At 67.4% G+C, this 229,853-nt stretch carries 200 protein-coding genes, 1 tRNA gene, 1 other RNA gene, 4 pseudogenes and 1 riboswitch (2 of these 207 running past the window's edge); of the genes and pseudogenes, 141 read left to right on the top strand and 65 right to left on the bottom strand.

Annotation, left to right across the window (positions count from 1 at the left end; all coding sequences use genetic code 11):
• The 13 genes from IB223_RS12760 to IB223_RS12700 all read left to right on the top strand — a co-directional run.
• A protein-coding gene (locus tag IB223_RS12760; protein WP_192202423.1) for a DUF2339 domain-containing protein crosses the window boundary here: on the top strand, positions 1-767 show its final stretch. 1,948 nt of this gene lie to the left of the window's left edge; 767 of the gene's 2,715 nt are visible here — the last part of the coding sequence; its start codon lies beyond the left edge, outside the window; the stop codon is at positions 765-767.
• Complete coding sequence (locus tag IB223_RS12755; RefSeq protein ID WP_192202090.1) at positions 764-2,116, top strand: DUF3999 family protein; 1,353 nt, start codon at positions 764-766, stop codon at positions 2,114-2,116. Before IB223_RS12760 ends, IB223_RS12755 begins: the two co-directional genes overlap by 4 nt.
• Positions 2,117-2,188: 72 nt before the next feature.
• Positions 2,189-3,364, top strand: coding sequence for a phosphoglycerate kinase (locus IB223_RS12750; protein ID WP_192202089.1), 1,176 nt, complete (start codon positions 2,189-2,191; stop codon positions 3,362-3,364).
• On the top strand, positions 3,361-4,002 hold the full coding sequence (locus IB223_RS12745; protein ID WP_192202088.1) for an HAD hydrolase-like protein: 642 nt from the start codon (positions 3,361-3,363) through the stop codon (positions 4,000-4,002). The genes IB223_RS12750 and IB223_RS12745 overlap by 4 nt, the downstream gene beginning before the upstream one ends.
• Positions 4,003-4,278: 276 nt before the next feature.
• Positions 4,279-5,748, top strand: a complete 1,470-nt coding sequence (gene pyk, locus IB223_RS12740; RefSeq protein ID WP_192202087.1) for a pyruvate kinase — start codon at positions 4,279-4,281, stop codon at positions 5,746-5,748.
• A gap of 18 nt (positions 5,749-5,766) precedes the next feature.
• Entirely contained in the window at positions 5,767-6,318 is a 552-nt protein-coding gene (locus tag IB223_RS12735) for a hypothetical protein (protein WP_192202086.1), read from the top strand.
• A gap of 146 nt (positions 6,319-6,464) precedes the next feature.
• Positions 6,465-7,469 (top strand): class I fructose-bisphosphate aldolase, encoded by a 1,005-nt coding sequence (locus IB223_RS12730; protein ID WP_192202085.1) that lies wholly within the window; start codon positions 6,465-6,467, stop codon positions 7,467-7,469.
• 359 nt (positions 7,470-7,828) lie between these two features.
• A complete protein-coding gene (locus tag IB223_RS12725; protein ID WP_192202084.1) occupies positions 7,829-8,302 on the top strand; it encodes a MarR family transcriptional regulator in 474 nt (157 codons plus the stop codon).
• Positions 8,303-8,310: 8 nt separating this feature from the next.
• Positions 8,311-9,402, top strand: a complete 1,092-nt coding sequence (locus IB223_RS12720) for an HlyD family secretion protein (protein WP_192202083.1) — start codon at positions 8,311-8,313, stop codon at positions 9,400-9,402.
• A gap of 138 nt (positions 9,403-9,540) precedes the next feature.
• Entirely contained in the window at positions 9,541-11,100 is a 1,560-nt protein-coding gene (locus tag IB223_RS12715; RefSeq protein WP_225591021.1) for an MDR family MFS transporter, read from the top strand.
• 43 nt (positions 11,101-11,143) lie between these two features.
• Entirely contained in the window at positions 11,144-11,530 is a 387-nt protein-coding gene (locus IB223_RS12710; RefSeq protein WP_192202082.1) for a VOC family protein, read from the top strand.
• Between the two features lie 219 nt (positions 11,531-11,749).
• Positions 11,750-12,067, top strand: a complete 318-nt coding sequence (locus IB223_RS12705; RefSeq protein WP_192202081.1) for an NINE protein — start codon at positions 11,750-11,752, stop codon at positions 12,065-12,067.
• A gap of 26 nt (positions 12,068-12,093) precedes the next feature.
• On the top strand, positions 12,094-12,558 hold the full coding sequence (locus IB223_RS12700; protein WP_192202080.1) for a DUF6265 family protein: 465 nt from the start codon (positions 12,094-12,096) through the stop codon (positions 12,556-12,558).
• Positions 12,559-12,561: 3 nt separating this feature from the next.
• On the opposite strand, the gene cysK is transcribed toward IB223_RS12700, so the two are convergent.
• Positions 12,562-13,536 (bottom strand): cysteine synthase A, encoded by a 975-nt coding sequence (gene cysK, locus IB223_RS12695; RefSeq protein WP_192202079.1) that lies wholly within the window; start codon positions 13,534-13,536, stop codon positions 12,562-12,564.
• A 22-nt stretch (positions 13,537-13,558) separates the two neighbouring features.
• The gene (gene cysG / locus IB223_RS12690; RefSeq protein ID WP_192202078.1) at positions 13,559-15,019 is read right to left on the bottom strand and encodes a siroheme synthase CysG; all 1,461 of its coding nucleotides are present in this window, start codon (positions 15,017-15,019) and stop codon (positions 13,559-13,561) included.
• Positions 15,020-15,189: 170 nt separating this feature from the next.
• Between cysG and IB223_RS12685 the strand changes: the two genes are divergently transcribed.
• From IB223_RS12685 to IB223_RS12675, 3 genes are all read left to right on the top strand, one after another.
• Complete coding sequence (locus IB223_RS12685) at positions 15,190-16,173, top strand: LysR family transcriptional regulator (protein ID WP_192202077.1); 984 nt, start codon at positions 15,190-15,192, stop codon at positions 16,171-16,173.
• An 80-nt stretch (positions 16,174-16,253) separates the two neighbouring features.
• The gene (locus IB223_RS12680) at positions 16,254-16,601 is read left to right on the top strand and encodes a hypothetical protein (protein ID WP_192202076.1); all 348 of its coding nucleotides are present in this window, start codon (positions 16,254-16,256) and stop codon (positions 16,599-16,601) included.
• A gap of 16 nt (positions 16,602-16,617) precedes the next feature.
• Complete coding sequence (locus IB223_RS12675; protein ID WP_192202075.1) at positions 16,618-17,001, top strand: DUF2809 domain-containing protein; 384 nt, start codon at positions 16,618-16,620, stop codon at positions 16,999-17,001.
• 19 nt (positions 17,002-17,020) lie between these two features.
• Here the strand turns inward: IB223_RS12675 and IB223_RS12670 are convergent, their stop codons facing one another.
• The 6 genes and pseudogenes from IB223_RS12670 to IB223_RS12645 all read right to left on the bottom strand — a co-directional run bounded on the left by IB223_RS12670 (position 17,021) and on the right by IB223_RS12645 (position 24,037).
• On the bottom strand, positions 17,021-17,386 hold the full coding sequence (locus IB223_RS12670) for a hypothetical protein (RefSeq protein WP_192202074.1): 366 nt from the start codon (positions 17,384-17,386) through the stop codon (positions 17,021-17,023).
• A gap of 112 nt (positions 17,387-17,498) precedes the next feature.
• Entirely contained in the window at positions 17,499-18,269 is a 771-nt protein-coding gene (locus IB223_RS12665; protein WP_192202073.1) for a LytTR family DNA-binding domain-containing protein, read from the bottom strand.
• Positions 18,266-19,528 carry a histidine kinase gene (locus tag IB223_RS12660; RefSeq protein WP_192202072.1) on the bottom strand — a complete coding sequence of 421 codons (1,263 nt, stop codon included), beginning with the start codon at positions 19,526-19,528 and terminating at the stop codon, positions 18,266-18,268. The genes IB223_RS12665 and IB223_RS12660 overlap by 4 nt, the downstream gene beginning before the upstream one ends.
• Positions 19,529-19,668: 140 nt before the next feature.
• A complete protein-coding gene (locus IB223_RS12655; protein ID WP_192202071.1) occupies positions 19,669-20,382 on the bottom strand; it encodes a phosphoadenylyl-sulfate reductase in 714 nt (237 codons plus the stop codon).
• Positions 20,379-22,085 (bottom strand): annotated as a pseudogene (gene cysI, locus IB223_RS12650) (assimilatory sulfite reductase (NADPH) hemoprotein subunit); the annotation flags it as partial. The gene IB223_RS12655 and the pseudogene cysI, both read right to left, overlap by 4 nt.
• Before the next feature lie 92 nt (positions 22,086-22,177).
• Complete coding sequence (locus tag IB223_RS12645) at positions 22,178-24,037, bottom strand: assimilatory sulfite reductase (NADPH) flavoprotein subunit (protein ID WP_192202069.1); 1,860 nt, start codon at positions 24,035-24,037, stop codon at positions 22,178-22,180.
• 205 nt (positions 24,038-24,242) lie between these two features.
• Between IB223_RS12645 and cysD the strand changes: the two genes are divergently transcribed.
• From cysD to IB223_RS12605, 8 genes are all read left to right on the top strand, one after another.
• Positions 24,243-25,154 carry a sulfate adenylyltransferase subunit CysD gene (cysD, locus tag IB223_RS12640; protein ID WP_192202068.1) on the top strand — a complete coding sequence of 304 codons (912 nt, stop codon included), beginning with the start codon at positions 24,243-24,245 and terminating at the stop codon, positions 25,152-25,154.
• The gene (locus IB223_RS12635; RefSeq protein ID WP_192202067.1) at positions 25,154-25,330 is read left to right on the top strand and encodes a hypothetical protein; all 177 of its coding nucleotides are present in this window, start codon (positions 25,154-25,156) and stop codon (positions 25,328-25,330) included. The genes cysD and IB223_RS12635 overlap by 1 nt, the downstream gene beginning before the upstream one ends.
• Positions 25,327-27,201 (top strand): sulfate adenylyltransferase subunit CysN, encoded by a 1,875-nt coding sequence (gene cysN / locus IB223_RS12630; RefSeq protein ID WP_192202066.1) that lies wholly within the window; start codon positions 25,327-25,329, stop codon positions 27,199-27,201. The genes IB223_RS12635 and cysN overlap by 4 nt, the downstream gene beginning before the upstream one ends.
• 165 nt (positions 27,202-27,366) lie before the next feature.
• Entirely contained in the window at positions 27,367-28,473 is a 1,107-nt protein-coding gene (locus IB223_RS12625) for an efflux RND transporter periplasmic adaptor subunit (protein WP_192202065.1), read from the top strand.
• A gap of 4 nt (positions 28,474-28,477) precedes the next feature.
• Positions 28,478-31,612: an efflux RND transporter permease subunit gene (locus IB223_RS12620; RefSeq protein ID WP_192202064.1), complete on the top strand. Its 3,135-nt coding sequence runs from the start codon at positions 28,478-28,480 to the stop codon at positions 31,610-31,612.
• The gene (locus tag IB223_RS12615; RefSeq protein WP_192202063.1) at positions 31,605-32,153 is read left to right on the top strand and encodes a GNAT family protein; all 549 of its coding nucleotides are present in this window, start codon (positions 31,605-31,607) and stop codon (positions 32,151-32,153) included. Before IB223_RS12620 ends, IB223_RS12615 begins: the two co-directional genes overlap by 8 nt.
• 112 nt (positions 32,154-32,265) lie before the next feature.
• Positions 32,266-33,765: an alanine/glycine:cation symporter family protein gene (locus IB223_RS12610; RefSeq protein ID WP_192202062.1), complete on the top strand. Its 1,500-nt coding sequence runs from the start codon at positions 32,266-32,268 to the stop codon at positions 33,763-33,765.
• A gap of 1 nt (position 33,766) precedes the next feature.
• Entirely contained in the window at positions 33,767-34,639 is an 873-nt protein-coding gene (locus IB223_RS12605) for a TrmH family RNA methyltransferase (protein ID WP_192202061.1), read from the top strand.
• Between the two features lie 99 nt (positions 34,640-34,738).
• On the opposite strand, the gene IB223_RS12600 is transcribed toward IB223_RS12605, so the two are convergent.
• The 4 genes from IB223_RS12600 to IB223_RS12585 all read right to left on the bottom strand — a co-directional run bounded on the left by IB223_RS12600 (position 34,739) and on the right by IB223_RS12585 (position 37,734).
• On the bottom strand, positions 34,739-36,127 hold the full coding sequence (locus tag IB223_RS12600; RefSeq protein WP_192202060.1) for a M28 family peptidase: 1,389 nt from the start codon (positions 36,125-36,127) through the stop codon (positions 34,739-34,741).
• Between the two features lie 93 nt (positions 36,128-36,220).
• Entirely contained in the window at positions 36,221-36,622 is a 402-nt protein-coding gene (gene mscL, locus IB223_RS12595) for a large-conductance mechanosensitive channel protein MscL (protein ID WP_192202059.1), read from the bottom strand.
• Between the two features lie 64 nt (positions 36,623-36,686).
• Positions 36,687-37,394: a fumarylacetoacetate hydrolase family protein gene (locus IB223_RS12590; RefSeq protein WP_192202058.1), complete on the bottom strand. Its 708-nt coding sequence runs from the start codon at positions 37,392-37,394 to the stop codon at positions 36,687-36,689.
• Positions 37,395-37,458: 64 nt separating this feature from the next.
• Positions 37,459-37,734 (bottom strand): hypothetical protein, encoded by a 276-nt coding sequence (locus IB223_RS12585; protein ID WP_192202057.1) that lies wholly within the window; start codon positions 37,732-37,734, stop codon positions 37,459-37,461.
• Positions 37,735-37,824: 90 nt separating this feature from the next.
• Here IB223_RS12585 and IB223_RS12580 point away from each other — a divergent pair, with 90 nt between their 5' ends.
• On the top strand, positions 37,825-38,148 hold the full coding sequence (locus IB223_RS12580; protein ID WP_192202056.1) for a Rieske (2Fe-2S) protein: 324 nt from the start codon (positions 37,825-37,827) through the stop codon (positions 38,146-38,148).
• Positions 38,149-38,163: 15 nt separating this feature from the next.
• Here the strand turns inward: IB223_RS12580 and IB223_RS12575 are convergent, their stop codons facing one another.
• The gene (locus IB223_RS12575) at positions 38,164-39,246 is read right to left on the bottom strand and encodes a cache domain-containing protein (RefSeq protein WP_192202055.1); all 1,083 of its coding nucleotides are present in this window, start codon (positions 39,244-39,246) and stop codon (positions 38,164-38,166) included.
• A 218-nt stretch (positions 39,247-39,464) separates the two neighbouring features.
• Here IB223_RS12575 and IB223_RS12570 point away from each other — a divergent pair, with 218 nt between their 5' ends.
• Positions 39,465-39,905, top strand: coding sequence for a hypothetical protein (locus IB223_RS12570; RefSeq protein WP_192202054.1), 441 nt, complete (start codon positions 39,465-39,467; stop codon positions 39,903-39,905).
• A gap of 137 nt (positions 39,906-40,042) precedes the next feature.
• Here IB223_RS12570 and ettA read toward each other — a convergent pair whose 3' ends face one another.
• Positions 40,043-41,710 (bottom strand): energy-dependent translational throttle protein EttA, encoded by a 1,668-nt coding sequence (ettA, locus tag IB223_RS12565; RefSeq protein ID WP_062357777.1) that lies wholly within the window; start codon positions 41,708-41,710, stop codon positions 40,043-40,045.
• 242 nt (positions 41,711-41,952) lie between these two features.
• Here ettA and IB223_RS12560 point away from each other — a divergent pair, with 242 nt between their 5' ends.
• The 12 genes from IB223_RS12560 to thiL all read left to right on the top strand — a co-directional run bounded on the left by IB223_RS12560 (position 41,953) and on the right by thiL (position 51,133).
• Complete coding sequence (locus IB223_RS12560) at positions 41,953-42,414, top strand: RcnB family protein (protein WP_192202421.1); 462 nt, start codon at positions 41,953-41,955, stop codon at positions 42,412-42,414.
• A 150-nt stretch (positions 42,415-42,564) separates the two neighbouring features.
• Entirely contained in the window at positions 42,565-43,818 is a 1,254-nt protein-coding gene (gene glyA, locus IB223_RS12555) for a serine hydroxymethyltransferase (protein ID WP_192202053.1), read from the top strand.
• Between the two features lie 6 nt (positions 43,819-43,824).
• Positions 43,825-44,361, top strand: coding sequence for a transcriptional regulator NrdR (gene nrdR / locus IB223_RS12550; RefSeq protein ID WP_192202052.1), 537 nt, complete (start codon positions 43,825-43,827; stop codon positions 44,359-44,361).
• A gap of 3 nt (positions 44,362-44,364) precedes the next feature.
• The gene (locus tag IB223_RS12545) at positions 44,365-44,877 is read left to right on the top strand and encodes a GNAT family N-acetyltransferase (protein ID WP_192202051.1); all 513 of its coding nucleotides are present in this window, start codon (positions 44,365-44,367) and stop codon (positions 44,875-44,877) included.
• A 3-nt stretch (positions 44,878-44,880) separates the two neighbouring features.
• A complete protein-coding gene (ribD, locus tag IB223_RS12540; protein ID WP_192202050.1) occupies positions 44,881-45,978 on the top strand; it encodes a bifunctional diaminohydroxyphosphoribosylaminopyrimidine deaminase/5-amino-6-(5-phosphoribosylamino)uracil reductase RibD in 1,098 nt (365 codons plus the stop codon).
• Between the two features lie 9 nt (positions 45,979-45,987).
• Positions 45,988-46,749: a class I SAM-dependent methyltransferase gene (locus IB223_RS12535; protein ID WP_192202049.1), complete on the top strand. Its 762-nt coding sequence runs from the start codon at positions 45,988-45,990 to the stop codon at positions 46,747-46,749.
• Between the two features lie 159 nt (positions 46,750-46,908).
• Positions 46,909-47,055: riboswitch (FMN riboswitch) on the top strand.
• Between the two features lie 138 nt (positions 47,056-47,193).
• The gene (locus IB223_RS12530; protein WP_192202048.1) at positions 47,194-47,805 is read left to right on the top strand and encodes a riboflavin synthase; all 612 of its coding nucleotides are present in this window, start codon (positions 47,194-47,196) and stop codon (positions 47,803-47,805) included.
• Positions 47,802-48,896: a 3,4-dihydroxy-2-butanone-4-phosphate synthase gene (gene ribB / locus IB223_RS12525; RefSeq protein ID WP_192202047.1), complete on the top strand. Its 1,095-nt coding sequence runs from the start codon at positions 47,802-47,804 to the stop codon at positions 48,894-48,896. The genes IB223_RS12530 and ribB overlap by 4 nt, the downstream gene beginning before the upstream one ends.
• Before the next feature lie 65 nt (positions 48,897-48,961).
• The gene (gene ribH, locus IB223_RS12520) at positions 48,962-49,429 is read left to right on the top strand and encodes a 6,7-dimethyl-8-ribityllumazine synthase (RefSeq protein ID WP_192202046.1); all 468 of its coding nucleotides are present in this window, start codon (positions 48,962-48,964) and stop codon (positions 49,427-49,429) included.
• A 22-nt stretch (positions 49,430-49,451) separates the two neighbouring features.
• Positions 49,452-49,919 (top strand): transcription antitermination factor NusB, encoded by a 468-nt coding sequence (gene nusB, locus IB223_RS12515; RefSeq protein WP_337731529.1) that lies wholly within the window; start codon positions 49,452-49,454, stop codon positions 49,917-49,919.
• A 1-nt stretch (position 49,920) separates the two neighbouring features.
• Positions 49,921-50,172 (top strand): helix-hairpin-helix domain-containing protein, encoded by a 252-nt coding sequence (locus tag IB223_RS12510; RefSeq protein WP_343227195.1) that lies wholly within the window; start codon positions 49,921-49,923, stop codon positions 50,170-50,172.
• A gap of 7 nt (positions 50,173-50,179) precedes the next feature.
• Positions 50,180-51,133 carry a thiamine-phosphate kinase gene (thiL, locus tag IB223_RS12505; protein ID WP_192202044.1) on the top strand — a complete coding sequence of 318 codons (954 nt, stop codon included), beginning with the start codon at positions 50,180-50,182 and terminating at the stop codon, positions 51,131-51,133.
• Positions 51,134-51,277: 144 nt separating this feature from the next.
• Here thiL and IB223_RS12500 read toward each other — a convergent pair whose 3' ends face one another.
• The 3 genes and pseudogenes from IB223_RS12500 to IB223_RS12490 form a co-directional block, all read right to left on the bottom strand.
• Positions 51,278-52,666, bottom strand: a complete 1,389-nt coding sequence (locus IB223_RS12500) for an FAD-linked oxidase C-terminal domain-containing protein (protein ID WP_192202043.1) — start codon at positions 52,664-52,666, stop codon at positions 51,278-51,280.
• A gap of 29 nt (positions 52,667-52,695) precedes the next feature.
• A complete protein-coding gene (locus IB223_RS12495; protein WP_192202042.1) occupies positions 52,696-53,085 on the bottom strand; it encodes a YraN family protein in 390 nt (129 codons plus the stop codon).
• A pseudogene (locus IB223_RS12490) lies at positions 53,075-54,340 on the bottom strand (penicillin-binding protein activator); the annotation flags it as partial. The pseudogene IB223_RS12490 and the gene IB223_RS12495, both read right to left, overlap by 11 nt.
• A 215-nt stretch (positions 54,341-54,555) precedes the next feature.
• Here IB223_RS12490 and rsmI point away from each other — a divergent pair.
• From rsmI to rnpB, 3 genes are all read left to right on the top strand, one after another.
• The gene (gene rsmI, locus IB223_RS12485) at positions 54,556-55,386 is read left to right on the top strand and encodes a 16S rRNA (cytidine(1402)-2'-O)-methyltransferase (protein WP_192202040.1); all 831 of its coding nucleotides are present in this window, start codon (positions 54,556-54,558) and stop codon (positions 55,384-55,386) included.
• 27 nt (positions 55,387-55,413) lie between these two features.
• On the top strand, positions 55,414-56,586 hold the full coding sequence (gene chrA, locus IB223_RS12480) for a chromate efflux transporter (RefSeq protein ID WP_192202039.1): 1,173 nt from the start codon (positions 55,414-55,416) through the stop codon (positions 56,584-56,586).
• A gap of 48 nt (positions 56,587-56,634) precedes the next feature.
• Positions 56,635-56,984: RNase P RNA component class A (gene rnpB, locus IB223_RS12475), an RNA gene on the top strand.
• Between the two features lie 204 nt (positions 56,985-57,188).
• Here rnpB and IB223_RS12470 read toward each other — a convergent pair.
• On the bottom strand, positions 57,189-57,959 hold the full coding sequence (locus IB223_RS12470) for an NRDE family protein (protein ID WP_192202038.1): 771 nt from the start codon (positions 57,957-57,959) through the stop codon (positions 57,189-57,191).
• A 322-nt stretch (positions 57,960-58,281) separates the two neighbouring features.
• Between IB223_RS12470 and mraZ the strand changes: the two genes are divergently transcribed.
• The 15 genes from mraZ to lpxC all read left to right on the top strand — a co-directional run bounded on the left by mraZ (position 58,282) and on the right by lpxC (position 74,996).
• A complete protein-coding gene (gene mraZ, locus IB223_RS12465; protein ID WP_142125694.1) occupies positions 58,282-58,728 on the top strand; it encodes a division/cell wall cluster transcriptional repressor MraZ in 447 nt (148 codons plus the stop codon).
• A complete protein-coding gene (rsmH, locus tag IB223_RS12460; RefSeq protein WP_343227194.1) occupies positions 58,725-59,693 on the top strand; it encodes a 16S rRNA (cytosine(1402)-N(4))-methyltransferase RsmH in 969 nt (322 codons plus the stop codon). Before mraZ ends, rsmH begins: the two co-directional genes overlap by 4 nt.
• Positions 59,690-59,953 (top strand): cell division protein FtsL, encoded by a 264-nt coding sequence (gene ftsL, locus IB223_RS12455; protein ID WP_192202037.1) that lies wholly within the window; start codon positions 59,690-59,692, stop codon positions 59,951-59,953. The genes rsmH and ftsL overlap by 4 nt, the downstream gene beginning before the upstream one ends.
• Positions 59,950-61,794, top strand: coding sequence for a penicillin-binding transpeptidase domain-containing protein (locus IB223_RS12450; protein ID WP_192202036.1), 1,845 nt, complete (start codon positions 59,950-59,952; stop codon positions 61,792-61,794). Before ftsL ends, IB223_RS12450 begins: the two co-directional genes overlap by 4 nt.
• The gene (locus tag IB223_RS12445) at positions 61,791-63,275 is read left to right on the top strand and encodes a UDP-N-acetylmuramoyl-L-alanyl-D-glutamate--2,6-diaminopimelate ligase (RefSeq protein ID WP_192202035.1); all 1,485 of its coding nucleotides are present in this window, start codon (positions 61,791-61,793) and stop codon (positions 63,273-63,275) included. The genes IB223_RS12450 and IB223_RS12445 overlap by 4 nt, the downstream gene beginning before the upstream one ends.
• Positions 63,272-64,651: a UDP-N-acetylmuramoyl-tripeptide--D-alanyl-D-alanine ligase gene (murF, locus tag IB223_RS12440; protein ID WP_192202034.1), complete on the top strand. Its 1,380-nt coding sequence runs from the start codon at positions 63,272-63,274 to the stop codon at positions 64,649-64,651. Before IB223_RS12445 ends, murF begins: the two co-directional genes overlap by 4 nt.
• Complete coding sequence (gene mraY, locus IB223_RS12435; RefSeq protein ID WP_142125700.1) at positions 64,641-65,726, top strand: phospho-N-acetylmuramoyl-pentapeptide-transferase; 1,086 nt, start codon at positions 64,641-64,643, stop codon at positions 65,724-65,726. The genes murF and mraY overlap by 11 nt, the downstream gene beginning before the upstream one ends.
• Complete coding sequence (ftsW, locus tag IB223_RS12430) at positions 65,726-67,021, top strand: putative lipid II flippase FtsW (protein WP_192202033.1); 1,296 nt, start codon at positions 65,726-65,728, stop codon at positions 67,019-67,021. The genes mraY and ftsW overlap by 1 nt, the downstream gene beginning before the upstream one ends.
• Positions 67,018-68,112 carry an undecaprenyldiphospho-muramoylpentapeptide beta-N-acetylglucosaminyltransferase gene (gene murG, locus IB223_RS12425; protein ID WP_192202032.1) on the top strand — a complete coding sequence of 365 codons (1,095 nt, stop codon included), beginning with the start codon at positions 67,018-67,020 and terminating at the stop codon, positions 68,110-68,112. The genes ftsW and murG overlap by 4 nt, the downstream gene beginning before the upstream one ends.
• On the top strand, positions 68,112-69,563 hold the full coding sequence (murC, locus tag IB223_RS12420; protein WP_192202418.1) for a UDP-N-acetylmuramate--L-alanine ligase: 1,452 nt from the start codon (positions 68,112-68,114) through the stop codon (positions 69,561-69,563). Before murG ends, murC begins: the two co-directional genes overlap by 1 nt.
• Entirely contained in the window at positions 69,560-70,519 is a 960-nt protein-coding gene (locus tag IB223_RS12415) for a D-alanine--D-alanine ligase (protein ID WP_192202031.1), read from the top strand. The genes murC and IB223_RS12415 overlap by 4 nt, the downstream gene beginning before the upstream one ends.
• Positions 70,519-71,304 (top strand): cell division protein FtsQ/DivIB, encoded by a 786-nt coding sequence (locus IB223_RS12410; RefSeq protein WP_192202030.1) that lies wholly within the window; start codon positions 70,519-70,521, stop codon positions 71,302-71,304. The genes IB223_RS12415 and IB223_RS12410 overlap by 1 nt, the downstream gene beginning before the upstream one ends.
• Positions 71,301-72,536 carry a cell division protein FtsA gene (gene ftsA / locus IB223_RS12405; RefSeq protein ID WP_142125704.1) on the top strand — a complete coding sequence of 412 codons (1,236 nt, stop codon included), beginning with the start codon at positions 71,301-71,303 and terminating at the stop codon, positions 72,534-72,536. Before IB223_RS12410 ends, ftsA begins: the two co-directional genes overlap by 4 nt.
• Before the next feature lie 86 nt (positions 72,537-72,622).
• Positions 72,623-73,849, top strand: coding sequence for a cell division protein FtsZ (gene ftsZ / locus IB223_RS12400; RefSeq protein WP_192202029.1), 1,227 nt, complete (start codon positions 72,623-72,625; stop codon positions 73,847-73,849).
• A 232-nt stretch (positions 73,850-74,081) separates the two neighbouring features.
• A complete protein-coding gene (lpxC, locus tag IB223_RS12395; RefSeq protein WP_192202028.1) occupies positions 74,082-74,996 on the top strand; it encodes a UDP-3-O-acyl-N-acetylglucosamine deacetylase in 915 nt (304 codons plus the stop codon).
• Positions 74,997-75,197: 201 nt separating this feature from the next.
• Here lpxC and IB223_RS12390 read toward each other — a convergent pair whose 3' ends face one another.
• Positions 75,198-75,671 (bottom strand): DUF721 domain-containing protein, encoded by a 474-nt coding sequence (locus IB223_RS12390; protein ID WP_192202027.1) that lies wholly within the window; start codon positions 75,669-75,671, stop codon positions 75,198-75,200.
• 8 nt (positions 75,672-75,679) lie between these two features.
• Here IB223_RS12390 and IB223_RS12385 point away from each other — a divergent pair, with 8 nt between their 5' ends.
• The 3 genes from IB223_RS12385 to IB223_RS12375 all read left to right on the top strand — a co-directional run bounded on the left by IB223_RS12385 (position 75,680) and on the right by IB223_RS12375 (position 80,655).
• Entirely contained in the window at positions 75,680-76,630 is a 951-nt protein-coding gene (locus IB223_RS12385; RefSeq protein WP_192202026.1) for a M23 family metallopeptidase, read from the top strand.
• 172 nt (positions 76,631-76,802) lie between these two features.
• Positions 76,803-79,556 (top strand): preprotein translocase subunit SecA, encoded by a 2,754-nt coding sequence (secA, locus tag IB223_RS12380; RefSeq protein WP_192202025.1) that lies wholly within the window; start codon positions 76,803-76,805, stop codon positions 79,554-79,556.
• A 124-nt stretch (positions 79,557-79,680) separates the two neighbouring features.
• The gene (locus tag IB223_RS12375; RefSeq protein ID WP_192202024.1) at positions 79,681-80,655 is read left to right on the top strand and encodes a Nudix family hydrolase; all 975 of its coding nucleotides are present in this window, start codon (positions 79,681-79,683) and stop codon (positions 80,653-80,655) included.
• Positions 80,656-80,725: 70 nt separating this feature from the next.
• Here the strand turns inward: IB223_RS12375 and coaE are convergent, their stop codons facing one another.
• The 5 genes and pseudogenes from coaE to IB223_RS18865 all read right to left on the bottom strand — a co-directional run.
• Positions 80,726-81,346 (bottom strand): dephospho-CoA kinase, encoded by a 621-nt coding sequence (gene coaE / locus IB223_RS12370; protein WP_192202023.1) that lies wholly within the window; start codon positions 81,344-81,346, stop codon positions 80,726-80,728.
• Positions 81,347-81,434: 88 nt separating this feature from the next.
• A complete protein-coding gene (locus IB223_RS12365; RefSeq protein ID WP_192202022.1) occupies positions 81,435-82,298 on the bottom strand; it encodes an A24 family peptidase in 864 nt (287 codons plus the stop codon).
• 3 nt (positions 82,299-82,301) lie between these two features.
• Positions 82,302-83,567 (bottom strand): type II secretion system F family protein, encoded by a 1,266-nt coding sequence (locus IB223_RS12360; protein WP_192202021.1) that lies wholly within the window; start codon positions 83,565-83,567, stop codon positions 82,302-82,304.
• Positions 83,568-83,934: 367 nt separating this feature from the next.
• A complete protein-coding gene (gene pilB / locus IB223_RS12355) occupies positions 83,935-85,668 on the bottom strand; it encodes a type IV-A pilus assembly ATPase PilB (RefSeq protein ID WP_192202020.1) in 1,734 nt (577 codons plus the stop codon).
• A 305-nt stretch (positions 85,669-85,973) separates the two neighbouring features.
• Positions 85,974-86,114, bottom strand: a pseudogene (locus IB223_RS18865) (prepilin-type N-terminal cleavage/methylation domain-containing protein); the annotation flags it as partial.
• A 272-nt stretch (positions 86,115-86,386) separates the two neighbouring features.
• Between IB223_RS18865 and IB223_RS12345 the strand changes: the two are divergent.
• Entirely contained in the window at positions 86,387-87,238 is an 852-nt protein-coding gene (locus IB223_RS12345; RefSeq protein ID WP_192202417.1) for a glycosyltransferase family 2 protein, read from the top strand.
• Between the two features lie 12 nt (positions 87,239-87,250).
• Here the strand turns inward: IB223_RS12345 and IB223_RS12340 are convergent, their stop codons facing one another.
• From IB223_RS12340 to IB223_RS12305, 8 genes and pseudogenes are all read right to left on the bottom strand, one after another.
• A complete protein-coding gene (locus IB223_RS12340; RefSeq protein WP_192202018.1) occupies positions 87,251-88,165 on the bottom strand; it encodes a lysylphosphatidylglycerol synthase domain-containing protein in 915 nt (304 codons plus the stop codon).
• Positions 88,155-88,703 (bottom strand): class I SAM-dependent methyltransferase, encoded by a 549-nt coding sequence (locus IB223_RS12335; RefSeq protein ID WP_192202017.1) that lies wholly within the window; start codon positions 88,701-88,703, stop codon positions 88,155-88,157. The genes IB223_RS12340 and IB223_RS12335 overlap by 11 nt, the downstream gene beginning before the upstream one ends.
• A gap of 70 nt (positions 88,704-88,773) precedes the next feature.
• Entirely contained in the window at positions 88,774-89,808 is a 1,035-nt protein-coding gene (locus IB223_RS12330) for a DUF354 domain-containing protein (RefSeq protein ID WP_192202016.1), read from the bottom strand.
• Between the two features lie 117 nt (positions 89,809-89,925).
• The gene (locus tag IB223_RS12325) at positions 89,926-91,809 is read right to left on the bottom strand and encodes a hypothetical protein (RefSeq protein ID WP_192202015.1); all 1,884 of its coding nucleotides are present in this window, start codon (positions 91,807-91,809) and stop codon (positions 89,926-89,928) included.
• 151 nt (positions 91,810-91,960) lie between these two features.
• Positions 91,961-92,290 (bottom strand): prepilin-type N-terminal cleavage/methylation domain-containing protein, encoded by a 330-nt coding sequence (locus tag IB223_RS19025; RefSeq protein WP_192202014.1) that lies wholly within the window; start codon positions 92,288-92,290, stop codon positions 91,961-91,963.
• A gap of 450 nt (positions 92,291-92,740) precedes the next feature.
• A pseudogene (locus IB223_RS18855) lies at positions 92,741-92,833 on the bottom strand (prepilin-type N-terminal cleavage/methylation domain-containing protein); the annotation flags it as partial.
• Between the two features lie 589 nt (positions 92,834-93,422).
• Complete coding sequence (locus IB223_RS12310; protein ID WP_142125722.1) at positions 93,423-94,823, bottom strand: sigma-54 dependent transcriptional regulator; 1,401 nt, start codon at positions 94,821-94,823, stop codon at positions 93,423-93,425.
• A gap of 234 nt (positions 94,824-95,057) precedes the next feature.
• Positions 95,058-96,680, bottom strand: a complete 1,623-nt coding sequence (locus IB223_RS12305) for an ATP-binding protein (protein WP_192202012.1) — start codon at positions 96,678-96,680, stop codon at positions 95,058-95,060.
• A 212-nt stretch (positions 96,681-96,892) separates the two neighbouring features.
• On the opposite strand from IB223_RS12305, the gene sucC reads away from it, so the two are divergent.
• The 5 genes from sucC (at position 96,893) to IB223_RS12280 (ending at position 102,252) form a co-directional block, all read left to right on the top strand.
• Positions 96,893-98,062, top strand: coding sequence for an ADP-forming succinate--CoA ligase subunit beta (sucC, locus tag IB223_RS12300; protein WP_192202011.1), 1,170 nt, complete (start codon positions 96,893-96,895; stop codon positions 98,060-98,062).
• Positions 98,063-98,086: 24 nt separating this feature from the next.
• Positions 98,087-98,962 carry a succinate--CoA ligase subunit alpha gene (sucD, locus tag IB223_RS12295; RefSeq protein WP_142125725.1) on the top strand — a complete coding sequence of 292 codons (876 nt, stop codon included), beginning with the start codon at positions 98,087-98,089 and terminating at the stop codon, positions 98,960-98,962.
• 357 nt (positions 98,963-99,319) lie between these two features.
• Positions 99,320-99,718, top strand: coding sequence for a DUF559 domain-containing protein (locus tag IB223_RS12290; protein WP_192202010.1), 399 nt, complete (start codon positions 99,320-99,322; stop codon positions 99,716-99,718).
• Complete coding sequence (locus IB223_RS12285) at positions 99,715-101,352, top strand: NAD+ synthase (RefSeq protein WP_192202009.1); 1,638 nt, start codon at positions 99,715-99,717, stop codon at positions 101,350-101,352. The genes IB223_RS12290 and IB223_RS12285 overlap by 4 nt, the downstream gene beginning before the upstream one ends.
• Before the next feature lie 12 nt (positions 101,353-101,364).
• A complete protein-coding gene (locus IB223_RS12280) occupies positions 101,365-102,252 on the top strand; it encodes a vitamin K epoxide reductase family protein (protein WP_225591020.1) in 888 nt (295 codons plus the stop codon).
• Positions 102,253-102,360: 108 nt separating this feature from the next.
• On the opposite strand, the gene IB223_RS12275 is transcribed toward IB223_RS12280, so the two are convergent.
• Positions 102,361-103,248: an outer membrane protein assembly factor BamD gene (locus tag IB223_RS12275; protein WP_192202008.1), complete on the bottom strand. Its 888-nt coding sequence runs from the start codon at positions 103,246-103,248 to the stop codon at positions 102,361-102,363.
• Positions 103,249-103,365: 117 nt separating this feature from the next.
• On the opposite strand from IB223_RS12275, the gene rluD reads away from it, so the two are divergent.
• From rluD to IB223_RS12255, 4 genes are all read left to right on the top strand, one after another.
• Positions 103,366-104,340 (top strand): 23S rRNA pseudouridine(1911/1915/1917) synthase RluD, encoded by a 975-nt coding sequence (gene rluD, locus IB223_RS12270; RefSeq protein WP_192202007.1) that lies wholly within the window; start codon positions 103,366-103,368, stop codon positions 104,338-104,340.
• Positions 104,337-105,107: a peptidoglycan editing factor PgeF gene (gene pgeF / locus IB223_RS12265; protein ID WP_192202006.1), complete on the top strand. Its 771-nt coding sequence runs from the start codon at positions 104,337-104,339 to the stop codon at positions 105,105-105,107. Before rluD ends, pgeF begins: the two co-directional genes overlap by 4 nt.
• Positions 105,092-105,631 (top strand): DUF4166 domain-containing protein, encoded by a 540-nt coding sequence (locus IB223_RS12260; protein WP_192202005.1) that lies wholly within the window; start codon positions 105,092-105,094, stop codon positions 105,629-105,631. The genes pgeF and IB223_RS12260 overlap by 16 nt, the downstream gene beginning before the upstream one ends.
• A gap of 243 nt (positions 105,632-105,874) precedes the next feature.
• The gene (locus tag IB223_RS12255; protein ID WP_192202004.1) at positions 105,875-106,291 is read left to right on the top strand and encodes a thiol-disulfide oxidoreductase DCC family protein; all 417 of its coding nucleotides are present in this window, start codon (positions 105,875-105,877) and stop codon (positions 106,289-106,291) included.
• Between the two features lie 409 nt (positions 106,292-106,700).
• Here the strand turns inward: IB223_RS12255 and IB223_RS12250 are convergent, their stop codons facing one another.
• Entirely contained in the window at positions 106,701-109,121 is a 2,421-nt protein-coding gene (locus IB223_RS12250; RefSeq protein WP_192202003.1) for a TonB-dependent receptor, read from the bottom strand.
• A gap of 184 nt (positions 109,122-109,305) precedes the next feature.
• Here IB223_RS12250 and IB223_RS12245 point away from each other — a divergent pair, with 184 nt between their 5' ends.
• The 5 genes from IB223_RS12245 to IB223_RS12225 all read left to right on the top strand — a co-directional run bounded on the left by IB223_RS12245 (position 109,306) and on the right by IB223_RS12225 (position 119,180).
• A complete protein-coding gene (locus IB223_RS12245) occupies positions 109,306-109,785 on the top strand; it encodes a DUF3574 domain-containing protein (RefSeq protein ID WP_192202002.1) in 480 nt (159 codons plus the stop codon).
• Between the two features lie 238 nt (positions 109,786-110,023).
• Positions 110,024-111,607, top strand: coding sequence for a hypothetical protein (locus IB223_RS12240; RefSeq protein WP_192202001.1), 1,584 nt, complete (start codon positions 110,024-110,026; stop codon positions 111,605-111,607).
• Positions 111,608-111,770: 163 nt separating this feature from the next.
• Positions 111,771-114,380 carry an ATP-dependent chaperone ClpB gene (gene clpB / locus IB223_RS12235; protein ID WP_192202000.1) on the top strand — a complete coding sequence of 870 codons (2,610 nt, stop codon included), beginning with the start codon at positions 111,771-111,773 and terminating at the stop codon, positions 114,378-114,380.
• Positions 114,381-114,533: 153 nt separating this feature from the next.
• Positions 114,534-116,780: a bifunctional diguanylate cyclase/phosphodiesterase gene (locus IB223_RS12230; RefSeq protein WP_192201999.1), complete on the top strand. Its 2,247-nt coding sequence runs from the start codon at positions 114,534-114,536 to the stop codon at positions 116,778-116,780.
• 153 nt (positions 116,781-116,933) lie between these two features.
• Positions 116,934-119,180 (top strand): bifunctional diguanylate cyclase/phosphodiesterase, encoded by a 2,247-nt coding sequence (locus IB223_RS12225; RefSeq protein ID WP_192201998.1) that lies wholly within the window; start codon positions 116,934-116,936, stop codon positions 119,178-119,180.
• Between the two features lie 9 nt (positions 119,181-119,189).
• Here IB223_RS12225 and ybaL read toward each other — a convergent pair whose 3' ends face one another.
• Together ybaL and IB223_RS12215 are read right to left on the bottom strand one after the other, a co-directional pair.
• Positions 119,190-120,878, bottom strand: coding sequence for a YbaL family putative K(+) efflux transporter (gene ybaL, locus IB223_RS12220; protein WP_192201997.1), 1,689 nt, complete (start codon positions 120,876-120,878; stop codon positions 119,190-119,192).
• Between the two features lie 170 nt (positions 120,879-121,048).
• Positions 121,049-123,439, bottom strand: a complete 2,391-nt coding sequence (locus tag IB223_RS12215) for a TonB-dependent receptor (RefSeq protein WP_192201996.1) — start codon at positions 123,437-123,439, stop codon at positions 121,049-121,051.
• A 204-nt stretch (positions 123,440-123,643) separates the two neighbouring features.
• On the opposite strand from IB223_RS12215, the gene IB223_RS12210 reads away from it, so the two are divergent.
• From IB223_RS12210 to IB223_RS12200, 3 genes are read left to right on the top strand one after another with little or no spacing between them, the layout of a single operon-like run.
• Complete coding sequence (locus IB223_RS12210; RefSeq protein ID WP_192201995.1) at positions 123,644-125,494, top strand: ABC-F family ATP-binding cassette domain-containing protein; 1,851 nt, start codon at positions 123,644-123,646, stop codon at positions 125,492-125,494.
• Between the two features lie 54 nt (positions 125,495-125,548).
• Positions 125,549-125,884: a zinc ribbon domain-containing protein gene (locus IB223_RS12205; RefSeq protein ID WP_192201994.1), complete on the top strand. Its 336-nt coding sequence runs from the start codon at positions 125,549-125,551 to the stop codon at positions 125,882-125,884.
• 45 nt (positions 125,885-125,929) lie between these two features.
• Positions 125,930-126,547: a hypothetical protein gene (locus IB223_RS12200; protein WP_192201993.1), complete on the top strand. Its 618-nt coding sequence runs from the start codon at positions 125,930-125,932 to the stop codon at positions 126,545-126,547.
• Positions 126,548-126,712: 165 nt separating this feature from the next.
• On the opposite strand, the gene IB223_RS12195 is transcribed toward IB223_RS12200, so the two are convergent.
• A complete protein-coding gene (locus IB223_RS12195; RefSeq protein WP_192201992.1) occupies positions 126,713-127,624 on the bottom strand; it encodes a DUF3011 domain-containing protein in 912 nt (303 codons plus the stop codon).
• Positions 127,625-127,789: 165 nt separating this feature from the next.
• Between IB223_RS12195 and aspS the strand changes: the two genes are divergently transcribed.
• The 3 genes from aspS (at position 127,790) to IB223_RS12180 (ending at position 130,451) form a co-directional block, all read left to right on the top strand.
• Complete coding sequence (gene aspS / locus IB223_RS12190; protein ID WP_192201991.1) at positions 127,790-129,541, top strand: aspartate--tRNA ligase; 1,752 nt, start codon at positions 127,790-127,792, stop codon at positions 129,539-129,541.
• A 16-nt stretch (positions 129,542-129,557) separates the two neighbouring features.
• Positions 129,558-129,836, top strand: a complete 279-nt coding sequence (locus tag IB223_RS12185) for a DNA primase (protein WP_192201990.1) — start codon at positions 129,558-129,560, stop codon at positions 129,834-129,836.
• 93 nt (positions 129,837-129,929) lie between these two features.
• The gene (locus tag IB223_RS12180) at positions 129,930-130,451 is read left to right on the top strand and encodes a GNAT family N-acetyltransferase (protein ID WP_192201989.1); all 522 of its coding nucleotides are present in this window, start codon (positions 129,930-129,932) and stop codon (positions 130,449-130,451) included.
• A gap of 273 nt (positions 130,452-130,724) precedes the next feature.
• Here the strand turns inward: IB223_RS12180 and IB223_RS12175 are convergent, their stop codons facing one another.
• Entirely contained in the window at positions 130,725-131,666 is a 942-nt protein-coding gene (locus tag IB223_RS12175) for an alpha/beta hydrolase (protein WP_192201988.1), read from the bottom strand.
• A 41-nt stretch (positions 131,667-131,707) separates the two neighbouring features.
• The gene (locus tag IB223_RS12170) at positions 131,708-132,136 is read right to left on the bottom strand and encodes an organic hydroperoxide resistance protein (RefSeq protein WP_192201987.1); all 429 of its coding nucleotides are present in this window, start codon (positions 132,134-132,136) and stop codon (positions 131,708-131,710) included.
• 123 nt (positions 132,137-132,259) lie between these two features.
• Here IB223_RS12170 and IB223_RS12165 point away from each other — a divergent pair, with 123 nt between their 5' ends.
• Positions 132,260-133,090, top strand: coding sequence for an AraC family transcriptional regulator (locus IB223_RS12165; RefSeq protein WP_192201986.1), 831 nt, complete (start codon positions 132,260-132,262; stop codon positions 133,088-133,090).
• Positions 133,091-133,097: 7 nt separating this feature from the next.
• Here the strand turns inward: IB223_RS12165 and IB223_RS12160 are convergent, their stop codons facing one another.
• Positions 133,098-134,060, bottom strand: a complete 963-nt coding sequence (locus tag IB223_RS12160; protein WP_225591019.1) for an AraC family transcriptional regulator — start codon at positions 134,058-134,060, stop codon at positions 133,098-133,100.
• 193 nt (positions 134,061-134,253) lie between these two features.
• Here IB223_RS12160 and IB223_RS12155 point away from each other — a divergent pair, with 193 nt between their 5' ends.
• From IB223_RS12155 to IB223_RS12055, 21 genes are all read left to right on the top strand, one after another.
• Positions 134,254-137,448, top strand: coding sequence for an efflux RND transporter permease subunit (locus IB223_RS12155; protein ID WP_192201985.1), 3,195 nt, complete (start codon positions 134,254-134,256; stop codon positions 137,446-137,448).
• The gene (locus tag IB223_RS12150; RefSeq protein WP_192201984.1) at positions 137,445-138,560 is read left to right on the top strand and encodes an efflux RND transporter periplasmic adaptor subunit; all 1,116 of its coding nucleotides are present in this window, start codon (positions 137,445-137,447) and stop codon (positions 138,558-138,560) included. The genes IB223_RS12155 and IB223_RS12150 overlap by 4 nt, the downstream gene beginning before the upstream one ends.
• Positions 138,561-138,600: 40 nt before the next feature.
• Positions 138,601-139,242 carry an alpha/beta hydrolase gene (locus tag IB223_RS12145; protein WP_192201983.1) on the top strand — a complete coding sequence of 214 codons (642 nt, stop codon included), beginning with the start codon at positions 138,601-138,603 and terminating at the stop codon, positions 139,240-139,242.
• 57 nt (positions 139,243-139,299) lie between these two features.
• Positions 139,300-140,031 carry a YebC/PmpR family DNA-binding transcriptional regulator gene (locus IB223_RS12140; RefSeq protein WP_192201982.1) on the top strand — a complete coding sequence of 244 codons (732 nt, stop codon included), beginning with the start codon at positions 139,300-139,302 and terminating at the stop codon, positions 140,029-140,031.
• Between the two features lie 42 nt (positions 140,032-140,073).
• Entirely contained in the window at positions 140,074-140,595 is a 522-nt protein-coding gene (gene ruvC, locus IB223_RS12135; RefSeq protein WP_142125756.1) for a crossover junction endodeoxyribonuclease RuvC, read from the top strand.
• Between the two features lie 196 nt (positions 140,596-140,791).
• Positions 140,792-141,379, top strand: a complete 588-nt coding sequence (ruvA, locus tag IB223_RS12130; RefSeq protein WP_192201981.1) for a Holliday junction branch migration protein RuvA — start codon at positions 140,792-140,794, stop codon at positions 141,377-141,379.
• A 120-nt stretch (positions 141,380-141,499) separates the two neighbouring features.
• Positions 141,500-143,359: a potassium transporter Kup gene (locus IB223_RS12125; RefSeq protein WP_225591089.1), complete on the top strand. Its 1,860-nt coding sequence runs from the start codon at positions 141,500-141,502 to the stop codon at positions 143,357-143,359.
• Positions 143,360-143,415: 56 nt separating this feature from the next.
• Complete coding sequence (gene ruvB, locus IB223_RS12120) at positions 143,416-144,456, top strand: Holliday junction branch migration DNA helicase RuvB (protein WP_192201979.1); 1,041 nt, start codon at positions 143,416-143,418, stop codon at positions 144,454-144,456.
• Positions 144,457-144,525: 69 nt separating this feature from the next.
• A complete protein-coding gene (gene ybgC, locus IB223_RS12115; RefSeq protein WP_192202414.1) occupies positions 144,526-144,963 on the top strand; it encodes a tol-pal system-associated acyl-CoA thioesterase in 438 nt (145 codons plus the stop codon).
• 39 nt (positions 144,964-145,002) lie between these two features.
• A complete protein-coding gene (gene tolQ, locus IB223_RS12110; RefSeq protein WP_192201978.1) occupies positions 145,003-145,776 on the top strand; it encodes a protein TolQ in 774 nt (257 codons plus the stop codon).
• An 11-nt stretch (positions 145,777-145,787) separates the two neighbouring features.
• Positions 145,788-146,231 carry an ExbD/TolR family protein gene (locus IB223_RS12105; protein WP_192201977.1) on the top strand — a complete coding sequence of 148 codons (444 nt, stop codon included), beginning with the start codon at positions 145,788-145,790 and terminating at the stop codon, positions 146,229-146,231.
• Positions 146,221-147,255 (top strand): cell envelope integrity protein TolA, encoded by a 1,035-nt coding sequence (gene tolA, locus IB223_RS12100; RefSeq protein WP_192201976.1) that lies wholly within the window; start codon positions 146,221-146,223, stop codon positions 147,253-147,255. Before IB223_RS12105 ends, tolA begins: the two co-directional genes overlap by 11 nt.
• Positions 147,256-147,356: 101 nt before the next feature.
• Positions 147,357-148,676 (top strand): Tol-Pal system beta propeller repeat protein TolB, encoded by a 1,320-nt coding sequence (tolB, locus tag IB223_RS12095; protein WP_192201975.1) that lies wholly within the window; start codon positions 147,357-147,359, stop codon positions 148,674-148,676.
• Positions 148,677-148,734: 58 nt separating this feature from the next.
• A complete protein-coding gene (gene pal, locus IB223_RS12090; RefSeq protein WP_192201974.1) occupies positions 148,735-149,250 on the top strand; it encodes a peptidoglycan-associated lipoprotein Pal in 516 nt (171 codons plus the stop codon).
• Between the two features lie 15 nt (positions 149,251-149,265).
• Positions 149,266-150,099: a tol-pal system protein YbgF gene (ybgF, locus tag IB223_RS12085; protein WP_192201973.1), complete on the top strand. Its 834-nt coding sequence runs from the start codon at positions 149,266-149,268 to the stop codon at positions 150,097-150,099.
• A gap of 63 nt (positions 150,100-150,162) precedes the next feature.
• Positions 150,163-150,846, top strand: a complete 684-nt coding sequence (queE, locus tag IB223_RS12080; protein ID WP_192201972.1) for a 7-carboxy-7-deazaguanine synthase QueE — start codon at positions 150,163-150,165, stop codon at positions 150,844-150,846.
• Between the two features lie 153 nt (positions 150,847-150,999).
• A complete protein-coding gene (gene queC / locus IB223_RS12075) occupies positions 151,000-151,665 on the top strand; it encodes a 7-cyano-7-deazaguanine synthase QueC (protein WP_192201971.1) in 666 nt (221 codons plus the stop codon).
• 74 nt (positions 151,666-151,739) lie between these two features.
• Positions 151,740-151,815: transfer RNA gene (locus tag IB223_RS12070), tRNA-Lys, on the top strand.
• Positions 151,816-151,876: 61 nt separating this feature from the next.
• Complete coding sequence (locus IB223_RS12065) at positions 151,877-152,989, top strand: PLP-dependent cysteine synthase family protein (RefSeq protein WP_192201970.1); 1,113 nt, start codon at positions 151,877-151,879, stop codon at positions 152,987-152,989.
• 24 nt (positions 152,990-153,013) lie between these two features.
• Positions 153,014-155,041 (top strand): M3 family metallopeptidase, encoded by a 2,028-nt coding sequence (locus IB223_RS12060; RefSeq protein WP_192201969.1) that lies wholly within the window; start codon positions 153,014-153,016, stop codon positions 155,039-155,041.
• Between the two features lie 120 nt (positions 155,042-155,161).
• A complete protein-coding gene (locus IB223_RS12055; protein WP_192201968.1) occupies positions 155,162-157,342 on the top strand; it encodes a glycoside hydrolase family 3 N-terminal domain-containing protein in 2,181 nt (726 codons plus the stop codon).
• Here IB223_RS12055 and IB223_RS12050 read toward each other — a convergent pair.
• The 3 genes from IB223_RS12050 to IB223_RS12040 all read right to left on the bottom strand — a co-directional run bounded on the left by IB223_RS12050 (position 157,339) and on the right by IB223_RS12040 (position 161,085).
• Positions 157,339-157,791, bottom strand: a complete 453-nt coding sequence (locus tag IB223_RS12050) for a hypothetical protein (protein ID WP_192201967.1) — start codon at positions 157,789-157,791, stop codon at positions 157,339-157,341. The two genes, IB223_RS12055 and IB223_RS12050, sit on opposite strands and share 4 nt — an antisense overlap.
• A gap of 103 nt (positions 157,792-157,894) precedes the next feature.
• Positions 157,895-159,688 (bottom strand): DNA helicase RecQ, encoded by a 1,794-nt coding sequence (recQ, locus tag IB223_RS12045; protein WP_192201966.1) that lies wholly within the window; start codon positions 159,686-159,688, stop codon positions 157,895-157,897.
• Positions 159,689-160,530: 842 nt separating this feature from the next.
• Positions 160,531-161,085: a Dps family protein gene (locus tag IB223_RS12040; protein WP_192201965.1), complete on the bottom strand. Its 555-nt coding sequence runs from the start codon at positions 161,083-161,085 to the stop codon at positions 160,531-160,533.
• 90 nt (positions 161,086-161,175) lie between these two features.
• Between IB223_RS12040 and hrpA the strand changes: the two genes are divergently transcribed.
• Complete coding sequence (hrpA, locus tag IB223_RS12035) at positions 161,176-165,303, top strand: ATP-dependent RNA helicase HrpA (protein ID WP_192201964.1); 4,128 nt, start codon at positions 161,176-161,178, stop codon at positions 165,301-165,303.
• A 15-nt stretch (positions 165,304-165,318) separates the two neighbouring features.
• Here hrpA and IB223_RS12030 read toward each other — a convergent pair whose 3' ends face one another.
• Positions 165,319-165,795 (bottom strand): hypothetical protein, encoded by a 477-nt coding sequence (locus IB223_RS12030; protein ID WP_192201963.1) that lies wholly within the window; start codon positions 165,793-165,795, stop codon positions 165,319-165,321.
• Positions 165,796-165,815: 20 nt separating this feature from the next.
• Positions 165,816-166,328, bottom strand: coding sequence for a hypothetical protein (locus tag IB223_RS12025; RefSeq protein ID WP_343227193.1), 513 nt, complete (start codon positions 166,326-166,328; stop codon positions 165,816-165,818).
• 77 nt (positions 166,329-166,405) lie between these two features.
• On the opposite strand from IB223_RS12025, the gene IB223_RS12020 reads away from it, so the two are divergent.
• Both IB223_RS12020 and IB223_RS12015 read left to right on the top strand, forming a co-directional pair.
• Entirely contained in the window at positions 166,406-168,550 is a 2,145-nt protein-coding gene (locus tag IB223_RS12020) for a bifunctional (p)ppGpp synthetase/guanosine-3',5'-bis(diphosphate) 3'-pyrophosphohydrolase (RefSeq protein ID WP_192201961.1), read from the top strand.
• 17 nt (positions 168,551-168,567) lie between these two features.
• Entirely contained in the window at positions 168,568-170,160 is a 1,593-nt protein-coding gene (locus IB223_RS12015; protein ID WP_343227192.1) for a hypothetical protein, read from the top strand.
• Here IB223_RS12015 and IB223_RS12010 read toward each other — a convergent pair.
• Entirely contained in the window at positions 170,157-172,253 is a 2,097-nt protein-coding gene (locus tag IB223_RS12010; protein WP_192201960.1) for a glycosyltransferase, read from the bottom strand. The genes IB223_RS12015 and IB223_RS12010 overlap by 4 nt on opposite strands.
• 96 nt (positions 172,254-172,349) lie before the next feature.
• On the opposite strand from IB223_RS12010, the gene mrcB reads away from it, so the two are divergent.
• From mrcB to tsaB, 4 genes are all read left to right on the top strand, one after another.
• Positions 172,350-174,761, top strand: coding sequence for a penicillin-binding protein 1B (mrcB, locus tag IB223_RS12005; RefSeq protein WP_192201959.1), 2,412 nt, complete (start codon positions 172,350-172,352; stop codon positions 174,759-174,761).
• 2 nt (positions 174,762-174,763) lie between these two features.
• Complete coding sequence (locus IB223_RS12000) at positions 174,764-175,345, top strand: hypothetical protein (protein ID WP_192201958.1); 582 nt, start codon at positions 174,764-174,766, stop codon at positions 175,343-175,345.
• A gap of 64 nt (positions 175,346-175,409) precedes the next feature.
• Entirely contained in the window at positions 175,410-177,455 is a 2,046-nt protein-coding gene (locus IB223_RS11995) for an ATP-dependent DNA helicase (RefSeq protein ID WP_192201957.1), read from the top strand.
• Positions 177,456-177,510: 55 nt separating this feature from the next.
• Positions 177,511-178,251, top strand: a complete 741-nt coding sequence (tsaB, locus tag IB223_RS11990; RefSeq protein WP_192201956.1) for a tRNA (adenosine(37)-N6)-threonylcarbamoyltransferase complex dimerization subunit type 1 TsaB — start codon at positions 177,511-177,513, stop codon at positions 178,249-178,251.
• Positions 178,252-178,262: 11 nt separating this feature from the next.
• Here the strand turns inward: tsaB and IB223_RS11985 are convergent, their stop codons facing one another.
• Entirely contained in the window at positions 178,263-179,138 is an 876-nt protein-coding gene (locus IB223_RS11985; RefSeq protein WP_192201955.1) for an energy transducer TonB, read from the bottom strand.
• A 31-nt stretch (positions 179,139-179,169) separates the two neighbouring features.
• On the bottom strand, positions 179,170-180,114 hold the full coding sequence (gshB, locus tag IB223_RS11980; RefSeq protein ID WP_192201954.1) for a glutathione synthase: 945 nt from the start codon (positions 180,112-180,114) through the stop codon (positions 179,170-179,172).
• Between the two features lie 242 nt (positions 180,115-180,356).
• Between gshB and IB223_RS11975 the strand changes: the two genes are divergently transcribed.
• From IB223_RS11975 to IB223_RS11950, 6 genes are all read left to right on the top strand, one after another.
• Positions 180,357-180,758, top strand: coding sequence for a response regulator (locus IB223_RS11975; protein ID WP_055940451.1), 402 nt, complete (start codon positions 180,357-180,359; stop codon positions 180,756-180,758).
• Positions 180,759-180,812: 54 nt separating this feature from the next.
• Positions 180,813-181,343 carry a chemotaxis protein CheW gene (locus IB223_RS11970; RefSeq protein WP_185742153.1) on the top strand — a complete coding sequence of 177 codons (531 nt, stop codon included), beginning with the start codon at positions 180,813-180,815 and terminating at the stop codon, positions 181,341-181,343.
• Positions 181,344-181,377: 34 nt separating this feature from the next.
• The gene (locus IB223_RS11965) at positions 181,378-183,414 is read left to right on the top strand and encodes a methyl-accepting chemotaxis protein (RefSeq protein WP_192201953.1); all 2,037 of its coding nucleotides are present in this window, start codon (positions 181,378-181,380) and stop codon (positions 183,412-183,414) included.
• A 90-nt stretch (positions 183,415-183,504) separates the two neighbouring features.
• Positions 183,505-189,603 (top strand): Hpt domain-containing protein, encoded by a 6,099-nt coding sequence (locus tag IB223_RS11960; protein WP_192201952.1) that lies wholly within the window; start codon positions 183,505-183,507, stop codon positions 189,601-189,603.
• Positions 189,596-190,837, top strand: coding sequence for a chemotaxis protein CheB (locus IB223_RS11955; RefSeq protein ID WP_343227191.1), 1,242 nt, complete (start codon positions 189,596-189,598; stop codon positions 190,835-190,837). Before IB223_RS11960 ends, IB223_RS11955 begins: the two co-directional genes overlap by 8 nt.
• A 10-nt stretch (positions 190,838-190,847) precedes the next feature.
• Complete coding sequence (locus tag IB223_RS11950; RefSeq protein WP_192201951.1) at positions 190,848-191,318, top strand: chemotaxis protein CheW; 471 nt, start codon at positions 190,848-190,850, stop codon at positions 191,316-191,318.
• 93 nt (positions 191,319-191,411) lie between these two features.
• Here the strand turns inward: IB223_RS11950 and IB223_RS11945 are convergent, their stop codons facing one another.
• Together IB223_RS11945 and bioA are read right to left on the bottom strand one after the other, a co-directional pair.
• Complete coding sequence (locus IB223_RS11945; protein WP_192201950.1) at positions 191,412-192,143, bottom strand: 16S rRNA (uracil(1498)-N(3))-methyltransferase; 732 nt, start codon at positions 192,141-192,143, stop codon at positions 191,412-191,414.
• Between the two features lie 166 nt (positions 192,144-192,309).
• Positions 192,310-193,704, bottom strand: coding sequence for an adenosylmethionine--8-amino-7-oxononanoate transaminase (gene bioA, locus IB223_RS11940; protein ID WP_192201949.1), 1,395 nt, complete (start codon positions 193,702-193,704; stop codon positions 192,310-192,312).
• A gap of 74 nt (positions 193,705-193,778) precedes the next feature.
• On the opposite strand from bioA, the gene nudE reads away from it, so the two are divergent.
• The 6 genes from nudE (at position 193,779) to IB223_RS11910 (ending at position 197,210) form a co-directional block, all read left to right on the top strand.
• Entirely contained in the window at positions 193,779-194,327 is a 549-nt protein-coding gene (gene nudE, locus IB223_RS11935) for an ADP compounds hydrolase NudE (RefSeq protein WP_142125793.1), read from the top strand.
• Complete coding sequence (cysQ, locus tag IB223_RS11930) at positions 194,324-195,160, top strand: 3'(2'),5'-bisphosphate nucleotidase CysQ (RefSeq protein ID WP_192201948.1); 837 nt, start codon at positions 194,324-194,326, stop codon at positions 195,158-195,160. The genes nudE and cysQ overlap by 4 nt, the downstream gene beginning before the upstream one ends.
• Positions 195,144-195,956: a nucleoside triphosphate pyrophosphohydrolase gene (gene mazG, locus IB223_RS11925; RefSeq protein WP_192202411.1), complete on the top strand. Its 813-nt coding sequence runs from the start codon at positions 195,144-195,146 to the stop codon at positions 195,954-195,956. Before cysQ ends, mazG begins: the two co-directional genes overlap by 17 nt.
• A 61-nt stretch (positions 195,957-196,017) precedes the next feature.
• Positions 196,018-196,341: a YnfA family protein gene (locus IB223_RS11920; protein ID WP_192201947.1), complete on the top strand. Its 324-nt coding sequence runs from the start codon at positions 196,018-196,020 to the stop codon at positions 196,339-196,341.
• A gap of 16 nt (positions 196,342-196,357) precedes the next feature.
• On the top strand, positions 196,358-196,660 hold the full coding sequence (locus tag IB223_RS11915) for a DUF962 domain-containing protein (RefSeq protein WP_192201946.1): 303 nt from the start codon (positions 196,358-196,360) through the stop codon (positions 196,658-196,660).
• A gap of 7 nt (positions 196,661-196,667) precedes the next feature.
• Positions 196,668-197,210 (top strand): hypothetical protein, encoded by a 543-nt coding sequence (locus IB223_RS11910; protein WP_192201945.1) that lies wholly within the window; start codon positions 196,668-196,670, stop codon positions 197,208-197,210.
• Positions 197,211-197,225: 15 nt separating this feature from the next.
• Here the strand turns inward: IB223_RS11910 and IB223_RS11905 are convergent, their stop codons facing one another.
• Entirely contained in the window at positions 197,226-197,564 is a 339-nt protein-coding gene (locus IB223_RS11905; RefSeq protein ID WP_142125799.1) for a DMT family protein, read from the bottom strand.
• Between the two features lie 128 nt (positions 197,565-197,692).
• Here IB223_RS11905 and IB223_RS11900 point away from each other — a divergent pair, with 128 nt between their 5' ends.
• The 9 genes from IB223_RS11900 to IB223_RS11860 all read left to right on the top strand — a co-directional run bounded on the left by IB223_RS11900 (position 197,693) and on the right by IB223_RS11860 (position 206,995).
• The gene (locus tag IB223_RS11900) at positions 197,693-198,394 is read left to right on the top strand and encodes a response regulator transcription factor (RefSeq protein ID WP_055940490.1); all 702 of its coding nucleotides are present in this window, start codon (positions 197,693-197,695) and stop codon (positions 198,392-198,394) included.
• 53 nt (positions 198,395-198,447) lie between these two features.
• Complete coding sequence (locus IB223_RS11895; RefSeq protein WP_192201944.1) at positions 198,448-199,719, top strand: HAMP domain-containing sensor histidine kinase; 1,272 nt, start codon at positions 198,448-198,450, stop codon at positions 199,717-199,719.
• Positions 199,720-199,815: 96 nt separating this feature from the next.
• A complete protein-coding gene (locus IB223_RS11890) occupies positions 199,816-201,351 on the top strand; it encodes an efflux RND transporter periplasmic adaptor subunit (RefSeq protein ID WP_192201943.1) in 1,536 nt (511 codons plus the stop codon).
• A 2-nt stretch (positions 201,352-201,353) separates the two neighbouring features.
• Positions 201,354-202,079, top strand: a complete 726-nt coding sequence (locus tag IB223_RS11885; protein WP_225591017.1) for an ABC transporter ATP-binding protein — start codon at positions 201,354-201,356, stop codon at positions 202,077-202,079.
• Positions 202,076-203,317, top strand: a complete 1,242-nt coding sequence (locus tag IB223_RS11880) for an ABC transporter permease (protein ID WP_192201941.1) — start codon at positions 202,076-202,078, stop codon at positions 203,315-203,317. The genes IB223_RS11885 and IB223_RS11880 overlap by 4 nt, the downstream gene beginning before the upstream one ends.
• Before the next feature lie 75 nt (positions 203,318-203,392).
• Positions 203,393-204,349, top strand: coding sequence for an isoaspartyl peptidase/L-asparaginase (locus IB223_RS11875; protein WP_225591016.1), 957 nt, complete (start codon positions 203,393-203,395; stop codon positions 204,347-204,349).
• Positions 204,350-205,018: a hypothetical protein gene (locus IB223_RS11870; RefSeq protein ID WP_192201939.1), complete on the top strand. Its 669-nt coding sequence runs from the start codon at positions 204,350-204,352 to the stop codon at positions 205,016-205,018.
• 20 nt (positions 205,019-205,038) lie between these two features.
• Positions 205,039-205,416: a VOC family protein gene (locus IB223_RS11865; RefSeq protein ID WP_192201938.1), complete on the top strand. Its 378-nt coding sequence runs from the start codon at positions 205,039-205,041 to the stop codon at positions 205,414-205,416.
• A gap of 205 nt (positions 205,417-205,621) precedes the next feature.
• Positions 205,622-206,995, top strand: coding sequence for a S8 family serine peptidase (locus IB223_RS11860; protein ID WP_225591015.1), 1,374 nt, complete (start codon positions 205,622-205,624; stop codon positions 206,993-206,995).
• 58 nt (positions 206,996-207,053) lie between these two features.
• Here the strand turns inward: IB223_RS11860 and IB223_RS11855 are convergent, their stop codons facing one another.
• The gene (locus tag IB223_RS11855; RefSeq protein ID WP_343227190.1) at positions 207,054-207,785 is read right to left on the bottom strand and encodes an SGNH/GDSL hydrolase family protein; all 732 of its coding nucleotides are present in this window, start codon (positions 207,783-207,785) and stop codon (positions 207,054-207,056) included.
• A 213-nt stretch (positions 207,786-207,998) separates the two neighbouring features.
• On the opposite strand from IB223_RS11855, the gene IB223_RS11850 reads away from it, so the two are divergent.
• The 8 genes from IB223_RS11850 (at position 207,999) to IB223_RS11815 (ending at position 213,632) form a co-directional block, all read left to right on the top strand.
• Positions 207,999-208,379 (top strand): diacylglycerol kinase, encoded by a 381-nt coding sequence (locus IB223_RS11850; RefSeq protein WP_192201937.1) that lies wholly within the window; start codon positions 207,999-208,001, stop codon positions 208,377-208,379.
• A 29-nt stretch (positions 208,380-208,408) separates the two neighbouring features.
• Complete coding sequence (locus IB223_RS11845; RefSeq protein ID WP_142125807.1) at positions 208,409-209,143, top strand: TerC family protein; 735 nt, start codon at positions 208,409-208,411, stop codon at positions 209,141-209,143.
• Positions 209,144-209,305: 162 nt separating this feature from the next.
• On the top strand, positions 209,306-209,944 hold the full coding sequence (locus tag IB223_RS11840; protein ID WP_192201936.1) for a LemA family protein: 639 nt from the start codon (positions 209,306-209,308) through the stop codon (positions 209,942-209,944).
• A 19-nt stretch (positions 209,945-209,963) separates the two neighbouring features.
• On the top strand, positions 209,964-210,845 hold the full coding sequence (locus IB223_RS11835; RefSeq protein ID WP_192201935.1) for a TPM domain-containing protein: 882 nt from the start codon (positions 209,964-209,966) through the stop codon (positions 210,843-210,845).
• Entirely contained in the window at positions 210,845-211,336 is a 492-nt protein-coding gene (locus IB223_RS11830; protein WP_192201934.1) for a TPM domain-containing protein, read from the top strand. Before IB223_RS11835 ends, IB223_RS11830 begins: the two co-directional genes overlap by 1 nt.
• Positions 211,337-211,423: 87 nt before the next feature.
• Positions 211,424-212,314, top strand: a complete 891-nt coding sequence (lgt, locus tag IB223_RS11825; RefSeq protein WP_192201933.1) for a prolipoprotein diacylglyceryl transferase — start codon at positions 211,424-211,426, stop codon at positions 212,312-212,314.
• Between the two features lie 22 nt (positions 212,315-212,336).
• Positions 212,337-213,131: a thymidylate synthase gene (locus IB223_RS11820; protein WP_192201932.1), complete on the top strand. Its 795-nt coding sequence runs from the start codon at positions 212,337-212,339 to the stop codon at positions 213,129-213,131.
• A 6-nt stretch (positions 213,132-213,137) separates the two neighbouring features.
• Complete coding sequence (locus IB223_RS11815; protein ID WP_192201931.1) at positions 213,138-213,632, top strand: dihydrofolate reductase; 495 nt, start codon at positions 213,138-213,140, stop codon at positions 213,630-213,632.
• 130 nt (positions 213,633-213,762) lie between these two features.
• On the opposite strand, the gene IB223_RS11810 is transcribed toward IB223_RS11815, so the two are convergent.
• From IB223_RS11810 to IB223_RS11765, 10 genes are all read right to left on the bottom strand, one after another.
• Entirely contained in the window at positions 213,763-214,428 is a 666-nt protein-coding gene (locus IB223_RS11810) for a DUF1287 domain-containing protein (protein ID WP_225591014.1), read from the bottom strand.
• Between the two features lie 2 nt (positions 214,429-214,430).
• Positions 214,431-215,285, bottom strand: a complete 855-nt coding sequence (locus IB223_RS11805; RefSeq protein WP_192201930.1) for a symmetrical bis(5'-nucleosyl)-tetraphosphatase — start codon at positions 215,283-215,285, stop codon at positions 214,431-214,433.
• Between the two features lie 12 nt (positions 215,286-215,297).
• Entirely contained in the window at positions 215,298-215,678 is a 381-nt protein-coding gene (gene apaG, locus IB223_RS11800) for a Co2+/Mg2+ efflux protein ApaG (protein ID WP_192201929.1), read from the bottom strand.
• A 51-nt stretch (positions 215,679-215,729) separates the two neighbouring features.
• A complete protein-coding gene (gene rsmA, locus IB223_RS11795) occupies positions 215,730-216,518 on the bottom strand; it encodes a 16S rRNA (adenine(1518)-N(6)/adenine(1519)-N(6))-dimethyltransferase RsmA (RefSeq protein WP_192201928.1) in 789 nt (262 codons plus the stop codon).
• Positions 216,519-216,556: 38 nt separating this feature from the next.
• Positions 216,557-217,540 carry a 4-hydroxythreonine-4-phosphate dehydrogenase PdxA gene (pdxA, locus tag IB223_RS11790; RefSeq protein WP_192201927.1) on the bottom strand — a complete coding sequence of 328 codons (984 nt, stop codon included), beginning with the start codon at positions 217,538-217,540 and terminating at the stop codon, positions 216,557-216,559.
• Between the two features lies 1 nt (position 217,541).
• Positions 217,542-218,870 carry a peptidylprolyl isomerase gene (locus IB223_RS11785; RefSeq protein WP_192201926.1) on the bottom strand — a complete coding sequence of 443 codons (1,329 nt, stop codon included), beginning with the start codon at positions 218,868-218,870 and terminating at the stop codon, positions 217,542-217,544.
• Positions 218,867-221,335, bottom strand: a complete 2,469-nt coding sequence (gene lptD, locus IB223_RS11780) for an LPS assembly protein LptD (RefSeq protein ID WP_192201925.1) — start codon at positions 221,333-221,335, stop codon at positions 218,867-218,869. Before lptD ends, IB223_RS11785 begins: the two co-directional genes overlap by 4 nt.
• Before the next feature lie 119 nt (positions 221,336-221,454).
• Positions 221,455-222,363, bottom strand: a complete 909-nt coding sequence (locus IB223_RS11775; protein ID WP_192201924.1) for a histone deacetylase family protein — start codon at positions 222,361-222,363, stop codon at positions 221,455-221,457.
• 115 nt (positions 222,364-222,478) lie between these two features.
• On the bottom strand, positions 222,479-223,036 hold the full coding sequence (locus tag IB223_RS11770; RefSeq protein ID WP_192201923.1) for a cob(I)yrinic acid a,c-diamide adenosyltransferase: 558 nt from the start codon (positions 223,034-223,036) through the stop codon (positions 222,479-222,481).
• A 16-nt stretch (positions 223,037-223,052) separates the two neighbouring features.
• Complete coding sequence (locus IB223_RS11765) at positions 223,053-223,655, bottom strand: hypothetical protein (RefSeq protein ID WP_192201922.1); 603 nt, start codon at positions 223,653-223,655, stop codon at positions 223,053-223,055.
• A gap of 97 nt (positions 223,656-223,752) precedes the next feature.
• Between IB223_RS11765 and ubiH the strand changes: the two genes are divergently transcribed.
• The 3 genes from ubiH to IB223_RS11750 are packed head-to-tail and all read left to right on the top strand — an operon-like array spanning position 223,753 to position 227,325.
• On the top strand, positions 223,753-224,961 hold the full coding sequence (gene ubiH, locus IB223_RS11760) for a 2-octaprenyl-6-methoxyphenyl hydroxylase (RefSeq protein ID WP_192201921.1): 1,209 nt from the start codon (positions 223,753-223,755) through the stop codon (positions 224,959-224,961).
• Positions 224,958-226,145: a UbiH/UbiF family hydroxylase gene (locus IB223_RS11755; RefSeq protein ID WP_192201920.1), complete on the top strand. Its 1,188-nt coding sequence runs from the start codon at positions 224,958-224,960 to the stop codon at positions 226,143-226,145. Before ubiH ends, IB223_RS11755 begins: the two co-directional genes overlap by 4 nt.
• Before the next feature lie 55 nt (positions 226,146-226,200).
• Complete coding sequence (locus IB223_RS11750) at positions 226,201-227,325, top strand: Gfo/Idh/MocA family oxidoreductase (protein WP_192201919.1); 1,125 nt, start codon at positions 226,201-226,203, stop codon at positions 227,323-227,325.
• 6 nt (positions 227,326-227,331) lie between these two features.
• Here the strand turns inward: IB223_RS11750 and IB223_RS11745 are convergent, their stop codons facing one another.
• The 3 genes from IB223_RS11745 to rlmM form a co-directional block, all read right to left on the bottom strand.
• Entirely contained in the window at positions 227,332-228,054 is a 723-nt protein-coding gene (locus IB223_RS11745; RefSeq protein ID WP_142125827.1) for a hypothetical protein, read from the bottom strand.
• Between the two features lie 72 nt (positions 228,055-228,126).
• The gene (locus tag IB223_RS11740) at positions 228,127-229,059 is read right to left on the bottom strand and encodes an SMP-30/gluconolactonase/LRE family protein (protein ID WP_192201918.1); all 933 of its coding nucleotides are present in this window, start codon (positions 229,057-229,059) and stop codon (positions 228,127-228,129) included.
• Between the two features lie 40 nt (positions 229,060-229,099).
• Positions 229,100-229,853, bottom strand: the 3' portion of a protein-coding gene (rlmM, locus tag IB223_RS11735) for a 23S rRNA (cytidine(2498)-2'-O)-methyltransferase RlmM (protein ID WP_192201917.1). The gene runs 299 nt beyond the window's last position; 754 of the gene's 1,053 nt are visible here — the last part of the coding sequence; the start codon falls outside the window, past its right edge; its stop codon occupies positions 229,100-229,102.

The raw sequence follows: 229,853 nt of genomic DNA, 5'->3' as shown, positions 1-229,853 counted from the left end.
CCGCACAGTTCGTGTGGTGGCTGGTGTGGCCGCTGGCGGCCAGCCTGTTGCTGGCATGGCTGCCCGAACACGTGGAAGGCATGGGCGACGGCTGGCAGGCGGGCCTCATCGCGCTGCCATGGCTGGTCGTCGTGGCGCTCGCGCTGTTCCGCTGGCACTGGCTGGCCGCGCCGCTGGGCGGGCGTTTCGACGCCTGGCGTACGCCGCTGCTGGGCACGCTGTTCGCCGCGCTGGGGCTGTGGTGGATGGGGTCGCTGTTCGTGGCCGGTGGCGCCGCCCCGTTGCCGTGGATTCCCGTGCTGAATCCGATGGAGCTGGCGCAGCTCGCCACGCTGGTGCTGCTGCTGCGCTGGTGGATGCCGGAAGCACGCGTGCTGCCGCCGACGCAGATCGTCCTGCTGTCCACGCTGGCATTCGTCTGGATCACCTCTGTGGTGCTGCATGCCGTCCACCATTGGGGCGGCGTGCCTTGGAGCGACAGCTTGATCTCCGGCAGCTTGGCGCAGACCAGCCTGACGGTCACCTGGAGCGTGCTGGGCGTGCTGGGCTGGGTGATCGGTTCGCGTCGCGGCCAGCGCATGCTGTGGCTGGGCGGTGCGGTATTGATGGCCGTGGTGCTGGCGAAGCTGGTGTTCGTAGACCGCCAGCACCTGGGCAACCTGCTGGGCATCGGCTCGTTCATGGCGTATGGCCTGTTGTGCACCGTGGTGGGTTATCTGGCGCCGGCGCCGCCGCGCCGCTCCGGACAGGAGGAGGCTGCTGCATGAAGAGGTTCCTGGTGATGCTGTTGCTGCTGCCGGCCACCGCGCTGGCGCAGACGCCCGCGTCCTACGCCAAGCGCTGGCCGATGGTGCTGTCCGGCGAGCAGGCCGGCGCGTACCGGGTGGTGCTGGATCGCGAGGTCTACGCCACCACGGCATGGTCCGACCTGCGCGACGTGGACGTGCTGGATGCGAACGGCAAGCCGGTGGCAGCCGCGCTATTCGGGCCCGAACAACCGACGGCGCTGCCCGCGCGACGCATCGTGGTGCCGTGGTTCGCGCTGCCGGCAACGCCACAGGACGCCGGCACCTCGTCGCGCGTGTCGGCGCAGTTCGGTGAGAACGGGCGCATCGTCCGTATCGAGGCCGACAGCGCGGGCACGGGAACCACGGCGCCCGCGCGCGCCTTCCTGGTGGACCTGAGCGGGGTCCGCGACAGCATGGAAGCGCTGGAAATCACTTGGGATCCGGGCACCCCGCGCGAGGCGAGCTACCGCGTGGAAGGCAGCCAGGACTTGCAGGCATGGGAGGTGCTGCAGGCACGCGCGACGCTGGTCGAACTGCAGCGCGGTCCGCAGCGCCTGCTGCGTGACGAAGTGCTGATCAACGGCGGGTTCCGCTATGTCCGTTTCGTGCCGCTGGACGCATCGCCCGCGCTGCCCATCCGCCAGGTGCGCGTGCGCCTGGACGCCGAGCACCTGCAGCAGGCGGTGCAGTGGTCTGAACTCCAGGGGCGCAGGACATCCGAGCAGGGCGTGGAGAGCTACGTCTACCAGGGCGATGGACGTTACCCGATCGCGCTCGCCGACCTCGCGATGGACGACTACGCCGTGGGCGAATGGACGCTGGAGAGTCGCGACGCGACCGACGCACCCTGGCGCCTGCGTGCCGGCCCTTGGGTGGCCTATCGCGTGGGCGGCGACCGGCCCAGTGCATCGCCCGAACAACCCCTGGCCAGCGGCCCCGCGCGCGACCGCTATTGGCGCCTGCGCAGTCGTGGCGCGCTGCCGGAACAGGCGCCCACGCTGCGCCTGGGGTATCGCCCGGAAGTGATGGTCTTCCTTGCGCAGGGCACGCCGCCTTACGCGCTGGTGGCCGGAAGCGCAGCGGCGCGTCGGGCCACGGTGCCGATGCCGGAACTGCTCGATGCGCTGCGTCGCGATCGCGGTGCCGAGTGGCAACCTTCGCCCGCCTACCTCGCCACCTCCGCGTCGCTGGCCGGCGATGCCGCGCTGGTACCGCCGCCGACTCCGCGCGACTGGAAGGCCTGGTTGTTGTGGGCGCTGCTGGTGCTGGGCGCAGGGCTGGTGGCGGCATTCGCCTTCAGTCTGCTGCGCAACCGCCCACCCGCGTAGTCCAGGCGTTCGTTTGCGGCACGGGTGGGCAGGCGGGACAATGAGCATCTTTCCCGCTGCCCAGGACCCAAGATGCCCATCGTCCGCATGACCGACCTCGACCTCGCCGGCAAGCGCGTGCTGATCCGCCAGGATCTGAACGTGCCCATCGACGACGGCCGCATCACCTCCGAGCAGCGCATCACCGCCTCCTTGCCCACGCTGAAACTGGCGTTGCAGAAAGGCGCGGCGGTGATGGTCACCTCGCACCTGGGTCGACCGAAGGAAGGCGTGTGGAGCGAAGCCGACTCGCTGGCGCCGGTGGCCGCGCGCCTGTCCGAACTGCTCGGCGTGGACGTGCCGCTGATGAAGGACTGGGTGGACGGCGTGGACGTGCGACCGGGCCAGGTCGTCCTGCTCGAGAACTGCCGCATGAACATCGGCGAAGGCAAGGATGACGAAGCGCTGTCGAAGCAGTACGCGGCGCTGTGCGACGTGTTCGTGATGGATGCCTTCGGCACCGCGCACCGCGCGCAGGCGTCCACGCATGGCGTGATCCGCTTCGCTGCGGTGGCGGCCGGCGGCCCGCTGCTGATGGCCGAGCTGGATGCGCTCGACAAGGCGCTCGCCAACCCTGCGCGCCCGCTGCTGGCCATCGTCGCCGGCAGCAAGGTCTCCACCAAGCTGGAGCTGTTGACCAGCCTGGTCGGCAAGGTCGACCAGCTGATCGTCGGTGGCGGCATCGCCAACACCTTCATCGCCGCGGAAGGCCATGCCGTGGGCAAGTCGCTGTACGAGGCCGACCTGATCGGCACCGCCAGGAAGATCGATGCCGATGCGAAGGCGCGTGGCGCCGAGATCCCGCTGCCGACCGACGTGGTGGTCGCCACGGCGTTCGCCGCCGATGCGCCGGCGACGGTGAAGGCCGTCGACGCGGTCGCGGCCGACGAGTTGATCCTCGACATCGGTCCGCAGACCGCACAGCGCTATGCCGGACTGATCAAGTCGGCCGGCACGGTGGTGTGGAACGGACCCGTGGGCGTGTTCGAGTTCGACGCCTTCGGCAAGGGCACCGAGACGCTCGCGCGTGCGATCGCGCAATCCGATGCATTTTCCATCGCCGGTGGCGGCGACACACTCGCGGCGGTGGACAAATACGGCATCGCCGGTGACGTCAGCTACATCTCCACTGGCGGCGGCGCATTTCTGGAGTTCCTGGAAGGCAAGACGCTGCCCGCGGTCGCAGCGCTGGAGGCTCGCGGTCAGTGAGTCGTGCCGCGCTGTTCTTCGATCTCGACGGCACGCTGATCGATTCGGCCGTCGGGATCACGCGCTGCATCGCGCATGCACTGACGCAACTGGAGCATCCGATACCGACGGAGGCCGAGCTGCGTGGCTGGATCGGCCCGTCGCTGCGGACCAGTTTCATGCCACTGCTGGGCGACCCGGCGAAGGTGGAAGCCGCGGTCGAGCTGTACCGCGAACGCTTCGAGTCGCACGGGTGGCGGGAGCACCAGGTCTACGCTGGAATCGGCGAGACCATCGAACGGTTGCGTGCCGACGGCCACCGGCTGGCGGTGGTCACCGCGAAGAACGAGCCGCATGCGCGCAAGATCCTCGCGCATCTGCCGTTCGGTCACCATTTCGAGGACATCATCGGCGCCACTGCTGATGGCCGGTTGAGTCACAAGAAGGACCTGATTGGCGAAGCATTGCGACGCCTGTCGCTGGTACCGGGGGCGTGCTGGATGATCGGGGATCGCCATATGGACATCGACGGTGCGCGCCATCACGGCATGCGCAGTGTCGGCGTGTTGTGGGGATTCGGTGGCGAACAGGAACTGCGTGAGGCCGGCGCCAGCCACCTCGCGGGCGCGCCCGACCAATTGCGGCCACTGTTCGCCTGAGCCGGAGCGCGCGCGGTCAAACGCGCGTTTCATCGCTCGGTTTTTTGCGCACTCGGGTGTGCGTGCGCAGCATGCAGCTTGCGCGCAGAGACCAAAAAAATACCAGTCGTGCGGGTGCGGGGATCATCAGGAAAGTGCTTTGAAACAGCGCTTTCCTCGCGCCACACCCTGTGCGCGGAGGGCTGTCCCGGGACAGCGGCATGACGTGGGGAATGTCAGTCGTTCCGAAGAAGTTTCGCTGTGGTAGCGTTTGCGCGATCACAGGGAATCCGCACCATGACCGAACGCCAGCGCCGCACCAAGATCCTCGCCACCCTCGGACCGGCGACGGACCCGCCCGGCGTGCTCGAGGAATTGTTCCGTGCCGGCGTCAACGTGGTGCGCCTGAACTTCTCCCACGGTGATCCCTCGGGCCAGGCCAAGCGCGCCGCAGCGGTGCGTCTGGCGGCACAGCGCGTGGGCGCGGAGGTCGGCATCCTCGCCGACCTGCCAGGACCGAAGATCCGCGTCGAACGGTTCGCCGAAGGCAAGGTGGTGCTGAAGACCGGCGACCGCTTCGACCTGGTGGCCAGTGTCGACGCGCCCCCGGGTGATGCCTCGCAGGTGGGCGTCAGCTACCTCGGCCTGCCGGGCGACGTGGAAGCCGGTGATGTCCTGCTGCTGGACGATGGCCTGATGCAGTTGCAGGTGGTGAAGGTCGACGGCGAGCGCATCGTCTGCACCGTGCTCAACGACGGCGTGTTGTCCGACCGCAAGGGCCTGAACAAGCAGGGTGGCGGCCTCTCGCTGGGCGCGTTGACCGAGCGCGACCGCGAGCTGATCGCCTACGTGGCCGAGAACATCGGCGTGGACTTCATCGCCGTGTCGTTCTGCCGCAATGCCGACGACATGAACGAAGCGCGCCGCATCGCGCGCGAACACGGCTGCGACGCCGCGCTGGTCTCCAAGATCGAACGCACCGAGGCCATCGAGAACCTGGCCGAAATCGTCGACGCCAGCGACGTGGTGATGGTGGCGCGCGGCGACCTGGGCGTGGAGATCGGCGATGCCGAGCTGCCCGGCCTGCAGAAGAAGATCATCCGGGAGTCGCTGGCGCGCAACAAGGTGGTGATCACCGCCACCCAGATGCTGCAGTCGATGGTGGACAGCCCGATCCCCACGCGCGCCGAAGTGCTGGACGTGGCGAACGCCGTCATCGACGGCACCGACGCGGTGATGCTGTCGGCGGAAACCGCTGCGGGCAGTTATCCCGTGCGTGCGGTGGAGGCGATGGCACGCATCTGCCTCGGTGCCGAGAAGCAGTTCGAGATGGACACCGACTTCGAGAAGGCGCCGCGCAACCTGGAGCGCGCCGACCAGGCGATCGCGATGGCGACGATGTTCCTCTCCGAGCACATCGGCGTGCGCGCGATCGTGGCGATGACCGAATCCGGCGGTACCGCGCGCTTCCTGTCGCGCTTCCGTTCCAATGCGCCGATCTACGCGTTCTCGCGCCACGACGGCGCACGCCGCAAGATGGCGATGATTCGCGACGTGTTCCCCATCGCCTTCGACAGCCGTGGGCTTGCGCCCCGTGAGGCCGCTCGCGATGCGATGCGCGTGCTGCACGACCGCGAGCTGCTTGCCGAGGGCGACCGCGTGATCTTCACCAGCGGCGACCACATGGAGAAGCACGGCGCCACCAATACCCTGCGCCTGCTGCAGATGGGCGAGCGCGGCAAGGCCGAGGGGCTGGGCGAGCTGTAACCACCGGGAGGTTGACGCGTGACAAGGACGAACGCCTACACGCTGCTGTGCATCGCGATCCGCGCCGTCATCGTGTGGGTTGCGGCGAACTCCCTGGTCGGCGTTCCTTCGCTCCTGTTCGCGATCCGGCGCGGCGAGATGCCGCTGGGCAGCGCAGGCACGTCGCTAGCGATCATGGTGACCGTCCTCGGCCTCCTGGCGCTGGCGTGGCTCTTCGCCGACAAACTTGCGCGACTTGCCTTGTCGAGCCCGAAGGAGCAGGTGTTCGAGAGCGACCTGGAGCCGCGCGTGTGGCTGGGCCTCGCCATTTCCGTCATCGGTGCGTGGTTCCTGTTCGTCGCCCTGAAGGACGCGGCCTACCTCTTGGTGCGCTGGGTGATCTTCTCGCGTGCGCTGCCGGGCTCCCTGACGCTGGATAACGGATTGGACCAGTTGCTGCCGGATGCCGTTGCCACCGTGTTCGAGGCCGTGCTCGCGATGGTGTTCCTGCTGCGCGGCCGGGGCATCTCCAACATGATCCATCGCTGGCGCTATGGTGATCTCAAAGCGGAGCCGTCGGATGCCGCGTGAGCCGGTGACATCTGGAACCGGTTCCAGATGTTGACGCCTGTTGCTCACCCCAGGCGCGCCGCAGCGCATTCTTTACCGCGTTCGCCCGCTCGGGCGGTGGCGCGGGCTACAATTGGTATCTTTCCCGCCGCTTCCCCAGGAACCCCATGAGCATCGAACAGCTTGCCGAAACCGCCCAGGCCATGGTGGCCGCGGGCAAGGGCATCATCGCGATCGACGAGTCCACCACCACCATCGCCAAGCGGTTCGAGGGTGTGGGCATCGAGAACACGGAAGAGAACCGTCGCGCCTACCGCGAGTTGCTGCTCACCACGCCGAAGCTGTCGGACTACATCTCCGGCGCGATCCTGTTCGACGAGACCCTGCGCCAGTCCACCAAGGACGGCGTTCCGTTCGCCAAGTACATGAGCGACAACGGGATCATTCCCGGCATCAAGGTCGACAAGGGCACGCATGCCCTGGCCGGCTGCCCGGGCGAAGTGGTCACCGAAGGCCTCGACGGCCTGCGTGACCGCCTGAAGGAGTACTACAAGCTCGGCGCGCGCTTCGCCAAGTGGCGCGCGGTGATCACCATCGGCGAAGACATCCCGTCCGGCACCTGCATCGAGGCCAACGCGCACGCGCTGGCCCGCTATGCGGCGCTCTGCCAGGAATGCGGCCTGGTGCCGATGGTGGAACCCGAAGTGCTGATGGACGGCGACCACAACATCGAGGTCTGCTACGAAGTGACCGAAGCCGTGCTGCGCTCGCTGTTCGGTGCGCTGTACGAGCAGAACGTGCTGCTGGAAGGCACCATCCTGAAGGCCTCGATGGTCATCGCCGGCAAGGACTGCGAAGAGCAGGCCGACGTCGACGAGGTGGCCGAGTCCACCGTGATGTGCCTGAAGAGCACCGTGCCGGCGATCCTGCCGGGCGTGGTGTTCCTGTCCGGCGGCCAGACCGACGAGCAGTCGACCGCCCACCTCAACGCCATGAACCAGCTCGGCAACCTGCCGTGGCCGCTGAGCTTCTCCTATGGCCGTGCCATGCAGCAGGCCGCGCTGAAGCTGTGGTCGCAGGACCTGAAGGGCAACTTCGCCAAGGCGCAGGCCGTGGTCTATGAGCGCGCCAAGGAGAATGGCCTGGCCGCGCTGGGCAAGTGGGAAGGGTAAGCGCCCGCGCCACCGTGCAGTGATTCCGACGCCGGCCTTGTGCCGGCGTCGTCGTTTCCGGGGGGCGGGATCCGGAATCTGGCAGTGGCGTCCATTTCTCCCGACCGTCATTGCCGGGCGGGCGGGAGCCCGGCGCCTTCGGCTGCGAGGTGTGAAAGGCGCGGGGCCCCGCCTTCGCGGGAATGAGGACCCTCTGTCGCTTGGCCCGGGCATCCATCCCGTCAGGGAGTGAGGGAATGGTCTCGTCATGCGGGGAGCGAGCAGTTCGTTCCTGAAACAGTGGCCCGTGACGAAAGCGCGGCTGAACGAAATTCTCTGCCTTGAACATTACTGCTTAGGCATCTATATCATAGGCACCCATGAGCACTGTAAACGCCAAGAGCACCATCGGTTACCTCATCGCGGACCTCAGCCGGCTGTTCGGTCGCGTGTTTGACCGGCGCGCTGCGCATCTGGGCCTGACCCGCGTGCAGTGGCGTGCGCTCAAACGGATCCACCAGAGCGAAGGCATTACCCAGTCAGAGCTGGCCGACCTGCTCGACATGGAGCCGATCGCCGTCGGCCGCGTGATCGACCGGCTGCAGAAGGCGGGCTTCATCGAACGACGCAGCGACCCGGACGATCGCCGCGTATGGCGCCTGCACCTGTTGCCGCAATCCGACGCGGTGATGCACGACATCGAAGCCGTCGCCGTCTCCGTACGCGAGGACTGCCTGGCCGGCGTCGATGACGACGAATTGGCGACGACCCTGAAGGTGCTCGGCCAGATCCGCGAAAACCTTTCCCAGCTCGACCGCGCCAGCCGCGGCGAATCCTCCCTCCGCAAGAGCTGACCCCTACCATGACCAGCAAGATCAACCAGGCCGGCGAAAACGCGGCCACCCCCTCCGCTCCCAAGCGCCGCCGCGTGCCCGTGTGGCTGTGGGTGGCCGGCCCGCTGGCCGTCGCCGGCTTCTTCGGCTGGGAGTACCTCGCCTCGCAGCGCGAAGTGAGTACCGACAACGCCTACATCAAGGCCGAGCGCATCCTGATCGCGCCGCAGGTCGGCGGCCGCGTGGTCGAAGTCGCCGTGCAGCAGAACCAGCCGGTGAAGAAGGGCGATCTGCTGTTCCGCATCGATGCCGATCCGCTGACGATCGCGGTGGCGCAGAACGAAGCGCTGGTCGCGCGCATGGCCAACACGGCCAGCGCCAGTCGCGCCAAGGTGGTCGGCACCGACTCGTCCATCCGGGCCGCGCAGGAAACGCTCACCTGGGCGCAGCGCGACCTGGTCCGCATGCAGCAGTTGGCGTCTCAGCAGCTGGTGTCGCGCAAGATGCTGGACGACGCGCGCCACGCCGTGGCCGAAGCGCGCACCGACCTGGCCGACGCCATCGCCACGCAATCCGAAGCCACTGCCACTTTGAGCGGCAGCGCCGGCACGCCGACACGCGACCTGCCCGAGTACCGCGCGGCCATGGCGATGCTGGCGAAGGCGAAACTGGATCTGGCGCATGCGGAAGTGCGCGCGCCGGTGGACGGCATCGTCGGCCTGCACGATCTGCAGGTGGGCGAATACATCAACGTCGGCCAGTCGGCGATGCCGCTGGTCGCCACCTCGCCGATCTGGGTGGAAGCCAACTTCAAGGAAACCGAGCTGACGAAGATGCAGGTCGGCCAGCCGGCGACCATCGAGGTCGACTCGTATCCCGGCGTGAAGTGGAAGGCGCACGTCGCTTCCATCGCTCCGGCCTCCGGCGCCGAGTTCAGCGTGCTGCCGCCGCAGAACGCGACCGGCAACTGGGTGAAGATCGTGCAGCGCATCCCGGTGCGCCTGGAGATCGACAGCGCCGCCGCCGATGCGCCGCAGCTGCGCGCCGGCATGAGCGCCGACGTGCATGTCGAACTGCGCGAGGGCGGTACCGCCTCCAGCCGCGCCACCGCCGCGCGCTGAGTTCCTTTCCATGTCATCCCGGGCGTGCGCGGACGCGGGCGAGGGCACTGTGGTGGGGCCCGGCCCCGCCGACGCCGCGCCCCGGGTGACCTCTGGATCGCCGCACACCGCGTGCGCCGATCCCTTCCGGATTCTTCCATGAGCACGACGGCCGTCTCCCCCGCACCTGCGCACGACGACACCGGCAAGCGCACGCTGCTGGTCGGCTCGGTGATGCTGGCCACGCTGATGCAGGCGCTGGACACCACCATCGCCAACGTCGCGCTGCCCGACATGCAGGGCTCGCTGTCGGCCACCCAGGACCAGGTGTCGTGGGTGCTGACCAGCTACATCGTCGCCGCTGCGATCCTCACGCCGGTCACCGGCTGGCTAGCGGGTCGGCTCGGCCGGCGCCGACTGCTGATCATCGCAGTCAGCGGCTTCACCGTCGCCTCGCTGCTGTGCGGCATCGCCAGCGGCATCGGCGAGATGGTGATGTTCCGCATCCTGCAGGGCGTGTTCGGCGCCTCGCTGGTGCCGATTTCGCAGTCGCTGCTGCTGGATGCCTTCCCGAAGGAAAAGCACGGCGCCGCGATGGCGATGTGGGGCATGGGCATCATGGTCGGTCCGATCCTCGGCCCGCCGCTGGGCGGTTTCCTGACCCAGAACTACAGCTGGCACTGGGTGTTCCTGATCAATCTGCCGATCGGCATTCTCGCGCTGGTCGGCATCATGGCCAGCGTCAAGAAGGACGTGGTGCAGGAGCGCAAGCTGGACGGCATCGGTCTCGGCTTGCTGGCGCTGGGCATTGGCGCGCTGCAGCTGTTCCTCGATCGCGGGCAGAGCGAGGACTGGTTCGGCAGTGTCGAGATCCAGATCGAAGCTGCGCTCGCCTTCCTCGCGCTGTACATGTACGGCCTGTGGTGGTGGCGCAAGCGCGACCACGCGCTGCTCGATCTTGGCCTGTTGAAGAACGCGAATTTTGCGGTCGGCTGCGCGCTGATCTTCGTGGTCGGCATCGTGCTGTTCGCCACCCTGGCGCTGTTGCCACCGTACCTGAGCACGCTGATGAACTATCCGGTGCTGACCATCGGCCTGGTGCTGGCGCCGCGCGGCGTGGGCACGATGTTCAGCATGATGGTCGTGGGCCGTCTGCTGGGGCGCATCGACGCGCGCTGGCCGATCCTGGTGGGCATGGCGCTGATGGTGTTCTCGCTGCATGGCATGACCCAGTTCGGGCCGAATGCCTCCATGCATTCCATCGTCTGGCTGGGCGTGGTGCAGGGCATGGGGCTGGGCCTGGTGTTCGTGCCCATCTCCACTGTCGCCTACGCCACGCTGGAGCCGCACCAGCGCACCGAAGCCGCGGGCCTTTTCAGCCTGGTGCGCAACATCGGCTCGTCGGTCGGCATCTCAGTGGTGATGACGATGCTGTCGCGCGCGATGCAGGTGAACCACGCCGAGATCGGCTCGCGCATTCCCGCGTTTGGTGCGGAGACCACGCTGCTGCCCGCGGCGATGGATCCGTCCACGGCCACCGGTCTGGCGATGCTCAATGCCGAGGTCAACCGGCAGGCAGCGGCCATCGGCTATCTCAACGACTTCAAACTGATGATGCTGCTCACCCTGGTGTCGATGCCGCTGGTGCTGCTGATGCGCGGCGGCAAGGCGCCGTCGGGTGGAAACAACGCCGGTGCGGACGCGGCAGCGGCGCACTGAGCCCTCCTGCAATGGCTGCGATGCCTGCGTTTACACTGCCCGCATGAAGATCGAAGGCCTGCACCACGTAGCGATCATCGCGTCCGACTACGCGCGCTCGAAGCGCTTCTATACCGACGTGCTCGGACTGCGCGTGGTCGCCGAGCATTACCGCGCGGAACGTGATTCCTGGAAGCTCGACCTCGCGCTGCCCGATGGCGCGCAGGTCGAGCTGTTCTCCTTTCCCTCGCCGCCGCCGCGTGTGTCGCGACCGGAGGCGTGCGGACTGCGTCACTTGGCGCTGCGCGTGGCCGACATCGATACGGCCGTCTCCCACCTGCATTCTCATGATGTAGCGACAGAGCCGGTGCGTGTGGACGAGTACACCGGTCGTCGCTTCACCTTCTTCGCCGATCCGGACGGTCTGCCGCTGGAGCTGTACGAGCAGTGAGGTGCTCACTGTGGTGAGCGACGTGAGTCGCGACCGCACGCCATCCATGTTGGGATCTCGCAGACAGCGCATCGCCTTGCCGCACCCGGCTTGACCAAGGATATGCGTGGCCGACGACATGCGGTCGCGACTTACGTCGCTCCTACAGGACTCCGTACAAGCGTGGATTCGCCCGCCTCGGCCTGCTAACGTGCGTGCCGTTCACTCGGGGGATGTCGGATGTTCTGCAGACAATGCGGCCAGCAGCTGGTCGACGAGGCCGTCGCGTGCCCGCAATGTGGCGTGGCGACGGGATACTTCCAGCAGGCTGTGGCGCAGGGAAAAAGCCGCACCAATTTCATCCTGTTCGGTGCGCTGCTGGGATTGATCGGCGTGCCGGGGGTGCACAACTTCTATGCCGGCTACAACCAGAGGGGATTGATCCAGCTGCTGGTCAGCGTGCTCTCGTGCTGGCTGCTCTGGTTGCCGATGTACATCTGGACGATCGTGGAGATCTGTACCGTCACCGTCGACAGCGACGGCAAGCCGATGTATTGAGGCGTCACGTCGATGAGGGTAATGCCATGAAGCCAACCTTCCCGTGCATGACCGGCCTGCTGCTGGCGCTAGCCTCCGGCGCACATGCCGGAGAACTGGAGTGGCTGGCGGGCCACTGGTGCGGCCAGCATGGAAAGACATTCAGCGAGGAAACCTGGATGGCGCCCCGCGGCGGCCTTCTGGTCGGCATGCACCGTGATTCGCGCGATGGCAAGGCGACAGGCTTCGAGTTCATGCGCATCGCGCAGCAGGACGGGCGCTGGGTGTTGCTGGCGCAGCCGGGCGGTGGCGCGGTCACCGCGTTCCCGGCGGCCAGCGTGGAGAAGGATCGCGTCGTGTTCGCCAATCCCTCGCACGACTTTCCGCGTCGCGTGATCTACCAGCGGCGGGGCGCCGACACGCTGCATGCCCGCGTCGACGACGGCCGTGATGAGGGCAAGGCGCTGGAATGGACGTGGCGGCGCGACTGCGACGCGCCGCCGGCCGATTGAACCTTACGGCAGCGCGGCCTCGCCCAGCGAGGCCAGCCAGTCGTCGTCCGAACCCTCATTGACGCCTTCGAACAGCGGCGTGGAGAAGTAGCGCTCGCCGGTGTCCGGGAGCATCGCCAGCAGCACGTCGCCGGGCTTGGCCTTCTGCGCAACCTGCAGCGCGGCAGCGACCGTGGCGCCGCCGGAGATGCCGACGAAGATGCCTTCCTCGGCCGCAAGGCGGCGCGCGGTGGCGATGGCCTCCACGTCGGTGACCGGCAGGATCTCGTCGGCCACCTCGCGGTTCAGCACGTCCGGCACGAAGTCCGGGGTCCAGCCCTGGATCTTGTGCGGCTGCCATTCCTTGCCCTGCAACAACGAGGCGCCCGCCGGTTCGGAGGCGGTGATGCGCACTTCCGGACGCGCGACCTTGAGCACTTCGCCCACGCCCGTCAGCGTGCCGCCGGTACCCCAGCCGGTGACGAAATGGTCGAGTCGCTGGCCGGCGAAATCGCGCAGGATTTCCGCCGCCGTCGTCTGCCGGTGATAGGCGGGATTGGCGGGATTGGCGAATTGGCGGGCAAGGAACCAGCCGTGCTGCTTCGCCAGTTCCTCGGCGCGGCGCACCATGCCGCTGCCGCGTTCGGCGGCCGGCGTCAGGATCACCTTGGCGCCGTACGCGCGCATGAGTTTGCGGCGTTCGATCGAGAAGGTCTCGACCATCGTGGCCACGAACTTGTAGCCGCGCGCGGCGGCGACCATGGCGAGTGCGACGCCGGTGTTGCCGGAGGTCGCTTCGACGATGGTATCGCCGGGTTTCAGCAGTCCCTTGGCCTCCGCATCGAGGATGATCGCCAGCGCCAGGCGGTCCTTCACCGATCCGCCCGGGTTGAACGATTCGACCTTGGCGTACAGCGTGACGTGCTCGGGTGCGATGCGATGCAGCTTGACGACCGGGGTGCGGCCGATGGTGTCCAGGATGCTGTCGTAAACGGCCATGGGGTCTCCGTAAGTGCGTGGATCAGGCGGCCTGCAGTGTGGGCGCCGGGAGGTTGCGGGAATGTGTGGACGCGCCTGCGCCGAGTGGCGGCGCGCCGAACCAGTGCAGCGCATCCGCCAGCGCGGCCACCTCGCCGAGGACCAGCAGGGCAGGTGAACGTACCTGATGGAAACGCGCGGTTTCCGGAAGATCGGCCAGGGTGCCATTCAGCACGCGTTGCTCGCGGCGCGTGCCGTTCTCGATCAAAGCGAAGGGCGTGGACGCTGCTCGGCCGTGCTGCACCAGCCGGTCGCGAAGGCCTTCGAGCCCCGCCACGCCCATGTAGACCGCCAGTGTCTGCCGCTCCTGCGCCAGCGCCTGCCAGTCCAACGTGTCGAACGACTCCTTGCAGTGCGCCGTCACCAGCTTCACCGACTGCGCGTGGTCGCGATGGGTCAGCGGGATGCCGGCGTACGCGGCGCACGCAACGGCGGCGGTGATGCCGGGCACCACCTCATAGGGAATGTGGTGCGCGCGCAGGAATTCCAGCTCTTCGCCGCCACGACCGAACACGAACGGATCGCCGCCTTTCAACCGCACCACGCGCTTGCCGGCGCGCGCATGCTCCAGCATCAACGCATGGATCTCCTCCTGGCGGGTGCTGTGGCCGGTGGCCGACTTGCCTACTTCTATGTAGGTCGCATCGCGACGGCCGAGGCGAAGCACGTCCTCGCTGACCAGGCGATCGTGCAGGATCACGTCGGCCTCGTTCATGGCGCGCAACGCGTTGAGCGTCAGCAGGCCGGCATCGCCGGGGCCGGCGCCGACCACCGCGACCGAGCCGGCATGCGTGGTAGCGGCGCGCTCATCCAGCATGGCCTGGAAATGCTGTTCGGCCTGCGCATGCAACTGCTGGCGGAACAGGCGGGGCAAGGGGCCTGCCAGCAGCCTCTCGAAGAAGCGGCGGCGCTCGCCAGGCTGCGGGAAGCGCTGGCGGATGCGTTGGCGCTGCCGGGTGAACAGGTCGGCCAGCGAGGTCCAGGAATCATCCAGCAGGGTCTCGAGCTGGCGACGCAGGTGGCGGGCCAGCATCGGCGCGCCGCCGCCGCTGGAAATGGCGATCTGCAGCGGGCCGCGCTCGACGATGGCGGGCACCTGGAAGCTGGAGAGTTCGCCGTCGTCCACGACATTGGCGAACACGTGGCGCGCTTCGGCGGCGGCGGCGACCGCGCGGTTGACCGACGCATCGTCGGTCGCGGCGACCACCAGCCATGCCCCCGACAGCCAGTGGGCATCAAAACGCCCGGCAATCCAGTCGATGCGTCCTTCCTCGTGCCACGTGCGCAGTTTCGGCGTGAGCTCCGGCGCGCCCACGCGCGGACGGGCGCCGGCATGCAGCAGCGCGCCTGTCTTCCTTTCCGCGACCGGGCCGCCACCCACGACGAGTACCCGGCGGCCTTGCAGGTCGGCGAACAGGGGGAACAACGGAGCACTCACGGGCATGGGGAGGATGGCGGCTGGGTTGCTGACCGTACTGCCGCCTCATGGCGGTCGGAAATGACATCCCACGAGAACCATATATCCTGCGGTTATAAGGCCGGCCGGCTACGGTCCGGACAAATCCTCTACAGTCCAAGGCCCCCTTCCGGTGGGCCGATGCGCGCCCCACGCCGATGACGCTGACCCAACTTCGCTATCTGGTGGCCATCGCCGATGCCGACCTGAACATCACGCTGGCGGCGGCGCGGGTGCATGCCACCCAGCCCGGCCTGTCCAAGCAGCTCAAGCAACTGGAAGACGAGTTGGGCTTCCTGCTGTTCGTGCGCAAGGGCAGGAGCCTGGAAGCCGTGACGCCTGCCGGCAACGAAGTGATCGAGCGCGCGCGGCTGGTGCTGGCCGAGGCCAACAATATCCGCACCTACGCCGCCAACCAGCGCCGCGAGAGCCAGGGCCAGCTGGTGCTGGTGACCACGCATACGCAGGCGCGCTTCGTGCTGCCGCCGGCCATCGCCCAGATCAAGCGGGATTTCCCCCAGGTGAGCGTGCATCTGCAGCAGGCGCCGGAAAGCCAGGCGCTGGACCTGCTGACCCAGGGCGATGCCGACATGGCCGTGGTCAGTACCGCCGGCGATCAGCCACAGGCGGGCATCGCCGTGCCGCTGTACCGCTGGCGCCGGCTGGTGCTGGTGCCACGCGGCCACGCGCTGGAGGAGCTCGGTCGCGTGCCGGGGATGGCCGATCTCGCCGGGCAGCCCCTCATCAGCTACGAATCCTCCACCCGGCCGGGGTCATCGCTGCAACGCGCCTTCGCCAAGGTGGGGCTGGAGCCCAACATCGCCCTGACCGCGCTCGATGCCGACCTGATCAAGACCTACGTCCGCGCGGGCCTCGGCGTGGGTCTGCTGGCCGAGATGGCGGTGAATGCCACCGACACCGATCTGCGCGCATGGCCGGCACCGGCGGAGGTCAAGGAATGCATCACGTGGGCGGTGCTGCCGCGTGAGCGCGTGCTGCGCGATTACGCGCTGGACCTGGTGCGCGCGCTGGCACCGCAGATCGACCGTCGCGACCTGCGCCGGGTGATCGATGGTAACCAGGATCCGGATTGGCCCGAGCCCCCTACGTGGGCAGCGCTCACCCAGACGATCACCAGTTGAATCGTCCCCCGATCACGTGATTGACGGCATCCCCCGACCTGCGCGAGCCTGAAGTCTCGTCGACACGGTCGGATACCGCGATGAATCGCATATCGAAGATGGTGCTGCGCATGTACGTGCCGGCGGTCGTCATCACCCTCGGCGGGCTGGCGACGGCCGAAGCCGTCACCCGCACCGAGCGCGTGCTGGTGGGTATTCCGCCGCAACGGCTGGCGTCGTTGTCGTTCCTGCTCGCCATCCTGTTGGGCACCGGGTGGGCGCTGCATTCCAGTTGGCGGCTGTACCGCTGGGCGCGGGGCCGCGAACTGCGCTGCGCCTGCGGCGGCATGATGTCGCGCCTGCGCTACAACCGGCAGCGACAGAAGTACCGCAAGTGTCTGGCCTGTGGTGGCAAGTCGCTGGAGGGCGCGCATTGCGCTGGCGGCTGAAGGGCGGCGCACACGCATGAGATGGCGGTTCGACGCGGTCTCCGCTGCCTGGGCGCTGGCATTGCTGGTATTGCTCGTGTTGCTGGCGACCGTCGGCGCGGGGCTCGGCTGGACAAGGAGCTTCGTGGGCGACGTCCTCGCGGTGGTCTGGGTGCATTGTCTGCTCGCCACCGTCGCCTGGATGCGTCCTCCGATGCGGCCGCTGCTGGCGCTCGCCGTGGGACTGGTGGTCGAGGCGGTGCAATACGTCAGTCAGCAGACGGGCTGGCAGGTGGCGTCGCCGGTGCTGCGCATCGTGCTGGGCAGCACGCCGGATGCGCTGGACGTGTTGGCCTACCTGATCGGCTTCCTGTTGGCGCTCCTGCTGGAGCACCGTCATGTCGGCGCCCCGGCGGCATGAGGCGCATATGGGTTCGCGTCTACGAGGGGCAACTCCCCCCGACCTGCTGTTGTGCCACGCATTCCCGGTAGCGGGTGGGCAGTCCGCGTATCTCATGGGTCTTGCCGGGCGCCAGCGCGAAGTTCTCCAGTGTCGTGCGCGTGCAGGGCGCAGGGTTTTTGCCCGGTGCGGGTGCAGGGCAGTGTTCGGTGTAAACGAGGTAATGGCACTGGCCGCTCTCGCTGGCGAAGCACTCGAACCTCGCCACGCCCTCCCGCACCGTGGTCTTGCTGAAGAGCGTGTCCACGCCGTTGGCGCTGCTGTGGTGGATGGTGGTGACGCTGGGCTTCTCGTTGCATCCTGCCAGGGCCATCAGGCAGGACAGCAGGGATGTGACGATGCGCATGGCGTTTCCTCTGGTGTTTCGATGGGCAAAGGCAAGCCATCCACGACGCAGGCGCGCCGTGCCGGTGATGCCACGTTGGATGCCGCACGGGGCGGCCGGGTTTAGAGCGGTGCTACATGTTGCGGAACAGCGTCATGAAGGGCTGGCTGACGGTCAGGGTTTCCGGACGCGTCTTCAACTTCAGCCGACCACGGCCTGCGTCATCGCGACTGACCGAGGCGACGGCCTTCATGTTGACGATGGTGGAGCGGTGGATCTGCTTGAAGGTGTTCTGATCCAGCGAATCGAGTAATTCGCGCAATGGCGTGCGCAGCAGCGATTCGCCTTCGGCGGTCATCACGGTGGTGTACTTGTTGTCGGCCTGGAAGTAGGCCACGTCGTCCACCATGATCAATTTGGTGTCCTTGCCGACGCTGGCGGTGATCCAGACCAGCGGCGGCTTGCTCGACGCGCCTTGTCGCGCCGACAGGTGGCGCAGCAGCGCTTCCAGCGTTGCGCCGTCGGGATGGCCCGCCGCGGCGCGCGCCTGGATTCGCTGCACGGTGGCCAGCAGGCGCTCGCGGGTGATCGGTTTCAGCAGGTAGTCGATGGCGCCCTGTTCGAACGCATCGATCGCGTACTGGTCGTAGGCGGTGACGAACACCACTTGCGTGCGCGGGCTGGCTTCGGTCAGTCCACGGGCGACTTCGATGCCGCTCAGGCCGGGCATGCGGATGTCGAGGAAGGCCACGTCCGGCCGCAGCTCGGCGATGGATTCCAGCGCGCTGGCGCCATCCTCGCACTCGGCCACGATGTCCAGCTGCGGCCAGGCCTCCTTCAACAGCGAGGACAGCGCGGTGCGCAGCAGCTCCTCGTCTTCGGCGATCACGCCCCGGAAGTTCATGCGGCACCTGCCTTGCCGGCCAGCGGCAGCGTCAACGTGGCGGCGACGCCACTGGGGAAATTGGAGACGATGGCGAACGAAGCCTCGCTGCCGAAGGTCAGGCGCAGGCGTTCGCGCAGGTTCTTCAGGCCAATGCCGGTGCCGGTGCTCTGGCCGCCGAAGCCCTGGCCGTCGTCGGCGACGGTGAGCGTAGCGTGGTCATCGTGCTTGCGGGCGAGGATCCAGATGGTGCCGCCGCCGGTCTTGGGTTCCAGACCGTGCTTGATCGCGTTCTCCACCAGCGTCTGCAGCATCATCGACGGCATCGGCACCGCCTTCAGCGCGTCCGGCACTTCCACCTGCACGTTGAGCCGGGTGCCCATGCGGATCTTCAGGATCTCCAGGTAGGCTTGGGTGCGCTCCAGTTCCTCACCCAGCGTGGACAGGGCCTCGTCGGTGCGCGGCAGCGAGCTGCGCAGGTAGTGGATCAGGTGGCCCAGCATGATGTCGGCGCGCGGTGGATCGGTGCGGGTCAGCACCTGTGCGCTGGCCAGCGTGTTGTAGAGGAAGTGCGGCTCCACCTGCGCGTTGAGCAGGTTCAGGCGCGCCACGGTCAGTTCCTTTTCGCTGACGGTCTTCTCGACGTCGGCCTGTTCCTGCCGGCGCTGGTCGGCGACGCGGCGGGTGATGGCGCGGGTGACGGCTTCGGCGTTCTCCACGTTCACGCCGTCGTCCAGCACGAACAGGTCGAGCCAGGCGCTGGCATCCGGGCCCAGCATCAGGGTGATGCTACTGGTGCCATTGCCGGGGGTGACGGTGGCCTGCACCAGGTCACGCTTCACCGCGAAGCGGGCCATGATGTTGAAGCGCGAGGGCTGGCTGGGACCGTCGAAACTGTCCACGCGGCGCACCTTGACCCGCACCTGCAGACTGTCGGGAGCGCTCTCCGCCTCCTCCGCGCGCGGCAGTTCGCGCAGCGCGCCTTCGATCAGGGCGAAGGCGGCGGCCGTATCCAGCGGCACTTCGATCTGCCGGCGCTGGCGGCTCGACAGCGTGGTGCTGTCCAGCCTTCCCGTGATCAGCCAGATCCGGCGCAGATGGCTGATCAGGCCGATCAGCACCGACAGCATCACCAGGGTCGAGGCGAGGTTGAAGAGCCACTCGGCGGCGCCGGACAGCACGGTCCGTTCGAAGATGCCGTTCCAGATGAAGCCCGCCATGAGCACTGCGCCGAACCAGGCGACGAGGATGCGGACGATCAGGAGCAGACTTGGGAACACGTGGGACACCGCGGCTTCGGGAGTGCCGTGGAGGATAGCCCGCCCGTCCCGGGAGGGAAGAGGGTGCGCGACGGACCCCGCGATGCGGCGACGAAACCGGGCTGGCCCGACGCGAATGCCTCAGGCTGTCGGGGCTGCCATCAGACGTCGATGTGGATGCCGCACTCGCGCTTCAGGCCGTTGAAGCGGGTGTCTTCCTCGCGCATGCCGGGCTCCCAGCGGCGCGTGGTGTGGAAGTCGCCGATCGACACGTAGCCCTGCTCCCACAGCGGGTGGTACGGCAGGCCGTGCTGCTTCATGTACTGCCAGACGTCGCGGTCGGTCCAGTCGACGATCGGGTTGAGCTTCCAGCGGTCCTCGCGCTGCTGCAGCACGGGTGCGTTGGCCCGGCTGGTGGCCTGGCTGCGGCGCAGGCCGGTGAACCAGGTGCCCACGCCCAGTTCCTTCAGGGCGCGCTTCATCGGTTCGACCTTGCGCAGGCTGTTGTACTGCTCGATGCCGACCAGGCCCTGTTCCCACAGGCGGCCATGGCGCGCTTCCATCCAGGCGCGGCTGACCAGCGGGCGGAACACCTGCAGGTTGAGCTGCAGGCGTTCGGTCAGTTCGTCGGCGAAGCGGTAGGTCTCGGGGAACAGATAACCGGTGTCGATCAGCACCACGGGAATGTCCGGCTTCTGGCGGGTGACCATGTGCAACAGCACGGCCGCCTGCGCGCCGAAGCTCGACGACATCGCCGCTTCCGCCGGGCCATGCTCCAGCGCCCACGCGATGCGCTGCTCGGCGGTCTGCGTCTCCAGCCAAGCGTTGTGCTCGGCGATCTGGTCCGTGTCCAGGGAAAGGGCGAGGGCGCTCATGCGTGCAGTTCCAGTGCGATCTGTCGATGGGTGGGGTAGGCGGGCAGGGCGACCACGCCGCTGCGATGAAGGAAGTCGCCGAAGCCTTCGCCGTCGTCGCGTTCGCCGGCGTAGCGCGCGAACAGGCCGTCGAGCGTGTCGAGGATGGCGGCTTCGTCGATGTTCTCGCGGTACAGCGTATTGAGCCGCTGGCCACGGGCGTCGCCGCCGAGCATCAGGTTGTAGCGCCCCGGCGCTTTGCCGACCAGCGCGATCTCGGCCAGGTAGGGACGCGAGCAGCCATTCGGGCAACCGGAGATGCGCAGCACGATCGGCGCATCGCGCAGGCCGTGCTTCTCCAGCAGCGGCTGCAGACGATCGGTGAACCCGGGCAGGTAGCGTTCGGCCTCGGCCATCGCCAGGCCGCAGGTGGGCAACGCCACGCAGGCCACGGCCGCGCGCTGCAGGGCGGTGCCCAGGCGTTCACCGGCATCCAGGCCGTGCGTCTTCACCAGCGCGTCGATGCGCTCGCGTTCGCCCGCCGGCACGCCGGCGATGACGAGGTTCTGGTTCGCGGTCATGCGGAACTCGCCACGGTGTACGTTGGCGATCTCGCGCAAGCCGGTGAGATGCGTCGTGGTCCCGGCGTCGGCGATCCGGCCGGCGTACAGGTGCAGGGTCAGGTGCCAGCGGCCGTCTTCGCCCTCGACCCAGCCGTAGCGGTCGCCGTTGTGGTCGAAGCGGAAGGCGCGCACGGGCTGCAGGGCCACGCCGCTGCGGCGTTCGATTTCGCCGACCACCTTCTCCAAGCCATGGTCGTCGATGGTGTACTTGAAGCGCGCACGCTTGCGCAGCTCGCGGTTGCCGAGGTCGCGCTGGGTGGTGACGACGGCCGTGGCGACCTCGAGCAGCTGGTCGGGCGTGATGAAACCGACCACGTTGCCGACGCGCGGATAGGTCTCGGCGTCGCCATGGGTCGCGCCCATGCCGCCGCCGATCACCACGTTGAAACCGGCGAGGGCGCCGTCTTCGAGGATGGCGATGAAACCGAGGTCGTTCGCGAACACGTCCACGTCGTTGACCGGCGGCACCGCGAAGCCGACCTTGAACTTGCGCGGCAGATAGGTGGCGCCGTAGATCGGCTCCTCTTCCTCGCCACTGCCGGCCACGCGCTCCTCGTCCAGCCAGATCTCGTAATAGGCGCGGGTGTTGGGCAGCAGATGCTCGGACAGCTTTGCCGCCCAAGCCTGCACCTCGGCATGCGCGCGCGATTCCAGCGGATTGGCCGCGACCAGCACGTTGCGGTTGACGTCGCCGCAGGCGGCCAGCGTGTCGATCAACGCGGCGTTGATGGCCTGCATGGTGGCCTTGAGTTCGCGCTTGATGACGCCGTGGTACTGGAACGCCTGCCGCGTGGTGATCCGCAGCGAATGGTTGGCGTACTGCGTGGCGATGGCGTCCAGCTTCAGCCACTGCTCCGGCGTGACCACACCGCCGGGCGTGCGCGTACGGATCATGAACTGGTAGGCCGGCTCCAGCTTCTGGCGGCGGCGCTCGTCGCGCAGGTCGCGGTCGTCCTGCTGGTAACTGCCGTGGTACTTGATCAGGGTCTGGTCCGACTCGCGCAGCGCGCCGGTGACCGGATCGGCCAGGCTGTCGAGCAGGCTGCCGCGCAGGCGGTTGCTCTCGGATTTGATGTCTTCGACGGAATGGTTGCTCATCTTCTGATCCTGGCTGTGGGAGCGACGTCAGTCGCGATCGCTTCGCCCGGGGTGCTGGGATCGCGACTTACGTCGCTCCCACAAACGCGCCGGACTCAATACACATCGCGGCTATAGCGTCCCTCCGTCTGCAGCTGCACCAGGTATTCGCGCGCCGCATCGTCATCCAGCCCGCCATGCTCGACCACGATGGCCTGCAGTGCGCCCTGCACGTCCTTGCCCATCGCGATGGCGCCGCACACGTACAGGTGCGCACCGTTCTGCAGCCAGTCGTAGACCTCGCGACCACGTTCGCGCAGGCGGTCCTGCACGTACACCTTGCGTGCCTGGTCGCGCGAGAAGGCCAGGTCCAGCCGGTGCAGTTCGCCGCTGCGCAGCGCGTCCTGCCACTCGCTCTGGTAGAAGAAGCCGTGGTTGAAATGCTGGGCGCCGAAGAACAGCCAGTTGCGCCCGCGCGCGCCGGTCTCGGCGCGCTCTTGCACGAATCCGCGGAACGGTGCCACGCCGGTGCCGGGGCCGATCATCAGGATGTCGCGGCTGCCGTCGGCGGGCACGCGGAAGCGTTCGTTGGCCTCGATGTAGACCGGTACCTGGTCGCCTTCCCCGCGTGCGGCGAGGAAGCCGCTGGCCGCACCGCCGTGTGCATGGCCGAAGGCGTCGTAACCCAGCACGTCGACGGTCAGGTGGGCCTCTTCGCCCACGCGCTTGCGGCTGGAGGCGATGGAGTACAGGCGTGGCGCCAGCGGGCGCAATGCGGCGACCAGTTCCTGTGCGGACCAGTCGGCGGGCCAGCGACGCAGCACGTCGATGATCTGGTGGGTGCCGAACAACTGCGCCAGCGCCGGCGCGTTCGCCGGGCCGAGCAGGGTGTTGAGTTCTTCCGCCTGCGCGTGTGCGGCATGCGTGGCCAGGAACGGACGCGACACGCGAGTCAGTTCGCGGCGCGCCGCGAGCCATTCGCGCAGCGGCAGGGTATCGCCGCCTTCGCTGACGGCGCTCTCGCCGTCCAGCTGCAGCGCCTCGATCACGCCATCGACCAGCGCAGCGGGATTGCGGTGGCGCACGCCCAGCGCGTCGCCGGGTTCATAGTGCAGGCCGCTGCCTTCCAGCGACAGTTCGATATGGCGCACGTCCTTGTCGGCAACGCCGTGTTGGCCGAAGCGCGGTCCCTTGAAGTCGCGACCGCTGATGCGCTGGTTGAGCAGCAGCTCGGCGGGGAACGGGTGCTCGTGCGACCACGCGGCCGCATGGCCCGGGCGCAGCGGGGTGACGGATGCGAGCGAGGTGACGGCGGGTGCCTTCAGCAGCTCGCGCGCATGTCCCAGCGCCTGTTCGCGCCATGGAGCCGCGACGGTATCGATGTCGAGATCCGCCAGCCCGGCAGCGAACAGGCGGCTGCCGCCCAGTTCGGCCAGGCGCGCGTCCAGGCGCGTGGCGATGCCGCAGAAGTCGGCATAGCTGGAATCGCCCAGGCCGAGGACGGCGTACTTGAGTTCGGGCAGCTTCGGCGCGCGCTTGCCGCGCAGGAATTCCACCAGGCCGATGCTGTCGTCCGGCGGATCGCCTTCGCCCTGCGTGCTGATCACGATGTACAGCAGGCGCTCGTTGGCGAGCTCGCGCTGCGGGTAGGCATCGGCCCGCAGCAGGCGAACCGACAATCCGGCGGCTTCCGCCTGCTGCGCCAGCGCTTCCGCGGTGCGGCGGGCATTGCCGGTCTGGCTGCCGTAGACGATGGTCAGGCGCTGGCCGGCCTGCGGGCCGGCGGCCGGCACGACGGCCAGAGGCTGGGGGGCGGCGTGGGCAGCCGGCGCGAGTTGCGCCTGGGCCAGGCCTGCCGTGTACCCCGAGATCCACCACAGGCTGGCGCCATCCAGGCCAGCGACCGCCTGGGCCAGCAGCGCCCGCCGTTCCTCCGCGAGGGGGATGGGGGCAGGAACAGGCTGGGTGGCGGACATTCGGTATGGCCCGTGGGCGCGACTGGGACGACCGATGTTAGGAAGGCGACGCCACGCGTTGAAAGGACGCATGGTTATGGGCTTATGGCCTGAGCTTATTTCGCCGGCATGAGGCGCGAGCCGAATACTTCCCGGCCTCCGGACCCGGCACCAACGCCCTGCTAGGCTAGCGTGTCCGGGTCCTCCGCCCCCTTTGCCTGCCTCGATGACCGCCGTACCCCGCCTCTCCCATCTCGACCGCCTGGAAGCGGAAAGCATCCACATCCTCCGCGAGGTCGCCGCCGAATTCCGCAATCCGGTGCTGCTGTACTCGGTGGGCAAGGACAGTTCGGTGCTGCTGCACCTGTTGCTGAAGGCGTTCGCCCCGGCCCGGCCGCCCATCCCGCTGCTGCACGTGGACACCCGCTGGAAGTTCCGCGAGATGATCGCCTTCCGCGACCGGCGCGCCGCCGAGACCGGCGTGGATCTGCGGGTACACATCAATCCGGACGGGATCGCCCAGGACATCGGGCCGATCAGCCACGGTGCCACCGTGCACACCGACGTGATGAAGACCCAGGGCCTGAAGCAGGCGCTGGACCAGTACGCCTTCGATGCCGCAATAGGCGGTGCCCGCCGCGACGAGGAGAAGTCGCGCGCCAAGGAACGCGTGTTCTCCTTCCGCAACGACAAGCACCGCTGGGACCCGAAGAACCAGCGCCCCGAACTCTGGAACCTGTACAACGCGCGCATCCACAAGGGCGAGAGCGTGCGCGTGTTCCCGCTGTCCAACTGGACCGAACTGGACATCTGGCTCTATATCTACCGCGAGAACATTCCGGTGGTGCCGCTGTACTTCGCCGCCGAACGTGCCGTAGTGGAGCGCGACGGCGCGCTGATCCTGGTGGATGACGAGCGCCTGCCGCTGCGCGACGGCGAAGTGCCGCAGCAGCGCCACGTGCGCTTCCGCACCCTGGGCTGCTACCCGCTGACCGGCGCCATCGACTCCGACGCCGATTCGCTGGAGAAGATCATCGCCGAGATGCTGGTGACTACCAGTTCCGAGCGCCAGGGCCGGGTGATCGACCAGGACCCGGGTGCATCGATGGAGAAGAAGAAGCTGGAGGGCTATTTCTGATGAGCATCCCTCCGCCGTCGTCCCAGCGCACGCTGGGATCCAAGTTGGTGTTCGCGCGATCAATGACGCTTGCCTGGGCTCCCTGCAAGATCAAGATGGATCCCAGCGTTCGCTGGGATGACAATACCGGTCTGGAGTTGACGCGCATGAAGATGATGTCGGTGGCCGCTGCATGAATACCGCAGGCGACATCGCCACCTACCTGAAACAGCACGAATCCAAGCCGCTGTTGCGCTTCATCACCTGCGGCAGCGTGGACGATGGCAAGAGCACGCTGATCGGCCGCCTGCTGTACGACAGCAAGCGCCTGTTCGACGACCAGCTGGCCGCGCTGGAAAAGGACAGCCGCAAGCACGGCACCCAGGGCGAGCGCATCGACTACGCGCTGCTGCTGGACGGCCTGGCCGCCGAACGCGAGCAGGGCATCACCATCGACGTGGCCTACCGCTACTTCGATACGGACAAGCGCAAGTTCATCGTCGCCGACTGCCCCGGGCATGAGCAGTACACGCGCAACATGGCCACCGGCGCATCCACCGCGGACTTGGCGGTGGTGCTGGTGGATGCGCGCAAGGGCCTGCTGACGCAGACGCACCGGCACAGCTACATCGTCTCGCTGCTTGGCATCCGCCACGTGGTGCTGGCGGTGAACAAGATGGACTTGGTGGACTTCGACCAGGCCGTGTTCGAGCGCATCGCTGCCGACTACCGCGCGCTCGCGCAGCGGCTCGGCATTGCGTCCATCGCCTGCATTCCGCTGTCGGCGCTGGAAGGCGACAACCTGTCCACGCGTTCCGCGCGCACGCCGTGGTACACCGGCCCCGCCTTGCTGGAACACCTGGAAAGCGTGCAGGTCGACGCGCACGATACCGGTGCAGGCCTGCGCCTGCCGGTGCAATGGGTCAACCGCCCGCACCAGAATTTCCGCGGCTATGCAGGCACGATCGCGGCCGGCGAGGTGAAGCCGGGCGACGAGGTGGTGGTGCTGCCGTCCGCGCGCCGTTCACGCATCGAGCAGGTACTCGGCCCGGATGGCGAAGTCGCCACGGCGCACGCCGGCCAGGCCGTGACGTTGACCCTGGCGGACGAGATCGACATCAGCCGCGGCGACGTGATCGCTGCCGCCGGCGATCCGCCCGAGGTCGCCGACCAGTTCGCCGCGCACCTGCTGTGGATGTCCGACGCGCCGCTGCTGCCGGGCCGGCCCTACTGGCTGAAGATCGGTGCGCGCACGGTGTCGGCCACGGTGACGGAGATCAAGCACCGCATCGACGTGAATACCCAGGAGCACCTGGCCGCCAAGCGGCTGGAACTCAACGAGGTGGGCTACTGCAACCTCAGTCTGGATGAGCCGGTCGCTTTCGATACCTATGCCCGCAATCGCGCGCTGGGCAGCTTCATCCTGATCGACCGTTACGACAACGGCACGGCCGCTGCGGGTACGCTGGACTTCGCGCTGCGCCGCGCCGGCAACGTGCACTGGCAGCATGTCGATGTCGACAAGGCCGCGCGTGCGCGCCAGAAGGGGCAGGTACCGAAGGTCCTGTGGTTCACCGGCCTCTCCGGCGCGGGCAAATCCACCATCGCCAACCTGGTCGACAAGCGCCTGCATGCACTGGGCTACCACAGCTTCCTGCTGGATGGCGACAACGTACGCCACGGGCTGAACCGCGACCTCGGCTTCACCGACGAGGATCGCGTGGAGAACATCCGTCGCGTGGCCGAGGTGGCGAAGCTGATGACCGACGCCGGCCTGATCGTGCTGGTCAGCTTCATTTCGCCCTTCCGCGCGGAGCGGCGGATGGCGCGCGACCGGTTCGCCGACGGTGAGTTCATTGAGGTCTTCGTCGACGTGCCCCTCGATCTCGCCGAGGCGCGCGATGTGAAGGGCCTGTATCGCAAGGCCCGCGCGGGGTTGATCCCGAATTTCACCGGCATCGATTCGCCGTATGAAACCCCCGAGCACCCCGATGTGCATCTGCACGCGGGTGAACAGGACCCACAAACCCTGGCGCTCCAGGTGCTGGCGAAGCTGGGCCTGGAGTAACGCAAGAGCCGACCTCGCCGCAGCCGGCAAGGGTCATAGGTCATGGTCGGGCATGTGCACCACATGCCCTTTGGCGCGTTTCCCGCACGAACCGCCGCATCTGCTGCAGCGTGTTTCACGTACGGCCGGTAGACTGCGTGAATAACGGAAATTACGGGAAGTTCCATGCTCAACCGATTTGCCCCCCGCGCCCTGCTGGTCGCGCTGCCCCTCTTGCTGCTTGCCGCCTGTGGCGGTGACAAGGGTGCGCAGGCGAAGGGCAACGGCAATGGCGGCGCGGGCGAGCGGCCCATCCCGGTCACCACCCAGGTCGTCCAGCAGGGCGCATGGAACGACACCTTGCAGGCGCTGGGCACGGCGAAGGCACGCGAGTCCGTCACCCTGACCGCGAAGGTCAGCGAGATCGTGCAGGACGTGCATTTCGACAGCGGCCAGCAGGTCAAGGCTGGCCAGACCCTGGTCACGCTGAAGGGCGACGCTGCGCAGGCCACGCTGGTGCAGGCTGAGGCGACCTACGCGGAGGCCGAACGTCTTTACCGTCGACAGAAGGAACTCGCCGACCAGCAGCTGATCGCCCGTTCGCAACTGGATACCCAGCTCGCGCTGCGCGATGCCGCCGCCGCGCGCGTGCGCCAGGCGCGCGCCGACATCGGCGACCGCAGCGTGCGCGCGCCGTTCGCCGGGGTCCTGGGCATCCGCCAGGTCAGTCCCGGTTCGCTGATCACCGCCAACAGCACCATCGCCACGCTGGATGACATCTCGCGCATGTACGTGGACTTCCAGGTGCCGGAGGCCGCGCTGGCGTCCGTCGAGGCCGGCAACACGGTGACCGCGACTGCTGCCGCGTATCCGGGCGAGTCGTTCGAGGGCGAGGTGGAGACCATCGAAGCGCGCATCGACGCGACCACGCGCGCCGTGACCGTGCGTGCGGTGTTTCCGAATGCCGAGCGCAAGCTGCGTCCGGGCATGCTGCTGGACGTACGCCTGTTCCGTCCCGAGCGGCAGGCGCTGGTGATTCCCGAGATCGCGGTGGTGCAGGTGGGCCGCGATTCGTTCGTCTACCGGGTCAAGCCGGATGGCAGCGTCGAGCAGGCGGCGGTGACCGCGGGCGTACGGCGTGACGGCCAGGTCGAGATCGTGAAGGGCATTGCCGCCGGCGACCGCATCGTCATCGACGGCACCGGCAAGCTGCGTCCGGGTGTGAAGGTGGCCGATGCCGCCCCGGCGGCGACGCCCAAGCAGGACGCCCCCGCCGCCGACGGCCAGGGCTGAGCGCATGAAGCTCTCCGATCTGTCGATCAAGCGCCCCGTTTTCGCGGTGGTGGTCAGCCTGCTGCTGGTCGTGCTGGGCGTGATGTCGTTCCTGCGCCTGACCCTGCGCGAACTGCCCAACATCGACCCGCCCATCGTGTCGGTGGAGGTGAACTATCCGGGCGCGTCGGCGGCGGTGGTCGAAACACGCATCACCCAGATCCTCGAGGACGGTCTGTCGGGCATCGAGGGCATCAAGACCATCCAGTCGAGCAGCCGCAACGGCCGCGCCGACGTGACCATCGAGTTCAACCTCAGCCGCGACATCGAGGCTGCCGCCAACGATGTGCGCGACCGTGTCAGCCGTGTGATGAACCGCCTGCCGGACGAGGCCGATCCGCCGCAGATCTCCAAGGTCGAGGCCGACGCCGACGTCATCATCTGGTTGAACATGCGCTCCACCGTGATGGACACGATGGAGCTGACCGACTACGCCGACCGTTACGTGCTGGACCGCCTGTCCGCGCTGGATGGCGTGGCGCGCGTGCAGCTCGGCGGCGGTCAGCGCTATGCGATGCGGATCTGGCTGGACCGCGAGGCGATGGCGGCGCGCGGCGTGACCACCGGCGATGTCGAGACCGCGCTGCGCGCGCAGAACATCGAGTTGCCGGCCGGCCGCATCGAATCGGCCTCGCGCGACTTCACCCTGCGCGTCGAGCGCGGGTACCAGCGGCCGGAGCAGTTCGCCCAGTTGCCGCTGCGCAAGGGCGCCGACGGTTACGTGGTGCGGCTGGGCGACGTGGCCAAGGTGGAACTGGGTGCCGAAGAGCGCCGTTCGTACCTGCGCAGCAACGCCGTGCCGAACGTCGGCCTGGGCATCGTGCGCACCTCCACCGCGAACGCGCTCGACGTGGCGCGCGCGGCGCGCGCCGAGGCCGAGATCATCCAGCAGACGCTGCCGGAAGGCACCGACATCTTCGTCGCCTTCGACAGCACCACGTTCATCGAGGCCTCGATCGAACGCGTCTACTGGACGCTGGGCGAGGCGATGGTGCTGGTGTTCCTGGTGATCTGGCTGTTCCTCGGCAGCCTGCGCGCGGCGCTGATCCCCGCAGTGACCGTGCCCGTCTGCCTGATTTCCGCCTTCATCGCGCTCTATGCGTTCGGCTTCTCGATCAACCTGCTGACCCTGCTCGCGCTGGTGCTCTGCATCGGCCTGGTGGTGGACGACGCCATCGTGGTGCTGGAGAACGTGCAGCGCCGCGCCGATCTTGGCGAACCGGCGCTGGTGGCCGCGCGTCGCGGCACCGCCCAGGTGGCCTTCGCGGTGATCGCGACCACGGCGGTGCTGGTGGCGGTGTTCCTGCCCGTCGGCTTCATGGAGGGCAACACAGGCCGCCTGTTCCGCGAGTTGTCCGTGGCGCTGGCGGCGGCGGTGGCGATCTCGGCCTTCGTCGCACTGACGCTGACGCCGATGATGTCGTCCAAGCTGGTGCGGCCGCATACCGAGCCGCGCGGCCTCAACGCGTGGACCAACCGCACGCTGACCCGCGTCAGCGACGGCTACGGCCGGCACGTGGAGCGCCTGGTCGGCCTGACCGGCAAGCGCATCCTCGGTCTGGTGCTGGCGGCCATGGCGCTGTGCGGCATCGCCATCGTCGTGCTCGGCCTGCGCGTGCCGAGCGAACTGGCGCCTGCGGAAGATCGCGGCCGCTTCTTCGTCATGGTCGATGGCCCGGAGGGCGCGGGCTTCGACTACATGGTCAACCAGATGCAGCAGGTCGAGCGCATCGTGATGGGCCAGGTTGGCGGCGACAAGCCGATCGAGCGCGCCAACTCGCGCGTGCCCCGCGGATTCGGCGGCAGCGAGGACATGCATACCGGCCAGGTGATCGTGTTCCTGCAGGACTGGCACGAGCGCGAGGCCACCACGGACGACGTCGTCAACGGTCTGCGCGCCGAGCTGTCCAAGCTGCCGGGCGTGCAGGCACGCGCCAACGTGGCCGGCGGCCTGGTCGGCAGCCGTGGCCAGCGCTACCAGCTGGTGCTGGGTGGCCCCGACTACGTCGAGCTGGCGCAGTGGCGCGACCGCATCCTGCAACGGATGGAATCCAACCCGGGCATCCAGGACCCGGATTCCGACTACAAGGAAACGCGGCCGCAGATGCGCGTGAACATCGACCGCGACCGCGCCGCCGACCTCGGGGTGTCGGTGCAGGAGATTGGCCGCACGCTGGAAACGATGATGGGCTCGCGCCAGGTGACCACGTACGTGGACAACGGCGAGGAGTACGACGTCATGCTGCAGGCCGGCCGCGACAAGCGCGCCAACACCGAGGATCTGGCGCAGACCTACGTGCGCGGCAGCGACGGCGCGCTGATCCCGCTGTCCAACCTGGTGACGCTGAGCGAGATCGCCGAACCGGGCACGTTCAACCGCTTCAACCGCCTGCGGGCGATCACCATCAGTGCCGGCCTCGCGCCCGGCTACACGATGGGCGAGGCACTGGAATGGACGCGGCAGACGGTGGCCGAGGAGTTGCCGGACTATGCGCAGATCGACTGGAAGGGCGAGTCGCGCGAGTACCAGGAAGCCGGTGGCGCGATCCTGCTGACCTTCACGCTGGCGCTGCTGATCGTCTATCTGGTGCTGGCGGCGCAGTTCGAGAGCTTCATCCACCCGCTGATCATCATGCTGACCGTGCCGCTGGCGGTGCTGGGCGCGCTGATCGGCCTGTGGGTCACCGGCGGCACGCTGAACCTTTTCAGCCAGATCGGCATCGTGATGCTGATCGGCCTGGCCGCGAAGAACGGCATCCTGATCGTGGAGTTCGCCAACCAGCTGCGCGACGACGGGGCGGATGTGGCGCGCGCCATCGCCGAATCGGCGCGCGTGCGCCTGCGTCCCATCCTGATGACGTCGGTGGCCACGGTGATGGGCGCAGTGCCGCTGGTGCTCGCCGGCGGCCCGGGTTCGGCCAGCCGGGCGACCATCGGCGTCGTGGTGATCTTCGGCGTGACCTTCTCCACGCTGCTGTCGTTGTACGTGGTACCTGCGTTCTATGCGCTGCTGGCGCCGTACACGCGCTCGCCCGAAGCCGTCGCGCACGAGCTTGGCAAACTGGAAGCGGAAACCCCTTCCGTGGGCGGCCATGGCTGAGTCCGGCGGACGTCCGTTCGCCGGCGTCCGGCTGGAGGGCGAGGGATTCGTGCTGCGTGCCTGGCAGCAGGATGACCTGGACGCCCTGGTGCGGCATGCGGATGACCCGCTTGTACCGCGCGGGTTGAGCGACCGCTTCCCGCATCCCTATACGCGCGCGGATGGCGAAGCCTTCCTCGCCGGTCGCGTGGTCGACCTCGATCATCCCGTGCTCGCGATAGAAATCGATGGTGAGGCCTGCGGCGGCATCGCCGTGCGCCCGCGCCACGGCGAGAAGGCCCACGCGGCGGAACTGGGCTACTGGCTGGGACGCCGCCATTGGGGGCACGGGCACATGACCCGCATCGTCGCGGCCTACCTGGAATGGGTGGTGCCTGCGCTCGATCTGCATCGGATCGAGGCCAACGTGCTGGACGTCAATCCGGCCTCGGCACGGGTGCTGGAGAAGAACGGCTTCCAGCAGGAAGGCGTGCGCCGTGCGGCCGTGCGCAAGCCCGACGGGCTGCACGACCTGCGGCTCCTGGGCCGGATCTGGCCCTGAATCCACGTGGGGACTGCGCAGCGGCGCAGGTTACGGGTATCTTTCAGGGACTTGGCAGCGCTTGCCCGCCGCTTTCCCGCATCCCTGCATCAACGACCGGAGACCCATCCCCGTGGAAGCCTTTTTTGCCTGGTTGAACGGCATCATCTGGAGCAATGCGCTGATCGCGCTGTGCCTGGGTGCCGGCCTGTGGTTCACCATCCGCACCCGCGTCATGCAGGTGCGCGGTTTCGCCGAGATGTGCCGCCTGACGGTGACCGGCCAGAAGTCGGACGCCGGCGTGTCTTCGTTCCAGGCGCTGGCGATCTCGATGGCCGGACGCATGGGCATCGGCAACATCGCCGGCGTCGCCACGGCGATCGCCTATGGCGGCCCGGGCGCGGTGTTCTGGATGTGGGTGATGGGCTTCCTGGGCGCGTCGACCTCGTACATCGAGTGCACCCTGGCGCAGATCTACAAGGAGAAGGACGGCGAAGGCCGTTATCGCGGCGGCCCGGCCTACTACATCGAGAAGGCGATGGGTCTGAAGTGGTACGCGGTGACCTTCGCCGTGGCCACGGTCATCGCCACCGGCCTGCTGCTGCCGGGGGTGCAGGCCAACGCGATCGCCGACAGCGCGACCAACGTGCTGTGCGGCATGGGCGACTGCGCCGCCGTGGGCGGCACCGGCGCGCTGAAACTCTGGATCGGGCTGGGCGTGGCGGCCGTACTAGCGGTCATCATCTTCGGCGGCATCAAGCGCATCGCGACCTTCGCCGAGGTCGTGGTGCCGTTCATGGCGCTGGCCTTCATCCTGATGGCGGTGATCGTGATGATCGCCAACGCCGGCAAGGTGCCGGCGATGTTCGCCGACATCTTCTCCAGCGCGTTCGGTGCGCATGCGGCCTTCGGCGCGATCATCGGCCAGGCCATCGCCTGGGGCGTGAAGCGCGGCATCTACGCCAACGAGGCTGGCCAGGGCACCGGCCCGCACGCCGCCGCGGCCGCCGAGGTCTCGCACCCGGCCAAGCAGGGTTACGTGCAGGCGTTCGCGATCTACTTCGACACCATGCTGGTGTGCACGTCGACGGCGTTCCTGCTGCTGTCCACGGGCATGTACAACACCTTCAAGAGCGTCACGGTGAATGGCAAGGAGACGCTGGTGGAGATCTTCTCCGGCGTGCCGGGCGTGCAGCCATCGGAAGGTGCGCAGTTCACCCAGGCGGCGGTGGAATCGGTGCTGCCGGGCTGGGGCGCAGGCTTCGTGGCGCTGGCGCTGTTCTTCTTCGCCTTCACCACGATCATGGCCTATTACTACATGGCCGAGACCAACCTGACCTACCTGGCCGGCGTGAAGAAAACCCACCCGCTGGCGACGCTGCTGCTGCGCCTGGGCATCGTGGGCATGGTCGTGTTCGGCGCGTACCACAACGCCGCGATGGCGTGGACGCTGGGCGACATCGGCGTGGGCCTGATGGCATGGTTGAACGTCATCGCCATCCTGATCCTGCAAAAGCCGGCGCTGATCGCGTTGCGCGACTACGAGCGGCAGAAGAAGCAGGGGCTGGACCCGACCTTCGATCCGGAAGCACTCGGCATCCGCAACGCGCACTTCTGGAAGAAGCAGGCCTGACGTGAGCAATCCCTGGAACACCCGTCCGCCGCGTCCGCCGCGTCCGCCCGGCAGTCCGCCGGATCGCCGGCGTCCGCCAAGGGCGCAGGATGAGCGTCCGCCACGCGTCCAATCCGCTGGCGGCGAGCGTCCCGCAGACGTTTCACGCGAGGAACTGCGCCTGTACGGTTTGAATGCCGTGCAGGCAGTGTTCGCGCGGCGCCCCGACGCCATCCGCAAGCTGTATCTCCTCGAAGCGCGCATCCCCGCGCTGAAACCCCTGCTGGCATGGTGCGTCAAGCACCGTGTCGGCTACCGGGTGGTGGAGGAGGGTGATCTGGATCGCCTGGCTGCCAGCACGCACCACGAAGGCGTCGTGGCCGACGTGCTGAAACTGGCGCCGTCGCCGATGACGGACTGGTTGCGTGCGCTTCCCGAGGGACAGCCGGCCGCGGCGCTGTGGCTGGACGGCGTGGGCAATCCGCACAACTTCGGCGCCATCCTGCGCTCGGCCGCGCATTTCGGCGTGGCCGGCATCCTGTTGCCGCGCGACTCCACGCTGGCGCTGTCCGGTGCGGCGGCGCGTGTGGCCGAGGGCGGCGCCGAACAGGTGCCGCTGGTGCGGATGGGCAACCCGGAGAATGCGCTGGCGCAATTGCGCGGCGCAGGCTTTGCGCTGGCCGCCACTGTCGTGCGCGGGGGAGATGATCTGTTCGCGGCAAGACTGCCGCAACGCCTGATCTACGTGATGGGTGCGGAAGGCGAAGGCATGGATGCGCGCCTCGCCGATGCCTGCGACCTGCGCCTGTCGATTCCCGGCAGCGGTGCGGTCGAGAGCCTCAACGTCGCCGCCGCGACGGCGGTGTTCCTGGCGCAGTGGAAGCAGAAGGCCTGATCGCGGATCTTGTGTGGGAGGGGCTTCAGCCCCGACCTTCCGGCAGGACTGCCGGAAGGCCCATCGAAAGGCGTTGGGGCTGAAGCCCCTCCTGCAAATTCACTCTTTCAGCCGGCTGCCAAAGTCGCCATCGGCCTCCGCCGCCAGATAGGCGAACACGGTATACGCCGCGACGTTCTGTGCCAGCGCCGCCGGGTCGATCTTGTCCAGCGTGTCATCGGCGTTGTGGTGCAGGTCGAAGTAGTCGCTGCCGTCCTGCGCCAGCCACGCCCACGCCATGCCCTTCGCGGCGAATGGACTGATGTCCGGGCCTGCGCTGCCCTTGCCCGGTGCGTACTCGATGCCCAGCGGCGCCAGTGCCTGTGCAATCTGTTCGGTCGCCTTGCGCGCGTGTTCCGGTGCGCCGGTGTTGAAGGCATAGATGCGGCCTGCGCCGAAGTCGCTTTCGGCGGCGATCTGGTGGCGCGTGATGTCGGCCAGGTACTTCTCCGCGTAAGCCTTGCCGCCGTAGAGGCCCTGCTCCTCGTTGGCGAAGGCGATCACGCGGATGGTGCGCTTCGGCGCCTGCTTGAGCTGGCCGATCAGATGCCCCGCCGCCATGGTGATGCCGATGCCGGCGCCGTCGTCGATCGCGCCGGTGCCCAGGTCCCACGAATCCAGGTGGCCGCCGATCACCACCACTTCCTTGGGCAAGCTGCGCCCGGTGATCTCGCCGATGACATTGTGCGAGGTGTACTCGCCGTCCCAGCCGCAATCCAGAGCGAGCGAGACGCGCACCGCGCCGCGCTGCAGCAGGCGCGCCAACTGGTCGGCATCGGGGATGGTCAGCGACGCGGACGGTACCGGCGTCAGCCCCTCGTCGAAGCGCGTGATGCCGGTATGCGCGACGCGATGGTTGTCGGTGCCGGCCGAGCGCATCAGGAAGGCGATGGCGCCCTTGCGGATCGCCGCCGACGGGCCTTTCGAGCGGATCGCGCCGCCGTTGCGGTAGTCGCTACCGTCACGCGCGGCCTGCATCGGATAGTCGACGAAGGCGATCTTGTCGGCCAGCGAGCCCGCCGGTGCCGCTTCCAGTGCGGCCAGGTCGGCGAAGCGCACGATCTCCGCGTCCACCTTGCCCGCGGGGCTGCCGCCCAGTGCGGTGATGGTCAGCGGTTGCGCGTGCGTGCCGAGCACGGCCGCGCTTTCGCTGCGGCGCACCCACTTGGGAAACGTCACCGGTTCGATCCATACCTTGTCGAAACCCAGTGCCTTGAATTTCGCCTGTGCCCACGCGACCGCCTTCGCGTCGGCCTCGCTGCCGGCCAGGCGCGGGCCCACTTCGGTCGTCAGCGATTCGACGACGTTCCAGCCGGTGCGGTCAGTGAGGGCCTGCTCGCGCAGTTGCGCGGCAGTAGCTAGTGCGATGTCGGGGATGCGGGTTTCGCGTGAGGCGGCGAAGGCGGGCGTGGTGACGGCCAGGGCGAGCAGCAGCGGAGCAAGACGCATGGAGAGTCCCGGAAAAACGAAGGCCACGAGCTTACCAGCCCGTGGCCCCGTGTTTCCGTCGACGGCGTTGCCGATCCGGAACGCCGCGTGCCGTTATTTCTTCAGTGCGTCCCGGATCTCGCGCAGCAACACGATGTCCTCGGGCGTGGCGGCTTCCGGCGCGGGCGCGCGCACGCGGTTGTAGGCTTTCAGGAACAGGAAGATCACGAACGCGATGATCAGGAAGTCGATGGCGGTCTGCAGGAAAGCGCCGTACTTCAACAGCAGCGCCGGTACGATCTCCTTGCCCGCCGCATCCACCTGCGCCGCGCGCAGGGTCACCGCCAGGTCGCTGAACTTCACGCCGCCCATCATCAGGCCGACCAGCGGCATCACGATGCCATCGACCAGGCTGCTGACGATCTTGCCGAATGCCGCACCGATGACGACACCCACGGCCAGGTCGACCACGTTGCCGCGCGAAACAAACTCCTTGAACTCGCTGATCATGCCCATCCCATGTCCTCGTCAGTCGGCGCCTGTGCGGCGTCGGCGCCGACTATATCGCACGCACCGTCGATCAGCCGGCAATACGGCCGCGCAACTCCACTACGCCGTCGAGGGTGGCGGTGAACGTGTCGCCCGGCACCAGTGCGGCCACGCCTGCGGGCGTGCCCATGAAGACCAGGTCGCCCGCCTTCAGTGCATAGAGCATGGACAACTCGTGCAGGATATCGGCCACGTCCCAGATGAGGTCGTGCAGCGCGCCATGCTGGCGCATGTCGCCGTTCACCCGCAGGGTCAGCGTGCGGTCTTCCAGCACCCCGACATCCGCCGCCGGAACCAGTTCGCTGACCGGTGCGGAATGATCGAAGCCTTTGCCGGTATCCCAGGGCAGGCCCTTGGCCTTGGCCGCGCCCTGCAGGTCGCGGCGGGTCAGGTCCAGGCCGACGCCGTAGGCGATCACCAGTGCCTTCGCGGCCCCGGGGGAGAGCGGTCCGGGTGGTGCGTCGCTGCCCAGTGCGACGACCAGTTCCACCTCGTGGTGCAGGTCGCGCGTGCCCGGCGGGTAGGGAACATCCGCATTCCCGGTGACGATCGCGTCGCCCGGCTTGTGGAAGAACACGGGGCTGCCGCGCTCGGCCTTCGAAGCGGGTGCGGTCGCGCCCATCTCGCGCGCGTGGTCGGCGAAGTTGCGGCCCACGCAGAAGATGCGGCGCACCGGGAACGTACCGCCACCGCGCACCGGAACGCGCGGAACAGGCGGAGCAGGGATGATGTCGGTCATGTCGGCCACCCAGGGAATGTGGCCGCAGAGTTTAGGCGGGAACGCACTCGCCCTGCCAAGATGCTCAATGCGAGAGGGGCAGCACCGGCTTGCGGACCACGTGGTACTCCGCGTCGACCACCCGCGCATCGCGCGCGTTGGGCTTGCCCCGCTGGCGCAGGAACTTGTAAGCCAGGCCGCCGGCGATCATCGCGGCACCGACGAACACGCTGAAGAACACCAGCACGCCGAGCAGCAGTACACCCAGCAGGCCCAGGCCAACCCGCAGCAGCGGATGGCGCGGCTTGCGCGGAGCGAACACGTGGCGGAAGGCATTGAACTGGAAATGGCGTGCGTACATGGCGTTGCGTCGTGACAGAATGCGGCCGGAGCCGGTACGCGCAGTATCGGATGACCGTTTGATGACCGTGTGAGGACTTCGTTAAGCGACATGCGACTGAGCGCACTGAATGACATCGCCGACGGCGCTTTCGCCGAGGTTGAAGCCGTGATCGGCGACGATGCCGAGTCGTTGATCCTGCATCGCGATGGCGGCGATGTGCGCGCATGGCTCAATGTCTGTCCCCACGCCGGCAGACGGCTGGACTGGGCGCCTGGTCAATTCCTCAAGAGCAAGGACGGCCACCTTGTCTGTGCCGCCCATGGCGCCTCGTTCGAACTCGTACGCGGTGACTGCGTCGCCGGGCCCTGCCGCGGCGATTCGCTGCGCGCCGTCGCCGTGCAGGTGCGTGACGGCGAGGTGTGGCTGGACTGAGCCGCGCTGCTGGCGTCAGTCGACGCCTTGCACGATCACGCAATGCCAGCCGGTGCGGTAGGTCTCGTAGCCTGGTGACGCGGCCTGTGCCACACAATGGGGGCGGCCCTCGATGGATACGTCGATCGCGCCACGGGGCTGGGCGAACAGGGATGCATGCCCAGGAAAATCGAGTCGCGAGGCATCCGCGCCGGACTGCGTGTCGGCCAGCAACCGGCCCTGCGCATCGACGATGCAGACCCGGCTGCGGCGCCATTCCACCTCCGACAATGGCGTCCGTTCCACGATGGTCTGCGCCAGTGCGTCCCATCGGAACACAATGCCGAGCACGCCCAGCACGCGCCCCTGTACGCGACCGCCTTCGCGCACCGTGCAGGCGTAGACCAGCACGCGATCACCGCCCGCAAGCGTGCTCGCATGCATGGACTGGAAGCCGAACTCTTCGCCATTGCGCGTGGACATGGCGGACTGGAACCATTCCTGCTGCGCGACCGAGTGGCCTGCGGACGGGTAATGGCGTGGCCGGCCATTGGTCAGCACATTGCCTTGCAGGTCGGTGAGCACGAGGTCGAAATAGACGGTGTAGGAATCCAGTATCTGGCCGAGCCGCTGGCTTGCATGCGTGAGCGCGGCCGGTTGCGGATCCTGTGCGGCGGCGACGATCGCCGCATCGGTAGCCCACCAGCGCACATCGCAACTGCGCTCGTACAGGTTGCGATCGATCAGGTCGATGTTGGCCAGCGCCAGGTCCGTCAGCCGCGTGCGGCGCACGTCGGTCTGCAGTTGGTCCAGCCGCTCGCGCAGATCGGTGCTGGTGCGACCCGCCATGCGGTCGATTTCCTGCGCGGTGTCGCTGACCCGTCGCGACAGCGTGTCCATCTCTTCGGCGATCACGCCGAAGCTGCGTCCGGCGCTGCCGATACGCACGGCCTCGATGCGTGCATTCATCGAGATGATGCGGGTGATGCGGTTGATCTCGTCGATCTTCTGTAGCGATTGACGCAGTTGTTTCAGCAAGGAATCCGACAATCCCGATACCGACTGGATGTGGTCGTCGATGCCGGCGTCGGGCACGGGGGCGACAGCGCATGCGTTCATGGAGCTCCTTGTGGGGAAGGGGGAGGGGTAACACGGCACCGGAATGCGGCAGCGTGAAGTTGCTCCCCGTATTGAGGCGCTATCGGCGCGCAAGCGGAGCGCTTTAATCGGCACCGTCGCGGTGCGCGATTTCCCCGGGATGGGGCGGCCGGGCGTCGTGTGTTGGACGCATGCGCGACGCTTGCCTAGAATCCGCGCACCACGGACAGGGGACCCGCATGGGCGACGCGAGCAACTGTATCGCCGTCCGCGTTGGCGACCACGTCCAAGTCGATCGGCGATTGGATGAACGCCTGTTTCGCGGCCGCGACGTTGCTGCTGTTGCCGTTCGAAGCAGGGGCGTTCCGGTTGGCCTTTCACCGCGTCGGTTCGCTGAACTATCCGGAATGGCTGGTGATAATGCCTTCCTGACCGTCCAGACCTTTGTCTTCTGGTCGATCGCGTTGCTGCTGCAACGCTGGGTCCCGGGTTTGCCGGCCTGGTCGGTCCTGGTCTCGACGGTCTACGGTGTCTTTTCGTTGATGCAGCTGTTTCAGCCGTATGCGCGCTGGAAGTTGCTGCTGCGCGGCCTTCTGGGTTACGGGCTCTTCTTCGTTGTCATCCAGATGGTAATGGGGATAGCGGTGGCAGTGGTGATGGCGACCTCTACCGGAGGGTAGTTACCCGCCTTGCATTCGATTGCCGCACACGTGCAGGCCGAACGCGGTGACCGATCACAGACGAGAACGCCGGCACGGGGCCGGCGTTCTCGTTGGGCAAGGTCAGAGGCGATCACGCATCTGTGTGCGCGAACACGTCACTTCAGCGCCTTGAACCGCAGACGGTGCGGACGGGCGCCGTCTTCGCCCAGGCGACGCTTCTTGTCTTCCTCGTACTCGCGGTAGTTGCCCTGGAAGAACTCCACGTGCGAGTCGCCCTCGAAGGCGAGGATGTGCGTGGCGATGCGGTCCAGGAACCAGCGGTCATGCGAAATGACGAAGGTGTTGCCGGGGAACTCCAGCAGCGCGTCTTCCAGCGCACGCAGGGTTTCGATGTCCAGGTCGTTCGACGGTTCGTCGAGCAGCAGCACGTTGCCACCCTGCAGCAGCGTCTTGGCCATGTGCAGGCGGCCGCGTTCACCGCCCGACAGCGAGCCCACCATCTTCTGCTGGTCCTGGCCCTTGAAGTTGAAGCGGCCGATGTACGCGCGCGACTGGATCTCGACGCCGTTGATGTTGAGGATGTCCAGGCCGCCGGAAATTTCCTGGAAGACGTTGTGGTTGCCTTCGAGCTTTTCGCGGCTCTGGTCCACGTACGCCAGCTGCACGGTCGGGCCGGTGGTGATGGTGCCCGAATCCGGCTTTTCCTGGCCGGTGATCATCTTGAACAGCGTCGACTTGCCCGCGCCGTTCGGGCCGATGATGCCGACGATCGCGCCGCCCGGCACCAGGAAGCTCAGATTGTCGATCAGCAGGCGGTCGCCGAACTTCTTCGAGACATTCTTGAACTCGATGACGTTGTTGCCCAGTCGCTCACCCGGCGGGATGAAGATCTCGTTGGTCTCGTTGCGGCGCTGGTAGTCGACCGACTGCAGCTCTTCCAGGCGCGCCAGGCGCGCCTTGCCCTTGGAGCGGCCACCCTTCGCGTTCTGGCGCGACCACTCCAGTTCCTTCTGGATGGCCTTCTGACGGGCCTTTTCCTGGTTGTCTTCCTGCTTCAGGCGCTCGTCCTTCTGCACCAGCCAGTCGGTGTAGTTGCCCTTCCACGGAATGCCGCGGCCGCGATCCAGTTCGAGGATCCATTCGGCGGCGTTGTCGAGGAAGTACCGATCATGGGTCACGGCCACCACGGTGCCGGTGTAGCGGGCAAGGAACTGTTCCAGCCACTCGACGGACTCCGCGTCCAGGTGGTTGGTCGGCTCGTCGAGCAGCAGCATGTCCGGCTTCTGCAGCAACAGGCGGCACAGCGCCACGCGGCGCTTCTCGCCGCCGGACAGCTTGCCCACGATGGCGTCCCACGGCGGCAGGCGCAGCGCGTCGGCGGCCACGTCCAGCTGGTTTTCCAGTGTGTGCGCGTCGCCGGCGGCGAGGATCGCTTCCAGACGCTCCTGCTCCTTGGCCAGCGCGTCGAAGTCGGCGCCTTCTTCGGCGTAGGCGGCGTACACGGCTTCGAGGGCGGCTTGGGCCTGCAGCACATCGCCCACGCCTTCCTCGACGGCCTGGCGGACGGTGTGCTCAGGGTTGAGCTCCGGCTCCTGCGCCAGGTAGCCGACCTTGATGCCGGGCTGCGGGCGGGCCTCACCCTCGAAATCCTTGTCCACGCCGGCCATGATCTTCAGTACCGTGGACTTGCCGGCGCCATTCAGGCCCAGCAGGCCGATCTTGGCGCCCGGATAGAAGGACAGCGAGATGTCCTTGATGATCTGCCGCTTGGGCGGGACCACCTTGCTGACCCGGTTCATGGTGTAGATGTATTGCGAGGACATGCAGGCTCCGGTACGCAGGCCCCGGCGCCCGGCCGGGGACGGCGGGCGGGGAGGCAAATTGGGAATGCGGCGATTATAGCCGCTAAGGCTCGCCCGACCGCTGGCTGAATACGTTTCGCCAACCCGCCTTTGACACAGCCGTAACCGTTTTCCAGCGGGAATCGGTTCAGATGCGATCCGCATCATGGGCTCACGTGCCACACAGAGGGGTTTCCATGAATACCAAGCGCATTTTCCAGAGCATGGCCTTCGCCGCCCTGGCCTTCGCCGTCACCGCTCCCGTGCTGGCGCGCGACGATGATCGCGGCCACGACCGGGGTCGTTCGCACCACTACGACCGCCGGGATGACCGACGGGATGATCGCCGCGACTGGCGCGAAGATCGCCGCGATGACCGTCGCGACTACCGTGATCAGCGCCAGGCGTACCGCCACGGCTACCACGATGGCCGTCGTTACGACGACCGCCGCTACTACGCACCGCCGCGCGTGGTCTACCGCCCGGCGCCCGGCTACCATCGCTGGGCGAAGGGCCAGCGCTACCGCGACTACTACCGTGGCCCGGTTTACGTGGTGAACGACTACGATTACTACGATCTGCGCCGTCCGCCCCGTGGCTACCACTGGGTCCGCGATGACCGCGGCAACATGCTGATGGTGGCCATCGCCACCGGCATCATCGCTGACCTGCTGCTGCATCACTGACGCCCCAGGTCGGGTGTGACCGAAAAGCGCGCTTCGGCGCGCTTTTCTTTTTCCCGGCGTGGGGCAAACGGGACCGGGACGGCGCTTCGTCCGTGGAGTCCCGGGCGGGCTACAATCGGCCCTCCCGCCCGACCTTGCCCCGGAGACCCGATGTTCCCGCGCGACGCCCGCATCGAAACCTACGATCCCGAACTGGCCCAGGCCATCGCCAACGAGGCGCGCCGGCAGGAGGATCACGTCGAGCTGATCGCCAGCGAGAACTATGCCAGCCCCCGCGTGCTGGAGGCCCAGGGCAGCGTGCTGACCAACAAGTACGCCGAGGGCTACCCGCACAAGCGCTATTACGGCGGTTGCGAATACGTGGATATCGCCGAGCAGTTGGCGATCGACCGTGTGAAGCAGCTGTTCGGCGCCGACTACGCCAACGTGCAGCCGCATTCCGGCTCCCAGGCCAACCAGGCCGTGTACTTCGCCCTGCTGAACCCCGGAGACACCATCTTGGGCATGAGCCTGGCCCACGGCGGCCACCTGACCCACGGCGCCAAGGTCAACGCCTCGGGCAAGCTCTTCAACGCCATCCAGTACGGCGTGAACGCCCAGGGCTTGATCGATTACGACGAGGTCGAGAAGCTCGCCCTGGAGCACAAGCCGAAGATGGTCGTGGCCGGCTTCTCCGCCTACTCGCAGGTGGTGGACTGGGCGCGCTTCCGCGCCATCGCCGACAAGGTCGGCGCTTACCTGTTCGTCGACATGGCGCACGTGGCGGGCCTGGTCGCCGCCGGCGTCTACCCGAACCCGCTGCCGCACGCCCACGTGGTCACCTCGACCACGCACAAGACGCTGCGCGGCCCGCGCGGCGGCATCATCGTGGCCAAGGGTGCGGGCGAAGAGATCGAGAAGAAGCTGCAGAGCATCGTCTTCCCGGGTATCCAGGGCGGCCCGCTGATGCACGTCATCGCGGCCAAGGCCGTGGCCTTCAAGGAAGCGCTGGAGCCGGAATTCAAGGACTACCAGGCGCAGGTGGTGAAGAACGCGCAGGCGATGGCGAAGACGATCACCGCGCGCGGTTACAAGATCGTATCCGGCGGCACCGAAAACCACCTGATGCTGGTCGACATGATCGGCAAGGACGTCAGCGGCAAGGACGCGGAAGAGGCGCTGGGCAAGGCGCACATCACCGTCAACAAGAACTCCGTGCCGAACGACCCGCGCAAGCCCTTCGTGACCTCGGGCCTGCGCATCGGTACGCCGGCGGTGACCACGCGCGGCTATGGCGAGCAGGACTGCATCGACCTGGCCAACTGGATCTGCGATGTGCTGGACGCGCCGACCGACGAGGCCGTGCTGGCGAAGGTGCGGGACAACGTGACCGCGCAGTGCCGGAAGTACCCCGTCTACGGCTGATCGACGATGCACTGCCCCTTCTGCCAGCACACCGATACCCGCGTGATCGATTCGCGCGTATCCGAGGACGGCGCAACGATCCGTCGTCGCCGTGAGTGCGAGGCGTGCGGGGAGCGGTTCTCCACGCTGGAGAACATCGAGATCAAGCTGCCGGCGGTCATCAAGGGCGATGGCCGCCGCGACACCTTCGATGCGCGCAAGCTGCGTGCCGGCTTCGACCGCGCGCTGCAGAAGCGGCCGGTATCCGAAGAGCAGATCGAAGCGGCCGTACGCGCGGTGATCCATGCCATCCGCATGAGTGGCGAGCGCGAGATCGCCTCGCGCAAGATCGGCGAGTTCGTCATGAACGAACTGCGGAAGCTCGACCATGTGGGCTACGTGCGCTTCGCCTCGGTCTACCGCAGTTTCGAGGACGTGGCCGATTTCCGCGAGGAGATCGAGAAGCTGGAGCGCGACCTGCCTGCGGGCGCCGGCCAGCTCTCGCTGCTGGGCGGCGATGTGGTGCCGTTCGACAAGCACGCGGACAAGAACAAGAAGCGCTGATTCGTGCACATCGACTGGATCGGTCGGCACCGGCAGTACATACCTGCGCTTGCCGCGTGGCACTACGCCGAATGGGGCGGCCTGTACGACGACTGGACCCTGCAGGCGGCCACCGATGAGCTGGAGGATCACGCGGCGCGCACGTCGGTGCCGACGACGCTGTTGCTGATGGATGACGGGGCGCTGCTGGGGTCTGTCAGTCTGCTGCTGGAGGATGCGCTGGCGCTGCAGGATCGCGGCAGTCCCTGGCTGGGCAGCCTGTTCGTATTACCAGAGGCGCGCGGTCGTGGCGGTGGACGGGTCCTGGTGGATGCCGCCGTTGCGCACGCGGCGCAGGAAGGCGTGGCAGTGCTCAGGCTGTTCACCCTGTGGCATGAGGATTTCTACACCTCGCTGGGCTGGCAGGTCGATGAGCGCACGTCGCTGCATGGGACACCGGTGGTGGTCATGTCCATCCGGCCCGCGCAGCGCGTGGCGCATACTGGTTCACATGCCCCTGACGTGCCGCGTGGATGACGCATGACCGATTTCGCTTTTTCCTCCCTGGATCACACCTGCATGGCGCGTGCGTTGCGTCTGGCCGAGCGCGGGGCGTACACCACGCGTCCGAACCCGATGGTGGGTTGCGTGATCGCGCAGGGTGGGGAGATCGTGGGTGAAGGCTGGCACCAGAAAGCCGGCGGGCCGCACGCGGAGGTGTTCGCGTTGCAGGCGGCGGGCGAACGCGCGAAGGGCGCGACGGCCTACGTCACCCTCGAGCCGTGCGCGCATACCGGTCGCACGGGCCCGTGCGCGGATGCGCTGATCGCGGCGGGTGTTGTCCGCGTAGTGGCGGCGATGCGCGATCCCTTCCCGCAGGTCGATGGTGCCGGTTTCGACAGGCTGCGCGCGGCGGGCATCGCCGTGCAGTCCGGACTGATGGAGACGCAGGCGCGGCGCCTGAATCGTGGATTCCTGTCGCGCGTCGAGCGCGGCAGGCCCTGGATGCGGGTGAAGCTGGCGACCAGCCTGGATGGCCGCACGGCGATGGCGAACGGGGATTCCAAGTGGATCAGTGGCGAAGCCTCCCGCCGCGACGTGATGCGTTGGCGCGCCCGTGCGGGGGCCATCCTGACCGGCGCCGGTACCGTGCTGGCGGATGATCCCTCGCTGACGGTGCGCTTCGGGGATGACACGGTGTTCGAGCCGCCCCTGCGGGTCGTGCTGGACCCCGGGCTGGCGACGGTGGCGCGCGGCAATGTGCGGCAGGGCGAAGCGCCCACGCTGTACATCCATGCCGCGGATGCCAAACCGCCGCGCGACACGGCGGTGCAGCGCGTGGTGGCGCCGGCGACGGGCAGCAATTTCGATCTGAAGGCGGTGCTGGAACTGCTTGGCGCGCGCGGCATCAACGAGGTGCATGCCGAGGCGGGCGCCACGCTGGCCGGCGCGTTCCTCGCCGCCGGGCTGGCCGACGAGGTGCTGCTGTACGTCGCGCCGATGCTGTTGGGTGACCAGGCCCGGCCGTTGTTCGGGGGACTGGGCATCCAGGCGATGGCGGACCGTCTGCAGCTGGAGATTGTCGACAGCCGCATGATTGGCGAAGATCACCGCCTCCTGCTGCAACCTGCCCGCTGACCGCCCGCCATGGTGGCTTTCAAGGATCATTTTTCCGGCGTCGCCGATGTCTACCTCGCTTCGCGCCCCACGTATCCCGAGGCGTTGTACGAGGTGATCGCGTCGGCCGTGCCCGCCAATGCGCGGGTCTGGGAGCCCGGTTGCGGCAGCGGCCAGGCGACGCACGGGTTGGCGGCGCACTTCGCCCATGTGTACGCCACCGACCCCAGTGCGGCGCAGATCGAGCGCCACTGGGCGAAGGAGCGCGCCGTCGCCAATGTCAGCCTGGCGGTCGAACCGGCCGAAGACACCCGCCTGCCGGACCTCAGCGTGGACCTGGTGGCCGTCGCGCAGGCGCTGCACTGGTTCGACCGCTACCGTTTCTTCGATACCTGCGAGCGCGTGCTGCGGCCAGGCGGCGTGCTGGCCGCCTGGACCTACCAGGACATCATTTTCGAAGACGATCTGGCCGAGGTGGCCGAAAAGGTCCGCGACGATATCGACCCCTACTGGCCGCCCGAACGCGCCGACGTGGACATGGGGTACGGCGACTACGTGTGGCCGTTCGAGGCCGTACCCACGCCACGCCTGTGGCTGACCGCCGAATGGAACCTGCCCACGTTGCTGGGCTATTTCGGCAGCCTGTCGGCGACTGGCAGCTATCGCGCCGCGACCGGCGAGGATCCGGTCTACGCCCATACGCCGGCCCTGGCCGAAGTCTGGGGCGATCCGCAGCGCGTCCGCACCATGCGCTGGCCGCTGATCCTGCACCTGCGCAGGAAGGCCGTGTAGGAGGGGCGTCAGCCCCCGACCGGCGGTTTTCCGTCCGCGGCGGCCGCCGGAAGCATCGGGGCTGAAGCCCCTCCTGCAGCGGCGCGGAACGCTGCGTTCAGGGCCTTCGCCGGATCGAGGCGGTAGAATGCCCCGGCCGGTTCGCCGGCATACCACCAACGACGTCTTCAGGGCGGGGTGCAATTCCCCACCGGCGGTAGGTCGCCCAGCGACGAGCCCGCGAGCGCCTTCGGTCCCGCCGAAGGGTCAGCAGATCCGGTCAGATGCCGGAGCCGACGGTCATAGTCCGGATGAAAGAAGACGGCATCGCCGAGCCATGCGCGAGCGTGGCGTCGTGCGCCTGCCTTCGCGCCCGGAGGCGTCTCCGCTCTGTTCAAGCGAGAGACGTTCCATGCCTTCCACGATTCCCTTTGCGTTCCCCGTCCTCCTGCCGGAGGTGTGCTGATGTTCACCGGCATCATCGAGGGCGTCGGCCGCATCGTCGCGCTGCAGCCGCTGGGCGGTGACGTCCGCCTGAGCGTCGCCGTCGGCACGCTGCCGTTCGACGCCGTGCAGCTCGGCGAGAGCATCGCGGTGAATGGCGTGTGCCTGACCGTGATCGCGTTCGATGCATCGAGCTTCCAGGCCGATGCATCCACCGAGACCTTGTCGCTGACGACGCTCGGTGGCCTGGGTGAAGGCGCACTGGTGAACCTCGAGCGAGCGATGCGCCCCACCGACCGCCTCGGTGGCCACCTGGTCAGCGGGCATGTGGACGGTGTCGGCCGGGTGCTGTCGGTGCACGGGGACGCGCGTGCGCAGCGCTGGCGCTTCGCCGCGCCCGCACCCCTGATCAGGTACATCGCGAAGAAGGGCTCGATCTGCGTGGATGGCGTGAGCCTGACCGTCAACGAGGTGGATGGCGAAGGATTCGAGGTCGCGCTGATCCCGCATACCGTCTCGCACACCGCCTTCTCGCAGACCGCCGTCGGCGATGCGGTGAACCTGGAGATCGACTTGGTGGCCCGCTATGTCGAACGCCTGCTGGGCGCGCGCGCTGGCGGAGACGCCGCATGAACTTCGCACCGATTCCCGAACTGCTGGAAGAGATCCGCAACGGCCGCATGGTCGTCATCGTCGACGACGAGGACCGCGAGAACGAAGGCGACCTGATCATGGCCGCCGAGCTGGTGAAGCCGACCGACATCAACTTCATGGTCACGCATGCGCGCGGCCTGGTCTGCCTGTCGCTGACGCGCGAACGTTGCACGCAACTCGGCCTGGCGCCGATGGTCCAACACAACACCGCGCAGTTCCACACCAACTTCACCGTCAGCATCGAAGCGGCGGAAGGCGTCACCACCGGCATTTCCGCGTATGACCGCGCCCACACCGTGCGTACGGCCGTGCGGCCGGATGCGAAGCCGGCCGACCTGAGCCAGCCCGGGCATATCTTCCCGCTGATCGCCCAGCCCGGTGGCGTGCTGACGCGCGCCGGCCACACCGAGGCCGCCAGCGACCTGCCGATGCTGGCCGGGCTGGAACCGGCCGGCGTGCTGGTCGAAGTGCTGAACCCCGACGGCAGCATGGCGCGCCGCCCGCAGTTGGAGGTGTTCGCACGCGAGCACGGGCTGAAGATGGGATCGATCGCCGACCTGATCGCCTATCGGCTGGCCACCGAGCACACCGTGGAGCGCATCGACGAGCGCGACATCGAGACCGAGTTCGGTCCGTTCCGGCTGGTGACCTACCGGGACCGTATCGCCCACGACCTGCACTTCGCCCTGGTGCGGGGCACGCCCGAGGCGGCCACGCCCACGCTGGTGCGGGTGCAGGTGGAAAACCCGCTGAGCGACCTGCTGCACTGGCGGCGCGACGACTTCGGCGTGCACGCCACCGACGCACTGCGGGCGATCGCCGCCGAAGGGCAGGGCGTGATGGTGGTGCTGGCCGAACCCCGCAGCGCCGAGGCACTGCTGGCGCGGCTTCGCAAGCAGCCCGAAGTGCGCACCAACGCCAAGGACGTGGGCCAGTGGCGCCGGAACGGTGCCGGTGCGCAGATCCTGGCCGACCTGGGCCTGGGCAGGTTGCGGGTGCTGGGCACGCCGCGCCGGCAGGTCGGCCTGGCCGGCTTCGGACTGGACGTGGTGGAGTACGTCCAGCCTTGATCCCCACCGGGCGGACCCGTCGCCGCGCCCGGCTGTTAGACTTTCCCACCCCCAAGGAACCCGCCATGTCCCACTACGAAGGCGATCTGCGCGCGCCCGACGGCGCCCGCTTCGCGATCATCGCCAGTCGCTGGAACCCCCGCATCACCGATGTGCTGGTGGCCGGCGCGCGCCAGAGCCTTGCCGGCAACGGCGTGGGCGAAGAGGCGATCGACGTGGTGCGCGTGCCTGGAGCGTGGGAGATCCCGGTCGCCGCCGCGCGTCTGGCCGGAGACGGGCGCCACGTGGCGATCATCGCGCTGGGCTGCGTGATCCGTGGCGACACTCGCCACTACGAGCACGTCGCCGATGGTTGCGCTGAAGGCCTGATGCGCGTGCAGCTGGATTCCGGCGTGCCCGTGCTGAACGGCGTGCTGGCGGTGGAAAGGATCGAGGATGCCGAGGCGCGTGCCGGAGGCAGCCATGGCAACAAGGGCGAAGAGGCCGCACTGGCCGCCATCGAGATGGCGCAGTTGCTGGAACAGTTGCCGTAACCCAAGAATCGCAGGAGCAGACGTGAGCCGACATCATCAATCCCACCGCAAGGACGGCGTCGATCCGGTCACGCGTGCCCGTGCGCGCCGCCGCGCGCTGCAGGCTGTCTATGCGTGGCAGATGTCGGGTGGCGAAGTGGGGCAGGTCATCGCGCAGTTCGCGCATGAGCAGGCGCACGAGATCGCGGACCTTGAGTACTTCGAAGACCTGGTGCGCGGCGTGGTGAAGCATCGCGCCTCGCTGGACGAGGCGCTGCTTCCGTTCCTCGACCGGACGGTCGAAGAGGTCGACCCCATCGAGCGCGCGGTGCTGCGCATCGCCGCTTACGAGTTGATCCACCGCATCGACGTGCCGTACCGCGTGGTGCTGAACGAGGCCATCGAGACCGCCAAGCGTTTCGGTTCCGAACATGGGCACACGTACATCAACGGCGTGCTCGACCAGGCGGCCGTGGCATGGCGCCCCGCCGAGGCGCAGGCACGGCGCTGACGTGTCGGGCGGCGACACACGGTTCCCCCTGGAACAGCGCGATGCGTTGCTCGCGTTGAAGGGGATGGGCCCTGCTGTCGTGCAGCGGCTGGAGCAGATGGGCATTGCTACGCTGCGCCAGCTGGCCGTCGCAGAACCATCGGAGATCGTCGCCAGTGCCGCAGGGCTGACGGGTTCCAGTTGCTGGAAGAACAGTCCGCAGGCACGTGCGGCGATCCAGTCCGCCGTCGATTTCGCGCGATCGCGCGCCTGACGCCGTCATGAGTGCCGGCGAGTTCGACCTGATCGCCCGCATCCGTGCCCGCGCGGGGACGCGCGCCGACATCGTGCTCGGCATCGGCGACGACGCTGCGCTGTTGGCGCCACCGCCGGGCTTGCAGCTCGTCGTCACCGCCGACACCTTGAATGCCGGCGTCCATTTTCCCGAAGACAGCGCAGCGGCCGACATCGGCTGGAAGGCGCTGGCGGTGAACCTGTCCGATCTCGCCGCGATGGGTGCCGAACCCGCATGGTGCACGTTGTCGCTGTCGTTGCCCCGGTCCGATGCGGCGTGGGTCGACGGCTTTCTCGATGGCTTCCTGGATCTGGCTGGGCGCCACGGCATTGCGCTGGTGGGGGGTGACACCACGCGGGGTCCGCTTTCGATCTCGGTGACGGCGATGGGTCTGGTCGAGCCCGGTCGCGCCTTGCGCCGCGACGGCGCGCGCGTTGGCGATGACGTCTGGGTCACCGGAACGCTTGGCGATGCGGCGGGCGGCCTGGTGCTGCTCGACCGCGAACCGGCTCATGCGCTGCGTGCGCGACTGGATCGTCCCACGCCACGCGTGGAAGTGGGGCGCGCGCTGCGGGGCGTCGCCACCGCCTGCGTCGATGTTTCCGACGGGCTGCTGGCGGATCTCGGCCATATCTCATCGCGGAGCGGCGTGGGCGCGCAGGTTGACATCGACGTGTTGCCGGCGTCGGATGCGTTGATGGCGACGTTCGATGAAGCGACGCGCGTGCCGTTGCAGGCCAGCGGTGGCGACGACTACGAACTCTGCTTCACCGCACCTGCCGATGCGCGTGAACGCATCGACGCCGTGTTCTCGCAGCTTGATCTGCGGGTCACGCGGATAGGACGCATCGTGGCGGGCGAGGGGGTGCAGCCGATGCGTTCCGATGGCACGCCGTGGTCTTCACCGCGCCGCGGTTATGACCACTTTGCGAAGTCCTGAGGCTGTTGTAGGAGCGACGTAAGTCGCGACCGCGCGGTCAAACAGTCGAAAAAGCCGATCGTTCGCCAGTCGGGCGCGCTGCGGCGCGTTCTTCACCTTGAATACCCAAGGTGTGTCGGGGCGCGGTCGCGACTCACGTCGCTCCTACACGGGCTTCCGCGGTGGCAGGACCTTGCCGGGGTTCAGGATGTCGTCGGGGTCGAGCGCGGCTTTGACCGCACGCATCGCATCGAGCGTCGCCACGTTGAACGCATCCGCCATGAAATCCCGCTTGCTCAGGCCGATGCCGTGTTCGCCGGACAGCGTGCCTCCCAGCGTCAGCACGTGCGCGAAGACCTTCGGCAAGGCCGCATGCGCGCGTGCCGTCTCGGCGGCGTCACCGTCGTCGTACATGATGTTGACGTGCAGGTTGCCGTTGCCGGCGTGGCCGAACACGACGATCGGCAGCGCCGCCTCGTTCGACAGTGCTTCCATTGCCGCCACCAGATCCGGAATGCGCGACACCGGCACCACCACGTCCTCGTTGATCTTGCCGGGTTTGATGGTGCGCAGCGCCGGCGACAGGGCGCGCCGTGCGGCCCATAACCGGTCGCGTGCGGTACCGTCCTGCGCGACGTCCAGCGTGAGCATGCCATCGCCTTCGGCGGCGTCGGCCAATGCCTGCAGCGAATACGGCAGCGTGTCGTCATCGCCGTCGGCTTCGACCAGCAGCATCGCACCCGCCTCGGGCACATCGCTGCCGTTGCGCCGGATCAACGCGATGGCGCTGCGGTCCATGAATTCCAGCATGGTCGGCGTCGCCGGGCGCGCCATGATGCGCGACACCGCCGCCGCGGCCGTGGCGGCGTCGCGATAGAGCACGCGCAGTCCGGCCTGCGCACGTGGTCGCGGCGCCAGCTTCAGGGTTGCTTCCACGATCAGCGCCAGGGTGCCCTCGCTGCCGACGAGCAGGTGGGTGAGGTCGTAACCCGTCGCGTCCTTGGTGTAGGCGCCCCCGCAGCGGATCAGTTCACCCGCACCGGTCACGGCGACCAACCCCAGCACGTTGTCGCGTGCGGTGCCGTACTTCACCGCGCGCGGTCCGCCGGCATTCGTGGCAAGGTTGCCGCCCACGCTGCACAGGTCGGCACTGGACGGATCGGGTGGCCAGAACAGGCCGTGGGGCGCGAGTGCCTGTTGCAGGTTGCCGTTGAGCACGCCGGGTTCCACCACCACGCACCGGTCGGCAGCGCGCATGTCGATGATCCGGTCCATGCGCGAGAACGAGACCACCACGCCGCCCTGTGCAGGCACGGCGGCGCCGGTGGTGCCCGTGCCTGCACCGCGCGCGACGATGGGAACGCGATGCGCGCGGCATGCGCGCACCAGGGCCAGCACGTCTTCGCGCGTGCGCGGCAGGGCAACGGCCCACGGCATGGCCCACTGGCGCGAATCGTCGCCACCATAAGGACGGCAGGCATCGCCGGTGAGCCAGCTGTCCCCCAGGCGCGTGGACAGGGCTTCGTGCAGTTCGGTGGGCAGGGATGGATTCACGCCGTCATTGTAGGCGCGGCGTACACGGCTCAGGTTTCGTCGGCGCGGAACGCGTCGCGGATCCAGGTGAGCCGGGGTGCGGCAGGATCGCCCTGCGCGTCGATCACGTCGAACCGGCAGGGAGCATCTGCGAGTGCGGGATGGTCCTGGAGGAAGCGCAGGGCCGCATGCACCAGGCGGCGGCGCTTGCCGGCATCGACCGATGCCGCGCCTCCACCGAAGACCTGCGATTGGCGGTAGCGCACTTCCACGAACACCACGGTCGGCGTGCCGGGGCGCGTGGCGTCCCGCATCACCAGATCCAGTTCACCGCCGCGGTAAAGGGCGTTGGCAGCCAGATCGGTCAGGCCGGCGCGGCGCAGCAACTCGCGCGCCGCTGCTTCGACGGCTTGCCCGCGTTTCCTGCGGTCAACCGCCATCCGCCACGGGCACGGCCTGACCACCACTGAACACCGACCACGAGGGCGTGCGCACCACGTTGCCGAAGCCATCCAGTTGCAGACGCCCGGTGGCGCCACGGATCTCGGTGTTCGCCCCCAGCGCCAACTTCTCCAGATAGGCCGTCAGCAGCCAGGCGTCATAGCCGAACGCGAACAGCCGTGCGGCAGCACCACGTGCGGTCGGCACGCGTTCGCCGGTCACGCTGGCGGCGGGCAGTGCCGGCACGCCGCGCGAGGTCCAGGTTTCGGTCGGGAAGGCGATGCCGTCCAGCGCCATGTCTTCCACCGGCTTGCCGGTGCCCGAGGTCAGTTGCGAAGTGCCCACGCGCGTCTTGCCGCCCAGGCCGGCGAGCGCCAGTTGCGGGGTCAGGACGCGCGCCGTGCTGCCGCGCACGGCCAGGAAGACCGCATCGACGCCCTCCTGCGAAGCGGTCGCAAGGAGGGTCGACAGGTCGCCGGGGTTTTCCGCCACGCTGATCACCCGCGTGACCTTGCCGCCGCGTTCGCTGAAGCGCTCGCGGAACGCCTGGGATGCGCGGCGGCCATTGTCGTCGCTGCCCTCGATGATCAGCGCCATGCGGCGCTCTCGGGCCAGCAGATACTCCGCGGCGGCCAATCCATCGTCTTCCGGGGCCAGCGAGAAGCCGGCCTTGCCGTCCGGCGGTGCCACCACGCCGCGATTCAGCACCAGCATCGGGACAGCGAGCTGCGGTTGCTGGAAGAGCGCACTGACTTCGTCGCGGCCGAGCGGGCCGATCACGAAATCGGCGCCTTCGGCCGCTGCGCGCGCGTACGCGGCGGTCGCACCCGCTGCCGTGCCGGTGGTGTCGTAGAACTGAACTTCGGGGCGGCGGCGGTGTTCGCCGTAGTAACCCGCCAGCAGGCCGTCGCGCACGGGTGCAGCGGCGGTGGCGAGGGTGCCGGAAAGTGGAAGCAGGACGGCCACTTTCATCGGGGGGCGGTAGCCGTCGGAATCCGCAGGCGGGCGGTTGCCCGCATCGAAATGCCATTGCGTGCCGCGATCGAACGGGCGCGGCAGCGGCAGGCCGCGGCGCTGCAGCGCGCGACCGGCGAAGTTGTACAGCGGATCGCCGGCCTGCAATGCGGCGGCGTCGCGAGCGAGCGTGGCATCGTCCAGCGTGGCGAGCAGGCGGTCGATCTCGCGCGCATTGTCGCTGCGTGCCTGCCCGCTCAGGGTGGCATCCTGCCGGGCCAGCGCCGCGGCATTGCCGAACGCCGGGGCGAAACGCACTGCCGATGCGGTGGGTCCGGCGCCGGGCGTGGTGGCGCAACTGGCCAGCAACGCGGCCAGCAGCAGCGCGAGCAGGGCCCTTGCGGGGCGGATGCGTACGGAAAGCTTGCTTGCAACAGGCGGGTTCATGGGCGGCATCGGCGATCGGGCAGGGGAACCGGCTACGATTCTACCCTCAGCCATCGAGCCCCACTGGAATGCCTGCCGGAACCCTGTTCATCGTCGCCACGCCGATCGGCAATCTCGGCGACCTCACGCCGCGCGCGCTGGAGACACTCCGCAACGTCGCGGCGATCTGCGCCGAAGACACCCGGCGCAGCGGCCAGTTGCTGTCGCATTTCGGTGTTTCCACGCCCCTGCTGGCGCTGCACGAGCACAACGAGGACGCCCTGTCGCAACGCGTGGTCGAACGCCTGCTGGCCGGCGACTCGCTGGCGCTGGTCAGCGATGCCGGCACGCCGCTGGTCAGCGATCCGGGTTTCCGCCTGGTGCGTGCGGCGCGTGCGGCGGGCATCAAGGTCAGTCCCTTGCCGGGCGCGTGTGCGGCAATCGCGGCGCTGAGTGTGGCCGGGCTGCCGAGTGACCGGTTCACGTTTGAAGGCTTCCTGCCTGCCAAGGCGTCCGCGCGGCGGGAGCAACTGCAGCGCCTGGCGGGCGAGGCGCGCACGCTGGTGTTCTATGAGTCCTCGCACCGCATCGCCGAATCCCTCGCGGACATGGGCATGGCCTTTGGCGCAGACCGTCCTGCCGTGATCGCGCGTGAGCTGACCAAGCTGTTCGAGACCGTGCTGGATGGCACGCTCGCCGAGCTGCAGGCGCGGGTCGATGCCGATGACAACCAGCGCAAGGGGGAGTTCGTGGTGATGGTGCAGGGCGCCGCGGACGATGAAAGTGCGCAACTGGTGGAGGGGCGCCGTGTCTATGCCCTGCTCAACGCGCACCTGCCGCCATCGGCGGCCGCCAAGCTGGCAGCCGAGATCACCGGCGCGCCGCGCAAGGCGCTGTACGGAATGAAGGCGGAAGACTGATGGCGTGGCGCAAGCCTCGTTGACGCCATGGAAGCGTGGCGCGTCTTTCTTGTTTTCCTGCGTCTCGGGCTGACCTCGTTCGGCGGGCCGATCGCCCATCTTGGCTACTTCCGCGAGGCGTTGGTGGTGCGTCGTCGCTGGCTGGACGAGGCCGGGTACGCGGACATTGTCGCGCTGTGCCAACTGTTGCCAGGGCCGGCCAGCAGCCAGGTGGGCATGGTGGTCGGCCTGGGCCGTGCAGGTCTTCCCGGTGCGCTCGCGGCCTGGTGTGGCTTCACCCTTCCTTCCGCACTGCTGATGATCGGCCTGGGTGCCGGCATCTCGCAAGGGTGGGGCGAGATCCCGGAGGGCCTGGTCCATGGACTCAAGCTGCTGGCGGTGACCGTGGTTGCGCATGCGACATGGGGAATGGCGCGTGCGTTCTGCCGGAATGCGGCCACGTGGCTGCTGATGCTGGGGTGCGCGGCGGTGCTGGTCGCGTGGCCGGCGGCATGGATGCAACTGGCCGTCATCGTCTCGGGTGCGGTGGCGGGGCTGGCGTTGAGGCGGGACCTGAAGAGTGCGCCGACGCCATCGATGCGTGGCGTACCCTCGCGCCGGGTGGGCGTCGTCGCGCTGGTGGTGTTCACCGCGTTGCTTATGCTGCCGTGGTGGCTGTCCGGGCCAGGTTCTTCCGCCGACGTGTTCGGTCTTTTCTATCGCGCGGGCGCGCTGGTGTTTGGCGGCGGGCACGTGGTGATGCCGTTGTTGCAATCGGGTGTGGTCGCGCCGGGCTGGTTGGCGCAGGACGCCTTCATCGCGGGCTACGGTGCTGTGCAGGCGGTGCCTGGACCGATGTTCACTTTTGCCGGCTACCTGGGCGCGTCCATGAGCGCTGGATCCGGCGGGTGGGCCGGCGGCTTGCTGGCACTGGTCGCCATCTTCCTGCCCTCGTTCTTGCTGGTCATCGGGGTGCTGCCGTTCTGGCACCGCATCGTGGCGCTGCCGCGCATGCGTGGCGTCCTGGCGGGCATCAATGCGGCGGTCGTGGGGCTGCTGCTTTCAGCGCTTTACGATCCGCTCTGGACGGAAGCGGTATCCGGGGCATGGGACGTGGTAGCCGTGGTTGCGGGCATCGCCGCGCTGGCGAGGCGGGTGCCGATGGCGTGGGTCGTGCTGGGGATGCCTTTATTGGGCCTGTTGCTGCACGCATTCCCCTGATCATTCGCGACGGGGCGGGGGCGGCAGCTGTGCGACAATGCACGCGGCGGAGCCGGCCAGACAGTCGCGTCATTGGAAACAATGCCGAGGAAAGTCCGGGCTCCACAGGGCACGGTGCCAGGTAACGCCTGGGCGGCGCGAGCCGACGGAAAGTGCAACAGAAAGATACCGCCTAAGACTGTTTCGGCAGGACGGCAAGGGTGAAATGGTGCGGTAAGAGCGCACCGCGAGTCCGGCAACGGACCGGCACGGCAAACCCCACCGGGAGCAAGACCAAATAGGGACCTCATGGCGCGGCCCGCGTCGGGTCCGGGTAGGTTGCTTGAGCGTAACGGTGACGTTGCGCCTAGAGGAATGACTGTCCACGACAGAACCCGGCTTACCGGCCGGCTCCGCCGCCAGCTTCATCGCGCGACGCGCGATGAAGCTCCCAAAGTTCGCGCGCGAACTTTGGGCCCCAGGCCGTCGCCGCCACACCCCCATCCGCACCTGCGGTGCGGATCGCCCCCTGACTCAGGGGGCTGGTAAGCAGGTACCCGCTGTTTTTCCTTGTAGGAGCAACGTCAGTCGCGACCGCACGACTTCAGGCGTGGAAGGGTCGACTACGCGCCCGTTCCTATCCGCAACGTCGTCTCCCCCTCGAACACCCCCTCCGGACCGAACCGGCGCTCGCTTATCCAGCCATGTCCTCCGTGGTCGATGGCGATCAGCGTGCTGGCGCGGGTGCCGTAGCGGGCGTCACGGATGAAGGCGGACGAGAGCATTCGCTCCAGGTCCCGCCCAACACCAGTGTCCGGCAGGCGCGCATCCGGCGCGCGGGTTTCGTCCGACAGGGCGCGCCACAAGGGCGTCACGTCATCTTCCCCGGCGGCGACCCACGCGGCCAGTCGTTCCTTCAGGGCCATCGTCTTGGGCCAGGGTTCGTCCAGGTCCCCATTGGAGACGGCGTGCAGGCCGGGCGCCAGGGCGATCCGGCGTGGAGTGGGGTAGTTGCTGACGTATTCGCATGCGACCGCATCGGCCAGCACCAGATTGAACGGGGCAAACCCTTCCGCCGCTGTCAGCAGACCCGCCGCGCGATGGTCGGCGCCGTCGCGCGAGCCCAGGAATCCCGCCGCCAGGTGGCCCCGGGAGGGCGCTCCCGGCACCTGGATGGCCGGGTCGCGCACATTGGTCACCACCGCCATCCGGCCCTGCTGGTCCACGCCGGCCCAGGTGCCGCCCGACTGGAGATCGCGGCCCGCCAGAACGCCCGGCACCTCCGCCCAGGCGGCCAGCGCTGCGGTCGGGCGCCCGTGGAACTCATCACGGTTGCCCGCCAGCAGCAGCCGCCAGCGGGGATGGACGTTCCAGGCGAGCGCGACCAGGCACATGGGGAGGATTCTGGACCGGCGGTTTGCGCAGTTCCACTCCGGCCCCAGCGTCGTCGCCAGCCGATATGTGAAACGACGATCACCTCACTGAATCCTTCCTCAATCTCAAAATTTGAGACGAAACAGCAACTTGTGGATAAGGCTTGAACAAGTCTCTGAAGTTTGCTGCAAGCCATTGATCCGCCAAGCGATTTCCCGTCCGCTTTCCTGTTGACAACCCTGTGCGCAGTGCTAAGGTGGGTAACGGAGGGAAAACCGGGTTTTTAGTGGTTTTCCGTGGTTCAATTGATCGCTCTTTTAGCGAACCGGGAAGGCAGGGGCCGTGTTTCAGGGTGAGACCGCCATCACAGTGGACGACAAGGGACGGCTCGCGGTGCCCACCGCGTACCGCGACCTCGTCGCGCGCGAGTGTGGCAATCGCCTGGTCATCACCTACAACCCCTTCGAAGCCGGCAGCCTCTATCTCTACCCGGAACAGGTCTGGCAGCGCGTACGCGATGACGTCAACAAGCTGCCCAGCACCCAGCGCGCGCACCGCAACCTGCAACTGAAGCTGGTCGGTGCCGCCTCGCCCGTGGAACTGGACGGCAATGGGCGCATCAGCATCCCGGCCAGTCATCGCAGTGCGGTGGGCATCGAGAAGAAGGCCGTGCTGCTGGGCATGGGCGAGAAGTTCGAACTCTGGAGCGAACAGGCGCACCACGCGCAGATCCGTCAGACCCTCACTGACGACGATCTGAGCGCACACATGCTCGAGCTGCGCTTGTGAGCAAGGGTGACGGCAAGCGGCAGTCCGCGCCGGCCGGTCACCTCCCAGCGCTGCACTTGCCGGTGTTGTACACGCAGGTCATGGAAGGGCTGCAGGTGAAAGGGGACGGAACATACCTGGACGGCACCTTCGGGCGCGGAGGCCACGCGCGCGGCGTGCTGCAACAACTCGGCCCGGGAGGCCGGCTGCTGTTGATGGACAAGGATCCCGACGCGATCGCGCATGCCGAACAGATGTTCGCGGGCGACGCGCGCGTGTCGATCTTCCGCGGCAGCTTCGCCTCGCTCGCTCAGTGGGATGAAACCGCCGCAGGCCTGGATGGCGTGCTGCTCGACCTGGGCGTGTCGTCGCCCCAGCTCGATGTCGCCGAGCGCGGCTTCAGCTTCGGCAAGGATGGTCCGCTGGACATGCGCATGGATCCCGATGCCGGCGAAAGCGCCGCCGACTGGATCGCACGCGCCGAAGAGCGCGAGATCGCCGACATCCTCTGGACCTACGGCGAAGAGAAGCAGAGCCGCCGCATCGCGCGCGCCCTCGTCGCGCGCCGCGCCACCCAGCCGTTCGTGCGTACCGCCGACCTGGCCGCCGCGATCGCGTCGGTGATGCCGCGCGGCGACAAGATCCATCCGGCCACGCGCAGCTTCCAGGCCATCCGCATCCACATCAATCGCGAACTGGCCGATCTCGAGGTCGGGCTGGACGCCGCGCTGGCGCGGCTCAAGGTGGGCGGCCGGTTGGCGGTGATCAGCTTCCATTCGCTGGAAGACCGCATCGTCAAGCAGTTCATCAACCGGCATGCGAAGGCGCCGCCGGCCAATCGACGCCTGCCCGTGGCGGACACCTTCGTGCCCACGCTGCGTGCGATCGGCAGTGGACAGAAGGGCGAACCCGACGAAGTCTCTTCCAACCCGCGCGCACGCAGCGCGGTGTTGCGCGTGGCGGAGAAGCTGGAGGTGGCGGCATGACCCGCTTCCTGCTGATTGTGCTGGTGCTGGCCAGCATCGCCTCGGCGATCGGCGTGGTGTACGCGCGCCATCGCCACCGCGTGCTGTTCGATGAAGTCACGCGGCTGGAGCGTGCCCGCGACGAACTGAACGTCGAGTTCGGCCGCCTGCAGCTGGAGCAGGCCACCGTCGCCGAGGCCACGCGCATCGACCAGGTGGCACGCGTCCGCCTGGGCATGAAGTTCCCCGAGACGGCTGACGTGGTGGTGATCAGGCCATGAACGCCGCGCCCGCGAAAAACCGCAACCGCGCCCGGTTCAACCTTCGCGGACGCCTTGCGCTGGTGCTGGGCGCGATGGGCCTGTGCTCGATCAGCCTGGTCGGTCGCGCAGCCTATGTGCAGCTGATCAACCACGACTTCTACCAGCGGCAGGGCGATGCGCGCTTCCTGCGCGAGATCCCCATCCCCACCTCGCGCGGCATGATCACCGACCGCAATGGTGAGCCGGTCGCGGTGTCGTCCCCGGTGGAATCGGTATGGGGCAATCCGCAGGAGCTGTTGAAGGCGCCGGATCGTCTGCCCGAGCTGGCGAAGGCGCTGGGCGTGCCGGTCGACCACCTGACCAACCGCCTGTCGCAGAAGGCCGACAAGGAATTCCTGTACCTCAAGCGCCGGATCAATCCGGACGAGGCGCAGCGGATCCTGGCGCACAAGATTCCCGGCGTGTTCTCGCAGCGCGAATTCCGCCGCTTCTATCCGCAGGGGCCGGCGATGGCCCACGTGCTCGGCTTCACCAACATCGACGACCGCGGCCAGGAAGGCCTGGAGCTGGCGTTCGACGAATGGCTCAGCGGCACGCCCGGTGCCCAGAAGGTGATCCGCGACAACCGTGGCCGCATCGTGGAGAACGTCGACCTGATCCGCTCCGCACAGCCGGGCAAGGACCTGACGCTCAGCATCGACCGCCGTATCCAGTACCTCGCGCACCGCGAGCTGCGCAATGCACTGCTCGAGCACCAGGCCAGCAGCGGCTCGATCGTGATCATGGACGTGGCCACCGGTGAAGTGCTGGCGATGGTCAACCTGCCGACCTACAACCCCAACGCGATCGAGCGGGTGAAGCCGGACGCGCGCCGCAACCGCGCCCTGACCGACATGATCGAGCCGGGCTCGACGATGAAGCCCTTGACCGTGTCGACGGCATTGAGGGCGGGCGTGGTCACGCCCTCGACGCTGATCAACACCAATCCGGGCTACATGGCGTTGAACAGCCGCTACACCATCAGGGATGTTCCCCGGAACAACGGCGTGCTGACCGTCACGGGCGTCATCACCAAGAGCTCGAACATCGGCTCGATCAAGATTGCAGAGAAGCTCCCGAATGCCTACTTCTACGAGAGCATCCACAGCTTCGGCTACGGCCAGAAGCCCGGCAGCGGCTTCCCGGGCGAGTCCGCCGGCATGCTGGCGCCGCCGGATCGCTGGAATGGCCTGCAGAAGGCGACCATGTCGTACGGCTACGGCCTGGCGGTCACGCCGCTGCAGATCGCGCGCGCCTACTCGGCGCTGGGCAATGGCGGCCGGCTGGTGACGCCGACGTTCGTGAAGGGTCAGCGGGGCGAAGCGCCGCAGGTGCTGGATCCGGCGATCGCGCGCGAAGTCGTCGGCATGATGGAAACCGTGGTGACCGAGGGTGGCGCCAAGCGTGCCGGCGTGCTCGGCTATCGGGTGGCGGGCAAGACCGGTACGGCCCGCATCGCGTCCGGCGGCGGCTATGCGAAAGGTCGCTACGCGTCGTTCTTCGCCGGCCTGGTGCCCGCCAGCAATCCGCGTTTCGCCGCCGTCGTGGTGATCAACGACTCGCAGGAAGGCGGCTATTACGGCGGCCTGGTCGCCGCCCCCGTATTCCACGACGTGATGGACGGAACATTGCGCCTGATGGACGTGCCGCCGGATGACATCGAGGCGTGGCTCGCCGCGCAGGCCAGGAACACGCAGAAGCCCAACGGAGGCAGCGCACCCGTGCCGGCGGCCCTCGTCGACGACGCCGTCGACACGATGGACCCGTCCGCGTTCGACGCCCCGCGGGCCGTGTTGCCGGCGACAGGGGCGACGCGATGAGGCGGATGATGGCCCTGGCCGAACTGCTGCCCGACGTGGAGGTGCCGCGCGACATCGTCGTGCGTGGCCTGACGCTGGACAGCCGCAGCGTGCAGCCGGGCGATGCCTTCGTCGCCATCGCCGGGTTCGGTGCGCATGGCCTGAACTTCGCCGCACAGGCGAAGGAAAACGGCGCCAGCGCGATCCTGTTCGAGCCGCCGGTGCCGGACGGACTGGAGGCGCCGCGCGATGCGATCGCGGTGCCCGGCCTGCGCGCGCGCATGGGCGTCATGGCCGACCGCTTCCACGCGGCGCCGTCGCACGACATGAAGATGGTCGGCGTCACCGGCACCAACGGCAAGACATCGACCGTACAGCTGCTGGCGCAGGCGTGGCACCTGCGCGGCGTGCGCTGCGCGACCGTGGGCACCCTGGGCGCCGGCATGTACGGCGAAGTGGTGCCCACCGGCTTCACCACGCCGCTGGTGCTGCAGATGCATGCGCTGCTGGCGCAGTTCCGCGACGCCGGCGCCAAGGCCGTCGCGATGGAAGTCAGTTCGCATGCGCTGGACCAGGGCCGCGTGGACGCCGTGCATTTCGATGTCGGGGTGTTCACCAACCTCACCCGCGACCATCTGGACTACCACGGCGACATGGAACGCTACGGCGCCGCGAAGTCGCTGCTGTTCTTCCGTGCCGGCCTGAAGGCTGGCGTGGTCAATCTCGACGATGCCTACGGGCGCGACCTGTTCGCGCGCCTGCCGCATGGCTTGCAGCGCATCGGCGTGAGCTCGCGCGGGCAGGCCGAGGCCAGCGTGCGTGCGGATGCGCTGCGCCTGGACGGTAACGGCATCGCGTTCGAACTGGTCGTCGGCGACGACGTGCAGCCCGTGCAGTCGCGCCTGCTGGGGCGCTTCAACGTGGACAATCTGCTGGCGGTCGCCGGCGCGCTGCATGCACTGGGCGATACCACGGCCGACATCGCGCGCACGCTGTCGCGCCTGGCGCCGATCCATGGCCGGATGAACCGGCTCGGCGGCGACAGCGATGCCGCAGGCAACCTTCGCCCGCTGGTCGTCATCGACTACGCGCACACGCCGGACGCGCTGGAACAGGCGCTGGCCAGCCTGCGCGACCACGTGCAGGGCAGGCTCTTCTGCGTGTTCGGCTGCGGCGGCGATCGCGACGCGGGCAAGCGTCCGCAGATGGCCGCGATTGCCGAGCGCCTGGCGGACGTGGTGGTGGTCACCGACGACAATCCGCGCACCGAAGATGGCGACCGCATCGTGGCGGACATCATGGCGGGCTTCTCCCGTCCGGACGCCGTCACGGTGCAGCGCGACCGCGCACAGGCGATCGCGCAAGCGATCGCGCAGGCCGGCGCCGACGACATCGTGCTGGTCGCAGGCAAGGGTCACGAGCCTTACCAGGAAATCCATGGCGTGAAGCACCCGTTCGATGACACCGCCGTGTCGCGTCAGGCACTGGAGGAGCGCCGATGAAGCGTCTTCCCCTTTCCCTGTTGGCGCACTGGGCGGGCGGTGAACTGCTGGGCGATGACCTCGTGATCGGCTCGCTGACCCACGACACGCGCACGCTGGTGCCGGGCAGCCTGTACGTCGCCCTGCGCGGCGAGCGGTTCGATGGACATGATTTCGCCTACGACGCGTCCATGCGCGGCGCTGCCGCCGTGCTGGTCGACCATGAGGTGAAGGTCGACGTGCCGCAGGTCGTCGTGCCGGACACGCTGCTGGCGATCGCGCGCATCGCCGCCGGCCTGCAGCGCGACCGGGTGGAGAAGACCGTGGCCATCACCGGCAGCAACGGCAAGACCACGGTCAAGACGCTGGTGGTCTCCATCCTGCAGCGCGCTGGCGTCACCTACTTCAATCCCGGCAACCGCAACAACGAGGTCGGCTTGCCGATGGCCGTCATCGACGCGCCCGACGATGCCGACTTCTCGGTCTACGAAATGGGTGCGGGCAAGCCGGGCGACATCGCCTACCTGACCGACATCGTGACGCCGGAAGTGGCGCTGGTGAACAACATCGCTGCCGCCCATCTGGAGCGCATGGGCTCGTTGATGGGCGTGGCGGAGACCAAGGGCGCCATCTACGACGCCTTGCCCGCCGACGGTACCGCGGTGATCAACGCCGACGATGCCTTCGCCGAGTACTTCGCCAGCCGCGTGCCGGATCGCCGGATCCTGCGCTTCGGCCTGGAGACCACGGCCGACCTCTCCGCGCGCGATATCCACGCAACGGCGGAGGGCTCGGATTTCGTACTGGTCGCTCCGCACGGCGAGGTGGGCGTGAGCCTGCACCTGCCGGGCCGGCACAACGTGCTGAATGCGCTGGCGGCCGCCGGCATTGCGATGGCTTGCGGCGTGTCACTCGCCATCATCGCCGAGGGCCTGTCGGCCGCACAGCCGGTGGCGGGTCGCCAGGTGGCGCACGCGCTCGCCAATGGCGCGGTGGTGATCGACGACAGTTACAACGCCAATCCTGGCTCGCTGGTGGCCGCCATCGACACGCTGGCCGCGGCGAGTGCGCAGGCCGGTGGCGAAGGGTGGCTGGTACTCGGGGACATGCGCGAGCTGGGCGACGATGCCGAGGCGCTGCATGCCGATGCCGGTCGTCGCGCCAAGGCCGCCGGGATCCGTCGCCTGTACACGCTGGGTCCGCTCAGTGCCGCCGCTGCCGTCGCCTTCGGTGAAGGCGCGCATCCGTTCGACAGCCATGCTGCGCTGGCCGATGCCCTGGGCGTCGAGCTGCGGCCCGGTGTGCGCTGCCTGGTCAAGGGGTCGCGTGGCAGCGCGATGGACCGGATCGTCGCCATCTTGCTGTCCACCGGGGAGGACACATCGCATGTTGCTTGAGCTGGCTCGCTGGTTGCAGAGCCTGGAGAATTTCTTCGGCCTGTTCGGCTACCTGACGTTCCGCGGCATTCTCGCTGCGCTCACGTCGCTGTTCCTGTCGCTGTGGCTCGGCCCGGCGGTGATCCGCAAGCTCGGCCAGTTGAAGGGCGGGCAACCGATCCGCAAGGACGGCCCGCAGTCGCACTTCTCCAAGGCCGGCACGCCGACGATGGGCGGCGCGCTGATCCTGGTGACGGTACTGCTGTCGGTACTGTTGTGGGGCGACCTGCGCAACAAGTACGTATGGGTGGTGCTGCTGGTGATGGCGACGTTTGGCGCCATCGGCTGGTACGACGACTGGATCAAGATCGTCAAGCGCGACCCCAACGGCCTGAAGTCGCGCTGGAAGTACTTGCTGCAGTCGATCTTCGGCCTTGCCGCCGGCCTGTATCTCTATCTGTATGCCGACGTGCCGGCGGCCACGACCTTCTACGTGCCGTTCTTCAAGTCGATCGCGCTGCCGCTGGCGGGCATCAGCTTCGTCGCCATTGCGTACTTCTGGATCGTGGGTTTCTCCAACGCCGTCAACCTGACCGATGGCCTGGATGGCCTGGCGATCATGCCCACGGTGCTGGTGGCCTGTGCGTTGGGCGTGTTCGCCTACGCCTCGGGCAACGCGGTGTTCTCCAGCTATCTGCAGATCCCGCAGGTGCCGGGCGCGGGCGAGCTGACGATCATCTGCGCGGCCATCGCGGGCGCCGGCCTGGGCTTCCTGTGGTTCAACACGTATCCGGCGATGGTGTTCATGGGCGACATCGGCGCACTGGCGCTCGGCGCCGTGCTGGGCACCATCGCGGTGATCGTGCGCCAGGAGCTGGTGCTGGTGATCATGGGCGGCATCTTCGTCATCGAGACGCTGTCGGTGATGATCCAGGTGGCGTCGTTCAAGCTGACCGGCAAGCGCGTGTTCCGCATGGCGCCGATCCACCACCACTTCGAACTGAAGGGCTGGCCGGAGCCGCGCGTGATCGTGCGCTTCTGGATCATCTCCGTTGTGCTGGTCCTGGTCGGCCTGGCCACGTTGAAGGTGCGCTGATGAACGACACGCCGCGCCAGGCCACACGTCTTGAAGCCATCGGGGGCCGCTTCGACCCCTGGTTGCTCGGCGCCATGCTGGCGCTGGCGTCGTTGGGTGTGGTGATGGTGGCGTCGGCGTCGATCTACCAGCATGGCAATCCGTTCTACTACCTGGTCCGCCACGGCATGTTCCTCGTCGCCGGCGCGGGACTGGCGTGGTGGGTGATGCGTACCGAGCTGAAGAGCATCGAGGCGCGCAACCACCTGCTGCTGTTGGGGTGCGTGGTGTTGCTGCTGCTCGTGTTCGTGCCCGGGCTGGGCGTGAGCGTGAAGGGCGCGCACCGCTGGATCAACCTGGGCGTGTCCAACTTCCAGGTGGTGGAAGCGGTGAAGGTCTTCTTCATCGTCTGGCTGGCCAGCTACCTGGTGCGCTTCCGCGACGAGGTCAACGCAACGTGGGCCGCGATGCTCAAGCCGTTGGGCGTGGTGGTGGTCCTGGTCGCGCTGCTGCTGATGCAGCCGGACTTCGGTTCGTCCTCGCTGCTGCTGGCGATCACCGCCGGCATGCTGGTGCTCGGTGGCGTCAACATGCCGCGCATGTTCGGTCCGGTGCTGGTGGGCCTGCCGATCCTTGCGGTGATCGCAATCGCCGAGCCATACCGCATGCGCCGGCTGACCTCGTTCTCCGATCCCTGGGCCGACCCGTTCGGCAGCGGCTACCAGCTGACCAATGCGCTGATGGCGATCGGTCGCGGCGAGTGGGGCGGCATCGGCCTCGGCGGTTCGGTGCTCAAGCTCAACTATCTGCCGGAAGTGCACACCGATTTCATCTTCTCGGTGATCGGCGAAGAGCTTGGCTTCGTGGGCGTTTGCCTGGTGGTGGCGCTGTACGCGCTGCTGGTGGGGCGCGCCTTCGTCATCGGCCTGCGCTGCGTGGAAATGCGCAGGCACTTCGCGGGTTACATCGCATTCGGCGTCGCGCTGTGGATCGGCATGCAGAGCTTCGTGTCGATGGGCGTGAACCTGGGCCTGCTGCCGACCAAGGGCCTGACCCTGCCGCTGATCTCATCGGGCGGCTCCAGCATCCTGATGACCTGCGTGGCGATGGGCCTGCTGCTGCGCGTGTCCTACGAACTGGAGCGTACGCAGCGCCAGGTCGCGCTGCGCGGGGAAGTGATCCAGGGCGCGGGTGATTCGCCTGCGCCGGTCGATCCGCGCCCAGTGCCTGCCGCGACCGCTTCGTTCTCGCAGACGCTGCGTGGCACCAGCCGCCTGCAGCAACGCGTCGAGCCCACGTTCGAGAGGATTGCATGAGTAGTGCGGGCGCTCCCGTCATGATCATGGCCGGTGGTACCGGCGGCCACATCTTCCCCGCGCTGGCCGTGGCGAAGGTGTTGCGCGCGCGCGGCGTGCCGGTGGTCTGGCTGGGTGCGGACGGGGCAATGGAAACGCGCCTGGTGCCGCCGCACGACATTCCGCTGGACACGCTGGCCATCACCGGCCTGCGCGGCAAAGGCAGGTTGGCGTTGCTGGGTGCGCCCGTGCGCGTGCTGCGCGCGATCCGCGCGGCAGGCTTCGTGCTGCGCCGCCGCGCTCCGCGGTCGGTGGTGAGTTTCGGTGGTTTCGCTGCCGGTCCCGGCGGTGTCGCCGCGCGCCTGATGGGTTTGCCGCTGCTGGTGCACGAACAGAACCGCGCGGCGGGTTTCACCAACCGCATGCTGGTGAAGGTCGCGCGCCGCGTGATGACCGGTTTCCCCGGTGCGTTCCCGTCGCGCGAGGAAGTGGTCGGCAATCCTGTGCGGGACGAGATCGCGGTGCTGCCGCCGCCGGCCGAACGCCTGGCGGGCCGCAGTGGCCCACTGCGCGTGCTCGTGTTGGGCGGAAGCCAGGGCGCGCGTGCGCTGAATCTCGCGGTTCCGCAGGCCATCGCGACGTTGCCGGCGGGCAGCATCGAGGTGCGTCACCAATGCGGCGAAAAGCTGCGCGACGAAGCCGCCCGGGCCTACGCGGACGCCGGCGTGGACGCGAGCGTGGAAGCCTTCATCACCGACATGGCGGCCGCGTACGCATGGGCTGACCTGGTGGTCTGCCGCTCCGGCGCCTCGACCCTGGCCGAGCTGTGCGCGGTCGGCGTGGGCAGTGTCCTGGTGCCCTTCGCGCAAGCCGTCGATGACCACCAGACCCGCAATGCCGAATACCTGGTCGAGCGTGGCGCAGCCGTACTGCTGAAGCAGGACGACATGCTGGCCGACGCGCTGGCCACCACGCTGCGGCAGCTGGCTGGTGACAGCGACAAGCGCCTGGCCATGGCGCAGGCCGCGCGCGCGCTGGCGAAGACCGATGCGGCCGACCGCATCGCCGACATCATTCTCGAGGAAACAACGAACATGAGGACGCAGGCATGATGATGGCTGCTGCACGCGAGCGCCGCCTGCAACACACTGGCAACCTGGCGAAGGAGTTCCGCCGCGTGCACTTCGTCGGCATCGGCGGCTCCGGCATGAGCGGCATCGCGGAAGTGCTGTGCACGCTGGGTTATGAAGTATCCGGTTCGGACAACGCCGACAACGCCGCGACCCGTCGCCTGGCGTCGCTCGGTGCGCGCGTGATGCGCGGCCACAATGCCTCCAACGTGCTGGGCACCGATTGCGTGGTGGTCTCCAGTGCGATCAGGCAAGACAACCCCGAACTGATGGAAGCGCGCAGCCAGCGCATCCCGATCGTCCCGCGTGCGGCGATGCTGGCCGAGCTGATGCGTTTCCGTCGCGGCATCGCGGTCGCCGGTACGCACGGCAAGACCACCACGACGAGTCTCACGGCCGCCGTGCTGAGCGAAGGCGGGCTGGATCCGACCTTCGTCATCGGTGGCCAGCTGCTCGCGGCCGGCGCCAACGCCAAGCTCGGCGACGGGCAATGGCTGGTGGCGGAAGCCGACGAAAGCGATGGCAGCTTCCTGCGCCTGAATCCGCTGATCTCCATCGTCACCAACATCGACGCGGATCATCTCGAGAACTACGGCAACGACTTCGAACGCGTGAAGGCGGCCTTCGCCGAATTCCTGCAGCGCCTGCCGTTCTACGGCCTGGCGGTGCTGTGCATCGACGATCCGGAAGTCGCCGCCATTGCCGCGGAAACGCCGCGCCACGTGATGAGCTATGGCTTCGCGGAGAACGCCGACGTGCGTGCCGAAGACGTGGAGCAGGACGGCGGCCGCATGCATTTCACCCTGCGCCTGCCGGAGGACGCGAGCATCCGCGTCAGCCTGGCGTTGCCGGGGCGCCACAACGTGCAGAACGCGCTTGCAGCGGCGGCCATCGGGTGGCAGCTCGGCGTGTCGCCGGAGAACATCGCGGCTGCGCTGGAGAAGTTCGCCGGCATCGGTCGCCGCTTCAACGACCTGGGCGAGATCGCCACGCCGCAGGGCGCGCGCGTGCAGCTCGTCGATGACTACGGCCATCATCCGAAGGAACTGGCGGCGGTGTTCGCCGCCGCACGCGGTGGCTGGCCGCACAAGCGGCTGGTCGTGGCCTTCCAGCCGCACCGCTACAGCCGCACGCGCGACCAGTTCGATGCGTTTGCCGCGGTCCTGTCGGAGGTCGATGCGCTGGTGCTGAGCGAGGTGTACCCCGCCGGTGAGCAGCCGATCGCAGGCGCCGACTCGAAATCGCTGGCGCGCGCCATCCGTGCGCGTGGCCGCAACGAGCCCGTGGTGGTCAGCCAGGTCGCGGACCTGGTCGACGTGCTGCCGGACGTGCTGCAGGACGGCGACCTGTTGCTGCTGATGGGGGCCGGTGACATCGGCCACATGTCGCAACACATCGCCGCGCATGGCTTCACCGCGAAGGACCCGGCATGACCACCGTGACCGTGCAACCGCCGCGCTTCAAGGATCCCGCCCGTTTCGGTCGCGTCGCCGTGCTGATGGGTGGCGTGTCCAGCGAACGCGAAGTGTCGTTGAACTCGGGCCAGAACGTGTTGGCGGCGCTGCTGGCGCGCGGCGTGCAGGCGTTCGGCGTCGATGGCGTGCCGGCCCTCATCGAAGCGATCCGCGCGGGCAAGGTCGACAGGGTGTTCAACATCCTGCACGGCGGCGATGGCGAGAATGGCGTGCTGCAGGGCCTGCTGCAGTCGCTCGGGGTGCCGTACACCGGCCCGGGCGTGCTGGGTTCTGCGCTGACGATGGACAAGATCCGCACCAAGCAGGTGTGGCAGGCGGCCGGTCTGCCGACCGCAGGCTTCGTGCGGATTCCGCCGGGTGGCGACCTCGCGGCAGCGGTCCGCACCTTGGGCTTCCCCGTGTTCGTGAAGCCGAGCGCGGAAGGGTCCAGTGTCGGCGTGTTCCGCATCCTGGGTGAAGACGACCTCGTGCCCGCCGCGACGTTTGCATCCACCTACCCCGGCGAGCTGCTGGCAGAGCAGATGCTGACCGGCGGCGAGTTCACCGTGGCCGTCCTGGGCGACCTCGCACTGCCTTCGGTGCGTATCGTGCCGGCGCAGGGCTGGTACGACTACCACGCCAAGTACATCGCCGACGATACGCAATACCTCTGTCCTGGCCTGGATGATGCGGCCGAGGAAACACAGATCCGTGCACTGGCGCTCGAGGGCTTCCGCGCCGCCGGTTGCAGTGGCTGGGGGCGGGTCGACGTGATGCGTCACGCGGACGGACGCTTCCTGCTGATGGAGGTCAATACCGCGCCGGGCATGACGAGTCACTCGCTGGTGCCCAAGGAAGCGGCGCAGGTCGGCATCGGTTTCGAGGAACTGTGTTGGCGCATCCTGGAGCAGACCGTGCCGGAGGTCGCCGGCTGATGAATGCCGCCCTGCGCATCATGGCCTGGTTGCTGGCGCTGGCGCTGGTCGCGCTGCCGGTCGTGGCCGTGGTCAATGGCTGGATCGGCGCCGACCGGTGGCCGTTGTCCAGGCTGCGCGTACAGGGCGAGTTCGAACGCGTGGACGCGGCGCAGTTGCAGGCCGCCGTGCTGCCCTACGCGAAGCGCGGCTTCTTCGCCGTCCCGCTGGAAGACGCCAAGCACGCGGTCGAGCGGCTGCCGTGGGTGGAACGCGCGGACGTGCGCAAGCGCTGGCCGGACGTGCTGGAGGTACGCATCACCGAGCACAAGCCGTTCGCGCGCTGGGGCAACGACAAACTGCTGTCCGAGCACGGCCGCCTGTTTCCAGTGCCGAAGGAGCTTGCCGGCCTGGATCTGCCGCAATTGGGTGGGCCGGACTCCCAGGTGCAGGAAGTGACCGCGCTCTACAACGAATCGCGCCAGCTGTTCGCGCCGCTGGGCCTGGACGTCACCACGCTGGTGATGGATGCGCGCGGCAGCTGGTCGCTGCTGCTGGGCAACGGCACGCAGGTGGTCGTCGGCCGCACCGATGCGCGTCCACGCCTGGACCGCTTCGCGCGGATGCTGCCGCAACTGCTGGCGGCCGCGCAGACACAACCGCTGGTGCGCGCGGACCTGCGCTACACCAATGGATTCGCACTCAGCTGGGGCGAAGCGCCCAAGGCGGCGCCGCCGGCCTCCACACCGTCTCCATTGCCTGCGCCGATCGCGGTCGCAGGTCGTCTTCTGCAGGGCACTACATGAATCGCAAGGGTGACAAATCGCTGATCGTCGGGCTGGACATCGGCACCTCCAAGGTGACGGCGCTGGTCGGCGAGTACGCACCGGGCAATCCGATCGAGGTGATCGGCATCGGCTCGCACGAGTCACGTGGCCTCAAGCGCGGCGTCGTCGTGGACATCGAGTCGACGGTGCAGTCCATCCAGCGCGCGATCGAGGAGGCCGAGCTAATGGCCGGCTGCGAGATCCGCTCGGTGTACGCGTCGATCTCCGGCAACCACGTGCAGTGCCGCAACTCGCCCGGGATCGTGCCGATCCGCGACGGCGAAGTGACCTGGGGCGACCTGGACCGCGTGCTGGAAGCGGCCAAGGCCGTCGCCATCCCGGCCGACCAGAAAATCCTCCATGCCATCCCGCGCGAGTACAAGCTGGACAACTCGCAGGAAGGCATCCGCAATCCGGTCGGCATGACCGGCGTGCGTCTGGAAGTGGACGCGCACCTGGTGTTCTGCGCACAGTCGGCCGCCGCCAACATCAGCAAGTGCGTGCAGCGCTGCGGCCTGCAGATCGACGACCTGATCTTCTCCTCGTTGGCCTCCAGCGTCGCCGTGCTGACCAGCGACGAACGCGAGCTCGGCGTGGTGCTGGTCGACATGGGCGCGGGCACCACCGATCTGGCGGTGTTCGTGCAGGGCGCGATCTGCCACACGGCCTCGCTGCCCATCGCCGGCGACCAGGTGACCAACGACATCGCGCACATGCTGCGCACGCCCACGCCGGAAGCCGAGCAGATCAAGGTGCGCTACGCCTGCGCGCTCGCGCAGCTGGCGACGGCGGAAGAAAGCATCCAGGTGCCCAGCGTCGGCGACCGCCCGCCGCGCCGCCTGCCGCGCCATGCGCTGGCGCAGGCGGTGCAGCAGCGTTACGAGGAAATCTTCGAGATGGTGCAGGCGGAACTGCGCCGCTCCGGGTTCGAGGAGCGCGTGCGCGCCGGCATGGTGCTGACAGGTGGCGCATCGAAGATGGAAGGCGTGGTCGAACTGGCCGAGGAAATGCTGCAGATGCCCGTGCGCGTCGGCATTCCGCAGCACGTCACCGGCCTGGGCGAAGTGGTCGGCAACCCGGTGCATGCCACCGGCGTCGGCCTGCTGCTGATGGGCAGCCAGATCGAACATCCCCGGCGTCCGTCGCTGCCCACGGGCAAGGCGGGCAGCTGGTTCAAGAAACTGCAGAACTGGTATCGCGGCGAGTTCTGAGTGAGGCGACATCCTCCGCGAAGTGAAAGGCATCACGACGTTCGTTCCACCCAGCAACACATAACTAAATAAACGAGGACAAGGACATGGCACATTTCGAACTGGTTGAAAAGATGGCCCCGAATGCGGTGATCAAGGTCGTGGGTGTGGGCGGCGGCGGTGGCAACGCCGTGGCGCACATGGTCAACGGCAGCGTCGATGGCGTGGAGTTCATCACCGCCAACACCGACTCGCAGGCGATCAAGAACTGCGGCGCCAAGCTGCAGCTGCAGCTCGGCAGCAACGTCACCAAGGGCCTGGGTGCGGGTGCGAATCCGGAAGTCGGCCGCCAGGCCGCGCTGGAAGACCGCGAGCGCATCATCGACGCCCTTGATGGCGCCGACATGGTGTTCATCACCGCCGGCATGGGCGGTGGCACCGGTACCGGCGCTGCACCGGTGGTGGCACAGCTGGCCAAGGAGATGGGCATCCTGACCGTGGCCGTGGTCACCAAGCCGTTCCCGTTCGAAGGCCGTCGCCGCATGCAGGTCGCGCTGAAGGGCATCGAGGAACTGAGCCACCACTGCGATTCGCTGATCACGATTCCCAACGAGAAGCTCATCACCGTGCTGGGCCGCAACGCGACGATGATCCAGGCCTTCCGCGCCGCCAACGACGTGCTGCTCGGCGCCGTGCAGGGTATCGCCGATCTGATCGTCCGCCCGGGCCTGATCAACGTCGACTTCGCCGACGTGCGGACCGTGATGAGCGAGATGGGCCTGGCCATGATGGGCACCGGCTCTGCACGCGGCGATGATCGCGCGCAGGCCGCCGCCGAAGCCGCCATCCAGAACCCGCTGCTGGACGACGTCAACCTCAACGGCGCCAACGGCATCCTGGTCAACATCACCGCCGGTCCGGACTTCACCATGGCCGAGTTCGACGAAGTGGGCCGCACCATCGAAGGCTTCGCCTCGGAAGACGCCACCGTGGTGGTCGGCACCGTGCTGGATCCGGACATGCAGGACGAAGTGCGCGTGACCGTGGTGGCCACCGGCCTGAACCGCAATGCCGCCCGCCAGCCGGTCGGCCGTGGCAGCGACCTGCGCGAGCCGATGCGTGCGCCGATCAAGCTGGTCCGCGACGCCACCACCGGGATGGCGATCGACGACGGCTTCGCCGTGGACCCGATCAGCGCCGCCACCAGCGGCATGGGCCTGCGTCGTGGGTCGGCTGCGCCGGCATCGTCCGCGCCGGTATCGGCCCCGATCGCGGCCGACCTGCCGCCGGACTACCTGGACATCCCGGCGTTCCTGCGCCGCCAGGCGGACTGATCACGTAGAAGTGGAACCCTCCCCCGTAAACAGGGGAGGGCGCAGATGATGTGCCGTTTCATCGCCATGTCCCTTCGCTGCCGGACCTTCGCCGGTCCGGCAGCCCTTTCTCGACGGCCGTAGCATTCCGTTGTTGCAGGGGTGGGACAGACCGGTTCTTCCGTTAAGATTCAGTGGTCTGCGTGATATTCTCGCTGCCCGCTCAGGTTCCCCCCACCTGCGATTCCTTCGAATGGCCCAGCAACGCACCCTCAAGAACGTGATCCGCGCGACGGGCGTGGGGCTGCACAGCGGCGAAAAGGTCTACATGACTCTGCGCCCGGCTCCCGTGAATACCGGCATCGTGTTCCGGCGCGTCGACCTGGAGCCGGTGGTGGAGATTCCCGCCAGCGCGGAGCTCGTCACCGAGACCACGCTGTGCACCGGGCTGACCTGCGAGGGCGCCAAGGTGCAGACCGTCGAACACCTGATGTCGGCGATGGCCGGCCTGGGCGTGGACAACGCCTACGTGGAACTGTCGTCGGCCGAACTGCCGATCATGGACGGCTCCGCAGGCCCGTTCGTGTTCCTGATCCAGTCCGCCGGCATTGCCGAGCAGGATGCCCCCAAGCGTTTCATCCGCATCACCCGTCCCATCGAAGTGACCGAGGGCGACAAGGTGGCGCGCTTCGAGCCGTACGACGGCTTCAAGCTGGGTTTCACGGTGAAGTTCGATCACCCGATGATCCCCGCCTCGCAGTCGCGGGCCGAAGTGGATTTCTCCACCGGCGCCTACATCAAGGAAGTCGCGCGTGCACGCACGTTCGGTTTCATGCGCGACCTGGAGTACATGCGCGAGCGCAATCTCGGCCTCGGCGGCTCGATGGACAACGCCATCGTGCTGGACGAGTTCCGCGTATTGAACGAGGACGGACTGCGCTACACGGACGAATTCGTCCGCCACAAGATCCTGGACGCCATCGGCGACCTGTACCTCGCCGGGCGCCCCATCCTGGGAGCCTACGAGGGCTTCAAATCTGGCCATGCCTTGAACAACAAGCTGGTCCGCGCCCTGCTGGCCGAGACCTCGGCCTGGGAAGAAGTGACCTTCGAGGACCGCACCGCGCCGTCCCCGGTCACCTATGCGACGCCCGTCCTGGCCATCTGAGACGCCCGTCCGCTGCGGACGGTGACCTTGCTGTCGACCGGTTTCCCACCGTCATCACGCAGTGGTGTGCGAATGGTTACGCCTTGGTCAAAGTGTGAACTGTGTCAGGAAATCTGGCCGAAAATAACACTTTCCTAACCTTTGGCTAACGCCCCGACCGACGGTGGCCGGTACCATGCCCCGTCCCTCGTGATGGCCGGGTCAAGTTTTCCGCCTCCCACGATGACCACCCCCCGGGGTGGGCGTACCGGCGGAGTCCGGGGCGGACAGGAGGTCGAGGGCCGCTTGCAGCCCTTTGCGGGACGCCTCCGACACAGGTACGACCGGATCTTGCGCAGGCTTCACGGGATGGAGCGGCGCGAGGCTCGTCTTGGCGGTGACTTCGGTGACTGCCAGTCCGATGGATTGGGCCACGTTGATCAGTTCGGGTGCGGCCAGGCGAAGCCTGGCGTGCCACACCGGGGAATCGACGATAAAAACGAGCCGTTTGCCCGCCACGTTCGCCAACCGGCAATGGGGCGCCAGGGCAGGCGGCAGGCAGGGGCGAAGCTGCTGTTCCAAGGCGTCGAGCCACATGGCACGACGCACCGGGTCGGTGGCGGCATCCGTCAAGGCAGCCTGCAGGGCAGGTTGCGCGGTGCCGGTACGGCGCGGCTTGGACTTCGAATCAGACATCGGTATCTATGAGCTTTAAAACCATCGTCAACAATACGCGTACCTGGTGGGCCCATGCATCGGCCCATGGTGCCTATCGAATCCGCCTCGCGTTCCACGCCCGGCCGCTCGCCAGCGCTGCGGTGCTTGTCGCCGCCGGCCTGCTGGTGGGCATGGGGGGGCGCAGCGCCCTCGGCATGGCGCAGGTCTCGATGCTGCAGGCCAAGGCCGAGCAGCGCGATACCGAGCTCGAGCAGGTCCGCCGTGGTGCCCAGCAGGAAATCAACGCCATGGCCGCGCGCCTTGGCGAGTTGCAGGCGCAGGCCAATCGCCTGAATGCGCTCGGTGAACGCCTTACCCGCGTGGGCCAGCTGCAGGACGGCGAGTTCGACTTCAACGAGCCGGTGGGCGTGGGCGGCAACGACGTGTCCTACGACATGAAGCCCGCCGACCTGACCTCCGGCGTGGACAAGCTGGAGAAGCAGTTCGCCGCGTCTGGCCGTCAGCTGTCCGTGCTGGAAGCGCTGCTGTTCAACCGCGAACTCGACAGGAATGCGACCCCGGGCCGCATGCCGATCGCGAACAGCTACATCACGTCCGGTTTTGGTGGTCGCGCCGATCCGTTCGGTGGCGGTGGCCAGTACCACAAGGGCATCGACTTCAAGGCCAGCGTGGGGGATCCCGTGCTGGCGGTGGCCGACGGCGTGGTCAGCTTCGCCGGCGTGAAGGGCAGCTACGGCAACGTCGTCGATGTCGACCACGGCAACGGTTACGTCACCCGCTATGCACACAACTCGCGCCTGACCGTACGTGCCGGCGACCTCGTGCGCGTGGGGCAGGAAGTGGCCAAGGCCGGTTCCACCGGTCGTTCGACGGGCGCGCACGTGCACTTCGAAGTGTGGGAGAACGAGCGTGTGGTCAATCCGCGCAAGTTCCTGGGCGAAGGCCCCACGCCGGTGGGGCAGGTCAAGCGCGGCTGATAGCGCGCGGAACCAAACGGGAAGGTCGCGGTCCTACCGCCGGCCTTGATTCCCCGGGCGGCGCCCCAAGCTACAATACGGTGTTGCCAGACAGGGCGCCTAGCGCCCTGTTTCGTTTTGGGCCCGCAACCGCCGCGCGGCCCCGGCGTCCTTTTCCCATCCGGTTCCCTACATGATCAACAACCTGCTTACCCGTGTCTTCGGCAGTCGCAACGAACGCCTGCTCAAGCAGCTGCATCGCACCGTCGACAAGATCAACGCGCTGGAAGCGGAGCTGCAGCAGCTCACCGACGAGCAGCTGAAGGCCAAGACGCCGGAGTTCCAGCAGCGCATCGCGGGAGGGGAAGCACTCGACAAGATCCTGCCCGAAGCCTTCGCGGTCTGCCGCGAAGCCAGCCGTCGCGTGCTGGGCATGCGCCACTACGACGTGCAGCTGATCGGCGGCATGGTGCTGCACCTGGGCAAGATCGCCGAAATGCGTACCGGTGAAGGCAAGACGCTGGTCGCCACGCTGCCCACCTATCTCAACGCGCTCGAAGGCAAGGGCGTGCACGTCGTCACCGTGAACGACTACCTGGCCCGCCGCGACTCCGCCTGGATGGGTCGCCTGTACAACTGGTTGGGCCTGAGCGTGGGCGTGGTGTACCCGGGCATGCCACACGGCGACAAGAGCGCCGCTTACGCCGCCGACATCACCTACGGCACCAACAACGAATTCGGCTTCGACTACCTGCGCGACAACATGGCGATGTCGCGTGCCGACCGCTTCCAGCGCGGCCTGCACTACGCCATCGTCGACGAAGTCGACTCCATCCTGATCGACGAGGCGCGTACCCCGCTGATCATTTCGGGCCCGGCCGACGAGTCGCCCGAGCTGTACATCCGCGTCAACCGCATCGTGCCCCAGCTGATCAAGCAGGAGAACGAGGAAGCCGAGGGCGACTACTGGGTCGACGAGAAGGGCAAGCAGGTGCACCTGTCCGAGGCGGGCATGGAGCACGCCGAGGAACTGCTGCTGCAGGCCGGCATCATCAGCGAGGAAGAACCGCTGTACGGCGCCAACAACCTGTCGGTCGTGCACCACCTCAATGCCGCGCTGCGCGCGCACGCCATCTACCAGCGCGACGTGGACTACATCGTGCGCGATGGCGAAGTGGTCATCGTCGACGAGTTCACCGGCCGCACGCTGACGGGCCGCCGCTGGTCCGACGGTCTGCACCAGGCGGTCGAAGCGAAGGAAGGCGTGCCGGTCCAGCGCGAGAACCAGACGCTGGCCAGCGTGACGTTCCAGAACCTGTTCCGCATGTACAACAAGCTGTCCGGCATGACCGGTACGGCGGATACGGAAGCCTTCGAATTCCAGAGCATCTACGGGCTGGAAGTCATCGTCATCCCGACCAACCGCCCGACCGTGCGCAAGGATTCGCCCGACCAGGTGTTCCTCAACCGCCAGGGCAAGTTCAAGGCGGTGCTGGCCGACATCCAGGAGTGCTACCAGCGTGGCCAGCCGGTGCTGGTCGGCACCACCTCGATCGAGACGTCGGAAATGCTGTCCGACTTCCTCACCAAGGCCGGCGTGCCGCACGAAGTGCTCAATGCCAAGCAGCACGAGCGCGAAGCGCACATCGTGGCGCAGGCCGGTCGCCCGGGCGCGATCACCATCGCCACCAACATGGCCGGTCGCGGTACCGACATCGTGCTGGGCGGCTCGCTGGAAGCCGAATACGAAGCTCTGCCGGAAGACGCCAGCGACGCTGACCGCGCCGCGGTGAAGGCCGAATGGCAGAAGCGCCACGACGAAGTGAAGGCCGCGGGCGGCCTGCACATCGTCGGCACCGAGCGCCACGAATCGCGCCGCATCGACAACCAGCTGCGTGGCCGTTCCGGCCGCCAGGGCGATCCGGGTTCGTCCCGCTTCTACCTGTCGCTGGAAGACAACCTGATGCGCATCTTCGCCTCGGACTGGGTCCAGAAGGCGATGAAGCTGATCGGCATGAAGGAAGACGACGTCATCGAGGACAAGCTGGTCAGCCGGCAGATCGAGAAGGCGCAGCGCAAGGTGGAAGCGCACAACTTCGACATCCGCAAGAACCTGCTCGACTTCGACGACGTCAACAACGACCAGCGCAAGGTGATCTACGCACAGCGCGACGAACTGCTCGATGCCGATTCGGTGAAGGACAACATCGACGGCATCCGCGGCGACGTGGTCGCCGAGACGGTCGCCCGCTTCGTGCCGCTGAATTCGGTGGACGAGCAGTGGGACCTGCAAGGCCTGGAGCGCGAGCTCGGCGAGGAAATGGGCGTGGAGTTGCCCGTGAGCCGCTGGCGCGAGGATGCCGAGGAACTCGACGCCGAGACCATCGAGCGTCGCGTGCAGGAGGCGATGGACAAGCACTTCGCCGACAAGGAAGCGGTGATCGGCGACGAGACCATGCGTGCGCTGGAAAAGCACATCATGCTGACCGTGCTCGACAAGAACTGGAAGGAGCACCTGGCGCGCATGGACTACCTACGCCAGGGCATCCACCTGCGCGGCTATGCGCAGAAGCAGCCGAAGCAGGAGTACAAGAAGGAAGCGTTCGAGCTGTTCTCCAGCATGCTGGAGCGGGTGAAGAGCGAAGTGGTGACCCTGCTGTCGCGCGTCCGCATCCGCAGCGAGGAGGAAGTCGCTGCGCTGGAAGCGCAGGAGCGCGCCATGGCCGAGGCGCAGGCCCGGCAGATGCAGTTCCAGCACCAGGATGCCGGCGGCTACAGCGCCGACGAGGAAGCCGAACAGGCCCGGCAACTGGCTGCGGCGCAGGGCGGTTACGTGCAGTCGGGCCCGATGCCGGCGCACCGCGATGCGCCCAAGGTCGGCCGCAACGATCCCTGTCCCTGCGGCAGCGGCAAGAAATACAAGCATTGCCACGGCCAGCTGGGCTGAGTCGCCGCAACACCACCCCGTCTGACGGAAAAGCCGCGCGCTGCGCGGCTTTTTCTTTGCGCGCGACCTCCGGTCCGGGCGAGACTATTTGCGTCTACCTGACCGTTCCCGGCAAGCTTCCTCCATGCTTACTCCGCTGCGCTCCATCCACGTCATGGCCGCCGTCATCACCGACGCGCGCGGCCGCATCCTGCTGACCCGCCGGACGGAAGGGCGCGACCTGGCGGGGCGCTGGGAGTTTCCTGGCGGCAAGCAGGAGCCCGGGGAACGTCCCGAGGATGCGCTGGTGCGCGAACTGCGCGAGGAACTTGGCATCGAGGCCCGCGTGGGCGACCACCTCATCAGCGTGCCACAGCAATACCCCGACAAGCGCCTGTGCCTGGAAGTGCGGCACCTGACCGGATGGGAGGGCACGCCGCGCGGACACGAAGGCCAGGCGCTGGCCTGGGTCGCACCGGACAAGCTGATGCGCTACGACATGCCGCCGGCCGATCGCCCGGTGGTGGCCGCGCTGCTCCAGCCGGATCGCTATCTGGTCACCCCGGAGCCGGACGACGTCCTGCGCTGGCTGGATGGCTTCGAGCAGGCGTTGGCACGCGGTACCCGTCGCGTGCAGATCCGCGCGCGCGGACTGGAGGGCGAGCCCTGGCGTGCGCTGGCCCGCCTGGCCGTCGCGCGCTGCCGCGAGGCGGGCGTCGAGACGCTGCTCAACGGCGACATCGACCTGGCGCGTGAACTGCAGGTCGGCGTCCACCTGCGCGCCGCGCAACTGGCGGCGCTGTCGACCCGGCCGCTGCCGGAAGGATTGCCGGTCGCGGCGTCCTGCCATGCTGCAGCGGACCTGCGGCAGGCGGAGGCGCTGGGATGCGATTTCGCGGTGGTGGGCAGCGTCTACCCGACCCTCAGCCACCCCGGCGGCGAGTCGCTGGGATGGCCAGGCTTCGCCCGCCTGCGCGAGGGTGTGTCCTTGCCGATCTACGCCATCGGCGGCATGGCGAACGACGACATCGCCGACGCGCGCCGGCATGGCGCGCAAGGCATCGCCGCGATCCGCGGACTGTGGCCGGCCACGGACCGGGAAACGCCGTCGATGGCGTAGAGCCGAGCTTGCTCGGCTGCGAGAGGCGTCTCCGACAGCTCCGGCATGAGCCAGCGAAGCAAGCTCCGCTCTACGAAGAGACGGTGGCGGCAAGCGCCAGGTAGCGGCGATGCAACTCGTCGGCGGCGTGTTGCAGGTGGCTGATGTCGCCATCGTTGACGACGATGTCGTCGGCCAGCGCCAGGCGCTCGGTCCGCGAAGCCTGGGCGGCCATCATCTTCTCCGCCAGCGCCGCGTCGATGCCGTCACGCTGCATCAACCGTGCCTTCTGCACGGCGACCGGGGTATCCACCACCATGATGCGGTGCAGCCAGGGATAGGCACGGCGGCCCCCGCCTTCGGTGAGCAGGGGGACCGTCGCGATCGCATAGGGGCTGTCGGCAGTCCGACACAGGGCGAGCAGCCGCGCGCGGATGGCCGGATGCAGGATCGCTTCCAGCGCACGCCGTTCCTCATCGTTCCCGAACACGCGCACGCGCAGCGCCGCCCTGTCGAGTTGGCCATCCGCCATCAGCACATCGCGCCCGAAGCGCGCCACCACGGCGTCCAGCGCGGGCTCGCCGGGGCGGACCACCTCGCGTGCCAGCAGGTCGGCATCCGCCACCGTGATGCCATGTGCGGCAAACGCCTTCTCAAGCGCACTTTTCCCGGATGCGATGCCGCCGGTCAATCCGATGAAGTAGTCGCTCATGGGCGGATTATGCAGGGGCGCTGGCGGGCGGACGCTTTTCCTGCTCTCCGCCCCGTGGGATGAAGAGCATCGCGCCCACGAGGCGCCCCTACCTCAGGCCGGCGAAACGCAGGTAGGCGTCCACGATCTGCTGACCCCAGAAGAACACGATCCAGCCCGCGATGGCCAGATAGGGGCCGAACGGGATCGGCGTGGCGCGGTCGCGGCCCCGCATCGCCAACCAGGCCGAACCGACCACGGCACCCACCAGCGAGGAGATCAGGATGATGGGCAGCACGCCATTCAATCCCACCCAAGCGCCGAGGGCGGCGAGGAGCTTGAAATCGCCCCGGCCCATGCCTTCCTTGCCGGTTATCTGCTTGAACAGCCACCACACCAGCCACAGCGACACATAGCCGGCGATGGCGCCCAGCAGCGCGGGCTTGGCGGGCATGTAGAGGTTGTCGAGACTGCCGATCAGGCCCAGCCACATCAAGGGCAGCGTCAGCTGGTCGGGCAGCAGCCGCGTGCGCAGGTCGATGCCGCTCAGCGCCACCAGATAGCAGCTCAGCAGCGCCGCCCCGAATCCCTGCCAGCCGAAGCCGAACCGCCAGACCGAGGCCACCGCCAGCACCGCGGTCAGCAGCTCGACGAGCGGGTATTGCGGCGAAATCGGGGCCTTGCAGTGGCGGCACTTGCCACGCAGGACCAGCCAACTGAACAGCGGGATGTTCTCGTACCAAGACAGCGCCGTCTTGCAGTGCGGGCAGTGCGAGCGTTCCACCACGATGCCGGGAGGCGGCGGATCGTAGATCTCCGGCTCCTCCAGCACCTCGCGGGCGTCACGCTTCCAATCCCACTCCAGCCGCCGCGGCAGCCGCAGGATGACCACATTGAGGAAGCTGCCCACCAGCAGGCCGAGGCCTGCCACCACCGGATACCCCAGCTCGGGGTGCTGATCCAGAAACGCCATGGATCAGCCGACCACCGTCGCCGCAATCTTGAAGATCGGCAGGTACATGCCGATGACCAGGCCACCGACCAGCACGCCGATGATGACCATGATGAAGGGCTCGATCAGGCTGGACAGCGCATCCACCGCGTTGTTGACCTCCTGCTCGAAGTACTCGGCCACCTTGAACAGCATGGTGTCCAGTGCACCGGCTTCCTCACCGATGGCGGTCATCTGCACCACCATGTGTGGGAACAGCTGGGTCTGCTTCATCGCCATGTTCAGTGGATAGCCGACCGACACGTCGTCGCGCATCCGGTGCACGGCCTTTTCATACACCGTGTTGCCGGTGGCGCCGGCAACGGTGTCCAGGGCTTCGACCAGTGGTACGCCAGCCTTGAAGGTCACGGCGGTGGTGCGGGCGAAGCGGGCGACGGCCGAGTTGTGCATGATCTGGCCGATCACCGGCACCTTCAGCACCAGCTTGTCGACGGCGTGCTGAAAAGCAGGAGACCGCTTGAACAGGAAGAGCGTCCCGAAGATGGTGCCCGCCACCACGATCAGGATGGCCCACCACCAGCTGACCATGATGCGCGAGGCGCCCATGATCAACTGGGTGAATGCGGGAAGCTCGGTGCCGAAGCTGGCGAAGGTCCTCTCAAATTCCGGAATCACGAACATCAGGATCACCGAGGTGACCAGGATGGCGACCGCGATCACCGCCGCGGGGTAGAACAGCGCCTTCTTGATCTTGCCCTTGAGGGCTTCGATGTTTTCCTTGTAGTTGGCGACGGTCTCCAGCACCGTCTCCAGCACGCCCGCCGACTCGCCTGCCCGTACCAGGTTGCGGTACAGCTCGTCGAACTGCACCGGGTGCTTGCTGATCGCTTCGTGCAGCGAGGAACCGCCTTCGATGTCGAAGCGGATCTGCTCGACCATCTTCTTCATGCGGACGTTCTTCTGCCCGCTTTCGATGATCTCCAGCGAGGACACGATGGGGACGCCGGACTTCATCATCGTCGCCATCTGGCGGCTGAAGAAGGCGATGTCCTTCGGCGATACCGGCTTGCCGGCGGAGCCAAGCAGCGGCTTCCCCTTCACCTTGACCACGCTGGGCGTGATGCCCTGTTTGCGCAGCTCGGCGCGCAGGAAGTTGGCGTTCTTGGACTGCTGCTCGCCCTTCATCTTGACGCCGCGCTTGTCGGTGCCCTCCCAGACGAACAGGTTCAGCGGGTTCTCGCGGACGGGCGCGGAAGCGGCTTTCTTGGCGGCGGAACGGGTCACGGCCATCGGATTTCCCCTGTCCGGCTTTCCCCATCCGGACTTCATCACCCCATGTTAGCCGGTTATCCGCCCAAGGGAAGCGCCGCGCCTGTGACGGCGGCCGGGTTTCGGTGATATGGCCGGGCTAGGGCGGCTCCCGGGCGGGACCCCTTCTTGCGTCTGTAGGAGCGCCTTCAGGCGCGATGCTCTTGCCCGAAGCGCATTGCAGACAAGGCGGCCAGTCCGGCCCAGCTCATTTGCAGGAAGGCGCTTCGGCGAGACGCTTTCGCGTCTGGTCCGAACGAAGAGCATCGCGCCTGAAGGCGCTCCTGCAAACCCGAAGGAGCGGGGCATCAAGTGCGGAATTACAGGGCGGTGACCAGTGTCTCCCGCCTCAATCCTTGGTAACGCGGTTGATCTCGGCCAGGCTGGTGATGCCGTTGCGCACTTTCATCAGCGCCGACTGGCGCAAGTCGCGGATGCCGGCCTTCTGGGCCTTTTCCGCGATCTGCATGGCATTGCCGCCTTCCAGCACGATCTCCTGGATCGCGTCGTTCATGGGCATCACCTGGTAGATGCCGGTGCGGCCCTTGTAGCCACTGGTGCACTCGTCGCAGCCCACGGCCTCGTAGACGGTGAAGCCAGCGGCGATCTCGGCCTCGCTGAAGCCTTCCGCCAGCAGGGCCTGCGGGGGCAGCTGCACCGGGCGCTTGCACTTCGAGCACAGCCGGCGCGCGAGGCGCTGCGCGATAATCAGGGTCACCGAACTGGTGATGTTGTACGGCGCGATGCCCATGTTCATCAGGCGGGCGATGGTCTGCGGTGCGTCGTTCGTGTGTAGCGTGGACAGCACCATGTGACCGGTCTGCGCCGCCTTGATGGCGATCTCGGCGGTTTCCAGGTCGCGGATTTCGCCGACCATGATGATGTCCGGATCCTGGCGCAGGAAGCTGCGCAGCGCGGCGGCGAAGGTCATGCCGCGGCGGTTGTTCTGCTGCACCTGGTTGACGCCGGGCAGGCGGATTTCCACCGGGTCTTCGGCGGTGGAGATGTTGCGCGTCTCGTCGTTGAGGATGCCCAGCGCGGTGTACAGCGACACGGTCTTGCCCGAGCCGGTGGGGCCGGTCACCAGCACCATGCCGTAAGGCTTCTGGATGGCCTCCTCGAACAGCTTCTGCTGATCGGGCTCGTAGCCCAGCTTGTCGATGCCCAGCTTGGCGGCGCTGCCGTCCAGGATACGCAGCACCACCTTCTCGCCGAACAGTGTGGGCAGCGTGCTGACGCGGAAGTCCATCTGCTTGCTCTTGGACAGGTTCAGTTTGATGCGGCCGTCCTGCGGCACGCGCTTTTCGGCGATGTCCAGTTGCGCCATCACCTTGATGCGCGCGGCAATGCGGTCCTTCAGCTTGGTCGGCGCCTTGGCCACCTGTTTCAGGATGCCGTCCACGCGCAGCCGCACGCGGTAGTCGTTCTCGTAGGGCTCGAAGTGGATGTCCGAGGCGCCGCGTTTGATGGCATCCACCAGGACCTTGTTGACGAACTTCACGACCGGCGTGTCGTCCCCTTTCGAGTCGACGGCATTGTCGGTACCGCCGTCCTCATCGGAGGCGTCCACTTCCAGACTTTCCAGCCCATCGTCGTCGTCGCCGAAGTTGCTGGACAGGTTGTTGGCGGCGTTCTGCCACTGTTCAAGGGTACGACGCAGCTGGTCCTCGTCCACCAGCACGGGTTCGACGATCAGGTTGGTGTGGAACTTGATCTCGTCGAGCGCACCATGGCTGCGGGTGGGGTCGGCGACACCGACGAACAGCTTGTTGCCGCGCTTGAAGAGGGGAAGCACCTGGTGCTTCTGCACCAGTTCCTCACTGACCAGCTTCAGCGCGTTATGGCTCGGGTCGAACGCGGTCGCATCCAGCAGCGACATGCCGAATTCCATCGCATTCGCGGCTGCCAGCTGGGGCGCGGTGACCAGTCGCTTTTCTGCGATCCACTGCGGCAACGGGAGCTTGGCTTCGGTGGCGTTCGCCATGGCAGCGCGGGCAGCGGCTTCATCCAGCGCTCCGTCCTGCACCAGTCGGCGGGCGATGCCGGTGATGCCTACGAGATTGGGGGCGGCGACTGCGTTCATGGCGAATCTGGTCCTGTGACAACGGCGGGCACTTTAATTCAAGTCGTCCACGCATGGTTCTGCAGAGGGCGGTGATATCGGCATCCGGGTGCAGGTGTCTGCACGACCGGGATGGTTCATTCGAGCTGGCAGTCGCCCGTGGTCATGTTGCAGACCGCTTGGCGGTCGCCCGGCGCCAGCGGTGTTCCCGAGATGGCCACGCCCTCGGCGGTCGCATCGTCGGCGTTCTGGCAGGCGGCCCGGGGTGCGGCGTCGGGAGCGTCACCGTTGCGGATGACCGCCAGTGAGATGCCGGCATAGGCCTCCATTTCGGCCAGGCACGCATTCTCCGCGCTGCGGACGCGGTATCCGTTGTAGGCGGGAAGCGAAATGGCGGCCAGGATCGCGATGATCGCAACAACGACCATGAGTTCGATCAATGTGAAGCCTCGTGCATCGCGACGCATGCTGTCCACCTGTTGTAGGGTCCCCTGATTATTAACACACGCAAGGAGCGAGCCAACTCTAGACGAGCAGGGCACGTTGGCGGTGGGCGCGCGGGTGAATCTGTGACGGATGTCGGTGGAACGTTGTTGCGGCGGCCTTTCCGGCGGTACCGCACCGTCCACCAGCCAAGTCCTGGGGTGAGGCTGGTCCGTTACGCAACAGGGCGCTGCCCCGGTCCGATGGGTTCCCCGTGGCGGGGGCTTCCGGATACCCTATCGCAAAGGGGAAAAAAATGACCATATCCGTCATCCTGCCTGCCAAGAACGAGGCAGAGGGTTTGCGCCGCACGCTGCCGGCATTGCGTGAGCGCATGCCTCACGCGGAGATCATCGTGGTGGACGACGGATCGACCGACGCGACCGCCGAGGTGGCCGCATCGTTCGGTGCGAAGGTGTTGTCTTCCCCGTATTCCATGGGCAACGGCGCCGCCATCAAGCGCGGGGCTCGCGCTGCGGCGGGCGACGTCCTGGTTTTCATGGATGCCGATGGCCAGCACGACCCGGCTTGCATCGCGCCCCTGCTGGAGACGCTGGAGCAGGGCTATGACATGGTGGTGGGGGCTCGCGACTGGGCCGGGCAGGCGGGTGTCCATCGTGGGGCAGCGAATGCTTTCTACAACTGGCTGGCCAGCCGGATGACGGGCTTCGACGTCAAGGACCTGACATCGGGATTCCGGGCGGTGCGCGCCGAGCGGTTCCGGGAGTTCATCCACTTGCTGCCCAATGGGTTCAGCTACCCGACCACCAGCACCATGGCGTTCTTCCGCAGTGCCTACCCGGTGGCATACATGCCCATCCCGGTCGCCAAGCGGCTGGGCAAGAGCCACATCCGCCCGATCAGGGATGGCATCCGATTCCTGCTGATCATCTTCAAGATCGCGACGCTGTATTCGCCATTGAAGCTGTTCGCACCCACGGCGATTACGTTTTTCACGATCGGTCTTGGCTATTACGGGTACACCTTCACTACGCAAGGCCGCTTCACCAACATGAGTGCTTTGCTGTTCAGTGCCTCGGTAATCGTGTTCCTGATCGGATTGATCTCGGAACAGATCACATCCCTGACCTACAAGCGCGATGCGTAACGCGAGCTTGTCTCAGCTTTCACCAGAGGCAGAAGGTTTTCTCTTCGCGAGCAGGACAAAAGTTCCGCTCAATAGCAGTTCGGCGATCACAGTCAGTAGCCGGATCAGCGCGACAGACACGACAGCAATGGGCAAAGGCATCAGTGTCTGCAGCAGGCCTACCAGCACAGCTTCGCGTACCCCAATGCCTGCGGGGGCGAATAGCGCGAGCATCCCCATGAGTCCCGCGAAGTAATAGAACACGGTGATCTCGACGATGAGCGCGGGAGAGATCGAGGTGAACGCGAGGATTGCCAGAAGCAAGCTAGCGCCATGCAAAGTCATGACGACAGTCTGCAATCCAACAACCTTCATAAGGAGCGCGGCGTCAGCACGGGTCTTCGGGGGGGAGAGGCTTCCGAGTGATTTGAAGCGACTGAAGAACTTGCGCAGGAATGGGCCTGAGGACAGGAGCAGAAGGGCTGCAAGTGCTGCGGCGATCAATGTCAGGTGAAGCGGGCTGAGGGCGACGAATCCTAGCGCCGAGAAAACCAGTATGAAGAAGCAGACAGAAATCAGCGAAGACGCTGTTTCGATGTATAGCGCGATGCCTGCCTTGCTGCGATGGGCCGATTCATACCCATCTACACGAAGATAGATCGTGGCGATCTTCCCTGGCACGTAGCGCCCGAGCCGCGAAACCGACCAGATCCGTGCATGCGAAAGCCAGCTCGCATGTGCGCCGTAGTGGGACGCTATGCCTATCCAGATGGCGATGTTAAGCAGGTAGGCAAGCAGTACAAAAATCAGTGACAAGGGGATGAAAGTCCAGTCGAACTGGTAGCCGTATGACAAGATCTCGCGCGCATTCTTCAAGAGGTAAGTCGCGATGAATGCGATCACCGCCGCCCACAGCAATGGCTTGAGCTTTCGATAGTCAGGCTTCATCGCGCGAATCTTTGACTGCGATCGCGATGGTCTGGTGGCACCATGGTCGAGGGAATGGAACCAACCCGAGAAAAGGTGCGGGAAAGCCGCCGGAATGCAGTTCCACATCGCAGAATCCGCTGTTCTCCATCATCCGTATGAGCCAGCGCTGCGGATACAGGCAAAGATGTTCGGTTGTGTAGAAGTAATTTCTGTTGAGCGTGATGGTCAGCAGGCGCTCGATCGGGGAATTCGGGTTTGGAGTGGAAAGGACAAGCCGACCCGTTTCGCTGAGGAGCGCGCGGCAGTTCCGCAGGAAGGCGTGTGGCTGCTCGACGTGTTCGAGGATTTCTCCGGCGACGACGGCGTCGAATCTCCGGCCGGAGAAGATGCGGATCATGTCGTGAACGTCGCCCGCCACGCTCTCATGATAGTTGTGCGGAAGCGAGCGCTGATTGAGATCGAAGCCGACCACGTTCTCGTTGAGGAGAAAGGGATTGGGTGATTGCGCCCAGCCGATGTCGAGTACAGACTGGCAGCCCTCGACGAGCTTGGCCATGCGCTTCATTCGCAATGACTCGTCCAGATGAATCGACATCGGCGGTCGGCCTCTTGGGGTTGAGGGGCGGTCAGCGGCTCAGAGTACTGAGAACCTGTTGGGCGACGAATACTGCGACATTCTCGCAGTCCCGTAGCATTCTGTCTCTGGCTTCACGGCATGCCTCGGCGCGCATGCCCAGCAGCCAGGTGAGACCGTCCTGTAGCGATTCGGTGTCGAGCGAGTGGATGTTCTTGACCAGGCCGTACTTCGACTCCTGCTCATCCGTGTAACCTCTTCGACTGTTCGCCATGTAAATGGCCGGCACTCCTAGCACCGCGCATTCCGATGCCATCGTGGCACTTTCTCCGAAGTACCCGGTGCAGAACGCCATCAGGTGATGCATATGGAGTGCTGGCCCGCGATACAGGAACGGCTTCAGGTGGGGCGGCAATTCGGCTTCGGATGACACGATGACTTTGCCATGTGCGGAAAGTCGCTCGATAGCGGCTTCCATTAACGCAGGGCTTAGGCCACGGTCGCCGATGTCGTGATTGGCGGTCCACGATACAAGACGGACGAGGTAGGTGGGGCGATGCTCGTCCAGTCCAGCCTGCAGTGCCGTAGCGCGATCAGGTTTGAACCAGCGAGGGTCGAGATAGCTCAGCTCGTGATACCCCGGGTAACGAACAGTCTTGCCCTTCGGCGTCCACCCGCTGTAGCAGTTCGGCACCACCACGCGCGTGGCCAGTGGATAGGTAATCCGATTCTGCATGCTTGCCATTTCGGTGTCGTAGAAGACGACGCTTGGAATGCGGGAGACGAAGGCAGATTGCGCAGCGAACGTGCCCCCTAGCGCGACTGCGATGTCTGCCTTGGTGCTGTGGATATGCGCTGTCAGCAGCGCGTTGCGTCGTATCAGCTCAGCGGCGAGTCCCCATGGGCTGCCTGCTGCCTTCCCGAGCGACCTGTGCGCTATGCCCAGTCCATCGAGAATCTCGATGGCGACATCTTTGTTCCGCGACGTAACCGAAACCTCGTGGCCTTGTTCCGTCCACAAATGAAGGGGAGCCCGAAAGAAGTGCGCATGCGCAGGATGACAGACGTCGACGAGGATTCGGGCCATGGCGCTATCTGGATCCTGTGGGGTTGTGCCTGTCAGTGAAGCGGCAACGATGCTGCACGAGTATCTTGCCTCTTGCTGCGCCGAGTTGCTCGGCGACTCAGCGCGGAGTGTGCATGCTTAACGAGGTCCGGCGTTGATTCCAGTGCTGGAAGCATCACCGATGCGGCTTCTCGCAAAGCCGAGCCGCTCGACCTTTTCGGCCAGGTCCGGCCTGCCCTTGGCCCTGAGTTCGGCGCCCAGCTGTTGTGGGAACGGATCGTTCGGAGGGTTCGCTTCGATGGCCTCGAAGAAGTAAGGAAGCGCAAGTTCCGGTTCCGAGAGATCATTCATGACGAAGTAACCGATGGAAGCAGTATTGAAGGCTCCAAGTGCACCGCGTCGCGCAAGAACTTCAAATGTTTCCAGGAGTTCCTGCTTGTCCAGTTTCACGCCCTTTCGTGCGTGGAAGGTGAGGATCATGAAGATCCTGGCGTTGTCCCGGGTCATGGGTGCGGTTTCCAGTCGTTGCTGGAGGTGATTCCAATCCTGCGGCGTCGCGTCGCCACGAAGGGACTTCAGCACGACCAGAAGCGTAGGACTATTAAGTGATTGAGGCACGGCGGCTGACCCTGCGATGCAACTTTCTATCGCTTCGTCTAGGCGTGGATTGTTTTGGACGGCACCGCCGCCCGCGCTGAAGTAGCTGGCACACAACTGGGTCCAAGCACGTCCAGAGCCGGGTGCGTGTTCCGTGGCGATGCGCGCTATGGAGAGTGTGCTATTCCAGGTGTGGGCGCGCATTAGCGTGGCGCTAGCCAACGCCACGATCAGTGCCGCGCAGCCGATAGCCTGCACCGCCGACCGGATCTGCAGCCGGGAGCCGATATGTCCCAGTAGGCTGCCCACGGCCAGTACGGCGCCGACGAGAGCGAAGTGATTGCGGTGCTCGAAGGCCAACTCCAGCCCGATCACGTTGCTGGTGATGATGTGTGCGCTGAAAAACAAGAGCACGCCCAGTGCGAATAACGGCCAGCGCACTCGGAGACGCCACGCAATGCCGAGCAATGCCAGTACCAATGCGATGGCAGGGAGCGTTGTCCAAGGATGCAGCAGGCTGCGGGATGGCTGCAGCCAATCGTAGTAAAACGGCATATGTCCTGGCAGCGGGATCAGGATCTGCCACAGATACATGCACAGCACCCGCCCTTGGGTCAGTAGGCGCTCTCCGGCCGTGTAGTCACGTCCCCAGTACGCCTGTCCTTGCCAGAAGTGGGGAATGATCACCAGCACATAGGCAGCAACGGCGAAAAGGGTTGCTAACAGGTAGCCACGACGCAGCCTGTCGGCCAGGCGCGTATCCGCTGCGGCAAAGCGTAGTAGGGTCAGCTCCAGCGCCAGCGTGTAGGCGGGCAACAGCGCGGAGTCTTCCTTGCACCCCATGGCCACGATCCACAGTAGAAGGGTGAGCAGCAGCCCCGTGCGACCGGAACGGCCTTCGATCTGCGCTTGCCGCGCCAGCAGGTACGCCCAGAGCGCGAGTATGAGGAACAGCGTGCCCATCGTCTGGAGGCGCTGCACCACGTAAAGCACAGCAGACACTTGCAGAGGGTGTGCGGCCCATGCCAGTGCAAGCGCTAGAGCCGGCCATCGCACACGTGTGACGGAGACGCCCGCGACCAGTAGCAAGCTGCGGAAGAACCATGCCAACACGCAGGCCGTCAGTGCATGCAGCACGATGTTGGTGATTTTGAAGGTCATGGGGTCCGGCCCGCCGGCACGCCAGTAGTCCAAGGCGAAGCTCAGCGTCGGCAACGATCTTGTAGTGCCGGAGAGTTGCAGACTAGTCAGTACGTTGGCCAAGGCCTCGGCACTCAACTGAGTCAAGTGGACGGCTTGGTTGGCCGTGATGTTCGGCACGTCATCGAAAAGGAACTCGCCTGGCAGGCCGGGCGTGAACACCATCCCTGCAAGCAGTGCGATGATCAAGCTGGCAAGCAGAAACCGGCAGGTGGCAGCGGGCATGCGCAGTCGCTTGGTCGGGTAAGGCTGTGGATTATCGGCGATTGCGCGCAATACTGGGACACTTTGCGCCCGACGGAGGCGCATCAGTAGCACCATGGCCCCTTATCATGTCGCGTGCATGGTGTGCTCAAGCTCATTCGTGCTGCGCGAGTCAGTTCAAAGAGCAACTGCCGGTGTTCATGTCGCACGTCGTTGCCCGATTGCCGGGCGCTTGCGGGGTGCCGGTGATGGGCGTGCTGATGTCGGCGAACGTGTCAATGTTCGCGCAGGCGCCTAGTACCGGGCTGGATGGCGGCATGTCGTTATAGATGGCGGCCAAGGCCATGCTGGCATAGTTCTTCGTCTCGGCCAGACAGGCGGTTTCCGCAGAGCGGATCCGATAGTTGTTGTAGGCCGGCAACGCTATGGCGGCCAAGATGGCGATGATCGCGACCACGATCATCAGTTCGATCAAAGTGAAGCCGCGTACCGTGCCGCGCATGGTGGTGTCCCCTGACAAGAAATGCCGCTACCCACGAGCTGCTAAGCAAATAACGAGCCAGAGATGGCGGCGTGTGGGTGGAGCATGTGCAAACTGTGATTGTCGTAGCGAATAAATGGCGATGCCGTTGTGAGGAAATGAATTTAGGTGCGGGCGTCGGGAACGGACGAGTGAAAAAAAAGCCCCTCGTGTGAGGGGCTTTCTTGAACCGACTGTGTTGCTTGATCAGCGGCTGATCGAGCAGGTTGCCGTGGTTGCGTCACACGTGGTGTGCTCCACGCCCGGGTCCCTTGGGGTGAAGTCGGGGGCCGCCGCGCTGCCGGCGGTGCATGCCGAGAAGTCAGTGGTCGGCAGTGGCATGTCGGAAACCGAGGCGGCCAGCCACGAGTTCATGTAGGCCTTGGCTTCGCCGAGGCAAGCATTCTCAGCCGAACGGATGCGGTAGTTGTTGTAAGCCGGCAGCGCGATGGCGGCCAGGATGGCGATGATCGCGACGACGATCATCAGTTCGATCAGGGTGAAGCCCTGGGCGTTCTTCTTCATGGTGTTTCCCCTTTCAGGATTGGCTTGATGGTTAGGGACACAAGCCCCGTGTCCCTACATGGACCGTGGGCGCCGCGTTTAAACGACGCGTGCACGGGATGTAGAGCAGGTTGCGTGCCAACTTCTGATACCCCCAGCGATTCCCCCACACTTCCCCGGAAGGAAACCCTGACGCCGAAGTCGGGCGGGACTATCGCATCATTCCCGGTAGTTGTGTATCGGGAATCGCGGTCAATGCCGGAGCAGTTCACAGATTGCGACATCGGCCTGTCGGGGTCGTACGCGTCAATCCAATGGCGCTTGCACGGCCATGTGACCATTCGCGTCAGAAAGTGACACGAAAGGTCACCCGGGTCACTGTGGGATGCGGCGCACGTTTGTGCGGAGGCAGATATATAAGGTGTATCCGCAGGTCGCGTCCCGCGCATCGCGCATGCGGGCGCGGCATCCCACAGCACCCCGATGCATGACATACGTCGTGCAGGCGCGCCCTTTGGCGCGATGCTTTCGTGAGTGATCCATTTGGCAGCATCGAGCCCCGGGGCCGATCCTGCGGGTACGCCGGGAATGGCGCGCGGCGTGCGCTGGCCTATTCCATCCCCAGCTTCTTCAGCTTGTAGCGCAACGCCCGGAAGGTGATGCCCAGCTGGGCGGCGGCCTTGGTCTTGTTCCAGCGATTCTCTTCCAGCGCCTTCTGGATCGCGGCGCGCTCCAGTTGCTCGATGTACTCGGGCAGGGCGCCGGCCGCAGGGTCGACATCCACCGCGCCCGGGACATCGCGGATCACTTCCCCGGGGCTGAAATCGCCGCCGAACTTCTTGCCGGCAGGCGCCTGCGGCAGGTAGAGGTCATCGATCTCGATGCTGTGGCCCTCGGACATGGCCAGCGCGCGCTCCAGGATGTTCTCCAGTTCGCGCACATTCCCCGGGAACGGGTAACGGCCCAGCGCTTCCATCGCCTCCGGCGACACCGACGGCGCCATGCGGCCGTGCTGGGCCGCCAGCCGTTCGAGGACGGCGCTGGTCAGCTGGGCCAGGTCGCCCGTGCGCTCTCGCAGCGGCGGCACCCGCAGTTCGATCACGTTGATGCGGTAGTACAGGTCATGGCGGAAGCGGCCGTCGGCGGCCAGTTCGCCAAGATCCTTGTGGGTGGCCGACAGGATGCGTACGTCCACCTGCGCCTCGCCGGACGCGCCGACCGGGCGCACCGCTTTTTCCTGGATGGCGCGCAGCAGTTTGACCTGCATGGGCAGCGGCAGCTCGGCCACTTCATCGAGGAACAGCGTGCCGCCACTGGCGGCCTGGAACAGGCCCTGCTTGTCGGCGTGCGCGCCGGTGAAGCTGCCCTTCTTGTGGCCGAAGAACTCGCTTTCCATCAGCTCGGCGGGAATCGCGCCGCAGTTGACCGGAATGAATGGACCGGCAGCGCGCGCACCCTGCTCATGGATGGTGCGGGCCACCAGCTCCTTGCCGGTGCCGGACTCGCCCATGATGTAGACCGGCGCCTGGCTGCGCGCCACCTTGCCGATCGTCTCGCGCAACGCATCCATCGCGGCCGACGTACCCAGTAGGCGGCTGGCCTGTTCGGGCGGAGGAGGGGGTGGCGGAGCGCGATCGGTGTTGTTGAGTTCAAGCGCGTGCTTGACCAGCCCGCGCAGGACGGCGAGGTCCACGGGCTTGCTGACGAAATCGAAGGCGCCAGCCTTCAGGGCTTCCACCGCCAGCTCGATGTTGCCGAACGCCGTGATCATGGCGACCGGCGTATTGGGATAGTTCCGGGAGATCTCGCCGACCAGGTCGATGCCGTTGCCATCGGGCAGGCGCATGTCGGTGAAGCACAGGTCGTAGGTGTTGCGTGCCAGCAACTCGCGGGCCTCACCTACATTGGCGGCGGTGTCGATGCGCAGGCCCATGCGGCCCAGCGTCAGCGTCAGCAGTTCGCGGATGTCGCGCTCGTCATCGACGATCAGGGCACTACGGCTTTGATTCATGCATCCCCCCTCTTGCCCCTGTGTGGGCAGTGTACCGGCTGAATGTGAATCATGGTAGGCAACGGCCTGTGATCGTGGCGTGCCATGTACGCCGTGCGTCCCGGGGCTTGCCCGCATCGGTGCTCTTGGGCACGAAGCGGTTGCATGATCACATCTGAAGGCATCGTGCCCATGTACCCCGGTGGGGAATGAAGGCCCTCCTGCCGGGGATTCTGCCGGCGCGTCCGGCCGTGCCTACGCGGGCAACAACGCGTGTGGCCCGGGCAGGATGATGCGGAAACAGGCGCCGCCGCCCGGCACCGGGACGTATTCGAGCGTGGCCTGGTTGGCCCGGCACAGCTCGCGGGCGATGTAGAGCCCCAGGCCGGTGCCATGCTCGGACGTGGTGAAGAACGGCCTGAACAGTTGCGCCGCCACGGCCTCGGGGATGCCCGGGCCGCGATCCATCACGTCGATGGTCGGGCGCCCATCGGCATTGAACACGCGGATGCGGATGCGCGCGGGTTCCCCCGGCAGGCGCCCGTAGTTCAGCGCGTTCTGCACCAGGACCGTGACCACCTGCTGCAGGTGGCGCGAATCCACCAGCGCAGGCACCGGCTTGGCCCCGATGATGGTTTCCAGCGTGTCCGTCTCGATGGAGAGCGTCTGCTGGTATTCGTCCACGAAACGCCGCGCGAAGGTGTTGAGGTCCACGTGCTCGGGGGTGGCGCGCTCGCGGCGGGCCAGTCCCAGCACGCTTTCGACGATGCCGTTGGTGCGCTGGCACTGCTGGTGGATGATCTGCAGCAGGCGGCGGTCGCCATCGCTGACCTGCTGGGATTCCTCCAGCAGCTGCACGGCGTAGTTGATCGCGGCCAGCGGATTGCGGATCTCGTGCGCCAGGCTGGCCGAAAAGCGGCCGAGCGCAGCCAGGGTCAGGGATTCGGCCCGGCGCGAAACCACCGTGGCGTCGTCGAGGAAGATCAGCGAGGTGTCGCTGTCGGCCAGCAGGCGGGCGAAGCGGGGCTGCACTTCCGGCTGGTCCGGCGAGAACTGCATCGGGGTTTCGTCGGTCTGCCAGCCGTTGCGCCAGCGCTGCAGGCGGCGGGCGAGTTCGGGTGCCGCGTGCTGCAGCGACAGGCCCTTGCCGTCGACGCCCTTGCCGTCGCCACCGTCGCCGAGCAGCAGGCTGGCGGCCTCGTTGGACAGCTTGATGTGGTTGTCGGCGTCGACCACCAGCACGCCGGTCCGCATGCGGCGGATGATCAGTTCGTTGACTTCGAACAGGTTGGCGACTTCCTCGCCACGCTTGTCCGCCAGCGCCTGGCTCGCACGCGCCTTCTGCCCGGCCTGGTGGGCGAGGTAGGCCAGGGCCAGGTAACTGACCGCGAACATGATGACTTCGGCCAGCGAGCGGCTGGTGTTCTGGTCGTGGAAGAGGGTGAAGAAATACTCGCCGAACAGCGCGGCAATGGCGATCAGCGCCACCACCAGGGCCATCCGGGTGGACGGCAGCAGCAGGGCCGCTGCGGACACATTGAACAGCAGCATCATCGCCACGCCGGCCGTGGCGCCAGGCAGGGCGTGGGTGATCAGTCCCGCGACAAGCACGTCCAGGCAGACGCTGACGAACACGATCCACACCAGCCACTGCACGCTGCGACCGACGAAGAACAGCACCAGCGCCAGCACCAGGTAGCCGATCGCCACCAGCATGCCGAGGTCTTCGTGGCGGGGCTGGCCGAGCACATCGCCCAGCGGGCTGAACATCAGTGCGGCCAGGATGCCCGCTTCCAGCACGCGGTACAGCGCGAAGAAATACAGTTCGCGGCGCGGTACTGATTCGATGCGGGACAGGAGCGACTGGGCCTGACGCAAGACTCGTACTTCCCCGTGACGAGGCGGCCAGTATAGGCAGGCTGGCCCCCGGCTGCGCGCCGGGACCGTGTTTCCGCCTGTTCCACCAAAGGCTTAGGTACCGGGTTTTGCGCCATCCGGCCCGGTCGGCGACAATAGGGGGCTCGCCCGCGCCGCCGCCCCCGTGGCCCCGGCCGTGGGCGATGTCTTCTGTTCCCTACCCACGGTGACGCATGAATTTCCACGAATATCAGGCCAAGCAGCTGCTGGCCGAGTACGGCATCCCGGTCCCGGCCGGCAAAGTCGCCTCCACGGCGGACGAAGCAGTGGCTGCCGCCCAGTCCCTCGGCAACGGTCCCTGGATGGTCAAGGCCCAGATCCACGCGGGCGGCCGCGGCAAGGCCGGCGGCGTCAAGTTCTGCAAGACCGTCGATGACGTGAAGGCGGCCGCCGGCAAGATGCTGGGCACCAAGATGGCCACCTATCAGACCGCCGGCGTCGAGCTGCCGGTCAACCTGGTGCTGGTGACCACCGCCGGCGAGATCGTCAAGGAGCTGTACTTGTCGGTGCTGGTCGACCGCGGCACCCGCACCATCACCTACATCGCCTCGTCCGAGGGCGGCGTGGAGATCGAGCAGGTCGCGGCCGAGACGCCGGACAAGATCCACAGCCTCAACGTCGACTTCGTCGAAGGCGTCCAGCCGTACCAGGGCCGCGAGTTCGGCTTCAAGATGGGCCTGACCGCCAAGCAGGCGGGCCAGTTCGCCAACATCATGGTCAACCTGTACCGCATCTTCAACGAGAAGGACCTGGCGCTGGTCGAGATCAACCCGCTGGCGATCCTGGACGACGGCAACCTGTACGCGCTGGACGGCAAGTTCAACAGCGACGACAACGCCGCCTTCCGCCACAAGGACCTGGTCGCGATGCGCGACAAGAGCCAGGAAGACGAGACCGAAGTACTGGCCTCGGAGATGGACATCAACTACGTGACCATGGACGGCAACATCGGCTGCATGGTCAACGGTGCGGGCCTGGCCATGGCCACCATGGACGTCATCAAGCTCAACGGCGGTGAGCCGGCGAACTTCCTCGACGTGGGCGGCGGCGCCAACAAGCAGCGCGTGATCGAGGCGTTCAAGCTGATCCTGTCCTCGGACAAGGTCGAAGGCATCTTCGTCAACATCTTCGGCGGTATCGTCCGCTGCGACATGATCGCCGAGGGCATCATCGCCGCGGTGAAGGAAGTGGGCGTCAAGGTGCCGGTGGTGGTCCGCCTGGAAGGCACCAACGTGGAAGAAGGCAAGCAGCTGCTGCGCGACAGCGGCATGGCCATCATCCCGGCCGACAACATCAACGACGGTGCCAAGAAGGTCGTCGCTGCTGTCAAAGCTGCCGCCTGATCCACGATACCGAAGGAACTATCCATGAGCGTTTTGATCAACAAGAACACGAAGGTGATCGTGCAGGGCTTCACCGGCCAGCAGGGCACCTTCCACGCCACCCAGATGATCGAGTACGGCACCCAGGTCGTCGGCGGCGTCACGCCGGGCAAGGGCGGCACCACCCACATCGACCTGCCGGTGTTCGATACCGTCGCCGATGCGGTCAAAAGCACTGGCGCCGACGCGTCCGTCATCTACGTGCCGCCGCCGTTCGCGGCCGACGCCATCCTTGAAGCGGCCGCAGCCGGCATCAAGGTCATCGTCTGCATCACCGAGGGCATCCCGGTGCTGGACATGCTGCGCGTGGACAACGTGCTGAAGGGCTCGCACCCGGACACCGTGCTGATCGGGCCGAACTGCCCCGGCGTGATCACCCCGGGCGAGTGCAAGATCGGCATCATGCCGGGCCACATCCACAAGCCGGGCAAGATCGGCATCGTGTCGCGCTCCGGCACGCTGACCTATGAAGCGGTCAAGCAGACCACCGAAGTAGGCCTTGGCCAGTCGACCTGCATCGGCATCGGCGGCGACCCGATCAACGGCCTGAACTTCGTCGACTGCCTGAAGCTGTTCAACGAAGACCCGCAGACCGAAGGCATCATCATGGTCGGCGAGATCGGCGGCGACGCCGAGGAAGCCGGTGCCGAATACATCGCCAAGTACGTGAAGAAGCCGGTCGTCGGCTTCATCGCCGGTGCCTCGGCCCCGGCCGGCAAGCGCATGGGCCATGCTGGCGCCATCGCCTCGGGCGGCAAGGGCACGGCGGAAGGCAAGTTTGCGGCGATGGAAGCTGCGGGCGTCGTCACCGTCCGTTCGCCGGGCGACCTGGGTGCGGCGATCGCGAAGCTGGTGAAGTAAGCCTCGCTGTCGCGCGTCACGCAGAAAGCCGCCTTCGGGCGGCTTTCTGCTTTCTGGGCGGCGGGTGAAAGGGAGTGACGTTCGGGTTGTTCCGGGCAAGTGTGGGGACACAGGCTTCGTTGCCCCCACCCCAACCCTCCCCCGCAAGCGGAGGAGGGGGCCTTGTCCAGGGGCGGTAGAGTCTCCCGGTCCAGGTCCCCGATCCCGATCCCGACCCCGATCCCGATCCCGATCCCGATCCCGATCCCGATCCCGATCCCGATCCCGATCCGCGCGCGGTCGGCCCCTTCCTCCGCTTGCGGGGGAGGGTTGGGATGGGGGCAGAATGCCGCCGTAGCCATTGCACAGGATGTGCCCATGCGACAAGGACAGAAACGCGACCGTGCGCGCGAATTGCGCCGGGACATGACGCTTGCGGAGCGGAGACTCTGGAGTGTCCTCAAGGATCGCCAGCTGGACGGCTTCCGTTTCCGGCGCCAGCATCCGGTCGGCCCGTACATCGCGGATTTCGCCTGCCTCGAGGCCGGAGTGATCATCGAAGTCGATGGCGGCCAGCACATGGACGCAGCGTCGGACCGCACGCGCGACGCATTCCTGCATGGTGAGGGGTTCCGCACCCTGCGCTTCTGGAATAATGAGGTCATGGCGAATCTTGAAGGTGTCCGGGCGCTGATACTCCGTTGGCTCGGACACTCGCCCCCATCCCAGCCTTCCCCCGCGCGCGGGGGAAGGGGCAGTTTCAGAAGGCCGACATGACCCAGACCCTCCGCATCGCCATGGCGCAGTTCGACTTCCCGGTCGGCGGCGTCGCGCAGAACACGGCGACCATCCAGCGCATGATCGCCGAGGCGCGCGACGAATACGGCGCCGACGTGGTGTTGTTTCCCGAACTCGCGGTCAGTGGCTATCCGCCGGAGGACCTGCTGCTGCGGCCGCGCTTCCTGGCCGACTGTGAGACGGCGCTGACGGAGATCGCCGCCACCACGCACGGCATCGTCGCCGTAGTCGGCTGGCCGCAGAGTGCGGGCAGCGTGGTCTACAACGCGGCCAGCGTGCTGCGCGACGGCGCGGTCGAGGTGACCTACCGCAAGCGCGAACTGCCCAATTACGCGGTATTCGACGAGCGCCGCTACTTCGATGTCGATCCGGACGGTGGCAACTGTGTCTTCGAGGTGAAAGGCACGCAGGTGGGGCTGATCATCTGCGAAGACCTCTGGTTTCCCGAACCATTGGCCGAAACCGGGAAGGCCGGCGCGGTATTGACGCTGGTGCCGAATGCCTCGCCGTTCGACCGCGACAAGCATGCGCAGCGCGACGCACTGATCGCCGAGCGCACGCGCGAGACGGGCATGGCGCTGGCCTACCTCAACGTGGTGGGCGGACAGGATGCGGTGGTGTTCGACGGGGCCTCCGTGGTCGCCGATGGCGACGGCACCGTGCATCCTGCGGCGGCGGCATTCACCGACCAGTGGCTGGTGGTCGATTTCGACGTGACCACGCGCAAGTTCAGTCCGGTGCTCTGGATGGACGATGGCGACGAGAGCCGCGATGCGCTGGCGTGGCGTGCCATCGTGCGCGGCATCCGCGACTACTGCGGCAAGAATGGCTTTTCGAAGGTGTGGCTGGGCCTGTCCGGCGGCATCGATTCGGCGCTGGTGCTGGCGCTGGCCGTGGATGCACTGGGCGCGGAGAACGTCACTGCGGTGCGGTTGCCGTCGCGTTACACGGCCGGCCTGTCCAACGATCTGGCCGCGGAACAGTGCGCGGCGCTTGGGGTGAAGCTGGAGGCGATCTCCATCGAGGCGCCGTTCAAGGGGTTCCTTGAAGCGCTCGGCCCGGTGTTCGGCGACACGCCTGCCGACACTACCGAGGAAAACCTGCAGTCGCGCAGCCGCGGCGTGATCCTGATGGCATTGAGCAACAAGTTCGGAGGCCTGCTGCTGACCACCGGCAACAAGAGCGAATACGCGGTCGGCTACGCCACCATCTACGGCGACATGTGCGGTGGCTATGCGCCTATCAAGGACCTGTACAAGACCGAGGTGTTCGCGCTGGCGCGCTGGCGCAACACCGTGGGCGGTGCGCCGGTGATCCCGCCGGCCGTGATCGACCGTCCGCCGTCTGCGGAGCTGCGCGAGAACCAGAAGGACCAGGATTCGTTGCCGCCGTACGATGTGCTGGACGCCATCCTGTTCCGCTACGTGGACCTGGAGCAGTCGCGCGACGAGATCGTCGCCGCCGGCTTCGATGCAACGACCGTGGACCGCATGCTGCGACTGGTACGCATCAACGAGTGGAAACGCCACCAGGCGGCGCCCGGCCCCAAGGTGTCGCGCCGGGCCTTCGGTCGCGAACGCCGCTACCCCATCACCAACAAGTACGCGTTGTAGGAAGGAAACGGCATGGCAAGGAAGAAGAAGCGCTCGCCGCACCGCGACCGCACGGCATCCCCCGCACCCCGTCCCGCGACACCGCCGGACCGGGTGATGCTGGCACTGGCGGCGCTGGGCCTGCTGATCACCGGCTACCTGGCCTGGACGGCGGGCAGCGGTTCGGCTTCGGCGTTCTGCACCAGCGACGGCGGCTGCGAAGCGATCCAGCGCAGCGGCTGGTCGACCCTGCTCGGCGTGCCGATGGCGCTGTGGGGCTTCGGCCTGTATGCGGTGGTCGCGCTGGTATCGGCGATGCGCAAGGCATCGCCGCTGCTGCGCTGGCAACGGCAATGGCGGCTGGTGCTGCTGGGGCTGGCGATCAGCGTCTACCTGACGGTGATCGGTGCGTGGGTACTGGATGCCTTCTGCGTGGGGTGCCTGGCATCGCTGGCGGTGCTGGTGGCGATGTTCGCGTGGCTGCAGGCGCGTCGCCCCGCATCCGCACCAGGCCAGCCCTGGGGTCGCTGGTGGGGCGTCCACGCACTGCCGGTGCTGTTGGTGGTCGCGGTCCTGCACGTGCACCAGAGCGGCTTGCTGCACCAGCGTCCGGAGAGTCGACGTGCGGAGGCGCTGGCGCAGCATCTGTCCGCGTATGGCGCGAAGTTCTACGGTGCCTCGTGGTGCGTGGAATGCAGCCGGCAGAAGCGCCATTTCGGGCACGCGGCGGAGCAGTTGCCCTACGTGGAGTGCTCACCCGGCGGGCGCAACGCGCCGATGACGGCTACCTGTGCGGCAGCGGGCGTGACCGTGTTCCCCACCTGGGTCATCGATGGCATCGAGCACAACGGTGTGATCGAACCGCAACAGCTGGCGGTGCTTACGCGCTTCGACTGGGAAGGTGCTGCGGACGACGAGTGAGTCGCCGCGCTCCGGGCGGTGCCGGAACGCCTGCGCATGCAGGGCGCGCAGGCATCCGGACATGAAAAAGGGCCTTGCGGCCCTTTTTCGTTTCCGTGTCCGGTTGGATCAGTCGTCGTTGCGCCTGTCGGCGGTATTGATCGACTTCTCGGCGCCGAACGGGTTCAGGCGACGCACCATCCACGGGTAGTCGGGCCACTTGCCGGCCAGCCAGGGGTGCTGCGGATCGTTGATTTCGAGCACGCGCTTGGCGTCGGCGGCGAGGGTCTCGTTGCCCAGCTGGGTGTAGGCCTCGGCCAGCACGGCGATGGCGTCGTTCTGGTGGCTGCTCTGCGGGTAGGTTTCCAGCAGGTACTTGGCGCGGCTGGCGGCGGACACCCACGCATCGCGGCGCAGGTAGTAGATCGCGGTATCCAGTTCGTGCAGGGCGAACTGGTTGCGCAGCACGCTCATGCGCTGGCGCGCATCGGCGGCATAGCGGCTGTTGGGGTAGTTCTCGGCGACCCGGTTGAGGTCGTTGTAACCCTGCATCGGCGTGGCCAGGTCGCGACGGCTGGCTTCCAGGCGCCAGACCTTCTGCAGGAACACCGTGTCGCGGTTGGAGTTGGCCAGCCCGCGCAGGTAGTACATGTACGGGACGTTGCGATGGGTCGGATAGGTGCGGATGAAGCGGTCGATGGTGGTGACCGCATCGTCCAGCTTGCCCGACTTGTACTCGGCGTAGGCCGATTCCATCAATGCCTGTTCGGTATAGGGGCCGTACGGATACTGGGCGATCAGGCGGCGGAAGTTCTGCAGGCCGCGGTCCCAGTTGTTGTTCATCATCGCCTGGTGGGCTTCCTGGTACATCACCTCGACAGGCTGGTTCTCCGCTGCTTCCTTCTTCTTGAAGATCTTGCCGCAGCCGGTCCCGGCGAAGGCGATTACCAGCGCCAGCAGGACGAAACGGGCGGGCGCGGAACGGCGGGTGGAGCGGGGAAGGGCACGCTGGGTCATGGGCTGGCGGCAGGCCGCGGCAGGGAAACAGGCTGTCGATGATAGCCTAGGCGCCGCCTTCGCCATGAACAATCGGCCAATACGGACCGAGCATGGCCTCCCTGGATGTCTTTCCGCATGACCGATACCGATTCCCCCGACAGCCTCCGCACCGCCATCGTGCCCGCCAGCGCGGCCGGCCGGCGCTTCGACGCCGCGCTGGCGGAGCTGTTCCCCGAGTTCTCCCGGTCGCGCCTGACCGAGTGGATCAAGTCCGGCAACGCCCTGCTGGACGGCCAGGTGGTGCGCCCGCGCGACCCCGTGCGCGGCGGGGAGACCGCCAGCCTGGACGTGGTACTGGACACCCAGACCCACGCACTGCCCGAAGACATCCCGCTGGACGTGCTGTACGAGGACGAGCATGTGTTCGTGCTGGACAAGCCTGCCGGGCTGGTGGTGCATCCCGGTGCGGGCAACCCCACCGGCACCCTGGTCAATGCCCTGCTGTTCCGCGACCCGTCGCTGTCGGCGCTGCCGCGCGCGGGGATCGTGCACCGGCTGGACAAGGACACCTCCGGCGTCATGGTGGTCGCACGCACCGTGCCGGCGCATACCTCGTTGGTGGCGCAACTGGCTTCGCGCGACGTACACCGCCAGTACCTGGCCGTGGTGGTCGGGGCGATGGTCTCCGGCGGCACGGCGAATGCGCCGATCGACCGCCACCCGCGCGACCGGCTGAAGATGGCGGTGCGCGAGGATGGCCGCGATGCGGTCACCCACTACCGCCTGCGCGAACGCTTCCGCGCGCACACCGCGCTGGAGTGCCGGCTGGAAACGGGCCGCACGCACCAGATCCGCGTGCACATGGCACACATCAAGTACCCGATCATCGGTGATCCGCTGTACGGCGGGCCACTGCGGTTGCCCAAGGGTGCCAGCGAGGAACTGATCGCCGTGTTGCGCAGCTTCCGGCGACAGGCGCTGCATGCCGAGACCCTGGAGTTCGTCCACCCCGCCACCGGCGAACCGGTCCGCGTCACCGCGCCGGTACCGGCCGACATGGTGGCGCTGCTGGCGGCCCTGCGCGCGGACAGCAAGGCGCAGCGCGGATGAACCGCGCGCCGGTCGTGCCCGCCGGCTGGCCTGCGCCTCCCGGCGTGCATGCCTTCACCACCTTGCGTCATGGCGCGGGATGCTCGGCGGCACCGTTCGACACCTTCAACCTCGGCAACCGCTACGCCGCCGATGGCGATGATCCGGCCACGGTGGCGCGCAATCGCGCGCAACTGGTCGAACTCGCCGGCCTGCCGTCGGTGCCGCACTGGCTGAAGCAGGTGCATGGCATCGACGTGCTGCGTGTGGATGCGCCCGCCGATCCGGATGCCGACGAACCGGTGGCAGACGCGCTGGTCACGGCGACACCCGGCGTGGTGCTGGCCATCCTCACCGCCGACTGCCTGCCGGTGGTGTTCGCCGCGAAGGACGGCAGCGAGATCGCGGCCGCGCACGCCGGCTGGCCCGGCCTGTCGAAAGGGATGCTGGAAACCGCGCTGGACGCGATGACGACGCCGGTGGCGGAGGTGATGGCATGGATAGGTCCGGCTGCGGGGCCGCGGCGGTATGAAGTGGGCAAGGACGTCTTCGACGTGTTCGTCGCACACGATGCGGATGCCGAAGCCTGCTTCGTGCCGACACGCGAGAACCATTGGCTGGCCGATCTGCCGGCACTGGCACGCCGACGGCTGGTCGCGCGCGGCATGTCGGCCGATGACATTCACGGCGGCGATCTCTGCACGATCAGCGAGCCCGCGCGCTTCTTCTCGCACCGCCGTGATGGCCGCAGCGGCCGCATCGCCACGCTGGCATGGATGCAGCCGTAAGGTCGTTGTTCGCGCAGGTGCTGGGGCCGGCGTTCGACGGGCTGCCGGCGCCAGTGCGCGTGTTGCACATGGCGCAGGGCGTGAATCGGTATCGGGGTGGCGTCGAGGTCGAGCGCGGCGGTCGATGGCTGTCACGGCTGGTCGCCGCGGCCACCCATCTTCCGCCCCCTGGCACCGGCCCGCTATGCGTGGAGATCGAGGCATCGCCTGACACCGAGCGTTGGACGCGCTTCATCGGCGGGCGTGCGATGCCTTCGCGCCTGTGGCGCGACGGTGACGTGCTGTGCGAGCGGCTGGGCCTGGCAACGTTCGGCTTCCGGCTGAATGTCGTGGACCATGCCATCGCATGGCGCGTCGTCCGGGTGAGCGTGTTCGGCGTGTCGTTGCCGGCGCGTTGGTTCACGGGCGTGGGCGCACGAGAGTTCGCCGAGGACGATCGCTACCGGTTCGACGTCTGGGCGTCGTTGCCGCTCACCGGATTGTTGGTGCACTACCGCGGGTGGCTCGATGTCCGTGACGCGTGATGGGCCTTCCTTCTCCCCGCGCGCGGGGAGAAGGTGCCCGGAGAGCCTGCCCCGTATCCCGATACGGGGGCGGATGAGGGGCGCTCTTCGTCGCTCGCAAGACGAGCGTATGTCCGTGCGTCGCCTGTTGCATCAGCATGGTGGGCCGATGAATGACGGACTCCGCTCGCCCCTCACCCGCCGTTGGCACCCTCTCCCCGCGTGCGGGGAGAGGGGAATCATCAAGTTTGACGGAGAGGTTGAATGACCCCAAACGACCCCTCCGCCGCACAAGGCCCCATCATCGTCTTCGACGGCATCTGCGTGCTGTGCAATGGATGGGTACGCTTCCTGCTGAAGCATGATCGCGTGGGACGTTATCGCTTCGCCGCCATGCAGTCGGACGCAGGGCGCGCGCTGCTGGCCGGGCATGGGCTGGATCCCGACGATCCGGCGTCGTTCCTGCTGGTCGATGGCCATCGCGCTTGGACCGACAGTGATGCGATCCAGCGCGTGCTGACCGGGCTGGGCGGCGTGTGGCGACTCGCCCTGGTGATCGCCCTGGTGCCGCGTGGCGTGCGCGATCCGCTGTACCGCTGGATCGCGCGACACCGGTACCGGTGGTTCGGGATGACGGCATGCCGGGTGCCGACGGAGGAGGAGCGGGCGCGCTTCCTGTAGGAGCGGCTTCAGCCGCGACCGCACGGCGACCGCACTCGTGATGATGCCTGTCGCGGGCGATGGCAGCCGATGCGCATGTGTTTCCTGCGGCGGGCAGGTATCCGGTCGCGGCTGAAGCCGCTCCTACAGGGTGTTCGTCATCCGGGCGCGTGGCGGCGCGTTCTTCATGCTTGGCTGCAAGGCGGTGTCCACGCTGTTCACCGTTCGGGCGCATTGTGATGCGCTCGTCTTCGACGGTGCCCGCATACAGCGAGGCGCGGGCGGGGTCTGATCGTCCGGGCGCCGGCGCGGGTGCTGGCCAGCCTGCCGCTGCCCGCGCGACGGTTGCCCGTCCGTTCCCGTGCCGCGGCGCCCGTCCGATCAGTTCGTCGAGCTGCCTCCGTGAGGGAGGCGGCGATGCTCTTAGCACTCAGAAGGTGTAGCGGACGCGCGTGTAGTAGTACGCACCGTTGCTGCCGATCGGCGACAGCACGTCGTAGGGCAGGTTGCCGAAGTAGGCGATGTCCGCGCTCGAAAGGTCAGGGTACTCGTCGGTCAGGTTCAGGCCGCCCAGCGCCACGCTCCACTTCGGCGAGAACCGGTACTCGACCTCCGCATCCAGCTGCCATTCGGCGCCGTAGGTCTGCTCCGGCTCGAAGCCGCCGCCGAAGTTGAACACGCGCTTGGCGCTGCCATGGCGGCTGACGCGTCCCAGCAGCGACCAATCGGTGTTGTTCCAGCCCGCGGTGAAGATGCCGCGCGTGCGCGGTGCGGCACCGGTCAGCGTGTTGCTCTCCTCAACGCCGAACAGCACATAGCCGGGGTCGATGGCGAGCAGTTCGGCGGGCGTAACGGCGATGTTCTTCAGTTCCGTCTTCGCGTAGCTGTAGGCGCCGGTCAGCAGCAGGTTGCCGTCGCCCAGCGCCTGCCGCCAGTTGGCCACCAGCTCCGCACCTTCGGTGCGGGTGTCGGCTGCATTGATGAAGAAGTTGGCGCTCTGCACGCCCGGCACGCCGAAATTGTCCAGCACGAAATCGGTCAGCGCGTCGCCGCTGATGCGCTCGGTGATCGCCACGCGGTCATCGATGTCGATGCGGAACACGTCCAGCGACAGGTCGAAGTGCTCGCCGATGCGGCTGGTGAAGCCGAGGCTGAGGTTCAGCGCCTTCTCCGGGTCCAGATCCTGCGCGCCCAGCGCACGGGCGATGGGGTTGTTGACCGACAGCAGGCGGCCCTGGGTGAGTTGGCCGGAGGCGTCGTAGCCGGTGGAGGTGGATTCGAACCCGATCTGGCTCAGCGACGGCGCGCGGAAGTTGTTCGACACCGAACCGCGCAGCGCGAAGGCGGGCGCGAACTCGTAGCGGGCGGCCAGCTTGCCGGTCAGCTCGCCGCCGAAATCGTCGTAATGTTCGTAGCGCGCCGCGATGTCGGTGGTGAACTTCTCGCCCCACTGGCTGCTGAGGCTGGCGTAGACGCTGGACACGTCCCGGTCGAGGTCCGCGGTGTCCTGCGGCGTCAGCCCGCCGCCGGCCTGCGAGCCGGTCGGGCGGTCGGTGAAGGGACCGGCTGCGTACGAGGCGGGATCGCCTGCGCCGGTCTCGAAGGTTTCATGGCGGAACTCGAGGCCGGTGGCGAACGTATGCGCGCCGAACACGCGGCTCAGGTCGAGGTTGGCGAGCGTCTGTGCGGACTCGTAGTCGCCGGTCTTGAAGCGCGTGGGACTGCTGGGGCCCAGCGAGGCGTTGAGCGAATTGCGCAGCCGGTAGGTGAACTCATTGCGGCCATGATTGAGGCTGGCGTCGTAGTCCCATTCGCCCCATTGGCCGCGCACGCCGGCCACGCCGGCCAGGTCGAGGTTCTCGCCTTCGGAGATCGGGCGGTAACCGTTCGGATAGACCTCTTTCCAGTTCGCCACGCCGTCGGGGTAGCGGAAGTAGTTCGCGCCTTCGGTATCGCTCTGGTGGTAGGTGCCGAAGGCGTACAGCTCGGCCGATTCGCCCAGCGGCACGGCCGCGTTGAGCCACGCGTTGATGTCCTTGGAGCTGCCGTCGCCCAGCACGTAGTTGCGCTGGCCGGCCAGGGCCAGGTTGTCCGGGGTCTGCTCCTCGAAGAACGGGATCTGGTCGAAGCCCGCGCGGTTGGTGCCCTCGCGCTGCTTGTACTCCAGGCCCACGCGGAAGAAGCCGCCGTCGCCGATGCGGTCGCCGACCTGCGCACTGAAGAAGCCGGTCTGGCCGTCGGTGACGGTCTGGTCGATCGGCTCCACCTTGGTGTGGTGCGCGCCATAGCTGGCTTCGATGGCGCCGCCTTCCGGCGTGTCATCGAGGATGACGTTGATGACGCCGGCGACGGCATCGGAGCCGTACTGCGCGCCGGCGCCGTCGCGCAGCACTTCGATGCGCTTGATCGCGCTGACCGGGATGGCATTGAAGTCCACCGGCGTGTTGCCCTTGCCGATCTTGCTGTCGGTGTTGACCAGCGCGCTGGTGTGGCGGCGCTTGCCGTTGACCAGCACCAGCACCTGGTTGGGGCTCAGGCCACGCAGCTGCGCGGCGCGGATGTGGTCGGCGCCGCCGGAGTTGGACTGGCGCGGGAAGTTCAGCGACGGCAGCAGCGCCTGCAGCGCACTGCCGAGCTCGCCGTTGAGCACGCCGGCCTGGCGGATGTCTTCGGCGGTCAGCACATCGATGGGCGAGGTGGATTCCAGCGCGGTGCGATCGGTGGCGCGTGTGCCGGTGACGATCACCGCATCCAGGTCGGTGGCGCCGGCAGGCGCGGTCTGGGCGTGGGCGGGGACGGCGAGCGCCAGCACGATGGCGGCGCCGAGCAGAGCAAGAGCGGGGTGGGACATGCGGGTCTCGTGGGGCGAGGGAGGGAGCAGGGCGGAGTCTATCGCTATATTGCGATGAAGCGATATATTAACCGCCGCTGCGGACCGTGTGTCATCTCCGCTGTCCATCACCTTATGCCGCCGCGTCATATGGCCATCGCGGCGGCATGCTCCATCCTGTCCTTCTCCCACGAGGTCTTCCCCCATGTCGCATCGTGCTGTCTGGCTGCTGGTCCTTCTTGCGCTTGCCGGGTGTGCGTCCACGCCGCCCGTCGCATCGCCCTCTGCCACCACCGCCACCGCCACGCTGGAAGGCGACACGTTGCGTCCGGCCAGCGCGAGTGGCTGGGTGCGCAGCGAGCTGTACTTCGGGGTGGGAGAGGAGACGGGACCGGCGGACCGTCCCCAGGCCGAGCCCATCACCGAAGCGACGTGGCGCGCCTTCCTCGACAAGGAAGTGACCTCGCGCTTCCCGGACGGCCTGACCGTGTTCGATGCCTACGGCCAATGGCTGTTCCGCGGCGCGAAGGAACCCAATCGCCTGAAGACCAAGGTGCTGGTGGTGCTGCACGAAGACACGCCGCAGCGCCGCGCCGACGTCGAGGCGATCCGCCTGGCGTGGAAGCAGGCCACGGGCCACCAGTCGGTGCTGTGGTCGCGCCACGCGGTGGACGTATCGTTCTGACGCGATCTGCCCCTTCCCCCGCGTGCGGGGGAAGGCGGGGATGGGGGCCGACGCGCGCGCAGACGAGGGCGCGCGCGCGATACAGGCAGGGGCGCAAGACGCGCCACGCGATGTTTACCGCGAGGGAGAAACCGATCGGCTCCGTCGCCCCCACCCCAACCCTCCCCCGTGAACGGGGGAGGCGGCTTATCCTGTGGTCCGCCATTCCCTCCTTTCCCTTTTCCTTCTTCGGCCTCCCATGACCGCATCGGCTTCTCCCGTGCGCCGCTGGTTCGTTCCCGGCGACCTCAACGGTTTCTTCGGCCTGGTGGTGGACAACCTGTCCATCCTCGGCTTCATCGCCGCCGCATTGATCGGCATCTTCCAGTTCCCCGCCGAGGTGGTGTTCACCCGCATGTTCCCCGGCACCGCGCTGGGCGTGCTGGTCGGCAACCTGATCTACACGTGGATGGCGCACCGGCTGTCGGCCAAGACCGGGCGCGATGACGTCACCGCGATGCCGCTGGGCCTGGATGCGCCAACCAGCATCGGCATGGCGCTGCTGGTGCTGGGCCCGGCCTTCGTCGGCTTCAAGCAGGCCGGCCTGGACGAACAGGCCGCGGCCACCGCGACCTGGCAGCTCGGCATGGCCTCACTGGTGGTGATGGGCGTGCTGAAGCTGGTGCTGTCGTTCTTCGGCGATGCGGTCACCCGCGCGGTGCCGCGCGCCGGCCTGCTGGGCTCCATCGGTGGCGCGGCGTTGACGTTGCTGGGCTTCCTGCCGCTGATCGAAACGCTGCGTCAGCCCATCGTCGGCTTCGTCACCTTCGGCCTGCTGCTCTACGTGCTGGTGGCCAAGGGCAAGTTGCCGGTGAAGATCCCGGGCGTGCTGCTGGCCTTCATCGTCGGCACCACGCTGTACTACGCGCTGGGCCTCGCCGGCCTTGGCGCGCCGGGCTTCAAGGTGCCCGATGCCGTGCCGCTGGCGGTGACGCTGCCACTGCCCACGCTGGGCTGGCTGGATGGCCTGGCCTACACCGTGCCCTATCTGCCGCTGCTGCTGCCGTTCGGCCTGCTGATGGTGGTGGGCGGCATCAACGTCAGCGAAAGCGCGCGTGCGGCCGGCGACGATTACCGCACGCGCGACGTCTTGCTGGCCGAAGCGGTGTCCACGCTGGTGGCCGGCTTCTGCGGCGGCGTGGCGCAGACCACGCCCTACATCGGCCAGCCCGCGTACAAGCACATGGGCGCGCGCAAGGGCTACACGCTGCTGACCGGTCTCTTCATCGGCTTCGGCGGCGTGCTCGGCTACGTGTCGGGGCTGGTGCAGTGGCTGCCGGTGGCGGTGCTGGCGCCGATCATCGTCTACGTCGGCCTGGACATCACCGTGCAGGCCTTCACCGAGACGCCGCGCAAGCATGCCATCGCGGTGGCGCTGGGCTTCCTGCCCTCGGTGGCGTACCTGCTGACGATCAAGTTCGGCAACCCGGCATGGATCGCACCCGACCGTTTCGTGGGTCTGTACGAAGGCGTCGACGGGCACGGTCTGCCCGACCTGGCCACCATCGTGACGCTGGGCAACGGCTTCATCATCACCGCAATGATCTGGACCACCGCGCTGGTGGCGATGATCGAGGGGCGTAATGGCCGTGCCGTGGCCGCGCTGCTGGTCGGCGCGGTGCTGACGCTGTTCGGCATCATCCACTCGGTGGATCCGCGCGGCGGCATCTACCTGCCGTGGGACGTGGAAGGCCTGCGCGCGACGATCCTGTGGCAGTTCGCCGGTGCGTACGCCGCGTTGGCGGTGCTGCTGGGCGCACTGTCCCTGCAGAAGAGGGCGTAGGCCGGGCCTTGGCCCGTCGTTTCGGCACATGCGCAGGCGGTGGGCAAAGGCCCACCCTAAGGTGAACTTCGGTCTCAAGTGGTCTTGAAACACCGGCGCTTAACCTCATCTCGGTAGCATCGGCTGGCGTTCGCCGGCCCCTACTTTTCCTGAGGTTCTCCCGATGCGGATGGACAAACTGACCTCGCGTTTCCAGCAGGCGCTGGCCGACGCGCAGTCGCTGGCCGTGGGCCGCGACCACACCATGATCGAACCGGTGCACGTGCTCACCGCGTTGCTGGAGCAGCAGGGCGGCAGCACGCGTCCGCTGCTGTCGCAGGCCGGCGTCAACGTGCCGGTGCTGCGCGAGCGGCTGGGCGAAGCGCTGGACAAGCTACCCAAGGTGACCGGCCAAGCCGGCAACCTGTCCATCGGCAACGACCTCTCGCGCCTGCTCAACGTCACCGACAAGCTGGCGCAGGACAGTGGCGACACTTACATCGCCAGTGAGTGGTTCCTGCTGGCCGCCCTGGACGACAGTGGGGCCGCAGGCCAGGAACTGAAGGCCAGTGGCGCCGACAAGCAGAAGCTGCGCGCCGCCATCGACCGCTTGCGCGGAGGCGAGAAGGTGCAATCCGAGAATGCCGAGGACCAGCGCCAGGCGCTGGAGAAGTACACCATCGACCTCACCGAGCGCGCGGAGATCGGCAAGCTCGACCCGGTGATCGGCCGCGACGAGGAAATCCGCCGCACCATCCAGGTCCTGCAGCGCCGCACCAAGAACAATCCGGTGCTGATCGGCGAACCCGGCGTGGGCAAGACCGCCATCGTCGAGGGGCTGGCGCAGCGCATCGTCAACGGCGAGGTGCCGGAAGGCCTGAAGGGCAAGCGCGTGTTGTCGCTGGACATGGGTGCGCTGATCGCCGGCGCCAAGTTCCGCGGCGAATTCGAGGAGCGCCTGAAGGCCGTGCTCAACGACCTGGCGAAGAACGAAGGCCAGATCATCCTCTTCATCGATGAGCTGCACACCATGGTGGGCGCCGGCAAGGCCGAAGGCTCCATGGACGCCGGCAACATGCTGAAGCCGGCGCTGGCGCGCGGCGAATTGCACTGCATCGGCGCCACCACGCTGGACGAATACCGCAAGTACGTCGAGAAGGACGCCGCGCTGGAGCGGCGCTTCCAGAAAGTCTTCGTCGGCGAACCCAGCGTCGAGGACACCATCGCCATCCTGCGCGGACTGAAGGAAAAGTACGCCGTGCACCATGGTGTCGAGATCACCGACCCGGCCATCGTCGCCGCGGCCACGCTGTCGCATCGCTACATCGCCGATCGCCAGCTGCCGGACAAGGCCATCGACCTGATGGACGAAGCCGCCAGCCGCATCCGCATGGAGATCGACTCCAAGCCGGAAGAAATGGATCGCATGGAGCGCCGGCTGATCCAGCTGAAGATCCAGCGCGAGGCACTGAAGAAGGAAAAGGACGCGCAGTCGAAGCAGCGCCTGGCCGATCTGGAGACCGAGATCGAATCGCTGCAGCGCGAGTTCAACGACCTGGAAGAAATCTGGAAGGCCGAGAAGGCCACGTTGACCGGCGCGACCAAGATCAAGGAGCAGATCGAGCGCGTGAAGCTTGAGCTCGAGGCCGCGCAGCGCAAGCAGGACTACGCGCGCATGAGCGAGTTGCAATACGGCCAGCTGCCGGAGCTGGAGAAGCAGCTGGCGGCTGCGCAGGAGGCCGAGCAGAAGGGCTTCCGCCTGCTGCAGGACAAGGTCACCGACGAGGAGATCGCCGAAGTCGTCAGCCGCTGGACCGGTATCCCGGTCAGCAAGATGCTGGAAGGCGAGCGCGAGAAGCTGCTGCAGATGGAGCAGTCGCTGCGTGGCCGCGTGATCGGGCAGGAGGAGGCGATCAAGGTCGTGTCCGACGCCGTGCGCCGTTCGCGTGCCGGTATTTCCGATCCCGACCGTCCGAGCGGCTCGTTCCTGTTCCTCGGCCCGACCGGCGTCGGCAAGACCGAGCTGTGCAAGGCACTGGCCGAGTTCCTGTTCGACAGCAGCGACGCGATGGTGCGCATCGACATGAGCGAGTTCATGGAGAAGCACGCGGTCAGCCGCCTGGTCGGCGCGCCTCCGGGGTATGTCGGCTATGAGGAAGGCGGCTACCTGACCGAGGCCGTGCGCCGCCGCCCGTACAGCGTGATCCTGCTGGACGAAGTGGAGAAGGCGCATCCGGACGTGTTCAACATCCTGCTGCAGGTCCTGGACGACGGCCGCCTGACCGACGGCCAGGGCCGTACGGTGGATTTCCGCAACACGGTCATCGTGATGACGTCCAACCTGGGCTCCAGCCTGATCCAGGACATGAGCGATGGCGGCGGCGCGGGCGACACGCCGGAGAGCTACACGCAGATGAAGGCGGCCGTGATGGGCGTGGTGCAGGCGCACTTCCGGCCCGAGTTCATCAACCGTCTGGACGACATCGTCGTGTTCCATCCGCTGGACAAGGCGCAGATCCGCGAGATCGCCCGCATCCAGACGCGCTACCTGGCCAAGCGCCTTGCCGAGCGCCAGATCGTGCTGGAACTGGACGATTCGGCGTTGATGCTGCTGGGCAACGTCGGCTTCGATCCGGTGTACGGCGCGCGGCCGCTGAAGCGCGCGATCCAGGCGCAGCTGGAGAATCCGCTGGCGCACAAGATCCTGTCGGGCGAATTCGGAGCAGGCGACAAGGTGCGTGTGCACGCCGACGGCGGGCACTTGCAGTTCGAGCGGCGCACTGCGGACGTCTGACCGGTGAAGGGTGACCGCGCCATCGTGCGCGGTTCAAATCACACTTGCATGCGCGGTATCGCACACGCGCGAATGCCAGAGTAGTGTGCCTCCCTAGCGGGGGAGCACGTCGATGCGTGCATCCCGTCATCACGTGAAGGGATGCGCGCCACGATGGACACACGACCCCGTGCATGGTGGATTGATGCTGGCCTCGTATCGCTGGCCAGTCTGGTGCTGCAGAGCATCGAGGTCGGGTATGGCGCGCACTTCTTCGGTGAACGCTGGCAGGGCGGACAGGCCTCGCTGCTGCACGCCCATGCCGGTCTGCTGATGGCGATCGCCCTGTTGGGGGGCGACTGGCGGGTGCTGGCAATGGCGTTCCTGGCCAATTTCGTGCAGTGGTGGTGGCGTGCGCAGCTGCAGGTACCGCTGTCGCCCCTCTACATCGTGGCCGTTGCCGCGGCGATGATGCTGCAATGGCGCTGGACCGTGGCATGTGCAGGATGGGCCGGCGGCCCCATGGGCCGTCGCCGACGCATGCAGGTGTCGGGCATCGGGCGTTACCTGATCGTGTGCCTGCTGCTGTTTCCTATCGGCTGGGCGACCCTGGCGGCAGCGTTGTACACATTGATCGGGCAGGGTGCGCCCGTAGTGGCGAGCGCGTCGCTGCAACTGCTGCTGGCCAAGCATGTCGGCGTGGGCATGCTGACATTGCCTTTCCTGCTGGTGTGGAGCGATGAGCGCCTGCGACAGGTTCCCGGGCATCGCTGGTTCGTCATCGTGGCATGGCTGTGTCTGGTGCTGGTGGTGGGGGCGCTGCTTGAGCACTCGAGCGATGGCGTGGTCCGGCCATGGCTTGAACTGGTTTACGAATATCGCACGTTGATCGGCGCATTGATGGCCATCGCCATGCTGCTCTGGCGCGTGGAGTATTCGATGCCGTTGCTGACGGTGACCCACCTGCTGTTGTTGCATGCGCTGACTGACCAGGCCCAGCAGGCGGAGTCTGCAGTGCAGATGCAGCGCCTGCTGGTGCACATGGTCGAATGCAATTTCATGGTGCTGGTGCTCGCATTGCTGTTCCTGCTCAACCGCGAACGCATGGAACGCTATCGGCATGTGCGCAAGATGGGACGGCATGATGCGAGCAGCGGACTGGCCAATGCCCACGCCCTGCAGGAAGCCTGGCGAATGCTTCCCGCGACGCCGCCCGTCATGGGCTTCCTGCTGCTTGATCAGGTGGAACGTGTCCTCGGCAGTTATGGCTGGCGCGCCGAAACGCTGTTGCTGCGCGAAGCGGGGCGGATCATGGCACCGCTGGCGCGTACCTTTCACCTGGGGGGCGGGCATTTCGTCCTGCTGCCACGCCAGCCTGCCGGCACGGGCGGCGAGACGTGCGCGTGGGACGACATCCTGAAACGCCTGCAGGGGCATGTGTTCCAGTGGAAGGATGCGCAGCTGCGACTGAACCCCTATCTGGGCCTGGTGCGTCCCGAACGGCTGGGCGCGCAGTCGCTGGACGAATGTCTTGCCAATGCGTGCGATGCAGCCCTGTGCGCACGTCGCGAGGGGGAGTGCAGTCCGATGCACTACGTATCCACGCGGGAGGGGAGCGCCGTGTTGGCGAGGCAGCATCGGCTGGTGGCCTCCGCGGAGGCCCTGGAGTGCGTGCACGCAGGGCGCATCGAACTGCATCTGCAGCCTATCGTCCGTATTGATGGAGGCGCCACGCTGTCCGGGTTCCAGGGCGAGGTGTTGTGCCGCCTGCGCACAGCGCAGGGGCGGCTGCTGATGCCGGCCGAATTCATCCCCGACATGGAGGAAAGCGGCCATGTGGCGGATCTGGACATCGCGGTCGTCGAATGCCTGTTCGACTGGCTGAAGAAGCATCCCGACGCCATGCCCGGCATCGCGCGCCTGGGCATCAACCTGAGCGGTCGCAGCCTGGCGTCCGCCTCGTTCCGCGCGCGTTTTGCCGACCTGTTGCGATGCTCGCCGTTGAATCATCACGCGCTGTGCTTCGAATTGACCGAGACCGCCGTGATCGCGAGCCAGGATTCCGCCCTCAAGCTCTTCCAGGAACTGCGAGCACATGGCTGCCGGTTGGCGCTTGATGATTTCGGCAGCGGAGTGCAGAACTTCGAGCGCCTGAAACAGGTGCCGGTGGACAGCCTGAAGATCGATGGCCAGTTCATCCGCCACTTGGATACCGAGCCGGGTGACCTGGAAATCGTGCGGGCGGCCGTAGCGGTCGCCAAGGCTCACGGCCTGGCGACGGTTGCCGAATATGTGGAGAACGCCAGCCAGGTACTGCAGTTGCGCGCACTGGGGGTGCAGTGGGGGCAGGGCTACCATCTGGGTCGCCCCCGTCCCATCTTCGACTGGTTGCTGCCCGACTCCAGCCTCCACGCGCGTTGATGTTCGTTTTCTGGTGGTGGCCGGCCGGCGCCGCCCATCCCGTTGAGCCTGAATCTGGGCAAATGCGATGGCGATGGCCTGCCCTCAGGAATCCGTGGCAGGATGGCGACGCGTCGGGGGACCAGCAGACTGATGGTTGCCAACGGTGTCCACATGGAAGAGCACAGAATGGGTGGAAGCACGAAAGTGCTCCTGCTGGGTGGGCTGTGCCTGCTGTTGCAGCAGATCCCCATCAGCTACCGCATCGATTTCTTCGGCGAGCTGGCCCACGCTTCCCTAGTCCACCTGCATGCGGGCCTGCTGCTGGCCATCGCCATGCTGGAAAGGGATCGCCGCGTGGTGGCGGGCTGTTTCCTGCTGACGTTCGTGGGCTGGACCGTGCGCCAGCTTTATTTCGACCAGTGGCAACCGGGTCCGGTGCTTGCCTGGGGTGCGGCCAGCTATCTTTTCACGCTGGGCTGGAGCCTGGCGTGCGCGCGATGGATGCGGTGGCCGCGTGCGCCCGGCCAGCGCGTGCAACGGCGCGACCTGGTCCGGTTCGCTTCGATAGGCCTGTTGCTCTATCCGCTGGTGCTCGCGCTTGCCGGCTTCAGCATCGCGGCGATTTCGACATCCGCGCTGGCCATCAGTTCGGCGTTCCAGATGTTCTTCGCCAAGCAGTTCGGCGTGGCCGTGGTGACATTGCCACTGGTGGTGGCGTGGCGGGAACGCGGGTATCCCGCGCCCAGGCTCGATGCTGCTTCGCACTGGATATGGCCGGTCGCGCTGGCGGCCGGGCTGGTGCTCAGCGTGTGGATGGCGGTACTGGTGCGCCAGGCCTACATGGCGGACGGCACCGCGCCGCGCATGGTGCTGATGGACTATCGCTTCGCGCTGCTGCTGGTGTTGGGCTGGAGCATGCTGCGGTTGTCGTCGCGGTGGGCGATGGCCGCCCTGTCGCTGACCTTGCTGCTGCTGGTGGGCATGGTGGCGGGCACGGCCGAATACGCGAACAGTCCGGTGGGCTTCTTCAACCTGCTGCACATCACGCTGGAGTTGAACATCCTGCTGCTGGCGATGATGTACCTGTGGCTGACCAACCGTGACCGCTTCGAACTGGCCGAACGGCTTTCCAGCGAGACCCTGCGCGACCAGATCACCGGCCTGCCCAACCTGAAGGCGTTGCGCGAGCGGGTGGCGCGGCCGCTCGCGCGGACCGAACTCGGGTACCTGCTGCTGGACCAGACCGACACGCTGGTGGCGGGCTTCGGCCTGGATACGCAGGCGCAGGCGATGAATGCGACCGCACGGCGCCTGGAGGACATCGTGGAGACGTATTACGTCGGCACTGGGCAGTTCGCGCTGCTGCCGAAGTTCTCGCGCGACGCCGATCTGTGGGAGCGGGTCATGGCGCGCGTGGAGCACGCGGAGATCGATGCGGGCGGGCAGCCGATGCGCTTGCTGCCCTACCTGGGCGTGGCCGCGTTCAACGGCGCGCAGGCGAGCGTGATCGATGCGGCGGTGGTCGCTGCTTCGCATCTGGCCTTCGAGGCTCGCCACCATGGCGAACTGAGGCCCCGCTACACCGATATCGGCGATAGCCAGTTGCGGCGTACGCATCGCCGGCAACTGCACGACGCCACCGAGGCCCTGGCGAGCCTGCGCAACGAGCGCGTGGTGTTGTACTTCCAGCCGATCCGCGAACTTGCCGATGTCCATGGCGAGCCACGTGGGCTGACGGGGGAGGTGTTGTGCCGCTTGCTGGACGAGCGGGGTGAGATCATGTCGCCCGCGCGCTTCATGGCGCCGCTGGAGGCGGCTGGCCGCGGTGCGGAACTGGACCTGGCGGTCGTGCGCGCGTTGTTCCGCCTGCTGCGCAAGTCGCCCGCCGCGCTGCCGCATTGCCGCGAGATCGCGATCAACCTGACCGGCCAGAGCCTGGCCTCGATGAGTTTCCAGGTGGAACTGCGCACCCTGCTGGCAGGTTCGCCGCTGCCGATGAGCGCGTTGTGTTTCGAAGTCACCGAAACTGCCGCCATCTCCAACACGGCCGCCGCCAGCCACCTGCTGGCTGACCTGCGCGCGCTGGGCTGCCACATCGCCATCGACGATTTCGGCACCGGCATGCAGAGTTTCGCGCGCCTGCGCGAACTCCCTGTCGATGTCATCAAGATCGATGGCTCGTTCGTCCGCAACGTGGCCCAGTTGGGCAAGGACCATGCGGTCGTGCAGGCATCCGTTGCCGTGGCCAACGCCTTTGGCGCGATCACCGTGGCCGAGTTCGTCGAGGACGAAGCCACGGAACACTGCCTGCGGCAACTGGGCGTGCAACGCGTGCAGGGCTACCTGTACGGTGCCCCGCGGCCGTTGGCCGAGGTGCTGGCGGAAACTGCCGCAGAGGCTGCCGTTTTCCGCAGCTGATCCGCTGGCTCAACTATTGATGCGTTGCGGGCGGTAGGGCGGTGTCGACATCACCATCTCCGCCAGCGAGAACGCCAGTTCGCGTTCGGCCAGCACGGCACCGTCGGCACCGTGCTCGAGCAGATGCTTCACTTCGCCCTCGCTGTGCGCGCGGGCGAGCAGGGTCAACGAAGGATTGATCGCACGCAGCTTGGCCAGGGTCTCCCCGGCCTCCAGGGGCTGGGGAATCGCCAGTACCGCGATCTTGGCGCGCTCGGGATGCGCTTCGGCCAGCACCTTGTCGGCTGCCGCGCTGCCGCGGATGGCCGGAATGCCGGCATCGTGCGCGCGTGCCACGTGGTCGCCGTTGTCGTCGATGACGATCAGCGGTACGCCGCGGTCGCGCAGTACGCGCGCCAGTTCGCTGCCCACGCGGCCGTAGCCGATGATGATGGCGTGGTCGGTGACGTCCAGCGATGGTCCGGGCGGTATCTCGGGCTCCGCCGGCACCGGTGCCAGCGCCTCCTTCTTCTTCTGCCAGCGGTCCAGCCATGAGAACAGGAACGGGTTGGCGATGATCGACAGCAGCGAGCCGGCCAGGATCAGGTCGCGGCCTTCCGGGGGCAGGATCTTCAGCGAGACGCCCAGGGCGGCGAGGATGAAGGAGAACTCGCCGATCTGCGCCAGGCTGACCGAGATGGTCAGCGCGGTGCCGGTGGGGTGCTTGAACGCCTTGACGATGTAGTACGCCGCCACCGACTTGCCCACCACGATGATCCCGAAGGTGGCCAGCACCTGCCACGGATGCGCCACCAGGATCGCCGGGTTGAACAGCATGCCGACCGATACGAAGAACAGCACCGCGAAGGCATCCCGCAGCGGCAGCGAGTCGTTGGCCGCCTTGTGGCTCAGCTCGGATTCGTTGAGCAGCATGCCGGCGAAGAACGCGCCCAGTGCGAACGACACCCCGAACAGCGTGGCCGAGCCGAACGCCACGCCCAGGGCGATCGCCAGCACCGACAGCGTGAACAGCTCGCGCGAACCGGTGGCGGCGATCTTCTCCAGCGTCCACGGAATCACCCGGCGGCCGACCACCAGCATGAAGGCGACGAAGGCGCCCAGCTTGATCAGCGTCCACACGATGGCCACGGCGAAGGTGCCGAAGCTGGCGGGTTCGCTGCCTGCCGTGTCGCCGAAGGTTTCCGCCAGCACCGGCAGCATCACCAGCGCCAGCACCATCGCGATGTCTTCCACGATCAACCAGCCCACCGCGATGCGGCCGCGCTTTGTATCCAGCAGGCGTCGGTCCTCCATCGCGCGCAGCAGCACCACGGTGCTCGCTACCGACAGCGCCAGCCCGAACACGAAGCCGTTCAACGGCGTCCAGCCCATGCCCCATGCCAGCGCCCAGCCCAGCGCCGTGGCCACGACGATCTGCGCGATGGCGCCGGGGATGGCGATCGCCTTGACCTCCAGCAGATCCTCCAGCGAGAAGTGCAGGCCCACGCCGAACATCAGCAGCATCACGCCCAGTTCCGACAGCTGGTTGGCCAGCTCCTGGTCGGCCACGAAGCCGGGCGTGAACGGACCGACGAAGATGCCTGCAAGCAGATAACCGACCAGTGGCGACAAGCGCAGCTTGTGGGCGATCGCACCCAGCACGAAGGCCAGGGCCAAGCCCACCGCGATGATGTTGATCAGGTCGGTGTCATGATGCATCGATGGGCGTTTTTCCTCGGCATGAGCGTCGAGTGTCGCCGATGCGGACGCTCCGCCGCAAACCGGCACGGGCCATCGGGCGTATCGTGTCCCGCGCCTTTCGTCATCGCCACAACGGAAACGCCCCGCACGGGGCGGGGCGTTCCGGGTGCATCAGGCAACGCAGCGTGTTACCACGTGTAAGCGATGCGCCCGTACACGTACGCGCCGTTGAAACCGCCCGGCGACTGGCTGCTGTAGGGGAACTGGCCACTGTTCGAGTTCGGGAAGATGGTGCGGTCCGGATACTCGTCCAGCAGGTTGTCCGCGCCCAGCGTCAGCGTCCAGTTCTCGCTCGGACGGTAACTGGTCGAGGCATCCAGGATCCACTTGGCGCCGTAGGTCTGGTCGTTGACCGGATTGCCGGTCTCGCTGACGCGGGTGGTGAATTCGCCGTAGCGGGTGGCGCCGAAGGTGAAGTCCCAGCGTGCCAGGTTCCATGCCGCCGTCAGCGTAGTCTTGTCGCGCGGATAGCCTTCCTCGATGCGGCCCTGCTCATCGCGGCCGATGCGCCACAGGTTCGCGCCCAGGGCGGTCAGCTCCGGTGGATTCGGTGCGATGCGCTGGATCTCGGTCTTGTTGTAGTTGTAGCCGGCGGTGAGGTTGAGGCTGCTGTTGGCCAACGGCACGGTGTACTGCGCGATCACGTCGACGCCGCGCGTGCGGGTGTCGGCCGCGTTGGTGAAGTAGCGCGCACTGGTGACGCCATTGACGCCGAGGCTGGCGAGCAGCGCCTGCGCCGCCGCGTTGCCGCCCAGCAGCAGGTTGGAGGACAGCACGATGCGATCATCGATGTCGATCTGGTACGCATCGATGGTGACGTACAGGCGATCCACCGGCTGCAGCACCAGGCCCAGTCCGTATGACAGCGAGGTCTCCGCGGTCAGCGCATCGGCTCCCAGCGCCTGCGCGACAGGGCCGGTGGCGGGGAACGTGCCCGATTCGAAGAAGCGGTCGAGGGTGGCGTTGTACTGCGATGTCACCACCTGGTAGTACTGCTGCGCCAGCGCCGGCGCGCGGAAGCCGCTGGCCACGGTCGCGCGCAGCGCTACCGCATCGGTGAAGGCATAGCGCGCCGACAGCTTGCCCGACACCTCGCTGCCGAAGTCGGAATAGTCCTCGTAGCGACCGGCGATGCCGGCCGAGAACTTCTCGGTCAGGTCGGCTTCCAGGCCCACGTAGGCCGCATAGCTGTCGCGGTCGGAATGCACGGCGTTGGCCGGGGTGAAGCCACCGAAACCCTGTGCGCCGCTGCCGGTGTAGGAGGCCAGTTCGCCAGGCGACTGGTTCCACTTCTCCTCGCGGTACTCCGCACCGAACGACAGCGTGACCGGATACGCCAGCCCGATCTCCAGCGCCTTGCTGATGTCGGCGTTCAGCACGTTCTGGGTGTACTCCAGCGCACCGTCGTAGAAGCGACGTGGGCTGGTCGCGCCCAGGCTGTAGTTGATGCTGTTCTGGGTGTGGAACTTCAGGTGGTTGTAGCCGTAGTTGTAGCTGACGTCCCACTTCCACCCGCTTTCGGTGTCGCCCTTGACGCCCGCCACCAGCGAGCGGTCCTGCGAGAGCTGGTTGATCTCCGGCACGTAACCTTCCGGATACACCTGCGGCACCAGCGCGTTGTGGCCGATCGAGCGGTAGAAGGCGAACGAGACGATGTCGCGGTTGCTGGCGATGGCGGTGGCGTAGGCGCTGACGTTGTCGCTGAAGTCGAAGCCTGCGTTGGCCGACACCGCGCCGGCATCCACCTGCGGATCACCGTAGACGAAGGCCACCGTGCCGATGGCGGGATTGTTGCCGGTGTTGGGTGCGGTGCCCTGGTAGGGACCGGCGCGGTTGGTTTCGTCCTGCTGGGTCAGCTGCCCCGCGACGTGCACGAAGCCGCGACCGCCGCCAAAGGACACCCCGGTATCGCCGGACAGCTGCGTGCTGCGCCCGTCGCCGGCGGAATAGCCGCCCACATCCACCGCCAGGCGGCCGCCTTCGCCCGCGCCCTTCAGCACGATGTTGACCACACCGGCGATGGCATCGGAACCGTACTGCGCCGAAGCGCCGTCGCGCAGCACTTCCACGCGTTCGATCGCCGACACGGGAATGGCATTGAGGTCCACCGCCGACGAACCGCGGCCGATGCTGCCGTTGACGTTGACCAGCGCCGAGATGTGGCGGCGCTTGCCGTTGACCAGGATCAGCACCTGGTCCGGCGACAGGCCGCGCAGCTGCGCCGGGCGGACGCCGCTGGTGCCGTCGGTGACGGCCGGGCGCGGGAAGTTCAGCGAGGGCAGGGCGCGTGCGAGTGCCGTTGCGAGTTCGGTGGTACCGGTGGCCTGCAGGGCCTCCGGCGTGATGATGTCGATCGGCGACTGCGATTCGGCGACGGTGCGGTCGGAGACGCGCGTGCCGGTGACGATCAGGGTGTCCAGCGTGCGCGCCTCGGCAGGGGCGGACTCCTGGGCGAATACGGCGGGGGCGACCAGCGCCAGGCTGATGGCGAAGGTCAGGGGCGACAGCTTGCGGGTCATGGGGGAGCTCCGGGAAGGACTGCGAAGTGATGCTTGAAATGGATCAGGGCTTGCAAAGTTTCCTTTGAAACCATGGACTTAGGCGCTACAGACTCTGGTTACAGGGCCATGACATGGATGTCAATGGTTTCTTAACAACTGTGGACAGAGGCGCTATCGATAAACTACGCGGCCGCTTCCCCCCAAATCCCCTTAGGTTGTTTCTTGATCTCCCTTCGTAATTTCGCGCTGCGCCGCGGTGAGCGCCTGTTGCTGTCCAACGTCGACCTGACCCTGCATGCGGGCTACCGCGTGGGCGTGGTTGGCCGCAATGGCGCAGGCAAGTCCAGCCTGTTCGCCGCCGTGCAGGGCGAACTGGAAGCCGACAAGGGCGACCTCGACCTGCCCGGCAAGGTACGCATCGCCAGCGTGGCGCAGGAAACCCCATCGCTGCCCGATCCGGCACTGTCGTTCGTGCTCGGTGGCGACATCGAGGTGGCCGCCGTGCTGCAGGCCGAGGCCGACGCCACTGCGCGCGAGGACTGGGAGGCGGTGGCCAACGCGCATACCCGCATGGCGGAGATCGGCGCCTACGACGCGGAGGCGCGCGCCGGCAAGCTGCTGCACGGCCTGGGCTTCCCCGCCGACACGCACCATCGGCCGGTCTCGTCGTTCTCCGGCGGCTGGCGCGTGCGCCTGAACCTGGCGCGTGCGCTGATGATGCCCAGCGACCTGCTGCTGCTCGACGAACCCACCAACCACCTCGACATGGACGCGGTTCTGTGGCTTGAGCAGTGGCTGCTGAAGTATCCCGGCACGCTGCTGCTGATCTCGCATGACCGCGAGTTCCTCGACAACGTCGCCACCCACACGCTGCACCTGCACGGTGGCGGCGCGAAGCTTTACACGGGCGGCTACACCGATTTCGAACGCCAGCGCGCCGAGCAGTTGCGTCAGCAGCAGATCGCGCACGAGAAGGAACAGGCCGAGCGCGCGCACCTGCAGAGCTTCATCGACCGCTTCAAGGCCAAGGCCTCGAAGGCCGCGCAGGCACAGAGCCGCATGAAGCGCCTGGCCAAGCTGGCCGGCACCGAGGCAGTGCGCGCCGAGCGCGAGTTCCGCATCGAGTTTGCCGAACCGGCCAAACTGCCGTTCTCACTGATCCGCCTGAATCATGTCGAAGCCGGCTATGGGCCGGACGCGGTGATCCTGCACAACGTCGGCTTCGGCCTGGAAGCGGGGCAGCGCATTGGCCTGCTCGGCCCCAACGGCGCCGGCAAGACCACGCTGGTGAAGACACTGGTGGGCGAGTTGCCCGCGCTGGCCGGCGACCGCATGGCGCACCCGGACCTGCGGATCGGCTACTTCGCGCAGCACACGGTGGAATCGCTGCACGAAGGCCAGTCGCCGATGGACCACTTCCGTGACCTGTCGCCGGATGGCAGCAACCAGTCGTTCCGCGACTTCCTCGGCAAATGGAATTTCCCCGGCGACCGCGCGTTCGAACCGGTCGATGGCTTCTCCGGCGGTGAGCGCGCGCGCCTGGCCCTGGCGCTGATCGCGTGGCAGCAGCCCAACGTGCTGCTGCTCGACGAACCGACCAACCACCTCGACCTGGAAATGCGCGAAGCGCTGGCCGAAGCGCTCAGCGACTTCGATGGCGCCATCGTCATGGTCTCGCACGACCGCCACCTGATCGGCCTGGTCTGCGATACGTTCTGGCGCGTGGCCGATGGCGTGGTCGAACCGTTCGATGGCGACCTGGACGAATACGCCGCCTGGCTGCGCACGCGCGCCTCCGCGCAGGGCAGCAAGCCGCTGCGCAGCGAACCGGCGCCGCCCCCGAAGCCCGTGCCGGCACCGTCGCGCAAGATCAATCCCGTCAAACTCGCCGAGGCCGAAGCGAAAGTTGCCGACCTCGAGGGCAAGCTGGCGGACGTGGATGCGCAACTCGCGGATTCGCAGACCTATGCCGATGCCGACCTGGCTGCGCGGCTGGGTCGGGACCGCGAGGCGCTGCAGCAGCAACTGGCCAAGGCGGAGCAGGCCTGGTCGGCGTTGTACGACGACGCTTGATTCGCGCACCTGGCATCCCCACACCACCCCCCGTCCGTTCGGCCCATCATTCCCATGCCCATCTACGCTTTCGAATGCACCCAGTGCGGCCACAGTTTCGACCGACTGCAGAAGCTGTCCGATCCCGACCCCGATACCTGCCCGTCATGCGGTGCGCAGGCGGTGAAGCGCCAGCTCACCGCGCCGTCGTTCCGGCTGGCCGGCAGTGGCTGGTACGAGACCGATTTCAAGAAGGACGGCGACAAGAAGCGCAACCTGGCCGACGGTGGCGAAGGCGCCAAACCGTCCAGCGAGTCCAAGCCTGCCGAGTCGTCGCCGGCGAAGACCGAAAGCGCGCCTGCGAAGACGGACGCCAAGCCTGCAACGCCGTCGTCGACGTCCTCGACCTGAGGCCGGCGGTGTAAGGTGCATCCCTTCCTGCAAAGAAGGGATGCCATGAAGAAGACCCTGCTCGCGTTCGCTGCGTTGTCCGTCGCCGGCTGCGCCACGTCATCCACGGGTGCGTCGTCATCGACGCCTGCCGACACCTTCCTCGCTGCGCTGGCGGCCCAGTGCGGCAAGGCCTATGCGGGCCGTATTACCGCCAACCAGCCCGCGTCGACCACGCCGGACGCGTTCGAGGGCAAGGCGCTGGTGATGCATGTACGTGGCTGCGATGACCCTGCCCGCGAGATCCGCGTGCCGTTCCATGTCGGCGACGACCACTCGCGCACCTGGGTGGTCACGCGTACGGCGGTCGGCCTGCGTTTGAAGCATGACCATCGCCACGAAGACGGCAGTCCGGACGCGGTGACGATGTACGGTGGAGACACGGTGGATGCCGGCACGGCGCAGCGGCAGGCGTTTCCCGTGGATGCCGAATCGGTGGCGATGTTCAAGCGCGAAGGCCTGAATGCTTCGCTCAATAACACTTGGGCCATAGAACTGGTGCCAGGCAAGACCTTTGTCTACGAACTGAGCCGGCCGAATGGCCGGTTGTTCCGGGTGGAGTTCGATCTGACCGCGCCGGTTGGACTGCCGCCAGCGCCGTGGGGTAGCAACGGGGGCGGCTGAGGCACCAGCCTCGTTGCCTAGCGGGAGGCAAGAACCCCAATGGGTCCCAGCTTTCGCTGGGACGGCGAAGGCCTGCAATCACCCGACTCCGTGGTCCCAGCGAAAGCTGGGACCCAAGTGGACGTTGCCGTTTGGTCCGTTGACGGGACCGCAACGAGCGGCGGCTCAGCGTGGCCCGAAACGGCCGCGGCAACCGCGATCCACCCACACCTGGGTGCCGGAGTAGCCCCAGCTGTAGCCTTCGCGGCAACTGGTGTTGGACAGTTGCTGCTGCAGGATCGGCCGGCCCTGGCGCGGGTCGTAGGCGCAGGTCTTGCGGCGGTTGTCGTCGCTGCTGCACGTGATGGTGTAGCCGCTGTTGCCACCACCGCCCCACCCGTTGCCCGAGTCGCGGAACTCCGCGCGGCAGCCGCTCCGCACCCAGATCATGCCCTGGCGCTGACCCCAGTTCTGGTTCTCGTTGCAGCGGGTCGAAGACAGGTTGCGCTGGACCACCGCGCGTCCGCGGAAGTGGGTACGGCATTCGCGATAGGCATTGTTGGCGCTTTCGCAGACCACGGTGGAGCCGCCCGAGCCTCCGCCCGATCCCTCGGTGAAACGGCCGCGGCAGCCGCGATCCACCCAGACCACGCCATTGCCGCTGCCCCAGTTCTGGCCCTCCACGCAGCGGGTGCTCGAGAGGTTCTGCGCGAGCACGGCGTTGCGCCGGAAGCCGGTCCGGCATTCACGGCGGCGGTTGTCCTTGCTCTCGCAGGTGACCTGGCCGTTGGCGGGCGGATTCGGATTCCAGCCGCCATTGTTGCCGCCGAGCGACTGGGCGATGTCCTGCTTGATGCGGCTGAAGGTCCAACGGGACCGGTTGACCTGGTCGAGGTAGAAGCGGAGCTGGTCGTCCGGGATGCGGCGACCGCGGGACTGTTCCGAGTATTCCAGGCTGATCACGCGCGTCTGGTCCTGGACGGACAACTGGCGCAGGTCTTCCGGGGCATAGGCCCGCGTACCGACCTGGGCGACCGCGCTGCCGGCCATGAAGGCCAGCAACAGTACGAGGACGGACTGCAACAACGGCTTCTTCATGGCGGTACCCTCCGAGGGAGGCGCCAGCATACGCCGGACCCGTTAAGGCCATGCAGGGAAGGCCGGAAGGGTAGGCGGGCGGATGACGGGGTAAACTAGCCGGCTTGACCAGCCAGTGGCTGTTTTGAAACCTTCCGGCACTGCCGGACGACCTGTGGAGCCCCCATGCGTACCCATTTCTGCGGCCTCGTCGACGAGGCCTTGATCGGCCAGACCGTGACCCTGTGCGGCTGGACCGACGTCGCCCGCAACCTCGGCGGCGTGTGCTTCATCGACCTGCGCGACCATGAGGGCATCGTGCAGGTGACCGTGGACCCGTCCAATGCCGAGGTGTTCAAGGTCGCCGCGTCGCTGGGCTACGAGGACGTGCTGCAGGTCGAGGGTGTCGTGCGTGCGCGCGAAGCCGTCAACACCAAGATCCGCACCGGCCAGGTGGAAGTGATCGCCACCAGGATCACCGTGCTCAACAAGGCCGAGCCGCTGCCGTTCCATGCGCACGAGAACCCGGGCGAAGACATCCGCCTGAAGTACCGCTACCTGGACCTGCGGACCCCCGAGATGCAGCGCAAGCAGCGCACCCGCATCAAGCTGGTGCAGGCGTTGCGCCGCTGGCTGGACGCGCGCGGCTTCCAGGACATCGAGACGCCCATCCTGACCAAGGCCACGCCGGAAGGCGCGCGCGACTTCCTGGTGCCGGCGCGCATGCACCCCGGCGAGTTCTACGCGCTGCCGCAGTCGCCGCAGCTGTTCAAGCAGATCCTGATGGTGGCCGGCTTCGACCGTTACTACCAGATCGCACGCTGCTTCCGCGACGAAGCGCTGCGCGCCGACCGCCAGCTGGAATTCACCCAGCTCGACATGGAGTTCGCCTTCGTGCGCGAGCGCGATGTGCAGGATGCGGTCGAGGGCATGATCCGCGACATCTTCGCCGAAGTGATGGACGTGCAGCTGGATGCACAGTTCCCGCGCATGACCTGGGCCGAGGCGATGCGTCGCTACGGTTCGGACAAGCCCGACCTGCGCATCGCGCTTGAACTGGTGGACGTGGCCGAGCTGGTGAAGTCCAGCGAGTTCGCGGTGTTCACCGCTGCCGCCAACGATCCGGACGGCCGCGTCGCTGCGCTGCGGATCCCGGGCGGTGCTTCGCTGAGCCGCAAGCAGATCGACGAGTACGCCGCGCACGCCGCCAAGTACGGCGCCAAGGGCCTGGCCTACATCAAGATCGACGAAGCGGGCGCCATCAGCTCGCCGATCCAGAAGTTCTTCACCGAAGATGCCTTCGCGGCGCTGGTGAAGCACGTCGGCGCCGGCAACGGCGACATCGTGTTCTTCGGCGCGGGCGGCTACAACAAGGTCAGCGATTTCATGGGCGCGCTGCGCTTGAAGGCCGGCAAGGACTTCGGCCTGGTACAGGACGGCTGGAAGCCGCTGTGGGTCACCGACTTCCCGATGTTCGAATGGGACGAGGAAGCGCAGCGTTACGTCGCGCTCCACCATCCCTTCACCGCGCCCGCGGTGGACGACATCGCCGACCTGCGCGCCAACGCGAAGACCGCCGTGTCCCGCGGCTACGACATGGTGCTGAACGGTAACGAGATCGGTGGCGGTTCGATCCGCATCCACCGCCCGGAGATGCAGAGCACGGTGTTCGAGCTGCTCGGCATCGGCGCGGAAGAAGCGGAAGCGAAGTTCGGCTTCCTGCTGGATGCACTGCGCTTCGGCGCGCCGCCGCACGGTGGCATCGCGTTCGGCATCGATCGCATCGCGGCGCTGATGGCGGGCACGGAGTCGATCCGCGACGTCATCCCGTTCCCGAAGACCACCACCGCGCAGTGCCTGATGACCGGTGCGCCGTCGCCCATTCCGGATGAGCAGCTGGCGGAAGTGCATATCCAGGTTCGTCCTAAGAAAGATTGATCGAGAGAACCACGCAATGACCGAGTTTGCTTTTTCGCTGGAATGGGAGCGCCTGGGCAATGAAGGCGCCGATGCGGCGCTGGTGACGGAGCGCGCGCGCGTGTTCGGTGGCTGGCTGGTGCGCGTCGGTACGTCGCCGGCGGCGATGGCGGTGACCTTCGTGCCGGACGGCCAGGGTCGCTGGGATGGCGAGGACTTCGGCGAAGACGATTACGAAGAAGAAGACGAAGAAGAGTACGAAGAGGAAGAAGACGAGGACGCCGACGAGGAAGACGAGGCGGACGAAGAGGAATAAGGTCTTCTGTAGGAGGGGCTTCAGCCCCGACCGCAGTAAACACGGGCGCTGGGTTCTCGCCGGGGCTCAGGTCCCTCCCACATGATCATGTCGATGCCGTCCATCCGCCGCGCCACCCTCGAAGACGCCGCCCTACTGTCGGACCTGGCGTCGCGTACGTTCACCGAGACCTTCGGCCATCTGTATCCGGCCGAGGACCTGGCGGCGTTCCTCGCCGATGCCTACGAGGTGGGCAAGCAGCGGACGATCCTCGCGCATCCGGATTACGCGGTGTGGTTGCTGGAAGACGACGGCGTGGCCGTGGGGCATGCGGCGGCGGGGCCGTGCGGGTTGCCGCATCCGGACGTGCAGGTCGGTGATGGTGAGCTGAAGCGGTTGTATGTGCTGGCGTCGCACCAGAATGGTGGGTGGGGCGGGAAGCTGTTCGCGGAAGTCGAGCGGTGGTTGTTGGAGGATGGGCCGCGGACGCTGTGGATCGGGGTGTGGTCGGAGAACTTCGGGGCTCAGCGGTTCTATGAGCGGCAGGGGTTCTTGCGCGTGGGCGGGTACAAGTTTGCGGTAGGGAAGACGCTGGATGATGAGTTCATTCTGCGGCGGGATGCTTCATTCGGCTGACGCAAAAGCGTTCCGCTAGCCCTGCGGGCCAGCGGGTAACTTTTCTTTGTAAGCGCAAAGAAAAGTCACCAAAAGAAAGCGCTTTTCCCGACGAAGCAATCCCATAACTCGGGCGCTGTGTGGATTTTCCGGTTCGCCCTCCTGGCGAATCGGAAAACGGCGGGCGTCCTGCCCGCCGCCCTTTGGGTCTGGTGGGCTTGCTGGCGCATTGATGCAGGGAACATCAAAAGCAGACGGCCGCGTTAGCGGCCGTTGCTGTTTGTGGCGCTGTGCTTACTTCTGCAGGAAGGTCAGCAGGTCCTGGTTGACGCGGTCCTTGTGGGTGTCGGTCAGGCCGTGCGGGGCGCCGGGGTAGACGATCAGCTTGGCGTTCTTGATCAGGGCGGCCGAGGCCTTGCCGGAGGCGTCGATGGGAACGATCTGGTCGTCGTCGCCGTGGATCACCAGGGTGGGGATGTCGAACTTCTTCAGGTCGCCGCGGAAGTCGGTGGCCGAGAACGCGGCGATCGAGTCGTAGGTGTTCTTGTGGCCGGCCTGCATGCCCTGCGCCCACCAGCTGTCGATCAGGCCTTGCGAGACCTTGGCGCCCGGGCGGTTGAAGCCGTAGAACGGACCGGAGGCGATGTCCAGGTAGAGCTGCGAGCGGTTGTCCAGCGAACCCTTGCGGATGCCGTCGAAGACTTCGAGCGGGAGGCCGCCCGGGTTGTCGGCGGTCTTCAGCATCAGCGGCGGCACGGCGCTGATCAGCACGGCCTTCTTGACCCGGCCGGTGCCGTGGCGGCCGATGTAGCGCGCCACTTCGCCGCCGCCGGTGGAGAAGCCGACCGCGGTGACGTCCTTCAGGTCCAGCGTGTTGATCACGGTGGCCAGGTCGTCGGCGTAGTGGTCCATGTCGTTGCCGTCCCACGGCTGACTGGAGCGGCCATGGCCGCGGCGGTCGTGGGCGACCACGCGGTAGCCCTTGGAGGCCAGGAAGATCATCTGCGATTCCCAGCTGTCCGAAGACAGCGGCCAGCCGTGGCTGAAGGTGACGACCGGGCCGTTCTTCGGGCCCCAGTCCTTGTAGTACAGCTGCACGCCATCGGCGGTGGTGATGTAGCTCGCCGTGCGTTCGACAGCGACCGGGGCGGTGGCGGGCGCGGGCTGCGCGGCGAAGCTGGCCTGCGTGGCGACGGCCAGCAGCGTGGCGGCGAGGGTGCGGGTGAAGGCGTTCATGGTGTCGGTTCCTGCGAAGGGTGGTGGGTCAGGAAGGAAGGTCAATCGGCGATCACCAGCGTCACGTCGATGTTGCCGCGCGTGGCGTTGGAATAGGGGCAGACGATGTGGGCGGCATCGACCAGGGCCTGCAGCTGCTCGCGGGCGACACCCGGGGCGGCGATGGTCAGTTCGGCCTGGATGCCGAAACCGGTGGGGATCTGGCCGATGCCGACCTTGCCAGTGACGGTGGTGGACGGGGGCAGGGCCACCTTTTGCTTGCCGGCGACGAACTTCAGCGCGCCGAGGAAGCAGGCCGAGTAGCCGGCCGCGAAGAGTTGTTCGGGGTTGGTGCCGTCGCCGCCGGCGCCGCCCAGTTCGCGCGGGGTGGACAGTTTGACGTCCAGCACGCCGTCGGACGAGGTGGCCTGGCCTTCGCGGCCGCCCGTGGCGGTGGCGGTGGCGGTGTAGAGGATCTTTTCGATGGACATGGCGGTGTTCCTTCTGGTGAGTGGGTGGTCCAGACGGGGTGTCGTCCGGTGAGGTGTACTTTGCGCCGCCAGGCAGTACGAAGGGTGATGTAGAATCCTGAAAACTTGATCAGGAGTTTCATCATGGTCGACAGGCTGGCAGTCCTGCTGGATCGTTTTTCGGTGAGTGCGCAGGTATTCCATGCCGGCGCGCTGTGCGGCATCAATACGCTGGAAGGCGAGGCGGGCGTGGGCCAGTTGCACCTGATCCGGCGCGGGCCGCTGGAGGTCTTTCACGGCGACACCTCGCTGCAGATCGACCGGCCCAGCCTGCTGCTCTACCCGCGCGCGATGTCGCACCGGTTCGTCAGCGATGCGGAAAAAGGCGCGGACATGGCGTGCGCCAACCTGCGGTTCGAAGGTGGCGCGCAGAACCCGATCTGTGCCGCGCTGCCGGACGTGGTGTGCCTGCCGCTGGATGGCATCTTCGGCGCGTCGGACGTGCTGGCATTGCTGTTCGAGGAAGCCTTCACCCAGCGCTGTGGTCGCACCGCGCTGGTCAACCGGCTGTTCGAAGTGGTGATGATCCAGATCCTGCGCCAACTGATGGAAACGGGCGAGGTGAAGGGCGGCATGCTGGCCGGCCTCTCCCATCCGCGCCTGCGCAACGCGATCGTCGCCATGCATGAAGCGCCGTCGAAGGACTGGACGCTGGATGAGCTGGCGCGCGTGGCGGGCATGTCGCGCAGCGTGTTCGCCACGCATTTCCGCGAGGCGCTGGGCATCACGCCAGGCCAGTACCTGCAGGGCTGGCGCGTGGGCCTGGCGCAGCAGGCGCTCCAGCGCGGCAAGCCGTTGAAGGTGGTTGCGTCCGACGTGGGCTACGGCAGCGAGGCCGCGCTGTCGCGTGCGTTCAAGGCACACAGCGGCCTGTCGCCGCGCGAATGGAAACGCCAGGCCGGAGCGGCTGCCTGAGCCCGCGTCAGGCGTCCTGCCGGCGTGCGGCCGGCTGCGCACGCAGCTGGACGATCTCCGACCGTGGCGGCGCGCCGAACAGGCGCTTGTATTCGCGACTGAACTGCGAGGCGCTCTCGTAACCGACGCGGCGCGCGGCGGTGTTCGCCTCCAGGCCTTCGCCCAGCATCAGGCGGCGGGCCTCGTGCAGGCGCAGGTGCTTCTGGAACTGCAGCGGCGACATCGAGGTGGCTGCCTTGAACTGGTGGTGCAGCGACGACACGCTCATGTGCAGCGACTCGGCCATCGCATCGATGCTCAGCGGCTCGTGGAAGCGGTCGCGCAGGGCCTGCACCGCGCGGGCGATGCGGTGCGAGCGGCTGCCGGCGGTGACCAGTTCGCGCAGGCGGTGGCCGAGATCGCCGGTGAGCGCGCGGTAATAGATCTCGCGCTGGATCAGCGGGGCGAGTGCGCCCACGTCCTCCGGCTCCTCGAGCAGCCGCATCAGCCGCAGCACCGCATCGAGCAGGGCGCCGCTGGCGCGCGCCGAGTACAGGCCGCGGTCCACCGCTTCGGCCGTGCGCGAAGCCGGTGTTTCGAGCATCAGCGCGCCCAGCTGGTCCATGTCGATGTCCAGGCGCAGGCTCAGGTAGGGGTGCTCCGGCGTGGCCTCGATGATCTGGCCCAGTGCCGGCAGCGTCATCGACACCACCAGATAGTGGAGTGGGTCGTAGTGGTAGGTCTCGCCCGCCAGGATCGCGATCTTGCGGCCCTGCGCCACGATGCACAGGCGGGGTTCGTACAGCACGGCACTGCACGGCCGCGGTTCGCTGAAGCGCATGAGGAAAAGCGACGGGATGGCCGTGGCATGCACGCCGTCGTCGGTCGCCAATCGGGCAATCCGGTCGGCGAGTTCCGCCTGCGGTACGTGGCGCGGGAGCTGCGCGACGCTGTCGGGGAAACCATTGTCGTTCATGGCGTAGGGGTCCATGCGGCGAAGCGTGACTTTAGCGCGACAAAGCGTGGGTGTGCATCGTCGCGCCTGCGTGGTTTGCAGAATCGGGCAAGTTTCGCGCAGCAATGCGCTAACCGCCGGGGCACGCGCTGGCCTATCGTGCCTGCATGCCGTCGCGTTGCGCGATGCGGCGGCATCTCCTCCCCCAAGGCTGACGGAAAACATCCCGATGTGGATCGTCGAATACGCGCTGTCGCGCCGATACACCATCGGCGTGCTGGCCATCCTGATCCTGTTGTTCGGCGTGCAGTCCGCACGCCGCATGCCCACCGACATCCTGCCGGAGGTCGGCATCCCTTCGGTCAACATCATCTGGACGTACAGCGGCCTGCCCGCGGCGGAGATGGCGGCCAAGCTCACCTCGTTCTCCGAGATCGCCGTCCTCAACAACGTCGACGACATCAAGGAGGTCCGCTCGGAAAGCCTGAGCGGCATCGGCATCGTGCGGGTGGACTTCCAGCCGGGCGTGAACCTGGAACGTGCGCTGGCGCAGATCACCGCGGTCTCGCAGACGATCCTGCGGCGCATGCCGCCGGGCACGTCGCCGCCGCTGGTGGTGCGCAACAACGTCTCCAGCACGCCGGTGCTGCAGCTGGTGCTGTCGTCGGATGCCTTGAGTCAGGCGCAGCTGTACGACTACGCACGCCTGCAGCTGCGTTCGCAGATCCAGTCCATCCCCGGTATCCGCATGACCCTGCCGTACGGCGGTGCCGCGCGGCAGATCATGGTGGACCTGGATCCGCGCGCGCTGCAGACCCATGGGCTGACGCCGGCGCAGGTCACCGGCGCGCTGGAGCGTGGCAGCCCCACCTTGCCATCGGGCACGATCCGCGAAGGCACCCGCGAACTGCAGATCGCGCTGGAGACGAGTCCGGCCGACGCGGCGGGGTTCCTCGACCTGCCGATCGCCACGCGTGGCGGCAACGTCATCTATGTGCGCGATGTCGCCTCGGTGCGCGACGGCGGTGCGCTGCAGACCAACATCGCGCGCATGGACGGCGCCAACGCGGTGTCCGTGGCCCTGATCAAGATGGGCGGCGCCTCGGCGGTGGAGATCGTGCGTTCCGTGCGCGAGCGCCTGCCGGAGATCGAGGCTTCTGCGCCGCCCGGCATGCGGATCGAACCGATCTTCGACCAGTCGGTGTTCGTCGACAACGCGATCGGTTCCATCCGTCACGAGGCCGTCCTGGTCGGCGTGCTGGTGGCGCTGGTGGTGCTGGTGTTCATCGGCTCGTGGCGCTCCAGCCTGATCGTGCTGTCGGCGATCCCGCTGGCGCTGCTGGCCTCGGTGACGATGCTCTACCTGCTGGGCTACACCTTCAACGTGATGACGCTGGGCGGGCTGGCCCTGGCGATCGGCATCCTGGTCGACAACGCCGTGGTGGACGTGGAGAACACCAACCGCCACATCGCCGAGGGCAAGGATGTGCGCAGCGCGATCCTGGCCAGCGCGAAGGAAGTCGTGTTCCCGGAATTCGTTTCCACGGTCTCCATCTGCATCGTGCTGACGCCGATCCTGCTGATGACGGGCCTGTCGGCGTGGGTGTTCACGCCACTCGCACTGGCGGTGATCTTCGCCATGGCCGCCTCGTTCCTGCTCTCGCGCACGCTCATCCCGGTGCTGTGCTACCTGCTGCTGCCGGCCGACATCCGCAGCCGGCAGGCGCCGCGCTGGGCGGCCGAGCGCCGCCTGCTGGCGGTCAATCACCGCGTGGAGCACGTGCTCGACGGCCTGCGCGACCGCCACCACGCGCTGCTGGTGAAGCTCGGCCACCATGGTGGCGTGCTGCTGGTGGTGGCGCTGCTGATGATCGGCGCGGGCGCGGTGTCGGCGCTGTCGCTGGGCCGCGAGTACTTTCCGCACGTGGATGCGGGCCAGATCCGCCTGCAGGTCCGCCTGCCCACCGGCCTGCGGCTGGAGGAAACGGCGCAGCGGCTGGCCGACATCCAGCACGAGATCCGCGAGATCGTGCCGGCCGATGAACTGCAGACGGTCTACGAGCAGATCGGCATTCCCGATGCGGTCAACCTGGCGTGGGTGGACAGCGCGGTGGTCGGTTCGTTCGAGGCCGAAGTGATGCTCCAGCTGCGCAGCCCGCACGGGCCCAGCGCGGACTACCTGGCGAAGATCCGCGAGCGCGTGGCGCAGAAATATCCCGACGCGAAGGTGTTCGAGCGGCCACCGGATGCCACCAGCCGCACGCTGGCCGGCTCCGCGGTGGGTGCGCTGGAAGTGCGCGTCAACGGCCGCGATGCCGCGGGCAACCTGGTGCTGGCGCGCGAACTGGAATCGCGCCTGCGCGACGTGCCCGGCGCGGTCGACGTGATGCTGCGCCAGGTGCTGGACCTGCCGGAGTACTACATCGCCATCGACCGCACGCGGGCCGCGCAACTGGGCATCAGCGCGCAGGACGCCAGCCGTGCGGTGCTTGCGGTGCTGGGCTCGGCCGGCACGGTCAGCCCGGTGTACTGGGTCGACCAGGCCAATGCCACGTCGTACACGGTGCAGGTGCAGGCGCCGCCGGCGAACCTGGCCGGGCTGGAGACGCTGCTCAACACGCCGGTGCGGATTGGCGACGACGGCCAGACGGTGCTCCTGCGCAGCATCGCGCAGGTGTCGCCGCGCACGGTGCCGGCGAGCGTCGGGCGCACGATGATGGCGCCCACGGCCAGCGTGATGGCGAACGTGCAGGGCACCGATCTCGGCGCCGTGCATGCGGCTTTGGGCGACATCGTCGCCGACCTGGAGCCGCGCCTGAAGCCGGGCAACCGCATCGAGATCGTCGGCCAGGCCGGCGAGATGCAGAACGCGTATGGCGAACTGGCCACGGGCCTGCTGATGTCGGCGGTGCTGGTGTTCCTGGTGCTGGTGGTCAACTTCCAGTCGTGGATCCAGCCGTTGGTGGCGATGTCCGGCCTGCCCATCGCCATCGCCGGCGCGGCGGTCGGCCTGCTGGTCACCGGCACGCCGCTCAGCGTGCCGGCATTGATGGGCGTGATGATGGTGATCGGCGTGTCCACCGCGAACAGCGTGCTGGTCACCAGCTTCGCCCGCGGCCTGATCGCCGACGGCCACGATCCCGAACAGGCCGCGTACGAAGCCGCCGCCGTGCGCCTTCGTCCGGTGCTGATGACGGCCAGCGCGATGGTGCTCGGCATCATCCCGATGGCGCTGGGCCTGGGCGAGGGTGGCGAGCAGAACGCGCCGCTGGGCCGCGCGGTGATCGGCGGTCTGCTGTTCGGCACGCCGGCCACGCTGATCATCGTGCCGTCCATCCTGGCCGTGCTGGGCCGCCGCCTGCGGCGTTCCGAATCCCGAATCGAAGCCGGCGCTCAGGGCGCCGATGCAGGAGTAGCGATATGAAGCCGATGCTTGCGTTGCGTCAGTATTTCCCGATCGCGCTGGCGCCGGTCGCGCTGGTGCTGCTGTCCGCCTGCAGCCGCAGCGCGGCGGAGGCGCCTGCGGCGCAGGCCGTGCCGGAAGTGCTGACGGCACAGGCGCGCGCCGCCGAGGCGGATTTCGCGATGACCCTGCCGGCGCGCGCGCTGGCAGGCGAAACCGCGCAGCTTTACCCGCGGGCCACCGGCTTCGTCAGTGAGCGCCTGGCGGACCTGGGCGACCACGTTGCGGAAGGGCAGGTGCTGGCGGTGATCGCCAATCCGGAGGCCGACCAGTCCGTGCGCGAAACGCAGGCCGACGTGGTTCGCCTGCGCGCGGCGCTGGAGCTGGCGCGGGTGAACTACGATCGCGCCGCCGCGCTGGTCGAATCCGGCGCGATCTCGCGCGAGCTGTACAGCGACCGCAGCGCCAACCGCGATGCCGCACAGGCCGCGCTGGCAGCGGCCCAGGCACGACTGGAGAGCGCGCGCGAGCGACAGGGGTTCCAGCGCGTGCGCGCACCGTTCGCAGGCGTGATCGCCGCGCGCAACGTGGACCGGGGTGACCGCGTGGTCGGCGATGCCGCCACCGCCGCACCGCTGTTCGAACTCAACGCACTCGATCCGCTGCGGATCCTGGTGGACGTGCCGCAGGGCGCGGCCTTGCAGGTCCGACCGGGTCTGAAGGCGGAAGTGACCTTCCCCGAGCTGCCGGGCGAGCGCTTCGCCGCGGAGATCGTGCGCAGCGCGCAGAGCATTTCCGACGAGGCCGGTGGCATGCGGGTGGAGTTGCGCCTGCCCAACCCGGACAACCGCATTCCGGCAGGCATGGTCGGCCAGGTCAGCCTGCAGGTGCCGCGCGCCGCGCCGGCGGTGCTCGTGCCGCTGTCGGCGATCTCCGGTCCGGCCGGGCGCTCGCGCGTGGCCCGGGTAGGTGCGGATTCGGTGCTCGAGTTCCGGCCCGTGCTGCTGGGGCGCGACCTGGGGGGCGATGTCGAAGTGCTCGAAGGGCTGAGCGTGGGCGACCAGGTCGTGCTGTCGCCCAATGCGCTGCTTCAGGCAGGGACGCGGGTGACGGTGAAGAAGCCCGCCTCCTGATGCGGTGGTGTTCCGGCGGCGGCCACGCCAGACTGGAACCATGGAAAAAATCGAGGCGGGTTCAAGGCCACGTGTCTTGCTGGTGCACGGCATCTGGAACGCGAAGTCCTGGTTGACGCCGCTTGCGCGGCGCCTGCGGCACGAGGGCTTCGAGGTGGAGGTGTTCGGCTATCCGAGCATCCTGGGCGGCCCCGAGCCGGCGATTGCCGCACTGATCCGCCGCCTGCAGGACGGCCCTCCCACCCATCTGGTGGGCCATAGCCTGGGCGGGCTGATCGGACTGGAAGCGCTGCGCCGCGCGCCCGGCCTGCCCGTGCAGCGCATGGTCTGCCTGGGGTCGCCGCTGTGTGGCAGCGGCGCGGCCCGCAGCCTGGGCCGGCGTGCATGGACGGCGGCCGTGCTCGGCCGCAGTGGTGCGCTGCTGCAGGCAGGTTGCGTGCCCTGGCAGGGAACGGTGCCGGTGGGGATGGTGGCCGGGAACGTGGCGCGCGGCATCGGTCGGCTGATCACCCGCTTCGACGGCGAATCCGATGGCACCGTCGGGCTGGATGAAACCCGCCTGCCGGGGCTGGCCGCGCATTGCGTGGTGCCGGCCAGCCATACGGGGCTGGTGTTCTCGGCCGATGCCGCACGCCAGGCGGCCCGCTTCCTGCGTGATGGCCGCTTCGACGGGCAGGACTGACCTGCGCATGGGGGCGCGTATAATCCGCGCCCTTGTCAGTGCACTCCGGAAGTCACCATGGGCAGAGGCCCGTCCATCGAAGCCCGCAAGAACGCCACCGATGCCAAGCGCGGCAAGATCTTCACCAAGATCATCCGCGAGATCGGCGTGGCGGCCCGCGCCGGCGGCGGCGAGCCGGCCAACAATCCGCGCCTGCGCGCCGCGGTGGACAAGGGCCTGTCGGCCAACATGTCCAAGGATGTCATCGAGCGCGCCATCAAGAAGGCGACCGGTGAGCTGGAAGGCGTGGTCTTCGAAGAGATCCGCTACGAGGGCTACGCCCCGGGAGGAGTGGCGGTGATCGTCGATTGCCTGACCGACAACCGTGTGCGTACCGTGGCCGAAGTCCGCCATGCGTTCGGCAAGTGCGGCGGCAACATGGGCACTGAAGGCTCGGTGGCCTTCATGTTCAAGCGCCTGGGCGTGCTCAGCTACGCGCCGGGTGCGGACGAAGAGAAAATCACCGAGTCCGCGATCGAGGCCGGTGCCGACGACATCGTGGTGTATCCGGATGACGGGTCCATCGACGTGGTCACCACGCCCGAGGCGTTCTCGTCGGTGAAGGACGCGATGGAAGCCGCCGGACTGGCGCCTGGCCACGCCGAGATCACCTTCCGCGCCGACAACGACATCGCCGTGCAGGGCGATACGGCCGTGCAGGTGAAGAAGCTGCTGGACATGCTGGAAGACCTGGATGATGTGCAGGACGTTTACTCCAACGCCGAGTTGGGCGCGGATGCGTATGCGTAGTCACCGTGCATGGGGACGGGTGATGGCGGGCCATCACGTCCCGTGACCCGCATCCTCGGCATCGACCCCGGTTCGCAGCGTACCGGCGTGGGCATCATCGACGTGGATGCGGCGGGCAAGACCACGCACGTCTATCATGCGCCGCTGGTGCTGCTGGGTGCCGACGATTTCCCCCAGCGGCTGCGCCGCCTGCTGGACGGCCTGGCCGACATCATCACCACCTGGCAGCCGGATGAAGTCGCGATCGAGAAGGTGTTCATGGCGCGCAATCCCGATTCGGCGTTGAAGCTGGGGCAGGCGCGCGGCGCTGCCATCAGCGCGGTCGTACTGCGCGACCTGCCCGTGCACGAGTACGCGGCCAAGGAAGTGAAACTGGCCGTCGTGGGCCGTGGCAGCGCCGAGAAGGGCCAGATCCAGCACATGGTCGGGATCATGCTGAACCTGCATGGCAAGTTGCAGGCCGACGCCGCCGACGCGCTGGCGGTCGCCATCACCCACGCGCACGTACGCGCCACGGCCAAGCGGCTGGGCGTGAGTTCGCAACTGGCCTGGAGCAGGAAATGATCGGTCGGCGTTCGCTGAGCGAGCCCCTCTCCCGGCGGGAGAGGGGTTGGGGTGAGGGCAGCCGAAGTCCGGATGATCGCGGACTCATGCGGCAGACCGCGCTCCGCTGTTCGCCGCCATGGACTCGGTTCGGCCTTCATCCGGCGCGTCGCGCCACCTTCTCCCGGTGGGAGAAGGGAAACGCAGGAGTTTCTCCATGATCGGACGTCTCCGCGGCATCCTGGCTTACAAGTCGCCCCCCTGGCTGGTCATCGATGTGGGCGGGGTCGGTTACGAGCTGGAGGCGCCGATGAGCACCTTCTACGATCTGCCCGATGTCGGCCGTGAGGTGCTGCTGTTCACCCATTACGCGCAGAAGGAAGACAGCGTGTCGCTGTACGGCTTCCTGCGCGAAGGCGAACGCAGGCTGTTCCGCGACGTGCAGAAGGTCAGCGGCGTGGGCGCGAAGATCGCGCTGGCGGTGCTGTCGGGCGCCAGCGTGGACGAGTTCGCACGCATGGTGCAGGCCGGCGACATCACTGCGCTCACGCGCATTCCCGGCATCGGCAAGAAGACCGCCGAACGCATGGTGGTGGAACTGCGCGACCGCGCGGCCGACCTGATGGGTACCGGCGTGGGCGGCATCAGCGCGCTGCCGGCCGATCCGCAGTCCGAAGCCACCATCGCCCTGCAGCAGTTGGGTTACAAGCCGGCGGAAGCGACCCGCATGGCACGCGACGCGACTGCGGCCGGCGACGATGCCGCCACCATCATCCGCAAGGCCCTGCAGTCCGCCTTGCGCTGATCGCGGCTTTAGAGCACCTCTTCACTCATCGAGCGCTACCCTCCGGCCGCCATGTCCAGCCCTTCCTCTCCTCATACCGACGCCGGCAACACCGGGCAGCACGGTCATACGCAAGCCGGCATGGCCGCGCTGGTGGCCGGCGCCGTCGGCGTGGTGTTCGGCGACATCGGCACCAGCCCGCTGTACACGATCAAGGAGATGTTCCATCCCCATTTCGGCCTGACGCCGGACGCGGACACCGTGCGCGGCCTGCTGTCGCTCGGCTTCTGGTCGCTGCTGCTGGTGGTGACGCTGAAGTACGTCATCGTCATCATGCGCGCCGACAACGATGGCGAGGGCGGCATCATGGCGCTCACCGCGTTGGCCCAGCGCAGCCTCGCCAAGGGCTCGCGGCTCAGCTACACGGTCGGCATCCTGGGCATCTTCGGCGCGGCGCTGTTCTTCGGTGACGGCATGATCACCCCGCCCATCACCGTGCTGGGCGCGGTCGAGGGCCTGGAGGTGGTCTCGCCGGTGTTCAAGCAATGGGTGGTGCCGATCAGCCTGGTCATCCTGACCGGCCTGTTCGCGGCGCAGCGGTTCGGCACGGCCAAGGTGGGCAAGGCGTTCGGACCGGTGATGATCATCTGGTTCATCGTGCTGGCCGGCTTCGGCATGTACAACATCGCGCACAACCCCTCGGTGCTGGCCGCGCTGAATCCCTACTGGGCCTGGCATTTCTTCGTCACCCACGACTGGCACGCGGTGCTGATCCTCGGCGCGGTAGTGCTGACCGTCACCGGTGGCGAAGCGCTGTATGCCGACATGGGCCACTTCGGCAAGCGTCCCATCCGCTGGGGCTGGTTCGCCTTCGTGCTGCCCGCGCTGGTGCTGAACTACTACGGCCAGGGCGCCGTGCTGCTGAAGCACCCGGAAGCCGTGGCCAATCCGTTCTACATGTCGATCCCCGGGTGGGCGCAGATCCCGATGCTGGTGCTGGCGACGACGGCGGCGGCGGTGGCTTCGCAGGCGGTGATCACCGGTGCGTTCTCGGTGACGCGCCAGGCCATCCAGCTGGGCTACCTGCCGCGCCTGCACATCAAATACACCTCGAAGGACACGATCGGACAGATCTACGTGCCCTCGGTCAACATGATGCTCTACTTGGCGGTGATCGTGCTGGTGCTGAGCTTCCAGAGCTCCGGCGCGCTGGCCACCGCATACGGTCTGTCGGTCACCGGCACCATGCTGATCGACACGCTGTTGCTGGCGATCGTGGCCTATACGCGCTGGCCGGATTCCCGCAAGTGGGTGCTGCCACTGTGCGGCGTGTTCCTGGTGATCGACCTGGCCTTCCTGTTCGCCAACGGCGCCAAGCTGGTGAGCGGCATCGGCGCGTGGGTACCGCTGTTCATCGGCATCACCGCGTTCACCATGATGCGTACCTGGCGCCGTGGCCGCGAACTGCTGCATGGCGAAGTACAGAAGGAAGGCATCCGCCTGGATACCTTCCTGCCGGGCCTGATGCTGGCGCCACCCGTGCGCGTGCCCGGCACGGCGATCTTCCTGACGGCCGACAAGGGCGTGGTGCCGCATGCCTTGCTGCACAACCTGAAGCACAACAAGGTGCTGCACGAGCGCAACGTGTTCCTCACGGTCGAGACGCTGACGGTGCCTTATGCGCCCAAGAAGAAGCGGCTGAAGATCGAGCCCATCGGCGACGATTTCTACCGCGTCGTGATCAGCTATGGCTTCGCCGAGACGCCGGACGTGCCGCAGGCGCTGATGGGCTCCTGTGACCAGGGTGGTGTGTACTTCGACCCGATGGAGACCACCTATTTCGCCAGCCGAGAAACGATCGTGGCCGCGCGCCACGGCGGCATGCCGGTCTGGCGCGACAAGCTGTTCGCGGTCATGCATCGCAATGCGGCGCCCGCGACCGGCTTCTTCCGCATTCCCGGCAACCGGTTGGTGGAACTGGGGGCGCAGGTCGAAATCTGACCTGCGCGGCGCGGGAAAGATGAAGCATGACGGGCGGTTTCACGCATAATCCCCGCATGACCGCAGACCGCATCATCACCTCGTCCGCCACGCGCGAAGACGAGGCCATCGAGGCCAGCATCCGCCCCAAGCGGCTCGACGAGTACCTGGGCCAGAAGCCGGTCCGCGAGCAGCTGGACATCTACATCCAGGCGGCGAAAGGTCGCGGTGAAGCGCTCGACCATGTGTTGATCTTCGGGCCGCCGGGGCTGGGCAAGACCACCTTGAGCTATGTCATCGCCAACGAACTGGGCGTGAACCTGCGGTCCACGTCCGGCCCGGTGATCGAGAAGGCGGGCGACCTGGCCGCGCTGCTGACCAACCTGCAGCCGCATGATGTGCTGTTCGTCGACGAGATCCATCGCCTGTCGCCCGTGGTCGAGGAAGTGCTGTATCCGGCGATGGAGGATTTCCAGATCGACATCATGATCGGCGAGGGACCTGCCGCGCGGTCGATCAAGCTGGACCTGCCACCCTTCACCCTGATCGGCGCCACCACGCGCGCCGGCCTGCTGACCGCACCGCTGCGCGACCGCTTCGGGATCGTGCAGCGGCTGGAGTTCTACACGCCCGACGAGCTCACCCGCATCGTGCAGCGTTCGGCGCGCATCCTGGGCATGGACTGCGTGCCGGAAGGGGCAGGGGAGATCGCCCGGCGCGCGCGCGGCACCCCGCGCATCGCCAACCGGCTGCTTCGTCGCGTGCGCGACTATGCGCAGGTCAAGGCCGATGGCCACATCGACGTCGATGTGGCGCGCGCCGCCATGCAGATGCTGAAGGTGGATCCGGAGGGTTTCGACGAACTCGACCGCCGCATGCTGCGCACCATCGTGGATAACTTCGACGGCGGCCCGGTGGGCGTGGAGTCGCTGGCGGCGGCGCTGAGCGAGGAGCGTGGCACGCTTGAGGACGTCATCGAACCCTATCTGATCCAGCAGGGCTTCCTGGTGCGCACCGCGCGCGGCCGCATGGCCACCCGCAAGGCCTATCTGCACCTGGGGTTGACGCCGAAGGGTCGCGTGCCCGATGCGGGCGATGCGCCCGGCGAACTCTTCTGAGGGCCACTGGTTTCAGGATGGTATGCACGACAACGTGCGGGAGCGCATGCTTTGACGACTGATTCGCCGATGATCGCCGGGGATTCGGCTCCGTTCATCTTTCCGACACGCGTCTATTGGGAAGATACCGACGCCGGTGGCGTGGTGTACCACGCGCAGTACGTCGCTTTCCTGGAGCGGACCCGCACCGAGTGGTTGCGGGCCCGTGGATACGCCCAGGAACAACTGCGCCAGACCCACGACCTGGTGTTCGCCGTCCGTGCGATGCGCCTGGATTTCCTGCGCCCCGCCCGGTTGGACGATCTGCTGCAGGTGAGCGCGCGCATCCACCAGTGCAAGCGGGCCAGCGTGATCTTCGCCCAGTCCATCGAGCGGGATGGCGAAGTGCTGCTGACCGCCGAGGTGAAAGTCGCCGCGCTCAGCGCCTCGGGTTTCAGACCCGTCGCGCTGCCTGGGGCGTTGTACGAGGAGTTCCGCCGGCTCGAGACACCGGGCCGTCCGCTCTAACCCGATACGCAAAACGAACCGAGACTCGAGGAACAACGGATGATCGCAACGCTGCTGGCCTTCCAGGACACCGTGGTGGAGGCATTGCCGCCGGAGACCGCGGCCGCCGCCGCCGAGGCCACGGCAGGCACCGTGCACAGCGGGATCAACTACATCAACCTGATGCTCAAGGCGAGCCTGCCTGTCCAGTTGATCGTATTGCTGCTGCTGGCCGGGTCGTTGATCAGCTGGGTGATCATTTTCCGCAAGGCGCGCGTGTTCAAGGCCGCCAACCGCGACGCCGATGAATTCGAGGGCCGGTTCTGGTCCGGCGCGGAGCTGCACAAGCTGTATGCCGGCGCTGCCGACCGCAACCGCGTGGTCACCGGGCTGGAAGCGATCTTCGAAGCCGGCTTCCGCGAGTTCACCCGCCTGCGCGACAAGCGCGGCCTCGACGGGCGCGCGCAATTGGAAGGCGCGCAGCGTGCGATGCGCGTCACCTACACGCGCGAAGTCGACCAGCTCGAACGCAACCTGGAACTGCTGGCCAACATCGGCTCGACCGCGCCCTACGTGGGCCTGGTCGGCACGGTGTTCGGCATCATGGTGACCATGCACGACATGCTCAACAGCGGTGAGCAGGCGGGTATCGCCGCGGTGGCGCCGGGCATTTCCGAGGCCCTGTTCGCCACGGCCATCGGCCTGTTCGTGGCCATTCCGGCCGTGTGGGCCTACAACCGTTTCACCACCCGCGTCGAGCGGCTGTCGGTGCGCTACGAGAGCTTCGCCGAGGAATTCAGCTCCATCCTGCAGCGACAGAATTCGGCCGAATAAGCGGAGCCACCATGGCCGGAAGCATCTTCCATCGCAAGCGGCGCAAGCTGAAATCCGAGATCAACGTCGTCCCCTACATCGACGTGATGCTGGTGCTGCTGATCATCTTCATGGTGACCGCGCCGCTGCTCACGCTGAGCGTCGACGTCAAGTTGCCGTCATCCAACGCGAAGGCGGTGGAGACGCGCAACGAACCGGTGATCGTCATTGCCTACCCCGACGGCCGGTACGGCCTGAAGTTGCCCGAAGCCAAGCTGCCAGAAGTGCTGGACGCGGCAGCGCTGGAAGCCAAGGTTGCGGCGATCCGTGCGCAGCAGGGCGATGAGCTCCGCATCATGGTCGCGGCCGAAGGTGCAGCGCCGTACCAGAAGGTGCTCGACGCGATGGATGTGCTGCGGCGCGCGAAGGTCGGCAATGTCAGCCTGATGACCAACGCGGGTGGCGATGCACGCTGAAGTCCTCCAGCGCCAGCGGCCCGTGCAGGACGAAGGGCTGGGCAGGGCGGTGGCATGGGCCATCGGCCTGCATGTGCTGTTGCTCGTGCTGTTGCTGGTGTCGCCGTTCCTGACCTGGGACCGTGATCGCCTGAATGCGGCAGGCTCGCAGGCGATGGAAGCCACGCTTGATGTGTCCGCGGCCGACCAGCGTGCGGTCGCACAGGCACTCGATTTCCAACCGGAGCCGATGCCCGAACCCGTGCAGGAGCCGGCCCCCGAGGACACCATCCCGCCGCCTCAGCCGATCCCCGAACCGGCCCCGCAGGATGCGCCGGTCGAGCGTCAGGCGCAGGCCCAGGAGCGCGTGCCGGTGCCGGATACGGTCGACCAGGACGAAGCCCGCCGCGATGCCATCTCGCAGGAGAAGGCGCGCCAGGAGCAGGAAGCCAAGCGGCGCCAGGAGCAGATCGACCTGACGGAGCGCAAGCGGCAGGAGCAGGCCGAGCAACAGCGCCGCCTCGCCGCGCAGCAGGAAGAAGATCGCCAGAAGCGCGTGGCCGCCGAAACGCAGCAGAAGGCGGCGGACCAGAAGCGGTTGGAGGAAATCCGCCGCCAGCGCGCCCAGGCCGCGCGCGAGGCCCAGCTGGCCGAACAGAAACTGCGCCAGCTCGCGGATGCGCGTGCGCGCCAGGCGGCGGGCGCAGCGGCCTCCACGCCTGCACCGGCGACCGGCCCCGCAGGTACGGGCGGGACCGACGAAGACCTGCGTGGCCGCTATGCCGCGGCGATCCAGGAGGCGGTGTTGCGCCAGTGGACGCGCCCGGAATCGGTGCCGGTAGGCACGCGCTGCCGCGTGGTGATCCGCCAGCTGCCCGGCGGTGACGTGGTCAGTGCCGAGGTGCAGTCCGGCTGTGCCATGGACGCCGCCGGGCAGGATTCGATCGAGCGTGCGGTCCTGAAGGCCCGGCCATTGCCCTACCAGGGCTTCGAATCCGTGTTCGCCCGGACACTTACCCTGAATTTCGAGGCCCGCGACCGCTGACTTCACGCGGCGTTTCGCTGCCCTCCGTTCACAATTGTTAAAACGTTCACGCGCGGGCTGGTATCCCTTTGCCGCCCCGCACAACCGCAGAGTCGCTGCCCATGAAGAAACCGCTGCGCTGGTTTGCCCTGTTCCTGTTCACGCTGGTGCCCGCCCTGGCGTCCGCCCAGCAGCAAGGGCTCGAGATCGACATCATCGGCGGCAATGCCTCCGCCCTGCCCATCACCGTGGTGCCGATGCCCTACCAGGGCAGTGCGGGCACGCCGCCGACGGATGTCTCGGCCGTGGTGCGCGCCGATCTGGAGCGTTCGGGCGCATTCCGCGCGCTGCCCGAAGCCAGCATCACCGAGCGCCCGACGCGCGGTGGCGAAATCCAGTACCCGACATGGCGCGCGCTGCGCCAGGACTACATCGTGGTCGGCCGGGTCGTGGACGCGGGCGATGGCGGGTATCGGGTGGAGTACGAACTGTTCGACGTCGCCAAGCAGGAGCGCATGCTCGGCCTGGCGATGACGGCCCGTTCGAATGCCTTGCGTGATGTCGCCCACCAGATGGCCGATGCCATCTACGAGAAGATCCTCGGCGTGCGTGGCGCGTTCTGGACGCGCATCGCCTACATCACCGCCGCCGGCACCGGCAAGGCCACGCGTTACGCGTTGATGGTGGCCGATTCGGACGGCTTCAATCCGCAGACCGTGGTCCGCTCCGCCGAGCCGCTGCTCTCGCCGTCATGGAGCCCCGATGGCCGCAAGCTGGCCTACGTCAGCTTCGAGAGCGGCAACTCGGCGATCTACATCCAGGACATTTCGACGGGTGCGCGCGAGAAGGTCTCCGGCTTCCGCGGCATCAATGGCGCCCCCTCGTTCTCGCCGGATGGCCGCCAGCTGGCACTCACCCTGTCGCGCAGCGGCAATCCCGAGATCTACGTGATGGACCTGGGTAGCCGGTCGCTGCGCCAGCTGACCAACACCTCGGCCATCGACACCGAGCCGGTGTGGAGTCCCGATGGCAGCAGCATCTATTTCACCTCCGACCGCGGCGGCCGCCCCCAGATCTATCGCGTGCCCGCCGGCGGCGGCAGCGCGAGCCGGGTGAGTTTCGACGGCAGCTACAACGCGACCGCCAGCGTGTCGTATGACGGCAAGAAGATCGCGGTGGTGCAGGGTGCGGGCAACAACTACCGCATCTCGCTGATGGACAGCAGCCTGGGTGGCGCGCGCTGGTCGTCGCTGTCGCCGGGCTCATTGGACGAATCGCCCAGCTTCGCCCCCAACGCCAGCATGGTGCTGTACGCCGCGCGCGAAGGCGGGCGGGGCGTGTTGTACGCGGTCTCCGCCGATGCGCGCGTACGCCAGCGTCTGGTCGTGGCCAACGCCGATGTTCGCGAGCCGGCGTGGTCGCCTTATCGCACCGTGCGTTAAGTTTCTGTCTACAATGTCCATTCCCTTGACCCCCCGTTTTATCGACGAAGGAATCACCATGAACAACACCGCCCGTGTTCTGATGCTGTCCCTGATGTCCGTTGCCGTGCTGGCAGGCTGCAAGAAAGCCGTCAAGCCGGAAGCGCCGACCGACACCACCACGACGACGCCGACCACCCCGACCACGCCGACCACCTCGGGCGTCTACGGCCCGAACGACCTGGACACCGACGCCTGCCTGCGCCAGCGCGTGGTCTACTTCGACCTCGACCAGGACGCCCTGAAGCCGGAGTTCCAGGCCATCATGGGTTGCCACGCCAAGTACCTGCGTGACCGTCCGTCCTCGCGCATTTCGCTGGAAGGCCATGCCGACGAGCGCGGCAGCCGCGAGTACAACCTGGGCCTCGGCGAGCGCCGCGGCAACGCGGTGAACTCGGCCCTGCAGGCCAGCGGTGGCTCGGCCGCCCAGCTGACCGTGGTCAGCTACGGCGAAGAGCGTCCGGTCTGCACCGACTCCAGCGAGTCCTGCTGGTCGCAGAACCGTCGCGTCGAGATCGTGTACACGGCGAAGTAAGCCGTCATCGCCACGATGATCGCGAAGAAGTACATGCTGGTACTGGCGGCGGCCCTGGTGGCCGCCGCTCCCGCCCAGGCGCAACGCGTCAGCCTGGCTGACCGCGTTGCGGCGCTGGAAGCGAAGGCCAACAACCCGCAACAGAACCTCGACCTGCTCAACAAGCTCACGCAGCAGGAAGCGGAGTTGCGCGAACTGCGCGCGCAGCTGGAACAGCTGCAGAACGAGAACGAGCAGCTCAAGCAGCGCGGCCGCGACCAGTACCTCGACCTGGACGGTCGCCTCAACCGCCTCGAAGGCGGTACTGCACCGACCCCCGGCGGTACCACGCCTGCCAGCCCGCCTCTCGGTAGCCAGGCTCCCGCATCGCCGCCGGCCACCGTGCCGGCGCCCGCCGTCGTAGCCACCGCCGAGCCGCCGCCCAGCGTCCATGGCGACATGGGGGCGATGTCCGCTGCCGGCGATGAACGCACCGCGTACAACGTCGCCTTCGACCGCCTGAAAGCGGGCGAGTACGCCGATGCCGCGCAGCTGTTCACCAGCTTCCTCCAGCTTTACCCCGGCGGCGTGTACGCGCCCAATGCGCTGTATTGGCTGGGCGAGAGCTATTACGTCACCCAGAACTACGCGCTGGCTGCGGACCAGTTCCGTGCGTTGCTGGCGCAGTACCCGACCCACGACAAGGCGCCCGGTGCATTGCTGAAGATGGGCCTTTGCGACTACGGCCTGGGCAAATTGCCTGAAGCCGAGCGTATCCTCGGCGAAGTCGTCGCCAAGTATCCGGGCACCGATGTCGCCCGCACCGCCGACGACCGCCTGCGCGCCATCCAGCTCGGCCGTCTGCGCTGAAGAAACGCCGTCTCCGGCCCCTCCTGGGGCCGCCGGGCCGGCAGGGCGTATCATGCGCACCCCATGAATGACGCCGCCCGCCCCAGCGAGATCGTCCAGTCCCCGCTGGAACGCCTCAAGATCACCGAGATTTTCTTCTCCCTGCAAGGAGAGGCGAATGCGGTCGGCTGGCCGACGGTCTTCGTCCGTCTGACCGGCTGCCCGCTGCGCTGCCAGTATTGCGACACGGCCTACGCCTTTCATGGCGGGCAGTGGCGCGAGATCGACGACATCGTGGCCGAGGTCGCGCGCCATGGCGTCCGCCACGTCTGCGTGACCGGGGGCGAACCGCTCTCGCAGAAGCGCTGCCTGCTGCTGCTGAAGAAGCTCTGCGATGCCGGCCATGACGTCTCGCTGGAAACCTCCGGCGCTATCGACATCGCCGACGTGGATCCGCGCGTTTCGCGCGTGGTGGACCTGAAGACTCCCGGCTCCGGGGAAATGGCCCGCAACCGGCTTGAGAACGTGCCGCTGCTGACCGCACGCGACCAGGTCAAGTTCGTGCTCTGCGGCCGCGCCGACTACGAGTGGGCGCGCGGGATGCTCGCCGAACACCGCCTGGCCGAGCGCTGCGACGTGCTGTTCTCGCCCAGCAAGTCCGAACTGGAGCCGCGCGAGCTCGCCGACTGGATCATCGCCGACCGCCTGCCGGTGCGCTTCCAGATGCAGTTGCACAAGCTGCTGTGGAACGACGAGCCGGGGCGGTGATCGTTTTCTCCTTCTCCCGGCGGGAGAAGGTGGCGCGGAGCGAGGGATGAGGGGCGAGCGAAGACGCGGCGCATCACTCTCCGTGGCTTGCATCACCCCTCACCCCAACCCCTCTCCCGATGGAAGAGGGGCTCATCGCGATACACTTCCCCCATGAAAAAAGCCGTCGTCCTTCTCTCCGGTGGCATGGATTCCGCCGTCGTCGTCGCCATCGCCCGCGAGCAGGGTTTCGCCGTGCACGCGCTGAGCGTGCGCTATGGCCAGCGGCATACCTCGGAACTGGATGCCGCCGCGCGCGTCGCCGCCACGCTCGGTGCCGCTGCGCACAAGACCGTGCACGTGGACCTGCGCAGCATCGGTGGCTCCGCACTGACCGATGATATCGATGTGCCGGAAGCCGGCGGCCCGGGCATTCCGGTGACCTACGTACCGGCGCGCAACACCATCATGCTGTCCGTCGCGCTGGGCTGGGCCGAGGTGCTGGGTGCCAGCGACATCTTCTGCGGCGTCAATGCGGTGGACTACTCGGGCTATCCCGACTGTCGTCCGGAGTTCATCGAAGCTTTCGAGACGCTCGCCAACCTGGCCACCAAGGCGGGTGTCGAGGGGGCTGGCCTGCGCATCCAGGCGCCGCTGCTGCACATGAGCAAGGCCGATATCGTGCGCGAGGGCACGCGGCTGGGCGTCGACTTCGCGCAGACCGTGTCCTGCTACCAGGCCGACGGGCAGGGCCGCGCCTGTGGCCACTGCGACGCGTGCCGCCTGCGTGCCGCCGGTTTCGCCGATGCCGGCGTGCCGGACCCCACGCACTACGCGTGAACCGGGCGGGTTTCGCCCCATCGCGGACGATGCGTTAGAATGCGCATCCCGGTGCAAGGCCGGGATGCGTTCCCGGGCCGTTAGCTCAGTCGGTAGAGCAGAAGACTTTTAATCTTTTGGTCGAAGGTTCGAATCCTTCACGGCCCACCACGCACATCCCGCCGTGTCATCATCGCGCCGTATTCGCGTCGGCGCCCGCGAGGAAATCGGCGTGACCACGGCAGCGCGTGACTGGACGGCGCAGGCGATCCAGCGCATCGAAGCGGACTTCAACCGGTCCGCCGATACCCACCTTATCCCGCTGCCGTTGCCTGGTTTTCCCGGCATCGACGTCTATCTCAAGGACGAATCCAGCCATCCCACCGGTAGCCTGAAGCACCGGCTGGCGCGTTCGCTGTTCCTGTACTCGCTGGCGAATGGCTGGCTGCGGGAGGGTGCGCCGGTGATCGAAGCTTCCAGTGGCTCCACCGCGGTCTCCGAGGCCTATTTCGCGCGGCTGCTCGGCCTGCCCTTCATTGCGGTGATGCCGGCTACCACCTCGCCCGACAAGGTCGCCGCGATCCAGTTCCAGGGTGGTCGATGCCATCTGGTCGAGGAGGCGGGCGCGATCAACGCCGTGTCGCGGCAACTCGCGCGCGAGACCGGTGGCCATTTCATGGACCAGTTCACCTATGCCGAACGGGCCACCGATTGGCGCGCGAACAACAACATCGCCGAATCCATCTTCAAACAGATGGAGGCGGAACCGCATCCTGTTCCGGCATGGATCGTGTGCAGCCCGGGCACCGGCGGCACCAGCGCCACGCTGGGGCGCTATGTGCGCTACCGCCGCCATCCCACCCGCGTGCTGTGCGCGGACCCGGAGCATTCGGTGTTCTTCGAGTACTATCGCGGCGCCTGCGCCGGCCAGCCCGACGATGGACTGACCTGCGAGCGCGGCTCGGGCATCGAAGGCATCGGACGCCCGCACTGCGAACCCAGCTTCATCCCGGCGTGCGTCGACGCGATGGTGAAGGTGCCGGATGCACTCAGCCTGGGCGCCATGCGCCACGTCAGCGCGGTGCTGGGGCGGCGTGTCGGCGGATCGACCGGCACCAATTTCGTCGGCATCCTCGCCGCTGCCTCGCGCATGCGCGAGGAGGGCCTGGCCGGCTCCATCGTCAGCATCCTGTGCGACAGCGGTGAACGCTACGCGCACAGCTACTACAACCGGGACTGGTATCTGGAGCGCGGCATCCCCATCGTGGAAAGCGACGATGCCATCGCGGCCGCCGTCGCCGGACGCGGGCTGCCACCGCTGGCGATGGCCGACTGGCCGAACTGATTTCCCATTGCAGAAGGTGTTCCCATGACCAATCCATTGCTCGATTTTTCCGGTCTGCCGCGCTTCGACGCGATCCGCGCCGAGCACATCGCGCCCGCCATCGAGCAACTGCTGGCCGAGGCCGATATCGCGGTCAAGACGGCGGAAGCGGTCGCGCCGGTGACATGGGACACGTTCGTCGTCCCGCTGGACGACGCCACCGAATGCCTCGCGCGCGCCTGGAACCAGGTCACCCACCTGGAGGCGGTGGTCAATACCCCCGCACTGCGCAACGCCTACAACGCACAATTGCCGAAGGTGACGCGCTTCTGGAGCGGGCTCGCGCAGAACCTCGCGCTGTACCGGCAGTATCGCGCGCTGGCCGAGGCACCGGAGGCGGCCCAGTACGACGAAGCACGCCGCAAGGTGCTGGACAACGCATTGCGTGACTTCCGCCTTGGCGGCGCCGAACTGCCGGACGAGCAGAAGGCGCGCTTCGGCGCATTGAAGGAAGAACTGGCCGGCCTGTCGGCGAAGTTCTCGCAGAACGTGCTCGATGCCACCGACGAGTACGAGTTCTGGATCAAGGACAAGCAGCACCTGGGAGGACTGCCTTCCGACGTCGTTTCTGCCGCGCGTGCTGCGGCCAAGGCCGAGGATGAGCCGGGCTGGAAGTTCACGCTGCAGATGCCGTGCTACCTGCCGGTGCAGGCGTATGCGGATGATCGCGCGTTGCGCGAGACGCTGTACCACGCCAACGCGGTGCGTGCATCGGAACTCGCCGACAACGAGGCGCTGGACAACTCCGCGTTGATCGACCGCATCCTCGCACTGCGTGCCGAAGTCGCCTCGCTGCTCGGTTTCGGGAGTTACGCCGAGTATTCGCTGGCGACCAAGATGGCCGATACTCCGGACGAAGTGCTGCAGTTCCTGCGTGACCTGGCCGCACGTGCCAGGCCCCATGCGCAGCGCGATCGCGAGGAGCTGGACGTCTTCGCGCGCGAGCAGCTCGGCCTGGAAACGCTCGAAGCCTGGGACATCGCCTACGCCAGCGAGAAACTCAAGCAGGCGCGCTACAGCTTCTCCGCACAGGAGGTGAAGCAGTACTTCACCGAGCCGGCGGTGCTGGCGGGCCTGTTCGGCGTGATCGGCGATCTGTACGGCCTGCGCGTGGAGCAGGACCAGGCGCCGACCTGGCATCCCGATGTGCGCTTCTACCGCCTGATCGATGGTGACGGCGCGCTGGTGGGCCAGTTCTATCTCGACCTGTATGCCCGCGAGGGCAAGCGGGGTGGCGCGTGGATGGATGACTGCCGCAATCGTCGCGATACCGCCCGTGGCGCGCAGACACCGATCGTCTATCTGGTCTGCAACTTCGGCAAGGGCATGGACGGCAAGCCGGCCACCTTCAGCCACAACGATGTGACCACGCTGTTCCACGAGATGGGCCACGGCCTGCACCAGCTGCTCACACAGGTGGGCGAGTTGGGCGTCGCCGGCATCAATGGCGTGGAATGGGATGCGGTGGAGCTGCCCAGCCAGTTCATGGAGAACTTCTGCTGGGAATGGGAGCGTGTGCAGGCGATGACCGCGCACGTGGATACCGGTGCGCCGCTGCCGCGCACGCTGTTCGACAGGATGGTGGAAGCGAAGAACTACCAGAGTGGCATGGCGACCGTACGCCAACTGGAGTTCGGCTTGTTCGACATGCAGCTGCACAGTGGTTTCAACGCAGTGAGCGACAGCGTGCTCGCCCTGCTTGCTCGCGTGCGCGGCGAGGTGGCGGTGAACGTGCCGCCGGAATGGAACCGCTTCCCGCACCAGTTCAGCCACATCTTCGCCGGCGGCTACGGGGCCGGGTACTACAGTTACAAATGGGCCGAAGTGCTGAGCGCCGATGCCTACGCGGCGTTCGAGGAAGCGCCGGGCCAGGTCGCGGAGACCGGCGCACGATTCCGGCGCGAGGTCCTGGCCAGGGGCGGCAGCCGTGGCGCTGCCGAGAACTTCAGGGCGTTCCGTGGCAGGGCGCCGCGCATCGAGGCGCTGCTGCGGCATTCCGGGATGGCCGGCTGAGCGATCCGAGGGGGCTGGGACGAGGGCGTCCACCCAGGGTCCGGGCGGGTTTGACCGTAACTGTAAACGTTTTCATAATGGCTTCCCCGTAACACTCGCGTTCCCGGGAGGATCGCTTACATGCCGCATCAGCGAAGGATCGAGGGCCTGATCGCCGACATGACGCTGGAGGAGAAGATCGGCCAGCTCGGCGCCTTCGCCGATGCGCTGCGACCGTTCGCCTTCGAGGTGAATCCGGAAACCTTCGCCCGTGATGCCGAGCAGGTGCGCGAGCAGATCCGCAGCGGCCGCGTCGGCGCGCTGTTCAATGGCGTGGGTGCGGCGGAAGGCCGCGAGGCGCAGCGCATCGCGGTGGAAGAGAGCCGGCTGGGCATTCCGCTGCTGCTGGGCGCCGACGTGATCCACGGCATGCGGACCGTGTTCCCGATTCCGCTGGGCGAAGCCGCCAGCTTCGAGCCGGACCTGGCCGAACGCACCGCGCGCGCGACCGCCAAGGAAGCCACCGCCGCCGGCATCCACTGGACCTTTGCGCCGATGGTCGACATCGCGCGTGACCAGCGCTGGGGCCGCGTGGCCGAAACTTCCGGCGAAGACGTGTACCTGACGTGCGAATTCGCCGCCGCCCGCGTGCGCGGCTTCCAGGGCGCCGACCTGACCGCCCCCGATTCGCTGCTGACCACGCCCAAGCACTTCGCCGCCTACGGCGCCATCTCCGCAGGCCTGGACTACAACTTCGTCGACATGGCGCCACAGACGCTGCGCGACGTGCACCTGCCGCCGTTCAAGGCCGCCATCGACGCCGGCGCGCTGACGCTGATGAGCTCGTTCAACGACATCAACGGCGTGCCGGCTTCGGCCAACCGCGAACTGCTGACCGATATCCTGCGCGGCGAATGGAAGTTCGAGGGCTTCGTGGTCTCCGACTACACCTCGGACCTGGAGCTGGTTGCGCATGGCTACGCCAGCGACGAAGCCGACGCGGCGCAGAAGGCGCTGTCGGCCGGCCTGGACATGAGCCTGCAGAGCGGCATCTATGCCGGCCATGTCGCCACGCTGGTCGAGCAGGGCCGGCTGACGATGGCCGAAGTGGACGAGGCCGTGCGGCGCGTACTACGCGTGAAGGCCGCCGTCGGCCTGTTCGACGATCCCTATCGTTGCCTGGACGCGGAACGCGAAGCCGACCAGTCGCACATCCTCGTGCACGATGCACTGGCGCGGGACTGCGCGCGGCGCTCCATCGTGCTGCTGAAGAACGACGGCGACGTGTTGCCGCTGAAGAAGTCCGGCCAGCGCATCGCGCTGATCGGTCCGTTTGCGCAGGACACTGCCAACCTCGGTGGCTGCTGGAACATCTTCGGCGACGCTGCGCGCATGGTCGATCTGGAAACCGGGCTGCTCGCCGCGCTGGATGATCCATCTGCGCTGACGATCGTGCCGGGCAGCGGTATCGAGGAGGCCCTCGACGGTGGCATCGATGCAGCAGTCGCCGCTGCGCGCGGTGCCGACGTGGTGCTGCTGGCCGTGGGCGAGCCGCACGAGTTTTCCGGCGAGGCGCAGTCGCGCACGCAGATCGTGTTGCCCGCCCCGCAGCAGGCGCTGGCGGAGGCGGTGGCCGCCACCGGCACGCCGGTCGTGGTGCTGCTGCGCAATGGCCGCGCGCTGGCGCTGGAGGGCGCGGTACGCGATGCGCAGGCGATCCTGGTCACGTGGTTCCTCGGCACGCAGACCGGGCCGGCGGTGGCCGACGTGGTGTTCGGCGACTACAGTCCGTCCGCACGCCTGCCGGTGAGCTTCCCGCAGGACGCGGGCCAGCAGCCTTACTTCTACAACCATCCCGCCAGCGGGCGTCCCAACGTGCCGGGCACGCCCCGCGCCTTCCAGACGCGCTGGCGCGAGGTGACGCACGCCGCGCTGTATCCGTTCGGCCACGGCTTGTCGTACACGCGCTTCGACTACGGCGTACCGCAGCTCAGCACCGGTGCGCTCGGCTGGGACGACACGCTGACCATCCGCACCCGCATCACCAATGCCGGCACGCGCGAGGGGGAAGAAGTGGTGCAGCTCTACCTGCGCGACCGTACCGCCAGCCGCGTGCGGCCCGTGCGCGAATTGAAGCGTTTCCGCAAGATCACGCTGGCAGCGGGCGAATCGCAGGACGTGGAGTTCACCCTGACCCGTGCCGATGTGGAATTCCACGGCGTCGACAACCGTCCGGTGGCCGAACCCGGCCTGTTCGACCTGTGGGTGGCACCCTCGAGCGCCGTTGGCGAGGCGGTGAGTTTCGAACTGCTGCCGCGTTAGCGGCGTGGCGTGCCGCGCATCATCGGCCCGCCGGGATAGGCATCGTAGGGCCCGTAGTAGCCGCCGGGTCCGTCATAGCGGTCGACGTTGATGTTGAAGTTGAACGTGCGCGGCTTGCCTTCGTCGTTGTACGTGGTCTTGCACAAGTTGAGGTTGACCGCGTTGTAGGTGCTCCGGCCGTGCCCCTTGCTGTAGCCGATGCCGGTGGTCACGCTGCCCGAGACGCCATCACCGTCGTCATCGCCGTACCAGACGCAGGGATCGACGGGGGCTGCGGGCGCCGTCGATTTCGGTCGCGTCGGCCGGGTGTCGCCGTACCACGTGCCGGGCGGATCCTTGGCGTAGGCCGCTGCCTGCGGCAGGCTGAGGTCCAATGCCTCCGCGCTCGACTGCGCCCACGCGGGCACGGTGGTCAGCAGGGCCAGCAGTGCGAGGGGCAGGGTCTTCATGGGGAATCCCGGAGCGGTGGTGCGCCGGATGGCGGACCTGCATGGCAACGTAACAGCCGTGGATTGAATGCCGGCTGATGGCGGCGGTCGACGGGCGGGAACTTCAGCCCGCCGCAGCCAGCGCCTCCAGCACGCGCTGCCCATAACGCTCCAGCTTGGCGCCACCGATGCCGCCCACCCGGCCCAGTTCGTCCAGGGTGGCGGGCTGCAGTTCGGCGATGTTGCGCAGGGTACTGTCATGGAAGATGACGTAGGCCGGCACATTCTGCTCGCGCGCCAGCTGCGCGCGCAGGTCGCGCAGCAGTTGGAAGCGCGGCAGGTCTGCGGCCTCCACCGGCAGCCCGCTGCGCGGGCCACGCTCGCGTTCGCGGCGCTCGCGATGCTCCTTGCGCAACTGCAGGCGCCGCTCGCCCCTCAGCACGGCGCGGCTGCCTTCGGTCAGGCGCAGGCTGCCGAACTCGGCCTCCACTTCCAGCAGCCCGCAGGCCACCAGCTGGCGGAACACGCTGCGCCACGTGGTGGCATCCAGGTCCTTGCCGATGCCGTAGGTGGTCAGATGTTCGTGGCCGCACTGCTGGATGCGTTCGCTCTGGCTGCCGCGCAGCACATCGATCACATGGTTCACGCCGAAGCGCTGGCCGCTTCGGTACACGCAGCTCAACGCCTTCTGCGCGGCTTCGGTGGCGTCCCAGGTCTCGGCCGGGCTCAGGCAGTTGTCGCAGTTGCCGCACTCGTGCGGATAGGTTTCACCGAAGCCCGCGAGCAGCACCTGCCGCCGGCACTGGGTGGATTCGCAGTAGCCCAGCAACTGGTCCAGCTTGCGCCGTTCCAGTCGCTTGCGTTCCTCGCCGGCCTCGGACTGCTCGATCATCTGCTTCAGCAGCACGACGTCGCCCAGCCCGTAGCACAGCCACGCTTCGGCGGCCTCGCCATCGCGGCCGGCGCGGCCGGTTTCCTGATAGTAGCCTTCCATCGACTTGGGCAGGTCCACGTGCGCCACGAAGCGCACGTCGGGCTTGTCGATGCCCATGCCGAAGGCGATGGTCGCCACCATGACGATGCCGTCTTCGCGCAGGAAGCGGCGCTGGTTGTGCGCACGGACGCTGGCATCCAGCCCGGCGTGGTACGGCAGCGCATTGAAACCTTGTTCGGCCAGGTAGTCGGCGAACTGCTCGACCCGCTTGCGCGACAGGCAGTAGACGATGCCGGCCTCGCCCTTGTGCTTGCGCAGCATGTCGCGCAGCTGGTGCCGGGCGTTGTCCTTCTGCACCACCGTGTAGCGGATATTGGGGCGGTCGAATGAACTGACGAAGCGCTGCGCATCGACCAGGTTCAGGCGCTCGGCGATCTCGCGCTGGGTGGGCGGATCGGCGGTGGCGGTCAGGGCGATGCGCGGTACGTCGGGCCAGCGCTCGTGCAGCAAGGCCAGTTCCAGGTATTCGCGGCGGAAGTCGTGGCCCCAGGCCGAGACGCAGTGCGCCTCGTCGATGGCGAACAGGGCGATCCGGCTGCGGTCCAACAGCGACAGGAAGCGGCCGGTCAGCAGGCGCTCCGGCGCGACATACAGCAGGTCCAGTTCGCCACCGAGCAGCGCCTGTTCCACCTGTGCGGCTTCGGCGGCTTCCAGCGAGGAGTTCAGGAAGGCGGCGCGCACGCCGAGCTGGCGCAGGGCGTCCACCTGGTCCTGCATCAGCGCGATCAGCGGCGAGACGACGATGCCGGTGCCTTCGCGCAGCAGCGACGGCACTTGGTAGCACAGGGACTTGCCGGCGCCGGTCGGCATGAGGACCAGGGCATCGTGGCCGGCGGCAAGGTGTTCGACGATGGTCTGCTGGTGACCACGGAAGGCGCTGTAACCAAAGACGCGCTGCAGTGTTTCAAGGGCGGGAGACGACATGGGGACAGGATACAGCGGCGGGGCTCGGCAACCGACCTGGATGGCATGGGGAGTGGTCGGAAATGGGCGTACCGCAGGGTAGGAATTCATCCAGGTTTTGAGCGGGGCGCGACCAAGCCCCTCTCCCTGCGGGAGAGGGGTTGGGGTGAGGGGTAACGAAGTCAGCCAGCCCCGATAACGGGCGGCCTAACAACATCCGCGATTCACTTAAAACGTTCACGCGTGATGAGCCTGTTGCGTGCATCTTTCGGCGGAGCTCTGCTTGAGGCTACGCATGGCGCCGCTCGCCGCTGCGCGGCGGGTGCGCCGCCCCGTTGGGGTTTTACGCGCAGGGACTGCCGGACCTCAGGGGCCCCGAAGCTGCGTCGAACACATCCGTAGCCAGCGCTTTGCTGTCGCTGCCGCTGTCGCAGTTGCTTTTGGGCCCCCTTGAGGCACGGCGAGTGGGCCGGGTAAAACGCGAAGGGCGCCGCCCTGGATGGGCGGCGTTTTCGTATGGCACAGGGATGTGCCTTACGAAAATTCCCGGACCGCTCGCGGACCCGGAGCGCGAAGCGCGGAGGGCGTGCCGCCTGGGGTGTGTTTCTTTGGTCCTTTCTTTGCACAAGCAAAGAAAGGATGCCTCCGCGGCGAGCGGCGCCATGTGTCCGGGAAGCAATCCCATCCCGCAAGGCCATTGAACGGAACTCGATCGCGGATGCTGTGGCAGACAATGGAGCGCGAAGCACCCGACTCCGTTGCCCCTCACCCCAACCCCTCTCCCGCAGGGAGAGGGGCTTCAAGGGGCCCGGCAGCAAAACGCCCGGACCAGCCGGGCGTCTCGCGCTTCACTCAGGCGTCGCTTACTGCAGCAGCGAACGCAGCATCCAGGCGTACTTCTCGTGCGTCTGCAGGCGCTGGGTCAGCAGGTCCTCGGTCGGGGCATCGTCGGCGTCGTCGGCGATGTCCAGCACCTTGCGCGCCGTGCGGCAGACCGCCTCGTTGCCGATTACCAGCTGGCGGACCATCTCGCGCCAGTCGGCGCTGTCGGTCAGGCCAGGCTCTTCCGGGATCGAGGTCAGGTTGACGAATTCGCGATACGAACCCGGTGCGTTGAACCCCAGCGCACGGATGCGTTCGGCGATCTCGTCCAGCGCCGTCCACTGCTCGGTGTACTGCGTCTCGAACATCGTATGCAGCGAATTGAACATCGCGCCGGTGATGTTCCAGTGGAAATTGTGGGTCTTCAGGTAAAGCGTGTAGCTGTCGGCCAGGAAACGCGACAGGCCGTCGGCGATCTTCTTGCGTTCGCCGCCGCTGATCCCGATATCGATGTTCGGCGCCGACGGGGCCGATGCGAGCGGCGCGGCGACGGGCGCGGCCTTGGTTTTGGCGGGCTTGGTCTTCGGCTTGGCCATGCGGATTCTCCTGAGGGTGGGTTGAGACGGCACAATAGACACACTAGAACATGTGGCGTGAGCAAAAAGTTTCAAGCGCTTGCTGTAAAGATGACGACTTCCCGCGACCCTTCCCCTGCCAGCCCCGACCGTGCCGCCCTCGATCAGGCGCGGCGATCGCTCGACCGTGCCCTGAGCCGTGATCGCGGCCGCCTGCACGGACTGTGGTCGCGCTGGCAGGGCAAGCCTGCCGATGCGGGCGCGCGGCAGGCGTTCGAACAGGCATTGAATGCCTCCATCGCCACCCGTGAACGCCGCCACGCCACCGTGCCGGCGGTGACCCTCGATGAGTCCCTGCCGATCGCCCGAGAGGGCGAACGCATCATCGAGCTGATCCGCAGCCACCAGGTAGTGGTGATCGCCGGCGAGACCGGGTCCGGCAAGACCACCCAGCTGCCCAAGCTGTGCCTGGCCGCCGGGCGCGGCGTGGCCGGCATGATCGGCTGCACCCAGCCGCGCCGGATCGCCGCGCGCGCGGTGGCGCGCCGCGTTGCCGAGGAGTTGAAGACGGAGGTCGGCCGCGCGGTCGGCTTCCAGGTGCGCTTCAACGACCAGGTCGGCGAAGACACCCACATCAAGTTCATGACCGACGGCATCCTGCTGGCGGAAATCGCCAGCGACCGCTGGCTGTCGGCCTACGACACGATCATTGTCGACGAAGCGCACGAGCGCAGCCTCAACATCGACTTCCTGCTCGGCTACCTGAAGCAGCTGCTGCGCAAGCGCCGCGACCTGAAGGTCATCGTCACCTCGGCGACCATCGATACCGGACGCTTCGCCCGCCACTTCGACGATGCGCCGGTGATCAGCGTGGAAGGCCGCACCTACCCGGTGGAAGTCCGCTACCGGCCGCTGGAAAGGGAGGCGCACGAGGGCGAGGAAGACCGCGGCGGCGACCGCACGGTCAACGACGCCATCGTCGGCGCCGTCGACGAGATCACCCGTCTGGATGCGCGTGGAGACGTGCTGGTCTTCCTGCCCGGCGAACGCGAGATCCGCGATGCGCACCAGGCGCTGGAGCGGCGCAAGTACCGCCAGACCGAGGTGCTGCCGCTGTACGCGCGCCTGTCCAACCAGGACCAGGATCGCGTGTTCAACCCGGGGCCGAACCGGCGCATCGTGCTGGCCACCAACGTGGCCGAGACCTCGCTGACCGTGCCGCGCATCCGCTACGTGGTCGATCCCGGCTTCGCCCGCGTCAAGCGCTACAGCCCGCGCAACAAGCTCGACCGCCTGCACATCGAGCCCATTTCGCAGGCCAGCGCCAACCAGCGCAAGGGGCGCTGTGGCCGTGTTGCCGAAGGCATCTGCTACCGCCTGTACGCCGAGGCCGATTTCCAGTCGCGTGCCGAGTTCACCGATCCGGAAATCCGCCGCTCCAGCCTGGGCGGGGTGATCCTGCGCATGCTGCAGCTGGGCCTGGGTCGGATCGAGGACTTCCCGTTCCTGGAGGCGCCGGATGAACGCGCCGTCGCCGATGGCTGGCAGCAGCTGACCGAGCTCGGTGCCATCGACGGCGAACGCCGCTTGACGACCATCGGCAAGCAGATGGCGCGGCTGCCGGTGGACGTGAAGCTGGCACGCATGCTGGTCGCCGCGCAGGCCGCAGGCTGCCTGCGGCCGATGCTGGTGATCGCGTCGTTCCTGGGTATCCAGGATCCGCGCGAGCGTCCGGCCGATGCGCGCGGCGCGGCGGATACCGCGCACGCGCAGTTTGCCGATGGCCGCTCCGAGTTCGTCGGTGTCCTGCGCCTGTGGGATGCCTATCGGCAGGCCCACGAGGACCTGACCCAGTCGAAGCTGCGCGACTGGTGCGGCCGTCACTTCCTCGGGTTCCTGCGCATGCGCGAGTGGCGCGAGCTGCATCGCCAGCTGCGTCTGCTATGCGAGGAACTGGGCTGGAAGGAAGAAGACGCCGGAACATCGATGTCGCCGCTGCTGGACGGCAGCCGTGCGCCGCCGGTCGTGCGCGACGACAACGTCGCCGCGGTGAAGGCGACGCGTGGTCAGCTGCACCGCGCCGCGCGTCTTGCGCGGGAAGGCAAGACCGAGGCCGTGCCTGTGCCCGTCGCGGCGCGCGCGCAGCAGGACCAGCCGCCGGCCACTGGCGGCTACAGCGAGCGCACCCGCGCCAGCGCCTACCAGACCCTGCACCGCGCCCTCATTGCCGGTCTGCCGACGCAGATCGGCCATCGCACCGAGAAGGGCGATTACCAGGCGCCGCGACAGCGCCGCTTCCTGCCGTTTCCCGGTTCGGCACTGTCCAAGCGCCCCCCGCCATGGCTGTTGGCGGCCAACCTGCTGGACACCCAGAAGGTGTGGGGCATGACCCTGGCGGCGATCGAACCGGACTGGGTGATCGCCGAACTGCCGCACCTGCTGCTACGCAAGCATTTCGATCCGCACTGGTCGCGCGCGCAAGGGCAGGTGCTGGCCTCCGAGCAGATCAGCCTGTTCGGGCTGGTGCTGGCGCCGAAAAAGCCGGTGCACTACGGCCGCATCGCGCCGGGCGAGGCGCACGACATCTTCGTGCGCCAGGCGCTGGTGACCGGCGAGATCAACACGCGCGCCGCGTTCGTGGCCGACAACCTGAAGACGCTGGAGCAGGCTCGCGAGGAAGAAGCCAAGCTGCGCCGCGCCGGCCTGGTGGCCGATGAGGATTGGCAAGCGCGCTGGTACCTCGACCGCGTGCCGTCGGACCTCCATTCCGCCGCCGGCCTGGATGCCTGGTGGAAGGCCCTGCCGGCGGACAAGCGCCGTGCCCTGCACTGGTCACTGCTGGACTTGCTGCCCGGCGAAGGCAGCGAGGAAGACCGGTTCCCGAAGTACTTCGCGCTCGGCGATGCGCGGCTGCCGCTGCACTACAGATTCGAGCCCGGCGCACCCGATGACGGCGTGACGCTGGAGGTGCCGTTGCACCTGCTCAATGCACTCGACCCCGCGCGCCTGTCGTGGCTGGCACCGGGCTTCGTTGCCGACAAGGCGTCTGGCCTGATCCGCAGCCTGGCCAAGGCGATGCGGCGCAACTACGTGCCGGCGCCGGATTTCGCGCGGGCATTCTTCGAGGCGTTCCCGAAGCCCAGCGCCGACGACATGCGCGGCGAACTCGCGCGCTTCCTGTCGCGCGCTACTGGCGTGGCCGTGACCGCTCTCGATTTCGACGAAACCGCGCTGGACCCGCACCTGCGCATGAACCTGCGACTGCGCGAAGACCCGCGTGGCGGCGGTGAAGGCCGCGTGCTGGCCGAGTCGCGCGATCTCGAGGACTTGCGTGCGCGCTTCGGTGATCGCGCCGGGCAGGCGTTTGCCGCGCGCGCGGGCCGCGAGATGGCGGCGACCGGCCTGCATGATTTCCCGGCGCAGCCGATTCCGCTGCAGGTGCCGGGCGAGGCCGGGGTGCCCGCTTACCCCGCGTTGCGCGATGACGGCGACAGCGTGGCCCTGCACGTGTTCGCCGACCGCGCGCAGGCGCAGGCCGCGCATCCGCTTGGCGTGCGTCGCCTGCTGGAATTCGCGCTGGCCGACAAGATGAAGCAGGCGCGCAAGCAGTTGCCGGTGTCGCCGAAGACAGGGTTGCTGTATGCCAGCATCGAATCGCAGGAGCGCCTGCGCGGCGACATCGTGGATGCGGCGATCAACGCCGTGTTGGCGGAAGGATTGGACGCGATCCGCGACCGACCGGCCTTCGAGCAGCGGCGTGACGAGGCGGGCAGACGCCTGTTCGGCGAAGCGATGGAACGCCTGAAACTGGCGGACGCGATCCTGTCCGCGGTGGCGGAACTGAAGCCACAGCTGGAGGCGCCGCTGATGGGGTGGGCGCGCGGCAACCTGGATGACCTGCGCGAGCAACTGGCGGCGCTGGTGCATCCGGGCTTCCTGCGCGAAACGCCCGCCGATGCGCTGGCGCAACTGCCGCGTTACCTGAAGGCGATGACGCTGCGTGCCGAACGTGCCAAACGCGATCCGGCGCGTGACCAGGCACGGATGCTCGAACTCAAGCCCTTCGTGGATGCGCTGCAGGGGGCCCACGCATCTGGCGTGGCGCACGATGCCGGCTGGCAGGCGCTGCGGTGGGAACTGGAAGAACTGCGGGTGTCCGTGTTCGCGCAGGAGCTTGGCGCGCGCGCGGGCGTGTCGCCGAAGAAGCTCGCGCAGCGCCTGCAGGCGCTGCGCGGTTGATGCATGTCGCGGGCGTCAATCGATGCGGGTGACCTTGGGCCTGGGCACATGTCCCTCGACCTGCAGGTACCAGCCGCCCACGAGTCCCGGCGTGATGGTCACGTTCGCGTTGGAGATGCGCTTCATCGAGGTGTAGTCGCCCTCGGTGACGCGCCAGCGCTGACCGTTGGCAAGGGTTAACTCCGTGCCGCGGGTCCAGCCGCGCAACTCGCCCACCAGGGCGCTGGAGATGGATTTGACGCCCTCGTCCGAGAACGAAGCGCCGCGCACCTTCGTGGCGCTGTCTTCGCGTGCGGCCTTCACGACGGCTTGCTGGTCGTCGCTGAGCAGGCGGTTGAGCAGGTCGAGCTGTTGCCCGGTCAACTGGTCCAGGCCGGTGGCTTTCATCTGGTCGGCGGACAGCCGCTTCTCGATGGCGACGTACTCGCGGGCCTGCAGGGGCAGGGTGGCGGCGAACAGTGCGGCGAGCAGGAAAAGACGGGTCGGGCGCATGGGCATCCTCGAGGTGGGCATCACTTGATGCGGCGGACGGGGGCGGCGGTGTTGTAGCCGTCGATCTTCAGGAACCACTTGTTGCCGAAGCGGGAGGGTGTGATGTTCACGGTGGGGTCCTGGCGACGCACCCCGGCCAGGGAGACCGCTTCGACCTGCTCCCAGACCTGTCCATTGGCGAGCGTGTACTGGCGGCCCTGCGCGAAGCCGGTGAAGGCTCCCACGATGGTGCTCTTGATGGGTTCGGCGGTGCCGAAATCGAAGAAGCCGCGCGTCTCCTGCTCAACTTCCTTGCGGCCTTCCTGCTTGGCCTGCTGTACGGCCTGCGCCGTCTGCTGGCCGACGCGACGCTGCAACCATTCGTCCAGCGCGGCGAGTTCGGCGGGACTGAGCTTGTCCAGGCCGGCCGCCTTGAACTCCGTGTCGGTCATCGCCTCGCGCAGCTTGCCCAGGTGCGCGTCCTTCGCGGCGTCCTGCGCGAACACCGGCGATGTGGCCACCAGTAGTGCGACGGACAGAAACAAGCGGCTCATCTTCATGGTTGTTCCCTTGGGCGACTGGCCGGTAGTGTAGTCATTCTGGCGGCGACTGACCGCCACGCCGAATCCCGATGCCCCCCCCCGATCCCGACATCGCCACGCTGCTGCAGAGGCCCGCCCTGGAGGCGCTGCCTGCACCGCTGCGACGTGCGCTCGCGGATGCCTCGGCCGCACCGGGCGCCGGCGAGGGCATGCCCGATCCGGTGGGCGTGCTGGCGGACACGCTGGATACCCTGACGACGCTGGGCGCGGATGGCGATGTCATCCTCGCGGCGATCCTGCATGGGCTGCCGGCCGTGCAGCCCGCTGTCGCCAGGCTTGCGCCCGGATTGGCCGATCTGCTGGAAGGCCAGGTCGCTGCGGCGCAGGTGTGGGCCCTGCACGCGGAACAGGCGCGCGGGGTGAATACCGAGGGCCTGCGCCGGCTGCTGCTGGCGATCGTGCGGGACCTGCGCGTGGTGCCGATCCTGCTGGCCCGCCAACTGGCGCGCATGCGCGCCGCCGGCGCCCTGCCGGAGGAGGAACGCCAGGCGCTGGCCAGGCTCACGCGCGACATCCACGCGCCGCTGGCGAACAGGCTCGGCATCTGGCAGCTGAAATGGGAGCTGGAAGACCTGGCGTTCCGGTACCTGCAGCCGCAGACCTACAAGCAGATCGCCACGCAACTGGACGAGAAGCGTGTCGGCCGGGAGCGCTACATCGGCGGGGTCATCGAAGCGCTCCGCGCCGCGCTTGGCGAGAACGGCATCCGTGCCGATGTCAGCGGGCGGCCGAAACACATCTACAGCATCTGGCGGAAGATGCAGCGCAAGCAGGTGGCGTTCGACGAGCTCTATGACCTGCGTGCGGTACGCATCGCCGTGGACGACGTGGCTGCCTGCTATGCCGCGCTCGGTATCGTGCATGCGCTGTGGGTGCCGATTCCCAGCGAGTTCGACGACTACATCGCACGGCCCAAGGCCAACGACTACCGGTCGCTGCACACCGCCGTGGTCGGCCCCGAGGGCCGCACGCTGGAAGTGCAGATCCGCACGCACGAGATGCATGCGCAGGCCGAGCTGGGCGTGGCGGCGCACTGGAAATACAAGGAAGGCAAGGGCGGTGGCGATGCGTTCGACCGCAAGATCGCCTGGATGCGCCGGCTGCTGGACGGGGCGGCCGAAGGTGCCGCCGGCGACGGCGCGCTGGCGGGCGATCTGGATGCGGAGCTGGTCGAGGACCGCGTCTACGCGTTGACGCCGAAGGGCGAGGTCGTCGACCTGCCGCAGGGCGGCACCGTGCTCGACTTCGCATATCACGTGCATACGATGGTCGGGCACCGCACGCGCGGCGCGAAGGTCAATGGCCGCATCGTGTCGCTCAATCACGTGCTGCGCAGCGGCGATCGCGTCGAGATACTGACCTCGAAGGAACCGGAGCCGCGTCGCGACTGGTTGCTGCAGGCGAATGGATTCCTGGCCAGCGGGCGCTCGCGCGACAAGGTGCGGGCCTGGTTCCACAAGCTGGACCGGGCACGCAATCTGCAGGCCGGGCGCGAGCTGCTGGAGAAGGAGCTCAAGCGGCTGGGACTGCACCACGCCGACCTGACCGGCGCGGCGAAGAAGTTCCATGCCGACAGCGTCGACGAGCTCTACATCCAGGTGGCCCTCGGCGACGTGGGGCCGCACCAGGTGGGCCGCGCGCTGCACGAGGAGCAGCGCGCCGCCGTCGAGCCCGACCCAGCGTCGCTGCCGCTGCGCCGGCCTCCGAGGAAAGTCGCCGCGCCCGGCAAATCGAAGTTCACCGTGCAGGGCGTGGGCAACCTGCTCGTGCAATTGGCGCGCTGCTGCCAGCCCGTGCCCGGAGAACCCATCGCGGGCTACCTGACCCGCGTGCGCGGGGTCACCGTGCACCGCGCCGATTGCGCGGCGTTCGCCCGGCTCGCGGCGGCCAGTCCGCAGCGGGTGCTGCCGGTGGAATGGGGGCAGGCGGGCGGCGGTTACGAGGTCGACGTGCAGGTCACCGCGCTTGACCGCAAATGGTTGCTCAAGGACATCACCACGCTGATCGCGCAGGAAGAAGCCAACGTGCTCGATATCAACAGTCAGGGCAACCGCGCCAACGGGCGTGTTCATCTGCGACTGCGCCTGAAGGTGGCCGATTTCGGCCAGCTGTCGACATTGCTGGGGAAGTTGGACGCGCTGCCGGGCGTTGAAGACGCGCGACGTTCAGGCTGACTGGTTATGCTGCGGGCGTGACCCGCGAAGACCACCATGACACCGGACGGGGCCGTCGCATCGAGCCGCGCATCGACTGGACCCGCGCGCCGGCGCCGGAGGTGTCATCCCGTGTCGCGCCGGTCCCCGCATGGCGTAGCCGCCGGTATTGGCGCTGGGCGGCGGCATCGGTCCTCGTCCTGATCGTACTTGTGATGCTGCTGCGCCGCCCGCTGGCGGACGCCCTGTGGCCGGAGACGCGCGTGCAGGCGTTGCTTGGCCAGGCGGATCATGCCCTGCGCGAGGGGCGCCTGGATGCCGCCGACGGCACGGGCGCGCGCCAGCTTTACGAAGCGGCCCAAGCGCTCGATGCGGATCGCAACGAGGCCGCGAAGGGCCTTGCGCGCGTCGCCCAGGCAGCCTTGCGCGCAGCGGGGCAGGCACTGAAACAGAATCGCCTCGACGAGGCGCGCGCGCACCTTCTGCTGGCGCGTGAACTGCAGGTCCCGCGTCCACAGGCCGATGCGCTCGCCGCACGCTTGCGCGCGCGCGAGGCCGAACACGCCGGCATCGACGGGGTGCTCCAGGCGGCCTCGCAGGCGCATGCCGCGCATCGGCTGTTGGGCAGTGACGATGCCGCGCTCCCGCTCTACCAGCGCGTGCTCGCCCTGCAGCCGACACGCATCGAGGCGCTGGAGGGGAGGGAGGATGCGTTGTCCGATCTCCTCCAGGAAGCGAACAGGCATCTCCAGCGCCATGAGCTCGCCGAAGCCGCTGCGCGGATCGCGGCGGCGCGCGGATTCGACGCCGGCCACGTCGACCTCCCCCAGGCGGAAGCCGCGTTGACGGATGCGCTGGACGCGCGGCGCCGTGCTGGCGCACGCGATCTGGCGCGGGGACGCCTGGAGTCCGCACGCTCGGCATACGAAGCGGTGCTGGTGGCTTTGCCGGAAGACGCCGCCGCGAGGCAGGGACTGGAGCAGGTGGGCATCGCATACGCCCGGCAGGCGGAACGGCAGGCGGCCGATTTCCGCTTCGGGCCGGCAGAGCACCAACTCGGTCTGGCGCGCACGCTGGCGCCGCAGTCGATGCGCGTGGCACAGGCCGAACAGGCCGTGGCGCGTGCGCGCGAGGCGCACCAACGGCAGGGCAGGGAGCCCAACGTGCCGGCGCGCGAGCGCGAGCAGCGCGTGCGTGCATTGCTCGCCGCCATGGAACAGGCCGAGACGAAAGGGCAATGGCTGACCCCTCCCGGGGAGAGCGCCTACGACACGTTGCGCGCGGCACAGGCGTTGTCGCCCGACCACCCCGCGGTCAGGCAGGCCGCAGCGCGGCTGTTGCCGGCGGTGCGCGACTGCTACGAAGACGAGTTGCGCGCCAACCGCATCCGTCGCGCGCAAGCCTGCCAGCAGGCATGGCAGACCCTGCAGCCCCGCGACCCTGCATTGGCCGATGTACGCAGGCGGCTGGCGGAAAAATGGATCGCAGTGGGTGCGGAACGACTGGGTGCGGGTGACGTGGCATTCGCGACGCAGGCGCTCGAGGAAGCGCGCAAGCTGGATGTCGCCTCGCCGGGACTGGATGACTTCGAGGCGCGCGTCAAGGTGGCGCAGGCCGCGCCCGTACGCTAGCGCCGGAAAACACGCTGCACGGTGCCGTGTGCCGCTTCCATCGAGAAATGCTGCTCGATGTTTGCGCGGCCATGGGCGGCGAGTCGTTCCCACAGTTCTTCGTCGCGATACAGCGTGAGGACGGCATCGGCGAATCCCGCGGCATCGTCAGCGACCAGCACGTCGTGCCCGCTTGTCAGGTGCATGCCCTCGACTGCGCAGGCCGTGGCCACCACCGGTTGGCCGTGCGCCATGCTCAGGTTCACTTTGCCCTTGACGCCCGCACCGAAACGCAGGGGCGCCACCGCGACGCGCGCACCGTCCATGTAGGGCCCCAGGTCCGCCACGTGCCCATGGATCATGATGCCGGGCTGCGCCTGCAGTGCGAGCACGTCGGCCGGTGGCGCCGTGCCGATGCAGTGGAAGCGGATGTCCGGCTGCCGCACGTGGATGAGGGGGAAGACCTCGCGGCCGAACCACAGCACGGCATCGACGTTGGGCGGATGGCGGAAGCCGCCCACGAAGACCAGATCGTGCCGCTGCCCGAAGGGCAACCCGGTATGCGCCACTTCGTGCAGGTTCGCCAGGACTTCGACGTCGGCCCCCGGCAACAAAGCCGACAGCATGTCGCGTTCGGCCGGGCTGACCACGAGCGTGGTGTCCGAGGCGCGGATCACCGACAGCTCGCGTTCGCGCGTCCTTTCGGCAGCGTGGCGCAGCGCGGCGTCACCGGCGAGTTCCGCGCCACGCATCTCGCGCAGGAAGTGCAGATCGACCGTGTCGAACACCACGCGCGCCTGCGGCGCGAATCGTCGGACGAGGGGCAGGAACTCCGTCGCCACATAGTGGCGTGACAGCATCACCACGTCGAAGCGATGGCCGTGCTCACGCAGCCACGCGGACGGGCGTTGCACGAACGGCGCATGCCAGGCTTCGACGCCCAGTTGCCGCAAGCGCGCCGTGTCGTCGCCGGCATAGCGGAGATCCGCCGGCAGGAACACCACATGGGCACCGTCGGCATTGAGCAGACGCATCAGGTTGGCAAGGCGCAGGGAGGCGGAATCCTGCTGGGGTCGCGGCGTTTCCGCATCGATGATGAGGATCTGGCGCTGCGGCTGGACGACCGAGCCGGCCGAAGGCAGGCTGTCCGCGGAGGGGTGCGTGGCAAGCGCTGCTGCCCACTTCTCTGCGAACACACTGCGGTTGCGCACCTGGTAGGCCTTGGTGCCACTGCCGGTATCGGTGCCGGAGGTGACGCCTTCCAGATGCACCACGCGCGACGCCGGTTGGTACAGCACGCGATGGCCCAGCGCGCGCAAGGCGAAGGCGAGGTCGGTGTCCTCGTAGTACGCCGGCGCGTAGCGTGTGTCGAATCCGCCCACTTCCTCGAACAGCGTCGCGCGCACCGCGATCGCCGCGCCGGAGCAATAGTCCGCGTCACGCACGCTGGCGTAGCGGGGGTCGTCGGGCGAGTCGAAGCGCCCGTAGTTCCAGGCCGATCCATCGTTGAATACCACGCCGCCTGCTTCCTGCAGGCGGCCATCCGGATAGATCAACTGCGCACCGACCAGGCCCACCTCCGGGTGTGCATCGAACGTGGCGAGCAGCGCGTCAAGCCAGCCGGGTTGCGGCACGGTGTCGTTGTTGAGGAATACCAGGCAGTCACCGGTCGCGCGTGACGCGCCGTCGTTGCAGGCCGCGATGAAACCGCCATTGACTGCGCGGCGGTGGTAGCGCAGTCCGGCGATCTGCGGCATCCATGCGTGCGTCTCGTCGTGAGAGCCATCGTCGACCACGATGATTTCGCAGGCGGCCGTGGGAGGGTGTTCGGCGAGTGCCCGCAGGCAGGCGAGGGTATGCGCCGCCTGGTTGTAGACCGGGATCACGATGCTGGTGCGCGGCGCGTCGCTGGCCGGCACCGCAAAAGGCTGGAATGCGCCTGCATCGGGAAAGTAGAGGGGCTCGGAGGCCGGCGGCGCACGTCGCGCGAACTGCCTGCGTACCCGCGCCCAGGTCGGGCCCAGGCCGCGCGTGCGCAGGCTGGCCAGACCTCGACGGACCAGGCCGCGCGCGCGTTCCAGCATGAAGCGCACGTGGGCCCACGACATCGACATTCCGTTGCAACTCCAGCTGAGCGAAGGGGGAAACCGGGCCGGACGCACCCTTGGGACTGCGCTAGACTCGCCCGAATTCCCATTGTCGCATCCCCTGTGGCCCGCAACGACTACGACGACGAAGCGCTGGACGAAGACGACATCGATGACGGCGGCGGCCCCGGCTGGCGGCAGCGCCTGCTGACGTGGGGCCTGGCCCTGGTGGGCCTGGGCCTCGGATTCCTGATCCCCTACACGCTGTATCTGAACCACCAGGTCACCGAGCGCTTCGGCGAGTTGCGCTGGCAGATCCCCACCCGGGTGTACGCGCGTCCGCTGCAGGTAGCGCCAGGGCTGGCGATGGACGCGCAGACGCTGAAGACCGAGCTCGATGCCGCGTCGTATCGCGACGATGGCACGGGCCAGGCCCCCGGCACCTACGCCCGGGAAGGTGGTCGCTTCACCATTTCCAGTCGCGGCTACATCGACGTGGATGGCCGCGTGGCGCCCCGGCGCATCCAGGTCAGCCTGTCCGGCGGCCGGGTGGCGAGCGTGCGCGACATCGCGCGCAAGCAGGCGCTGAAAGCGGCGCGGCTGGATCCGGCGCGCATCGCGACGCTGTACGGGCAGAAGCAGGAAGAGCGCCGGCTGGTGCGGCTGGAGGAAGTGCCGGAACTGCTGGTGACCGGCCTGCAGGCCGTCGAGGACCGCGACTTCAAGGATCACCACGGCGTCGACCTGTCGGGCATGGTGCGTGCGGCGTGGCTGCTGGTGCGTTCGGGTGGCGACACGCGCCAGGGCGCCAGCACGCTGACCCAGCAGCTGGCGCGCAGTGGCCTGCTCGGCATCGGCAAGGAGCAGACGCCGACGCGCAAGTTCAACGAGATCCTGTATGCGCTGATCCTCGAGGCCCGCTACGACAAGCGCACCATCCTGGAGGCGTATTTCAACCAGGTGTATCTGGGCCAGCGTGGCAGCCAGGCGATCCATGGCGTGGCCGCAGGATCGGAATTCTGGTTCGGTCGCGATCTGGACAGCCTGACCACCGAACAGGTTGCGTTGCTGATCGGCATGGTGAAGGGGCCGTCGCACTACGATCCACGACGCAATCCGGATCGCGCCAAGGACCGCCGCGACTACGCACTGCTGAAACTCCATGAGACCGGGCTGATCGACGACGCCGAGTACAAGCGCGCACTCGCCGCGCCGCTCGGGGTGACGAAGACGCCGGGCATGGCAGCCGCGAACCGCTTCCCGGCCTATGTCGACCTCGTTCGCCGCCAGTTGGCGCGCGATTACCCGGAGAGCGCGCTGCAGGGGGCGGGCCTGAGTGTGCTGACCGGCATGTCGCCGTCGGCACAGGCCTACGCGGAAGCATCGGTCACCCGCACGATCAAGGCGCTGGAGAACAAGCGCCGGCCGCCGCTGCAGGCCGGCATAGTGGTGACCGACGTGCACGACGGCGACGTGATGGCGGTGGTCGGCAGCCGCAACGTGTCGGAGGTGGGCTTCAATCGTGCAGTGGAAGCGCAACGTCCCGTGGGCTCGCTGCTCAAGCCGTTCGTCTACCTGCTCGCGCTTGCGCAGCCGGACCAGTATTCGCTGGCATCGTGGGTCGACGATTCGCCGGTGACCGTCCAGCTCGGCAAGAACCGGCGCTGGACGCCGGCCAATTCCGACCGTCGCAGCCATGGCACCGTGCGTCTCGTGGATGCGCTCGCGCGCTCGTACAACCAGGCCACCGTGCGCGTGGGCATGAAGGTCGAGCCGGAACGCCTGGCGCAGTTGATCCGCGTGCTGGCCGGCATCGAAGCAGAGCCGAATCCCGCGCTGATCCTGGGGGCGACCGACCAGAGTCCGTACGCGATGGCGCAGCTGTACCAGTTCCTCGCGTCGGGCGGTGAAATCCAGCCGTTGCACGCGGTGCGCGGCGTGCTCGACCCGGATGGCAAGCTGCTCAAGCGCTACGACAAGACGCCTGCCCCGGCACAGGAAGGCGATTCCATCGCGGCGAACCTGATTTCCGTGGCCCTGCAGCAAGTGGTGTCCAACGGCACCGCCCGCCAGCTGATCGGCGACGGGCTGGGCCGCCTGCAGTCCGCGGGCAAGACCGGCACCAGCAACGATGGCCGTGACAGCTGGTATGCCGGTTATACCGGCGATCACCTGGCCGTGGTGTGGATGGGCAACGACCAGAACGAGCAGACCGGCCTGTACGGTGGTACGGGCGCGATGCGCGTGTGGTCCGGATTGTTCGCTCGCCTGCCTACCGCACCACTGAAGGTGTCGGACAAGGGCCTGGACTGGCAATGGGTCGTCGGTTCGAACAGCACCGATGCCGGTTGCGCCGGCGCGCGCCAGTTGCCCTTCGTTTCAGGCTTTGCGCCCGCGTATGCGGCCTGCGTGGTCGAGCAGCCGGTGATCGATGGCGAGGAGCCGGAAGGTGGCGGCTGGCGCAGCTGGTTCGGCCTGGACCGAAAAGAAGAAGCCGCGCCGCCGCCCGAAGAGACTCCCCCGCAGCAGCCGTGACCATGAAGTACGTATTCCTCCTGTTCCTGATGATGCTGGCCGGTTGCGTGTCCGCACCCGTGCCGGAAACCCCGGTCGCCCGAGATCCTGTGACGCCAGAACAGCGCGTTGCCGCCATCCTGGCCGCTGCAGGTGACGACGACCGCGAACTCGCGGTGCAGCCGCTGCGCGATCCGCAGGTCGAGGACCTGCGTGAGAAGGCGCAGCGGGCCCGTGCGGCCCGCGATTACGCGGGGGCGGCCGAGGCGCTCAACCAGGCGTTGCTGCTGGTCCCCGAAGATCCCGCCGTATTGCAGGAACGGGCCGAAGTGGCGCTGTCGCAGGGCGACTATGCACGTGCCGACACGCTGGCGCAGCGTGCTTTCCAGCTGGGATCGCAGGTGGGGCCGCTGTGTCGCCAGCACTGGGAGACCGTGCGCCAGGTGCGCCAGCACGAGCTTGCGGTGCAGCCATCGCTGCCCACCCGCCACACGCCCGAAGATGCCGCACAGCATGCCGCGCGCGCAGCGACCACGCGGGCGGCGATCACCGACGCCGAAAGCCGGCGCGATGCCTGCACCGTGCCCGTGATCGAGCGCATGTGAAGCGCATGCCGCGCGCGATGCGACGCGGTACCCTTGTCGCTGCACGCCGCCCTGTGTTTCCACGATGTCCCAGCTAGCCCAGGCCAGCCGCGACGCCCTCAGCGAGGGCGGTGCGCTGGCGGAACGACTCGACGCCTTTGCCCCCCGCGACGCCCAGCAGCGCCTGACGGCGGCGATCGCCGATGCCTTCGACGCGCGCGACGTGCTGCTCGCCGAGGCCGGCACCGGCACCGGCAAGACCTTCGCCTACCTCGTGCCTGCGCTGCTCTCGGGCCTGAAGACCATCGTTTCCACCGGCACGCGCGCGCTGCAGGACCAGCTCTACCATCGCGACCTGCCGCGCGTGCGGGATGCGCTCGGGGTTGCGGGCCTGAAGTCCGCGCTGCTGAAGGGCCGTAGCAATTACCTGTGCCGCTACCGCCTCAACCAGGCCAAGGGCGACCCGCAGGCGTTGCGGACCACCTTCACCAGCCGCGAGCAGGTGGACCAGTTCCAGCGCATCGTCGCCTGGGGCGGGCGCACACAGTTCGGTGACATGGCCGAACTGGCCGCGTTGCCGGACGATTCCCCGCTGCTGCCGCTGGTCACGTCCACGATCGACAACTGCCTGGGCAGCGAATGTCCGTTCTGGGACGACTGCTTCGTGGTACAGGCGCGCCAGCGCGCGCAGGCCGCCGACATCGTGGTGGTGAACCACCACCTGCTGCTCGCCGACCTGGCGCTGAAGCAGGAAGGCTTCGGCGAGATACTGCCCGGTGCGCAGGCTTTCGTCATCGACGAAGCGCACCAGTTGCCCGAACTCGCCGCCAATTTCTTTGGCGAAGGCTTCGGCATGCGCCCCCTGCAGGAACTGGCGCGCGACTGCCTGGCCGAATCAAAAGACGCGGCGGGCGCTCTGTCGGTCCTGCAGCCGCCGGTGCGCGCGCTGGAGCAGTCCTTGCGCGAGTTGCGTGCGGCGATGGAAGGACTGCCGGCGCGCGGCACCCGCGAGCGCTTGCTGGCGAAGCCGGAGGTGGCGACAGGCTTCGACGCGCTCGCCGGCGCGCTAGGCGACCTGTCCGCGGCCCTTGCTCCGCTGGCAGCGGCATCGCTCGGACTGGAAGCCTGCGCGGCGCGGGCGAAGGAATTCGGCACGCGACTGTCGCGCTGGTACGAGGCACCGTCCGGCGGGAGCGCGTTTGACGAGGAAGCCTCCAAGGCCGACGACGCCAGCGACGTGCTGTGGTACGAACTGACGCCGCGTGCCTTCCGCTGCCAGCGCACGCCGCTCGATGTCTCCGGCCCGCTGCGCCAGCACCGCGAGCAATCGCGCGCAGCATGGGTGTTCACCTCGGCCACGCTGGCGGTAGGCGGTCGCTTCGACCATCTCGCCGTGCGGCTGGGCCTGGACGATCCCCCCACGTTGCTGCAACCCAGTCCGTTCGATTGGCCTCGGCAGGCGCTGTGTTACCTGCCCACCGGGCTGCCGGATCCGAATGCACCGGGTTACGGCCAGTCGCTGATCGCCACACTGCGGCCCGTGCTGGAAGCCTCGCAGGGGCGCGCGTTCCTGCTGTTCGCCTCGCATCGTGCCCTGCGCGAGGCGGCGGAGGCGCTGCGTGGCGGACCGTGGCCATTGTTCGTGCAAGGCGAAGCGCCGCGGGGCACGCTGCTGCAGCGGTTCCGCGAGTCCGGCAATGGCGTGCTGCTGGGCGCGGCAAGTTTCCGCGAGGGCGTCGACGTGGTCGGCGACGCGCTGAGCGTGGTGGTGGTGGACAAGCTGCCCTTCGCGGCGCCGGATGACCCGGTGTTCGAAGCGCGGCTCGAAGCGGTGCGTCGCGCCGGCGGCAATCCCTTCCGCGATGAGCAACTGCCGCAGGCGGTGATCGCGCTGAAGCAGGCGGTCGGCCGGCTGATCCGCAGCGAGACCGATCGCGGCGTGCTGGTGCTGTGCGACCCGCGCCTGACCGGCAAGCCGTATGGGCGCGTGTTCCTGGATTCGCTGCCGCCCTTCCGGCGTACGCAGCGGGTGCAGGACGTGCAGGGGTTCTTCGGCGTCGAGGCCGCGCAGGAACCGGTGACGGCAGCCGGTGACGGCGGCGATGACTGGTTCGCCGACGCCCGCTTCTGAGCGCGTCGCGGATCGCAGCGTTTAAGCTAGGCACCTCACGAACTTCCTGCCGCCCATGAAGCTGCTCGCCTTCGAAACCGCCACCGAAGCCTGTTCCGTCGCCGTGTATGTCGATGGCGAGGTGCGTGAGCGTTTCGAGGTCGCGCCGCGTCGGCACGCCGAACTCGCCTTGCCGTGGGCGGATCAGTTGCTGGCAGAAGCCGGCATCGCGCGCGCGCAACTGGATGCCATCGCCCTCAGCCGCGGCCCGGGTGCGTTCACTGGCGTGCGCCTGGCCATTGCGCTGGCGCAAGGCATCGCGCTGGCGCTGGATCGGCCGTTGGTGCCGGTATCCACGCTTGCCGTGCTGGCGTCGCAGGTGCCGGCGCCCCGCGTGACGGCGGGCGAATGCGGCTGCGATGTCGGCATGGCGCATGCGATCCTGGCGGCCATCGATGCGCGCATGGGGGAGGTCTACACGGGCACGTTCGTGCATCGCGGCGACCGTTTGGAAGCCACGTCAACCGAAGCCGTGGTGGCGCCGGCCGACTATGCGCTGCCGGGCGCGGACAATGACTGGATAGGCGTGGGCACGGGATTCGCCGCAGCCGACGGCGTGCTTGTCACGCGCCTGCAGGACCGCTTCCGTCGGGTCGATGCGCGGGCACTGCCGCATGCCGCCGATCTCGCGCGACTGGCGGCCGACGCCCTGCGTCGTGGCGAGATCATCGCGCCCGAGCACGTCGAGCCGGCCTACCTGCGCAACAACGTCGCCCTCACCCTCGAAGAGCAGAAGGCGCTGCGCGCCTCGCGCTGAAGGCCCGCACGCTACTCGTCGCGCACTTCACCGCCCGCCAGGAAGCGCCAGGTGCGGGTGACATGCAGAATGTCGACGTTCTCGGCGGTTTCAGGCAGTGGCGGGAACGGCGAGGACAGCTGCACGATGCGCTGCGCGGTGGAGTCCAGCAGGGGGATGCCGCTGGACTGGATGATGCGGGTCTGCTCCACGCTGCCATCGCGGCGCACCGCCACGCTGATCACCAGCGTGCCGGCCAGGCGCTTGCGGCGCGCCTCGTCGGGATAGTTGAGATTGCCCACGCGTTCGGCGCGATCGACCCAGGCGCGCAGGTAGTTTGCGTAGACGTACTCCTTGGTGCTGGCCGAGACGAACTTGCGCTTCGGCCGCTTGGCGTAGAGCTCCGAGCGCAGGTGGTACTCGGCGGCGAGCCGCGCCATCTCGGCATCGCGCTGCACCTTCTGTTCGCCCTGGGGCAGCTCGGGCTGGTCGGGTTGCGGGCGCGCTTCCGGTGCCGGCGCACGGGCTTCGCCGCCGCGGGCGGTGACGACGCGGCTCTCCGGGGGGGGCACCGGGGCCGTGGTCTGCGCACGCAGCGGCTGTGGCGCCAGACCGGTATCGGGCTGCGGGATCCAGCCGGCCTGGCTGTCGCGCGGGCGCCTGGCCTGGTCGTGTTCGCCGCCGCCTTCCTGGTTCGCGGCGGCCAGGAAGTCGGCTTCCTTCGGCGTCAGCGGCGTACTGGTCTGGCTGAGGATGACGTCGAGCGTCGGCATCACGGGCGCGGCGTCGTCGAGCGCGAAGCCCACGCCCAGCACCAGCAGGCCATGCACGATCAGCGACAGGGCGAGAGTGGCGCCGAGGCGTTCGTTCGCGCCGATCTTCGGCGGCGTCACCGGGACAGTGGACATCTAGGGCCTATTCCAATGGCGTTGACAGGCCCTAGGCCAGCTTCTTCTCGATGGCATCGAACAGCTGGCCGGCGATGTTCAGGCCGAACTGCGCGTCCAGCTCGCGCACGCAGGTGGGGCTGGTGACGTTGACCTCGGTCAGGTAGTCGCCGATCACGTCCAGCCCGACGAACAGCATGCCGCGGCGCTTCATCTCCGGGCCCACCTGCGCCGCTATCCATCGGTCGCGTTCGCTCAGTGGGCGGCCTTCGCCGCGACCACCCGCCGCGAGGTTGCCGCGGAATTCGTCGCCCTGCGGGATGCGCGCCAGCGCGTAGTCCACTGGCTCGCCATCGACCAGCAGCACGCGCTTGTCGCCATCCTTGATGCCGGGAATGAAGCGCTGCGCCAGGGTCAGTTTGCCGTCGCCGACCAAGGTTTCCAGGATGACGTTGGTGTTGGGGTCGCCGGCCTTCACACGGAAGATCGAGCGCCCGCCCATCCCGTCCAGCGGCTTCAGCACGGCCTCGCCATGTTCGGCAACGAACGCCTTGAGCGCGGCCGGATCGCGGCTGACCAGGGTGGGTGGGCCGCACTGCGGGAAGAGCAGGGCGGCCAGCTTCTCGTTGTAGTCGCGCAGGCCCTGCGGGTCGTTGACGATCAGCGCGCCCGCCTGCTGGGCGATGCCCAGCACGTGGGTGTCGTAGAGGTACTGGTCGTCGACGGGGGGATCCTTGCGCATCAGTACCACCTGGCCAGGACCGAACGCCAGCTCGCGTGTTTCGCCCAGGGTGAACCAGTCCGTCTTGTCGTCCCTGACTGTCAGTGGGGCGACCTGCGCGCTGGCCTGCCCGTCCCGCAGGGCCAGCCGGCCCGGGACGACGTAGAGGAGGCGATGGCCGCGCCGCTGGGCTTCCAGCAGCATGGCGAAAGTGGTGTCCTTGGCGATCTTGATGGACCCGATCGGGTCCATGACGACGACGACGTCCAGCGGCATGGGGGCGGTTCTGCAGGAGACGCGGGGATGGTATCAGGCGGCGCGCATTCCACGCCCCGGCACTGGCGGAACACCGCGTTTGCCGGGCCGCCGCAAAATTGAGACGCAGTTCGCATCGCGCCGTTCAGCGGCAGGGGCGCTGAAGGTGTCGCTTGACAGTGCGCAAGGGGATTGGGATATAAGTAGCAACGCAGCGGGGCCGGTTCGTCAATGAAGCGCCGCGCGCATGGGGAAATCAGGTAATGACGCAGAACGAAGGCCAGGCCGGTGGACTCCACGGCCTACGGGTCATGGTGATTGATGACTCGAAAACGATCCGCCGCACCGCGGAAACCCTGCTCAAGCGCGAGGGTTGCGAAGTCGTGACCGCGACGGACGGCTTCGAGGCCTTGGCCAAGATCGCCGACCAGCAGCCGCAGATCATCTTCGTGGACATCATGATGCCGCGCCTGGACGGGTATCAGACCTGCGCGCTGATCAAGAACAACCAGGTGTTCAAGTCCACGCCGGTCATCATGCTGTCGTCCAAGGACAGCCTGTTCGACAAGGCGCGCGGGCGCATCGTCGGCTCGGAGCAGTACCTGACCAAGCCGTTCACGCGCGAGGAACTCCTCGACGCCATCCGCGCCCACGTCAGCACCTGAGGGGGCTGGCGGCATGGCGACCATTCGCACTGAACGCACAGGGGGCGGGCCATGATCCGCACACCGTTCGACACGCTTGCCGAATACGAGCGCCGCAGCCTGGCGCACGCCGTGGCGCAGCCGGCGCGGGAAATCGCGCAGGACCAGTACCGTGGCGTCGGCTACCGCGTGGGCAAACGCCGGCTGATTTCCAACTTCGGGGAAGTGGTGGAAATCGTGCAGATGCCGCCGGTCACGCCCGTGCCGGGCGCGCATCCGTGGCTGCTGGGCATCGGCAACCTGCGCGGCAACCTGTTCCCGGTGGTCGACCTGAAGCAGTTCCTCGAGGGCGAGCGCACGGTGCTGCATGAAGGCCAGCGCGTACTGGTCATGCGCCAGGCCGGCGGCGATGTCGCGCTGACCATCGACGAGCTGTACGGGCAGCGCAGCTTCCATGAATCGCAGCAGGTCGAGCCGGGGGAACTGGCGGACGGCCGCTACGCGCATTTCATCGAGCGGGCCTTCGCCAGCGACGACCAGCGATGGGGTGTTTTTGCGCTGGGACTGCTCGCGCGCACGCCCGAATTCCGTCAGACCGCGCTTTGAGCGCGGACAACAAGAACAATCCAGGGGTTGAACGATGAGCACTGCGACGGATTCTCCCAGCGCCAGCAAGATCGGTAGTTTCGGCAACAGTTTCTGGTTGCTGCTGCTCGCGCTTTCGGTGCTGGTCTTCGGTGCCAACACCGGCGTGGCCACCTACCAGGGCAGCCGGTTGTCCGGTGCCAGCACCGGCGCATCCGACATGCGCGTGCTGTCGCAGCAGCTGGCCAACCAGGGGCGCGAGGCCGTGGCCGGCAATGCCGAAGCCTTCAAGGCGTTCAAGGAGACCAAGCAGTCGGTCGAGTCCACCGTCTCCGACCTGCAGAGCCGCTTCGGTAGCGAAGGCGCCATCGCCGGTCCCCTGGCCAAGTTGACCGCTACCTGGGCGCCGCTGGGCAAGAACGCCGACCAGATCGTGACCTCCGAAGCCGCCGTGCTGGCGCTGGCCGGCAACGCCGACCGTTTCGCCACCCAGGTGCCCAACCTGCAGGCGCAGCTCAATGAAGTCGTCCGCGCGATGTCCGCCGGCGGCGCGCCTTCGTCGCAGATCTACAGCGCGCTGCAGCAGGTCGTGCTGGCCGGCACCATGGCGCGCCGCGTGACGGAAATCCGTGCCGGTGGCGCGGGTGCGGCTACCGCCGGTGACGCGCTGGGTCGCGATGCCGTGCTGTTCGGCCAGGTGCTGGAAGGCCTGCGCAACGGCAACCCCGACCTCGGCATCGCGGCCGTTCGCAATGGCGCCGCCCTGTCCGCCCTGGACAACTCGCAGACCCTGTGGACCGCGATGAAGAAGGACCTGGATGCCATCCTGGCCAGCTCGCGCAACCTCTTCGCCGCCCAATCCGCCGCCGCCGCGCTGACCAACGGCTCGGGCCAGATGCTCCAGGACAGCACCAACCTGTTCCAGGCCTTCTCGGCGTTCGGCTCGGTGCGCGACACGCGCCTGTTCCCGAACTTCTGGCTGGGCATCGCCTCGGGCATCGCGGCGCTGGTCTCGATCATCGGTCTGTTGTGGTCGCTGTACCGCACCCGTCAGCGCGAGCAGGAAATGCGCTACCAGACGCAGGTGGAATACAACAGCCGCAACCAGCAGGCGATCATGCGGCTGCTGGACGAAATCAGCTCGCTGGGTGAAGGCGACCTGACGGTGAAGGCCTCGGTGACCGAGGACATGACCGGCGCCATCGCGGACGCCATCAACTACGCCGTGGACGAACTGCGCAACCTGGTGACCACGATCAACGACACCTCCGTGCAGGTGGCCGCATCGACGCAGGAAACCCAGGCCACCGCGCTGCAGCTGGCGGAAGCCGCCGGCCACCAGGCTGACCAGATCACCACCGCGTCCGACCGCATCAGCGAAATCGCGACCAGCATCGACCAGGTGTCGAAGAATTCCACCGAGTCCGCCGAAGTGGCGCAGCGCTCGGTGCAGATCGCGACCGAGGGCGCGGGCGTTGTGCGCGAGACGATCCGCGGCATGGACCAGATCCGCGACCAGATCCAGGAAACCTCCAAGCGCATCAAGCGCCTGGGCGAGTCCTCGCAGGAAATCGGTTCGGTGGTGGAACTGATCAACGACATTTCCGAGCAGACCAACATCCTGGCGCTCAACGCGGCCGTGCAGGCGGCCTCGGCCGGTGAAGCGGGCCGCGGTTTCGCGGTCGTGGCCGACGAAGTGCAGCGCCTCGCCGAACGCACCTCGGGCGCGACGCGCCGCATCGAATCGCTGGTGCAGACGATTCAGGCCGATACCAACGAAGCGGTCAGCTCGATGGAGCAGACGACGGCCGAAGTGGTCTCCGGTGCACGCCTGGCCGAGGACGCGGGTACCGCGCTGGGCGAGATTGAGCGCGTGTCCAACGACCTGAACAACCTCATCAAGGGCATCTCGGGCGCCGCGCAGCAGCAGTCCGCCGCCGCGCTGGACATCACCCAGACCATGGGCGTCATCCGCCAGATCACCTCGCAGACCTCACTGGGTGCGGGGCAGACGGCGGAATCCATCGGTCACCTGGCGCAACTGGCCGCGGACCTGCGCCGCTCGGTCGCCGACTTCAAGCTGCCGGGCTGAGGACGGGACGCACTACATGAACTTCCTACGCCATCCCGCCTGCCAGCAGCGCGAGGCTGACGGTTCCGCCGTCGCCGCGGGAGCATGCCCATGAGTGCGCTGCGCGAAGCCATGAGCCACGCCGTGCTCGGCTGGGTGAAGCCCGAGCTCGACGAAACCCTGCGCCTGGTGCGGCAGGAAATCGAAGCCTTCGTGGAAACGCCCGCCGATACCAGCCGCATGCGCTTCTGCGCCGGCTACCTGCACCAGGTGCAAGGCACGCTGCGCATGGTGGAGTTGTACGCGCCCGCGATGGTGGCCGAAGAGCTGGAGCTGCTCGCCAAGGCGCTGCAGGAAGGCGGCGTGGCCGACCGGGACGAAGCCTGCTCCACCTTGATGCGCGGCGCCGTGCTGTTGCCGGATTACCTGGAACGGTTGCAGGACGGCCACCGGGACATCCCCATCGTGCTGCTGCCGTTGCTCAACGAGATCCGCGCATCGCGCGGCGCATCGGGCCTCAACGAAAGCATGCTGTTCCCGCCAGGTGCCCGCGACGACGCGACGCCCAGCGAGGCCGAGATCGACCACGCGCGCAGCAGCCTCAGCGGGCGCAACCGCGAACTGCTCGATACCGTCGGCAACGCGGTCAAGGAAGAGCTCCTGCGCGTGAAGGACGCGCTGGACCTGCATTTGCGCACCGGCAGCGAGGCGCAGGAACTCGAATCGCAGGTTGCCGAACTCGGCAACGTGGCCGACACCCTGGGCATGATGGGCCTGGGCGTGGCGCGCGATGTGGTGATGCAGCAGCGCGACACCCTGCGCGAAGTCGTGGCGGGCGCCCGTCCTGCGGACGAAGGCACGCTGCTCGATGTCGCCGGTGCACTGCTGTATGTCGATGCCTCGCTGGACGATCAGGTCGCGCGCCTGGGCAGTGCCGGCGATGCGGCGCCCGATCCCAGCACGGCCGAATCGCAACGCACGGTCGAAGTGCTGGCGCAGGAGGCCATCATCAATTTCGCCGGTGCGCGCGAGCGTTTCGTCGCGTTCATCGAAACCAACTGGGACCATGCCGAACTGACCGACGTGCCGCGCCTGCTGGACGAGGTCGCGGGCGCGCTGCGCATGCTCGAACTGGCGCAGGCGGGCGACTACGTCATCGGTGTGCGCCGTTACGTCAGTGGCGAGCTGATCGGCAAGAAGCGCGTGCCCGGCGGCCAGCAGCTGGACACCCTGGCCGATGCGATGGCCAGCCTCGAGTACTACCTGGAAGCGTTGCGCGAGCGCCGCCCGAATCGCGAGGACATCCTCGAGATCACCCGCGGCAGCCTGGAAGCCCTGCGCTACTGGCCGCTGCCGCCCGAAGCCCCGGCGGTTGAAGAAGCAATCCCGCCGGTCGCGGTGGCACCCGTCGTCGCGCCGATCGCCGAAGCGCCCCTGGCCGACGAAGCGTCCATCTCCGCAACGGAAGCACCCGCGCCAATCTCGTTCGCCGGGCTGTCGCTGGAACCGATCGAGGTCACGCCCGCCGTGCCCGTGTCCGGCGGCGCCAATCCATTCGATCCGGTGGGCTTCGAAGAGGCCGACGGTGACGCCGGAGCGGCCTCGCCGGTGTCCGCGCTGGACGATACAGTCGCGCCCGTGGTGGAAAGCGACGAGGCACCCGTTGCGGTGGATCCCACTGAAACGGACGCGGACGTGTCCGAGGCGACGCCGGACATCGTCGATATCGATGCCGATGCGTTGCCCGACCTGCGCCACGAGATTGCCGCTGCGGCGGCCGCGCTGCCGGCGGCGAGCGTGGTGGGCGGCTTCGACGGCGATGCCACGGATATCGACGACGAGATCCGCGACGTCTTCCTCGAAGAGTTCGACGAGGAAATCGTCAATCTGCGCCAGCTGCTGCCCGCCTGGCGCAGCAATCCCGAAGATTTCGATCGTTTGCGCCCGATCCGCCGCGTGTTCCATACCCTGAAGGGCAGTGGACGCCTGGTGGGCGCCAAGACGCTGGGCGAATTCAGCTGGAAGGTCGAGAACATGCTCAATCGCGTGCTCGACCGCACGCGCGCGCCGAGCCACGCGGTGGAAGTCCTGCTGGAACAGGCTTGCGACGCATTGCCGCAACTCAACGCCGCGCTGCGCGGCCAGGGCAGCGTGACGGCCGACTTGGCCGGCCTGCAGGACGTGGCGGATCGCCTGGCCGCGGGCGAAGAGGCGTACTACAGCGCCCAGCCGACCGTGCTGGACGAGGAAGCGGACTTCGTCGAGCCGGCGTTCGCGCAGACGACCGTGCCGGTCACCGAAGACGTGCCTGCGGTGTTCGAACCCGAGACCGAAGGCACGCCGGCGTCCGTCGATGCGGTGCTGCGCGAGATCCTGGAGACCGAGGTCGACAACCATCTCGACACGGTCGATACCTGGCTGCAGAAGGCCCAGGTGGAAGCCACCCCGGTCACGGAAGAACTGCTGCGCGCCGTGCATACGATGAACGGTGCGCTGGCGATGGCGGACGTGCCGGAAATCACCCATGTCACCTCGTCTGCGGAGCAGTACGTCAAACGCCTGCTGTCGGCGGGCGAGACGCCACCGCCGGAAGGCGTGGCCGCACTGGCCGACACCGCGCAGGCGATCCGCCGCAGCATCGCCGCCCTGCAGGCGCCGTCGCCGCGCATCCCGGTATTCGCGGCGCTGGCGGGCCAGCTCGCCGCGCTGCGCGACAGCCTGCCCGACCTGCGCCATGGCGCGCAGATCGTCGACGACGCGCACCAGGGCACCTATGTCGGCCAGATGCCGACGATCGCACCGCCGGTCGCGCCGTCCGACATCGAGTTGTCCGCGCTGGACCTGTCCGCATACCTCGACAGCGACGCCGCCAACGGTGCGGGCGATCTTGCCGCGACCGGAATGGCGGACGACGCCACGCCGGAAGATGCGGTCGTCGAAACGGCCGATGCCGCACCCGATGCAGTGCTGCACACCGGGGAAACCACCCCGGCGGACGTGGAGCAGCCTGCATCGCAGGGCGTGACGTTCTACGACATCGACTACCGGATCCTGCCTCGCGCACGGCAATCGGAAGTCGATCACGCGGCGGCGCCGGCCGGGGCGGGCGAAGACGTTCATGCCGAGGTGGCGGATGGCGCCACGATCGAGATGGAGTCCTCCGCCGTTGCCGACGCATCGTTGGAAGCCGCAGTACAGGCGCAGGAAGAGGACGCGTTCGCCGAGCCGATCGATGACGCGCTGCTGGTGGACGCCGACTTGCCTGCGTTCCTGGTCGAAACCGAAGCCGTCGTTGTCGACACGGCGCTGGTGCCGGATGACGCGATCACGGACGTGGCGGTCGCCGAAGGCACCGGAAGCACGGACGACATCACCGACGCGACCGATCTCGCCGACGTTGCCGCGATGGATGTGCTGGAAGCAGGTGAGCCTGGTTCGGTGGAAGCGTCCGGCGATGCGGTCGTGACCGTCGACGTCACCGACGAAACGGCGTCCGTCGCCGATGCCACCGATGAGCGCGTGGCGGCGCAGGATGACGAGGTCGCGATGGGCGAGGTAACGCCGTCCATCGTCGAAGAGCACGGCACTGCGGAACAGGTTGCCGACGCGCCCGCAGTCGAGAGTCTCTCCATCGAAGAAGCGGCGACCGAGGTTGCCGACGGGACGACCGGCTTCGATGGCACCGTGGAAGAGCCGGTGGTGGACGACGCCGTCGCGGCGGAGCACACGCCTGTCGAAGACGCTGCCGAGCCGGTTGAAACAACGGAAGACGCGGAAGCCTTCGAAGCTGCCGAACAAGCGCCGTCCGATGTCGTCGCCTCCGTGGAAGTCGAGGAGTCTGCCGTGACCAGTGCACCCGCCGACATGCCGGAGCCGGAAGAGGCCCTCGACCTGACCGGGCTCGACCTGGACCTGGTCGAGATCTTCATCGAGGAAGGCAACGACCTGCTCGACCACTCCGACGATCTGATCGCCAAGTTGCGGGAAACGCCGGAAGACCGCGCGCTGATCATTGGCCTGCAGCGCGATCTGCACACGCTCAAGGGCGGCGCCCGGATGGCCGGCATCCACGCCGTGGGCGACCTGGGCCACGCGATCGAATCGATGCTGGAATCGATCGCCGGCCAGCGCACCGAGCTGGACCGTCGCGCCATCCAGTTGCTGGAACGCGGCTTCGACACGCTGCATGCACAGCTCGCCCGCGTCACCGCGCGTCGCGCCGTCGCCATTCCGGACGGCATGATCGCGGAGTTCAATGCGCGCGCCCGCGGCATCGAACTGCCCGAGACGTCGACGGCGGCGGAAACGTCCATCGCCCCGGTCGAGCTGGCGCCGTTGTCGGCGCCGATCGAGACCGAGGTCGCGGTCCCGGTGGAGGAAGAGTTCTTCCCGATGGGTCAGCAGGAGCAGGTACGCGTGCGCGCGGACCTGCTGGATCGCCTGGTCAACAACGCCGGCGAAGTGGCGATCTACCGTGCCCGCCTCGAACAGCAGCTGGGCGCGTTCCGCGGTGCGATGGCTGAACTGGACCGCACCAACATCCGTATGCACGATCAGTTGCGCCGTCTCGACCTGGAGACGGAGGCGCAGATCGTCGCGCGTTACCAGCGCGAGCACGACAAGCAGGACCCCACGTTCGATCCGCTGGAACTGGACCGCTTCTCCACGCTGCAGCAGCTCAGCCGCGCGCTGGCCGAATCGGCGGCGGACATCAGCGGCCTGCAGGGCGTGCTCGACGACCTGGCGCGCCAGTACGACGGCCTGCTGCAACAGCAGTCGCGCGTCAGTTCGGAGCTCCAGGATGGCCTGATGCGTGCGCGCATGCTGCCGTTCGAAGGCATCGTGCCGCGCCTGCGCCGCGTGCTGAGGCAGGCCGCCACCGAGACGCACAAGCAGGTCAGCCTGCAGTTCTCCGGAACGCACGGTGAAATGGACCGCAACGTGCTGGACCGCATGACCGCGCCGCTGGAGCACCTGCTGCGCAACTCGGTCGCACACGGGCTGGAAGGGCCCAAGGAACGCCGCAAGGCCGGCAAGCCGGAAGAAGGCACCGTGCACGTGGCGCTGCGCCGCGAAGGCTCGGAAATGGTGCTGGAGGTATCCGACGACGGTGCCGGCCTCAACCGTGATGCCATCCGCAAGCGCGCCGAGCAGCGCGGTCTGCTGCAGCCGGGCGCAGTGCTGCCCGACAGCGCGTTGGACCGCCTGATCCTGGAGCCCGGGTTCAGCACCTACGACCAGGTCAGCCAGTTGGCGGGCCGCGGCGTGGGCATGGACGTGGTGTACAACGAGGTGCGCCAGCTGGGCGGCTCGCTGGAAATCAATTCGATACCGGGCAAGGGGGCGACCTTTACCCTGCGCCTGCCGCAGACGCTGGCGGTCAGTCAGGCCGTGTTCGTGCAGATCGGCGAAACGCAGTTCGCGGTGCCCGTGGCGGCGGTCAGCGGCATCGGCCGCATCAGCCACGCGCGCTTCAGTGCGGGCGTGGGCAGCTACCACTACGCCGGCGAGGACTATCCGCTCTACAACCTGGGCCACCTGGTGGGACAGGGACCGGCGAAGGCGGAAGGCCAGCCGCAGGTGCCGCTGTTGCTGGTGCGCGCGGGCGACCTGCGCGCGGCCGTCGCGGTCGACCAGGTGCTCGGCAATCGCGAGATCGTGGTCAAGCCGGTGGGGCCGCAGATCGCCTCCATCCCCGGCATCTACGGCGCCACGATCACCGGCGACGGCAGCGTGGTGGTGATCCTGGATGCCGCGCCGCTGGTGCGTCGCCATCTGGCGCAGCCGCAGCAGCCGACGCAGCAGGTCACCGCGGTCGAGCAGCGCCGGGTGCCGCTGGTGATGGTGGTGGACGACTCGCTGACCATGCGCAAGGTGACCAGCCGCGTGCTGGAACGCCACAACTTCGAGGTCAGCGCCGCGCGCGATGGCGTCGAAGCGCTGGAGAAACTGGAAGAGCGCGTACCCGACCTGATGCTGCTGGACATCGAAATGCCGCGCATGGACGGTTACGAGCTGGCCACCGCGATGAAGGCCGATCCGCGTTTCAAGGACGTGCCCATCGTGATGATCACGTCGCGTACCGGCGACAAGCACCGCCAGCGCGCCTTCGATATCGGCGTGCAGCGTTACCTGGGCAAGCCGTACCAGGAGCTTGACCTGATGCGCAACGTCTACGACCTGCTGGGAATCGCCCGTGTCCGTGAGTGAAGCCAAACGCGTTGCCTTGCTGGCACGGCCGGGCGAAGCGCGCGAGCGCCTGCGTGTGGCGCTGCATGAGGCCGGCGCTGACATCGTGCTGGAAGACGATCCCAATGCGCTCGATGTGGAGGCCCTCGGCGGCAGTGCGCCGCAGGTGGTGCTGGTGGCGCTGGAACCGGCCATCGAGGACAGCCTGGAGCGTTTCGACAGCGTGCTGCATGACCCGGCGGTCGCGGTGATCTTCGACGAAGCCGAATTGGCTGCGCGGCGCCAGGGCTGGGAAGCCCAGCGCTGGGCGCGGCACCTGGCGGCGAAACTGCACGGGCACCAGGACGTGTTGCCGCCTGGTCGCGAAGAAGACGTCGGCCTGCAGCTCGAACCCGGCTTGCCGGTGACGCCCGCGCAATTGCACGAGGGCGCGGAGATTTCGCTGCACCTCGAAGAAGCGGCCGACATCGCGTTCGAACTTCCGCGTGATGATTTCGCCTACACCGGCGGCCTGGCGACGCGCTCAGCCGCGGAACAGGTGATCGACGCGGACGACTGGCTGCGTCATGCCACGGTCGACGCGGCGCCCGCTGCCGCGCCGGCACCCTCCATGCCGCCGCCGCTCCCGGAAGCGCCCGTCGTGGCGCCGCCGCCAGTGCCTGCTTCGACCTTCGACCTGTCCACGCTGGAACTGGAACCGCTGGAATCCGGCGGTGCCACGGGTGCGGCGCGCGTGCAGGGCGCCGTGCTGGTCTTCGCTGGCATCGGCGGTCCCGACGCGGTGCGGAAGCTGCTGGCCGAGTTGCCGGATGGCTTCCCCAAGCCGGTGCTGGTGCATCTGCGCCTGGACGGTGGCCGCTACGACAACCTGGTCCGGCAGATGGAGCGCGTGGCGCACATGCCGGTGTTGCTGGCCGAAGCCGGCAAACCCGCCGAAGCGGGACACATCTACGTGCTGCCCGGTGACGTGGTGCCTTTTGTCGATGCAGGTGTGGTGAGCTTCCGCCCGGGTGCCGTGATCCACACGATGATCCCGCAACTGCCGCCCGCCGACAGCGCGGTGCTGCTGCTCAGCGGCAGCGACAGCGCACTGGTGGATCCGGTCGCCGCGCTGGGCGAGCAGGGTGCGCTCGTGCTGGGCCAGTCGCAGGACGGCTGCTACGACCCGGTGGCACCGAAGGCGCTGGCATCGCGTGGTGCCGAACTGGCCGCGCCCATGCAGCTCGCGCAACGCCTGACCGACCGCTGGTTCTGAGGAACATACGATGGCCCATTCCAACGACGAAATCCGCGGCGTCCTGATCCAGGCAGGCGAGTACCGCCTGCTGCTGCCCAACGCCACCGTGGCCGAAGTGCTCACGCGTGCGCCGGTCGAGCCGATCGCCGACATGCCCGACTGGCTGCCGGGCCGGATCGACTGGCATGGCTGGCCGGTCCCGCTGGTCGCGTTCGGCCGCCTGAGTGGCAATCCGAACGAGCCGGTGGCGCTCAACAGCAAGATCGTGGTGCTGAAGGCGCTGAGTGGCGACAAAGATCGCCCGTACTTCGCGCTGTTGACGCCATCGTTCCCGCGTCTGGTGTCGGTGCCGCGTGACGGCCTGCTGGCCGACGCGACTGAAGAAGACCTGCCGGTCGGGGTGAAGGTGCGCGTGCTGCTCGGTGACGAAGCCGCCGTGCTGCCCGACCTGGAAGTGGTCGAATCGATGATCGGCGACGCGCTGGCCAACGCGGCCTGAGGTGTCGCTGTCGTAGGGGCTTCAGCCTGCCCCCACGGATCCTGCAAGCGAAGTGGCTTTTCCGCGATACGTGCTGGCGGGCCAGGGCCCGCCCTACAGGTCGCCGAAGCGCGATTGCAGCGCGGCGATGGCGGCAAGTCCCGCAGTTTCGGTACGCAGGATGCGGGGGCCGAGGCGTAGCCCGATGAAACCCGCCGCGGACAGCGTGTCGCGATCGCGTGGCGACCAGCCGCCTTCCGGTCCGATCGCCACCACCACTGCGCCTGACGCCACCTGCACGGTGGCCATCGACACGTCGCCGGCAGGATCCAGCGTCAGTCGCGTCGCGCCGCTGTCGACCCTGCGTGCCGCATCCGCGAGTGCGGCTGGTGGCGACAACGACGGCAGGCGCGCACGCGCACTCTGTTCACAGGCGGACGCAATGACATTGCGCCAGTGCGCCACGCGTTTTTCGGCACGCTCGGCGTCCAGCTTCACTTCGGTACGTTCCGCCGTCACGGGGATGATCGCGGCTACGCCGAGTTCGGTTGCTTTCTGCAGGATCAGGTCCATCTTCTCGCCCCGCGCGATGCCTTGCAGCAGGGTGATGTGCAGCGGCGATTCGTTGTCGACCATGCGCATCGATACGATCTCGGCCACCACCTCGCGCTTGCCGATGGTGGTGAGGCGGGCGTCGTAGTCGTGGCCGTCGCCGTTGAACAGTACGCAGGCGTCGCCTTCGCGCAGGCGCAGTACGCGGGCCAGGTGGTTGGCGGTGGACTCCGGCAGGGCGAGCCGCGCGCCCGTCTGCAACGGCCGTTCAACGAAACAGCGGGTCAGGCGCATGCAACGCTCCCTGCAGGAGGGGCTTCAGCCCGCGCCACGACGACATGCCTGCCGCCATGACAACGAACGCGCTGCAGCGCACCAGTTGAGTGGATGGCCCTGTCGGTGCTTCCCGATCCACAGCCAGGGCAGAAGCTCCGACGGGGAGTGTTCTGGCGAGAGCACGTCATGCCGTCGCCTCGTCGATCGCCGCGCGGGTGACATCGGCCAGCATCTGCAGTTGCTCTTCGTCCACGCAGTACGGCGGCATCCAGTACAACACGTCGCCGAGCGGGCGCAGCACCACGCCGCGGGCCAATGCAGCCCGGTAGGCTCTCAGGCCAACGCGCGCCGTTGCCGGAAAGGGCGTGGCCTTGTCGCCGTCCCGGGTCAGTTCGAATGCCAGCATCATGCCGGCCTGGCGCACGTCCGCTACGTGGCGGTGCGCGGCCAGCGGTTCGGCCAGTGCCGCCATGGCGCGCGCCGTGGCGCGATTGCGCGCCAGCACGTCGTCGGCGCGGAAGATGTCCAGCGAGGCCAATGCCGCCGCGCAGGCCAGGGGATTGCCCGTGTAGCTATGCGAATGCAGGAAGGCGCGTTCGCGCGCGTCATCGAGGAAGCCATCGTAGATCGCCTCCGTGGCCAGGACGGCGGCCAGTGGCAGGAAGCCGCCGGTCAGCCCCTTCGACAGGCACAGCAGGTCGGGCATCACGCCGCTCTGTTCGCTGGCGAACAGCGTGCCGGTGCGACCGAAGCCCACCGCGATCTCGTCGGCGATCAGGAACGCGCCGCTGGCGTCGCAGAGTTCGCGCACGCGGGCGAGGTAATCCGGGTGGTGCATGCGCATGCCGCCCGCGCACTGCACGCGTGGCTCCACGATCACTGCGCAGACTTCGCCCGGATGCTGGTCCAGCAGGGTCGCCAGCGCGGCTGCGGCGCGCGCGGCGCAGTCGGCCGGCGACTCATCGGGCAGCGCGAGGTAGGCATCGGGGGAGGGTGCGAACAGCGCCTCGGCCAGCAGCGGCGCATAGACGCGCCGGTAAAGCGGGATGTCGCCCACCGCCAGCGCTCCCAGCGTCTCGCCGTGGTAGCCATTCTCGAGCGCGATGAACCGGGTGCGGCGGTGTTCGCCCCGGTTGTGGAACCAGTGGAACGCCATCTTCAATGCCACTTCCACGCCGGCGGAGCCATTGTCGGCGTAGAACACCTTCGATAGCGGCGTGCGCCCCTGTTGGCGCGGTGCGATCGCAAGCAGGCGTTCGGCCAGTTCCACCGCCGGTGCGTGGGTGAAGCCGGCCAGCATCACCTGTTCCAGGGCCATGGCCTGGGTGGCGATGGCGGTGCCGATGCGCGGCTCCGCATGCCCGAACAGGTTGGTCCACCAACTGCTGACCGCGTCCAGGTAACGCCTGCCATCGTGCCCGATGAGCCATGCACCATCACCGCGCGCGATGGGTAACAGCGGCAAGGTGTGCGGGTGCTCACGCATCTGGGTGCAGGGATGCCACACCACCGACAGATCGCGGGCACGCCAAGCGTCCGCCTCTGCTAGCATTCCCGCTTGATGATCCTGTTGTCGCATCCCCACATGATATCGGCCCCCACCCCCTTCCGTCGCCACGCCCTGCGTGCCGGGCGTGGACGCCGCGCCGCCGCATGAGCCGTCTTCCCACCATCCACGGCATCACCCAACGCGCAGACGGGCCGGACCGGCATGTCGAGGAACTCGACCTGGAGTTCAGCAACGGCGAACGCCGTCGCTACCATCGGCTCCGTGCGCAGGGTCATGGCGCGGTGGTCGTGGTGCCGATGCAGGACGAGGACACCGTGCTCCTGGTGCGTGAATACGCCGCCGGCATGCACCGTTACGAACTGGGCCTGGTGAAGGGCCGGATCGATGCCGGCGAAACGCCCGAGCAGGCGGCCGACCGCGAACTGAAGGAAGAAGCCGGCTTCGGTGCGCGCCGTATCGACGTGCTGCGCGCCCTGACCCTGGCACCCACTTACATGAGCCACCAGTCCTGGCTGGTGGTGGCAAGAGACCTGTACCCCGAGCGCCTGCCGGGGGATGAACCCGAGGAGTTGGAAGTAGTGCCCTGGAAGTTGCAAGACCTCGACCAGCTGATGCTGCGCGAGGATTTTTCGGAAGGTCGTTCGCTGGCGGCTCTGTTCATCGCCCGCGAATGGTTGAAAGAGCGGACATGAGTCGCATGACCGCCGACCTGCACGAAGCCGTCATCGTCATCGCCCGCGAAGCGGGCCAGGCCATCCTGGCCGTGTACGAGAATGCTTTCGATGTGCAGCGCAAGAGTGACGACAGCCCGCTGACCGCCGCCGACATGGCCGCGCACCAGGTCATCGCCGATGGCCTGCGCCGGCTGACCCCGCAATGGCCCGTGCTGTCGGAGGAAGCCTCCGACGTTCCGTGGGCCGAGCGCAGCCAATGGCCGACGTACTGGCTGGTGGACCCGCTGGACGGCACGCGCGAGTTCATCAAGCGCAATGGCGAGTTCACCGTGAACATCGCGCTGATCGAACAGAACGAGCCCATCTTCGGCGTGGTGCATGCACCGGTGACCGGCGAGACCTGGCATGCGCGCCAGGGCCGCAACGCGTACCGCCGCATCGGCGAGGTGGACGCGCAGATCCGCACGCGTGCGCCCGCCAGGGGTACGCTGAAGGTGGCGGCCAGCCGTTCGCACCGCGACGCGCGCACGCAGGCTTTCCTGGAGGGCATGGGCGGGATCGAGGAGGTCTCGCTCGGCTCCTCGCTGAAGTTCTGCCGCATCGCCGAAGGCACCCTGGATGTCTATCCGCGCTTCGGCCCCACCAGCGAGTGGGACACCGCCGCCGCGCAGTGCGTGCTGGAAGCCGCCGGCGGCGCATTGCTCGCGCCGGATGGACGTGCATTCCGCTACAACCGCCGCGCGACCCTGCTCAATGGTGATTTCGTGGCGCTGGGCGACATGACGCTGCCGTGGCGCGACTGGCTGGCGCGGGCGCAGGACGACGACCATGGACATGCCCGCAGCGCCTGACGGCGACATCGCGCGCCTGCTGGGCATCATGGCCCGCCTGCGCAATCCCGAGGGCGGTTGTCCGTGGGACCTCGAGCAGAACTTCGCCTCGATCGCGCCCTACACGATCGAGGAAGCGTACGAAGTCGCCGACGCGATCGACCGCAATGACCTGCCGGCGCTGAAGGACGAGCTCGGCGACCTGCTGCTGCAGGTCGTCTTCCATGCGCAGATGGCGGACGAGCAGGGCGCGTTCGCGTTCGGGGACGTGGTCGATGCCATCTGCGACAAGATGGTGCGGCGTCATCCGCACGTCTTCGGCGATGCCTCGTTCGCCGATGCCGAGGCGCAGACCGTCAACTGGGAAGCCATCAAGGCGGCCGAGCGGAAAGCGGCCGGTGAAGAGGATGCTTCCGCGCTCGCCGGCGTCTCGCGCGGCCTGCCCGAGTGGCAGCGCGCGGTGAAGCTGCAGTCGCGCGCGGCGCGGGTCGGTTTCGACTGGCCGGATACCGCGCCGGTGATCGACAAGCTGCACGAGGAGATCGATGAAGTCCGCGTTGAACTCGCTGCCGCCCCTTCGCCCGAACGCGACGCGCGGCTGGAGGACGAAATCGGCGACCTGCTGTTCGTCGCCGCCAACCTAGCGCGTCATGCGAAGGTGGATGTGGGTGGTGCGTTGCGCCGGGCAAACCTGAAGTTCGAACGTCGCTTCCGTGCGATGGAAGCGCTGACCGCGGCAGACGGCACCTCGATGTCCGCGCTGTCGCTGGAGCAACAGGAAGCGTTGTGGGCGCGGGTGAAGCAGCAAGGGCTGTAGGAGTGGCTTCAGCCCCGACTGCACAAGGTATCGGTGCTGAAGCCCGTCCTACAGGGGTCTCATGAAAACCTTGTTGCTGTTCCTGGTGACTGCTCTGGCCGAGATCGTCGGCTGCTACCTGCCGTACCTGTGGCTGCGCAAAGGCGGCAGCGCCTGGCTGCTGCTGCCGGCCGCCGTCAGCCTGGCGCTGTTCGCGTGGTTGCTGACCTTGCATCCCACCGCCTCCGGCCGTGTGTACGCAGCCTACGGCGGCGTCTACGTCACCGTCGCCATCTTCTGGCTGTGGGCGGTGGACGCGGTGAAGCCCACCCGCTGGGACCTGCTCGGCGCCGGCTTGTGCCTGGCCGGCATGGCGGTGATCATGTTCGCGCCACGCGCTGCCTGACCCTGTGGGAGGGGACATGAGCCGCTTCGCCAGCTTCCGCGAGTTCTATCCGTTCTACCTGGGCGAGCACAGCAACCGCACCTCGCGCCGGCTGCACTTCATCGGCAGCTGCGGCGTGCTGGCCCTGCTGGTGTTGGCCCTCGTCGAACGCAATGCGTGGTGGCTGCTCGCCGCGCTGTTCTGCGGCTACGGCTTCGCCTGGATAGGCCACTTCTTTTTCGAAAAGAACCGGCCCGCGACCTTCAAGCATCCGTTCTATTCCTTCGCCGGCGACTGGGTGATGTTCAAGGACATCCTCACCGGCAAGATCCGGTTCTGAGCGGCGCATGAGCCGCGTGGTCCGGCACACCGTCCACGCCGCGGCGTTGCTGGTCGGCTTACCGTTGGCCGGACTGTTCGCATACGACTGGGTGGCAGTCAGGCCGCATGTCGCCGAGGTCGAGGTGCTGCTTGCAAGGGCGGAACCGCTGGAGGCATCGCCTCCGCAGCTTGTTCGCGACCTCATCGATGCGGGAGTGGCTTCGCCAGACACCTACGGAGCACGTCTCGCGCTGGCGCACGTGGATGGCACGGACAGGCGCAGTGTGGTGGGCCGGCACGTGCGCGAACTGCTCTGGCGGTTCCTGCTGCCGCTGCACCTGGAAGACTCCGCGATGTATGGCCTCATCGTGTCCCAGGCTTACAACGGTACTGACCATGGCCTGGCGGCACTAGCGCGACGCGAACATCGCAAGTCCCTGGATGCCTTGTCGCCCCTCGAAGCGGCGCGCACCGTTGCCGTCATCCAGGGTTCCTACGTGTTGCGGGACCACCGGCGGGTGGAAGCACGTGCGGAGTGGATGCTGGAGCGCGCCGGATACTTCCACTGAGTGCGGCCGACGCCCTCACTCGTAGAACATCAGGAACGCCGCGCCCACGATCAGGGCGAAGGCGGCGTAGTGGTTCCATTTCAGCGGCTGGCCCAGGTACCAGGTGCTGAAGCCCGCGAAGACCAGCAGGGTCAGGATCTCCTGGATCGTCTTCAGCTGCACGACCGAATAGACCGCACTGCCCATGCGGTTGGCCGGGACCATCAGCGTGTACTCGAAGAAGGCGATGCCCCAGCTGGCCAGGATCGCGACGAACAGCGGGGATGACTTGTACTTCAGGTGCCCGTACCAGGCGAAGGTCATGAAGACGTTGGAGGCCAGCAGCAGGAACAGGGGGAGAACGCGTTCGATCATGGTGGGGTCGTCGGGCAGGGGTGGCGAAGCGTAATCCCAACTGTGGGCTGAATGGAGCTGCCACCTTCACATGATGTCCACCGGGAGGCCGGTAGCTTCACAAACCTGAAGCCTCTGAAGGAGTTGTCATGCGACACAGTCAGGAAACCGCGGGTCTGGTGTTGGTGGTGGAAGACAACCGGAACATCTCGGAGATGATTGGAGAGTATCTCGAGGGTCGGGGATTCGAGGTCGATTACGCCACCGATGGCCTGGATGGGTACCGGCTGGCGGTGGAGAACAGCTACGACGTGCTTGTGCTGGACCTGATGCTGCCGCGCCTGGACGGGATGGAAGTCTGCAAGCGCCTGCGCACCGAAGCCCGCAAATCCACGCCCGTGCTGATGCTCACCGCGCGCGACACCCTGGACGACAAGCTGACCGGCCTGAGTTCCGGCGCCGATGATTATCTCACCAAGCCCTTCGCCATCCAGGAATTGGAAGCCCGCCTGCGCGCGCTGATCCGCCGTGAGCGCCGCCAGGTCGGCGCCGAAGTGCTGAAGGTCGCCGACCTGGTGCTGGACCCGGTCAGCATGCGCGCCACCCGCGGCGGCACCGAGCTGATGCTGTCGCCGATCGGCCTGCGCCTGCTCACCATCCTGATGCGTGAATCGCCGCGCGTGGTGACCCGGCAGGAGATCGAACGCGAGATCTGGGGCAACGGCCTGCCGGATTCGGACACGCTGCGCAGCCACCTGTACAACCTGCGCAAGGTGATCGACAAGCCGTTCGACAAGCCGCTGCTACATACGGTGCAGAGCGCGGGCTACCGCATCGCGGACATCGGCTGACCCGACCGTCGGGCACGCGCGTCATAATCCCGTCCTCGCCCGACGATACGCCGATGCGCCACGGCCTGCCCCGCAAACTCAGGATCGCCTTCATCCTGCAGGCCGTGATGGTCAGCCTGGCCATCGTGCTGGGCGTGTACCTGATCTCCGCGGTGATCAAGCACAGCCTGATGAATACCGCCCTGCAGGAAGAGGCGACGCACTTCTGGGAGCTGTACAGCGCCAGCACCGCGCAGCCGCCGCCCAACACCCACAACCTGCGCGGCTACCTGGTGGTGAAGGGGCATTCCAACCTCGTCTTGCCGGAGAACCTGCGCAACCTCGCGCCCGGGTTCCACGAGCTGAAGCAGGACGACCAGCTGGTGCTCGTGGACGAAGAGCCCGCCGGCCGCCTCTACCTGGTGTTCCTGCGCTCCCAGGCCGAGCGGTTGGCGTTCTACTTCGGCACCGTGCCGATCATCATGACGCTGGTGGCGATCTACCTGGTGTCCTGGCTGACCTATCGCGCCTCCAAGCGGCTGGTGTCCCCGGTCAGCTGGCTCGCGCGGCAGGTGGCGGAGTGGGATCCGCGCCGTCCCGACGTCAGCGTTCTGGCCCCGGATCGCCTTCCCAGCGACGTGCAGGGCGAGGCGCGCCAACTCGCTTCCGCGCTGCACGGGCTGGCGCAGCGCGTGACCGCACACGTGGCACGCGAGCGCGACTTCACCCGCGACGCCAGCCATGAACTGCGGACGCCGCTGACCGTGATCCGCGTGGCCACCGACATGGGCATGGCCGAAGACGCGCCGCCGCGCGTCGCGCGCGCCCTGCAACGCATCCAGCGCGCCGGCCGCGACATGGAGGCCGTGATCGATGCGTTCCTGATCCTGGCCCGCGAAGCCGAGGTCGAACCCCAGAGCGAGGACTTCGATGTCGCCGACATCGTCATGGACGAGGCGGAGAACGCACGTGCCCTGCTGTTGAACAAGCCCGTGGACCTGGAAGTCACCCTGCATGCACGGCCGAGGCTGCACGCACCGCCACGGGTGTTCCAGGTGGTGGTCAGCAACCTGCTGCGCAACGCATGCGCGTACACCGACCGGGGCCGCATAGACGTGGTGCTGGAGCCGGACCGCGTGATCGTGCGCGACACCGGCATCGGCATGTCGGCCGAATCGATGACACGGGTGTTCGAGCCGTTCTACCGCGCAGACCCCACGCGTCCGCACGGCAGCGGTCTGGGCCTGTCCATCGTCAGCCGCTTGTGCGACCGCTTCGGCTGGAAGATCGAACTGGACAGCGAGCCGGGGCGCGGAACCACTGCGACGATCCGCTTCGTTCCGTAATCCGAACGGGAACTGACCCGCGACACGGGTTGTCAACCATGTCGCTCCCGACGCGTTCCCTCCCACGACTCCCCACCTTCCGAGCCGACTCACTGCATGAGCCAGCCTGCACGCACCCCTCTCCGCAAGAAATTCCCGCTGCCCACCCTCCTGCTGGGCATTGCCGTGGTCGCCATTCTGGGTGGCGGCGCCTGGTACTGGGCCACGCGCAAGGGAGACGGCGTCGAAAGCGCCTATCGCACGGCAACGGTCGAGCGCGGCGACATCCGCGTGGCCATTTCGGCCACCGGCACGCTCAGCGCCATCTCCACGGTGACCGTGGGCAGCCAGATTTCTGGCCAGGTCACCGACGTGCTGGTCGACTACAACAGCGAAGTGAAGAAGGGCGAGGTGCTTGCGCGCATCGACCCGAGCACCTACGAGGCCCAGATCGAACAGGGCAACGCGCAGATCGCCAACGCCCAGGCCAGCCTGAGGCAGGCGCAGGCGACGCTGGCGAACGCCGAACTGGATTACACACGCAAGGCCGACCTTGGCCGGCAGAAGCTGGTCGCGCAGAGCGACGTCGACCTGGCGCGCGCCTCGCGCGACCAGGCGCGCGCGCAGGTCAACGCGGCGCAGGCGCAGATCCGCCAGCAGACCGCATCAACCCAGACCACACGGGTGAACCTCGACCGCACCGTCATCCGCTCGCCGGTGGACGGCGTGGTGCTGACGCGCACCATCGAGCCTGGCCAGACCGTCGCGGCCAGCCTGCAGGCACCGGAACTGTTCACCATCGCCGAAGATCTGTCGAAGATGAAGATCGAGCTGGCCGTCGATGAAGCCGACATCGGCCAGGTCAAGGTTGGGCAGTCGGTCTCGTTCACCGTCGATGCGTTCGCCGATCGCCAGTTCCGCGGCGAAGTGCAGCAGGTGCGGTTGTCGGCGACCACCACCAGCAACGTGGTGACGTACCCGGTCGTGGTCAGTGTGGACAACAGCGACGGCACCCTGCTGCCGGGCCTGACCGTCAACGCCGAGATCGAGGTCAGCAAGCGCGACAACATCCTCAAGATCTCCAACGCGGCCCTGCGCTACAAGCCGACCGGTGAACAGTCGGGCGCGGCGTCGCCCGCGCAGGCGCCGCCGCAGGGCGGACAGAATCGCGGTGGTGGCGTCAGCGACGACCTGGTGCGCGTGGCCGGCACCCTGCAGCTGAAGCCCGAACAGCAGGCCGCTTTCGATGCGGCGCTTGCCGCACTGCGCGAGCGCCAGGCCGCCCGCATGGCGCAGGCGCAGGAACGCGGGGCCAGCATGTTCGGCGGACCGGGTGGCGGGCAACGGTCCGGTGGCAATGCAGGGGGTGGTTCGGGCGCGATGCAGGCGCAGATGCGCCAGCGCATGGCCGACCGCATGCAGCAGGATTTCGCGCCGTTCCGCGCCACGCTCGACGACACGCAGAAGCAACGCTGGGACGGCGAACTGCGCACGCTGCTTGCCGCCAAGCGTGCGCCGGTGTACGCGCTGGTCAACGGCAAGCCCGAGATGGTGCAGGTCCGCATCGGCGCCAGCGACGGTACCAGCACCGAGGTGTCCGGCCCGGTGAAGGAAGGCGACGTGGTGGTCGTGGGCGAGCGCGCGAAGGAATGAGCATGCCGTCAGCGAATGCCGACGACCGCGTGCCGGTCATCCAGACACGCGCGCTGGGGAAAGTCTATTCCGCAGGCACCGAAGCGGAAGTGGTCGCATTGCGCGGCGTCGACATGCGCGTGGCGCGGGGCGACTTTGTCGCGATCATGGGGCCATCGGGCTCGGGCAAGTCCACGCTGATGAACCTGATCGGCTGCCTGGACACCCCCAGCGACGGCAGCTATTCCTGCGACGGTATCGACGTGGCCACGCTGGACGCCGAACAGTTGGCGATCCTGCGGCGCGAGAAGATCGGCTTCGTCTTCCAGGGTTTCCACCTGCTGCCGCGCATGACCGCGCTGGAGAATGTGGCCATGCCGCTGGGGTATGCCCAGGTACCGCCGGCCGAACGCACCGAGCGCGCGCGCCAAGCGCTGGCCGCAGTCGGGCTGGCTGAGCGCGCCGGCCACCGACCCAGTGAGCTTTCCGGTGGGCAGCAGCAGCGCGTGGCGATCGCGCGCGCGCTGATCAACCAGCCGCCCATCCTGCTGGCCGACGAGCCCACCGGCGCGCTGGACAGCAAGACCGGCGAGGAAATCCTGTCGCTGTTCAAGCGCCTGCGCGACGACGGCCACACCGTCATCCTGATCACCCACGACGCGGAAGTCGCCGCGCATGCCGACCGCATCCTGGTGATGCGCGATGGTGAGTTGCACGAAGACCTGGATCACGCGGGAGGCCGGTCATGAAGTTCTCCGACATCCTGCGCACGGCGCTGCATGCGCTGCGCGGGAACTGGATGCGCAGCGCGCTGACCTCGCTGGGCGTGATCATCGGCATCGCGGCCGTCATCGTCATGGTGTCGGTGGGGCAGGGCACGCAGGCCGAGATCGACAAGCTGGTCTCCGGCCTGGGTTCCCAGCGACTGGACATCAGCCCGGGTGCCGGCCGGGGTCCCGGCGGGGGTGGCGTGCGCATGAGTTCCAGCAGCTTCTACACCCTCAACGAGGGCGACGTGGAAGCGATCCGCAACGAGATCCCGGAAGTGCAGTACGTGGCCGGTGCGTTGCGCGGCAACACCCAGACCGTGTTCGCCGAGAACAATGCGTCGACCAGCTGGCAAGGCGTGCAGGCCGACTTCTTCGACATCAACGGCTGGGTCATCGCCAATGGCGAAGGCTTCGATGCGCAGGACTACTCCAGCGCCGGCAAGGTGGTGATCCTCGGCGAGACGGTGCGACGCACCCTGTTCGGCGAGGACAGCGGCGTCGGCCAGACCGTGCGCCTGGGGCGCGTGCCGTTCACCGTGGTGGGCACGTTGGCGCCGAAGGGCCAGGGTGGCTTCGGCCAGGACCAGGACGACGTGATGATGGTGCCGCTGGAGACCGCGCGCCGTCGCCTGCTCGGTTCGATGGGCTTGCCGCCGGGTGCGGTGATGCAGGTGGCGCTGACCGTGGCCGACGCCAAGGACCTGAGCTACGTGCAGGGCGAAGTCGAAGCGCTGCTGCGCCAGCGGCACAAGATCAATCCGGGCGAAGAGGACGACTTCAACGTCCGCAACATCTCGGAGATCGTCGCCACCCGTACCGCGACGACCAAGCTGATGTCGTTGCTGCTGGGCGCGGTGGCCACCATTTCGCTGATCGTGGGCGGCATCGGCATCATGAACATCATGCTGGTCTCGGTGACCGAGCGCATCCGCGAAATCGGTCTGCGCATGGCCGTGGGCGCGGGCCCGGGCGACGTGCGCCGGCAGTTCCTCGCCGAAGCCATGTTGCTGTCGCTGGGCGGCGGTGTGCTGGGCATCGTCATCGGCGTGGTCGGCGCGCTGCTGGTGGGCCAGTTCAGCGAGCTGCCGGTGGCGTTGAACGGGCAGGTGATCGGCCTGGCCGCCGGCTTCTCGATCGCGACCGGCCTGTTCTTCGGCTACTACCCCGCGCGCAAGGCCTCGCAGCTGGACCCCATCGAAGCGCTGCGTTCGCAATAGCCGTCGGCAGGGCTGGTGCGACGCGATGGCGGGAGTATGCTGGTCTCCCGTCGCCTCGTACGGTGGCCGCTTGCCATGAATGCGCGTCAACTCCGGAGGCCTCTGGCGCTGGCGATCCATGGCGGTGCCGGTGTCATCGAACGGAACGCGCTGGGCGCGGAGGCCGAGCGTGCGATCCGGGCCGAACTGGATCGCGTGTTGGATGCAGGCCACGCGGTCCTCGGCAACGGCGGCACGGCGCTGGATGCGGTGGAAGCGGCGGTCGCGATGCTCGAGGACTCGCCTTACTTCAACGCCGGCTACGGGGCCGTGTTCACCGCCGACGGACGACACGAACTGGATGCTTCCATCATGGATGGCCACGGTCGCCGCGCCGGCGCGGTCGCGGGCGTGTCGACGGTGCGTCATCCCGTGCAGCTGGCACGCCGGGTGCTGGAAGAGTCGTCGCACGTGTTCCTGATCGGCGAAGGCGCGGAGCAATATGCCGACACCCATCCCGACATCGAGCGCGTACCCAACGAATGGTTCGACACGGAGCCGCGCCGCGAACAGCTGCGACAGGCGCAGCAGCGTGAGCAGCGCGCGTGGAAGGCCAGCCAGGACCTGCGCGGGAAGTACTTCGGCACTGTGGGTGCGGTCGCGCTGGATTCGCACGGGCACGTTGCGGCGGCCACTTCCACCGGCGGCATGACCAACAAGCGCTGGGGCCGTGTCGGTGATTCACCACTGATCGGCGCAGGCACATGGGCCGATGCACATTGCGCTGTTTCATGCACCGGCTGGGGCGAGTACTACATCCGGAATGCGGTGGCGCACGACATCGCGGCGCGCGTAGCGTATCGCGGCGACCGGCTGCAGGTGGCCACGGAGGACGTGATCCTGGGGGAAGTGCCCGCGCACGGTGGCGATGGAGGTGCGATCGCGCTCGACCGCGAGGGCAACATCGCGCTGGTGTTGAGCACGGCAGGCATGTACCGGGGCTGGATCGGTCCGGATGGTTCGCGCGGCATCGCCATCTACCAGGACGCCTGAGTGTCGCCTGCGTCCGGTGGTGCGCGTGGATTTGAGCTCGGTGAGGACACGTGCCGCCAGCTGCGCACGCAGGCCCTGCGCCTGTGCCGGCGTGCGCAGGATGCCGATGACCTGGTGCAGGACACCTTGCTGATCGCCCTGCAGGCGGGTCGCCATGATCTGCCCTGGCTCTCGGGCGTGCTGCGACGGCAGGCCATGCTCACCGCGCGCACGGCGGTGCGGCGGCGCGCACGCGAAGCGACGACGGCGGCGGACCTCGATGATCCCGCCGCCGGATCCGCAGGGGAAACAGCGGCGTTGGTGCCGCCCTGGCTGGAGGGGCTGCCGCCTTCGGCGCGTCGCGTCGCGGTACTGGCGCTGCACGGGCTGTCCGCGGACGAGATCCGCTGGCTGCTGCGCATCGAACCCACGGCGTTCCGCCAGCGCCTCACGCGCATCCGCCGGACACTGGCGGCCCAATCATCGGCGGTGCGTGCGGAAAGCATCGCCCTGGCGTATGCGCGCGATCCGGCGCGCTGTGTGGCGCTGCAGTTCGGTTTGACCCGGCGTGTGTTGAAGGCGGCCATGCGCGTGGGCGAGGGTCTGGGAACGCACGATCCCGACGGCCACCTGATCCTGATCGACGCCGGTGCTCACACATCGCCTTCCCGCGGCAACGGAAAGAAGTGAATCCCACAGGAAGAGATCCCATGCTCACGAACTGCAAGGTAGGCGCCATCGTTTTCTTCGTTTCCGATCTGGCCCGGTCGGTGACGTTCTATCGCGACACCCTCGGGCTGCCGCTGGAGTTGCTGGACGGGCATGACGGCCCATGGGCGACGGGCGAAGTGGACGGGCTGGCGTTGGTCCTGATTCCACGCCCAGCCCGCGCGGGAGACTCGCCGGTCGTCGTCTTCAGTCTCGAGGGCGGCATCGATGACTATGCCGAGGCATTGGCAGCCAGGCAGGTGGAGATCGTGGTGCCCGTGAGCGAATCGCCCGATGGGGGGCTGTCACTGGATTTCCTCGATCCCGACGGCAACGTCCTGAGCCTCCATCAACCTGCCGGCGCCGTTCGCAGGCGCTGAATCGCATCACATGGGCGGTCGCGTTGCGGCGGAACAGTCCTTCGCGATGCGACTCGTTCTCATGGCTACCGGTGCCATCCTGCACTTCACTCCTAGCATGAAAATGTGAGATGTAAATCCATATCTAGAACGAAAATTACAAGCTAGATTCGGCCCACTGCGCTGTCCTGCGCGGCAATCACAACACTCGGAGTCGGATCGGCTTATGAAGAAGAATCGCATGGCGAAGTGGGTGGGTTTGGCGCTGGTGACGATGGGCGCGGCGCAAGCCGCCAACGCGGGCGGCAGGCCGGACCTGGTGATCAAGGGATTGAAAGCAGGTCAGCCCCACGTCAGTGGCGAGCTGCTGGTGAAGTATCGCGATGGCGTGGTGGCCAGCGACCGCGACGCCGTCGTGCACGGGCTGGGTGCGCAGAAGCTGGAGACGGTGCGCCGCGCCAGTAGCCGCCGTGGCGAAATCGCGCTGCTGAAGCTGCCGGGCAACGTGGATCTGTCCGCGGCCGTGCAGGTGCTCAGCGCCGATCCGGCGGTCGAATACGCCGAACCGAACTGGACGTATCAGCACAACGCAGTGTCCAACGACACCTACGCCACCAACGGCTCGCTGTGGGGCATGTACGGTGATGCGGGCACGCCCGCGAACGCGTACGGCTCGCAGGCCTCCGAAGCATGGGCCGCCGGCCACACCAGCTGCGGCAACGTCGTCGTCGGCGTGATCGATGAAGGCATCTACTTCAACCACGAAGACCTGGCGGCCAACATCTGGACCAATCCGTACGACCCGGTCGACGGCGTGGACAACGACGGCAACGGCTACGTCGATGACGTGCGGGGCTGGGATTTCGATGGCAACAGCAACAACATCAATTCCGGCGGTGCCAACGACGACCACGGCACCCACGTGGCCGGCACCATCGCCGGCGTCGGCGGCAACGGCAAGGGCGTGGCCGGTGTGTGCTGGAGCGGCGTCAAGCTGATCAGCGGCAAGTTCCTCGGCCGCCGCAGCGGCACCACGGCCAATGCGGTCAAGGCGCTGGACTACTTCACCGACCTCAAGACCCGCCATGGCCTGAACCTGGTGGCGACCAACAATTCGTGGGGCGGCGGGGGTTATTCGCAGGCCCTGAGCGATGCGATCGACCGCGCCGGCCAGGCCGAGATCCTGACGATCGTGGCGGCGGGCAACGACAGCGTCAATTGCGAAGGCAACACGTCGGGCGCCTGTTACCCCGCGGCGTATGCGAACGCCAGCATCGTGTCGGTGGCGGCACTGCGTTCGACCGGTGCCCTGGTCTACAACTACGGCGCGACGACGGTGGACCTGGGCGCACCGGGCTACGGCATCTGGTCGACGGTACCGAAGGCGTCCAAGGGCAATGTGGTATCCGGCTATGCCAGCTACAACGGTACGTCGATGGCGACGCCGCACGTCACCGGCGCAGCGGCCCTGTATGCGTCCACGCGCCCGGGCGTGACCGCGGCGCAGATCAAGGCGGCGATCCTCGGCACCGCCGTGCCTACGCCCTCGCTGCAGGGCAAGACGGTCACGGGCGGACGTCTCAACGTCAGCGGTTTCTGACGCCTCGCGATGCTCCAGGCATGAAGAAGCCCGGCAATGCCGGGCTTCTTTTTTGCAGTTACTTCACGTACGGCGCGATCACCCGCTGCCAGATGTCGTAGCCGGCGGCATTCATGTGCAGGCGGTCGTCGATGAACAAGGTCTCGTCCGGCTGGCCCTTGGGGTCCAGCATCGGCGTGAAGATGTCGATGTAGTCCACGCCCAGCCGTTTCGCTTCGGCCTGGATCAGCCTGTTGGCTTCGCGTTGCGTCGCAAGCAGTTGGACGCGCGACGGGCTCGGCTTGGTGCTGATGTAGGCGATCTTCGTTTCCGGCAGATCGCGGCGGACGCGCTGGACGAAGGCGGTGAAGTCCTGCTGCAGCTGTTGTGGCGTGCGGCCGGCGTTGAGGTCGTTGTCGCCTGCGTAGATCAGGAGCTGCCGGGGCGCATACGGCACGATGATACGGTCGGCGTACCAGGTGCTGTCGCGCAGTTCGGAGCCGCCGAAGCCGCGGTTGATCACCGGCACGCCGGGGAAGTCCTGCGCGAGCGTGTCCCACAAACGGATCGAAGAGCTGCCGATGAACAGCACGCCACGGCGCGGGGGCGGGGACTTCGCGTCGGCAGCCTCGAAACGCTGCATGTCGGCCTCCCAGGCCGGGCTCGAGACCTGGTCCGGGATGCGCGGGGCCGTCTGCGCCCGTGGCTCCGCGAGCGCTTCCGGTCCGGTGGGCGGGGTGCCGGCACACGCGGCCAGGGCAGCCAGCAGCACGACGGACAGGGACAGGCGGAACGTGTTCAGGAAAGGCACGGGGGAGGGCTCCTTCTTGTCGGACGGGCCCTAGTGGACCAGCCCGTGCCGGGCGATGCAAACCACCCTGGGGCGGTACGTGGGCGCCTTGTGGCAAAATTGCCGCCTTGGCGCGGTACCCGCGCCGGCTCCACCCGATCCGACCTCCCGCTGGACCAGGCCCATGCCTGACCGGCCGGAGACGATGCGGGGATTCCTTCGCATCGACCTGCCATGGCTGACGAAACCGGACACCTTCCCCGCGGCCCCGGCCGCATCCTCAAAGCCACCGTGTGGTCCTTCCAGGGCCTGCGCGCGGCGTGGATGCACGAATCCTCCTTCCGGCTGGAGGTGTACCTGCTCGTCGTGCTCGCGCCGCTGGCGCTGTGGCTGGGCGGAACCGGCCTGGAGCGCGCGCTGATGATCGGCAGTTGCCTGCTGGTGCTGGCCGCCGAACTGCTGAACTCCGCGGTGGAAGCCGTGATCGAACGCTATGGTCCGGAGCACCACGAACTCGCCGGCCGCGCGAAGGACATGGGGTCGGCGGCGGTCTTCGTGCTGATGATGAATGTGCTGCTGTGCTGGGGATTGATCCTTGCGCCGCGCTACCTGTGAAATCCTGATATGAACAAGGTCTCTACCCGATGATGGAATTGCTTACCGATCCGCAGGTGTGGATCACGCTGATCACGCTGAGTGCGATCGAAATCGTGCTGGGCATCGACAACCTGGTCTTCATCTCCATCGCGGTCAGCAAGCTGCCGCCGCACCAGCGAGAAGTCGCACGCAAGTTCGGCATCGCGGTGGCGTGCATCACGCGCATCCTGCTGCTGCTGACGCTGGCATGGCTGGCCGGCCTGACCGCCGACCTGTTCACGCTGTTCGGGCAAGGCATCTCGGTGCGCGACCTGGTGCTGATCCTGGGCGGTGTGTTCCTGCTGGTGAAGGGCACCAAGGAAATCCTGGAACTGGTAAAGGGCGAACCCGATTCCGAAGACGTGCACACGCGCCCGGCGGTGTCATTCGCCGGCGTGATCGCGCAGATCGCGGTGATCGACATCGTGTTCTCGCTGGACTCGGTGATCGCGGCAGTCGGCATGGCCAACCACACCCCGGTGATGGTGGCGGCGATCCTGCTGGCGGTGGCGGTGATGTTGCTGGCGGCCAAGCCGCTGGGACAGTTCATCGACAACAACCCGACCATCAAGATGCTGGCGCTGGCCTTCATCGTGGCCGTCGGCGCCTATCTGCTGCTGGACGGCTTCGAGATGCATATCCCGAAGGGTTACCTCTACGGCGCGATGGGCTTCTCGGCCGTGGTCGAGTGCCTCAACCTGTGGGCGAAGAAGCGGGCCGGCCGACGCATGCTGCGCGAGTGAGCCTTGCATCCACCGTGTACCGCAAAGGGCTCCTTCGGGAGCCCTTTTCTTTTCACGGGAGGCTAACAAGTCGGCGCGCCACGCACTGTGACGTGGCGGATGCTTGCGTGGTCATGGGCAAGGTGCTGCAATCGGCGCGTCCGTCCAAGGGAGTGTCGTGCCATGCAGGTTTCGCGTCTGTGGTTGCTCGTCGTGTTGACCGTGCTGCTCTCCGGCTGCGGCTACAACACCATCCAGCAGAAGGACGAAGCCGTGAAGGCAGGCTGGTCCGAGGTGCTCAACCAGTACAAGCGTCGTGCGGACCTCATTCCCAACCTGGTCAAGACCGTGCAGGGCTATGCGCAGCAGGAGCGCCAGGTGCTGACCGACGTGACCAATGCGCGCGCCCGCGTGGGCCAGATCCAGGTCAATGCCGACGATGCAGCCTCGCTGCAGCAGTTCCAGCAGGCGCAGGGTGAACTGTCCGGCGCACTGTCCCGGCTGCTGGTCGTCACCGAGAACTACCCGAACCTGAAATCCGACCAGTCCTTCCGCGACCTGCAGGCGCAACTCGAAGGCACCGAGAACCGCATCACCGTGGCGCGCGGGCGCTATATCCAGACGGTGCAGGACTACAACACCTATATCCGCCAGTTCCCACAGGTGATCACCGCCAAGGTCACCGGCGCGAAGGAGAAGCCGAACTTCACCGTCGAGAACGAAGCGGCCATCTCCGAAGCGCCGGCCGTCGACTTCGGCACGCCGGCCCCGGCGACGCCGCAGGCTCCGACACCGCCGCCTCCGCCGTCGCCCGGCAACTGATCAGCGTCCCGGCGCTTCCATGCTGCGTGCGCTGGCGCTCTGCCTGCTGCTGATCGCCGCGCCCGCCTGGGCGCAGTCGCTGGCGCCGATTCCCGCGCTCGATTCGCCGGTGGTCGATACCACAGGCACGCTGGATGCCGACCAGAAGCAGCAATTGGAAGCGCAGGCATTGGCGTTGCAGCAACGCAAGGGCAGCCAATTGCAGGTGTTGATGGTGCCCAGCACGCAGCCCGAAACCATCGAACAGTACGCGGTGCGCGTGTTCGAACAATGGAAGCTGGGCCGCAAGGGCGTGGATGACGGCGTACTGCTGCTGGTGGCCAAGGACGACCGTCGCGTTCGGATTGAAACAGGCTACGGACTGGAGGGCGCGATTCCCGACGCCATCGCCAACCGCGTGATCCAGGAATACCTGGCGCCCAGGTTCCGCGCCGGTGACTACGCGGGCGGCATTGCCGATGCGACCGCGACGCTGGTGAAACTGATCGACGGCGAAGCGCTGCCCGAGCCGGTCAGCACGCATCGCGTTTCCGGCGAGGGCGGCAAGGGCGGCGGCGTGCTGTTCGCCGCATTCGCCGCCTTCATCGTGGCCACCATCGTGCGCGGCATGTTCAGCCGTGCGCCGTCCGGTATCCGCGGACTGTTCACGGGCGGTGCGGCCGGTGGTGTTGCACTGCTGCTGTCGTCGCTGCTTGCGGTCGGTGGCATCGCCGCCGTGCTGGGATTGCTCTACGGCCTGATGTCGGTGTCGACCCGCGGCGGATACGCCCGGCACCGGGACTGGGGCGGCTGGGGAGGCGGAGGCGGTGGTTTTGGTGGGGGAGGCGGCGGCTTCGGTGGGGGCGGCTGGGGTGGTGGCGGTGGCATGTCGGGGGGCGGTGGCGCCTCCGGGAGTTGGTGATGCGCGTTCTCCGCCATCTGTTCGCCCGTTCGGCGCGCCGGCTGTTCCCGGAATCGGCCCTGCACCACATCACCGACGCCATTGCCGAGGGCGAGCGCAGGCACCGCGGCGAGGTGATGTTCGCGGTGGAGTCGGACCTGCCATTGGGTGCGGTACTTTCCGGGGTGGATCCGCGCGAGCGCGCGCACGAGGTGTTCGTGCGGCTGCGCACCTGGGACACGGAAGCCAACAACGGCGTGCTCATCTATCTGCTGCTGGCCGACCATCGCATCGAGATCGTCGCCGACCGTGGCTTGAACGGCCTCGTCAGCGACGTGGCATGGCGCGAGGTCTGCCACCTGATTGAAGTGGGCATGGCGGAGAACCGGGCGGAACAGGCCGTCATCGCCGGTATCCGCGCAGTCTCGGACCTGCTGGCGCTGCATTTTCCGCAGTTGGACGGCCATCCGGACGAGGACGAACTGCCCAACCGGCCGCACCTGCTGGACTGATCCGCCGATCGCCGATCAGTTCTGGATCAGCCACGCGCGGGCAGGGTGGGGCAAAATAGCCCATCCCCACCGGCCAAGCCGAGGCGCATGATCTACCTCCACCAGATTGATCCGATCATCCTTTCGCTGGGTCCGCTGAAGCTCCACTGGTACGGCCTGATGTACCTGCTGGCGTTCGTCACCGCCTGGTGGCTGGGACGCATGCGTGCATCGCAGGGGCGACTGCCCGGCGTGGACGCCAACGCGTTCTCCGACCTGATGTTCTACGGCATGCTGGGCGTGGTGCTGGGCGGTCGCATCGGCTATGTGCTGTTCTACGGGTTTGGCACCTTCGTCGAAAATCCCCTGTCGATCTTCAAGGTGTGGGAAGGCGGCATGAGCTTCCATGGCGGCCTGCTGGGCGTGATGGCCGCCGCATGGTGGTGGTCGCGCAAACATCGCCTGCATTTTTTCGACACGATGGATTTCGTTGCACCTGTGGTCGCTCCCGGGCTCGGCTTTGGCCGCATCGGCAACTTCATCGGCGCCGAACTGTGGGGCAAGCCGACCGGTGCCGACTGGGGCGTGATCTTCCCGACCGATCCCGCGCTGCGCGGCCTGGATGCGGCGCAGTTGCAGGCGCAGTATGCGGCGGGTGCGCTGGATCCGTTCGCGCGCCATCCTTCGCAGCTCTACCAGGCGCTCCTCGAGGGGCTGGTGATGTTCGTGGTGCTGTGGACGGTGTCGCGCAAGCCACGCGCGCGCTACACCATCTCCGGCTTGTTCGCGCTGATGTACGGCGTGTTCCGTTTCGTGGTGGAGTTCGTGCGCGTGCCGGATGCGGACATCGGCTATCTCGCCTTCGGTTGGCTGACGATGGGCCAGGTACTGAGCCTGCCGCTGGTGGCGCTGGGCTTGTTCCTGCTCGCGTTGTCGCGTCGCGCGCCCACCCTGCAGCCCGTCCTGCCCGCGCCCGGCGCCGGCAAGGACTTCGCATGAAGCCATTTGCCGGAGGCAAAGAATGAAGCAGTACCTCGACCTGCTGCGACACGTGCTGGAGCAGGGCACCGAAAAGTCCGACCGCACCGGCACCGGCACGCGCAGCGTGTTCGGCTGGCAGATGCGCTTCGACCTCAACGAAGGCTTCCCGCTGGTCACGACGAAGAAGCTGCACCTGCGCTCGATCGTGCACGAACTGCTGTGGTTCCTGAAGGGCGAGACCAACATCGCCTACCTCAAGGACAACAAGGTCAGCATCTGGGATGAATGGGCCGATGCCGACGGCGAACTCGGGCCGGTCTACGGCAAGCAATGGCGTCGCTGGGCCACGGCCGACGGCGGCGAGATCGACCAGATCAGATGGGTCGTCGAGGAGATCAAGCGCAACCCGGACTCGCGCCGGCTGATCGTGTCGGCCTGGAACGTGGCCGACCTGCCGAAGATGGCGCTGATGCCCTGCCACACGATGTTCCAGTTCTACGTGGTGGAGGGAAAGCTCAGCTGCCAGCTCTACCAGCGCAGCGGCGACATCTTCCTGGGCGTGCCGTTCAACATCGCCAGCTATGCGCTGCTGACCCACATGGTGGCGCAGGCCTGCGGATTGGGGGTGGGCGACTTCGTGCACACGCTGGGCGACGCGCACCTGTATTCCAACCACTACGAGCAGGCGCGTGAACAGCTGTCGCGCGAACCCCGCGCGCTGCCGAAGCTGCACCTGAGTCCCGACGTCACGGATCTGTTCGCCTTCACCTACGACGACATCGAGATCCATGGCTATGATCCTCATCCCGCGATCAAGGCGCCGGTGGCGGTCTAGGTGCCGATGCGTATTTCCCTGATCGCCGCCCTTGACCGCAACCGCGCCATCGGCCGTGACAACGACCTGCCGTGGCGCCTGCCGGATGACCTGAAGCGCTTCAAGGCGCTGACGCTGGGCAAGCCGGTAGTGATGGGGCGCAGGACGGCCGAGTCGTTGGGGCGGGCGTTGCCCGGCCGGCTCAATCTCGTGATGACGCGCAGCGGCCACGTGCCGTTCGACGGCATGCAGCCGGTGGCCTCGGTCGACGAGGCGGTCCGGATCGCCATGGAGCGGGGAAGCGACGAACTGTGCGTGATCGGCGGTGGCGAGATCTATGCGTTGACGCTGTCCCGCGCCGACGTGCTGCGTCTGACCGAGGTCGATACCGTCGTCGAGGACGCGCACGCCTTCTTCCCCGCGTTCGATACCGCGCAATGGTGCGAGATCGCGCGCGAATCGCATCCGGTGGATGCGAAGCATGCGTTGGCTTTTGACTTCGTCGAGTATCGGCGTAGCTGAAAGCAGCGATACGTCATCAGCCCAGGCCTGTCATTCCGGCGTTCGCCGTATGACGGGCGGGGTTCGTGCCCGCTGTCTTCCCGAGGGTTTGCTGTGAACGGACGGCCTGCAGAATCTAGCGGGCCCGGCGCTACGGAAGCGCGCCCGGCGTGCGCGCCTCCGGTTGCCGGTAATGTCCGATGATGGCGTGGCGGAACAGGATGTCGTCTTCCTGGGTACCGGCGCTGATGTTGTGCAGGATCAGCGGCGTCCCCTCCTGGCTGCGGCGGTCCGACACGATGCCGACATGCAGCAGGCCGCTGCCGGTGAGTTTCCATGCCACGATGTCGCCCGGCGAGAAATCGTCCGCCGAAACGCCTGTGGCCTGCTGCCATCCCTGCCGTTCGAACCAGCGCATCTGGTTGAGGACGCGGCGATGGTCGATGTTGCGGTCGGGTCGGCTCAGGCCCCACTGGCGCGGGTACAGGGCGAAGTGCGCGCGCATGTCCTCGTGGATCGCCTGCTGAAGATCCAGCCCTTGCGTACGCAGCGCGCGGATCACCACGTCCGTGCAGACGCCCCGATCGGCCGGCACGTCGCCGCCGGGATAGGACAGGCTGAAGTAGGCCGGGTCGTAGACGCGGACCACGCCGATCTGCGCGCGTGCCGCCGAGACCAGCGACGGAGAAAGGAGGGGCGGCGCGTCCGGCACCGTCGCCGGCGGCGCCGCGGGTTCGAAGGCGACGGGCGTTTCGTTGCGACATGCCGCGAGCGTCAGCAGCATCAGGCACAGCGATGCGCACCGTGCCAGCCGCATGTTCAGTCCTTCGGCAACTCGCCCTTCGGCGGTGGCGGCACGTCGCGGCCGGCGACCTGCACCAGCCGGATGTCGTCCGTATCCAACTGCAGCGCAGTGAGCTTGCCGCCCCACACGGCACCGGTATCGATGGCATGCACGCCGTGGCCGATCATCAGGCCGAGCGTGGACCAGTGGCCGCACACGATCTTCAGGTCGCGCTCGGCGCGACCGGGGACTTCATACCAGGGGTAGAGGCCCTGGGCCTGCCTGCCCGGCGCACCCTTCTCCTCGATCGCCATGCGGCCGCGCGGCGTGCAGTAGCGCATGCGCGTCAGCACGTTGATGATGGCGCGCGCACGGTCGTAGCCGGACAGGTGCGGTGCCCAGTTCGGCTTGTCGCCGTACATGTTGCGGAACAGCTTGCGGTAGGCATTGCCGTGCAGCTGCTGCTCGACTTCGCGCGCATGTTTCTCGGCGAGCGTGGTGGTCCATTTCGGAGCGAGACCGGCATGCACCATCATCCACCCGAGTTCGCGGTCCGCATGCACCAGCTTCTGCAGGCGCAGCCAGTCCAGCAGCGCGCGTGCATCGTCAGCCAGCACTACACGCTGGAGGTCGGGATTGACCTTGCGCTGCTCGTCCGGTGAGCGCTCGCCGATGGCAAGCAGGGACAGGTCGTGGTTGCCCAGGACCACGGTGCTGTGCTCGCGCAGCGAATGCACCAGGCGCAACGTTTCCAGTGATTGGCCGCCGCGGTTGACCAGGTCGCCGCAGAACCACAGGCGGTCCTGCGCCGGATCGAAGCGGATCTTCTCGAGCAGTCGCTGCGTGGCGTCGTAGCAGCCCTGGAGGTCGCCGATGGCCCAGACACTCATTGTGCCGTGGCCTCAGTGCAGGGTCCGTGGAACGGACAGGGTAAACGGGGCGATGGGGGCGTCGAACCGGGTGCCGTCGTCGGCCAGCATGTCGTAGCTTCCCTGCATGGTGCCCAGTGCCGTTTCCAGGATGGCGCCGGAGGTATAGCGGAAATCTTCGCCGGGCCTCAGCCAGGGCTGCTCGCCGACGACGCCTTCGCCTTCCACTTCCTCCACCTTGCCGTTGGCATCGGTGATGACCCAGTGCCGACGCAGCAGCTGCGCAGGCACGCGCCCACGATTGTGGATGCGGATGGTGTACGCGAACACGTAGCGCCCGTCCTCGGGCGCGGACTGGTCGTCCAGGAAGCGCGTGGCCACGTCCACATCGATGGCATAGTCGGGGGAATTCATCCCCGCAGTGTATTCAAACGCAGGTGAAAGCGGAAACTACCCGCCTCCATCTCAGGCAGTGGCCACCTGATTGGCCAGCCGGATGAAATCTTCCACCGCGATCTGCTCGGCGCGCGCATCCGGGCGCACGCCGGCGGCTTCGATCGACTCGCTGCTGCACACCTCGGACAGCGCATTGCGCAATGTCTTGCGGCGCTGCCCGAAGGCGGCGCGCACGACATGCTCGAAGCGCTTCGGGTCGTGGATGCCGATGGTGGCCGGATCGCGCGGGACCAGGCGTGCGACGGCGGAATCCACCTTGGGCGGTGGACGGAAGGCGCCCGGGGGCACCACGAACAGGGCATCCACCTGGCAGTAGGCCTGGAGCATCACGCTGAGCCGGCCGTAGACCTTGCTGCCCGGCTCGGCAGCCATGCGGTCGACGACTTCCTTCTGCAGCATGAAGACCATGTCGGTGATTGCCGAGGCATGTTCGATGGCGTGGAACAGGATCGGCGAGGACAGGTTGTAGGGAAGGTTGCCTACCAAGCGCAGCTTGTCTTCGCCCGCGAGCTTGCCGAAGTCCACCGACAGCACGTCCTTGTGGATGATGGTCAATCGCCCGATGCCTTCCGATGCTTCCATCAGCGGTGTGATCAGATCGCGGTCGAACTCGATGGCGGTCAGCTCGCCATGCTTCTTCAGAAGCGGGAACGTGATCGCGCCCTGGCCCGGGCCGATCTCGACCAGGCGGTCGCCGGGCTGCGGATTCACCGCCCTCACGATCTTGTCGATGTAGCTGCGATCGGTCAGGAAATGCTGGCCGAGGGACTTCTTGGGGGGAGCCTTGAAATGCGACATGGACGGATTATGCGGGAACGCTCGCGTACTGCGTGGCGTCAAGTGCGGCCCATGATGCGTTGGGAGGCCATCCGTGCGCAGGTGGCGACGGCCGCGAACAGGCTGGACGGATCCGCGATGCCTTTGCCGGCCAGGTCCAGTGCCGTGCCGTGGTCGACCGCCACGCGCGGGTAGGGGAGCCCCAGGGTCAGGTTCACCGCCTGCTCGAACCCGCTGTACTTGAGCACGGGCAGGCCTTGGTCGTGGTACATCGCCACCACGGAATCAAAGCCGCACAGCTTCTGGGGCAGGAAGGCGGTGTCGGCGGGCAGCGGGCCTTCCAGGCGCATGCCTTCCGCACGCAGGACGGTGAGCACCGGCCCGATCACCTCGATTTCCTCGCGCCCGAGGTGCCCGGCCTCACCCGCATGCGGATTCAGTCCCAGGACGGCGATGACCGGATCTTCGATGCCGAAGTCCCGCCGCAAGGACGCGTGCGTGATGCGCAGGATCTCTTCCAGCAACGCGGGCGTGATCGCTTCCGCGACATCCCGCAACGGCAGGTGGGTGGTCGCCAGTGCGACGCGGACGATGTCGTTGGCGAGCATCATCACGACCTTGCGGCCGGCGTGTTCTGCGAGCAGTTCAGTGGTGCCGCTGTACGCGATTCCGCCGGCGTTGATGGCGGCCTTGTGCACGGGGCCCGTCACCAAGCCATCCAGGGATGCCTGCAGGCACGCATCGGCGGCCTGCGTCAGTGCATCGATGACGGCGCGCGCATTGCGGGGATCGGTAACGCCAAAGGTGTTGGGCGCCGCATTGGGCACCGCCCGCAAGCGCAGGTCACCCGGTTCGACGGCTACGACGGCCTCGTCGAGCAGGCGAAGCGGCAGACCGAGTGCGTCGGCCGCGGCGCGCAGTGTGCTGGGATCCCCGAACGCAAGCAGGGTACAGTCGCTGCGCGGGTGCTGCGCGAGCCGTACGCAGAGTTCGGGGCCAATGCCGCCCGGCTCGCCCGGTACCAGCGCCAGCCGCGGAATCACCTCAGCCGCCCGGCGTGGTCTCGGCGCGGTCACCGCTGCGGAAGCTGACGTAGGCTTCGCCGCGCAACTCCTGCAGGTAGCGGTTGTACTCGTCCTCGGCCTTGCGGCGGCCGATGGTGTCGCGGAGCTGCGCGCGGCGGTTCTGGTCGGTCACGTCGGTCTGGCGGCTGCCCACGCGTTGCACGATGTGCCAGCCGGCATCGGTACGGAACGGTGCGCCTACCTGGCCATCCTGCAGCGCGGTCACCTGCTGGCCGAAGGCCGGACCGAAGGCGTCGGCGGGGAACCAGCCGAGGTCGCCACCGTCATCGCGGCTGTTGGCGTCCTCGGTGGACTCCTTTGCCAGGGCAACGAAGTCGGCACCCCCGGCGATGCGGGCGCGCAGCGTGTCGATCTTGGCCTTGGCGGCGGCGGCGTCCTGGGTTTCGGTGATCCGCACCAGGATGTGCCGGGCGTTGTACTCGGTCACGCTGCGCTTCTCGGCCTGCGTGGCATCCCGGACTTCCACCAGCTTCAGCAGCTGGAATCCGCTAGGGCCGCGCAACGGGCCGACCGACTGGCCCGGCGACATGCCCTTGAGCATCTCCACGAAGGCGGTGGGGATTTCGTCCAGGCTGCGCCAGCCGAGGTCGCCGCCTTCCAGTGCATTCGGGCTGTCGGAATAGCGGACGGCAGCGGCGGAAAAGTCCAGTTCGCCCTTATCGATCAACGCCTTGATGCCATCGATCTTGCCTTGGCCGGCGGTGATCTGCTCGGCGGTCGCACCGTCCGGCAGGCTGACGAGGATGTGCGCCAGGTGGTACTGCGCGCCGCTGTTGGCCTGCATGGCCAGGGCAGCGTCCACCTCGGCCTCGCTGACCTGCACGCGGCTCTGCGCGAAGCTCTGCTTGAGGCGCTGGATGGTGATTTCATCACGCATCGAGTTGCGGAATTCGGCGAACGACATGCCATCGGCTTCAAGCCGCTGGCGCAGGCCGTCGGGCGTGGTCCCGTTCTGCTGGGCCACGGCGTTGACGGCGTTGTTGAGGTCGGCATCGCTGACACGGACACCCGTCTCCGCGGCTCGTGCCACCTGGAGCTTCACCAGCACCAGGCGCTCCAGCACCTGGCGCTCCAGCACCGCGCGCGGGGGCAACTGGCCGGGCTGGTTGGCGTACTGGGCGAGGACGTTGCTCACGGCGCGTTCCAGCTCGCTCTGCAGGACGACGTCTTCGTTGACGACGGCGGCGATCCGGTCCAGCGGCTGCAGTGTCTGCGCTGCCACGGGCGTCGAGGCTGCCGACAGGGCCAGCAGGCCGGCGATCAGGAGGTGGGAAAGAGGCTTGTTCATGGCATCGGATCCGGATCGTAAGTGTTGTCGTCCGGACGCGGCGCGATATTGCTCGGCGGGACGAGATAGAGGTCGTCTCGGTAATAACCGAGGATAGCACGGCGCAGCGTGCGGTCCGTGTTCTGGCCCGCCGAGCCCAGGCCCTTCAGGACGAACTCGACCTGGAAGCCGGTGTTCATGTCGCCCTCGCGATTCCGTACGTAGCGACGCACCAGCGCACGCACGGCAAGGCAGCAGCTGTCCCACTGCACGCCTGCCACGCCTTCCAGCAGACCAGGCTCCTGGTCGGTGGCGGCATCACGGTAGAACGAGTGGTAGTAGCGGCCCACCACGCTCCATGCCGGGGTCACCGGATAGAGGAACGAGAAGTCGGCCTGTTCCAGCAGGTCGCGGCGGCGGCGGTAAGTGATGTTGACCACGCCATCGTCCGGCAGCAGGTAGCGCGCGCGGACGCTGGCCAGGTCCTCGCGGCGGAACTTCGGGTCCCACTGGTACGAGGCACCGATGGTCCAGCGATCGGTCGGGGCGTAGTTGGCGTCCACCACCCAGGCCGACTTGCCCTGTTCCAGCGGCGTTTCTGCGGATGAATAGGTGACCAGGCTGTCTTCGAAGTAGCGGATCTGGCCGATGCTGGCCGACAGCCGTTCGAAGCCGTCCTTCTGCCGCAGCAGGCGCGTGGTCAGGGCCAGCGTCAGCTGGTTGGCATCGGCCTGGCGGTCGGGGCCCGTGTAGCGGTTGTCGCGGAACAACTGGCCGTAGCTGAAGTTGAACGGACGGGTATCGAAGATCGGCAGTCCTTCCTGCTCGCGGTACGGTGCGTTGAGGTAGAACAGGCGAGGTTCCAGTGTATGCAGGAAGCGGTCGCCCTTGATCTCGGTCTCGCGGTCGAAATAGACACCCGCATCCAGCGAGCCGATCGGCAGGCTGCGGCTGGGCGATCGGTCGTAGAATTCCGCCATCATCATGGGCGTCACCTGCGCAGCGGGCACTCCGTACGCCTCGACGGCGCGATTGGTGGCGATCTGCTGCGCCAGATCGGCGTCGAGGCGATATTCGGTATGGCGGTACGCCAGCGTTGGCGTGATGTACCAGGCGGCGCCTTGCAGGGGGAACGAGATGGTTGGCTTGATGTCGAGGCGGCTGCCGCCGGGCTTCTCGTCGTGCTGGAACTTCACCGCTTCCGCGTGCCCACCCACGCTGATCCAGCGGCTCAGGGGCTGGCTCCAGTTGAGGTAGACGCGCGGCAGCCTGTTGTAGGGCAGCGAGGCTTCGCTGCTCAGGTAATCGGAGAGCTGCCAGTGGTCGGCCATCACGCCGGCGCTCCAGAACTCTCCGGCGCCGTAGACGCCGGCCGTACTGGTTACCGACGAATATGCCTGACCATACAGTGAACTGCCGAAATCCTCTTGATAGCGCGCGTCGCTCAGCCAGATCAGGCTGGCGCGTGCCTGCCAGTTCGTGTTGAAGCGGTGGTTACCTGCGAACGAGAAGAAGCCGCGGCCGTCGTCCGGATCCGGATTGTTCGGATTGAGCGGGTCATAGTCCGCCTCGTTCATCCGGTCCCGGATCAGGTCGTCCTTGTTCATCCAGGAGCCCTGGATCTCGCCGCGGCCCTTCTCGTACAGATAGCGGAATTCCGCGCCCAGCTGGAACCCGCGCTCGCTCATGTAGCGCGGTTCCAGGGTGGCGTCGTAGTTCGGTGCCAGGTTCAGGTAGATCGGCTGCTGGTAGTCGAAGCCGTTGCGGCCGGACAGCCCGACCGCCGGGTACAGCAGGCCCGTGTGGCGCTGGTCGTCGATCGGGAACTTCAGGTAGGGCACGTACAGCACCGGTAGCTTGCCGAGCCGGATCGTCGCGCCGCGCGCCACGCCCCAGCCGTCATCGGTGTTGATGTCGATCCGACGCGAGCGCAGCTCCCAGCGGCGGTCCTCGGGATCGCAGGTGGAGTAGGTGGAATGCAGCAGGCTGCCTTCCGGCCCCTTCATGTCGATACGGTCGGCGCCGCCGTTGCCACGCCGGGAGACCAGCTGGTAGCGGACGTTGTCGATCTGGTGGGCGTCGGCCCCCTGGTCGCCACGGGCGCTGTCGGCGATCAGGCGGATGCCGGCATCCTGGTAACGGATGTGGCCGTCAGCGACGTAGGTGTCCTGCTCCTGGTCGTACTTGAGGTTGTCTGCGCCCAGGAACTGGTCGCCGCGGGTGAGGACGACCTCGCCGCTGTACTGGGGATTGGCCTCGGTGCCGGAGAGCTGGTCGCCCTCGATCGAGGTCGGTTGCTCGGCGCGCTGCTCCCGCGACGCCTGGGCGCTGCCGGGCGCCGGTGGCTGTGGCGCGCCCCCGAATGTCGGAATCACATCCTGGATAGGACACAACGCCCAGCTTTCGGGCTTTTCGTCAGCCGCCAGCGCGGGCAGGCACAGGGCGATGCTGAAGGGCAACGGGAGCAGGCGAAGGGCAGGGCGCACGCGGTGCTGGGCTCGCTGTCGAACGAAAAACGGTCGTTAGCTTGCCCCATCCCATGCATGCGGGCAATGAAGGCCATCGGCCGATGTCGGGCAGGGTTCAGCGACAAGGCTTGCGGGCCTCAGCGCAACGCCTCCACGTGGACCACGGCGCACTCGCGCAGGGCGTCCAGGTCGTAGCCACCCTCGAGCATCGAGACGATCCGTCCTCCCGCATGGCGCTGTGCCAGGGTGCGCAACTGCCGGGTCAGCCACCCGAAGTCTTCGGTCTCCAGCATCAGGTCTGCCAGCGGATCGCGCATGTGCGCGTCGAAACCGGCCGAGACCAGCAGCAACTGGGGCTTGAAGTCGTCCAGCGCAGGCAGCAGTTCGTCCGCCCAGGTGTTCTGGAAGCGGAAACCGCCGCTGCCCGGCGGCAGCAGGGCGTTGAACACGTTGCCCACCCCGCGCTCGTAGGGCGCGCCGCTGTGCGGGTAGATGCCCGATTCGTGGCTGCTGAAGTAGGCCACCCGCGGGTCGTCGTAGAAGATCGCCTGGGTGCCGTTGCCGTGGTGCACATCGAAGTCGATGACTGCCACGCGCTCCAGCCCGTGTTTGTCGCAGGCATACGCGGCCGCCACGGCGACGTTGTTGAACAGGCAGAAGCCCATGGCGGCACTGCTGGTCGCATGGTGGCCGGGGGGCCTCACCGCGCAGAAGGCGGTCAGGTCTTCGCCATTCATCACGGCGTCCACCGCCGCCACGCCGGCACCGGCGGCACGCAGGGCGGCGGCACGGGAGGCCGGGCACATCACCGTGTCCGGATCGAGCATGCGGTAGCCGGACACATCCGCCTCCAGCACCTCGCGCACCAATGCCTCGTCGTGCACCCGGCGCAGGTCGCCCAGCTTCACCATCGGCGCCTCGCGCCAGTCGGCGTCGCCGTGGTGCAGCCGCAGCGCCTCGAGTACCACTTCCAGCCGCGCCGGCCGCTCCGGATGGTCGGGGCCGGGATCGTGCAGCAGGCAGGCGGGGTGGGTGAAGATGATCAAGGTGCCGGCGTTGCCCTCGACGGGGCGGGATCCGCCTCTCCGCTATGGAAGTCCGGCGCCATTCTAAGCGCGGCGCCAGGTGTGCCGGCACTCGACCTTGGGGGAAGACGCCCGCTCAGGAATGGCGTCGTTCGTGCTTCCACAACACTTCGCCCTGGCCGTCGGCACGCGCGAGCACGCGCGCCAGCACGAACAGCAGGTCCGAAAGCCGGTTGAGGTAGCGGATCGCTTCCGGCCGCACCGCGTCGTGGCGGGCCAGGGTGACGGTCTCGCGTTCGGCGCGGCGCACGATGGTGCGGGCCAGGTGGCAGCGTGAAGCCGCCTCGCCGCCGGCCGGCAGGATGAAGTCTTTCAGCGGCGGCAAGTCGTCGTTGTACTGGTCCAGCTGCCGTTCCAGCGCATCCACGTCGTCGCCGGTGATCGCGGCATGGCCGGGGATGCACAGTTCGCCGCCCAGGTCGAACAACTGGTGCTGCACCGTGGTCAGCAGGGCGCGGATATCGTCCGGCACGCCGGGTACCGCCAGCAGCACGCCGAGCGCCGAGTTGGCTTCGTCCACCGTGCCGTAGGCGGTGACGCGCGCGGAGTCCTTGCCTACGCGCGTGCCGTCGCCGAGGCCGGTGCTGCCGTCGTCACCGGTGCGGGTATAGATCTTCGAGAGCCGGTTGCCCATCGCGAAGCCGGGTCGGTCAGTCGGCGGTACGGCCGTGCGGCCGGGCCAGGCGGACGACCTGCTCGACTATCACGTGCACGATGACGGCCAGGCCCACGTAAATCGCGGCCACGCGCAGGTACGGCAGGTACCAGTCGCTGAAGTTCTTCCACCAGCCGGCCAGCGTCGGTTCGCTGACGACCGGGCTCAGCCAGTAGAAGCTGCCCTGGCTCAGCAGGTGGCAGACGGTGACCGAGGCCAGCAGGCTGCCCGCCAGCAGCGCCAGCGTGCGGCCATGGCTCTCTGTCTGGTAGCGGCGCAGCAGCGTGCCGCCCAGCCAGAGCGCGCCGTAGGCCGGCAGCAGGAACCAGTACGCCGGCGACACGCAGTAGTGCGTCCAGAAGTTGATGCCCTGGCCGCTGATGACGATGTAGTCCACCACGACTGCTGCCGCCATGAACAACGGGAACGCCCAGCGCGACCAGGTGCGCAGGTAGTAGCCGCCGATGAAGAAGGCGGCCCAGCTGGCGTCGGGCAACGGGCCAATGTGGCCGAACGTGGTGGGCAGGTGCAGGCGGGTGAGGACCAGCAGGGCGGCGACCAGCATCAGCACGAGGGCGCGTTGGAAAGTGGTGTTCATCGGCAGGGTTCCGGAGACTCAGCCCCGCATTCTACCGGAGCCTGCGTCCGGCAGGCCGCAGGACGGGGCCTGGAGACCGGGGCGGTATCATGGCCGCATGACAGAACGGCATGACGTGGTGATCGTGGGCGGCGGGCTGGTCGGTGCAAGCCTGGCCATCGCCCTGGACCGGCAGGGACTGGACGTGGGTCTGGTCGAGGCGACGCCTGCGGGCCAGATGCCGGCGGTGTTTGATCAGCGCAACCTGAGCTTCGCTGCGGCCACCGTCAATGCGCTGACCGTGCTCGGCGTGATGCAACAACTGCGTGCGCCGACCGGCCCGATCCGCCGCATCCACATCAGCCGGCAGGGCGATTTCGGTCGCGTGCGACTCGATGCCGGGGACTATGGCCGCGAGGCTTTCGGGCAGGTGGTCGTGGCGCGCGATTTCGGCGAGGCGCTGGAAGCGCGGCTCGACCAACTGGCGCGGCTGACGCGGTATCGGCCGGCACGCTTTGTCGGGTTCGCGCCGGGCGACGCGGGAAGTCGCGTCCTGCGCATCGCCGATGCGGGCGGCGAGCGCGAGCTGCGCGCGCGGCTGGTGGTGGCCGCCGATGGCACGCGTAGCACCGTGCGCGATGCGCTCGGCATCGAGGTGGATGAACACGACTACCTGCAGACCCTGTTCGTCGCCCGGGTGCGCGCCACGCGTGCGCCGGATGGCACGGCATACGAGCGTTTCGGTGATGCCGGCCCCACGGCATTGCTGCCACGCGGTGATCGCCACTGGGGCGTGGTGCACGGCGTGGCGCGCGCGGAAGCGGACGAGGTCGCGGCGCTGGGCGAGGCTGCGTGGCTTGCGCGCCTGCAGCGCGAGGCGGGCTGGCGCATCGGCAGGCTGGTCGGCAGCGGGGAGCGCAGCGGTTACCCCATCGTGCGTGTCGTCGCGCAACGGATTGTCGCCGAGCGGGCTGTGGTGCTGGGCAACGCCGCGCAGACGATCCATCCGATCGGCGCGCAGGGCTTCAATCTGGGCCTGCGGGACGCACTGACGCTGGCCGAGGAGATCGCACGCAGCGACGATCCTGGCGATGCGGGCAGCCTCGCGGCCTATGCGACGCGCCGGCACGAAGACCGCGAACGCACGCTGGCGTTCTCCGACGGGCTGGCGCGGCTGACCGCCAACCCGTCGCCGCTGCTGAAGCCCCTGCGCAGCCTGGGCCTCGTGGCGGTGGATGCGCATGCGTCGCTGCAGTCGTTCCTGGTGGGGGGCGCCATGGGATTCCGCGGGGATGTGCCGGCGTTGTGCCGCGGAGAGAGCGCATGAAGCGTCGCGGACAGATCGATGTCGCCATCGTCGGCGGCGGCGTGGTGGGTGCCGCGTGCGCCCTGGCGCTGGCGCGCGAGGGATTGCAGGTGACGCTGGTCGAGGGCCGCGAGCCTCCACGCTGGTCGCAGGACCAGCCGGACCTGCGCGTGTACGCGTTTGCGCCCGACAATGCGGCACTGCTGGAGGAGGCCGGCGCATGGCGCGCGGTGCGCGATGCGCGCGCGCAGCCCTATCGGCGCATGCGGGTGTGGGATGCCGCCGGTGGCGGTGAACTCCAGTTCGATGCCGATGCCCTGGGACGGTCGCAGTTGGGCTGGATTGTCGAGAACGCATTGCTGGTGGACCGGCTGTGGGCGGCCCTGCCGGCGGCGGGCGTGCAGGTGTGCTGTCCTGCCCGCGTGGAAGCCATGGAGCAGGACGAGGCGGGCGTGACGTTGCGGCTGGACGATGGTGCGCGCGTCGACGCCAGGCTTGCGGTCGCCGCCGATGGCGCCGACTCCACGCTGCGCCGGCTCGCTGGCCTGGACGTCACCTCGCACGATTACGCGCAGCGCGGCGTCGTGGCCTTCGTGCGGACGCAGCGGCCGCATGAGGACACGGCGTGGCAACGATTCCTGACGACCGGTCCCCTGGCTTTCCTGCCCTTCACCGACAGCCGCAGCTCGATCGTCTGGACGCTCCCCGACGCCGAGGCCGTGCGCGTGCTGGCGCTCGACGATGCGGCGTTCGGCCATGAACTCGCGCTGGCGATGGGCGGGCAACTCGGCGAGGTGGAGGTGGCATCGGCGCGGGCGGCTTTCCCGCTGCGGCGGCAACTGGCGAAGGACTATGTCGCAGGTCGCGTGATCGTGGCCGGCGACGCGGCGCACGTGGTGCATCCCCTGGCCGGGCAGGGCGTCAACCTGGGCCTGCGCGACGTTGCGGCCTTGCGCGAAGGTATCCGTGACGCGTTGGCCCGGCATGTGGACTGGTCGGCGCCCCACCGGCTGGAACGATGGGCGCGGCAGCGACGCAGCGAGAACGCCACTGCCGCCCATGCCTTCGACGGCATCAACAAGATGTTCTCGAACGATGAGATGCACCTGACCCTGGTGCGCGGACCCTTGCTGGGCCTCGCGGGCAGGGTGCCGCCGCTGGTGGATTTCCTCTGGCGGCACGCGGCGGGACAGCGCGTGCGCTGACGACGGGCATGCAGCGCATGCGGTAGCCTCGCCGTTCCCGGCCGGAGTATCCGCGATGAATCCTGCGCATCCCCCCCATGACCCTTCACGCCGCCGTGTGCTGGGCGGGCTTGGCGCCGCCGGCCTGGTCGGCATGTTGCCTGCCGCGCGTGCGAAGGATCGACGCCCGCTCGGCGTCGCCCTGGTCGGCCTCGGCTACTACAGCCGCGACCTGCTCGCACCTGCGCTGCAGATGACGAAGCACTGCCGGTTGGCCGGCATCGTCACCGGTACGCCGGCCAAGGCCGAAGAATGGCAGCGTCGTCACCGCATTCCCGACCGCAACGTCTACGACTACGCGGGCTTCGACCGCATCGCCGACAACCCCGACATCGATGTCGTGTACATCGTCCTGCCGAACCACCTGCACAAGCCGTTCACCCTGCGCGCGGCGGCCGCGGGCAAGCACGTGTGGTGCGAGAAGCCGATGGCCATGGATGCGGCGGAGGCGCGCGCGATGATCGAGGCCTGCCGGCAGCATCGCGTACAGCTGACGATCGGCTACCGCATGCAGCACGAACCCAACACGCAGGCGGTCATGGCATTGGCCCGGTCGCATCCGTTCGGGCGCCTGCAGCGGATCCGCGCGGAAGCCGGGTTCCGCGGATTCGATGGCGCGAGCGGCGACAACTGGCGCCTGGATCCCGTGCGTGGCGGCGGCGCGATGTACGACATGGGCGTGTACGCATTGAATGCCGCGCGCTATACCGCGGGTGCCGAGCCCATCGCGGTGACGGCGACGCCGCATGTGGAGCGCGCCGATATCTTCCGTGGCGTCGACGAGTCGATGCGCTTCCGGCTCGAATTCCCCGATGGCGCCGTGGCCGACTGCGCGACCAGCTTCGGCCGCAACATGAACCTGCTGCACGCCGACTGCGCGGACGGATGGTACGAACTGTCGCCGTTCCAGGCCTACGAAGGCGTTCGCGGCGAAGCCAGCGACGGGCGCCGGTTCGACGCGGTGATCGGCGCGACGCCCGCGCAGCAGGCGAGGCAGATGGACGCCGACGCGCTGGCCATCCTGCAGCGCACGCCGCCGCGCGTGCCGGGCGAGGAGGGCTTGCGGGACATGGTGGCGCTGGATGCGATCTTCGCCTCGGCACGCGCCGGGGGTACGCGCGTAGCGATTGCGGCGGCCTGAAATCCGTCAGCCGGGGATGAAGGGGAAGACGATCTTCAGCACGCCCTTCAATCCGCCCTCGGCGGTGCTGGCAACGGCCTTGGCGCCGAGGCTGTTGAGCGCATTGCGCGCATCCTGCCAGCGCAGTTTGGTGAGGTCCTTCTTCAGCAGGTCGGCGACCTCTTCCGTCGCGGGCATCAGCTTCTTCAGCTCGGCCGTCACGGCAGCGGGGTCGGGTTGCAGGTAGCCCCAGCGTTCGGCAATGGCCAGCAGCGTATCGAAGCGCACCGCCACCACGTCGCGATTGCGCTCGTACACGGGCAGCGCACCCACCTCGAGGATGGCCTGTTCGAACTGCTGATGGTCGTCGGGATGCTCGATGCGGATGGCGAGGAAGCCTTCCTTGCGGCTGCGTTCGCTGACATGCTTCGCACCCGATTTCAGGTTGGTCTCGGTCAATGCCGTCGCGACGATGCGTTGCAGGGCGGCATCGCGCTCCTCGGGCACCAGCGCCCGCCAGCGTGCGTAACCATCGCGGCGCAGCGCCTTGATCTTGGCCGGCGTGACCCGCAGCTTGCCGGCGACGGTGAAATTGGATTCGTCGCGGCCGATGGTGCCGTCGCGTTCCAGCAGCACGAAGATCAGCAGTTCAAGATCGCGCTTGGTCAGCGACTGGAAGCCCTGCAGCAGGGTCAGGCGCAGGAACTCGTTGCCGAAACCGGCGGGGTCCTTGAGTTCGATCGGCAGCATCGCGGGTCTCCTTGTCAGGGAGGCATCTTGCCACGCCGGCATGTCAGCGCCTGAGACGTCCGCGGCACGCCGTCACAGGCCGGTCTCGCGCCCCGGATAGTCCGCGCGGAAGGCTTCGATGGCACCCCGGTCCTGCAGGGTGACGAAGACGGTGCGTCCGTCCGGTCCGCCGAAGGCGACGTTGGTGGGTTTCCGGCCTTTCAGCCTCACCTCGCGCAGCACCTTGCCCTGCGGCGACACCACTGCCACCGTGCCGGCACCGTAGCGCGCGATGTAGAGATTGCCCCTCGCATCGGTACGCATGCCATCCAGCCCGTGGTCGGGGAAGGCGACCAGCAGGCGCTTGCCGGATATCCCGCCGCTGCCATCCAGGTCGTATGCCCACACGCGTCGTTGCACGCTTTCGTTGACATACAGGACATCTCCCTTCGGGCCGACTTCCACCCCGTTGGTGGTGCCCATGCCGGTTTCCAGCACGGTCGCCGCACCGTAGGGCAGCACGCGCCAGAGCTGGCCCGTGCCCGTGCTCCAGTCCGGATCGCTGGCGTAGAACATCCCGTTGGGCGCGAACGCGATGTCGTTGGGCTGGTGCGCGCCGGGCAAGGTAGCGAACACGCCGATCGTGCGGTCGCGGGGATCGATGCGCAGGATCCGGTGGCCGGTGTAGTCGGCCACGTACATGAAGCCGTCTGCATCGAAGCGGATGCCGTTGCCGGTGCTGCCCTCCGGCAGCGTCACGTACAGGGCCGCGTCGCCGCCGCCGTCGGCATCGAACGTCACCCTGCCGATGGTGCCATCGCGCCCGAAACCCACCGCATACAGCGCGCCGTCGGGACCGAAGGCCGGGCCTTCGACCCCCGTGCTGAAAACACCATCACCCACGACGTCGCGTGCAACGTACAGGGATTCCGGCGTCGTCCGCGCGGTTTCTTCCGTGTGGGTGCAGCCCGCCAGCCCTGCGGCCAAGCCAAGTGCGAGCAGCATCTTCATTCGGTGCAACGTCATCCGTGTCCCCTCGGGTGGCGTGTAGGCAGGTCTCCGCGGCTCAGCCGGGCGTGGCGAACACCGTGATCTCTTCGCGGTCGTGGTAGAGCTGGCGTGCGCGCACCTCCAGCGACCTGCCGGCCTGTTCGGCGAACAGGTCCAGGCACAGCTTCGTTTCGTCCCAGCGTTTCTTCATCGGCAGCTTGAGATTGAACACGGCGTGCCGGCACCAGCCTTCGCGGAACCAGTACGCCATGCGCTCGGCCACGCGCCGCGGTTGCTCCACCATGTCGCAGACCATCCAGTCCAGCGGCTGCGAGGGTTTCCAGTGGAAGCCGTCGGCGCGCAGATGCTCGACCAGGCCGGTCGCCAGCACGTGCTCGCGCAGCGGGCCGTTGTCGACGCTGGTCACGCGCAGGTGATGGCGCGTGAGTACCCAGGTCCAGCCACCCGGCGCGGCGCCGAGATCGGCGGCGGTCATGCCGGGCCTCAGCAGGGTCTCGCGCTGGCGTTCGTCGAGCAGCGACAGGAAGGCTTCTTCCAGCTTCAATGCAGAGCGCGACGGTGCGTCGGGCAGCAACTTCAGGCGTGGGATACCGAGCGGCCAGGGCGCGCTGTCGCGTGCATCGGCGACGCACAGGAACAGGTGGTCGCCCTGCACGAACACCACATGCAGGCGCGGCAGGCGCGCATCGTCCTTCTCGCTCAGGAAGCCGGCCTTGCGCAGTGCCGGCCGCAGCGCATTGCCGAAACTGCGCGCGAGTCCTGCCAACGGCTTGGCGCTGTCGGAGTCCGGGTGTTCCACCCACAGGTCG

The sequence above is a fragment of the Pseudoxanthomonas sp. PXM03 genome, assembly GCF_014852005.1.
In the GTDB taxonomy this organism is placed as follows: Bacteria; Pseudomonadota; Gammaproteobacteria; order Xanthomonadales; family Xanthomonadaceae; genus Pseudoxanthomonas_A.
Note: the sequence above shows the minus strand (reverse complement) of the source record. Positions and strands in the feature narration are given on the sequence as shown.

Excerpts from the sequence above, each read along its gene's own strand:
- IB223_RS12755 (WP_192202090.1), top strand. The coding sequence starts at position 764 with ATGAAGAGGTTCCTGGTGATGCTGTTGCTGCTGCCGGCCACCGCGCTG.
- IB223_RS12750 (WP_192202089.1), top strand. The coding sequence starts at position 2,189 with ATGCCCATCGTCCGCATGACCGACCTCGACCTCGCCGGCAAGCGCGTG.
- pyk (WP_192202087.1), top strand. The coding sequence starts at position 4,279 with ATGACCGAACGCCAGCGCCGCACCAAGATCCTCGCCACCCTCGGACCG.
- IB223_RS12730 (WP_192202085.1), top strand. The coding sequence starts at position 6,465 with ATGAGCATCGAACAGCTTGCCGAAACCGCCCAGGCCATGGTGGCCGCG.
- IB223_RS12725 (WP_192202084.1), top strand. The coding sequence starts at position 7,829 with ATGAGCACTGTAAACGCCAAGAGCACCATCGGTTACCTCATCGCGGAC.
- IB223_RS12720 (WP_192202083.1), top strand. The coding sequence starts at position 8,311 with ATGACCAGCAAGATCAACCAGGCCGGCGAAAACGCGGCCACCCCCTCC.
- IB223_RS12715 (WP_225591021.1), top strand. The coding sequence starts at position 9,541 with ATGAGCACGACGGCCGTCTCCCCCGCACCTGCGCACGACGACACCGGC.
- IB223_RS12710 (WP_192202082.1), top strand. The coding sequence starts at position 11,144 with ATGAAGATCGAAGGCCTGCACCACGTAGCGATCATCGCGTCCGACTAC.
- IB223_RS12705 (WP_192202081.1), top strand. The coding sequence starts at position 11,750 with ATGTTCTGCAGACAATGCGGCCAGCAGCTGGTCGACGAGGCCGTCGCG.
- IB223_RS12700 (WP_192202080.1), top strand. The coding sequence starts at position 12,094 with ATGAAGCCAACCTTCCCGTGCATGACCGGCCTGCTGCTGGCGCTAGCC.
- cysK (WP_192202079.1), bottom strand. The coding sequence starts at position 13,536 with ATGGCCGTTTACGACAGCATCCTGGACACCATCGGCCGCACCCCGGTC.
- cysG (WP_192202078.1), bottom strand. The coding sequence starts at position 15,019 with ATGCCCGTGAGTGCTCCGTTGTTCCCCCTGTTCGCCGACCTGCAAGGC.
- IB223_RS12685 (WP_192202077.1), top strand. The coding sequence starts at position 15,190 with ATGACGCTGACCCAACTTCGCTATCTGGTGGCCATCGCCGATGCCGAC.
- IB223_RS12680 (WP_192202076.1), top strand. The coding sequence starts at position 16,254 with ATGAATCGCATATCGAAGATGGTGCTGCGCATGTACGTGCCGGCGGTC.
- IB223_RS12675 (WP_192202075.1), top strand. The coding sequence starts at position 16,618 with ATGAGATGGCGGTTCGACGCGGTCTCCGCTGCCTGGGCGCTGGCATTG.
- IB223_RS12670 (WP_192202074.1), bottom strand. The coding sequence starts at position 17,386 with ATGCGCATCGTCACATCCCTGCTGTCCTGCCTGATGGCCCTGGCAGGA.
- IB223_RS12665 (WP_192202073.1), bottom strand. The coding sequence starts at position 18,269 with ATGAACTTCCGGGGCGTGATCGCCGAAGACGAGGAGCTGCTGCGCACC.
- IB223_RS12655 (WP_192202071.1), bottom strand. The coding sequence starts at position 20,382 with ATGAGCGCCCTCGCCCTTTCCCTGGACACGGACCAGATCGCCGAGCAC.
- IB223_RS12645 (WP_192202069.1), bottom strand. The coding sequence starts at position 24,037 with ATGTCCGCCACCCAGCCTGTTCCTGCCCCCATCCCCCTCGCGGAGGAA.
- cysD (WP_192202068.1), top strand. The coding sequence starts at position 24,243 with ATGACCGCCGTACCCCGCCTCTCCCATCTCGACCGCCTGGAAGCGGAA.
- IB223_RS12635 (WP_192202067.1), top strand. The coding sequence starts at position 25,154 with ATGAGCATCCCTCCGCCGTCGTCCCAGCGCACGCTGGGATCCAAGTTG.
- cysN (WP_192202066.1), top strand. The coding sequence starts at position 25,327 with ATGAATACCGCAGGCGACATCGCCACCTACCTGAAACAGCACGAATCC.
- IB223_RS12625 (WP_192202065.1), top strand. The coding sequence starts at position 27,367 with ATGCTCAACCGATTTGCCCCCCGCGCCCTGCTGGTCGCGCTGCCCCTC.
- IB223_RS12620 (WP_192202064.1), top strand. The coding sequence starts at position 28,478 with ATGAAGCTCTCCGATCTGTCGATCAAGCGCCCCGTTTTCGCGGTGGTG.
- IB223_RS12615 (WP_192202063.1), top strand. The coding sequence starts at position 31,605 with ATGGCTGAGTCCGGCGGACGTCCGTTCGCCGGCGTCCGGCTGGAGGGC.
- IB223_RS12600 (WP_192202060.1), bottom strand. The coding sequence starts at position 36,127 with ATGCGTCTTGCTCCGCTGCTGCTCGCCCTGGCCGTCACCACGCCCGCC.
- mscL (WP_192202059.1), bottom strand. The coding sequence starts at position 36,622 with ATGGGCATGATCAGCGAGTTCAAGGAGTTTGTTTCGCGCGGCAACGTG.
- IB223_RS12590 (WP_192202058.1), bottom strand. The coding sequence starts at position 37,394 with ATGACCGACATCATCCCTGCTCCGCCTGTTCCGCGCGTTCCGGTGCGC.
- IB223_RS12585 (WP_192202057.1), bottom strand. The coding sequence starts at position 37,734 with ATGTACGCACGCCATTTCCAGTTCAATGCCTTCCGCCACGTGTTCGCT.
- IB223_RS12580 (WP_192202056.1), top strand. The coding sequence starts at position 37,825 with ATGCGACTGAGCGCACTGAATGACATCGCCGACGGCGCTTTCGCCGAG.
- IB223_RS12575 (WP_192202055.1), bottom strand. The coding sequence starts at position 39,246 with ATGAACGCATGCGCTGTCGCCCCCGTGCCCGACGCCGGCATCGACGAC.
- IB223_RS12570 (WP_192202054.1), top strand. The coding sequence starts at position 39,465 with ATGGGCGACGCGAGCAACTGTATCGCCGTCCGCGTTGGCGACCACGTC.
- ettA (WP_062357777.1), bottom strand. The coding sequence starts at position 41,710 with ATGTCCTCGCAATACATCTACACCATGAACCGGGTCAGCAAGGTGGTC.
- IB223_RS12560 (WP_192202421.1), top strand. The coding sequence starts at position 41,953 with ATGGCCTTCGCCGCCCTGGCCTTCGCCGTCACCGCTCCCGTGCTGGCG.
- glyA (WP_192202053.1), top strand. The coding sequence starts at position 42,565 with ATGTTCCCGCGCGACGCCCGCATCGAAACCTACGATCCCGAACTGGCC.
- nrdR (WP_192202052.1), top strand. The coding sequence starts at position 43,825 with ATGCACTGCCCCTTCTGCCAGCACACCGATACCCGCGTGATCGATTCG.
- ribD (WP_192202050.1), top strand. The coding sequence starts at position 44,881 with ATGACCGATTTCGCTTTTTCCTCCCTGGATCACACCTGCATGGCGCGT.
- IB223_RS12535 (WP_192202049.1), top strand. The coding sequence starts at position 45,988 with ATGGTGGCTTTCAAGGATCATTTTTCCGGCGTCGCCGATGTCTACCTC.
- IB223_RS12530 (WP_192202048.1), top strand. The coding sequence starts at position 47,194 with ATGTTCACCGGCATCATCGAGGGCGTCGGCCGCATCGTCGCGCTGCAG.
- ribB (WP_192202047.1), top strand. The coding sequence starts at position 47,802 with ATGAACTTCGCACCGATTCCCGAACTGCTGGAAGAGATCCGCAACGGC.
- ribH (WP_192202046.1), top strand. The coding sequence starts at position 48,962 with ATGTCCCACTACGAAGGCGATCTGCGCGCGCCCGACGGCGCCCGCTTC.
- thiL (WP_192202044.1), top strand. The coding sequence starts at position 50,180 with ATGAGTGCCGGCGAGTTCGACCTGATCGCCCGCATCCGTGCCCGCGCG.
- IB223_RS12495 (WP_192202042.1), bottom strand. The coding sequence starts at position 53,085 with ATGGCGGTTGACCGCAGGAAACGCGGGCAAGCCGTCGAAGCAGCGGCG.
- rsmI (WP_192202040.1), top strand. The coding sequence starts at position 54,556 with ATGCCTGCCGGAACCCTGTTCATCGTCGCCACGCCGATCGGCAATCTC.
- chrA (WP_192202039.1), top strand. The coding sequence starts at position 55,414 with ATGGAAGCGTGGCGCGTCTTTCTTGTTTTCCTGCGTCTCGGGCTGACC.
- IB223_RS12470 (WP_192202038.1), bottom strand. The coding sequence starts at position 57,959 with ATGTGCCTGGTCGCGCTCGCCTGGAACGTCCATCCCCGCTGGCGGCTG.
- ftsL (WP_192202037.1), top strand. The coding sequence starts at position 59,690 with ATGACCCGCTTCCTGCTGATTGTGCTGGTGCTGGCCAGCATCGCCTCG.
- IB223_RS12450 (WP_192202036.1), top strand. The coding sequence starts at position 59,950 with ATGAACGCCGCGCCCGCGAAAAACCGCAACCGCGCCCGGTTCAACCTT.
- IB223_RS12445 (WP_192202035.1), top strand. The coding sequence starts at position 61,791 with ATGAGGCGGATGATGGCCCTGGCCGAACTGCTGCCCGACGTGGAGGTG.
- murF (WP_192202034.1), top strand. The coding sequence starts at position 63,272 with ATGAAGCGTCTTCCCCTTTCCCTGTTGGCGCACTGGGCGGGCGGTGAA.
- mraY (WP_142125700.1), top strand. The coding sequence starts at position 64,641 with ATGTTGCTTGAGCTGGCTCGCTGGTTGCAGAGCCTGGAGAATTTCTTC.
- ftsW (WP_192202033.1), top strand. The coding sequence starts at position 65,726 with ATGAACGACACGCCGCGCCAGGCCACACGTCTTGAAGCCATCGGGGGC.
- murG (WP_192202032.1), top strand. The coding sequence starts at position 67,018 with ATGAGTAGTGCGGGCGCTCCCGTCATGATCATGGCCGGTGGTACCGGC.
- murC (WP_192202418.1), top strand. The coding sequence starts at position 68,112 with ATGATGGCTGCTGCACGCGAGCGCCGCCTGCAACACACTGGCAACCTG.
- IB223_RS12415 (WP_192202031.1), top strand. The coding sequence starts at position 69,560 with ATGACCACCGTGACCGTGCAACCGCCGCGCTTCAAGGATCCCGCCCGT.
- IB223_RS12410 (WP_192202030.1), top strand. The coding sequence starts at position 70,519 with ATGAATGCCGCCCTGCGCATCATGGCCTGGTTGCTGGCGCTGGCGCTG.
- ftsA (WP_142125704.1), top strand. The coding sequence starts at position 71,301 with ATGAATCGCAAGGGTGACAAATCGCTGATCGTCGGGCTGGACATCGGC.
- ftsZ (WP_192202029.1), top strand. The coding sequence starts at position 72,623 with ATGGCACATTTCGAACTGGTTGAAAAGATGGCCCCGAATGCGGTGATC.
- lpxC (WP_192202028.1), top strand. The coding sequence starts at position 74,082 with ATGGCCCAGCAACGCACCCTCAAGAACGTGATCCGCGCGACGGGCGTG.
- IB223_RS12390 (WP_192202027.1), bottom strand. The coding sequence starts at position 75,671 with ATGTCTGATTCGAAGTCCAAGCCGCGCCGTACCGGCACCGCGCAACCT.
- IB223_RS12385 (WP_192202026.1), top strand. The coding sequence starts at position 75,680 with ATGAGCTTTAAAACCATCGTCAACAATACGCGTACCTGGTGGGCCCAT.
- secA (WP_192202025.1), top strand. The coding sequence starts at position 76,803 with ATGATCAACAACCTGCTTACCCGTGTCTTCGGCAGTCGCAACGAACGC.
- IB223_RS12375 (WP_192202024.1), top strand. The coding sequence starts at position 79,681 with ATGCTTACTCCGCTGCGCTCCATCCACGTCATGGCCGCCGTCATCACC.
- coaE (WP_192202023.1), bottom strand. The coding sequence starts at position 81,346 with ATGAGCGACTACTTCATCGGATTGACCGGCGGCATCGCATCCGGGAAA.
- IB223_RS12365 (WP_192202022.1), bottom strand. The coding sequence starts at position 82,298 with ATGGCGTTTCTGGATCAGCACCCCGAGCTGGGGTATCCGGTGGTGGCA.
- IB223_RS12360 (WP_192202021.1), bottom strand. The coding sequence starts at position 83,567 with ATGGCCGTGACCCGTTCCGCCGCCAAGAAAGCCGCTTCCGCGCCCGTC.
- pilB (WP_192202020.1), bottom strand. The coding sequence starts at position 85,668 with ATGAACGCAGTCGCCGCCCCCAATCTCGTAGGCATCACCGGCATCGCC.
- IB223_RS12345 (WP_192202417.1), top strand. The coding sequence starts at position 86,387 with ATGACCATATCCGTCATCCTGCCTGCCAAGAACGAGGCAGAGGGTTTG.
- IB223_RS12340 (WP_192202018.1), bottom strand. The coding sequence starts at position 88,165 with ATGAAGCCTGACTATCGAAAGCTCAAGCCATTGCTGTGGGCGGCGGTG.
- IB223_RS12335 (WP_192202017.1), bottom strand. The coding sequence starts at position 88,703 with ATGGCCAAGCTCGTCGAGGGCTGCCAGTCTGTACTCGACATCGGCTGG.
- IB223_RS12330 (WP_192202016.1), bottom strand. The coding sequence starts at position 89,808 with ATGGCCCGAATCCTCGTCGACGTCTGTCATCCTGCGCATGCGCACTTC.
- IB223_RS12325 (WP_192202015.1), bottom strand. The coding sequence starts at position 91,809 with ATGCCCGCTGCCACCTGCCGGTTTCTGCTTGCCAGCTTGATCATCGCA.
- IB223_RS19025 (WP_192202014.1), bottom strand. The coding sequence starts at position 92,290 with ATGCGCGGCACGGTACGCGGCTTCACTTTGATCGAACTGATGATCGTG.
- IB223_RS12310 (WP_142125722.1), bottom strand. The coding sequence starts at position 94,823 with ATGAATCAAAGCCGTAGTGCCCTGATCGTCGATGACGAGCGCGACATC.
- sucC (WP_192202011.1), top strand. The coding sequence starts at position 96,893 with ATGAATTTCCACGAATATCAGGCCAAGCAGCTGCTGGCCGAGTACGGC.
- sucD (WP_142125725.1), top strand. The coding sequence starts at position 98,087 with ATGAGCGTTTTGATCAACAAGAACACGAAGGTGATCGTGCAGGGCTTC.
- IB223_RS12290 (WP_192202010.1), top strand. The coding sequence starts at position 99,320 with ATGCGACAAGGACAGAAACGCGACCGTGCGCGCGAATTGCGCCGGGAC.
- IB223_RS12285 (WP_192202009.1), top strand. The coding sequence starts at position 99,715 with ATGACCCAGACCCTCCGCATCGCCATGGCGCAGTTCGACTTCCCGGTC.
- IB223_RS12280 (WP_225591020.1), top strand. The coding sequence starts at position 101,365 with ATGGCAAGGAAGAAGAAGCGCTCGCCGCACCGCGACCGCACGGCATCC.
- IB223_RS12275 (WP_192202008.1), bottom strand. The coding sequence starts at position 103,248 with ATGACCCAGCGTGCCCTTCCCCGCTCCACCCGCCGTTCCGCGCCCGCC.
- rluD (WP_192202007.1), top strand. The coding sequence starts at position 103,366 with ATGACCGATACCGATTCCCCCGACAGCCTCCGCACCGCCATCGTGCCC.
- pgeF (WP_192202006.1), top strand. The coding sequence starts at position 104,337 with ATGAACCGCGCGCCGGTCGTGCCCGCCGGCTGGCCTGCGCCTCCCGGC.
- IB223_RS12260 (WP_192202005.1), top strand. The coding sequence starts at position 105,092 with ATGGATGCAGCCGTAAGGTCGTTGTTCGCGCAGGTGCTGGGGCCGGCG.
- IB223_RS12255 (WP_192202004.1), top strand. The coding sequence starts at position 105,875 with ATGACCCCAAACGACCCCTCCGCCGCACAAGGCCCCATCATCGTCTTC.
- IB223_RS12250 (WP_192202003.1), bottom strand. The coding sequence starts at position 109,121 with ATGTCCCACCCCGCTCTTGCTCTGCTCGGCGCCGCCATCGTGCTGGCG.
- IB223_RS12245 (WP_192202002.1), top strand. The coding sequence starts at position 109,306 with ATGTCGCATCGTGCTGTCTGGCTGCTGGTCCTTCTTGCGCTTGCCGGG.
- IB223_RS12240 (WP_192202001.1), top strand. The coding sequence starts at position 110,024 with ATGACCGCATCGGCTTCTCCCGTGCGCCGCTGGTTCGTTCCCGGCGAC.
- clpB (WP_192202000.1), top strand. The coding sequence starts at position 111,771 with ATGCGGATGGACAAACTGACCTCGCGTTTCCAGCAGGCGCTGGCCGAC.
- IB223_RS12230 (WP_192201999.1), top strand. The coding sequence starts at position 114,534 with ATGGACACACGACCCCGTGCATGGTGGATTGATGCTGGCCTCGTATCG.
- IB223_RS12225 (WP_192201998.1), top strand. The coding sequence starts at position 116,934 with ATGGAAGAGCACAGAATGGGTGGAAGCACGAAAGTGCTCCTGCTGGGT.
- ybaL (WP_192201997.1), bottom strand. The coding sequence starts at position 120,878 with ATGCATCATGACACCGACCTGATCAACATCATCGCGGTGGGCTTGGCC.
- IB223_RS12215 (WP_192201996.1), bottom strand. The coding sequence starts at position 123,439 with ATGACCCGCAAGCTGTCGCCCCTGACCTTCGCCATCAGCCTGGCGCTG.
- IB223_RS12205 (WP_192201994.1), top strand. The coding sequence starts at position 125,549 with ATGCCCATCTACGCTTTCGAATGCACCCAGTGCGGCCACAGTTTCGAC.
- IB223_RS12200 (WP_192201993.1), top strand. The coding sequence starts at position 125,930 with ATGAAGAAGACCCTGCTCGCGTTCGCTGCGTTGTCCGTCGCCGGCTGC.
- IB223_RS12195 (WP_192201992.1), bottom strand. The coding sequence starts at position 127,624 with ATGAAGAAGCCGTTGTTGCAGTCCGTCCTCGTACTGTTGCTGGCCTTC.
- aspS (WP_192201991.1), top strand. The coding sequence starts at position 127,790 with ATGCGTACCCATTTCTGCGGCCTCGTCGACGAGGCCTTGATCGGCCAG.
- IB223_RS12185 (WP_192201990.1), top strand. The coding sequence starts at position 129,558 with ATGACCGAGTTTGCTTTTTCGCTGGAATGGGAGCGCCTGGGCAATGAA.
- IB223_RS12180 (WP_192201989.1), top strand. The coding sequence starts at position 129,930 with ATGCCGTCCATCCGCCGCGCCACCCTCGAAGACGCCGCCCTACTGTCG.
- IB223_RS12175 (WP_192201988.1), bottom strand. The coding sequence starts at position 131,666 with ATGAACGCCTTCACCCGCACCCTCGCCGCCACGCTGCTGGCCGTCGCC.
- IB223_RS12170 (WP_192201987.1), bottom strand. The coding sequence starts at position 132,136 with ATGTCCATCGAAAAGATCCTCTACACCGCCACCGCCACCGCCACGGGC.
- IB223_RS12165 (WP_192201986.1), top strand. The coding sequence starts at position 132,260 with ATGGTCGACAGGCTGGCAGTCCTGCTGGATCGTTTTTCGGTGAGTGCG.
- IB223_RS12160 (WP_225591019.1), bottom strand. The coding sequence starts at position 134,060 with ATGGACCCCTACGCCATGAACGACAATGGTTTCCCCGACAGCGTCGCG.
- IB223_RS12155 (WP_192201985.1), top strand. The coding sequence starts at position 134,254 with ATGTGGATCGTCGAATACGCGCTGTCGCGCCGATACACCATCGGCGTG.
- IB223_RS12150 (WP_192201984.1), top strand. The coding sequence starts at position 137,445 with ATGAAGCCGATGCTTGCGTTGCGTCAGTATTTCCCGATCGCGCTGGCG.
- IB223_RS12145 (WP_192201983.1), top strand. The coding sequence starts at position 138,601 with ATGGAAAAAATCGAGGCGGGTTCAAGGCCACGTGTCTTGCTGGTGCAC.
- IB223_RS12140 (WP_192201982.1), top strand. The coding sequence starts at position 139,300 with ATGGGCAGAGGCCCGTCCATCGAAGCCCGCAAGAACGCCACCGATGCC.
- ruvA (WP_192201981.1), top strand. The coding sequence starts at position 140,792 with ATGATCGGACGTCTCCGCGGCATCCTGGCTTACAAGTCGCCCCCCTGG.
- IB223_RS12125 (WP_225591089.1), top strand. The coding sequence starts at position 141,500 with ATGGCCGCGCTGGTGGCCGGCGCCGTCGGCGTGGTGTTCGGCGACATC.
- ruvB (WP_192201979.1), top strand. The coding sequence starts at position 143,416 with ATGACCGCAGACCGCATCATCACCTCGTCCGCCACGCGCGAAGACGAG.
- ybgC (WP_192202414.1), top strand. The coding sequence starts at position 144,526 with ATGATCGCCGGGGATTCGGCTCCGTTCATCTTTCCGACACGCGTCTAT.
- tolQ (WP_192201978.1), top strand. The coding sequence starts at position 145,003 with ATGATCGCAACGCTGCTGGCCTTCCAGGACACCGTGGTGGAGGCATTG.
- IB223_RS12105 (WP_192201977.1), top strand. The coding sequence starts at position 145,788 with ATGGCCGGAAGCATCTTCCATCGCAAGCGGCGCAAGCTGAAATCCGAG.
- tolA (WP_192201976.1), top strand. The coding sequence starts at position 146,221 with ATGCACGCTGAAGTCCTCCAGCGCCAGCGGCCCGTGCAGGACGAAGGG.
- tolB (WP_192201975.1), top strand. The coding sequence starts at position 147,357 with ATGAAGAAACCGCTGCGCTGGTTTGCCCTGTTCCTGTTCACGCTGGTG.
- pal (WP_192201974.1), top strand. The coding sequence starts at position 148,735 with ATGAACAACACCGCCCGTGTTCTGATGCTGTCCCTGATGTCCGTTGCC.
- ybgF (WP_192201973.1), top strand. The coding sequence starts at position 149,266 with ATGATCGCGAAGAAGTACATGCTGGTACTGGCGGCGGCCCTGGTGGCC.
- queE (WP_192201972.1), top strand. The coding sequence starts at position 150,163 with ATGAATGACGCCGCCCGCCCCAGCGAGATCGTCCAGTCCCCGCTGGAA.
- queC (WP_192201971.1), top strand. The coding sequence starts at position 151,000 with ATGAAAAAAGCCGTCGTCCTTCTCTCCGGTGGCATGGATTCCGCCGTC.
- IB223_RS12060 (WP_192201969.1), top strand. The coding sequence starts at position 153,014 with ATGACCAATCCATTGCTCGATTTTTCCGGTCTGCCGCGCTTCGACGCG.
- IB223_RS12055 (WP_192201968.1), top strand. The coding sequence starts at position 155,162 with ATGCCGCATCAGCGAAGGATCGAGGGCCTGATCGCCGACATGACGCTG.
- IB223_RS12050 (WP_192201967.1), bottom strand. The coding sequence starts at position 157,791 with ATGAAGACCCTGCCCCTCGCACTGCTGGCCCTGCTGACCACCGTGCCC.
- recQ (WP_192201966.1), bottom strand. The coding sequence starts at position 159,688 with ATGTCGTCTCCCGCCCTTGAAACACTGCAGCGCGTCTTTGGTTACAGC.
- IB223_RS12040 (WP_192201965.1), bottom strand. The coding sequence starts at position 161,085 with ATGGCCAAGCCGAAGACCAAGCCCGCCAAAACCAAGGCCGCGCCCGTC.
- hrpA (WP_192201964.1), top strand. The coding sequence starts at position 161,176 with ATGACGACTTCCCGCGACCCTTCCCCTGCCAGCCCCGACCGTGCCGCC.
- IB223_RS12030 (WP_192201963.1), bottom strand. The coding sequence starts at position 165,795 with ATGCGCCCGACCCGTCTTTTCCTGCTCGCCGCACTGTTCGCCGCCACC.
- IB223_RS12025 (WP_343227193.1), bottom strand. The coding sequence starts at position 166,328 with ATGAGCCGCTTGTTTCTGTCCGTCGCACTACTGGTGGCCACATCGCCG.
- IB223_RS12020 (WP_192201961.1), top strand. The coding sequence starts at position 166,406 with ATGCCCCCCCCCGATCCCGACATCGCCACGCTGCTGCAGAGGCCCGCC.
- IB223_RS12010 (WP_192201960.1), bottom strand. The coding sequence starts at position 172,253 with ATGTCGATGTCGTGGGCCCACGTGCGCTTCATGCTGGAACGCGCGCGC.
- IB223_RS12000 (WP_192201958.1), top strand. The coding sequence starts at position 174,764 with ATGAAGTACGTATTCCTCCTGTTCCTGATGATGCTGGCCGGTTGCGTG.
- IB223_RS11995 (WP_192201957.1), top strand. The coding sequence starts at position 175,410 with ATGTCCCAGCTAGCCCAGGCCAGCCGCGACGCCCTCAGCGAGGGCGGT.
- tsaB (WP_192201956.1), top strand. The coding sequence starts at position 177,511 with ATGAAGCTGCTCGCCTTCGAAACCGCCACCGAAGCCTGTTCCGTCGCC.
- IB223_RS11985 (WP_192201955.1), bottom strand. The coding sequence starts at position 179,138 with ATGTCCACTGTCCCGGTGACGCCGCCGAAGATCGGCGCGAACGAACGC.
- gshB (WP_192201954.1), bottom strand. The coding sequence starts at position 180,114 with ATGCCGCTGGACGTCGTCGTCGTCATGGACCCGATCGGGTCCATCAAG.
- IB223_RS11975 (WP_055940451.1), top strand. The coding sequence starts at position 180,357 with ATGACGCAGAACGAAGGCCAGGCCGGTGGACTCCACGGCCTACGGGTC.
- IB223_RS11965 (WP_192201953.1), top strand. The coding sequence starts at position 181,378 with ATGAGCACTGCGACGGATTCTCCCAGCGCCAGCAAGATCGGTAGTTTC.
- IB223_RS11960 (WP_192201952.1), top strand. The coding sequence starts at position 183,505 with ATGAGTGCGCTGCGCGAAGCCATGAGCCACGCCGTGCTCGGCTGGGTG.
- IB223_RS11950 (WP_192201951.1), top strand. The coding sequence starts at position 190,848 with ATGGCCCATTCCAACGACGAAATCCGCGGCGTCCTGATCCAGGCAGGC.
- IB223_RS11945 (WP_192201950.1), bottom strand. The coding sequence starts at position 192,143 with ATGCGCCTGACCCGCTGTTTCGTTGAACGGCCGTTGCAGACGGGCGCG.
- bioA (WP_192201949.1), bottom strand. The coding sequence starts at position 193,704 with ATGCGACAACAGGATCATCAAGCGGGAATGCTAGCAGAGGCGGACGCT.
- nudE (WP_142125793.1), top strand. The coding sequence starts at position 193,779 with ATGAGCCGTCTTCCCACCATCCACGGCATCACCCAACGCGCAGACGGG.
- cysQ (WP_192201948.1), top strand. The coding sequence starts at position 194,324 with ATGAGTCGCATGACCGCCGACCTGCACGAAGCCGTCATCGTCATCGCC.
- mazG (WP_192202411.1), top strand. The coding sequence starts at position 195,144 with ATGCCCGCAGCGCCTGACGGCGACATCGCGCGCCTGCTGGGCATCATG.
- IB223_RS11920 (WP_192201947.1), top strand. The coding sequence starts at position 196,018 with ATGAAAACCTTGTTGCTGTTCCTGGTGACTGCTCTGGCCGAGATCGTC.
- IB223_RS11915 (WP_192201946.1), top strand. The coding sequence starts at position 196,358 with ATGAGCCGCTTCGCCAGCTTCCGCGAGTTCTATCCGTTCTACCTGGGC.
- IB223_RS11910 (WP_192201945.1), top strand. The coding sequence starts at position 196,668 with ATGAGCCGCGTGGTCCGGCACACCGTCCACGCCGCGGCGTTGCTGGTC.
- IB223_RS11905 (WP_142125799.1), bottom strand. The coding sequence starts at position 197,564 with ATGATCGAACGCGTTCTCCCCCTGTTCCTGCTGCTGGCCTCCAACGTC.
- IB223_RS11900 (WP_055940490.1), top strand. The coding sequence starts at position 197,693 with ATGCGACACAGTCAGGAAACCGCGGGTCTGGTGTTGGTGGTGGAAGAC.
- IB223_RS11895 (WP_192201944.1), top strand. The coding sequence starts at position 198,448 with ATGCGCCACGGCCTGCCCCGCAAACTCAGGATCGCCTTCATCCTGCAG.
- IB223_RS11890 (WP_192201943.1), top strand. The coding sequence starts at position 199,816 with ATGAGCCAGCCTGCACGCACCCCTCTCCGCAAGAAATTCCCGCTGCCC.
- IB223_RS11885 (WP_225591017.1), top strand. The coding sequence starts at position 201,354 with ATGCCGTCAGCGAATGCCGACGACCGCGTGCCGGTCATCCAGACACGC.
- IB223_RS11880 (WP_192201941.1), top strand. The coding sequence starts at position 202,076 with ATGAAGTTCTCCGACATCCTGCGCACGGCGCTGCATGCGCTGCGCGGG.
- IB223_RS11875 (WP_225591016.1), top strand. The coding sequence starts at position 203,393 with ATGAATGCGCGTCAACTCCGGAGGCCTCTGGCGCTGGCGATCCATGGC.
- IB223_RS11865 (WP_192201938.1), top strand. The coding sequence starts at position 205,039 with ATGCTCACGAACTGCAAGGTAGGCGCCATCGTTTTCTTCGTTTCCGAT.
- IB223_RS11860 (WP_225591015.1), top strand. The coding sequence starts at position 205,622 with ATGAAGAAGAATCGCATGGCGAAGTGGGTGGGTTTGGCGCTGGTGACG.
- IB223_RS11850 (WP_192201937.1), top strand. The coding sequence starts at position 207,999 with ATGGCTGACGAAACCGGACACCTTCCCCGCGGCCCCGGCCGCATCCTC.
- IB223_RS11845 (WP_142125807.1), top strand. The coding sequence starts at position 208,409 with ATGATGGAATTGCTTACCGATCCGCAGGTGTGGATCACGCTGATCACG.
- IB223_RS11840 (WP_192201936.1), top strand. The coding sequence starts at position 209,306 with ATGCAGGTTTCGCGTCTGTGGTTGCTCGTCGTGTTGACCGTGCTGCTC.
- IB223_RS11835 (WP_192201935.1), top strand. The coding sequence starts at position 209,964 with ATGCTGCGTGCGCTGGCGCTCTGCCTGCTGCTGATCGCCGCGCCCGCC.
- IB223_RS11830 (WP_192201934.1), top strand. The coding sequence starts at position 210,845 with ATGCGCGTTCTCCGCCATCTGTTCGCCCGTTCGGCGCGCCGGCTGTTC.
- lgt (WP_192201933.1), top strand. The coding sequence starts at position 211,424 with ATGATCTACCTCCACCAGATTGATCCGATCATCCTTTCGCTGGGTCCG.
- IB223_RS11820 (WP_192201932.1), top strand. The coding sequence starts at position 212,337 with ATGAAGCAGTACCTCGACCTGCTGCGACACGTGCTGGAGCAGGGCACC.
- IB223_RS11815 (WP_192201931.1), top strand. The coding sequence starts at position 213,138 with ATGCGTATTTCCCTGATCGCCGCCCTTGACCGCAACCGCGCCATCGGC.
- IB223_RS11810 (WP_225591014.1), bottom strand. The coding sequence starts at position 214,428 with ATGCGGCTGGCACGGTGCGCATCGCTGTGCCTGATGCTGCTGACGCTC.
- IB223_RS11805 (WP_192201930.1), bottom strand. The coding sequence starts at position 215,285 with ATGAGTGTCTGGGCCATCGGCGACCTCCAGGGCTGCTACGACGCCACG.
- apaG (WP_192201929.1), bottom strand. The coding sequence starts at position 215,678 with ATGAATTCCCCCGACTATGCCATCGATGTGGACGTGGCCACGCGCTTC.
- rsmA (WP_192201928.1), bottom strand. The coding sequence starts at position 216,518 with ATGTCGCATTTCAAGGCTCCCCCCAAGAAGTCCCTCGGCCAGCATTTC.
- IB223_RS11785 (WP_192201926.1), bottom strand. The coding sequence starts at position 218,870 with ATGAACAAGCCTCTTTCCCACCTCCTGATCGCCGGCCTGCTGGCCCTG.
- IB223_RS11770 (WP_192201923.1), bottom strand. The coding sequence starts at position 223,036 with ATGGGCAACCGGCTCTCGAAGATCTATACCCGCACCGGTGACGACGGC.
- IB223_RS11765 (WP_192201922.1), bottom strand. The coding sequence starts at position 223,655 with ATGAACACCACTTTCCAACGCGCCCTCGTGCTGATGCTGGTCGCCGCC.
- ubiH (WP_192201921.1), top strand. The coding sequence starts at position 223,753 with ATGACAGAACGGCATGACGTGGTGATCGTGGGCGGCGGGCTGGTCGGT.
- IB223_RS11755 (WP_192201920.1), top strand. The coding sequence starts at position 224,958 with ATGAAGCGTCGCGGACAGATCGATGTCGCCATCGTCGGCGGCGGCGTG.
- IB223_RS11750 (WP_192201919.1), top strand. The coding sequence starts at position 226,201 with ATGAATCCTGCGCATCCCCCCCATGACCCTTCACGCCGCCGTGTGCTG.
- IB223_RS11745 (WP_142125827.1), bottom strand. The coding sequence starts at position 228,054 with ATGCTGCCGATCGAACTCAAGGACCCCGCCGGTTTCGGCAACGAGTTC.
- IB223_RS11740 (WP_192201918.1), bottom strand. The coding sequence starts at position 229,059 with ATGACGTTGCACCGAATGAAGATGCTGCTCGCACTTGGCTTGGCCGCA.